Source organism: Bradyrhizobium algeriense (genome assembly GCF_036924595.1).
Taxonomy (GTDB): domain Bacteria; phylum Pseudomonadota; class Alphaproteobacteria; order Rhizobiales; family Xanthobacteraceae; genus Bradyrhizobium; species Bradyrhizobium algeriense.
The window spans coordinates 851448-1082133 of the sequence record NZ_JAZHRV010000001.1 but is presented as its reverse complement, the minus strand read 5'-3'; the positions used below and the strand labels follow the sequence as shown (position 1 = coordinate 1082133).

The window sequence follows — 230686 nt, the reverse complement described above, 5'->3', positions numbered from 1 at the left end:
AGCAGCACAAACGGGGCGGCGGCAATGTAGACCCGCCATAGGGCGAGTTGGGCGCCGAGCGTGACAATCATCTCCGTATCCAGCGATCGGCGTTGACCGCGCCGATCGGTATCTTGCCGGCGACAATCTGCTCCACCTGCCGCACCGTTTCCAGCGACTGGCTCTCGATCGCCGGCGGCGTCAGTCCGCCGATATGCGGCGTTGCGATGACGTTCGGCAGTTTTGCCAGCTCAGGCGACGGCATCTGGTCCAGCGCGCGGCCGACATCCATCGCGGCACCGGCGATGCGGTTTTCGCGCAACGCCGCTGACAACGCGGCCTCGTCGACGAGATTGCCGCGCGACAGGTTGATGAAGAAGGCATGGCTCTGCATGCGCGCCAGCGCCGCCTGCCCGATCAGGTTTTCGGTTTGCTCGTTGGCAATAGCGAGACAGACGACAAAGTCAGCGCGCGCCAGCAGATCGTCGAGCGGCACATGCCGGATCGTGGCATCGCTCACGGTTGCAAAGGGATCAGCGACCAGCACCTCCATCCTCAGCACCTTCGCGATATCAGCCAGGTAACGGCCGATGCTGCCGTAGCCGACAATGCCGAGGCGGCTGCCGGCCAGTTGCCGGCCCATGATGATCTCGGGCTTGCGCTCCGAATGGTAGTCGGCGGTCGCGCGCGAGACACCGCGCGACAGATCGACCATGAAGCCGACCGCGAGTTCGGCGACCGATTGGACGAAGCCCGGCCCGGCCCGCGTCACCAGCACGCCGGCCGCGGACGCGGCTTCGACATCGATATTGCGGATATCGACCGCGCAGCGAACGAAGGCGCGCAGTTTTGGCAGCGCTGGAAATATCTCGCTTGGCCCCGCCGTGAGCCGGTCGGCGACGATGACGTCGACGTCGCCTGCGGCCTCGATCAGGCCGGTGGCGTCGAGCGCGTCGCTTGATTGATGCAGCTTGACCTGTGCGATGGCTTGCAGCCCCTCGAGGCTGCGCGCGCCATAATACTGGGCGCGAGACTGGGGCGTATGGGTCAGCAGGATTTTCAACGCTGGCGGCTTCCCTGTCGATCGCCATGACATGTGGCGTCACGGCCGGCACATCTATGGCAAAGCCGCCGCCTCGCGCAAGGCTGCGGCGGCCGCGTCGGGCTACTTGGATCGGGCGACCGTCGTACCGTCCCAATCTTCACCGGCGGGATTTTCGAGCTGCTGCCGGCAGCGTTCGATCATCGCCGATGACGCAGCATCGTTACGGATTTCCAGCACGCTCTCGAACGCAGCAATCGCGGCCTTGAAATCACGCGCGCGGAAGGCGGCGAGGCCGGATTCATACGAGGCCACCCAGTCGGGGGCGCCGCCGAACTCACCGGCCATGCCCAATAATTCATAGATCTGCAGTCCGCCGGCGCGGCCATAGACCGCCAGCCGGTCGAGTTCGCGAACCACGATGCTTTTCCCCGCCAGCCGGCGCGTTTCGGGGCCGATGATGATCGTGGAGCCGTACGCCTTGTTGGTGCTCTCCAGCCGGCTCGCAATATTCACGGCATCGCCGATCACGGTGTAATTCAGCCGGACTTCCGATCCGATATTGCCGACCAGCATGTCGCCGGAATTGATGCCGATGCGAATCTTGACGCTCTCGCCGTGGTCGTCGACGAGGCCGGCCTCTTCCACCGCGTGCCGGCATGCCAGGGCCGCCCGGCAGCAATCGACGGCATGATCGGGATTCGGCGCCGGCGCGCCCCAGAACGCCATCACGGCATCGCCGATGAATTTGTCGATGGTGCCGTTCTGGTTTTGAATCTGCACCGAGACGCTGTCGAAATAGCGCGACAGCAGCGGAATGATGCGGTCGCCGAGACGCTCCGACATGCCGGTAAAGCCGGCGAGATCGATGAACATCACGCTCATCGGCCGTATCGCACCACCGAGGCGCGCACCATTACCGTCGCTGATCAGCCGCCTCACCAGGTCGGCCGGAATGTATTTACGGAACGCGGCAAGCCCCTGCGCCATGTCGCCGATGGCGCCTGAAAGATTCCCGATCTCGGTCAGCCGCGACGGATGCCGCTGCACCTTGTCGAGATCAAAACGCTCGACATGCCTGATCTCGTTGACCACCTTGATCAGCGGCGCGGCGATCAGGCGCTGGGCGAGCCATGCCGACAAGAGCCCGGCGAAAACGATCAACACCGCCAGCCCGATCAGCAAATTCCGGATCGTCATCTGCACCGGTCCGAGAAATTCCGATTCCGGCACCACCGTCACCAGCGACCAGCCCGGAAACGAAATCGGCGTCAGCACCGCCTGATAGGCCTTGCCGTCGCGAACCACCTTGGTGTTGAACGGCTGCCCTTCACCCGGTTCGTAAGCACTGGCGTTCTGTATCGCCTCGACCGCAATGGGAAACAGCGGATGATCGGTTTTCAGCGCCACCGCCTCGTTGGCGTTCGGATCGGGTGAGGCCACCACCTTGCCGTTCCGCTCGAGGATGAAGGCGCCGGCGGATTTTCCGACCGTGAGCTGCGACAGGAAATTCGACACCCGCGTCAGTTCGATGATGATGGCGATGACGCCGGCCGGCTTCTTATCGATGTCGAGAGGGGCCGAAAAAGCCGCTGCCAGCCGTTCGCCGCGCGGATGCGTCGTCAGCGTCGACCAGTATTCATCGTTGGTCTCTTTGGCGACCCGAAACCATTCTTGCTCCGTCACGGAATAGTCGGTTTCTTCGAACCAGCTGGCCTTGAGCCGAAGATCGTTGCCGACGAATTCGTAGCGATTGATGCGCATGTTGCGGTCGGGCGCGATCTCCAGCATTTCGATCACACCGTCGCCGGCTTTGTGGCCGGCAAAGAACGATCCATCCGGCCATCCGAACGCCACCCAGGAGATGGTCGGCTGCGACAGCAATTGCGACCGGAAAACGACTTCGCGTTTTCGGGCATCGCGCGGATCGAACACTTTTTCGGCGAGTAGCGTTCGCACCGCCATCATCGACGAGCGCGCCTCCGTCGTGACCGATTGCAGTTCGTCACCCACTGCCGAAACGATCTGGTCGTTGATGGTGTTGGCCAGCGTCTGGCTCACCTGATGGGCGGTGCGCCACCACAACAAATGCACGCCGACGGCGCTGACGACGATGGACGTCAGCACGAGGGCGGAAATGGCGGTGCGGATGCCGAGGCGCATGCAGGGTCCTGTTTCGCGGGGCCGCTTACCGGCTTTTACGCGACCATACCAGCGTATGTTTCAGCCGCGAGGCCGTTTCGGCACCCCGGACACGCCTCTGTGACCGAACTTGAGCCGTAATGGCGACGAAACTTATCGATTGTCTGTTCCGTACAAGCCAGTACGGCGCTATGCCTTGTGGCAATTCTCGAAGGTCATGCAATGCACGATGTTTCCATCCCGGCGGCCCTGATTGCCGGTCTCGTCAGCTTCCTGTCCCCTTGCGTGCTGCCGCTGGTGCCGCCCTATCTGATCTATCTCACCGGCGCGACCATCGAGCATGTCGCCAATGAGGAGACCGCGAAGACCTCCAGGCGGGCGGTGATGGCTTCGGCGCTGATGTTCGTGCTGGGCTTTTCCACCGTCTTCGTGGCGCTCGGCGCCAGCGCTTCCCTGATCGGCGGCCTGATCCGCGCCTGGTCGGCAGAACTCTCGATCCTGGCCGGCATCGTGATCATCATCATGGGCCTGCATTTCCTTGGCCTGACCCGGATCGGGCTGTTGATGCGCGAGGGACGGATGACGATGCCGAAGCCGGTCGGCCTGTGGGGCGCCTATGCCATGGGCCTCGCCTTCGCCTTCGGCTGGACGCCCTGCATCGGCCCCATTCTGGCAGCGATCCTGTCGATCGCAGCCGCTGAGGCCACCGTCACCAAGGGCGCCGGCCTGCTCGCGGTCTATTCCGCCGGGCTCGGAATTCCGTTCCTGCTGGCAGCCTTCATGATCGAGCAGTTCTCCTCGCTGTTCGCGCGGATGAAGCGGCACCTCGGCAAGGTCGAGCATGCCATGGGCATCCTGATGGTGATCACCGGCATCGGCTTCCTGACCGGTTCCGTCACCAGCATCAGCATCTGGCTGCTGGAGACTTTCCCCGCACTGCAAAATTTCGGTTAGGCCCGTAACAAGCGGGCCAGCCATTGCGAAATTCCTGTCAGGACCAGATCGCCGCAATCGCGGCCGTGGCTTTTTGTGCGCACTGGATTGAAAGAAGCCGCAGGTTGCGGCATCGCCAATAGTTAAAGGGGGATTCGCATGTATTTCATCGTCCATCTGCTCATCCTGCTGCCCGCGCAAATCGCATCGTATTTTTCCTGGGCCGGGCCCCTGATCATGCGGCTGATCGTCGGCTACACCTTCATGCTGTCCGGCTGGGGCAAGCTCACCCATCTTGAGCAGGTGACCGAAAATTTTGTCGGCTGGGGCATTCCATTCCCGAACATCCTCACCCCCTTCGTAGCCGGCGTCGAATTCTTCGGCGGCACCATGCTGATCCTCGGCCTGTTCACGCGAATCCCGGCCGCGATGCTGGCGGTGGTCATGGTCGTTGCCATCAAGGCGGCGAAATGGGGCGACGTCGATTCGCTGGAGACGCTGCTCGGCTTCGAGGAGGCAGTCTACTTCGCCGGCTTCATGTGGTTGGCGATCTGCGGTCCCGGCGCCGTGTCACTGGACCGGCTGCTGGTGAATGCGGCCGGCCGCAGTGAGAAATCGACCTGATCTCACAATGCTGTGACAGCGCCCGAAAAGCTGAGCCCGGATTTCGCCTGCCGCGTAGCTGGCGAAACGCCAGCGTTTCCGGGAGCCGCCATGAAACTCGTCCGCCTTGCCGCCTTCGCCCTCGCCGCCTTTGCCGCGTCTCCGTCGTTCGCTTCGGACGGGCCGAAATGGAGTGAATGGAGCGACGATCTGTTCGCCCGCGCGCAGGCCGAGCAGCGCTTCGTCATCCTCGATCTCGAGGCGGTGTGGTGCCACTGGTGCCATGTCATGGAGAAGACGACCTACGCCAATCCCGAGGTCAGGGAATTGCTCGCCGCGAAATATCTGCCGGTGCGGGTCGATCAGGACGCCAACCCGGATCTGTCGAGCCGCTATGGTGACTGGGGCTGGCCGGCGACCATCGTGTTCGGCCCCGACGGCACCGAGATCGCCAAGATCAGGGGCTATATCGAGCCGGAGCGGATGCAGGCGCTTCTCAAGGCGATCATCGACGATCCCTCACCCGGACCGTCGGTCGGCGAAGCCTTTGAGGTCAAGCCGTCGACCTCGGCCTTCCTCGACAAGGCGCAGCGCGCCGCGTTGACGAAGAATGTCGACGAATCCTACGAGGAAAAACTCGGCGGCTGGGGCGAGAACCAGAAATTCATCGACGCCGACAGCATGGATCTTGCGATCACCCGCGCCGAGGCCGGCGACGCCGTGGCAATCAAGCGCGCCCGGCAGACCCTGGATGCCGCTATCGCGCTGATCGATCCGGTATGGGGCGGCGTGTACCAGTATTCCGAAGGCGGCTCCTGGACCCGCGCGCATTTCGAAAAGATCATGTCGTTCCAGGCGCAATATCTCCGGCAGTACAGCCAGGCCTATGCGCTGTGGAAGGATCCAAAATATCTTGCCGCAGCACGCAACATCGAACGCTATCTCGCGGAGTTTTTGACCAGCCCTGACGGTGCGTTCTATGTCAGCCAGGACGCCGATCTCGACCACGATACCGATGGGCACAAATATTACGCGCTCCCGGACGGCGAGCGCCGCAAACTGGGCATGCCGCGCATCGACAAGAATTTATACGCGCGCGAAAATGGCTGGGCCATTTCAGGACTTGCCGCGTACTACAACGTTACCAATGATCCCAAGGTGCTGGCGGTCGCGGAACGCGCTGCGAAATGGGTGATCGACAACCGCGCGCTGCCGGATGGCGGTTTCCGTCATGGCGAGAAGGATCGCGGCGGACCATTTCTGGCCGACACGCTCTCGATGGGCCAGGCCTTCCTCGATCTCTATGCCGCCACGGGAAGTCGCAACTGGCTCACCGCCGCCGCCAAGGCCGGCGATTTCGTCGCGACCTTCCGGGATGAGGCCGGCGGCTTCGTGACCTCGAAGACCGCGGAAGGCAAGACCGGCGTGCTCGCAAAACCCGCCAAGCTGATTGACGACCAGGTGCAGGTCGCAAGGTTCACGAACCTGCTCAACCGCTACTTCGGCAGCGAGACCTATCGCGAGCACGCCGCGCACGCGATGCGCTATCTCGCCAGTGCCGCGGCCGGAATGATGCGTCCCGTACCCGGCGTCCTGCTCGCCGACGAAGAACTCGCGGCCGAGCCGACCCACATGACAATCGTCGGACACAAGGACGACGCCCGCGCGAAAAGCTTGCATGCCCTGGCCCGCGCGCTGCCGGCCCGCTACAAGCGGCTGGAGTGGCTCGATCTGCGCGAGGGCAAGCTGCCCAACTCCGACGTCGAATATCCCGACCTTGGCGAACCCGCGGCGTTCGCCTGCAGCAACCGCATCTGTTCGTTTCCCTCCTTCAATGCCGAGGAGTTGCGGGCCACGGTTGCGCAGATGGCAAGGCTGAAACCTGTGCGTGGATAGCTTGATTGAATCTCGTTGTGCAATGCAACCGACCGCCGCATCCCGGCTAATCCGTTGAAGCGCTGCGCTTTCCGCACGGCGCACGTGCCGCGAAGGTCTCTGTCATGCGCAACGAAATACTTTGGAACCGCCGGGGTTAGATATGGGCGGGATGTCCAAATGAAAAAAAGAAAATTTTCTTTTGAAACTTTGTAACCAAATCGCCCGATGCCCCGTAGCTGGCTCTGGATGAGCACCAAGGTCACGGAGACCCACCGTTTACGGCAGGCCTCCGCGACCCGATTGCCATCCGTCACATCGCTTGCGTTGTGGGGTCCGTGATCGAGAGATCAACGGGTGCGCACGGCGTATTGTCTTCAAACAATCATCGAGGAGATCGTCATGAAGTTGAATTCCAAGTCCGGTGCGACGCTTGCCGCTGCCGCTGCCACCCTGTTCCTCGCCGGCTCGGTGGTGTCGACAGTGTCGACATCAGCGAACGCCGCTGCGGGCAAGTGCATGGCCGGCAACGCCTGCAAGGGCCAGAGCGCTTGCAAGGGCGGGGCCAATGCCTGCAAGGGCCAGAACGCCTGCAAGGGCACCGGCTTCTCGATGGCCTCCGAAAAGGAGTGCGCCGCCAAGGGTGCCAAGTTCGTCAAGGGTTGATCGGCGGACCAGGTGCGAGGGAGGGCTCGGCGCTGCTGCCGGGCCCTCGTTGTTTCGATCCGGCGGCTGAAATAAATTCGGCCCCGCGCGTAACCAGGGCCAGATCCACCGCGTAACTACCTTCGGGTGCCGTTTGTCGGCTGGAACTGTCGCGGCTTGCGGGCGATGCACCCTCTCACTTCTTTTGGAGGATACCCATGAAGATGACATCCAAGTCCGGCACCGCCATTGCCGCCGCCGCAGCCACCCTGTTCCTGGCGGGCGCCACCATGTCGAGCCCTACCTACGCAGCCGGCGAAGGCAAGTGCGTCGGCGCCAACGCCTGCAAGGGCCAGAGCGCATGCAAGGGCGGGGCAAATGCCTGCAAGGGCCAGAACGCCTGCAAGGGCCAGGGCTTCTCGGCCATGACCAAGGAAAAGTGCGACGCCGCCAAGGGCAAGTTCATGCCGTCCTAGTGGCGGTCCCATCGGGGCCCGGTGTAGGCCGGGCCTCGCATCCATGCTAGGTTGACGGCACAGTTTGGGACACGCATTGTATGGCGGTGCCGTTCGAGCGGAGACGAGATGAACGTCGCGAGCAGATTGCCAGACACTTCGGCGGCCGCGCTTGCAGACCGTCCGGCGACATCGGCCAAGCCGCCCTTCCTCGGTTTCGGGCTCGGCCTGCGCCACCAGCATTACGACGAAATCCTGGGCGGCAATCCGCCGATCGACTGGTTCGAGGTCATCAGCGAAAATTACATGCTGCCCGGCGGCCAACCGCTGCGCACGCTCGATCGCATTTGCGAACGCTATCCCGTGGTGATGCACGGCGTGTCGATGTCGATCGCCTCCACCGCGCCGCCGAATTTCGAATATCTGCAAGCCTTGAAGGATCTCGCCAAGCGCGTCGAGCCGAAATGGGTGTCGGACCATCTATGCTGGACCGGCGTCCACGGCAAGAACCTGCATGATCTCTTGCCGATTCCTTACACGAAGGAAGCGCTCGATCACGTCGTCAGCCGCGTCCAGCTGGTGCAGGACTTCCTCGGCCGCGCCATCGTGCTGGAGAATGTCTCGACCTACGTTCAGTTCAACAATTCCGAAATGCCGGAATGGGAATTCCTGTCCGAGTTGTCGCGACGCGCCGGATGCTGGCTGTTGTTCGACGTCAACAACGTCTATGTCAGCGCCTTCAACCACGGCTACGATCCCATGACCTTCCTCAATGGAATTCCGGCGGATCGCGTGGTGCAGTTTCACATGGCCGGCCACAGCCACATGGGCACCCATATCATCGACACCCACGACCACCCGGTGTGCGAGGATGTCTGGGAGCTCTATGCCGCAGCCCTGAAACGCTTTGGCCGGGTCTCGACCATGATCGAGCGCGACGACAACATTCCGCCGCTCGACGAACTGCTGATCGAGATTGCCAGGACCCGCGAGATGGCCGAAAAAATTCTGCCGGCAGGCAAGCAGACGGGATGAGCGACTTCGCGCGACAGCAGGCCGAGTTTCAGCGCGGCATCCTTGATGGCGACGAAAAGGTGCTGGCTGAAATCCTCGACAGCCCGCGGGAGAAGCGCGAGGTGCTGTTCGGCGTCTATCGCTATGCCTATGGCTCGCGGCTGGTCGAGGCCATGCGCAACGACCATGAGCTGCTGCATCTTTATCTCGGCGACGAGGTGTTCGATGAGATGGGCCACGCTTACGTCAAGGCGCGCCCGTCCGGGCATCCGAACCTGCGCTGGTTCTCGCAAGGCCTGCCGGCGTTCCTCAAATCGACCGCCCCCTACTCCGACCATCCCGAGCTGTCCGATCTCGCCGCACTCGAAAAGGCGCTCAACGACGCCTTCGACGCCGCGGAAGGCAAGATCGTCGCGTTGACCGACATGGCAGGCTTTGCGCCCGAAGCATGGTCGGGCCTCCGATTCCGGCCGCATCCCACTGCATTCCGGCTCGACGTTGCGACCAATGCGGCTGCAATCTGGCTTGCGCTCAAGAACGACGAGGCGCCGCCGGACGCGACCGGGCTGCAGCAGCCCGCGCATCTCCTGATCTGGCGCCAGGACGTCACGCCGATGTTCCGCGAACTTTCGGCGGAAGAGGCGATGATGTGGGACGAGGCCGCGAACGGCATTCCGTTTGGCGTGCTCTGCGAAATGCTAGCTACCTATGACGATCCCGACAGCGCGGCGGGCCGCGGCGCGGGCTATCTGCACGGCTGGATCACGGCAGGACTTTTGACGGATGTTTCCGTCGGTTCATAAAGAGGGGCGCCCGGCGAATGGGAATAGACACCGATCGCCATTTCATCGAGCGCATGCATTGGGACGAAGTCGCGCAGCGCATCAATGATGGCGCGGTGGCCATATTGCCGATCGGCGCCGCGGCCAAGCAGCACGGCTTCCACCTCCCCCTCAATACCGACCGCATTCAGGCCGAATGGCTCGCCGGCCGGATGGCGGAAAAAATCGACGCGCTGATCTGGCCGACGCTGACCTATGGCCATTACCCCGCCTTCGTCGAATATGCCGGCAGCAGCAGCCTTTCGATTTCGACCTTCGAGGCGCTCGTGCGCGAGGTGGCGGGGCAGATTCTCGGCAGCGCATGCCCAAAGCTGCTCGTGCTCAATACCGGGATCAGCACGCTGGCGCCGGTAGACCGCGCCCTGGCGCGCCTCGCCAGCGAGCGGATCAAGCATTTGTGGATCCACGAAGGTCCGCGCTATCCCCGCGTGGCCAGGCAATTGGCCGAGCAGAGCCACGGCAGCCATGCCGACGAACTGGAAACGTCGCTGATGCTGGCGTTGGCGCCGCACGTGGTCGACATGACGCGCGCCGAAGCCAGCCCTGAGCTGAAACAGGGGACGCCGGGCGCATTAACACCGTCGGACCCGAATTCACCGAACTACAGCCGCTCCGGCAGCTATGGCGATCCGACGCGGGCGACATCGGCCAAGGGCGAAGCCTTGCTCGCCGCCATGCTTGACGATCTCCACGAACAGGCCGCCGCCTTCATCGCGCAAGGCACCGAGCAGCACCGACCTGCCGTAGTGCAAAGCGTGCTGCGATGAAATCCGCCGGCGCCTTTCGCTGGACCGTTGCTGCCGCCGTCCTCGCCGCGATGCTGGCAAGCGCCCTATCGTTCCGCGCCGACGCGCAATCGGAATATATGCGCGGCGACCGCATGCCCTACGATGCGTTCGACCGGCTGCCCAGGACCGATCTTGAAGTGCCTGGCGGCACCATCCATGTCGCGTTCGCGCCGGGCGACATCGCACTCCCCAGGGAAAAACTGCTCGGCTGGATCAGGATGTCGGCCCGGGCCGTCACGACCTATTACGGGCGGTTTCCCGTCGCCTCGCTGCGGCTATTATTGGTGCCCGTCGATGGCGGGCGCATCCGCGGCGGCACGACGTGGGGCTATCGCGGCGCCGCCATTCGCATTCCGCTCGGCCGCGATTCCACCGAGGATGTCTTGCAGCGCGACTGGGTGATGGTGCACGAGATGGTGCATACCGCCCTGCCCGACATGCCCGATCGCTACGCATGGCTGTCGGAAGGACTGGCCGTCTATGTCGAGCCGGTCGCGCGGGTGCAGGCCGGAGACCTTAACGAGCGTGAAATCTGGCAGGCGATGATGCGCGACATGCCCAAAGGTTTGCCGCAGGCCGGCGACCAGGGCCTCGACAACACGCCCACCTGGGGGCGCAGATACTGGGGCGGCGCGATGTTCTGCCTGCTGGCCGATATCGAAATCCGCAAAGCGACGAATAATCGCCGCGGGCTACAGGACGCGATGCGCGGCGTGCTCGCCGCCGGCGGCAGTCATGAGCAGGACTGGTCGATCGAGCGCATTCTTGCAACCGCTGACAAGGCCGTCGGCGTCGACGTGCTGACCCGGCTCCACGACGAGATGGGGCCGAAGCCGGTGACGCCAGATCTTGCTGCGCTCTGGCGCGACCTCGGACTGAAGCGGATTGGCGAAGATCTCGAATTCGACGACACCGCGCCGCTCACAGCGATCCGCAAGGCAATCACGGCGCCGCGGTCGAACGACTAAAGCGCGATGATTTAGTTAGGCCGTGAACTCATTAGCGGGTAAGCGCCACGTCGGTCACGGACGAAAAATCGATGCCGGCGGCATCCAGTCGCAGGGCCAACCGCCCGGCCCGCGGCAAGTTCAAGTTCGGGTCCGTCCCTGCTGATTGCCTTACCTTTCGTGTACTTGGGTTGCCGTAACAGTCACTGTGCGGGCACGAGTGCGGGGGCGCCCTTGTCCTTGATCAAGAGCACCAGGAATTTCGCCGGCTGGGTGCCGCTTGCGTTCCGGTCGACGACATGAACATCGTCAGGGCCTTCATAGAAGGACTGTCCTGGTGTCAGTGTCACCTGTTGTCCACCCTTCAGCTGCATCACGACGGAGCCCTCCAGCGCGTAAACAAACGCATGTGCATTGTGTCGGTGGATAGCGCTCGACCCGCCGGGCGCATGCTCGACTGTGATCATCAGAGCTTCCCTGCCGGGATTCTCCGGAAGATCCTTAGACATGAGTGACGTGACCTTGGGCTCCTGTGCCGCCGCCGTGCCCGTCATGAGGCACAGAAGAACCAACGCAACGAGTTTGATCGTCATGGTCGCCTCCTTCGTTCGTTGCCCGGGACACGCTCGTGACGGACAGGGCGTACCTCCGATCGGGGTCAGGTTGCAGCCTGTGAGCGGCGGAACCATTCGTCGAAACCGATGCGGCCGAGGCGTGCTTCGCCCAACGGCACGAGCGAGTGCTCCTCGACCCGGCCGCCCCAGTATCGGGCCTCGGGATCGCTCACTACCTCACGCGGGTCGCCAACAGCCTTCAGATAACGGGCGACGATTTCGTTGAACGGCGCTCGTTCCGGGCCGGCGATCTCCACGATGCCGCTTCGCGGCGCCGCGAGTGCCACATCGGCAACGATGGCAGCAACGTCGTCTGCCGCGATCGGCTGGAACAGGATGGGCGGGAGCCTGACCAGGCTTCCGTCCGCACTTGAATCGGCGACGCCGCGGAGGAATTCCAGGAACTGGGTTGAGCGGACGATGGTGTATGGGATGCCGGAGGTCTCGATCAGTTTCTCTTGGGCGACCTTGGCGCGGAAATAGCCATTGTCTGTTCGGTCGATTGCGACGATGGAGAGCGCGACATGGTGTCGGACTCCGGCTGCGGCCTCCGCTGCGAGAAGGTTGCGGCCGGAGGTCTCGAAGAACTCCAGCACCGCCTTGTCTTCAAATGAGGGCGAATTGGCCAGGTCGATCACGACCTGCGCGCCGGCCAGGGCCTCATTGAGCCCCTCGCCGGTGATGGTGTTGACGCCGCCGTTGGGCGAGGCGGCGAGGACTTCGTGGCCACCTTGGCGCAGAATGGCGACGGTCTTCGAGCCGATCAGGCCGGTGCCGCCGATCACGACGATCTTCATGGTTGACCTCCCTTGTCGATGACTGGAGATCCTGGATGATTGGAAGTCCTTAAATGAGTTCGAGAAGACGGTTCGAAAGCTACTGAGACAAAATGTTACCAGCATGACATGCCGCGCGCGGCTTCCCAGACGTCGTCGACTGGTCAGCACTACTGATTGATTTGTGGAGGCACCTGCATAGCTCATGCGGCGTCGGAAATGATTTGTCAGGCTCTAACGTAGAGCGAACACGACAACAACGAGCGCAATGGGCAGCAGGGCCCCGACTGTCAAAGCGAAGATATTGAACCAATCTCTGCTCATACAGAAAAATGCGCTCGACCAAATTTTGTTTCTGCGTCAACGCGCTATTAGATCGAGGTAATGCGTTCTCACTATCTCCGTCATCCCTGCGCAACGGCTTCGCCGTTGTCGCTGGAGGCGCGAGCGAAGCGAGCCTCGAAGGATGAGCGGCCCGAGTTGTGGCCGTCGCCCTTCGAGGGCCGCACTGCGCGCGGCCACCTCAGGGTGAACGCAATTGCGTTCATCCCGGGGTGGCGGATCACGTTCAAGCCCAAGCGGAGTATCAGAACCGGTAGCTGGCGCCGACGCGCACGAGATGCATCTCGTTGCGGAATTCAGTGCGGGTGCGGTCCCGGCTGGACAGCGTGACGCTGCCATAATTAGCGTAGAGATATTCACCGCGCCCGACGAAATGCTTGGTGAAAGCATACTCGAAGCCGCCGCCCGCGATCAGCCCGGCCTTGACCTGTTCATCCCAGATAACCTGCTCTATGGTGTCACACCCCTTCTGAACGGTGTAGCGGTAGCCGTTGCCGATGCTGGCCACGCCGACACCGACTGCACCAAACGCCAGCAGGCGGTCGAACGCGTAGCCTGCGCGCAGGCGGGCGGAGCCGAATGCGCCGAAGCTCGACAGCAACGCGCTGTCGCCAAAGACGTGCTCGTCCCGTGACGACGTGGACTTGCCCCAATCGAGTTCGCCGCCGATCACAAAGCGGTTGGCGAATTGATAGTTGTAGCCGCCATAGACGCCGATGGCGAAGCCGCCGGCCTGCCCCTCCGCATGACGACAAGCACCATTTCGGCAGTAATCGGCCGCCCACGCGGCATACGCGCCACCGCCGTAAACGCCCGCATAGAACCCGGTCCAGTTGTATTGAGGCGAAGGCAGGTCCGGAATACGGATTTCGGCAGCCTTCGCCGCCGGACCTGCCAGTAAAAAGCCACAAGCGGCAACAATCCCCCAGGAAAGAAAACGCATCAACGCACCTCATCACGCACGCACACGCAACACATGTTGCGGAACCAAGCTGAAGAGGGAACTTCGGGCGCGACGATGTTTAAGTCGGGCGGCGCTGTGTTGAAACGAGGCTATGTTTGGAACCAAACTGCGACGGTCGCCACAATGTACAACCCTTGAGCGAACAACGCCGTTGCAAGCCCTCGCCCACCACCAGCGGTTTCAACACGAAGGTGGCTGTCGCTGGGCAGGGCTGTAGCGTTTTTGAGCGATGCATGCCCCGGACTTGATCCGGGGTGCCCTAGTTCGCCGGCAGGATCTTGCCGGGATTGAAAATGTTCTGCGGATCGAGCGCCAGCTTCAGCGCGCGCATGGCGTCGATCGCCTCGGGGCCGAGCTCGGCCTCGAGGTATTTCTGCTTGCCCTGCCCGATGCCGTGTTCGCCGGTGCATGTGCCGCCCATCGCCTGCGCGCGCTCGACCAGGCGATGCATGAAGTCCTCACCGCGGGCCATTTCCTCCGAATTGTCGATGTCGCAGACCAGCGAGCAGTGGAAGTTGCCGTCGCCGACATGGCCGACGATCGGCGACAACAGATTGAGCCGCTTCAGATCGTCCTCGGTCTCGGTGACACAATCGGCAAGCCTCGAGATCGGCACGCAGACATCGGTCGCCACCACGCCCGCGCCGGGACGCAGCGCCTTCACCGACCAATAGGCGTCATGTCGCGCCTGCCACAGCTTGGTGCGGTCCTCCGGCTTGGTGGTCCAGGTGAAATCGCCGCCGCCGCATTCCTTGGCGATCTCGCTGAAATTCCTCGACTGCTCGGCCACCTCGACCTCGCTGCCATGGAATTCCAGCAGCAGCAGCGGCGTCTCCGGCAAGGTCAGCTTCGAATAGGCATTGCAGGCGCGAACCTGCTCGGCGTTGAGCAGTTCGATCCGCGCGAGCGGAATCCCGGTCTGGATGGCGAGGATCGTGGCCTGACAGGCGCCGCGCACGGTCTCGAACGAACAGGCGGCGGCCGCGATCGTCTCGGGGATGCCGCGCAGCTTGATGGTGAGTTCGGAGATGATACCGAGCGTACCCTCGGCGCCGACGAACAGATGCGTCAGGTCGTAACCGGCCGCTGATTTTTTCGCCCGCGTGCCGGTCGTGATGATCTCGCCGTCGCCGCGCACCACTTTGAGCGCCAGCACGTTGTCGCGGATGGTGCCGTAACGCACCGCATTGGTCCCTGAGGCCCGCGTCGAAGCCATGCCGCCGAGCGAGGCGTCGGCGCCGGGATCGATCGGGAAGAACAGCCCCTGGTCGCGCAGATGCTCGTTCAGCGCCTTGCGGGTGACGCCCGGCTGGATCACGCAATCCAGATCCTCGGCATGAACTTCGAGAATCCGGTTCATGTCGCGCAAATCGATGCAGACGCCGCCGGCCGGCGCGTTGACCTGGCCCTCCAGCGACGTACCCGTACCGAACGCGATCACGGGAACGCCGTGCTTGGCACAGATCCGCACCACGTCCTGGATATCAGACGTTTCCTGCGCCATCACCACCGCGTCGGGCGGCTGCGTCGGAAGCCATGTGGTGGTATGGGCGTGCTGCTCGCGCACCGCCTGCGAGGTAATCAGCCGGTTGCCGAATCGCGCCGCCAGCGCCTCGACCGCGCTTGCCAGCGCCTCCGGCTCCGGCCGCTTCACACTACCTGTTATCGTCATCGCCACGCCAAATTCCTCCGGATTTGAGCGGACCGTGGCAAAGGATATAAGGGGGGTCAAGAGACCCGCAAAAACAAAGGGATGGATGATGACGACCGTTGCCGCCGCCGGCGACCGCCTGAAGAATATGCCGCTGCCGCCGGCTCCGTTCCTGTCCTCGGTGATGCAGATCGAGCCGCAATGGATCGACTATAACGGCCATCTCAACATGGCCTATTACAACGTGATGATGGACCGCGCGATCGACGAGATGTGGCTGCAACTCGGGATCGGGCCGGCCTACATGAAGGAGCGCCACAGCTCGACCTTCACCGCCGAATGCCATGTACGCTACATACGCGAGATTCACCTCGGCGATCCCGTTCAGATTTCGGTTTATCTGTTAGGTCATGATGAGAAGCGGCTGCATACGTTCGAGGAACTGCGCCACGCGACCGAAGGCTGGCTCTCCGCCACCTCGGAAAACATGACGCTCCACATGGATATGAATGCGCGGAAAGTTGCGCCTTTCCCGCCGGACATTCGCGCCCGCATCCAGGCGGTGGTGGATTCGCATGCAGCCGTGCCGCGGCCCGAAGGCGTCGGCCGCAAGGTCGCGATGCCTTCAGGATAGCCCATTCCGGGTCGCTAGACGTTGCTGCGTCCGCGCACCAGTCCGACCACAGCCGAGATCAGGAACAGGATCACGGCGATAAAGAAGATCGCCTTGGCGATCTCGACGGAGGCGCCGGCGATGCCGCCGAAGCCCAGAATACCCGCGATCAACGCAATGATCAGAAACGTAACGACCCAGCTCAGCATGACACGACCTCGATTGGCTGTTGCTCTCGCGATGGCAGCGGCTGACGCGTCGCGCATCGCCTGCAGGACCAATCCGGGCCGGGAATGATGGTTCCGGGCCGCAAAATCCCGAAATTTGACGATTTAAGCGGAACAAAATCGCCGCAAAGCCCTGAGATCAGGGCCTGAAAACGCGACCGGATAAAACCTGTCAAAACGGCCGGACGGGCCCTATATGCCCCTCAATCCCTGCTAAGAAGGCTCCCCTTTACCGCCTCACGGTGCCATCGTGGGGCCAACGCGATTCGAGCATGACCGAGCCGAGCAAACTGCCCCATCACGGCGTCCCCGAGCACCAGCCTGCGGCTGGCGGCATCGCCGCGCGTGCGCGGGCCGCGGCCGGTCCGCAATATCTCAACGGCCTCAATCCCGAACAGCGCGACGCGGTCGTGACGCTGGACGGGCCGGTTCTGGTGCTGGCCGGCGCCGGCACCGGCAAGACGCGGGTGCTGACCACGCGGATTGCCCACATCCTCAGTCAGGGCCGGGCGCGGCCGCATGAAATCCTGTCGGTGACCTTCACCAACAAGGCCGCGCGCGAGATGAAGCTGCGGCTCGGCCAGATGCTCGGCCAGGCCGTGGAAGGCATGCCGTGGCTCGGCACCTTCCACTCGATCGGCGGCCGCATCCTGCGCATCCACGCCGAACTGGTGCAGCTCAAATCCAATTTCACCGTGCTCGATGTCGACGATCAGGTGCGGCTCTTGAAGCAATTGCTGCAGGCCGAGAACATCGACGACAAGCGCTGGCCGGCGCGCATGCTGGCCGGACTGATCGACGGCTGGAAGAACCGCGGCCTGACGCCTGGCCAGGTGCCGGCGGGCGAGGCCGCGATGTTCGGCAACGGCAAGGGCGGCAAGCTCTACGCAAGCTATCAGGAGCGGCTGAAGATCCTCAATGCCGCCGATTTCGGCGATCTCCTGCTGGAGAACATCCGGCTGTTTCGTGAGAACCCCGATGTGCTGCGGCAGTACCAGAACCGGTTCAAGTTCATTCTGGTCGACGAATACCAGGACACCAACGTCGCGCAGTATCTTTGGCTGCGGCTGCTGTCGCAGGCGCCGTCACGCCCGGGGGCGCCGCTCTCGGCGATCATTCCGGGAGCGACGGAGCCCTCCGTCATTCCGGGGCGCACCGATTCTCCTGTCATTCCAGGGCACGCCGAAGGCGTGAACCTGGAATCTCGAGCAGGCGAAGACTCACTTCGAGATTCCGGGTCTGCGCTTTCAGCGCATCCCGGAATGACGGCGAGCGCGGCCGCGGCGCCCGCCGCCCCCCTCAAAAACATCTGCTGCGTCGGCGACGACGACCAGTCGATCTATGGCTGGCGCGGCGCGGAGGTCGACAACATCCTGCGCTTCGAGCACGACTTTCCCGGCGCAAAAGTCATCCGCCTCGAACGCAATTACCGTTCCACCGGCCATATCCTCGCCGCCGCCTCGCATCTCATCGCGCACAATGAGGGCCGGCTCGGCAAGACGCTGCGCACCGAGGATGTCGACGGCGAGAAAGTCACCGTCACCGGCTCCTGGGATTCGGAAGAGGAAGCCCGCGCCATCGGCGAGGAGATCGAGGAGCTGCAGCGCGCGGGCGAAAACCTCAACGAGGTCGCGATCCTGGTGCGGGCCTCGTTCCAGATGCGCGAGTTCGAAGATCGTTTCGTCACCCTCGGCCTGCCCTACCGCGTGATCGGCGGTCCGCGGTTTTATGAGCGCGCCGAAATCCGCGACGCGCTGGCCTATCTGCGCACGATCAATTCGCCCGCCGACGATCTCGCCTTTGAGCGCATCATCAACGTGCCGAAGCGCGGCCTTGGCGACGCCACCGTGCAGATGCTGCACGACCACGCCCGCAAGCGCCGCATTCCGCTGTTCGAGGCGGCACGCGCCGTGGTCGAGACCGACGAGCTGAAACCGAAGGCGCGCGGGAGCCTGCGCGAGCTGGTCGCACAATTCGACCGCTGGCGCGCCCACCGCGAGGTCACCTCGCATACGGAGTTGGCCGAAATCGTGCTCGACGAGAGCGGCTACACCGAGATGTGGCAAAAGGACCGCTCCGCCGACGCCGCGGGCCGGCTGGATAACTTGAAGGAACTGGTGCGCTCGATGGAAGAGTTCGAGAACCTGCAAGGGTTCCTCGAACATATCTCGCTGGTGATGGACCGCGACGGCGGCGCCGAGGATGAAGCCGCGTCGCTGATGACACTGCATTCGGCCAAGGGACTGGAATTCGACAACGTGTTCCTGCCCGGCTGGGAAGAAGGCCTGTTTCCGAGCCAGCGCACGCTCGACGAACAGGGCCGCGCCGGCCTCGAAGAAGAACGGCGCCTCGCTCATGTCGGCCTGACCCGCGCGCGCCGCCGCGCCAAGCTCTATTTCGCCACCAACCGGCGCATCCACGGAACGTGGTCGACCACGATCCCGTCGCGCTTCCTCGATGAATTGCCGGCGGCCAATGTCGAGATCACGGAATCCAAGGGCGGCTCCGGCTGGGGCGGCAGCAGCGGCTACGGCCCGTCGCGCTTCGACAATGTCGAATCCTTCGGCTCCAGCTACAGCACCCCGGGCTGGCAGCGCGCCCAGGCCAACCGCAACCGCGGACAGGGCGGCCGCGGACAGGCCCGCGGCGGTTTCGAGGAAAGCCAGTCGCCGTTTTCTGGTTCGCGCAGCGATACCTCAGGTTCGCGCAGCGATGTCGGCTCGCGCGGCGATACCTTCTCAGGCGGCGGCTTTTCGCGCAACAAGCGCGGCCCGATGGTGATCGAAGGCGAACTGGTCGCAAAATCCACCGGCACCGTTTCGGAATTCTCGCTCGACGACCGCGTGTTCCACCAGAAATTCGGCTACGGCAACGTGGTGAAGATCGACGGCAACAAGCTGACCATTGCGTTCGAGAAGGCCGGCGAGAAGAAGGTGGTCGATAGTTTCGTGGAGCGGGTGTAAATCACCCCATGAACCACAAGCGCAAACGCCCGAAGTCCGCCCGGGCCGGCTGCCTGTTGTGCAAGCCGCACAAGGCAAATGGCTGTTGCCCGCGTCATAAGAACATGCGGTTTGGAGACCGTCGACGTTTCGAGGTTGGCCGAGAATAAATGCATTGCGAAGGCTTCGTTTCCGCAAAGCAGATTCTACTATTGCGGAATGAGACGTTCGTCCCTATCTCCCGGTTCCCACCCCTTCCCCGCGTCGATTCCAGCCGAAGCGCCGCTGTGTCGTTCGCCCATTTCCGTTTCAGACTGCCATGCTCGCGATGCCCCCCATCATATCCGTCTCAAATCTTTCAAAGACCTACAGCTCCGGTTTCAAGGCGCTGAACGGCATCAATCTCGACATCAAACGCGGCGAGATTTTTGCGCTGCTCGGGCCGAACGGCGCCGGCAAGACGACGCTGATCAGCATCGTTTGCGGCATCGCCAATCTGAGCGAGGGCAGCGTCACCGTCGGCGGGCATGACATCAACCGGGATTATCGCGCAGCGCGGTCGCTGATCGGGCTGGTGCCGCAGGAACTGCATACCGATTCCTTTGAAACCGTATGGGCGACCGTCAGCTTCAGCCGCGGCCTGTTCGGCAAGCCGAAGAACCCGGCCCATATCGAAAAGGTGCTGAAGGACCTGTCGCTGTGGGACAAGAAGGATTCCAAGATCATCACGCTGTCCGGCGGCATGAAGCGCCGCGTGATGATCGCAAAAGCGCTGTCGCACGAGCCGCAGATTCTTTTCCTGGACGAGCCGACCGCGGGCGTCGACGTCGAACTGCGCAAGGGCATGTGGGATGTGGTGCGCGCGCTCCAAGCCTCCGGCGTCACCATCATCCTGACCACGCATTACATCCAGGAAGCCGAGGAGATGGCCGACCGCATCGGCGTCATCAACAAGGGCGAGATCATCCTGGTCGAGGACAAGGCCGGGCTGATGCAGAAGCTCGGCAAGAAGGAATTGAAAGTGCATTTGCAAGGCAAGATCGATGCGATCCCCGCCTCGCTCGCCGCCTACAATCTCGAACTGTGCGACGACGGCCACGCCGTGATCTATGACTACGACACCAAGGGCGACCGCACCGGCATCACCAGCCTGCTCGGCGACCTCCGCAGCGCGGGTATCCGGATCTCGGACCTCGACACAAGACAGTCGTCGCTGGAAGACATCTTCGTCAGCCTGGTGAGGGCGCCATGAATTACCGTGCGATCCGCGCCATCTATTTGTTCGAAATGGCCCGCACCTGGCGCACGCTGCTGCAGAGCATCGTCTCGCCGGTGGTTTCCACCTCGCTCTATTTCGTGGTGTTCGGTGCCGCGATCGGCTCGCGCATCACGGAAGTCGAGGGCGTCAGCTATGGCACCTTCATCGTACCGGGGCTGGTGATGCTGTCGGTCCTGACGCAGAGCATCGCCAACGCTTCTTTCGGAATCTATTTTCCTAAATTCGTCGGCACCATCTATGAAATATTGTCGGCGCCGGTTTCGTATATCGAGATCGTGATCGGCTATGTCGGGGCGGCGGCGACCAAATCGATCATCCTCGGCCTGATTATTCTCGCCACCGCGGCGCTGTTCGTGCCGCTGCACATCATGCATCCCTGGTGGATGCTGACCTTCCTGGTGCTGACGGCGGTGACCTTCAGCCTGTTCGGCTTCATCATCGGCATCTGGGCCGACGGTTTCGAGAAACTACAGATGATCCCGATGCTGGTGGTGACGCCGCTGACCTTTCTCGGCGGCAGCTTCTACTCGGTGAACATGCTGCCCTCGGGCTGGCGCACCATCACGCTGCTCAATCCCGTGGTCTATCTGATCTCGGGCTTCCGCTGGAGTTTCTACGAGATCGCCGACGTCAGCGTAGCCTTGAGCCTTGGCATGACGCTCGGCTTCCTCGCCATCTGCATGGCGCTGGTGTGGTGGATTTTCCGGACCGGTTACCGGCTGAAGAACTGACGGGGATACGTAGCCCGGATGGAGCGAAGCGCAATCCGGGACACGGTGTTCAATCACAGGCAGCGGCCCCCGGATTTCGCTTCGCTCCATCCGGGCTACGGCACCTCCGTATCCTCCGCTCGCGAAAAAGTCAGCGCCACAGCCAGCCTGCGCCGTCCTGCCGCCTTGTTTGCGCCGCGGGCGGCGTTAACGATTGCGGCGCGGGCCACTGGAACCAGTGCCGGTTTCCGGGCATAGTCCATGCCGGGGGACGGAGAGCCGGCGTTTAGTACAGGGGCCTGGGAGGCCAAAGGTAAAATGCGTTCCTTCCTCATTGCTGTCGCCGCGCTGACGCTGTTTGCCGCGGGCACAGCCGAAGCCAAAGTCGCCATCACCGTCGACAAGGATAACCAGCAGATGACCGTCGCCGTCGACGGCGTCGAGCGTTATCGCTGGCCGGTATCGTCAGGCATTCCTTCCTACGAGACGCCGAACGGCAGCTTCCGCGCCTTCCGGATGGAAGAAGACCACTACTCCAAGGAATTCGACGACGCGCCGATGCCGCATTCGATCTTCTTCACGAAGATCGGCCATGCCATTCACGGCACCGATTCCGTCAACCGTCTCGGCAGCCCGGCCTCGCATGGCTGTGTGCGACTATCGCGCGAGAATGCCTTAAAGCTCTGGGATCTGGTGAAGCAAGAAGGTGTGCTCAATACCACGGTGACGTTGACCGGCTCCTCCCAGGTGGCGCTGGCGCGCAATCCGCGGCCGCGCGCCAACACGGCGGTCGCGCGTCGCGCCCCGCAACCGCAATATGAACAGCAATACGATTCAGCAGGCGATCCCGTCGTGATCACGCCGCCACAACAGCCGCAGGCGCGGGCCGACGATGGCTACATCTATCCCGCCGACGGCTCTTCGAATGAAGCGCGCTATCCTGCACCGGGCCGCCGCGTCTACGACACCCAAGCCTATCAGCAGCAGCAATATTACGGCAACCGCGGCTACGCGCCGGCGCCGCAGGGCTACTATTACCAGCCGCGGCAGTCTTATCAGCCGCGCGGGCTGTTCGGCTATCAGGATTAACTGGGCGAATTTTTCGCGGTCGCGGCATTATCCGTGGCCGCGATCCTAACCGTCCGTCGCGCTCGCCAGCGTGCGGTCGCGTTGCGCCGTCAGCCGCGCCTGTTGCCAGGCATCGTGCGCAATCATCCCGGCCGCCATCGCCGCGACGAAAACGATGATGCCGGGCGACAGGGTCGCAAGGCTTTCCAGCGCCGGTCCCGGGCACAGGCCGACAAGACCCCACCCGATTCCGAACAGTGCGGCGCCCGCCACCAGCGGCAAGTCGATCCCCGATTTGCCCGGCAGGAAGTATTGCCCGGCAAACCACGGCCGCGAATGGCGATTGGCCAGCATAAAGCCCGGCACCGATACCGCGAGCGCCGCGGCCATCACCACCGCGAGGCTCGGATCCCACGCGCCGAAGATATCCAGAAAGCCCAAAACCTTGGTCGGCTGCACCATGCCTGAAATCAGCAGGCCCGCGCCGAAGATCAGGCCGCACAACAGGGGAGCGATGATCCACATGGCTCAACCTCCCAACACATGGTGGGTGACCGCGACCGTAATGACCGCCGTCACCATGAAGACGACGGTGGCCGCGATGGAGCGCGGCGACAGCCGGGCTACTCCGCAAATGCCGTGGCCGGAGGTGCAGCCGCCGCCAAGCCGGGTGCCGAATCCGACCAGCAGTCCTGCTGCGATAATGACGGCCCAACTCGATGGCAATTTCGGCTGCGCCATGCCGTAACCAATCAGGCCGGCGAGGATGGGCGCGAGAATGAGCCCGGCGACGAAGACGATGCGCCAGCCCTTGTCCTCGCCGCGCAAATTCAACAGGCCACTGAAGATGCCACTGATGCCGGCGATCCGACCGGTCGACAACATCAGCAGGACAGCGGAAAGCCCGATCAGCACACCGCCGATCGCGGCCGATACGGGAGTGAAATCAGCCATGACGGATTTCCATTCGTTGGGCGCACTCAATCATAGGCGCGCTTTGCTCGATCGCAACCCGTCTATTCCTCACCATTCCTGAGCCGTCGCCATACCGCGCCCAGCACGTTGGAATAATCGTCGGTCCAGACCCGCTGGTGATCCTCCGCCTCGGTCAGCGTCCATTTATCCGACGACGCCAGCTTGCCGACGTCGGCCTCTTCGCGCGCCGAGACCACGACCGAGGTCGAGAAGATGTATTCATTGTCGCGACCGGAATCTTCGCTGTAGACCCAGCTCTTCAAGTCGTTGGCGTCGGCGATGCCGACGACGACGCTCGACAGTTCCAGATGCCGGTTGGAGACATGCATCACCACAGCCCCCTGCGGCGCCAGCTTGGACTTGTAGATTTCCATCGCCTCTTCGGTCGCCAGATGAATCGGGATCGCATCCGAGGAATAGGCGTCGACGATGATCAGATCGTAGACGCCATCGGGCTCGCGCGCGAAAGTCAGCCGCGCATCGCCGATCACGGGTTCGAGATTCGGCTCACAGACCTGGATGTAGGTGAAGTATTTCGGGTCGCGCGCGGTATCGACCATCGACTGGTCGATCTCAAAGAACTTCCAGTCCTCGCCGTGCTCCGAAGCACACACAAGCGTGCCGGAGCCGAGCCCGATCACCGCGACCCGCAGCGGCGCGCCCTTGCGCTCGCGGATCGCGGCGATCGCCTGACCGATGCCGCCGTCCTTGTGGTAGTAGGTGATCGGCTCCGGCTGGCCGGTGACCGGCGTGCCGTCGTCGTTCTTGAATTTCTCGGCGCCATGAATCGTGGTGCCGTGCATCAGCACGTGATACTGGCCGTTCGGCGTCACCACGATCTTGTGGACGCCGAAGAAGCTGCGCACGGTCTCCACCCGTCCTTCGTCGGAGGGGTAGGCGCGCAGCAGCACGAGCGCCACAGCGACGGTCGCAAATATCTTCCAGCGGTTGGCGTTGAGCGCAAGCGCCAACAGCGCCGAGAGCACGCCGACCGCGCCGATCACCCAGACCCTGTTGGTGTCGAGCCAAGTGAACAGTTTGCCGGTCGACCAGGTCGGTGCGATCAGCGCCACCGCCAACGCGGCGAGGAGCGGCCAGTACCAGTGGCTCCAGCGCGGTAACCGCTCGTTGCCGGTCGGACGGCACAGCGCAGCCAGCGCCAGCAGGATCGGATATTCCGCGACCCATGAGAATGTGAACGGCGCGATCAGGCCGGCGAACAATCCGCCGACCATGCCGCCGAACGACAGCGCGACATAGAAACCGGTGAGATACTTCGCCGCCGGACGGGTGCGCGCCAGTTCGCCGTGGCAAGCCATCGCGATGACGAAGAAGCACAGCTGATGCCCGCCGAGCGTCAGCAGCAGGTTCTGTTCGCCGCCAAACGCAAGCAGCACCACGACACCCGCAATTGCCAGCGGTTGCGCCAGCAGCATCCATTTATGAGGGAGCAATGGCCGCGACTGGAACACCAGCACCCATGTCAGGAGATAGAGCGACAGCGGCAGCACCCAAAGTAAGGGCGCAGCGGCGACGTCGGTGGAAATATGCGCGGTCACCGCAATCAGCAGCCCCGACGGTACGGCGGCGAGGAATATCCAGCGGGCGCGCAACATCCATGACGGCGCTGGCGCGTTGGCATCGTCGGCCGGCATGTTCAGCTCTGCCGCCTTCGCCGGCGAGCGCAGCAGCAGCACGCCACAGCTTGCAATCAGCACGATCAGCAGGCCATAGCCGCCGGTCCAGATCAGGTTTTGCGTGCGCAGCGTGAACATCGGCTCCAGCAGCACCGGATAGGACAACAGCGCCAGGAAGCTGCCGATATTCGAGGAAGCGTAGAGGAAGTACGGGTCGGGGCCGTTGGGGTGGCCGGTGCGGACGAACCAGGCCTGCAGCAGCGGATTGTTGGCCGCGAGCGCAAAGAACGGCAACCCGATCGACACCGCAAACAGGCCGAGCAGCCAAGGCGCATAGCCTGACATCGGCGGATCGCCCCATCCGCTCGAAATCGACAGCGGCAGCGTCAGCATCGCACAAGCGAGCAGCAGCAGATGGACCGCCACGGGAATCGTGCGGTTGCGGACCTGCATCAGAAAATGCGCATAGCCATAGCCGCCGAGAAGCAGCGACTGGAAGAACACCATCGCCACCGACCACACCGCCGGCGAGCCGCCGAGCCGCGGCAGCACCATCTTAGTGAATAATGGCTGCACCGAAAACAGCAGCAGCGCGCTGACGAAGATCGCGGCGGTGTAGACGACCAGGACCAGCCGGTTCCGGCTTTCGGAAGGCTGGTCCGCTGAAACGAACAGATCGGGAGAAGTCATCAAAACTCCGGCTGGAAACCGGCGGACGCCGGTGGCGGGACGCCCGGCAGGGCCGCCGGAGGGCCGCAATGGAGCATAGGGCGACACGGCGAGCAATGCGGGATAAGAAAGCATGGATAGGGCGCGCCGCGCCCATCCCGATCAAACCTTTTTGAAGCTGAAGCTGGCATGAACGAGACCGACGTTGTCATCATTGGGGCGGGGCATAACGGCCTCACCTGCGCCGCCTATCTCGCGATGGCCGGCCTTCGCGTAAAGGTGGTCGAGCGCCGCAAGGCGGTCGGCGGCGCCGCGGTGACCGAGGAATTCCACCCCGGCTTCCGCAACTCGGTGGCCGCCTACACTGTCAGCCTGCTCAACCCGCAGATCATGGCCGACCTGAAGCTCGCCGATCACGGCCTGCGCATCGTCGAGCGCCGTGCGCAAAATTTCCTGCCCGCGCCCGACGGTAGCTATCTCCTGACCGGCGAGGGCCGCACTACGCAATCGGTCGAGAAACTCAGCCAGCACGATGCGGCCGCTATTGATGCCTTCTCGCGCGAGCTGGAGGCCATCGCCGACGTGCTGCGGCAATTCGTGCTGCGCGCGCCGCCGAACATTGTCGAGGGATTTGGGATCGGCGCGATCCGCGAAGCCTTCAATGCGTTGGGCACCGCCGGCATCCTGCGCAAGCTTTCACTGGAGCAGCAGCGCAATCTGCTCGACCTGTTCACGCGCTCGGCCGGCGAGATGCTGGACGAGCGTTTCGAGAACGACCTGGTGAAGGCGCTGTTCGGCTTCGACGCCATCGTCGGCAATTACGCCAGCCCCTACGCCGCCGGCTCGGCCTACGTCATGCTGCACCATGCGTTCGGCGAGGTGAACGGCAAGAAGGGCGTGTGGGGCCACGCGATCGGCGGCATGGGCGCGATCACGCAAGCGATGGCGCGCGCGGCGCGCGGGCATGGCGCCGAAATCGAAACCGAGGCCGGCGTGCGCGAGGTGATCGTCGAAGGCGACCGCGCCGCGGGCGTCATCCTCGACAATGGCGAGACGATCCGCGCGAAATACGTCGTCTCCGGCGTCAATCCGAAATTGCTGTATACGCGGCTCGTGCCGTCGGGCGCGCTGGCGCCGGAATTCCTCGAACGGATCTCGCGCTGGCGCAACGCCTCCGGCACTTTTCGGATGAACGTCGCGTTGAGCGCCCTGCCCTCCTTCACCGCATTGCCGGGCGCCGGCGACCATCTCACCGCCGGCATCATCCTCGCGCCGAGCTTAGGCTACATGGATCGCGCCTGGCAGGATGCGCGCAGCTACGGCTGGAGCCGCGAGCCCGTGGTGGAAGTGCTGATCCCCTCGACACTCGACTCCTCGCTCGCGCCGGAAGGCCAACATGTCGCGAGCCTGTTCTGCCAGCATGTCGCACCGGAATTGCCGGACGGGAAATCATGGGACGACCATCGCGAGGAGGTCGCCGATCTCATGATCGCGACGGTGGATAAATTCGCGCCGGGCTTTGGGACAAGCGTGATCGGCCGCCAGATGCTGTCGCCGCTCGATCTTGAGCGGCAGTTCGGCCTGCTCGGCGGCGACATCTTCCATGGCGCCTTGACGCTCAATCAATTGTTCTCGGCGCGGCCGATGCTGGGCCATGCCGACTATCGCGGGCCGCTGAAGGGCCTCTACCATTGCGGCTCAGGCGCCCACCCCGGCGGCGGCGTCACCGGCGCCCCCGGCCACAACGCCGCGCGGACAATCCTGGGCGATCACCGCGCGCTATTTGGATAGGCTGAGAGCAAAGGCGCAACGCCAGCATGACGCTGCTCACGTCATCTTAACCAGCTCCCTCCCGCTCGCATTGGGCACTCGTGCGCGCGCCGGGTGTGGACAATGTGTGTAAGGCCGGCGGGCAACGACGGGAAAAGCCTGTGGACTAGTTGTCGAAAACTCGCCGCAGCGGCTGTGGAAGACACCATGTGCTTCCGCGAATAACCGGGTTGGCAACACTCCCGTTCGCCTGTGGATGGCCGGTGCAAATTACGCGCAGACCAATCCGCCCCAAAAAAAGGACCAGGCGCTTGGCGCGCCTGGTCCCCAGAATGCCCCACTGAGGGCGGTTATTTCAGCGACGTGCTGATGTCGTTGAAGTTGCTGCTGAGCTTGCTACCGACACCCTGCACGGCGGTAATGATTGCGATCGCAATCCCGGCTGCAATCAGGCCATACTCGATGGCGGTGGCTCCGGATTCGTCCCTAAGAAATGACCTAATGATCGACATTGGCTGGTTCCGACCTGGGTTTGTGTTCCTGGAACTGAGGATGCCTCTGCAGTTCCCGTCCGGGAACCCACGAAGATGAATCTAAGGTTGTCCTAATGGTAATGGTGCAGCTTTTCCGAGTAGTACGACATGAAATTTGCTCAAATTTGAATCAAGCGTCATTTCCTTCTCGTTCGCCTCGCTCCACTTTCTCCAGGTTCTTCAATGACTTCCATCGCCCCTACGCACCGCGTCAGCTTTGCCATCGGTGACGAGCACGCAGCCAAGAGCGTCGTCGATGCCCTGACCGAAGTTTTTTTTGAGGGCCAGGCCGCGATCGCCGCGTTCGAGCGGCCGGATGGCCGATGGGACGTCACGGTGCATTTCGCCGAGCCGCCCGATCAGCCGCTGGTGCGCGAACTCGTGGCCAATGCCGCAGGCGCTGATATCGCCGAGGGCATCGCCTTCGACACGGTCGAGGCCAAGGATTGGGTCAAGGCCAGCCTCGAAGACCTCGTTCCCGTGCCGGCCGGACGCTTCATCGTCCACGGCCAGCATGATCGCGAGCGGATCGCACCCAACAAGATCGGCATCGAAATCGAGGCGGCGCTGGCGTTCGGCACCGGCCACCACGGCACCACGCGCGGCTGCCTGCTGCTGCTCGACCATGTCCTGAAAGCCTGGCGTCCACGCCGCGTGCTCGATCTCGGCACTGGCACCGGCGTGCTGGCGATCGCCGCCGCCAAGGCGCTGCATGACAAGGTGCTGGCGAGCGATATCGATCCGCCCTCGGTGCAGGTCGCCCGCGAAAATGCGCGGCTGAACGTGTCAGGGCATCTGGTGCAGGCGATCCGTGCCACCGGCTTCGCGGCGCCGCAATTTGCTGATGCCGCGCCGTTCGACCTGGTGCTGGCGAATATTCTTGCCAATCCGTTGCGGCAACTGGCAGCGCCCATGACGCGACATCTGGCGCCATCGGCGCTGGTCATTCTGTCGGGCCTGCTAACGCCTCAGGCGCCCGCGGTCATCGCCGCCTACCGCGCCCGCGGGCTGGTGCCGGTGCGGCACCTTCGCATCGAGGGCTGGAGCAGCCTGTTGCTGCGCAAGGTGAATTGAAAACTCTACTCGGGTGTTTTGCGCGGGTTGCGGGCGATCACGCCCTTCTCTGCCTTCAACGTCCGTTTGACCCGCGCTTCAGCGAACCGGTCCAGCATTTGGACGATGACGCCGCGCTGTTTCTTGTTAGCCACCGGCGGAACCGGGCCGCGGTCGGCCGGCGGCGAAATCTTCTCAAACGTGAAAGCAGGCATGGTGTATCCCCTCTTCGTTGAGTTGAAACACTCCTCGGGCCTCCCGGTATCCTGAGCCGAACAGCACCGCAAAACCGTTCCATCCGACTAAAACGGACGGATATAATGAAGCACGGATTATGCCAAATTGTGGCCAGCCCCGCTGCATTGCGGACCGTTCCACCGAACCCTAAAGTGACAAGGCGATGTTCGAAGCCCATTTCCAGACATTCGAAGAACCCGAAGGCGGCGTGGCGCTGACCGCACGGCTGGCCCGCTTTCGCGAGGAGCTGGCACGGCGGAAGTTGACGGGATTCGTCATTCCCCGCGCCGATCAGCAGCAAAACGAGTATGTCGCAGCCTCCGAAGAGCGGCTGGCCTGGCTGAGCGGCTTCACCGGCTCGGCCGGCGTGGCGATCGTCCTGACGCGCGAGGCCGCCGTTTTCGTCGATGGCCGCTACACGCTGCAGGCCGCCAAGCAGGTCGACCGCAAGGCCTGGCACATCGAGCCACTGGCCGATCCGCCGCCGGAACACTGGCTGACCAAGCACCTTTCGGCCGGCGACCGCCTCGGTTTTGACCCGTGGCTGCACACTTCCGCGGCAGCCGAGCGTCTGGCCGCTGCCTGTACCAAGGCGGGCGCGGAGCTGATCGCGGTCGACAACAACCCGCTGGACCAAGTGTGGACCGAACGCCCGGCGCCGCCGCTCGGCCCCGTTTCCGTTCATGGCGTGCAGTTTTCCGGCGAGATCGAAGCCGAAAAACTCAGGCGGATCCGGCTTGAGATCAGCAAGCTCGGGGCCGAGGCGTTGGTTCTGTCTGATAGCCACGCGGTGGCCTGGACCTTCAACATCCGCGGCGCCGACGTCTCGCACACGCCGCTGCCTTTGTCCTACGCGCTGGTGCCGAAGGACGGCCGCCCCACCATCTTCATCGACCACCGCAAGCTTTCCAACCTGACGCGCGACCATCTCGAACAATCAGCCGACGTCCGGGATCCCGACGCGCTGGTGCCCGATTTGACCGAGCTCGCGCGCAGCGGCGCCGCGATCGCCCTCGACAGCGCCACGGCCGCCGATGCGCTCAGCCGCCTGATCGCGGGCGCCGGCGGAAAACCGGTGAGCGGCAACGATCCGGTGAGCCTGCTGAAGGCGGTGAAGAACAGCACCGAAATCGAGGGCACGCGGACCGCGCACCAGCGCGACGCGGTGGCGCTGACACGCTTTCTCGCCTGGATCGACCGCGAGGCGCCGTCCGGCGCGCTGACGGAGATCGACACCGTCGAGGCGCTGGAAACCTTTCGGCGCCAGACCTGCGCGCTGAAGGATGTTTCGTTTCCGACCATCGCCGGGACCGGGCCGAACGGCGCGATCGTGCATTACCGCGTCACCCGCAGGAGCAACCGGCGGATTTCGCCCGGCGATCTCCTGCTGATCGATTCCGGCGCGCAATATGAAGACGGCACCACCGACGTCACCCGCACGATCGCGATCGGCAATCCCACCGATGAAATGCGCGACCGCTTCACCCGCGTGCTGCGCGGACACATCGCGATCGCGCGCGCGATCTTTCCCGACGGCACCACCGGCGCGCAGATCGATTCCTTTGCGCGGCAATTTTTGTGGCAGGCCGGCCTCGATTTCGAGCACGGCACCGGCCATGGTGTCGGCAGCTATCTCTCGGTGCATGAAGGCCCGGCGCGGATTTCAAAACTCGGCACCACGCCGCTGAAGCGCGGCATGATCCTTTCCAACGAGCCCGGCTATTACAAGACCGACGCCTATGGCATCCGGATCGAGAACCTCGAACTCGTCATCGGCACCGACGTGCCAGGTGCCGACAAGCCGGTGAATGCCTTCGAGACGCTGACGCTGGCGCCGATCGACCGCCGCCTGATCGATGTGAACATGCTCAGCCCGACAGAGCTGAAATGGCTGAACGATTACCATGAGCGTGTCAATCGCGCGGTGCGCCCGCATCTCGACGACAACGCCACGAAGCTGTGGCTCGATGAGGCGACGGCGGCGATGCTGCCGCTTTAATCGTTGACTAAAGCCGTAGGATGGGTGGAGCGCAGCGATACCCATCAATGCCGGTGCGCGTGGTGAGACGATGGGTATCGCGGAGCCTGTCATCGGGCGCGCATTCGCGCGACCCGTTGGCTCCACCCATCCTACTTTCCACCAGTCGCCCCGGCGACGGCGGAGGATCCGGTACCCCTAGAGCGATACGGCGCGGGCGCCGGACACAAAAACCGCGAAAACAACCCCATGCAAAGTAGAATCCAGCGGCCCAGTCTCGTACCCGCCTCCCCAATTCAGCATGGCCGCATGCCAAAACGTCCCTGTTCGTGCTGAACCATCTGGTTAAAAGTCCAATCCAAGCAAAACAGGATCTGAACTGAATGCACGGCGTCGTGGGCAAGCCGCCCGACGCGGCGGCGAGCGCCGTCGCGACCTCCAAGATCATGCTGCTGATGCTGGTGGCGATGACCGGCGTCGCGCCGATCTCGCTCTATATGCTGGTGCCGGCGCTTCCCGTGCTGGCGACGACGTTCGGTGGTGACATTTCCGTCGCGCAGATGACGGTGTCGCTCTACATGGTCGGCATCGCCTGCTCGCAGCTCATCATGGGGCCGCTGTCGGACAAGTTCGGACGCCGCCCGGTGCTGCTCGCAGGCCTTGCCCTGATGGTGGCGGCGAGCGTTGGCTGCTCGCTGGCGCAGACACTGCCGCAACTGATTGCCGCGCGTTTCCTGCAGGCGCTGGGTGGCGCGACCGGCATGGTGGTGAGCCGCGCCATCATCCGCGACCTCTACAGCCGCGACCGCATCAGCTCCATGATCAGCCTCGTGATTGCCGTCATGATGATGGCGCAGATGCTCAGCGCGCTGGTCGGCGGCCTCCTGGAGACCGCGTTCGGCTGGCGCGCCATCTTCTATTTCATCACGGCGGCTTCGCTCAGCGTCGCGGTCCTGATCGCGCTGGCGCTGCCCGAGACGCGCGGCGAACGCAGCGAGAGCAGCAGCTTCCGCGGCGACGTCGGCAAGCTGATCCGCAACCGCGCCTTCATCGGCTATGTGCTGTGCCAGGTCCTGGCTTCCCAGATTATTTTCATGTTTGCCGGCGGCGGACCTTACATTGTGGTGACGCAGATGGGCCGAACCACGGCCGAATATGGCGCGTGGTTCGCGACGACGGGATTTGCCTATCTGATCGGCAATGTGTTCTGCGTCCGTTTCGCGCCGCGGCATTCGCTGGAGAAGCTGATCTGGTTCGGACTCGCGGTGCAATTCGGCGGCGCCCTCTTGAACCTCGTCTTGAGCATTGCTGGGATCAACCAGGCGCCGCTCTGGCTGTTCGGCACCCAGATGATCGTGATGGTCGCCAACGCCTTCGTGATGAACAACGCCGCGGCCGGCGCCATCAGCGCGCGTCCCGAGGCCGCCGGCACCGCCTCCGGAGCGATGGGCTTTCTGCAACAGGGCATCGGCGCGCTGGTCTCGCAATTCGGCGCCTATCTCGGCGGCCACTCCACAACCACGCTGCCGCTGACGGCGGCGATCTTCGCACTGTCGATCGCCTGCATCTCGGTGATGTTCTTCATCGTGCCGCGGCGAAGTGTCGTGGTCAGCGAGGAGCTGGTGAAGAAGGCGGAGGAGGAAGAATCGGGAATGTTGTGAGATGCGCGAAGTTGCCGCCCCCGTCATTGCGCGCGAAGCGAAGCAATCCACCTCGCCGCACAAGGGAAATCAATCCATACTTTGTTACGCCGCACTGGACTGCTTCGCTACGCTCGCAATGACGGTTGGAACGAACGCATGCATCATGCCTGATTTTCTCAAGATTCTTGCGCTGAGCGCCCTGCTCACACTCTCGTCAAAACCGGTCGTGGCAATGGATCAAGGCACGGTTGCGCCAGGCGTCTTCGATTGCTGGGAGCCGGAGCGCACGTTCAAGCAATGTGCGGCAACCGGCCCCGACGGGCGGCCGCGCTTGAAGCGATCCTATTTGGCTCGACTTCGATATGACCGTGATGGGCTGGCTTCGGTCTTGTTGTTCGGTGGGACTGACAAACGAAAAGCCCAATGGTTCTACATTCGACGTGGCGTCATCCCAGTGCCGGTTGAATCAATGGACAACGGCCCGGACTATTTCGAGGATGGTCTCGCGCGGTCGCGGGTCGGCGGCAAGATTGGATACATCGACCGCAAACTCAATCTCGTGATCCCGGCGAGGTATGACGGAGCCTATCCATTCAGGGATGGAGTTGCTGTTGTCTGCACGGCTTGCACTATTGAATATGACCGCACTGTCACTGAAGGCGAGCGTAGCTGGTACGTGGGCGGACAATGGGGACGCATCGACCGCAGGGGACGTGTGGTCTCGCCCTTCCGATCGTGGGAGAAATATCAGCAGCTCGAATTCAACTGACGGCTGAACACTTGTGAGGAATTGATCGAGCAGACGGAGGAGGAAGAGTCGGGATGCTGAGAGAGCAATCCACGACGTCAGCGCCTCATTGTCTGCTGTCATCGCCCGCGAAGGCGGGCGATCCAGTACGCCGCGGCTTCTCGATCTGCCACTTCCGCCTCTGGAATACTGGGTCACCCGCCTTCGCGGGTGACGACAACGGAATATGCGGCGCCCGCCTCACTCCCCGATCAGTTTCAGCCACTCATCCTCGGTCAGCACGGCAACGCCGTGTTTCTTCGCTTCGGCGAGCTTGGAACCGGCGCCCGGTCCCGCAACGACGTAATCCGTCTTCTTCGAGACTGAACCCGCTGCCTTGGCGCCCAGCCGTTCGGCCGTCGCCTTGGCTTCGTCGCGCGTCATCTTTTCCAGCGAGCCGGTGAACACCACGGTCTTGCCGGCGACGGCCGAATTGCTCTTGGGCTTTTCGGCGTCGATGATCTCGTTGAGCTCCTTGACCAGCCGCTCGACGATGCCGCGGTTATGGCTTTCGCCGAAATAGGCAGCGACGCTCTTGATTACGGTGTCGCCGATCTGGTCGATCGCATCCATCTCGGCGATGGTGTCCTCGTCACCCTTGGCGACCTTGAGGCAGGCATCGTGGAAGGCATCCCACGAGCCGTAGCCGCGCGCCAGCGCCAGCGCCGTGGTCTCGCCGACATGGCGCATGCCGAGCGCATAGATGAAGCGCTCCAACGAAATGCGGCGGCGGTTCTCGATCGCGGCGAACAGGTTGCGCACCGAAGTTTCGCCATAGCCCTCGATATCTTCGAGCTTCAGCTTCGCGTTGCGCTTTTGCAGCGTGAAGATGTCGGCTGGCTCCTTCACCCACCCCTCGTCGAAGAAGTACTGGAGCTGCTTCTCGCCGAGCCCGTCGATATCGAACGCCCGGCGCGACACGAACAGTTTAAGATGCTCGATCTTCTGGAACGGACAGGCGAACTCGCCGGTGCAGCGGGCGCGCGAGCCTTCCTCGCCGGTTGCCGTTTCCTCGCGCACGACGTCGGTGTGCAGCGGGCACGGGCATTTCTTCGGGAAGTGAAACTCCTTCGCGCCCTTCGGCCGCTTGTCGATCACGACGTCGACGACCTGCGGAATCACGTCGCCGGCGCGCTGGATCACGACGGTATCGCCAAGCCTGATGTCGCGCCCCTCGCGCAGCACTTCGCCCTTGTTGCCGATGCCCTTGATGTAATCCTCATTGTGCAGCGTGACGTTCTGCACGATGACGCCGCCGACGCCGACCGGCTCCAGCTTGCCGACCGGCGTGAACGATCCGGTGCGGCCGACCTGGATTTCGATGTCCTTGAGCACCGTCATGGCGCGCTCGGCCGGGAATTTGTGCGCAATGGCCCAGCGCGGCGTGCGCGAGACGAAGCCGAGCCGCTCCTGCCAGTCGATCCGGTCAATCTTGTAGACGACCCCGTCGATGTCGTAATCGAGCTCGGCGCGCTGCTCCTCGATCTTGCGATGGAATGCGATCAGATGCTCGACGGAGTGGCAGAGCTTCGTCAGCGGGTTGGTCTTGAAGCCGCAGCGCTCGAACCAGTGGATCATGCCGGTTTGCGTGCCCTCCGGCATCGCGCTCATCTGACCCCAGGAATAGGCGAAGAAGCCGAGCGGCCGCGACGCGGTGATGGAAGGGTCCTTCTGGCGCAGCGAGCCCGCGGCGGAATTTCGCGGGTTGGCGAAGATGGTATCGCCCGCGGCCTTCTGGCGTTCGTTCAGCGCGAGAAAGGCCTTCTTGGTCATGTAGACCTCGCCGCGCACCTCGCAGACATCCGGGACGTTGCGTCCTTTCAGCCTCTCGGGCACATCTTCGAGCGTGCGGATATTGGCGGTGACATCCTCGCCTTCGGCGCCGTCGCCGCGGGTGGCGGCGGTGACGAGTTCACCGCCCTCATAGCGCAGCGACATCGAGAGACCATCGATCTTCGGCTCGGCGGAGAAATTGATCTTGTCGTCACTGAGCTTGAGAAAGCGCTCGATTCGGCCGACGAAGTCGAGCACGTCCTGTTCGGCGAACGCGTTGTCGAGCGACAGCATCGGCACCGCATGGCGAACTTTTTTGAAACGCCCCGATGGCGCCGCGCCGACCTTCTGCGACGGCGATTCCGCCGTGACGAATTCGGGAAACCGCTTCTCGATGGCATTGGAGCGCTGCCGCAGGGCGTCATATTCGGCGTCGCTGACGCTGGGAGCGTCCTCCTGATAATAGCGCTTGTCGTGCCCTTCGAGCTCCAGCGCGAGCCGCATGTGCTCGACCTTGGCCTGCGCCTTGGTGAGCTTGGCAACGTCGGTCAGGGTTTTTGTTTTTGCTGTCTTGGCCATGAAAGCCTAGCTCGCCGCGCGCAACAGCCGCTCCGCCGCCGCCCTCGCTTCCGCCGTGATCTCGGCGCCGGCCAGCATGCGGGCGATTTCCTCGCGGCGGTGGTCGGCGGCGAGCGCGTTGACGCGGGTGGCGACGCGCTTGCCCTTGTCGAGCGCATCCTTGGAAATGAGCAGGTGCGTGCTGGCCCGTGCGGCGACCTGCGGCGCATGCGTCACCGCCATCACCTGGACCTGGCCGGCCAGCCGCGAAAGCCGCGCGCCGATCGCGTCCGCCACCGCGCCGCCGACACCGGTATCGATTTCGTCGAACACCAGCGTGGGCGCCGAGCCGCGGTCGGACAGCACCACCTTGAGCGCCAGCAGGAACCGCGACAGCTCGCCGCCGGAGGCGACCTTCATCAGCGGCCCCGGTTTGGTCCCCGGATTGGTCTGCACCCAGAACTCGACCCGGTCGATGCCCTGCGGCCCCGGCGAATTCGCGTCGGTTTCGACCTGCGTCGTGAATTTTGCGCGCTCGAGTTTCAGCGGCGCGAGTTCGGCGTTAACCGCCTTGTTGAGCTTCTCGGCGGACTTATTGCGGGCAGCAGACAGCTTGGTCGCCGCCGCGCCGTAGCGCTGGTCGGCTTCATCAGCGGCGGCTTCCAGCTTCTTCAACTGATCCGCGCCGGCATCGATCAGTGCCACGTCGGCGACGAATTTGGCGGCAAGCGCCGCCAGCCCATCGACTGGCGTCGAATATTTGCGCGAGGCGGCACGAAGCGCAAACAGCCGCTCCTCGATGCGCTCCAGCTCGGCGGGATCGAAATCGGCCGCGACCAAGGCTGCGCTGAGATGCTGGTCGGCCTCTTCCAGCGCGTTGATCGCGATATCGATCGCCTTCACCGCCGGCTCGACCAGCGCGGGCGAATTGGCGGCGCGGCGTTCGAGACGGCGTACTGCGGCGGCCAGCGCCGGCACCGGCGAATGGGGGCCGCCGACCGCCTCCTGCGCCTCGCGCAGGTCGCTTGCGATCTTCTCGCCCTGCATCATGATGGTGCGGCGTCCGGCGAGCGCGGTCTCCTCGCCCTCCTTCGGCTTCAACGTCTTCAGCTCGTCGGCGGCGTGGCGCAGATAGTCCGCCTCGCGCGCGGCGCGTTCCATGCTGGCGCGATGCGCGTCGAGCGCTTGATTCGCAGTGCGCCGCGCCTCCCATAGCGTTTCCAGCGCCGCGACCTCTTTCTCCAGCCCGGCAAAGGCATCGAGCAACTGCCGGTGCGTCGAGGCGTCAACCAGCGCGCGCTCGTCATGCTGGCCATGGATCTCGACCAGGACAGCGCCGACCGCTTTCAGGGTCTGCACGCTGATCGACTGGTCGTTGATGAAGGCGCGGGTGCGGCCGTCGGCGAGCTGCACACGGCGCAGAATCATTTCGCAGGATTCTTCAGAACTCGCATCGTCGAGGCCGTTCTCGGACAGAATCTTTGCCGCCGGATGGTCCTTGGGGACGTCGAAAGTGGCCGTCACCTGGCCCTGCTCCGCGCCGTGGCGGACCAGGCCCGAATCGCCGCGGCCGCCAAGCGCCAGCGCGAAGGCATCGAGCAGGATGGATTTGCCCGCGCCGGTTTCACCGGTCAGCACCGCGAGGCCACGGGAGAATTCGATATCGAGCCGTTCGATCAGGACGATGTCACGGATCGACAGACGCGCCAGCATGCGAAGTAAATTCCTAGCCGAGACCCATCTTCTTGAAGGCCCTGGAAATATAGGAACCCTTGTTCTCGCTCGGCTCGAGACCGCCCGACTTTACAAGATTATAGGCGTCCTTGTACCACCGGCTGTCAGGAAAGTTGTGCCCAAGTACGGCCGCCGCCGTCTGCGCCTCGCCGACGATGCCGATCGCCATATAGGCCTCGGTGAGGCGGTAGAGCGCTTCCTCGACGTGGCGGGTGGTCTGATAGCGCGTGACCACGGTCTTGAAACGGTTGATCGCCGGAGTGAAGTCGCGCTTATCCAAATAATAGCGGCCGACATCCAATTCCTTGCCGGCGAGCTGGTCGCGCGCGCCTTCGAGCTTGGCCTTGGCGGAGTTGGCGTATTCCGAGGTCGGATATTTGCGAATCACCTCTTCCAGCGCCGCGATCGCTTTTTCGGTGCGGCCCTGGTCGCGGGAGATGTCCGGGATCTGGTCGTAATGCGAGGCCGCGATCAGATATTGCGCATAAGCCGCATCCGGGCTGCCGGGATGCAGCGTGACGTAACGGGTCGCAGCACCAATGCAGCTGTCGTAGTCGCCGGAATTGTAGAAGGAATAGGCCGACATCAGCAGCGATTTGCGCGCCCAGTCCGAATAGGGATGCTGGCGATCGACTTCCTCGAATTTCTTCGAGGCCGCCTTGTTATCCTTGCGCTGGTTCATCAGGTACAAGCCCTCATTGTAGAGCTTGTCCGCCGGTTCCTCGTTGAAGGTGTCGTCCTTGGCGGTGAACTTGTCCCAGAGCGCGCCGGTGCCGCATCCGCTTAAGGGAATGGTGAGCGCAATCAGGCCCGCCGCCAGCCGCAGCAACCGTAGTGATTTGCGTGGTTCAAGCGTCATACGCTGTGCCGACATTGAATCTGTGACCTGACGCCTTTGATGCGGTTGATGACTGGAGCCCGCCTGCCCATGAACCGCGGTCATGGAAGCCATATTTCCCGTGCCCAATGCGTAATTCCTCAGAGGCCCGTAGCGCTTGTCGTGCAACCGCGAGCCTCTGTAGCCGAAAAATGGTCCTCAACCAACCGAATACGCAGCCAATTCGCCCGGATTAAGGCGGCGGAACGGGCATCGTTACCAATTGTGGTTACTACGGAAAACGCGTCTGTGTACGGCACAAAAAGCCCGGCCTTTCGCAAGCCGAGGTCAGTGGATTTCACAAGCGAAAGTCAGGACATTTCGCAAAGCGAAAGTCAGGACATTTCGCAAAGCGAAAGTCAGGACACATCCGGACCATAGGCTGGGGCGATCAAACCGCCCACCATGCCTGCGCCGGCCTCAACATGGCCGCGGGTACGGCGTGCCGGTTCGGCCTCGACCACCCGCCAGGCGCTGGGATCGGCCAACAGGGCCGTCAGTACGGCGTGGTTCAGCTTGTGGCCACCACGCACTGAGCGATAGGCGCCGAGCAGCGGCAAGCCGGCCAGGGTCAGATCGCCAACCGCGTCCAGCGCCTTGTGGCGGGCGCATTCATCGGAAAAGCGCAGGCCTTCGGTGTTGAGCAGACGGGCGTCGTCGAGCACCACTGTATTCTCAAACGAGGCGCCGCGCGCAAAACCGGCGCTCCAGAGCCGCGCGACATCGTTCATGAAGCCGAAGGTCCGGGCCCGGGAAACCTCGCGGCGGAAGCTTTCAGGATTGAGATCGAGCGAGAAATTCTGGCGGCCGATCACGGGATTGGCGAAGTCGATCTCGATCTCGACGCGGAACCCGCCTGCATGCGGCCGCAACTCGCCGAAGCTGTCGCCGATCGCAACCTGCACCGGCTTCAGCACCTGAATGAAGCGGCGGGAGGCCGACTGGGTGACAATGCCGGCCTGATCGATGGCGGCGACGAAGGCCGCCGCGCTGCCGTCCATGATCGGAACTTCGGGACCGTCGACTTCGATGATGGCGTTGTCGACGCCCATGCCGCGCAAGGCAGCGAGGACATGTTCCGCAGTGGAAACCAGCGGGCCTTCGCGGTCGCCGAGAACGGTTGCAAGATCGGTGGCGGTTACGGATTCGGCGATGGCGGGAACTTCGCGGTCGGCCTCATCAAGGCCGGTGCGGACAAAAATAAAACCCGCATCCACAGGAGCAGGTCCAAGCGTCAGGCTGACAGGTAAACCGGAATGAACGCCAACGCCCGTTACGGTGGCTTGCGACCGAAGCGTGGTTTGCCGGCTGAATTTCATCGATAACTGCCCACTACCCTGACTTAACCCAAAGACGGGAACCGCGCGTAAGTGGCGATTCGCGTTCTAGGCATCCCCAAGTCACGGCAGACCATAACTATTTCCCAAAGCGCGCCAACTCACGCTTCTTTACGGATTGTTACCCTATCTCTGCCGCAATCGCGCCAAGGGTTAACCAAATTCCGGCACGGCCGAAGGCCGTTTCAGCCGCAATAGCTGATCACGGAATGAATAATTAATCATTTAAAATCAGTTGCTTGACCGACCAACCGCGCCTCGGTACCCAGCCAAAGAGAGGGCCCCGGCTGGGTCAGCCGGGGCCCCTTGGGTCGCCTTAATTGTTACAAAAGCTCAGTTGGCCTGGCGTCGGAGGAAGGCCGGGATATCAAGATGATCGTCGCCCTGTGGCGTTGAGGCAACAGGTGCCGGGCGGCCATGGACGTCCAAACCTTGCGGCGCCGGGCGTTTTGCGTACTCCGATACCGGTTCATGATTCGCCGCCATTTGCTGGGCGACGGTCCGCTGCGGCTTGCGATCGGGCAGCGGTGGCAGCGGGGCCATCGCTGGACCGGAGGCGCGGGCCGCGATCGGCGGCTCGGCCTCTTCGTCGCGGCGGCCGAGCCCGACATTGGCGAGCCGCTGCAACAGCGAGAGCTTGGACTTCTGCGGGTGCTCCTCCTCGGCTTCACCGCGGGCCTGCCGGATTTCGGCCTGCGCCGGCATCGGCAGATCCTCGAATTTCGGCATCCGCGGCGAGCGCGCCGGCGCTCGTTCGGCCGCCTGCGGGATGAAGGTTTCGGGGGTCGCAGGCTGCTCGGGCTCGATGCGGGCGGCCTCGTTATGATCCGGGAACAGGGTCGGCTTCTGCGCGATCGGGCGGACCGTGACATCGCCATAGGAAGCCGGCTGGATCGGAGCCTGTTGCGGCGTATCAACCGCAGCTGCGATCGCAGCAAGCGCTGCACGCTCGACATTGTTGGCCTGACGTTGCGCCGACGCGACGGCAGAGGCCTGCGCGGGAGCCGGAGCAATCGCCTGCGGCGCGGGCGCCGGCTCGAGCTTCTGGGCGCGTTCGGCCAGCCGCGCATTGTCGGCGCGGAGGCGAGCGGTCAGTTCGGCCAGACGGTTGTCGGGCGAGGACGTGGCGCCGGCAGTGGCAGTGGTCGCGGCCGCCGGGGCGGCGGCGGCATTGCGCGCGATCTGCGCCTGCTCGATGCCGGTGGCGACGACGGAGACGCGGATGATGCCGTCGAGCGTCTCGTCGAAGGTGGCGCCGACGATGATGTTGGCGTCCTGGTCGACTTCCTCGCGAATCCGGGTGGCGGCTTCGTCGACTTCGAACAGGGTGAGGTCCTTGCCGCCGGTGATCGAGATCAGCAGGCCGCGGGCCCCCTTCATCGATGAGTCGTCGATCAGCGGGTTGGCGATCGCAGCTTCGGCCGCGGTCAGCGCGCGCTTCTCGCCGGTGGCTTCGCCGGTGCCCATCATCGCCTTGCCCATCTCCTTCATCACCGCCCTCACGTCGGCGAAGTCGAGGTTGATCAGGCCTTCCTTGACCATCAGGTCGGTGATGCAGGCAACGCCCGAATAGAGCACCTGATCGGCCATCGCGAAGGCGTCGGCGAAGGTGGTCTTTTCGTTGGCGACCCGGAACAGGTTCTGGTTCGGGATGATCAAGAGCGTATCGACCACCTTGTGCAGTTCGGCGATGCCGGACTCGGCGGTGCGCATGCGGCGCATGCCTTCGAAGTGGAACGGCTTGGTCACCACGCCGACGGTGAGGATGCCCATTTCGCGCGCGGTCTTGGCGATGACGGGGGCTGCGCCGGTGCCGGTGCCGCCGCCCATGCCGGCGGTGACGAACACCATGTTGGCGCCCGAGAGGTGGTCGCGAAGTTCGTCGATGACTTCCTGCGCCGCCGCCGCGCCGACATCAGGCTGGGACCCCGCGCCGAGGCCCTGCGTCACCTGTGTGCCCATCTGCACGATGCGCTGCGCCTTCGACATGGTCAGCGCCTGCGCGTCGGTGTTGGCGACGACGAAATCGACGCCCTGCAACCCGGCAGTGATCATGTTATTGACGGCATTGCCGCCTGCTCCACCGACGCCGAAGACGGTAATCCGCGGTTTCAGCTCGCTGATGTCAGGGGGGGTCAGATTGAGTGCCATGGTTGCCTCTCTTACGACGCGCGCTTTGGTTCGCCCCGGCCGGCGGCCGCGGCATTTGGTGAAAATCGTTTGGTCACTGGATCGGTCATCAGAAGCCCTCGCGAAGCCATCGTCCGACCTTTCCGAAATAGCCGTCAGTCCCTGTCCTGAGCTGCCGCGTATGCCGCGGTTCGACGTGTTCCAGATGAGCGTATTGCGGATAGACTAGGAGACCGGTCGGCACCGCGAACGAGGCGCTCTTGGCCTCGTTGGGCAGCCGGCCGAAACCGAGCGGCCGGCCGATCCGGACCGGCCGGTTGAGAATGCGGGTGGCGAGTTCGACGGTGCCGGTGAGCTGGGACGCGCCGCCGCTCAAGACAACCCGCGCACGCGGCTCTGCCGCAAAGGGGGAATCCGCGAGCCGGTCCCGGACCATTTCAAAAATCTCCTCGGCACGATGCCGGACGATGTTCGCGATCGTGGCGCGCGAGACGATCTGCGGTGCATCGTGTTCCTCACCTGCAGTCGGAACAGACATCAACTCGCGCGCGTCGGACCCGCCGGTCAGCACGGTCCCGTATAAAGTCTTGATTCGCTCGGCATCCGCAATGCATGCGCCGACGCCGCGTGCAAGATCCATGGTCACGTGCTGTCCGCCGAGCGCAAATCCTGATGCATGAACGAAGCGGCCGGCGGAATAGGTCGCAATCGTGGTCGATCCGGCGCCCATTTCGACCACGGCGGCGCCGAGATCGGCCTCGTCGTCGGTCAACACGGAAAGGCCTGCGACATAAGGACTCGCCGACATGGCTTCGACATTGAGATGGCAGCGCTCGACCACCAGCATCAGGTTGCGGGCAACGGTGGCATCCGCCGTCACCACGTTCATGTCGACGCCGAACTGCCGGGCCACCATGCCGCGGGGGTCGCGGATGCCCTTGACGCCATCCAGCGCGTAGCCGACCGGCAGCGCGTGCAGCACGGTGCGGCCCTCGCCGGTGGCGTGGCGCATGCCGGTGGAAGTCACCCGGGTGACGTCATCGGCGGTAACGGCGCCGCCCCTGATATCGGCGGCAGCCTCGACCAGCTGGCCCTGCAGCCGGCCGCCGGAAACCGACAGCAATACTGACTCAACGCGGACCTTGGCCATGCGCTCGGCCAGCGCCACGGCCTGCCGCACCGCCTGTTCGCATTCGGCGAGATCGACCACGGCGCCGGCCTTGACGCCGCGCGACTGGATCTGGCTGTAGCCGATCAGTTCCACCGCATGGGTACGGCCGCGCAGCGCGTCGTTCGCTGGCGACGGCTTCAGCCGCGCGATCATGCAGGCGATCTTGCTGGTGCCGACATCGAGCGACGCCACCAGCGCGGTGCGCTTGTGGTCGACGGGGCGCGTCTTCGGGGTCTGGTTGCGATCGAGGCCGGTCATGCGTCACCGGCCTTTTTCTTGGGTTTCTTGTCCTTGAACAGTTCTTCGCGGGCCTTGGCCGCGTCATCAGACAATTGCACCGTCAAGCGGTCCGGCAGGCGCATGTCGACCGCGACGATGTCGCGCGAGAACAGCCGGTCGTCCTTGTCCAGCTTGCTCAGCACGGCAAGCGCATTGCCGACGTCGTTCTCCGGCAGGCGGATGTCGAGGCCGTCCTTCAGCCGCAGATTCCAGCGCCGTTCGCCGACGAGGATCGCAGCCTTGGTCGCGATGCGAACCTGCGGATAGCGGTCGAGCAGCGCGAGGAAATCGCGGGCCTTGACGTCGGCGCCCTTGCCCACCACCAGCGGCAGCGTCACGAAGCGGCGCGACACGTAGGGCTCCAGCACCACGCCGTCCTCCGATATCACGGACAGCCGGCCCTCCTGCTGCCACAACGCGAACGCCGTACGCTCGACGATGTCGATCTGCAGCTGACCGGGATAAAGCTTCAGGATGGTCGCATCAGCGATCCACGGATTGGCCTTGAGCCTGTCGCGCACGGTGGCGGCGTCGAGGAACAACAGCGAGGAACGGCCGTTGACGCCGCCGATCGCGAGCACCTCGTCCTGGCTCAATTGCTTGCGGCCGTTGATGGCAACCGTGGTGATGCGGAATCCGGCCGAATTGGCCAGCGCATTGCGGGTATCGTCAAGCGCCACCATGAAGTCGTCGACATGGCCGCCCTTGACGATGCCCAGGCCTGCGCTGCCGAGCAGCATCAGCACGGTCAAGGCGACGCCTGCGCGGTTCGGAAGGTAACGTTCGACCAGCAGGACCAGGCGATTCGACGGTTCGCGATCGATCACGGGCCTTGCCGGGACGCGGGCACGAAGGCCCATCCGCTCGCGCAGCAGCACGGCCGCTCCAATAGCAGCCGCTTTCAGGTCAGCTTGGGGCCCCAGCGATCTCAGCGACCGAGCGAGGCGTCCTGCACCATCCATTGCACGAGCCTGTCCAAGTGTTGTTCCCGCAAGCGTTTTTGCGGGTTCCGGCCCATGTGACGCCTCGGTTTTGCCGGACTTGGTGCTGATCTGAAGTCGGAACAGCGCACGCCCCGGCAGCCAAGCGCCACATGCGCCGCCAGCGTTAACCTTCGGACTTCCTGGTAAACAAAGTGTAAATTCGGGGCGCCGGTGACGCGTTTTGACGCGTCTTTTGAGTGGTTTGCCGGGTAATTCTTAGGATTTTAGCAACAATTCTCGTGGCGAGGTTAGTTCCGGGTTAACGGCCTGTTAACTGGCCGGTCGGCCGGTCAAACCCGTTCCCGGTTGCGCCGTTCGGCCAGCGCGATCTGGTCGCGCAGAAAATCCGGGAATTCGATCCCCTGCGCCTTCAGCGCCTTCGGGTAGAGCGATGCGGCGGTCAGGCCCGGCAGCGTGTTGGTTTCCAGGTAAACCAACCCCTTCGCCGAGACGATGAAGTCGGTCCGGGAATAGCCGCTGCACGACAGCGCCCGGTGCGCCCGCAGCGCCTGGTCCATGAGGGCTGTGCTGATCTCGGGCGAAAATCGTCCCGGACAGATCTCCTGGGTAGATTTGAGCAGGTACTTCGCCGTGTAGTCGAACGCGCCTTCCGCCGGAACGATTTCGATCGGCGGCAGTGAAAGCACCGAGCCGTCGGGCCGCTCCAGCACGCCGCAGGTCGCCTCCACGCCCGACACGAACGGCTCGATCAGATATTCCTCTGTTCTGGCGGCGTTGCGCACGGCGACGAGATCCTGCTTCGCATTGACGAAGATCAGGCCATAGCTCGATCCATCCCGCGCCGGCTTTGCGATCAGCCTGCCGTATTCGGCGAACGCCGTGTCGAGCTCTTCCAGGGCGACGCCGGCCGGCGCTGTGACGCCCGCATAGGCCGCAAAGCGTTTTGCCGCCACCTTGTCGAAAGCGAGATTCGACGACGCCGAGCCGGAGCCGGTGAAGGGAATCCCGCGCAGTTCGCACATCGCCTGCAATTCGCCGTTCTCGGCCCGGCCGCCATGCAGGCCGAGCACCAGCACGCGATCCTCGAACTTCGCCTTGTCGAGCGCGGCTTCGAGCGACAAGCCGCGGTTGCCGGGTTTGAATTCATCCTCAAACGGACGCGAATGCTCGAGCAGCTTCTGCGACGCAACCTCATGCACGGTATCGGCAACGTCCCAGAACCAGAGATCGGCTTCCGGCAAGGCGCGATGCAGCGCCTGAGCGCTCGCGACCGAAACCAGCCGCTCCTTGTTGGTGCCGCCAAAGAGAATGGTCGTCCGCATCAGCCTCGCTCGATTCCGATCCGCTTGATTTCCCAGTGTAGCTCGATTCCAGAATTCGCTTTAACCCGCTCGCGCACGGTTTCACCCAGCGTTTCAATATCATGCCCGGTAGCATTACCGGTGTTGATGAGGAAATTGCAGTGCATTTCCGAGACCTGCGCCCCGCCGACGCGCAAGCCGCGGCAGCCGGCGGCGTCGATCAGTTTCCAGGCGCTGTTGCCGGGCGGGTTCTTGAAGGTCGATCCTCCGGTCTTTTCGCGAATCGGCTGAGCGGTTTCGCGATGGGTCTGCACCTCGTTCATCCGCGCGCGAATGGCTTCAGCGTCCGTGATGGCGCCGCGGAAACGCGCAGAGGTGAAAATCACGGAAGGATCGACGCCGCTGTTGCGGTAGACGAACTTCATGTCGGCATTGCTGAAGACATGCCTGGTGCCGTCGCGACCGATGCCGACAGCTTCGATCAGAACGTCCTTGGTCTCGCCGCCATTGGCGCCGGCATTCATCCGCAACGCGCCGCCGATGGTGCCGGGAATGCCGAAGAAAAATTCCATGCCGCCGATGTTGGCGGCAGCCGCGGTCTCCGCCACGCGCTTGTCGAGCGCGGCCGTGCCCGCGCTGACGATATCGCCCGACGCAGATGTCTCGCCGAACGCCCGCGGCGACAGCCGGATCACCACCCCCGCCATACCACCGTCGCGCACGATCAGGTTGGAGCCGACGCCGACGACATAGACCGGCAATGCCTTCGGAAGCAGCTTTAAGAAGTACGCGAGATCGTCTTCATCCGCCGGCGTAAACAGCACCTGCGCCGGCCCGCCGACGCGAAACCACGTCAGCTCCGCCAGCGACTGGTTCGCCAGCAACCGCCCGCGCAGTTGCGGCATCGCGGTCTTGAGATCGGGTGTGATGTCGGGGAAGGTCAACTAAACGTCCTCGGTATGTCGCGGCCTACCAATTTGGTCACCGCCGGGCCTGTCCACTTCGTTCCCTTCCTTTGCAGGCCGGGTGCATTGTAGCGGCTCAAATTCAGACCCCATTTCTTCACCGACACCAACTATTTAGAAGAGCCATTTTCGCGATTTTTTTAAGCGAACTCCTGTTCCAGCACAATAACGCTTTGTGACGAACCGATGTGCACCTGACAATAACGGATGACGGTCAAAATTCTGCGCGACAAAAATTGGCCGCCATCCACAAAGGATGGCGGCGGCAGGGAACGCATCGAAACGAGATTTCAATGGCTTGCGCGAGCGTCCCGGGCTTCCGCTCCGACGGCAATAAATCTAAGTTTCGGCCCGGAACGAATCTGGCTCGACTATCCACGAAGCCAGCGTCCCGATTGCGAGCGCCCATAAGGGGGCTCCAATTCCGAAAATCGTCAAGCTCGTGCTCGCGACCACCAGCGAAACGAGAGCGCCAACTTGGAATTTCCTGGCGGCAAACGCAGCGTTCAGCGCGACAACCAGCGGTGTGATCATCGCCAGCCCAGCGACCGCCCCGACGAGTTCTGAAGGCAACGCCCGGACGGTACTCACTGCCATGCTCGCAACCAGTCCGAACGCGACGTAAATGACACCTTGAACCACCGACGCAGCATATCGCGTGCCGATGTTTCCGGCTTGCGGGCTCGAGCAGATCGCCGTCATCGGACCCGCAACGTTGAGATTATGTCCCCCGAACATTCCGCTGAAAAGCGTTCCGATCCCGCTGGCGAAAAGCATGCTGTTGGTCGGAGGCACATATCCGGCCGACAACAGGATACCGACGCCCTTCGTGTTTTCGGCGCAGATGATAAGAAGCGCGAGAGGAACGGCAACTGAGAGAATCACCGATGACGACCAGCCCGGAGCAGTAGCAGTTGGCATCACGAGATGCAGCTCGATCGATCCGAAATTGAGCTTCCCTGCGAGGAATGCAGCAGCGGCTCCGAAGACGAGAGCGCCGAGCACGCCGGGCACCTTCTTTAGGACCTTCGCCGTCAGAAAATAGCCAATGATCGCAGCACCAACGATTACGGGCTGCGCTTGGCTGGCGCCGACGACGCCGATGGCGAATTGCAGGAGGATGCCACCGATCATGGCCACGACGATCGGAAACGGAAGGTATTTGACGATTCTTCCTACAACGCCCGTCAAGGCAATCGTCGTGACAAGGGCCGCCACGATCAAATACGCCCCTATAAGCTGAGCGAACGAATAGTCCTTCAGGGCCGCAACGACGAGCGCTGTCCCGGGAATACTCCACGAGAAGGAAATCGGCTGCCTGTAGATCAACGCAACGAGAATGGTTACGAGTCCTCCGATGAAGTAGACGCCGAAAATCCATGACGTCGCTTCTGTTGGACCGAGACCAGCCTTGGTCGCGCCATTGAGGATAACGAGTGAAACGGCCGTTCCGAATATTCCCGCAACAAGTCCCTGCCCGATAGTCCCTATCGTCAGGTCGCCTGACAGCGAGCGAAGCCCGTTCAACAGACCGGGCGCGCGCTCGAAGATGGACCACCGGCCATCTTCAGCTTTGCCAACAGGCGATACTCGAACTTCAATTGCTTTCGTGTCAGTCATGCGCGCCTCCGTTGAGATGTTGGATAATCCAAATCGTTCCGTGTGGTCAGACGAAGCAGTACTGCGACCCGACACTTCCGGAGTTCGCATCACGGCTTGCCCGTTCCACCGACAAAAAGCGGTCGGCTTCGATCGCCGCCATGCATCCCATTCCGGCGGCAGTTACGGCTTGTCGGAATATCCTGTCCTTGACATCACCCGCAGCGAAGACACCGGGGATTGCGGTTGCAGTCGAGTCTGGCTTGGTGATGAGATAACCGTGGTCATCGCGGGCGAGTTGGCCTGCAAACAGGTCGGTGGCCGGATCGTGGCCGATGGCGACAAACACTCCATCCGTCGCGATATCCTGTCGCGCCTGGGTATCGACATTGCGAAGCCTAACATGGGTGACGGCACTGGGACTCTTCCTGCCAATCACTTCCTCCACGACGCTATTCCAGATGACCTCGATCTGCGGGTGGTTGAACAGCCGCGCCTGCAGCACCTTTTCCGCTCGCAGCGTCCCGCGGCGGTGGACGAGGATCACCCTCGAGGCATGTTTGGTGAGATAGAGAGCTTCTTCGACCGCTGCGCTTCCGCCGCCTATCACTACGACACGCCTGCCTCGGTAAAAGAAGCCGTCGCAAGTGGCGCATGCGGATACGCCGTACCCGAAAAATTCGCTCTCACTTGGCAACCCGAGCAGCCTGGCCCGCGCGCCCGTCGCGATGATCAGCGCGTCACTTCGGTAGTTCGTTCCGCTTTCCCCCACGCAGGTGAAAGGACGCCGGGTCAGGTCGACCGAAGTCACGGAATCCACGACAATGCGGGCGCCGAGATGCTCCACCTGCTTGTACATCCGCTCTACCAGTTCAGGACCTGAGATGGAGACTTCCGATGGCCAGTTCTCAACTTCGGTTGTCGTAGTCAGCTGACCACCGGGCTGACTACCCGTCAGCAACAGCGGACTGAGGTTTGCGCGGGTGGCGTAAACCGCGGCGGTGTAGCCGGCGGGCCCCGCCCCCAGAATCAAGACGCGCTCGACGGCTGAGTCGTCCATGGAGTCAGGCTCCATCAGTCGAGAGTTTCTCGACGGCGGCCAACACAGCCGCAACGTGCCCGTCTGGTCGCACGTCGTCGAAGATTTCTGCGATCGTGCCTCCCTTCCTGACGATCACGGTGGTCCGCGTAACGAAGCGCTCGCCGTGTTCCGTAGTCCACACAGGAATCCCCAGTGCCACCGTCAATTGCTCGGCTTCGTCCGACAGCAATGGAAAGTTGAGATGCTCTCTTGCAACAAAACTTTTTTGGCGTGACGTGGCGTGGAAGTTGACGCCGAAAATTTCCGCACCAAGTTTGCGCAGATCAGTCACGCTGTCGCGGAAGCTGCAGGCCTCGGGCGTACATCCCGACATCTCCGGATACCGAAGGCCCTCGAGGTCCCCTGGATAGAAGAACAGAACCAGGTGACTGCTTCGCGCTTGCTGATCGAGGTGAACCGTGTTCCCAGCGGTCGAGCACAGTTCAAGCGGGGGAAGTTGGTCGCCGGGCCTCGAATTGGTCCTCGGATGGGTTTTTTGGACGCCGCCATATTGGCCGGTTTGAATTTGCAATTTCAGCCGGTCCGCCTGTGGTGCATTCATGCTCGAATTTCCCTCTCTGGAAGAACTTCACGAACTATGCGCATATTGCTTCATGAAGCAATTGTTACATTGCGCTAGTACAATCTGCCACGCCGCACCGTTTCCTGTTCGCATCGCACGATTCAGCGGTTTTGGATTTTGGCGGTCCGCTCAGTCTGCGGAAGGGCGCATCCCGAATCAATGTTGGCCACGGTGAAGCGCTCACGATGAATCTCACGCGACGGGGCGCGGGGGCTCGCTGCATCAGCTTCAACTTCGATCGCCGTGGCCGGCGCAGCGCCCGTTGAAAAGCGCAGTAAGGGCTGGCAACATTGTATTAGCAAGACAACAGAGACATTATCTTATGGCAATTTGGATCCCTAAGCAGATCTCTTCCCAGGGGCCGCGGTATGAAGCGCTCGTTAATGCGCTGGAGCGGGACATCCAGACCGGTCGCGCGGAGCCCGGTATGCGGCTTTTGCCAATGCGCGAACTCGCGTATCAGCTCGGAATCAGCGTTGGGACCGTTACTCGCGCTTATCAGACTGCGCAGAAGCGTGGTCTCATTTCTGGCGAAGTCGGTCGCGGTAGTTTTGTACGGACACCCGACAAGTCGGACGCTCGCTTCTACGGGGATGGGCGCGGCGATCTTGGATCAATCGATCTTAGCCTTAACCTGCCGCCGACAGGTCGGTCCGAGGCCGCCTTGAAGAAGGCGCTTTCCGATTTGTCGAAGACGGACGATCTTTCCCAGCTCATGCAGTACTTGCCTCACAGCGGGCTCGCGAGACATAGGCAGGCAATCGCCAAATGGTGGAAGGGCAGTCACGTTGACCCGGATTGTCTGGTTCTGACGCAGGGCGCACAACACGCAATGGCCTTGGCCATCGCCGCGCTGACCAAACCCGGCGATACCGTCATATGCGAGTCAATGAGCTATGCCGGGATTAAGGCTTTGGCTAACTTCGCACAATTGCGTCTGGTCGGCGCGCCGCTGGATCGTGATGGTGTCATTCCCGAGAAGCTGGAGGAACTTGTCCAGAAGACGCGCGCCCGCGTGTTGTATCTCATTCCGAATTTGCAGAATCCGTCGGCGACGGTTTTGCCGGAATCCCGCAGGCGAGCGATAGCGGACATCATGGAGCGGCATGCGCTCCACCTGATCGAAGGAGACGTGTACGATTTCCTCTTGAACAAGCGCTTGGATCCGATCGCCGAATACGCCCGGGAGCGGACCTTCTACGTCGGGAGCTTCTCGAAGAGCCTGGCGCCGGGTTTACGCATCGGCTTCGTGTCGCCACCCCCTCAATACATGGATCGTATGGTGTCAGGCGTAAGGGCGACCGCATGGATGGCGACGCCCATGATGGCGGAAATCATCAGCCGGTGGATCGAGGACGGCACGGCCGACTCGCTCATCGAGGCAAAAAGGCAGGAAGCCATCGCGCGGGTGGCTCTCGTGCGCAAGCTGTTCGGAAAGAACATATTCGCTTTGCCGAAGGCGACCTATCATGTCTGGCTCGATTTGCCGGAGCGGTGGCGAGCTTCCGAGTTCGTGGCAGCGGCGAAGCGTCACGGAATTACGATCACGCCCACCGAGGCTGTCATCGTCGGCCATCATCCTATCAACGGCGTCCGGATATGCTTGGGCGCCGCCGAGTCAATCATTCGGCTCGACCAAGCACTGAATACGCTGAAATCGATCGTCGATGCCGGCGCGCACCAGGCATTATCGGTTGTCTGACAGACCGGCCATCACCCCAACGCCTTCAGCTCGCCCGGCAGGGCGTAGGCCCATTGGGTGATGTTGCCGGCGCCCAGGCAGACGACGAGGTCGCCGGTGCCGGCGAGACCGTGAACCACCTTGGCGAGTTCGCCCGCATTCGGCAGCGGGATCACCTCGCGATGGCCGTGGGCGCGCAGACCGAGCACGAAATGATCGCGATCGATGCCCTCGATCGGCGCCTCGCCGGCCGGATAGACCTCGGCGACCACGACCGCATCGGCGTCGTTGAAGCAGGTACAGAATTCCTCAAACAGCGATTGCAGGCGGGTGAAGCGATGCGGCTGCACCACGGCGATGACCTTGCCGTTGGTGGATTCACGCGCCGCTTTAAGGACGGCTGATATCTCGACGGGGTGATGGCCGTAATCGTCGATCACGGTGACGCCGTTCCACTCCCCGGTCCGGGTAAAGCGCCGCTTGACGCCGCCAAAACCTGCCATTGCCTTGCGGATCGCCTCGTCGGACATGCCGAGCTCATGCGCCACCGCGATCGCCGCCGTGGCATTCGAGGCGTTATGCCGCCCCGGCATCGGCAGCATGAGGTCTGATATCTCATGGGTGGCGTCGGTCTTGCGGTTGCGGAACACGACCTTGAATGTCGAGCCGCCGCCGGTCGGCGTCAGGTCGACCAGCCGCGCGTCGGCCTGCGGATTCTCGCCATAGGTGATGATGCGGCGGTCCTCGATCTTGCCGACGAGGCTCTGCACCACGGGATGATCGGTGCACATTACGGCAAAGCCGTAGAACGGGACGTTCTCGACGAAATTGCGGAATGCGTCCTGGATCGCCTCGAAAGTCTTGAAGTGATCGAGATGTTCGGGATCGATGTTGGTGACGATCACGACATCGGACGGCAGCTTCAGGAACGTGCCGTCGCTCTCGTCGGCCTCGACCACCATCCAGTCGCCCGCGCCCAGCCGCGCGTTGGAGCCATAGGCATTGATGATACCGCCGTTGATCACGGTCGGATCGAGACCGCCGGCATCGAGGAGGGTCGCCACCATCGTCGTCGTCGTGGTCTTGCCATGGGTGCCGGCAATCGCGACGCAGCTTTTCAGCCGCATCAGTTCGGCGAGCATTTCGGCCCGGCGCACCACCGGAATGCGCTGGGCGCGGGCCGCCATCAATTCGGGATTGTCGCGCTTGATCGCGGTCGAAACCACCACCACGTCGGCGCCGTCGACATTCTCGGCCTTGTGGCCGACCGAAACCGTAATCCCCTTCTCCCGCAGCCGCGCGACATTGCCGCTCTCGGAGGCGTCCGAGCCCTGCACGGTATAGCCGAGATTGCTCAAGACCTCGGCGATGCCGCTCATGCCGATGCCGCCGATCCCGACGAAGTGAATGGGTCCGATCTCGCGCGGCAGTCTCATGGATTATTCCCTATCGCCATCATCCGCCTTGTGCGCAATTGCGCACGGGAGCGGATGATCCAGTATCCCGCGAAGCCGAGGCTCAAATCAGGCGCCGCAGGGTACTGGATGCCCCGCTTTCGCGTGGCATGACAAGGGGCAATTTTGCACGCAACGGCCTAGATTCCGGCCATTTTCATCACCAGATCGGCCAACCGCTCAGCAGCATCAAGCCTGCCGACACTGCGTGCGGCTGATGCCATCGCGGTAAGCCGAGCGGGTTCGGCGGCGAAGGCTGAGATTTCCGCGGCCAGACGGTCCGGCGTGAACTCTGCTTGCGGAATTCGCAGCGCGCCGTCCACCTGGGCCAGCACGCCGGCGTTGGCGAACTGGTCCTGGTCGATCGCGCCGGGCAGCGGCACCAGAATCGAGGGCCGGCCGATCGCGGCGAGTTCCGCCACCGTGCCGGCGCCGGAGCGCGAGATCACGAGGTGGCTGGATGCCAGCCGCGCCGGCAGGTCGGAAAAGAACGGCGCGAGTTCGGCATTGATCCTGCGCCGCTCATAGATCGCGCGCACCCGCCCCATGTCTTCCTTGCGCACCTGCTGAGTGAGAACCAGGCGGCTCCACAGCATCGGCTCCAGCTTTTCGATGGCGCCCGGCACGATATCGCTCATAACCCGCGCGCCCTGGCTGCCGCCCACCACCAGCAGGCGCAGCGGCCCGTTCGGTTCGGGAGAGGCAAACGGCACGGCGGCGGCCGTGAGGATCGCGGGCCGCATCGGCGTGCCGACGGTCACCGTCTTGCCCGCGAGATCAGGATCGCGATCGAGCACGCCCGGCAGCGAGGTGGCAATGGCGTTGACGCGGCGGGCGAGAAAGCGGTTGGCGCGGCCGAGCACGGCATTGGCGTCGTGAATGATGCCGGGCACGCCGAGCAGCCTTGCCGCCATCAGCGGCGGCAGCGTCGGATAGCCGCCGAAGCCGACCACGGCGGCAGGTTTCAGCCGCCGCACCAGCCTGGCAGCAACCAGCGTGCCGTAACCAAGCGTGTAGACGGTGCGCGCCAGCGCCACCAGCGAGCGGCCGCGCACGGTCTCGCTCGGCACCACATCGATATTATCCCGGGTGAACAGGCCGCTGTAGCGCAGCGCGCGGTCGTCGGTTGCCAGACGCACCCGCAGGCCGCGCTTGATGAGTTCGACGCCGAGCGCTTCGGCGGGAAACAGATGACCGCCGGTGCCGCCCGCGGCAAGTAGAATGAGAGGTGCGTTGTCCATGGCTTCAAATAGCCGACGCGGCGAGGCTAGTCACGCCCCATAGCGTTTTCAGAATCGATGAGGTTCTAGGCGTAACCGCGCGACACGCCGGCCGCGTTCATCGATTCCACCTCGGTACGCGGGCGTTGCCGTGTCAGCGCCAGCATCATGCCGACGCCGTAAGCCAGCGAGATGATCGACGAGCCGCCATAGGAGATGAAGGGCAGCGTCATGCCCTTGGCAGGTATCAGTTGCAGATTGACGGCCATGTTGATCGCGGCCTGCACGCCGAACAGGATCGCAAGCCCCGACGCCGCAAAGCGCGCGAACATGTCCTCGCTCGAATAGGCGCGTGTCAGCGTCCGGATCACGACGAAGGCGAACAGCGAAACTAGCGCCAGGCACAGGATGATGCCGAACTCTTCGGCGGCCACCGCGAACACGAAGTCGGTATGACTGTCCGGCAGGCTGCGTTTTGCAATGCCCTCGCCGGGTCCGAGGCCGAACCAGCCGCCGTTCCAGAAGGCTTCCATTGCCATGTCGACCTGGAAGGTGTCGCCGGAGGCCGGATTGATGAAGCGCTTGATGCGGCCCGCGACGTGCGGGACCAGAAGATAGGCGCCGAACAATCCGGCCGCCGCGACGCCGGCAAGGCCGGCCACCCAGATCATCCGCATGCCCGCGATGAAGAACAGCGCGCCCCACACCATCAGGATCAGCATGGTCTGGCCGAAATCCGGTTCCATCACCAGCAGCGCCACCAGCGTCAGCAACAGCACGATCGCCATCGACGTCGCCGGCATTTCCGGCCGCTTGGTCGATTCCGCAAACAGCCACGCCGCCATCACCACGAAGGCAGGCTTGGCGGATTCGGAGGCCTGGATGTTGACGCCGAGCAGCGTGATCCAGCGCCGCGATCCCTTCACCTCGGCGCCGAAGACAAGCGTCGCCACGATCAGCAGGATCGAGACCACGAACACCAGCAACGCGAGGCGGCGGATGTGCTTGGGTGACAGGAACGACACCCCGATCAGCACCATCAAGGACGGCAACAGGAACAGCACGTGCCGGCCGAAGAAATGGAAGGGATCGAGCCCGATCCGCGTCGCCACCGGCGGGCTCGCCGCGAGCGACAGGATGACGCCACCCAGCATCAGCGCCATGATCGCGCCGAGCAGCAGCTTATCCACGGTCCACCACCAGTCCGAAAACGGCGTGCGTTGGTCACGGGCGAGCATGGGCGTCCCCAAAATGGCAGAGGTAACGCCCATTGGTGGAGCAGGATGGTTTACGGGGGGTTAATGGGGACGGTAACTTTTGAGGGATCGGGCGACGGTGCGTAGGACCTCCTAGCTTTCGTCAAGGAGCTGGGCGTCCTTGAATGACGAGCGTAGCGCCGTGCTCGCCGCCGTCCAGGACGCTCCGCGCCGGCTACGCCGGTGCCGATGGCATCCTGGACAGCGTCTGCGCGCGTCGCTGTCGGGTTCGGCAGGTCGGGACGAAGGAATGGTCGCAAGCGGCCGAACCAAGGAATGAGGCTTACTGTTTGACGGAGATCTGCGAACTCCCGCGGTTGGCATCATACAGGGTCCGGCTCTTGAGGGTCGAGCATAGAGCCGAGAGCAGGCGATCGCCCACGCTACGCAACGCACGTGCATGGCCGTGGCCGCGCTGCCGCAAGGCATCATAGCGGCGCCGCGCGGCAGCATCGTGCTGGATGGCAACGCGCGACCAATGATGAACGGCGGTCTGCAGCCTCCTGTTGCAGGCGTGGCGGCGGATCACGAAGCGTTGTTTGCCGCTTTGCCGCGTCACCGGAGCAACCCCTGCCAGCGCACGCAAGGCGTGATAATCTCGGGCCTGCAGCGGCTGCGCTGCCTCGGTGAGCAGTGTGGCGAGAACAATCCTGCCGATTCCCGGCCAGGAGCGAAGGATTGCCACGTCACACTGCTCACGGCTCTGCCCCGACGGGCTCTCCTCGTCCGGTGCCGCGAGCCCGGCGCAGAGGCCGTCCAGGGCGTTGTGGGCTTCCTTGATCTGCTGATTGACCAGGTGCATGCGCGCCGCGAGACTGCGGATATGCACGCAAGCGGCCTCCGTCGTGCCTGGGGCGACGAACAAGGCCGTCTTGCGCAAGGTCTGCAGCACGGTGGCGGCATCGAGACGCCGGATGCGGTGGTCCTTGAGGATGCGCGCAACCGTCTTCTCCGTTACCTTCGCGGCGGCGGCGGGGGTCGGCACCTTTTGCCACAGCGCCAGGAACCAGTCGTCCCCGACATCATCGGCTAGTTCGGTCGCCTGCGGATAGTAGCGCCACAGCTGCTGACGCAGACGATTGGCCAGACGCGTCCGTTCCTGCTGCAACTCGTCCACGAGGCGCGACCACTCGCGCAGCTCGATCACCACCGGATTGTCGATCGCAAGCTGCCGGAAGGCTTTCCGATCGGTACGCAGTGAGTCTCCAAGGACAAGGGCGTCTCGGCTGTCATCCTTGGCGCCTGCGACTGTGAAGCGATCGCGGAAACGATCGAGCTGCTTGGGATTGATGGCAAAGACCACAAACCCGTGCTCGAGCAGCATCTCCACCACGGGACCATGCGGCATCTCGATCGCGACGGCGATCTGCCCCGGCGCAGCCCCGGTCTTCTGCAGCAACCAATCTCGCAGTTCCATCAGTCCGGCTCCGCCATGGGCGAACTCCCGCTCGCCCATGCGTCCTCCTTCGCTATCAAGCAGGCAAACGCGGTGGCTCTGTGTTGCCCAATCGATCCCGACAAACCAACGCACATCCTCAACCATTACTGGACCTCCTCGCTTCTCAAAGCGGGCCCACTGCGATCCCGATCGATCCCTGTACTGGCGCTCTTGGCGCAAACCTCCTAGTGGATATTGATCGCAGCCGCTCCACCGGGGCGCAGGTCCTACGAAGGTGGCTCATAGCACGGGTGGGTCAGGCAGCTCCCGGCAGATCGGCCCGTGCAGCCAGTCTACATCAACGACTGGTGCCGAACGCCAGAAGGGTACAGGATGGGTGGAGCGAAAGCGATACCCATCAAGTTTGGTTGAGAAATGGCCAGCGTCGAGAAAGCGTTAATGAGGACCATTATCATTTATGACAGCGTAGTGGCTCCTCACGAGTAGTCGTCATACCCGCGAAGGCGGGTATCCAGTACGCCGCGGCATTTCGGTTCTATCGCTGACGCCTCTGGAATACTGGATCACCCGCCTTCGCGGGTGACGACAGCTCTTTGGACGGAGCGAGCGAACCTATCAATTGGCGTTTATGAGGTGATCGGTTTCGCAACGGCACCGAAACGCCCGATTTCCGGTTGGCAACCATTCACTTTATCTTTGTCTCGGCCGCGATCAGCTCTTTGCCTTCCGGGGTCGTGATCGTCAGCCGCACCTGCTCGCCGCTGCCGCCGGCGGGAACCCCTACGGAAATGCGATTTCCGTTTTTCGGGTCGGCTGTCACGGCGTCGTTGAACAATATCGCATCGCCGCGTCTCAACCTGACGCGCAACAGCATGGCCGGTTCGATACTGAAGAACTGAAGATTCACGCTCGCTGCCTCAGCCGAGAGATTGATCAGGATATTCTCGTTCGCGGCCGTCACATTGCTCATGCCGACGGTCGGGCTGTAGGTCTCCGGGATAGATACCTCTCCCTGCGCGGGCAGCTGGGCGCGGTGGAAAAACTGGTCCGACACGCCCGCCCACAATTCGACGTAGGGCCGCGCTTCGTTCGGGTCCTTGCGGGCGTCCGTTTCGTTCGTGAACGACGGAAATCCCCACGTCCACATCTTCAGGCCCGGTGTGACCGTGTTGTCGGCGATGCGGATGATCCCCTCCTCGTTGTCGTGGTTGATCACACCCCAGAAATTCCCGCCCTGCATATCGGGCGCCGCGTATGCGATGCCCATCGTCGGCCAGTTCCTGAAGTGGCGCAGTTTTTCGAAACGGCTCCTGCCCGCGCCTGCACTCTCGTCGCCTTCGGACAGATTGGCCGACCAGCGGGGCGTGCTGTAGGCCTGGATCGGCGCGATGATCTCGGCGCCGCCGGTCGTCTTGGGGTTGTTCGGGTCCGATCCCGGCGCGAGCGTCGTGCACGTCCAGTACTCGTAGTCGATCGTCCGGGCTTGCGGATTTCTCAGCACCACGCGCGCATCGAGCGCGGCGCGGTCGGCTTTCAGCGTGACGTAGTAAGTCGCTTCGATACCCGTCACCTCCTTGAAAAACTGCGTCGGCGCTGCGGGATACGCGAAATCATCTTTAATCGACATCGACACCGTCACTTCGCCGGCGCTCTCCTTCACGACCTTGAAATCCCACGGCTTCAGCCACGTCCTGCCGTGCTCGGGATCCGGGAAGGTTGGGAAGATGCCGCCATACACCATCAGCCAGTCGTAATAAAAGACGCCGGCGCTCATGCCATAGGGGACGCCGACCTCGTTGCGATAAAGTTGTTCGTGGCCGGTCGGCTTGTAGACGATGGAAAGAATGCGACCGCCGAATTCGGGCACGAGCGTTACCTTCAGATAACGATTCTCGAGCACGTGGGTCTTGAACGTGCGATCGACGATGGTCTTCTTGTCGAGCGACCCGCCGACGAATCCGTTCTCCGCAGAGGTCGCGTATTTGACAGTGCTCCACGAAATCGTCGACTCCCTGAGCGACACGCCATCAGACGCCAGCGAAGCCGTACCTGCGACGGCATGAAGCGCAACGGTCGCCGAAAGCACCGCAACCGAGAAACGAACAAGGTTACGTGAGGGAGCATGAATTGCCATTTACGACGCCCTCGAAGGAGCAGGATGTAGGATGGGTAGAGCGCAGCGAAACCCATCACCGGCACCGCAGCGATGGGTTTCGCTGCGCTCTACCCATCCTGTACCCTTTTGAGCGTTCGGCACTAGTCTGGAGATGTAGACTGGTCGCACGGGCCGATCCGCCGGGAGCCGCCTGACCCATCTGTGCCATGAGCACCTGCGTAGGACCCGCGCCCCGGTGGAGCGGCTGCGATCGAGATCCACTAGGAGGTTTGCGCCAAGAGCGCCAGTACAGGGATCGATCGGGATCGCAGTGGCCCGCTTCGCAAGCGAGGAGGTCGAGCAATGGTCGAGGATGTGCATTGGTTTGTCGGGATCGACTGGGCAACGCAGAACCATCGCGTTTGCCTGTTGGATGCCGAAGGAAGACGCGTGGGCGAGCGGGAGTTCGTCCATGGCGGAGCCGGCTTGACGGAGCTGCGAGACTGGCTGCTTGAGAAGACCAAGGCCGCGCCGGGGCGGATCGCCGTCGCGATCGAGATGCCGCACGGTCCCGTGGTGGAGATGCTGCTCGAGCACGGGTTTACGGTCTTTGCCATCAATCCCAAGCAACTCGATCGCTTCCGTGATCGCTTCACGGTCGCAGGCGCCAAGGATGACAGCCGTGACGCTCTTGTCCTCGGCGACTCGTTGCGCACCGATCGGAAAGCCTTCCGGCAGCTTGCCACCGACGATCCGACGGTGATCGAACTGCGCGAGTGGTCGCGCCTTATGGATGAACTGCTGCAGGAACGGACGCGTCTGGCCAATCGCCTGCGCCAGCAGCTATGGCGTTATTATCCGCAAGCGGCCGAACTGACCGACGATGTCGCAGATGATTGGTTCCTGGCGCTGTGGCAGAAGGTGCCGACCCCCGCTGCGGCCGCCAAGGTATCGGAGAAGGCGATTGCGCGCATCCTCAAGGAGCATCGCATCCGCCGTCTCGACGCCACCACCGTGCTGCAGACCTTGCGCAAGGCGGCCTTGTTCGTCGCACCAGGTACCAGGGAGGCCGCGTGCGTCCATATCCGCAGTCTTGTGGCGCGCATGCACCTGATCAATCAGCAGATCAAGGAAGCCGGCGCCGCCCTGGACGGCCTTTGCGACAGCCTCGCAGCACAGGATGAGGAGAACTCGTCGGGGCAGAGCCATGAGCAGTGTGACGTGGCAATCCTGCGCTCCTGGCCGGGAATCGGCAGGATTGTTCTCGCCACACTGCTCACCGAAGCAGCGCAACCGCTGCAGGCACGAGATTATCACGCCTTGCGTGCTCTGGCAGGGGTTGCTCCGGTAACACGGCAAAGCGGCAAGCAACGCTTCGTGATCCGGCGCCTCGCCTGCAACAAGCGGCTGCAGACTGCGGTCCATCACTGGTCACGCGTCGCCATCCAGCGCGACGCAGCCGCTCGGCGACGCTACGACGCCTTGCGGCAGCGCGGCCATGGCCATGCGCGTGCTTTGCGTGGTGTGGCTGATCGCTTGCTTTCCGCCCTGTGCGCGACGCTCACCCACCGGACCCTGTATGAGGCAGACCAGAGGAGTGCTCAGACCGTCGCCACGCCGTAAAGCCTCATTCCTTTGTTCGGCCGCTTGCGACCATTCCTTCGTCCCGACCTGCCGAACCCAACAGCGCCGCGCACAGCCGCTGTCCAGGATGCCATCGGCACCGGCGTAGCCGGCGCGAAGCGTCCTGGACGGCGGCGAGCACGGCGCTACGCTTGTCACCCAAAGAACGAAAGCCCCTTGACCAAGCCCTAGGAGGTCCTACGCGATCCGCATCCTCACACCACCGGCTTGACGCCCGGCAATGCCGTCACCAAATCGCGGAACTTGGCGCCGCGGATTTCGAAATTGCGGTACTGGTCGAACGAGGCGCAGGCCGGCGACAAGAGCACCACGGGGTCGGCAAGCCCGGACGCTTCGGCGTCGCGTGCGGCATTCGCAACGGCGACATCCAACATCTCCGAAATCTCGTGCGGCACGCGCTCGCCCAGGGTCCCCGCAAACTCCTGCGCGGCTTCGCCGATCAGATAGGCTTTGCGGATGCGCGGGAAATATTCAGATAGCCCCGTGATGCCGCCCTGCTTCGGCTTGCCGCCGGCGATCCAGAAGATGTCGGCAAAGGACGACAGCGCGTGTGCGGCGGCATCGGCGTTGGTGCCCTTCGAATCGTTGACGAACAGCACGTTGCCGCGACGTCCCACCTGCTCCATGCGGTGTGCCAGCCCTGGAAAGCTGCGCAGGCCGTTTTGCAAAATATCGATCGAGATGCCCATCGCCAGCGCGCAGGCCGACGCGCAGGCCGCGTTCTGCGCATTGTGCAGGCCGCGCAACGAACCGATGCCGCCCAGCCTTGCGATCTCGCGACGCGCGCCGCCGGAGGCCTGCACGATGGTTTCGCGCTCGACGTAGACGCCGTCGGGCAGCGGGTTCTTCACGGAGATCCGCACCACGCGCTTGCCTGATTGATCGAGCCGGTCGGCGATGTTGCGGCACCAGCCGTCATCGACGCCGACGATGGAGGTACCCTTCGGCTGCACGCCAGCAACCAGCCGCGCCTTCACGGCGGCGTAATGCTCCAGCGTGCCGTGGCGGTCGATATGGTCTTCGCTGACATTGAGGAGAATCCCCACCGACGGATCGAGCGAAGGCGCCAGATCGATCTGGTACGACGACATTTCGACCACATGCACGCGCCCCATGCGCGGCGGCTCCAGCGACAGGATCGCGGTGCCGATATTGCCGCCCATCTGGCTGTCGTAGCCGGCGACCTTCATCAGATGCGCAATCAGCGCTGTTGTGGTCGACTTGCCGTTGGTGCCGGTGATGGCAACGAACGGCGCGTCCGGCGCGTGACGGCGGCGCTCGCGGCAAAACAATTCGATGTCGCCGATCACCTCACAGCCGGCCTGCCGCGCCATCAGCACCGACCAATGCGGCGCCGGATGGGTGAGCGGCGCGCCGGGCGTCAAAATCAGCGCCGCAAAATTCGACCACGACACCGTGCGCAGATCGGCGGTGGTGAAACCGGCCTGCGCCGCTTTGGCGACATTGTCGGCAGAGTCGTCGCCCGCGATCACTTCGGCGCCGCCGGCCTTCAGCGCGTGGCAGCTCGCAAGGCCGGAACCGCCGAGGCCGAAGACGGCGACCGCCTTGCCCGCAAAAGAGGTGACGGGGATCATCGCGCGCGGCTCACCGCAGCTTCAACGTGGAGAGGCCGGCCAGCGCCAGCATCACCGAGATGATCCAGAACCGGATCACGATCTGCGGCTCGGTCCAGCCCTTCTGCTCGAAATGATGATGCAGCGGCGCCATCCGGAACACGCGTTTTCCCGTCAGCTTGAACGAGGCCACCTGCACGATCACGGAGACGGCTTCCAGCACGAACAATCCGCCGATCACGGCCAGCACGATCTCGTGCTTGACCGCAACCGCCGTCGCACCAAGCATGCCGCCGAGCGCCAGCGAGCCGGTGTCGCCCATGAAGATCGAAGCCGGCGGCGCATTGAACCAGAGGAATCCGAGGCCGGCGCCAAGCACCGCGCCGCACAGCACCGCGAGCTCGCCGGTGCCGGCCACATATCTGATCTGCAGGTAGTCCGAGAAGACCGCGTTGCCGGTCAGATACGAGATCATGCCGAAGCTCGCGGCGGCGATCATGACCGGCACGATCGCAAGCCCGTCGAGACCGTCGGTCAGGTTCACCGCGTTGCCGGCGCCGACGATGACGAACGCGCCGAAGATCACGAAGAACCAGCCGAAATTGATCACCACGTCTTTCAGGAAGGGTACCGCAAGCGAGGTCGAGGTCGCATCGCGGCCGAGCCGCACCAGCGCGTAGCAGGCCGCGATCGCGATCACCGCTTCGATCAACAGCCGCAGCCTGCCGGCGAAGCCACTATGGCTCTGTTTCGTCACCTTCAGATAGTCGTCGTAGAAACCGACGAAGCCGAAGCCGAGCGTCACCGCCAGCACGATCCAGACGTAGGGGTTGAGCGGATTGGCCCACAGCAACGTCGAGACCACGAGGCCCGAGAGGATCATCAGCCCGCCCATCGTCGGCGTGCCCTTCTTGGTGATCAGATGCGATTGCGGGCCGTCGGTGCGGATCGGCTGGCCCTTGCCCTGCCGGAGCCGCAGATGATCGATGATCCAGGGCCCGAACAGGAATACGAACAGCGCGCCCGTCACCATCGCCCCGCCGGTGCGGAAGGTGATGTAGCGAAACACGTTGAAGAAGCCGCGGAAGATGCCAAAACCCGGGACGGTGTTGGAAAGCTCGATCAGCCAGTAAAACATTCAGGTCGGCCCTATCACGCGGCTTGGTTACGCCGTCTTTGGCGGGAAGCGCTCCGGGAACGCCTTCGTTCCGGGAACGCCTTGATAATCGTTTTCATCGTCAAACCAAGCAAATCTTGGTCATGCATGGGGTATTGACGAATCATGCCACGCGGAAACAACGCACCCGCCAAATACGGCCAGTTTACGCCTTTGCCTGCAGGGCGGCCAGCAGCCTCGGCACAAACTTGTTCACCCAGAACATCTTTTTGCTGCCCTTGACGACCACCACATCCCCGTCCCGCAGCAAGGCGGCGATTTCCTGGGGATCGAGCGTGGCCGGGTCTTCATGCCAGCCGAGCGCCCGCTCCGCCGGCACCAGACCATATAAATGGCGCATCAGCGGACCGACGCAGTAAATGCCGTCGATGCCCGGGAGGTCGCCGGCGAGCTTCTCGTGATAGGCAGGCGCATCGGCGCCCAGTTCCAGCATGTCGCCGAGAATGGCGATGCGCCGGCCGGCCTTCACCGGCCGCGCCTTCAGGCTGCCGAGCGCGGCCACCATGCTGGCCGGATTGCCGTTGAAACTGTCGTCGATCACGGTGACGCCATCGGCGGTTTGTTCGACGCCGCGGCCGGTCATGATGCCGACATGGCCGAGCTCTTTGGCCAGCGCCGCCACATTAAGCCCGGCGGCATGAATAGACGCCAGCGCCGCCAATGCATTCTGCAGACGGTGCGGCGCGCCCGGCGTCAAGCCGAACTCGACTTGCTTGCCGTTCACCTCTGCGGCGACGTTCCAGCTCTCGCCCTCGGCTGCATGCTTCAGTTCCCGTACCCCGGATCCCTCGCCGAAGCGAACGACCTTGCCGTTCCATTCCGGCGCCTCGACATCCCCGGGCAGCACCAGCACGCCGTCCTTTGGCAGGCCTTGTCTTAGTAAGCCTTGCGCGATGCTTACCTTCTCGCGCCGGATCGCTTCCAGGCTGCCGAGCTTTTCCAGATGCACCGGCTGCACGTTCACGACCAGTGCGACCGTAGGCTGGGTCAGTTCGCTGAGGCGCGCGATCTCGCCGGTCTGGTTCATGCCCATTTCGACGACCCACACGCTCGCCTCGGGGCTGGCATTGCACAGCGTCAGCGGCACGCCCCAGAAATTGTTAAAACTGCTCGGGCTGGCATAGGCGGCAGGATACGCGGCAAGGAATTCCTTGGTGCTGGTCTTGCCGGCGCTGCCGGTCAGGCCGATCACCGGTCCGGCAAACCGCGCCCGCGCGGCGCGCGCCAACCGCCACAGGCCATCGATCAGCGTATCCTTGACGATCAACTGCGGAATGCTGACGCCGTCGATCCGATGCGGAACGATCATCGCGACCGCGCCGGCCGCTTCCGCCTTGTCGGCGAATTCCCAGCCGTCGCGCGCGCTGGCGAAGCTGGAAATAAAGCCGCCGCTTGGCGTGCCGCTCAACGCCACGAACAGGCAGCCCGGTTTCACCAGGCGGCTGTCCTGCGTGACGAAATCAATCGGCGTATCGGCAAATTCCCCCGATAGCCCGAGCGCGCGCGCGACTTCGGCAATGGTCCACAATGGCGTCGCGCTCATGCCACCCTCGCTGCCAGCGCGGCGGCCACCGCCTCGTGATCGCTGAACGGCAAAACCTTGTCGCCGACGATCTGGCCGGTCTCGTGCCCTTTGCCGGCGATCAGGAGCGCGTCGCCGGGCTGCAGCGCCGCTATCCCTGCCCTGATCGCTTCAGTGCGATCGCCGATGTCTGTTGCGCCCTTTGCCGCGGCCAGAATGGCGGCGCGGATTGTTTCCGGATTCTCGCTGCGCGGATTGTCGTCGGTGACGATGACTTGATCGGCATTCTCGGCCGCAATCGCGCCCATGATCGGGCGCTTGCCGGCATCGCGGTCGCCACCGGCGCCGAAGATCACGACGAGCTTGCGTTTGGCATAAGGCCGCAGCGCCTGCAGCGCCTTCGCCAGCGCGTCTGGCTTGTGCGCGTAGTCGACGAAGATCGGCGCGCCATTATGTTCGCCGACCCGCTCCAGCCGCCCTTTTGCGCCTTCGAGATGTTCGAGCGCAGCCAGCACAGCGTTCGGTTCGCTGCCGGTGCCAATCGCGAGCCCGGCGGCAACCAGCGCGTTCTCGATCTGGAATTCGCCGACCAGCGGCAGCTTGATCATACGCTTGCGCCCCCGATATTCGAGCGTGAGCTTTTGCGCAAAACCTTCGACCGCGGCATCGACGAGACGAATGCCCTCGCGTGCCTCATCAGCACTGCGGCCGACGGCGATGATCCGCAAGCCCCGAACCCGCGCCGCTTCGATCACTTCCAGTGAGCAATCATGATCGGCCGAAATAACGGCTGCACCGTCCGGCGCCACCAGCTCACGGAACAGCCGCAGCTTGGCGGCGAGGTAATGCGCGACGTCAGGATGATAATCCATATGGTCGCGCGTCAGATTGGTAAAACCACCGGCGGCAATGCGCACGCCGTCGAGCCTGAACTGGTCGAGCCCGTGCGAGGATGCCTCGAAGGCCAGATGCGTGACGCCGTCGCCCGTGATTTCGTCGAGCTGCTTGTGAAGCGCGATCGGGTCCGGGGTCGTCAGCGAGCCGTAGACCGTGCGCTTCGGCGAAACGAGGCCGATGGTGCCGATGCTGGCGGAAGCATGGCCAAGCCGTTCCCAGATCTGGCGCGTGAAGGCGGCGACCGACGTCTTGCCGCTGGTCCCGGTCACCGCCGCTGTTGTCGCGGGCTGGCGCGGATAAAATCGCGCCGCCGCCAGCGCTAGCGCGCGGCGCGGATTTGGCGCGACGACGAACGGCACGCGGAGGCCGCCGGGCGGCGCATGGTCACCGGCTACCGCGACCGCACCCGCCTGTATCGCCGAATCGACGAAGCGCGAACCGTCGGTCTTGCTGCCGGCAATGGCAAAGAACAGGTCGCCCGGTTTCACCGCGCGGCTGTCGACGCTAAGGCCTTTCACATCGACAGCTTCCGCCTGCGGCTCGATCGCAGCGTCATCGCTGAAGAGGTCGCGAAGTTTCATCGTGTTCCAGTCCGGCCGGCGCAGTGAGGCGCGCGTGCGTGATATTACGCCTTACTGGGTTGTCCTCGATGCCGCAAGAATAAGGCGGTCGGACGGCGGCAGATCGAAGCGCGGCTCGATGCCCAGAAGCGGCCCGATGCGGGCGATCACCTTGCCGCCGGTCGGCACCGCGTTCCAGCCCGAGGTGATGAAGCCGTGGGTTTCCGGCAGCGCCTTCGGCTCGTCCAGCATGACCAGCAGCTGGTACTGCGGATTGTCGGCCGGAATGATCGCGGTGAAGGAGTTCAGCACCTGTTTCTTGGAATAGCGGCCGTTGACCACCTTTTCCGAGGTGCCGGTCTTGCCGCCGATATAGTAACCCTTCACGTCGGCCTTCTTGGCGGTTCCGATCTCGGCGTTCAGCCGCATCAGATAGCGCATCTTGTCGGAGGTTTCGGTTCGGAGCACCTTCCTGGCCATGGCCCTGGCCTCCTCTTCCGACCGCTTGAGGAAGGTCGGGGGAATCAGGAGGCCGCCATTGATGCAGGCATTGATGCCCATCACCGCCTGCAGCGGCGCCACCGCGATGCCGTGACCGAAGGAAGCCGTGATGGTGTTGAGTTCGGTCCAGCGCTTCGGCACGATCGGCGAGGCGCTTTCAGGCAGTTCGGTGCGCAACCGGTCCATCTGGCCGAGCTTCTTCAGGAACGCCTTGTGCGCCTCGACGCCTTGCGCCAGCGCGATCTTGGCCGCGCCGACGTTCGAGGAAAACGTAAACACTTCCGACAGCGTGATCGAGCGGCCTACGGGGTGGGTGTCGTGAATGGTGAACTTGCCGAACTTCAGCACCCCGCGCCCGTCATAGAGCGTGTTGAGGTTGGCCTTGCCGGAATCCAGCGCCATCGCCAGCGTCAGCGCCTTGAAGGTCGAGCCCATTTCGAACACGCCCGTGGTCAGGCGGTTGATGCGCTCGGGGTCGTGCGCCTCTTTCGGATTGTTGGGATCGAAATCCGGCAGCGACACCAGCGCCACGATCTCGCCGGTCCGGACGTTGGAGACGAGGCCGGACGCCGCCTTGGCCTTGTATTTTTCCTTCGCCTTCAACAGCTCGTCGCGCAGCGCATGTTCGACGCGCAGGTCGATCGACAGCTCCACCGGGCGCTGCAGGCGGTCGGTGGCAAAGCCGGCGCGGTGCAGATCGGCCAGACCGTTATTGTCGAGCCACTTCTCCATCCCGGCGATGCCCGCGTTGTCGATGTTGACGAGCCCGATCAGATGCGCGACCGCGGCACCGGTCGGATAGACCCGCTTGTTCTCGCGCAGGAAGCCGATGCCGGGAATGCCGAGCTTGTGAATGTCGTGCTGCTGCTTCGGCGTGATCTCGCGCTTCAGCCACACAAAACCCTTGCGCGACGACAGGCGTGTGCGCGCCTCTATTGTGTCGAGGTCCGGCAGCGCCGCGGTCAGAAGTTCGATCGCCTCGTCCTTGTCGATGATGCGCCTGGGCTCACCGAACAGGCTCGGCGCCTTGACGTCGGTGGCGAGCACCTCGCCATTGCGGTCGACGATATCGGGCCGCGCGGTCGCAATCGCGTCCTGCGAGCCGGCGCGGCGCGCGCCGTGGCTGTCGGCGCCGACCGCGAACATCACCAGACGTCCGGCCAGCACCGCATAGATCGCCGCGAACAGCAGGATGGCCAATCCTACCCGGGCCCGCGCCTTGACGGCGCGATCGACATTGCGCCCGTAGAGCAGGCTGCGGATCAGCCGCTGCCGCCACGGCTCCGCGGGCCGCTTGATGTTGGTGAGCGCCCGGCCGGTCATTGCCGATCTCCCGGCGCGGGCACCGACCCGGTTGTGGGCGGCGCATCAGCGCTGGCCTCGATGGTATTGATCATCGCGCCGATCGGATCGGGCGCACCGGGCCTTGCAAAGGCCGGCGGCCGTTCCGGCAAATTCTTCAACTGATCATATTGCGTGGCGTTGAGCGGCTTCAGGCCGAGATGGCGCTCGGCGAGCCCTTGCAGCCGCAGCGGCGCATCGAGCTTGGCCCATTCCGCGCGCAGCGCCGCGATGGCGTCGCGCTGCTCGCGGATCTCTGCGTTGAGCCGCAGCACGCGCTCGACGCGCGCGGTCGATTCCATCTTGATCCGGTAGACGTAGGCGGCCGCGAACACCAGCACGCCGATGACGAGGAAGTGGATGATCCGCATGGTCAGCCTCCCCTCATCACATCAGTAAGAACGGGCCAGGCTGGCAGGCGGTCTGCCGCATGAGCGGGCGCTGTGGTGCGCTCGGCAGCGCGCAATTTTGCGGAGCGCGCGCGTGGATTGGCAGACACTTCGGCTTCGCCGGGCGTAATGGGACGCTTGGTCAGAATCTGAAAGCTCGGCGCGGCCTGCGCCAGTTCGGGCAAATGCCGCGATCCGCCGCCGGTCTTGCCGCGCGCGTTGAAAAAATCCTTGACGATGCGGTCTTCCAGCGAATGAAACGACACGACCACCAGCCGCCCGCCGGGCTTGAGCACGCGCTCGGCTGCCACGAGCGCCAGATGCAGTTCGTCGAGTTCCGCGTTGACGAAAATTCTCAAGCCCTGGAACGTGCGCGTCGCCGGATGAATCTCGTTCGGCTTGCTGCGCACCACCTTGCCGACGATATCGGCCAGCGCTTGCGTGGTCGTGATCGGCGCTTCCTTCCGCGCCGCCACGATGGCGCGCGCGACGGCGCGGGAATGGCGCTCTTCGCCGAAGATATAGATGATGTTGGCGAGATCGGCCTCGGAGGCCTTCGCAACGACATCCGCCGCTGTCGGCCCGTCATGGCCCATCCGCATGTCGAGCGGGCCGCCGAGCCGGAACGAGAAGCCACGCTCGGCCTGGTCGAGTTGCATCGAGGAAACGCCGACGTCCATCATGACGCCGTCCACTTCGGCTATGCCTTGCGCCGTGCAGATGTCCGCAAGGTTGGAGAATCGGTCCTCGACCAGGGTCAGCCGGCCGGCCGATTGGTCGACCAGATCGAATCCGCCGGTAACTGCCGACCGGTCGCGGTCGATGCCGATGACCCGGGTTCCCGCGACAGCGAGGATCGCGCGGCTGTAGCCGCCGGCGCCGAAGGTCGCGTCGACATAGATGCCGCCGTCACGCGGAGCGAGCATTTCGACCGCCTCGTGGCCGAGAACGGAGATATGGCGTGGCGCAGCCGGGCTCATGCGCCGTCCTCCAGCGTATTCCAGCCTGCAAAATGGAAGATGGACGCGAACGGGCCCATTGCGCCTCAAATCTTTGCGCTTCGCCGGGCTTTTCCGGCCAAAAAGCCGCGAACAGGCACGATTGCCGCATCGAGCCCGGCCTCGCTTCCCCTCATTTCCGGACGGAATTTGCTGGGTTGCCATGGCATTTCGAGCGCGAAAGAGGGCCTCGGCCGTCCCCAACCCGGTTCGGCTCTTCACCACTTAGTAACGGCACTTAGCGTTAAGAAAGCGTTGATGATCGGCTGCGAGTTTTGTGCGCTTCTATAGCGTTTTCGAGCGAAGTGGGTACCGGTTCGCGTGAAGAAAACGCGTCAAAACAAGAATCTAGAGCTTCGGTTCTGATTCAATCAGAACCGAAGCTCTATACACTTGAATATCGGTGATGCGCGCTGCACACACTCGCTCAAAATGCGAGATGGTACCCGGCCATCGCATTGCGCGGGCGCAAGGTAAAGGAATAGTAAATGGCATTGTCGCTTAAGACATCATGTTGCCATTCCCTTGCCCGGTTTGAGTTTAAAAAATGGCTTCTGGTTCGTTCGCATCTGCTGGTATTGATTCGAAGCGTCAACGCGCCCTTCCCGTGCCCAGGGCCAACGCCGACATGAAGACCTTTACCCCGGATTCCTCGATCGCATCCGACGTCATTCCGTCCCCGAACCATGGCGACCGCAACAAGGGCCGCCTCGCCGACATGATCCTGCTGCACTATACCGGCATGCCGGATGTGGAGGGCGCGATCGCCCAGCTCTGCACCCCCGGCACCGACGTGTCGGCCCATTACATCGTGCTGGAGGACGGCCGCATCGTGCAATGCGTGCCGGAAGCCAAGCGCGCCTGGCACGCCGGGGTATCCTCCTGGGCCGGCGAGGAAGACATCAATTCCTGCTCGATCGGGATCGAGATCATCAATCGCGGTCACGACTGGGGCTATCCGGATTTCCCGCTGCGCCAGATCGCCGCCGTGATCGCGCTGTGCCGCGGCATCATGCTCCGCCGCAAGATACAATCGCATCGCGTGCTCGCGCATTCCGATGTCGCCCCGGCGCGCAAAAGAGATCCCGGCGAAAAGTTTCCGTGGCATTCGCTGGCCAATTCCGGCGTCGGCCATTGGGTGCAGCCGGCGCCGATCGTGCGCAGCGAAACGCTCAAGCTCGGCAGCATCAGCGACGACGTCGCCGGGCTACAGGCGGCGCTTGCCAAATACGGCTACAAGATCCCGACCCACGGCAAGTTTGACGGCCCGACCATGGAAGTGGTCACCGCATTTCAGCGCCACTTCCGTCCCGAGCGCGTCGACGGGATCGCCGATCACTCGACCATCAGCACGCTGCACGCGCTGCTGTCGAGCCTGCCGCCGGAAGCGATGACGACGGTGGTCGCGGCGAGGTAGCCTGCCCCGTCATTGCCTGCGACAAACGCGAAGCGTTTGCGCAAGGGAGCGAAGTGACGAAACAAATCCATCTCTCCGCACGTGAGGAGAGATGGATTGCTTCGCGGAGCCTGTCATCGGGCGCGCATTCGCGCGACCCGTTGGCTCGCAATGACGGAGAACTAATTGTGGTCCATCTCCGCAATCCGCCGCGCATAAAACCGCCGCAACGGTTCAAGCTGCGTCGCTGCGGTCGCCGCCTGATACGCCTCACGCGCCGCGTCGCGCCGGTCGAGACGCCGCAACAGATCGGCGCGTACCGCCGGCAGCAGCTCATAACCCTTCAGCCCGCCGCGCACCTCCAGCGCATCGATCAGGTCGAGCGCCCGCGCCGGCCCGTCGACCATCGACACTGCGGCGGCGTGGTTGAGTTCGATCACCGGCGACGGGCTGATCCGCAGCAGCACTTCATAGAGGCCGGCGATCTGCCGCCAGTCAGTGTCCTCATAGTTGGCCGCACGCGCATGCAGCGCGGCGATGGCCGCCTGCACCGCATAGGATTGCGGCCGCCCCGGCATCCGCAGCGCCTCTTCGACGAGTTGCAAACCCTCCGATATCTGCCCGCGATCCCACAGCATCCGGTCCTGCTCTTCGAGCAGCACGATGTCGCCGCCCGCGGTCTCGCGGCCGGCGCGGCGCGAATCGTGCAGCAGCATCAGGGCGAGCAACCCCTTGATCTCGCCGCGTCCCGGCATCAGCGCGTCGAGCAGCCGCGCCAGCCGGATGGCTTCGCGCGCCAGATCAGGCCGCATCAGATCTTCGCCTGATGTCGCCGCATAGCCTTCGGTGAACACGAGATAGATCACGGCGAGCACGCCGCGCAGCCGCGGCTCCAGCGCGTCGCGCTCCGGCACCTCATAGGGAATGCCGGCGAGACGGATTTTCTGCTTGGCCCGCAACAGGCGCTGCGCCATCGCGTCTTCGCCTGCGAGGAACGCGCGCGCGACCTGCGCAGTCGTGAGGCCACAGACGGTACGCAGCGTGAGCGCGACCTGAACCTCGGCGGCAAAGGACGGATGACAGCAGGTGAAGATCAGCCGCAGCATGTCGTCGTCGAGCGCGTTGTCCGCGTCCTCGCATGGCGCGGACGCGTTGAGCAGCAGCTCATATGTCAGTTGCTGCTGTTTGCTGCGAAACGAAACATGGCGGCGAACGCGGTCAACCGCCTTGTTGCGGCCGACATTGACCAGCCAGGCGCGGGGGTTGGACGGCAGTTCGCCGGCGTTGGGCCACCGCGCCAGCGCCACCGCAAACGCATCCTGCAACGCATCTTCCGCCAGATCGAAATCGCCGACGAGGCGGATCAGCGTGGCCAGCGCCCGCCCCGCCTCGTCGCGAAAGACTTTTTCAATTTCGACGGGCGTCATGCACCGTCAATCATAAACCATGACCGGCCGCACCTCGATCGAACCGATCGTGGCCTCGGGAATCCGCGCGGCGATCGCCAGCGCGGTGTCGAGATCCTTGGCCTCGATCAGATAATAGCCGCCAAGCTGTTCGCGGGTCTCCGCGAACGGACCGTCCGTCGTCAGGGTCTTGCCGTCGCGGACGCGCACGGTGGTTGCCGTCGTGGTCGGCTGCAAGCCGTCACCGGCCTTGAAATGGCCGCTCTGGATGATGGACTGGGTAAACGCGCCGTATTCCGCCGTCTTCGCCTTGCGCGCCGCGGCGTCCATTTTGCCAAACTCGGCCTCGCTCCGATAGATCATCAACAGATACTGCATTTCGAAAACTCCTCTTGATCGGCTGGATCGCCGACACCCAGTCGAACGGGCCTTCCGCAAAACGACATCGTCCCGGAAATTTATTTTGGCGGTGGCCGGGCGGTCGCGCCGGGAGCGACGACTTCGCAATTCACGTGATGCGCCCGTTCCGATCAGTCGCGATGATCGCGTCGGAGGCGCTGTGCAGCAATGCTTCACCAAGACCTGCAGGAATTTTCATCGCGCCTCACCGCTGCTCATCCGCAGCATCAAATGCCGCCGTGCCGCTTCTGTCAAAATTGCGCATTTGGAACCCGATTAACCATCGCTTTCCCTTGACGCGGCGCACCGAAATCCCCATGCGTAAGGCGTCAGTCGGCCGGACGGCCGCTCCCGCTATGGTCGAAAGGCTGCGGGGGAGGAAAGTCCGGGCTCCATCGACATACGGTGCCGGATAACGTCCGGCGGGGGCAACCCCAGGGAAAGTGCCACAGAGAATGAACCGCTTTCCCCCACCCGAAAGGGAGGGGGCGAGCAAGGGTGAAAAGGTGCGGTAAGAGCGCACCGCGTATCCGGCAACGGAAACGGCATGGCAAACCACACCGGGAGCAAAACCGAATAGGGACGGCAACGCGGACAGTTCGCTTTCGGGCGATAACTCCGCAGGGCGATGTCAGGCTCGCCGTCCGGGTAGGTTGCTCGAGGCCATGTGCAAACATGGTCCCAGAGGAATGGCCGTCACGTACCATTCGCAAGAATGGTGCCCTACAGAACCCGGCTTACAGGCTGGCTGATGCTTTGAGAATGAGGGGTTCGGCGTAACGCGCCGGACCCCTCGCCATTCGCGCAACAAACTCAGTCGCGCCCGGCCTCTCCGATCGCCCGCGCCAGCCGCGCCGGATTGCTGAAGAACATCTCGTGGCTGCCGTCGCACTCGACCAGCCGGAATAGCCCGAGCCGTTCCGACAACCGCGGATGCCATGGCATGCCGTGCGGCAGCGCGATGTCCTGCCGGCAATTGACGTAGGATTTGCCGATCGGCAGTTCCGCCAACGCTTGCTTCAGCGTGATCTTGTCCGTGAATGTCTTGTACGGATGCAAATTGAGTTTGGCGAAGGCGGATTTTGCCAGTTCGAGGTCGGCGTCGTTGATGAAGGCATCGCGCCAGATTTCGAACGGCAGCATGACGGCGCCCTTGTTGGCGGCGGCCACCGCGTCGAACAGGCCGACATAATGCGGTGGCACCATGTCGTTGAGGCACTGCCCGTCCAGCGGCACGAAGGCGTTGACATAGACGAGGCGTTTGATCCTGTCCGTCAGGCGGTCGGCGACGCCCGAAATCACCATGCCTCCATAGGAATGGCCGACCAGACGGATGTCGCGCAGATTGTTCGCTTCGATGTAAGTGACAACCGACGAGATCGCCTGCTCGAGCCCGATCGTCTCGCGATCGTCATCCTTGTTGTTGCCGGCCAGCGTCGGGCAATGCACGGCGTGGCCGCTCTTGCGAAGATGCCCGGCTACCGCTTCCATTTCGGCGCCGGTGTGCCACGCGCCGTGAACCAGTACGTAAGTATTTGCCATTCCCGTCTCCCCTCGATTTCGGAAAATCGAACCTTGATAGAGACGGCATCTCGGCCCCGATGGCCGGATCCGGCCACCGTCATCGGCGATTTACGCCAAGGGGATTACAACAAGGCTTTAGCGCTGCCGCCGGAACGCTCCAGGCGTCATGCCGAGATACCTGCGGCATTGGCGGATGAAATGGGATGGGTCGGACAGGCCGACGCGCAGCCCGATGCCGCCAACGCTGATGCGATCGAACCGCGGCTCGCTCAGCATCCTGCGCGCCGCCGCCATCCGGCAATCGTTGAGCAGCCCGCTGAACGTCAGGCCCGCTTTGTTGAGGCAGCGGTGCAAGGTCCGCTCCGAGACACACAACTCCTCCGCGACCGCCACCGCCGTCAGTCCCGGCTCGGCGTAGCGCAGCCTGATGGCACAGCCGATCTGGTCCAGAAGTCTTGCGGCGTCGCGCTGCTCGGCGGGCGTGGCCGGAATCTCGCTGTCGAACCCAAGCGCCAGCAGTGCGCCGAGCTGGTCGGTCAGCACCCGCGCCGGCAGCGGCCGGTCCGTGGCGAGCTGGGGAGTTAGCTGGCAGGCAAATGCGCTGAGCGCCGCGCCCCAGCCGGCGCGTCCGTCGATGCGCTGCCCGATGCGCCGTTCGGGATCGGTGATCCACGATTCGACCCAGGCGATCGGCAGCTCCAGCGACAGCGTATCCGCGGTCACCGCAAAGTTGAATTCATAGCAGCGCCGGGAATCCAGCAGCACCAGATCCATCGGCCGCATCCGCGACGCGTGACCGTTCTGCATGACGGTCCAGTCGTTGTCGGTCTTGCACAGCAGGTAATAGTAGTTGGCCGCGCTGCGCGCGACACTGGCTTTGCGGCGGTAGACATGCTGCGCCGATCCCTGCACGCGGTTGATGCCGATGGTGTCGAGTTGCCCGCGCTGAACGGAGCAGTCGAAGCCCGATCGAATCTGCGTCGTGATATCCATTTCGAGAAAGCACTCGCAGACGGCGCCGATCCAATAGTCGAGGCGCCGTTCCGGCTCGACCGAGCCAGTCGACCACGTCTCGATGCCTGCCGTCGTTCTGGCCGCCATGGCCCTGCCCTCCGCGATCGACGTCGACCACCACCAGCTTGTTGGGCGGATGGCGGAGAGTCAATCGGCATGCGGGCGGCGGTGACACCTCGTAGCCCGGATGGAGCGCAGCGCAATCCGGGATCTGAGCGCGCGGCCAGCTCAATGGCCATACTTGACACGGCATCCGTAACTGGCACCGGTCCCGGATTTCGCTGCGCTCCATCCGGGCTACAGAGCGACGCAACTACGCAGCGATCTCTTGCAACAGCGCCATCAACGCTTCCGGCGCGGTGACGTTCGGCGAATGGCTGGCGTCGATCTCGTAATAGCTCCAGGCGGGGTCGTTCTTCGTCATCCTGGCGAACGGTCCGAACGTGTCAGCCGGCGCGATACGCGTGGCGTAGATGTAGCTACGTGGCAAGGTCAGCGGCCCGCCCTGCAGCTTAAGCCTGGTCTCGAAACATTTGATCGGCATGTTGACGCGACGCGCCGTCAGCCATTCGACGTCCGCAGGCGAAGTATCCGGCGGCGTCGGATTCGGCGGCACCCGCCAGCCGTCGCCACTCTTCAACAGTTCCTGTATCCGCGGCCGGTCCGCCTCGTACAAATCGAGCAGCGACTGTCCATCGTTGGGCACAAAGGCATCGACGTAGATCAACTGCTTGACCTTGTCGCGCGCACGGTCTGCAACTCCGGTAGCAACCATGCCGCCATAGCTGTGGCCGACCAGTACGATGTCACGCAGGTCCTCGTACCTGATGACGTTCAGCACGTCCTCGATATGCGAATCCAGGTCGATCGAAGGGTTGGCCAGATGCGCACGCTCGCCGAGACCCGTATAGGTAGGCGTCAGCAGACGATGCCCGGCCGCCTGCATCAGCGGGTGCATCTTCTTCCAGGCCCAGCCTGCGGACCAGGCACCGTGACAGACGAGAAAGGTTTTCGAAGGAGCTGTACTCATCGGGCCGTTTCCATGATGATGTTGTTGAAGGCTTGGATTGCGATAGTACCTGTCTGTTCCATCGTGTAAACGTCGCCGCAAATTTCAATATCGTCATTCCGGGATGGTCCGAAGGACAGACCCGGAATCTCGAAATTCCGGGTTCGCTTCGCGCCCCGGAATGACGGGGGGAAAGAAGATTGGACGTCGCTACCTACGCGATCCTGCTTGCCGGCGCGCTCGCCGGTGGTTTCGTCTCCGGCCTTGCTGGTTTCGGCACGGCGCTGATGGCGCTGGGGATCTGGCTTTACATCCTGCCGCCCGCGATTGCCGTGCCGCTGGTGCTGATCTGTTCGGTCAGCTCGCAGATCTCGACATTGCCGTCGATGTGGAAGCTCCTCGACTTCAAGCTGGCTCTGCCGTTTGTGGCCGGCGGACTCCTCGGCATGCCGATCGGGGCGCTGCTGGTCGCGCGCGCCGACCCGCAGACTTTCAAGCTCAGCGTCGGCGTGATGCTGCTGGTGTTTCCGGCCGCGCTCTATTTCATCCGCAAGCCGATGGCCTTTCGTTTCGGCGGCCGCATCGCGGATGCCGGCGTCGGATTCGCCGGCGGCATTCTCGGCGGCCTTGCCGGGCTGTCGGGCCCGCTTCCGACGCTGTGGGCCAGCATACGCGGCTGGACCAAGGATCAGCGCCGCGGCGTTTTCCAGATATTCAATGGCACCATTCTCGGCGCCGCGCTGATCCTGCAAGCCGCCACCGGTTTCGTGAAGCTGAACGTCTTCTGGCTGGCGTTGCTGGCGATGCCCGGCACGCTGATCGGCGCCCGCCTCGGCATGCGCACCTATCGAGCCCTCAACGACCGAAACTTCTACGACGTCGTGCTGGCTCTCCTGTTCCTGTCCGGACTGGGATTGGTGTGGAGCAGCATTGCTCCGAGATAGCGGCGCATGGCCGCCATGTGCACCGAGTAGATTGCTGTACGCTGACCGGCAAAGCCGCTAACCAGTCGCGTCATGAGCCCTCCTTCGTCACGCGAGCGTCTCGGTCTGCTGCTGGGCTTCGTCGGCATGGCGATCTTCGGCGGCACGCTGCCGGCGACGCGGATTGCGGTTACGGAAATTGATCCGATTGCACTGACCTCGCTGCGCACCGTGATCGCCGGGCTATGCTCGCTCGTGCTTCTGCTGGTGTTGCGCCGCAAGCTGCCGCCGCGCGCGCTTTGGCCGCAACTGGTGGTCACCATGCTTTGCGTCGCCATCCTGTTTCCGCTGCTGATGTCGCTCGGGATGCAGCGGGTCGACGCGTCGCATGGCGGCGTGGTGCTGGGCGTGCTTCCGATCGCCACCGCGCTCGTTGCGGTTGCCATCACCCATGAGCGGCCGAGGCCGCTGTTCTGGCTCGCGTCCGTCGCCGGCGCCGCGCTGGTGATCACGTTTGCCTTGCGTCAAGGCGGCGGGGCGCTCGCGGCAGGCGACCTGTTTCTGTTCGCATCCGTCACTGTGGCCGCGATCGGCTATGCATTCTCGGGCCGGCTCACCTTGCAGATGCCGGGCTGGGAGGTGATCAGCTGGGTGCTGGTGATCGCGCTGCCGCTCTCGATCCCTGCGACCGTGCTGACCATGCCTGCCGACATCGCCCACATCGCCGTGAGGCCATGGCTGGGGCTGCTCTATGTCGCGCTGTTCTCGCAATGGATCGGGTTCTTCGCATGGAACGCCGGCCTCGCAATGGGCGGCATCGCGCGGGTGTCGCAGATCCAATTGCTGCAACCCTTCGTCACCTTTGCGCTCGCGGCGTTCTTCAACGACGAGACCATCACGCTGCAAATCCTGCTGTTCGCCACAGCCGTCGTGGTGACGGTCGCGATCTCGACGCGGACGCGCGCTAGGGCGGCGCCTGCGCCGCCGCAACGCGATCGCGAGCCGCCTCAGTTGGCAGCATCCTGATCGATCAGCTTCGGATGTCCGGCAACCAGTTCGGCTTGCAGCTTTCCGAGCGGATAGCGCGCCGAACTCGCTATTCTTCGTCATCTCGCATGAGTGCATCCAGCACTTCAGGTTTCAATTGCTTCAGGGCTTTCTCCACCTCCCGACTATAACGGCGATCGTTCGGCTCTACGCCGCGTTGAGCTTTTCGTCCGTACTGCCGCAGAAACACGCTCACGGTCGCCGCCTTTAAGGCACGCCTTTGATCAGCGTTGAGAGCTCGTCGTGTGTGCTTGCCCGCGTCGATCATGCAATCCATCGTTGCACACCTCACTCCGCCGCCGAGACGCGGCCGAACTCCGTGGCCTGCAGTTCGAACAGCCCGCGGTAGACACCGCCGGGACGCGTCGTCAGTGTGGCATGGTTACCCTGCTCGACGATTTCACCGCGGTCGAACACCAGGATCCGATCGAGGCTGCGTACTGTCGACAGCCGGTGCGCGATCACGATCGAGGTGCGCCCTTTCATCAGCCGCTCCATCGCCTGCTGGATCAGGCCTTCCGATTCCGAATCGAGGCTCGAGGTCGCCTCGTCCAGGATCAAGACCGGCGCGTCCGCCAGGAACGCACGCGCCAGCGCGACGCGCTGCCGCTCGCCGCCGGACAGCTTGACGCCGCGTTCGCCGACCAGCGTGCCATAACCTTTGGGCAGCCGCAGGATGAAGTCGTGCGCGTTGGCAAGCCGCGCCGCCTGCTCGATCGCCGACATGCTGGCGCCCGGCCGGCCATAGGCGATGTTCTCGGCCAGCGTGCGGTGAAACAGGATCGGCTCCTGCTGCACGATCGCGATCTGGCTGCGCAGCGAATGCTGCGTCGCCTGCGCGATGTCCTGACCGTCGATCAGGATTTTTCCGCCACTGACGTCGTACAGCCGCTGCACCAGCTTGACGAAGGTCGTCTTGCCGGAGCCGGAACGGCCGACCAGGCCGACCCGCTCGCCGGCGCGGATCTCCACCGACAGGCCGTCATACAGCGGCGCGCGATGGCCGCCATAATGGAACGTCACGTCGTCGAACACGATGCGGCCGCCCTGGATGTCGATCGGTTTTGCGTCCGGCGCATCCGCAATGCCGATCGGCTCGGCGTGGATCGCGACCAGTTCCTCCATGTCGTTGACCGAACGCTGCAGATTGTTGATGTGCATGCCGACATCGCGCAGGTAGGCGTGGATGATGTAGTAGCTGGTCAGCACATAGGTGACGTCGCCCGGCGTGGCGCGGCCCGCGATCCACAGCAGGACCGCGCCGCCGATCACGGATGCGCGGAAGCACAACAACACCGCGAGCTGCGCCGTCGAGGTGTAGTTGTAACGGTACCACGTCCGCCGCACGCGCGTGCGCCACCGGCCGATGACGCCGGCCAGCCGCGCATCTTCGCGCGCTTCCGCGCCAAAGGATTTCACCACTGCGTTGCAGGTCAGGGCATCCGCCAGCGTGCCGCCGACCTTGGTGTCCCATGCATTGGAGACGCGCGCGGCCGGCGCAATGAAGTTCACCGAGAACGCCATCGTCATCGAGACATAGATCACCGTGCCGACGGCGATCACCGCGCCCAGCACCGGCCAGTGCAGCCCGAGCAGGATCATCGAGCCCACCAGCACCAATAGCGACGGCAACAGCGCCATCAGAATGGTGTCGTTGAGCAGGTCGAGCGCCCACATGCCGCGCGTAACCTTGCGCACGGTCGAGCCGGCAAATGAGTTGGCGTGCCAGTCGGTCGAGAAACGCTGCACGCGCGCGAACGCGTCCCGCGACACGTCGGACATGGTCTTCAGCGTGAACGGCACGATCGCCTGCAGGCCGGTCAGCCGCAGCACCATCGACATCAGGCCGAGCGCCACGATCCCGCCGAAGGCTGCGAACGCGGCATGCCGCGCCGCCGCGTCCGAGGCGCCCAGGGTCAGCGCATCGACCAGGCGGCCGGAGAAGATCGGCATGAACAGGTCGGCCGCCGTCGCGCCAAGCAGGCCGCCGGCAACGACTGCGGCGCGGCCGGGCTGCTGCAGCCAGTGGCGGAACACGAACGGGATCACCACGCGTATTGCCGCGGGACGTTTGTCTTTAAGAGCGGTCATGGCGTCATCCGGCTGCGCTTGGCGCACACGCCGGCTCCATCTGAATTGACGCGCGAGCCGACCTCGGGCCGAACGCGAACGTCGTTGAAAAATATCGTTAAGTCGTTGGGAAGCTTGATGATCGGGACGTCAGGCCCGATCAGGGCTGGCAGTGATCGCGGTCAGCAAAGCGACCGAAAATCCAGCACGGGCATCGGACGCGAGGGTACGATCTGCGAATACATCGAAATCATGCAAATCTCCCCGGTTCGAGCGACAATGCGCTGCTTATAAATGCATCGCGGGTGATTTGCAACATGACAACCGCGTGATGGGCATCATCAAGCGCGGCTAATGCGCATCGCCCCCGGCCACCATTGCCGAAGGCTTTTTCAGAACCAGGACAAGCAGGCTCAGGCCGAAATAGAACACCGCCAGCATGAAGAAGGCGTCGCCATAGCCCATCACCACGGCCTGGCGGTGCACGATCTGCGACAATTGCTTCATCGCCATCAGCGCGGCATCGCCCATGCCCTGCAGGCGTTGCGTGAACATGTTGAGCGTTTCGACCGCGGTGGCGTTGCCCCAATTGACGCGGTCGTGCAGACGCGAGATGTGCAGGTCGGTGCGCTCGTTCAGCACCTGGTTGATGAGCGCGAGACCGACCGCTCCGCCGAGATTGCGCGTCAGGTTGAACAGGCCCGAGGCGTTCTTCACCCGCTCCGGCGCCAGCGTTCCGAGCGCGATGGTGTTGGTCGGCACCATTGCGAACATCATGCCGACGCCGCGCAGGATCTGCGGGATCAGCAATTCGAAGAAATCATATTCTTTCGTGATCCAGGTCATCTGGTAGGAGCCGAGCGCGAACGTGCAGAGACCGAAGGCAATGAGGTAGCGCATGTCGACCTTGGTCATCAGCCTGCCAACGATCGGCGCGGCGAGGAACATGGTAATGCCCGAGACGAACATGGTCTCGCCGATCATCAACGCGCTGTAGCCTCGCACTTCGGCCAGATAGCGCGGATACATATAGGTCAGGCCGTACAGCCCGATGCCGACACAGAACGAGATCAGGCAACCGACGCCGAAATTCCGGTCGGTAAACGTCCTGATGTCGACGATCGGCTCCCGTGCGCTGAGCACACGCCAGAAGAAGGCGATCGCCGAGACCACACAGATCGCCGCGCAGATAGCCACGGAGGTGTCTTCCAGCCATTGAGATTGCGGCCCCTCTTCCAGCACATATTCGAGGGTGCCGAGAAAGCCCGCCATGAACAGAAGCCCCCACCAGTCGAAAAGCTCGAGCAGCGCGAAATTCGGGCGGTCGAAGTCGACCAGCGCGAGGACGCCGATCGTGATGCCGATGCCGGGCACGATGTTGATGAAGAACAGCCAATGCCAGGACATCATGCCGGTGATGTAACCGCCGACCGTCGGCCCGATGGTCGGCGCCAGCGTCGCGACCAGGCCGATGATCGGGCCGACAATGTGGAACTTCGAGCGCGGAAACACCGTATAGGCGGACGCGAACACGGTGGGGATCATACCCGCGCCCAAAAATCCCTGGATCGCGCGCCACAGGATCATCTGCTCGATGGTCGAGGCAAAGCCGCAGAAGAAGCTCGCGACGGTGAAACCGGAAGCGGAAATCGCAAACAGCAGACGGGTGCCGAAGGCGCGCGACAGGAAACCGGACAGCGGGATCGCGATCACCTCAGCGATCAGGTAGGAGGTCTGCACCCACGATACTTCGCTGGAGCTGGCCGAAAGGCCTGCCTGGATCTCCGACAGCGATGCCGAGACGACCTGGATGTCCAGGATCGACATGAACATCCCGAACACCATGATCAGAAACGCAAACAGCCGCCGCGGCGGGATGCGCTCGGCGGCGTTGGTCGCGGCGTTCATCGCGGACGGCGATGCGGCGGTGGCGTCGGCCATGATCAGCTCGGAACAGGCGCCGGGCTTGCGCCCGGGGCACTAGGGGAAAACTACTGCGGTTGAACCGCCCCGGGCGCATCGAGGTCGGCCTCGCTGTCGGCGTCGGCCGCACCCTCACGGGTGTCGACGGTGATATAGACCGACATGCCGGCGCGCAGCAGGTTCTGCTTCGCGACTTCCTTCGGCACGCGAATGCGTACCGGCAGCCGCTGCACGATCTTGGTGAAATTGCCGGTCGCGTTATCAGGCGGCAGCAGCGTGAATACCGATCCTGCCGCCGGTGAAATGCTGTCGACGATTCCGGCGAACTTGCGATGGCCGTAAGCGTCGACCGAGATCTTCACGGGCTGGCCGGGACGGATGCGCTTGAGCTGGGTTTCCTTGTAATTGGCGTCGATGAAGACGTCGTTCAGCGGCACCACGTTGGCGAGCCGCTGCCCGGCCTGTATGAAATCGCCGGCATTGACGAGGCGGTTGGAGAAGGTGCCGTCGACGGGCGCGCGCACCGAGGTGAAGGCGAGGTCGCGCTCCGCCTTGGCAAGCTGGGTCTGCAACTCCGCGAGCTGCGCGCGGGCCTCGGCCTGCTGCGCTTTCGTCACCTCGACATTGTCGCGCGCGGCATCATAGGCGGCCTGCGCCGACTTCACCGCGGCAACGCTCTGGTCGCGGCCGGCCTCGGAAACCTCGAAGGCGGCGCGCGAGGCAAAACCCTTGGTGCTCAGCGTCTGCTGGCGATCGAAGTCGAGACCGGCGCGCTTCAGCGCCGCGTCCGCGGAAGCGAGCTGCGCCTTGGCCTGCTCCGCGGCGCTTTCGAGCGCCGTGACCTGACGGCCGATGCGGTCGATGGTGGCTTGCTGGGTCGCGATCTTGCTCCGCGCGGCATCCACTGCGATGCGATAGTCGCCGTCATCGATCCTGAAAATCACGTCGCCGGCGCGAACGATCGAATTGTCGCGGGGCAGGATTGCCGCGACATGGCCCGATACCCGGGCACCAAGCGTGGTGTTGTTGGCGCGAACGTAAGCATCGTCCGTCGAGACATAGAAGCGCCCGACCAGGACGAAGTGGACGCCGTAACCGATCGCGGCCAGCGCGAGCAGTCCGAGCGCACCGATCATGATGAACTTGCGCTTGCCCGGTTTCGCCGCCGCTGCTTCGGCGACGCCGGCCGGCCGCTCGGTGCCGGGCGCCTCCGCGGTGCGACGTCTGGTTTCCTCAACGTGAGTCCGCAACTGCTCCGCAAGCTGCGCGGCGGACTCGGGCGCAGCTTCATCCTGCGCCTTTTCCGATTCGGCGCGAACGATGCGTGCGGCCTGGTCTCTCGCTGCGGCCATGACCACCCTCCCCATACAATGTCGCGGCGCCAGCCAGCCTGAACCTCGCTGCACGGGCGCCGCGAGACAAAATGTAGCATTGACCGAACGGTTCGGTCAACATATCAATCCAGAGCATAGACCATAAAGCGAAAACGGATGCAGGCCTGTATCCCGGGTTGAATTCTTTCCTGAGAAGATAAACCAATGGTTGCATCCACATCAAACACCATTCATCCCTTTGGCGAGGAAGACAGTTCGAAGCGCCGCCAGATTTTGGACGGCGCGCGAAAGGTGTTCATGGATCTGGGCTTTGATGGCGCCAGCATGAACGAGATCGCGCGCGCCGCCGGCGTCTCCAAGGGTACGCTCTACGTTTACTTCGCCGACAAGAGCCGGCTTTTCGAAGCCATCGTCGAGGACGAAGCGCTCGAAAGGGGCAAGATCGCCTACAATCTCGATCCCAAACGCGATGTCGAAACCACGCTGCGGGAGTTCGGCCAGACCTACATCGGTTCGATATGCCGGCCAGGCGGCGGATCGTCGATCCGCACGGTGATGGCGATCGCCGAGCGGATGCCGGAGGTCGGACGCCGGTTCTACGAGAACGTGCTGGCTCAGACGATCAACCGTCTCGCCGATTATCTGCAGGCCCGTGTCGGGCCGGACGATCTTGCCATCGACGATTGCGGATTGGCCGCTGCGCAGTTCCTGCAGATGTGCCAGGCGACGCTGTTCCTGCCGTTCGTGTTTCAGGCAGAGCCGGCGCCGTCGGCGGAGCGCATCGCGCGCGTGGTTGACAGCGCGACGCGGCTGTTTCTGCAGACGTACCGGGCGAAGCCGGCGTAAGACCGGCCTCCCCTATTCCGGACCCCGGCTAGAACCTGTACGTCGCGCTCCCGAGCACGGTGCGGCCGAGACCGAAGAAGCAGTCGCCGCGCGCGAGGCAGGTGGTGACATGACGCTTGTCGGCAAGGTTGCTGGCGTTGACCTGAAACCGCCACGGGCCGGTCTCGTAGCGGATCATCGCGTCGAACAACGTGTAATCAGGTGTGCGGATGGTATCGGTACCGTCCCATGACTCGCCGATATAGCGCACGCCGCCGCCGATCGTGACGCCCTGCAGGCCGAACGCCGTGAGGCGGTACTTCGCCCATAGCGAGGCCTGATGTTCGGGGACGGTTTCGACACGCTTGCCGGCATTGTCGCCGCTTTCCACCGTGGCGTTGAGATAGGAATAGGCGCCGATCAGATCGAGATCCGGCGTCACGCGGCTGATCAGTTCGAGCTCGGCGCCGCGAATGCGTACCTGCCCGGTCTGGACTGAGAGCAAAGCGCTGGGGCTGCTCGCCAGCCGGTTCTTCTCTGTCGTGTCGAAGATCGCACCGTTGATCGCCGTGCCGGGCATTGGATTGTACTTGAAGCCCAGTTCCACCATTTCGCCCTGCTGTGCCTTGCAGGTGCCGCCGACGCAGATGCCGGAGCCGAAGATCGGCGTGAAGGATTGCGCATAGGTGACATAGGGCGTCAGGCCGAACGGCAATTCGTACATCAGTCCGGCGCGGCCGGTGGTCGCCCTGGTGTCCTCCGCCGGAGCTCCCTGCACGTTGTTGCTGACAAAATCCTGGCGCAGGCCGACGACCGCCAGCCACGGCCCGAGCCGCATCTGGTCCTGCGCGTAGAGCCCAAGCTGGCTTTGCCGCAGGTCCGGCTCGGGCGACAGCAGCGGCGCGACGATGCCATTGTAGACGGGGGCATAGAGATCGAATGGCCTGGGATCGAGGATCTCGCCGGAGGACGACGCGCGTTCGCCAAGGGCGCGATAGTCGACGCCGAACAGCGCCTTGTGCGTGATCGCGCCGGTGGCAAACTTCAACTCGGCGTTGGAGTCCGAGGTGAAGCTGTCCTTGGTGGTTTGCCGGCTTGAGAACCAGCGCGCCACGGTGCGGTGCTGGGGATGATCGAGAAACGGATCGGCCGGGTTTGAACTCCAGTCCGGATACATGGTCCGGTAGATGCCCTCGACATGGGCGTAGCGCATGTTCTGCCGGATCTTCAGGCCATCGCCAAAGCTGTGCTCGAACAGGCTGGAGACCGCGCCGGTTTCGGTCTGGTATTTGTCGAAGCCCGGCTCGCTGACGAATCTCCGCACCGGAACAAGGCCGTTGGGGCCGGGAAACAGTGTGCCCTCATGCGGCAGGAATGCCGTCGACGAGCCGGTCGTATCCTTCTGATAGGTGCCGAGCACGGTCCAGTTGGTGTTGTTGGTCGGCCGCCAGGTCAGCGACGGCGCTAGCACAATGCGGTCGTCCGGAACGTAATCGGTTTGTGTGTTACTGTCGCGGAACACGCCGATGAAACGATACAGCCACTCGCCGTCCTTGGTCAGCTTGCCGGTCGAGTCGAGCTGCACCTGCTTGCGGTTGAAGCTGCCATACTGCACGCCGATCTCGTTGAATGCTTCCGCCTGCGGACGCTTCGAGACCAGGTTCAAGAGGCCTGCCGTCGAGGTGTCGCCATACAGCACCGATGCCGGACCGCGCAGCACCTCGATGCGCTCCAGCGTGAAAGGATCGGGCCGCCATTCGTTGAACTGCCACGTGTTCACCACGCGGGTGCCGTCGAGATAGATGTTCGGATCCTGGCCGCGAATGCGCGGATAGTCGCCGCGCGAATCCGGACCATAGGCGTCGGCGAACACACCCGGCACGTAACGCAGCGATTCCTGCACGGTGAGCGCGCCCTGATCGGTGACGCGGTCGGCGGTGACCACCGTGATCGATTGTGGGGTTTCGCGCAGCGGCGTGTCGGTCTTGGTGCCGGTGCCGCTCTGGTTGGCGAGATAACCGCGCACCGGGCCGGTCGCCGTTTCAGCGCGCGCACCCGCGGTCGCCGCGGCATCAGGCGCCGTCTGCGCGCGCTGAGCAGCGCGACGGCTGGCGGCCGACGCAGATTGCCGACTGGGTGCGGGGCGCGACCGCGCAGCCGGCGGACGTGAGGGCTGGTCGACGACAACTGCCGGTAATTCCCGCGCGGACGATTGCGCTTGCGCCGGCGTCACGTCGATCATCGCGGCGAGCATCGGCAGCGCGGCGCCGAGCCATCCCGCGGTCTTCAAACTTGCATTCATTTCCAGTCCTCATCGCTTCGCGCGGGACCAGTAACAAGCGCGACCACTGCGATGAAGTGCGTGAAGGATACAACGATATGTAATCGGCGTGTAATCACGCGTTTAGAATTAGTATTTGTCCAAGCAGACGACTTGCAGCCGCCGGACGAAATTTAGAATTAGTATTGGTCTAATCAAATGACGTCATGCGAGAACACGGCGAGCCTTGCAATCGTCGACGTCCGTCATGCACGGCTATTCGCACGCAACCCTTCCACGTCACGGCGAGCGAAGCGCCGGATCGGATGATTGAAGATGCGGGCGCTATTTGAGCGCAATGCGAAGCCCGTTGCCAAGGCTTCGCTAACCCGCCAATGCTGCCCGAGGCCCGGATCAATCAAAACTGTCCGCAACCGGCAGGCCGCAAGGTCGTCTGGAAAAAGGGCGACGTGATCGGCGTCAAGTTCGTGTAGCCTGACGGGCGCAGGCGCTTGCTGCCTCCTCGCTGAAGGCGCAGATTGCCTGCGCCCTTGCCGGTGCAAACGCCATGACCCGTCTTGCTTTCATCCTCGCTTTGCTCTTCACCGCGCCCTGGGAAGAAGCCGAGATTGTTGACGTGAAAGATCGGGGAGCGGTCGATCTCAAGCCGTTCAACTGTCAGGACGTCACCCGGAGCAGCGTCATCAGCCGGGTCTGCTACGATGCCAAAAGCCGTCGCATGCTCGTGCAGCGCCACGCGGCCTACCACCAATATTGCGATCTGCCGAAGGACACGCTCGATGCGTTTCTGAACGCGCCCTCGATGGGCCAGTTCTTCAACGCCAACATCAAGGCGGCCGGCCGTGACGGGAACGGGCCGTATGACTGCCGCACAGATAAAGTGCTGTCTGATCAGTGACATCGGGCCTCCCGTCGCGGCATCGGCTCCTGTTCGCGATCTCGTTATTTGACACTTCTTCTGTTTTTGTCAAAATCGTCAAATGAGTCCGCGCACCCGCATTCTCGATGCCGCAATGCTGGTGTTCCGCCGGCAGGGTTTCCGGCGCTCGTCGATCGAGCAGGCGGCAGAGGCCGCGGGCCTGACGCGGCAGGCGCTCTACCATCATTTCGAGTCCAAGGAAGCGCTGTTCCGCGCCGTCATCGAACGGCTGCATGAGGAGGCCCTTGCCGCCGAGATTGCCGCGGCCAGCGCCGCCGAGAACGAGGGCGGCAGCCTCGCCGACATCCTCGTCGCTTCGGTCAGCGCCAAGCTCGGGCAACTGGCCGCCTCGCTCGATGGCTCGCCCCATGTCGAGGAACTGTTCTCCGAACATTTGCTGCAGGCCCGCGACCTCTACCAGAAATACACCACCGCCTATACCGAGCAGCTCGCGGAAACGATCACGCGCGTCTGCCGCAAACAGGACCTCACGCTCAATGCCACGACGCCGCGTGATTTTGCACGGCACATCGAGATGGCGATTAACGGCACCAAATCCGCTTATCCGGCGCTGCAGCCGGCCGGCGCTTTCCTGAGGGATCTGGAGATCATGCTGCGGACGCTGGTGGCTGGCGCGGTGAGCCCGGCGCCGCGGAAGCCCGCGGCGAAGCCGAAGCCGGCAAGGAAATCCACTCCTCGCAAATCTGGAGATCGCAGATGAGCACGATGACGATCAACGGCAAGCTTGCTCCCCTCCCCGACGATCCCGATGCGCTGCTGGTCGACGTCGTGCGCGACGCGCTCGACCTTACCGGCACCAAGCTGGTCTGCGGGGCCGGCGTCTGCGGCGCCTGCACCGTGCTGGTCGATGGCGAGCCCGCCGTGAGCTGCCTGATGCCGGCGGGATCGGCTGCGAACAAGTCGATCACAACTGTCGAGGGCATCGGCGCCAAGGCATTGCACCCGGTGCAGAAGGCCTTCATGGCGCACGATGCCCTGCAATGCGGCTTCTGCACGCCGGGCTTCATCGTCGAGGCCGCGGCGTTTCACGATTCCTGGAGGGCGGCAAAGGGGACAGCCGTGCCGTCGCGCGAGGAAATCGGCGCGGCGCTGTCGGGCCATCTCTGCCGCTGCGGCGCCTATGACGGCATCTTCCGCGCCGTGGCGGATGCCTGTGCCGGCCGCTTCGACGGCAACGATATCCTGCCACCGCGCATGGAAGCGCGCGACAAGGTGACGGGATCGGCGAAGTATACCGTCGACATCCATCATGACGGCCAGCTCGAAGGCGTGATCCTGCGTTCGCCGTTCGCGCATGCGCGCATCAGCGAACTCGACCTGGCGCCGGCGCGCGCGATGCCGGGGGTGAGCGCTGTGATCTCGCTGCTCCGCGACGATCGCATCGTCCGCTATGTCGGCGAACCGATCGCCGCCGTCGCAGCAAAGAACCGCAAGACCGCGCTGGCCGCGATCGCCGCCATCAAACTCGGCAGCGAACGCCTGCCGTCGGCGATCGGGCTCGACGAAGCCCGCAAGGCCGATGCGCCGGTCGTATTCGAAAAATCCGCGCGCAAGATGGCCGGCAACGTCTCCGAAGGCGGCGGCGCGCCGGCCTCCTGGAAAGGCAACATCCGCGGACCGTCGGCAGCTTTTTCCAAAAAGCCGAAGAAGGTGCGGAGCTGGGTCGAGGGCGCACGCGCGGCGAATAATCCGCTGCTGGTGGAGGCTATCTTCCGCACCGGCACGCAACAGCATGCCTGCCTCGAGCCGCATGCGGCGGTGGCGCGTTTCGACGGCGACCGGCTGACCGTGCATGTTTCGACGCAGGCGGTGTTTCATGTGATGGAGCTGATCGCCAAGCGCTACAAGCTCGGCCACGACAAGGTACGCGTGATTGCCGATCATGTCGGCGGCGGTTTTGGTTCGAAGGCAGCACTCGGCGTGGAAACGACCACCGCGATCGAACTGGCGCGCGAAGCGAAGGCGCCGGTCAGAATAGCCTACGACCGGCACGAGGAACTTTCGGTGACCGGCTATCGGCCGGCGACGGAAATGAAGATCGCACTACTGCCTTCCGAGCAAGGCGAATTGAAAGCGCTGTCGCTAACCGCCTATGCCGACACCGGCGCCGCGACCAATTCGACCATCGCCGCACTGGCGCGCCTGATCTATCCGGCGGAAGCAAAAGAGCTCGCCGATTTCGACGTCATCAGCAATTTGCCGGCCGGCGCTCCGTTCCGCGGACCCGGCGGGCCGCCGATGGCGTTTGCGCTGGAACAGGCGATCGACGAAGCGGCGCTGCGCATGAAGGTCGATCCGATCGCGCTGCGCAAGCGCTGGGATCCCGATCCCAACCGGCAGCGGCTGTACGATTGGGCCTTCGGCCTGGAGGTGTGGCGCAACCGGAAACCGATCGCCGCGCAGAGCGGCCGTTATCGCCGCGGCGTCGGCGTCGCCACCGGCTACTGGCTTTATCTGTGGCAGCCCGGCTCGAAGGTCGAGGTGGCGGTGAAGGCCGGACGCCTCGTCGCCAGCACCGCGACGCAGGATATCGGCACCGGCACCCGCACCGTGATCGCCAATACGGTCGCGCGCGAATTCGGGCTGGAGCCGCATGAGATCGAGGTCAGGATCGGCGATTCAAAACTGCCGGAAGGTCCGGGCTCGGGCGGCAGCCGCGTCACCGCTTCGGTGATCCCGCCGATGCTGCTGGCGATCGAGCAGTTGAAAGCCGCGATCCAGCAAAACGCCAAGCGGCAGCCGGTCCCCGGCTCCAACGCGCCGTGGCGTGAAATGCTCGCGGCCTCACCCGATCTCAGCGTTTCCAGCGTACGGCCGGAAGACTCCAAGCCGATGGCGCCGGGCGTCCAGTCGCCGCTCAAGCAGGCCGGCTTCATGGGGATGATCTTCGGCTGGATGATGCGGCGCTTCTCCAACCTTGCGATCGGCGCCGGCGTGCCGAGTTCGGTACAGGTGATCGAGGTCGAAGTCGATACCTGGCTCGGTCATGTACGCGTCGTCAACGTCCATACCGGCATTGCGGTGGGCAAAATCGCGGCGCCCGCGCTGGCGCACAGCCAGGCGGCGGGCGCCGTCATCCAGGGCATCGGCTACGCGCTCTATGAAGCACGCGAAGTCGATTCCCGCACCGGCGATGTGCTCAGCGGCGGCATGGAGGATTATCGCATTCCCGGCATCGCGGACACGCCAATGATCGACGTGCATTTCGACCAGAGCGGCTTCGACCACGTGCTCGGCGGCAGCGTCGGCATCGGCGAAGTCGCAACCGTACCGACCTCGCCCGCGGTCGCCAACGCGATTTACAATGCGACCGGCGTTCGGCTGACCGAACTGCCGATCCGTCCCGACCGTCTCGTCGCCGCGCTCAAAGGGAGGGCCGCCGCATGACACCATCAGCCATGACCGCCACGCAAGCAGGCGAATTCCGCGCCGCCGGCACCGACCTCTCCGAGCGGCGGCGCAGCGGCGTCTCGACTGGACCGCTGATCGACATATCAGCCACGCCCGACACGATCGGGATGCATTGGGACACTGAGGGGAGTTTGCGCATCGGCGCCTTCACCACCATTGCCGCCATCGCTGCGGACGCGCGCCTCGCCGCGGCGTATCCGGGCATTGCCACGTCCGCGCAAGGTCTGGCGACGCCGCAGATCCGCCACCTCGCCACCCTCGGCGGCAATCTCGCGCAGCGTTCGCGCTGCTGGTATTTTCGAAATCCGCACATCGCCTGCCTGAAGAAAGGCGGGTCCGACTGTCCGGCCCGGTCCGGCAATCATCTCTATCATGTCGCCTTCGACCTCGGTCCCTGCGTGGCGCCGCATCCCTCGACGATGGCGGCGGCGCTGCTGGCCTATGAGGCGAAAGTGACGACCGACTGCAGGAGCTCGCTGACGATCGGCGACCTCCTCGGCGACGGCTCCAACGGCAGCGCCGACAACGCGCTACAGCCGGGCGAGATGATCAAGAGCATCGAGCTTCCCGTTCCGCTGCAAGGCGAGCACGCGCTGTACAAGCGCGCGATCAGCCGCACCCATGCGGAATGGCCGCTGGTCGAGATCTGCGCCCGCGCCGTGATCAAGGACGGCGCGTTCCAGTTCGTCCGCCTCGCCGCCGGCGGCATCGCATCGGTGCCGCTGCGGCTCGTCGCAGCGGAAGCGGCATTGCAGGGGAAGCCGGCCAATGTAGCAGCGATTGCCGTTGCCGCAGAACGCGCGACATCAGGTGCAAAGCCGTTGCCGATGACGGGATATAAACTCGATCTGCTGAAGGGGCTCGTGCAGGACTTGCTGGAGCGGCTGGCGGGTAACCAGGCCACGGACTCATAAGCGCGAACCTAAGCTCCCCGCAGGACCATAAGGGAGTGGATGCATCGATCGCCGGGAGGCGCCGGTGTGACGCCGGCGAAGCGCCGGCGGAAATTGAATGTCTTTTTCATGTCTTATGTTCCATAGTGTCTTCCTGTTCTTATTATCCATAGTGTCTTCCTGTCGGCGACCTCTCGCTGGCAGACGCAGGAGAAGTGAGTTGGCTGCGCGATTGCTTTTTACGAACGCTGGTAACGCTCCGAGCAACAATCTGGCCCGCAGCCTGCGAACGGGTGACGGGCCTGTCTTCATAGTCGGCTGCAATGACGACCAGTTCGCGCTGAAGAAATCCGACGCGGACAGACATTATCTCGTTCCGCCCGCGAACCATCCGGAGTGGGCCGAGACACTGCAATGGATCGCCGAGACCGAATGCCTGGATCTCATTATTCCGACCGTTGATTCCGATGTAGATGACTTGTCGCGCGCGCGTAACCGCCTTGGTGAGTACCTGTTCCTGCCGCGGGCGTCCGTGGTCGACATCTGCCGGGACAAGTATCGTCTCATTGAGCGCCTGCGCAGCAACGGCATCGACGCGCCCGCGAGCTACCCGGTGAAGGATATGAGGCACATCACCGGGATTTTCCGCCAACTTGGCGGGAAGCGACCCCTTTGGTGCCGCGTTCGAAGCGGAGCCGGCGCGCTTGGCGCCCTGCCGGTACGGACGCCCGAGCAAGCGCGCGGCTGGATTCGGTACTGGAAAGAAATGCGCGGCATACCCGTGACTTCGTTTGTACTTTCAGAGTACCTGCCAGGCCGCGATTTCGGCTGTCAAAGCCTTTGGAAGGATGGCGAGTTGGTACTGATCAAGACGTATGAACGGCTTTCCTATCTCGGGATGGGCAGTCAACCGTCGCAAGTCTCTTCGGTGGCAGCCCTTGCAAAAACAGTCGTCGAACCGAAAATCGTCGACACCTGCGTCCGGGCCATCAGGTTGCTCGATGCAAAAGCATCCGGCGTCTTCAGCGTGGATCTCAAGGAGAATACGCGCGGCATTCCCTGCATCACGGAAATCAACGCGGGCCGGTTTTCGTCGGCGACCAATATTTTTGATCTGGTGGGAAAACACAACATGGCGAAAACTTTCGTCCGCCTGGCGCGAGATCTGCCGGTCGACATCGAGGACAGCTACGACGCCGCACCGGATTGGTACATGCTGCGAGACCTCGACGGAGCGCCGCGCATCTTCCACGCGTCCGATTTCTCAGATAACATCATGAACGCTTGGCAAGGGGCAACCTCTCGTCGAGGCCGCTTGAAAGCAACGAAAAGGGGCAAAAACTTATGGCAAACATCAAAATATTCAAACGTTTGAGCAAAGGGCGAACCCAAATTCGGGTAGCGGTCACACCCAAGAGTCCAGAGACACGCGCGCTGCTTCGTAAATTTCAGGCCGGAGTGAAGGATTTTGAGAAAAGCTGGAAAGCGACCAAGGCCTATCAAGACGCCAACAAGGCCAAGAAAAAGAAAGCCGCAAAAAAGAAGGGAAGCTGAGAACGCCGTTGTCGCTACGGTGACGATTGACCGCGACCTCGATACCCATCAGCTAGAGACAATCCAGCTCCAGCTGCGAGCTCTTGCCCTCTCTTGCGGGCTGGAAGTCAGCGGCATCGAGGTCGAAACTTCTAATCGCGGCTAGCCGGCAATTCAGCCCGCAGTTTCCAAAGTCTGCCGCACGATCGTCCGCTACACGATCCGGCAGACCTTTTCTCGGAAGGTTGAGCTAGAGCGGGATGACGTTTCTTCGAAGCGCCATCCCACTCTATCTCTTTGATTTGAGCATGATCTCCGCGCAAACGCGTTCCGCGTCGCGAGGGAAAACCAGTGTCCGCTTTTCCGGATCATGCTCTAGCTGTTGCACGTAGCGTGATCCTCCAGGGAGAATTGCAGACCGAGCTGCCGAAACAGGGCTGCGCCGGCGCTGAAGTGCTGCTCCGCGCTCGCCTGCTTGCCAATACGCCGGTAGCGTTTTCCAAGCCCGAGATAGCACTGCGCCGCCAGCGGTCGCAGATCGAGCTCCTCGGCCCTTCGGAGGGCCTGGAGAAAATTCGTCTCGCTTTCATCGAGGAGAGGCGCGTCCGTCACGCCGAGTTCGGCGATCAATCGCAGCGCGTAAGCTTCGTGGCCGCGCTCACCATGTTTGCGCGCAAGTCCGAGCGCCCGTCGAGCGCATTGCTCGGCGTCAGCCGTGCGGAGCTTCCGAAGGTAAGCTTCACCCAACCGGACCACCGTCATGGCGAGCCCGCTCATGCGGTGCATCGCGCTCGACTCACGTTCCGTTTCCTCAAGGAGGACAATGGCCTCATCGATGCGATCAGCCAGGCGATAAGCGTGTCCAAGCGAGGTGCCGAGCAGCGGCAGCATCAATGGAAGAATCCACGAGCGGCAAAGCTCAAGGCCCTGCTCGAGGACCGTGATGCCCCGCGAAACCTCGCCCCGAAGGGCAAGAACAGTGCCGAGTCCGTAATAGGAGAACGCAAGGCTGTAAACGTGGTTGGCGGCTCGGGCAATTTCCACGGCCTCCTCCGCAACGCGCAGCGCCCGATCAAACTCTCCGAGTTCGACAAGCGAGGAAATCAGATATACGCGCGTGAATACGCCAAGAACGCCGGTTGTGCCCATCGTGTCGGCCGCGAGATCGTCTCGGAGACGCTCAACGCCCGCGCCCAATATTTGTGACGCGCGATGATGGTCCCCTCTTGCAGTCAGAGCTGGCCCCAAATGTCCGGCAGCCACTATATGGAGGCGCAAGTCGTCTAACTCGTCTGCAATAGCCATTGCCTTTTCGCCGGCCTCGATGGCAGGGCCGAGATCCGCCATGAGCCGGTAGTACTGGCACAGGAATGACGAAGCTTGTCCGAGCCGCCGTTTGTCAGCGAGTTGAGCAGCCAGCGCCTGCACCTTCTGCAGGTGCCCCAGGCATTTATCGAGGTGGCCCAGGGGGTGAAGGGCGTTTCGCAGATCGAAGCGAATATCGATAGCAAGTTCGATACTTTCTTTGCTTTCGGGCAGCTTCTCAAGGACGGCGAGCGCCTGTTCGAACCAGCCTCGCCCGTTCTCAAGGGCCGACCGCGAGAGCGCCTTCAGTCCGGCCTGTCGCAGGTATCGAACAGCCTTGTCCGGCAACTCCCCGCGAACCGCATGTTGCGCGAGACGCTCAATGTGCTCGCCGATCCGATCCCGATAGAGAGTCTCGATAGTGTCGACCAGTCGCGCGTGCAGCGCGCGCCGTCGCGTCCGCAGCAGGCCCTCGTATGTCACCTCGTGGGTGATCGCGTGTACGAACGCGTATTCAACGTCCGGAAAAAACCTGGTCTCATGGAGAAAGCCGGCCGCCTGCAACCGATCGAGCGCGCCATCCAGAGCGCCTTCCGTCAGATCGGCCATCGCCCGGAGCACGGCAAACGGAATCTCCCGGCCTATAACGGAAGTGATCTGCAGAAGATTCTTGTCACCGGGAAGAAGGCGATCTATTCGCGCCGCCAAGATGGCCTGGACAGTCGGTGGAACCTGAATGGTCGCGGTCGGACTCATCAGTCGATAACGACTGCGTTCGCCGACGAGATATTGGGTTTCCACCAGAGAGCGGACGGTTTCTTCGATAAAAAAAGGGTTGCCACCCCGCGCGATCAGAAACCGCTTGAGTGGCGCAATGCCGGAATCCTCGCCAAGCAGCGCCTCCAGCAGATAGCCGGTGTCACGCCTGGGCAACGCGCTTAGCCGGATCTGATGGTAGTTCTCCCTGCTCCCCCAGTTGTGCTGGTAGCCCGGGCGGTAACTGACGAGCAGCATGAGGGATGCCGAGCCCATGGCGCTCACCAGGGCATCGAGCAATTCCTGCGTTTCGTTATCCACCCAATGGAGGTCATCGAAGATCAGGAGGACCGGCTGCTTGCGCGCTTCCCGCAGCAACAAAGCCTTTACGGCGTCGATGTTGCGACGCCGACGCTGAGCTGGATCGAGCGCCTGCCAGCCCTGGTCATCAACGGGGATATCGAGCAACGCCAATAGCGCGGGAAGCGTCGCTTCCAGCCTTTCGTCGAGCGCGATGGTTTTCTGGACCACCTTTTGGCGGATCTCATCAAGCTCGTCCCGATCCTGGATTCCAAAGTAGCTCTTGAGAAGCTCGATCACGGGCAAATAGCTGGTCGCTCTTTCGTGCGAGAGCGACGTGCTCTCAAGCACGAGCCAGCCAAGCAGGCCAGGCAGCCGGCTTGTATGCGTGAACTCATAGACAAGCCGTGACTTGCCGATGCCGGCCTCGCCGATGATCGCCGCCAATTGGCCCGACCCCGTATCGGCCAGTTGCTGTACGTGGCGCAGCTTATCGAGTTCTGCCTCGCGGCCGACAAACAAGGTCAGGCCGCGAATCGTTGCGGCCTGCAAACGGGTGCGCGCGGGACCCGCTCCGATGAGCTCATAGACCTCCTCGGGTTCGGCAAGCCCTTTAACCGGCAGCGGACCGAGCGACCGCGCCGTGACGTATTCCTCGGCCAACCGAATGGTTTTCTTTGTCGTCAGGATCGTGCCGGGCTCCGCCATCTGCTCCATGCGAGCGGCCACGTGCACAGCCTCACCAACAACGGTGTATTCCATGTCGAGCTCGCTGCTGATGGCACAGATGACAACTTCGCCCGAGTTGAGCCCAACGCGAATTTTGAGCGGCGTATTGGCGCGGTCCGCCAGTTTGGCCACGGCGTCCTGCATCATCAGGGCGGCGGAACAGGCGCGCACGGCGTGATCCTCATGGGCGAGCGGCGCGCCAAAGATCGCCATGATGCCGTCACCCAGGATCCTGTTGACGGTCCCCTCATAACGGTGGACGGCATCGATCATCTGCTCGAGCACAGGATTGAGGATCGCCTGCGCGCTCTCCGGATCCTGGCCGGATATCAGGGCCAGTGAGCCCGTGATGTCTGCGAACAGCACGCTCACCTGTTTTCGTTCACCCCCAAGCTCGGCGGTGGAGGTGAGAATGTTCGCTGTGAGGGGCTGGGCAGTCTGTGGCTTCAACGCCTCAGAGCGCGCAGACAGGTAGTTTGCGACGCTCTGATTTGCGACGCTCTGGCTCGTTGAATGACCGCAATGTGAACAAAACCTCGCCGTCGGCGCAATTTGAGTGCCGCAGTTCGTGCAAACGCGTGCCAGCACAGAAGCACATTGTTCGCAGAACTTCGCCGCCGGGCCGTTTTCGTGCTGGCAACTCTGGCAAATCATTTAGGTCCCTGAAAAATCGTGACCACGGTACCGTCGAACACCATTGTCAACAAGCTGGTATTTTGGGCCGACCGGCTACGCCGACGGCCCCAGTCGATCCAGAGCCGCCGAGATCTGTCTGACGGCATTAGAGCTTCGCTGACATTGTAACCGTGCCGGGCGCGCATGCGCTGGCTTTGACTGGGACAGAGCCCACTCCCTTAATGCCTCGCACGAACTAATCGGACCGTTGAGCGCCGCCGAGAGGTCTCCTGGACGGTCTACGAGGCGGTCTATTCAATCGGGAGAATTTCAGAACTGGAGACTTGCTCATCCATGAGCCGCTCTTCGCCCAAACCTTGGTCTGCGGGCGTGTCAGCTCTTGCGTCGTTATTCGGGACAAGCCGGACATTTTATCGCAAATCCGAACGTCCCGATTTATGAGCGCACGCTCAAAGCAGGACGGACTAGAGAAGCTAATCCACAATTTTTGGATGATCGTGTGGGCGGAGGGTTGCGGCCACAGCTACCCACCGACAGGCTTTTCGGACGATGGCATTGAGGTCGGCGGATTACGTCTTCTGCTGATCTGTCTCACGAAGCCGCGAACGCCTCAATGATCCTCGAACTCGTCTTCCTCGTTGACCTTGCTGTTGCCCCTGAACCAGCGCGACACCGACTTCTTGGCTCCGACCGATCCGGTCGAGTAGGGATCGCGTGACCCGTAAGGGTTACGCTGCCCGGCGCGCGCGGCGACCTGATCGCCCGACACCGCCGCGGGCTGACAGATGGTGCGGCGGGAGGCACGGCGCATCAGGTCGACGTGGATGTGATCCTCGTGATGGGAATTCGAGCCCGGGGCCAGCACGGTGTTGAACTGCTGACAGGCGGCCCCCTGCACGTCGCGCAGAAAGCCCTGCTCTTCGGGCATGCCGCGCCAGCCGCCCTTGACCGTGATGCGACGGCCGTCGGCGAGCGTGAAGGCCGCGATGTCGAGCGCGTTGCCGAAGGCGTGCTCGGAAATATGCCCGTGCGGATTGCCATTCATGCCGCGGCACGAATAGGCCGAGATCTGCTTGATCTCGACGACGCGCGCGCCGAACCAGCGCATCGCCGCCGGCTGCACGGAATCGGTGAGCCAGCGGTCGAGCGCCGAGACGATCGGGCACGCCAGCGTCGCCGCCGGTTTCATCGAGACCTGCCCGAAGGCGCTGACGGAATTGCCCTGCGCCGGCCCGAGCCGCGGCGCGGCCGGCGTTGCCGGCGATGGCGAATAGGATGGCTGCGGATACGGCGTGGAAGAAGGTGCAGTATAGCGCTCGCGCGGCGGATAGGACGGCGCCGCCATATAGCCGCTGTCGCGCGATGTCGGCGTGCCTTCGGGCGGCAGGTCGACGTCATCCTCCTGCGGGCCGACGCCCGGCGCGGAGAGCGAGATCGGACCGTTCGACGGCGCGGCATAGGTCGGCTGCCGCGGTGCCGGAGCCGGATAGTTACCCGAATGGCTTCCCTGATAGTTTCCTTGATAGTTTCCTTGATAGTTTCCTTGGGGCTGAGCCGCCGCCGGCGCGCGCGTGATCGGCCAGCGCGGCTGGTTGCCGATATTGCCTGGAGGCCGCAGGCTTTCGTCGGCAAAGCCGAAGCTGGTGATGTTTTCGCCGAGCGCCGCCACTTTCAGCGGATATTCCGCGCCGCACACGCCGGGACCGGAGATCGGGTCGATCCGGACCAATTCCGGGCTCTCCTTGACCGCGCCGGACTTCAGGCAAGCGACTTCGGCCTCGGCGCGCCACGGTTCGCGCTCGGCGGACTGAAAAAATCCGCGGCCACAACCCGCTAGCGAGACGAGGACGAAGGAGCCGACGAGATACAAACGAACTCCGCGCGTCATCGCCCGCACGTTCAACTAATTTATTTAAAGACTCTTCAACATGTTGATTTTACGAATTTTTTACCATGTTTCCGGGAGCTGCCGCCTGTGGAGAGCCGATGGAGGGACAGCAACGCTGACTTTTTGGACCGGGAACGCTTTGCTAGCCTAAAGTGTTATGTGCGGGCACGACGTGAACCCAGGGAGCTGTCCCCAATGGATTTCGCAAGTCCTCTCGTGAGCAGACTTAGCGTTGTCACTGCGTATCTTGCACTCGCCTTCGTCGGCGCGATTGTGCTTGGCGTGTTCTAGAATTCTCGTCCAGAGATGGACCTGAACGCCCGGTGACCATGTCATCGGGCGTTTTCGTGAGCTGACTTAGCGTCAAGAGCGAAGAATTGATGAAGGCTCTAAGAGCGCTGCCCGGACAATGTCTGCCATGACGTCACCAGGCTGTCGGCGCGGCGCGTGATGCGGCTCCAATTGTTGCCGGAGCAGTAGAAGCGGCCAAGCGCGCAGGCTTCGACGCGCAGCGTGTTGGTCCCCTTCATCGATATCGTGCCGTAATAGGTCTCGCCAGAACCCTGGCTGTATACGCCCCCGGTCCATTGCCTGTCCGTTTTCGGCTTCATGTTGATCAGGATCGCTTCGCCCTTCTCGTTCGATGAACCGAGCACAAAGCCGCACAGCGCATTGCCGCACTTGGCGATCCGCACCGTTCCCTTGCCTTCGGTCTGCCAATCGCCGATCGGAGAATCAGGAGAATCAGACGGCTCTTCCTCGGCCCGATGCGCGACGCGCTCGACCTGCGGCGCAGGCTGCGCGGTCTCGACCGGTTGCGCGGCCTGCGGGGGCGGCGGCACCGGAATCGAAACCTGTTGAACGGGTGGCGGTGCTGGCGGCGGAGGTGGCGGAGGCGCATCGACGATCTGGCCTCTCGATGCGGCCACCGTGTAAACGGCCGGCGGCGGCACGGCAACGATGGTCTTGGCCGGCGCCGTGATCGCCGGCGGTGCGGGCGGCGAAATCGTCTGCGGCGCAGTTGGCGCGACCGTCTGCGGCGCGGACGGCACCGGCTTCGCCGGTACGGCCGCGTCGCGCTCATCGTCGTAGCGGTCACGCTTGCGGCGCCAGTCGAGGTTTCTGGAGATCGACATCCTGGCACACGAGACCGAACGGCAATGCCTGGAGGATTCGATCTGCACCCGATGGCGGCCGACGTTGAATGAAATCCCGGCGGCATAGGCCGAAGAACTGAGCGTGATCAGCACGGCGAGAAAACAAAATCGTTTCATCGAAGCCTCCCCGCAGGTGACGCGGAAAACTAGCCGCGGGAGCCTTGACTGGATGTGATTTGAATCACCGAGCCGCGCCGTCGCGGTGCTTCCGGCTGTGGCGCTCCCGAGGCGTCTTGTGACGTACATCACAGAACGCCTCCCTCGCGCCGCATAGGGTCCGCGCACATTCACCGCCACGCGCTCACAAGCCGCTCAGGAGCCTGTCATGAAGAAGCTCTACATACTCGCCGCATTGTTGATGGCCACCACCTCGGCGCATGCCGGCGGAATTACGCTCCAGATCAACGGCGAGCGCGTTCGCGTTGAAGCGCCGCGCAACTGCAACGCCATCTCCTGCGTCAAGATCACCGCGCCCGGCTATAACGGCACGCTCGGCAATGTCGATCTCAAGGGCATGGGCTCCAAGCGCAAGGACGACGATGACGCCGTGGCGACCGCGCCGGCGGCACCCGCTCCGGCCCAGGCCGCCGCGCCGCAGCCCCCCGCTCCCGCCGTGACTGCGGTCACGCCCGCGCCCGCTCCAACGACCGTTGCGGCCGCGACACCGGCACGGACCGAAGCTGCACCGCCCGCTCCGCCTCCGCCGCCCGCGCCGATCGCTACCGCGCCCGCGCCCCAGCCGGCCCCGGTGGCCGCAACCGCCGCGACCGATCCAAACTCGCCGATCGGCATCTGGGCGACGGAAGAGAACAAGGGCAACGTGCGCATCGAGGAATGCGGCGCCAATCTGTGCGGCTATTCCGTCAACACCGGCGCAAGGATCCTGATCAACATGAAGCCGCAGGGCAGCAAGTGGACCGGCCGAATTAATGATCCCGACAGCGACCGCAACTACGACTCGACGATCGCGCTGAAGAGCAGCAATACGCTCAAGGTCCAGGGCTGCGCCTTCGGCGGCATGTTCTGCGGCGGCCAGACCTGGAAACGCGTGAGCTGATTACTTTCTCCCCGAGACTTGAGGCCCTGTGGTTCGCCACAGGGCCTTCTTTATGCGCATCGTCAAATTACGCCGGGTACCGTCACTTCGTACGATTAAAAACCACGTCGAACTTTTGCATTACGACAACTTGGTCGTAGACGCCTCTCAGACTGTCGCTCGCGGCATCATATTTGAGTGTGTAAGTGGAGCCGCCGTAACCGGCAGCGCGTAATTCAAAGAATAGCTTGAGCGCGTTTCCGTCGCGGGTAACTTCTGCAGTGTGAAAAGGTAGCGGCCTCGGATTGGCATAACTGGCGTCAAGCTTGCCGTTTTCATCAACCCCACTGATGTTGATTACATATGGGCCTTCGGTTCGCGCCCACCGGCCAACCAGTACGCCAAATGCCGGTACTGCCGAGCCGGTGGGCGCGACCGGCGGTGTCTGCGCCAGTGCACCGCTGCCGAACGCCGCACCCATGCCAGCAAGTGCGATTAGGCCATTTCTAATGGCAGCGTTTCGCTTCTCTTTCGTCGATTTGGTACACTTCATCATTGAGCTCCCAAATGTGATGCAAGAATTTGCGCGGCGATCGCACCGCCTGCGCTGGCGACGGCAAGATCGCCGGGGCGCCGCAAGTTCAGTGCCCTGCCAACGAACTTACTGGTGGAGGCGCCGATCTGAAGGCTCGGCCACGCTCAGCTATCTCCCAACAAGACCGGCGTTTCGGCGTTGCGGCAATAATACGGGTTAGTTTGGGGCCCTTTTCTTTCGGCTCGCGCCCTTCAAAGCACTTGCCGAGGTCGTCACTGATCCATCATTCATTTGAAGACAGGTCAAGAGATCGACATAACTCGCTTCGCCGGCAACCGTCGCCTCTCCCTCACACTGGGCTCTGACAGCCGGGGAATACGAAGACCAAATCGGGTCCAATTGTTGTCGCGCTGAATGCTCATCGCTCATGCACTTGTCGAAACCTTGAGGTAAGGCCAAACCCATCGCTTTATCGGCTTCTACCGATCCTCTGCAGGTAGCTTCGACGTTGAGTTTTGGGATGGCATCGGAAATGGGCGTCAACAATTGAGTACTCGCCAATTGAGTGCTTACCGCAATTGCCATGATTACTGGGTGCATGGGATGTCCTTTCTTTAATGACAGCGGGACGTGCAACTGCGCACGCCCCGCTCGACCCGCCCGCCGCGACTAGCCGCCGCCGGGTTCGACTCGTGGCGGATTCTTCATATCCAGCAACGGTACGGAGGAAATCTCCCTGCGGTACTTGGAATCCATAGCTGTCTTCATGGTTTCTCCTTCCGTCCAGTAGAAAACGTCGGATCGACTAGACCATGCGCGCCGCCACTCTCCTGCTCGTTCTACTTGCTAGCGCGCCGAAGCCGACATGGCTTGTTGAGCGTTTTTCAGTAAGGTCCTTTGACGGATGCTGAGGCGTACGGAAACGGAGTGGCACATTTCCCGGTTGATCTAGATCAAGGCATGTCCGAGTCGGCCCGAATACCGACCTGATTCCAATGCCTGCCCGCTGACGCATGCTTCTCGTGCTCTGTAACTCAGCCGAGGAGCATGGCCATGCAGCTTGCGTCGATACGACTATGGCTTCGCGCTAACGAGTCCGCGGCCTAGCTTGCCGCCCGGAACTGAACCTCGCCGTTGTTCAGAAAACATGTCTTGGTGAAGAGGCTCAGATCCAGCGGATTCGGCAATCTGACATCTTCCAGATCAGGGCATGGTTTCTTCAACGGATCGTATGAGCGATCGATCTGGGAGATAAAGACGAAGATCAGCCCTCGATCGCGAGCGAACGACTGCAGGGTGCGAACCTGAACCATCAATTCCGGATTCTCGCGCTTCTGGTCGAGCAGCTGCAGATAGTCAACGACCACCAGGGTGCCGCGAGGCGCGCCTGCCAACCGCTTGACGATGTAATCCGAACTTATTTCGTCGGAGCTGTCGAATTCAAACAGGCCGGCAAAATCCTCGCGCGCCACGCCGATGGCACGGAAACGATCCAGCATGTCCTTTTCCGTGTACTCCAGCGTGAAGAACACGCCTCGACTGCCGGACTTCATGGCCTGCACGGCGAGTTCAAGGCTCATCAGGGTCTTGCCCTGGCCCGGGCGCGCACCCACCAGCACCAGGTCGCCGGGAGCCAGCCGCGCAAACAGTTTTTCGGTGGGTGCGGTGGCAGTCACCTTGGCTGCGAGCAAACTCCAGCCGCTAAAACCCTCTTGCCTGGCAACGCGGTCGAGCGCCTCGTGCAGCGGGATATTTTCTGCACGGGATAGAAGTTTGGCCTTACGCTTCAAGTGATAAAGGGGCGCAGAAAGCTTCATCGAAGAACCTCCTATTGCGAGCAATGATCACAACCCCTCCTTATGCTTGGTGCTCGAACAGTTGGTTCGATGATCGCAATGGCCCCGCATGAATGATGCTTTCCCGACGGAGGGGGGAGGCATGGGCCGCGCCAGAATCAGATTATAGCCGATCCGTGCCGGACAGACATTGCCAACGTTGGGCGAGGTTGCGGAAAAGTAGTGGAAACGGGCTCGACCGGCAGCCATGCGGGGGGACCGCGCTCCAGCGACGAAACAAATCTCCCTGCGACGAAACACATTTGCGCTTGCGACGACAAATTCCCGAAACCGACGCCGCGTAGTTCCTCCAACGAGGCGCCACTCCGGCGCGAGAGTTCGGACCGCAGCATCCGCTGCCACACCATCCGAAAAAGGGACACTCAATGGCCTTCGCCGCTTCGAGCATGCGCGCCTGCAAGATGCTGATCGCGACCACCATTGCGCTGGCCGCGCTGAGCACGGCTGCCCAGGCCCACACGCCGGAACAGGAGCAGATGTGCACCGGCGATGCGATGCGGCTTTGCTCATCGGAGATCCCCGATGTCGAGCGCGTTACCACCTGCATGGTCCAGAAGCGCGCGCAGCTCAGCGACGGCTGCAAGGCCGTCTTTCAGTACGCACCGCCGGCCGCCGCCACGCCCGTGAACTACGCGCCCGCGGCAAAGCCCTCCAGGCCGCTCAACCTGACGCCGCACAAGCGCGGCTGAGCATTTCCTTATTAAAGTCATAGCGCCATGTCACCGGTATATCCCGGACGTGGCGCTTTCTCGTTTCGGCCTCCCGTGACAACAAACGCGGCGTTCATCCCGCATTCAGGCTAACGGCGCTGAAATCAGAGCCCCGCCTACTGCCTCCCCCGTGAACGGAATCCCGATGTCGCGCCAACTTTCCTACGCGCTTGCGCTGCTGGCCTGCGGCACGACGGTGGGCGCGACGGAAGTTTTCGCAGGCCCGCCCGAGCTGACGCAACTGGCGCAGGCACAGACCGAGCCTTCGCAGCCGGCCGCACCGGCGACGACCGATTCCGCCACGCCTAACGCGACCACAGCGGACGCGCCCGAGGAGCCGGTCGGCAACGTCGCCACCGTGACCGGCAGCGCCAGCGTGATCCGCAACGACAAGACCACGCCGCTCAAGGTCAAGGACGACATCTATCTCAACGACGTGGTGCAGACTGGAGCGAATTCCGCGCTCGGCATCACCTTCATCGACGCCACCACCTTTAATCTCAAGGCGAGCACGAAGATCACCATCGACAATTACGTCTATGAGGACGGCGGCAAGAGCAACGCGGCGATCTTCGACGTCGCCAAGGGCACCGCCGCATTCGTCGCCGCCTCGGTGGCAAAAACCGGCGACATGAAGATCACGACGCCGACGGCAACGCTGGGCATTCGCGGCACCACCGGCCTCGTCGAAGTGCCGGAGGGCGCTGCCGCCAACAATCCGAACAACGTCGCGGTCAAGCTTTATCCCGACGCCGACGGGCGCGTCGGCCGCATCGAGGTCAACGACCGCGCCGGCGCGCGGCTCGGCTTTCTCACGCAAGGCGCGAGCGGCTTCACCATCCGGCCAGGTAGCGGCGGCGTGCGCTTCGCAGCGGTGCCGCTGGCGATTCCGCAAGCGGTGATGCTGCGCGACCAGGGCTTTGTGCGTCAGCTTCACTCGGTGCAGAATGTCGGCCGGCAGGTCGTGTTCCAGCAGCGCGAATTCCGCCGCGCCAATCCCACCTTCGTCAATCCGAACCGGCCGATCCGGCAATTCCAGCCTGGCCAGCAGCGGCAGAATGGCCTGCCTGGACAAGTCAGGCCCGGACAACAACAGCAGCCCGGTCAGTTGAACCGTCCCGGCCAGCCGCGACAGAACGGCCTGCCGGGGCAACCCGGTCAGCCGCCGCTGCCGGCCGTACCGAACCGCCAAGGACAGAACCAGGGACAGAACCAAGGACAGCAGCCTGATCGGCTCAATCGTCCTGGACAGCCGCAACAGCCGGGTCAATTGAACCGGCCCGGTCAGCAGCAACAGCCAGGCGCGCCGAACCGCCAGGGACAACAGCAGCCAGGCTCACCCAATCAACCCAGCACGCCGCCGCGGGCCGGACAACCGTCACGCCCCGGTCTGCCGGCACAGCCCGGAGTGCCGCCGCGTGCGGGACAGCCGTCACGATCCGATCTGCCACCGCAACCCGGCCTGCCACCGCGCGCAGGCCAACCGCAACAGCCCTCAGCGCCTGCGCAATCCGCACCACAGGGGCGGCCGGGATTGCCTAACCGGTACGGCGTGCCCGGACTGCAGCGCGCGCCCGGCGTTCAGGGCGCGCCCGCCATACAGCGCCCGGGACTGCCCGCCGCGCCGAGGCGGCCAGCCACCGCGCCGCAACGAAGCAAGCCGCTGCCAAAGGAATTGCGGTAGTGCGCAGAAGATGGGATCAGGCCGCGCCCCGCAGCCAGTCCCGTACGCGCTGAAGCAGGTTTCTGCCCGGCTGCTCTCGCCTCTGCATCTCGGCCGGTTCGACGGCTACCGGCTCTATCTCTGGCGCAAATGACGGCGTGACGGCCGGCTGCGCTTCCTCGACGGATGCACCCGCGGTCGCATCGATCACGTCAGTCACATCCTCTTGCTGCGCAAGCTGCGGCAAGGGCTGATCGGTTGGGGACGAAGCAGGCGTAGCAGTGACTGCGGGAGGCGCTGTGACGTCGGCTCGCCGCGTCCGGCGCTTTTCCGGCGCCGGTTGTCTGGCCCGTGCTTTCCGGGTGGTCGCGGCATGCGCCGCCGCGGAGAGTGCAATCGGGCCTACATTTTCAAGAAACGCGCGCTCGTAATCGCGGGAGAGCCGGTCGACGGCGTCCGCAAGCGGCAGCCAGTCCACGGCCTTCACGTCACGCATCAGCTCATGAACCGCGCCGCCGCGCGCTTCCATGCGCCAGTAGTGCACGACCTTCGACCCGCCGCTGGTCTCATAGACCAGCGTGCCCAGAAACTCGTGCACGGAAACATCGTGCCCGGTTTCTTCCATCACCTCGCGTTCGGCGGCGGCGCGCGGCGTCTCGCCGTCGTCGAGCTTGCCCTTGGGCAGCACCCATTCATTGCGTTTGCGCAGGCGCACCACGGCGACCAGCGGCGTCTCCGCCGGTCGCAGCACAATGCCTCCCGCCGCCAGCACGGGCGTTCGCGCCATCTCTCTTCCGTTTCCCGATTTCGAATCTCGCGACCATATAGCGGCAAGCGGCCGCAAAATCGAGATCAGGAATTACGGTTTTCGCAGCAGCGGCTCGCCTGCGTGAATGCGCCCGCCTTCCACGACATTGTCGGCGAATTCGAAATGTTCCGGCGTCAGCACGATGATGGTCGAGCCGTGCTCGAACCAGCCGAGTTCGTCGCCCTTGCGCACATTGGCATCGCAGGGAAACACGGTCGGGCCTTTGCTCTGCGCGTTGAGCGTGACGTCGAGGAAATGCAGCCGGATGCTGGCCACTAGAATCGCGGCAACCGGCACCAGCGTCAGCGCTTCGCCCGACGGCAGGCGCATCTCGAGCACCGCGCGCTCGTTCTTGCAGAACAGCCGCTCGACCCGCTTCAGCGCGATCGGATTGACGTTCCAGACGTCGCCATGGATGAACGTCACGCGCTCGATCTTGCCGTCATACGGCGCATGAAAGCGGTGATACATACTCGATGTCAGCCGCAGCGTCAGGAAGCGGCCGTTGCGATGGCTCTCCACCAGCGCGGGATCGCCGAGCAGATCCAACAGCGAATAAGGTGCGCCCTTGATCTGGAACAGTTCGGTATCGGCGATTTTGCCGAAGGCGCCGATGATGCCGTCGGAGGGGCTGACCACGACGGCGGGGTCAGGATTGGCCGGCCGCAGGCCGGGACGGAGTTCGCGCGTAAAACAATCGTGCAGGCTCTTGAACTCGGTCTTCTTGGCTTCCGACAGATCGAGATCTGAAAACAGCCGCCAGCACGCGATCGAGGCATCGCGCACGAACGGGTTCTCGATCTTGCTGAACCAACCCATGAACCGCGTCAGCGCCGCCCGCGGGATGCGGTTGGTCAGGAGGAAATTCAGATCCTCCTGCTGGGTGAAGCGGGCGATCAGGCCCCTTATTGTCATCAATCTGTCAGCAGGATTGGCTAGCGCTTCAGGCATGGATTCGTCCCTTCCGATTCTTTCGCTGTCCGCCGCTGCGGTTGCTGGCGCCGCGGCAGTCTTCCCCAAATTGCAGGCGCGGCTGGCGCTGTCGCGCGCCAAGCACCGTTCGCTGACCGGACATTCCAAAATGTCCAAAATGGTCGCGCGGCTGCTGCCGCATTACGAGTTCGATATCGACGGCTTCTTCTGTTCCGACGGCGCGCCCGGCAACGTCGCCATGCAGCGCCAGGACGCCTTCTTCCGCCTCGCCCGCCTCTATCAGGAGCGCTACGCCAAGGGCCGGCAGATGACGGCGGAGGCGGCTGCGCACATATCCGATCTGCGGTTCACCGAAAGCTACCGGGTGCCGTTCCAGTACAGCCGCCTGGTCCGGGAAAATCTCGGCACCGGCGCCTTCATGCAGTCTTCCGCCGGCGTCACCGTCACCGATGTCGACGGCAATGTGTTCCACGACCTGACCGGCTCCTACGGCGTCAACATCTTTGGCAATGACTTCTACAAGGAGTGCATCACGGAAGCCGAAAAGCGCGCCGGCGCGCTTGGGCCCGTGCTCGGTCCCTATCACCCCGTCATCACCGACAACGTCCGCCGGCTGTGCGAGATTTCCGGACTCGACGAAGTCTCGTTCCACATGTCCGGCACCGAAGCCGTCATGCAGGCGGTGCGGCTGGCGCGCTACCACACCAAGCGCTCGCACCTGGTTCGCTTCGCCGGCGCCTATCACGGCTGGTGGGGCGACGTGCAGCCCGGCGTCGGCAATCCCGTTTCGCCGCACGAGACCTATACGCTGGCCGACATGTCGGAGCGGACGCTGCATGTGCTGCGCACGCGCAAGGACATCGCCTGCGTGCTGGTCAATCCGCTGCAGGCACTGCATCCGAACGCCAACGCGCCCGGCGACTCCGCGCTGGTCGACAGTTCGCGAAAAGGCAATTTCGATCGCGCGGCCTACACCGAATGGCTGAAGAAGCTGCGCGAGGTCTGTAACCAGCGCGGCATCGTGCTGATCTTCGATGAAGTCTTCGTCGGCTTCCGCCTCGCCGCCAAAGGCGCCCAGGAATACTTTGGCGTTCGCGCCGACATGGTGACCTACGGCAAGAGCCTTGCCGGCGGACTTCCGGTCGGCGTCGTCTGCGGCCGCAAGGAGCTGATGCGGCGTTTTCGCGACGACCGCCCCGCCGACGTCTGCTTCGCCCGCGGCACCTTCAATTCGCACCCCTACGTGATGACGGCGATGGACGAATTCCTCAGCCGCCTCGCTAGCCCCAATTTCAACGCCGTCTATCAGGGCCTCGACGAGACCTGGAACGGCCGCGCCGAAGCGCTGAACGCGCGGCTGGCGGCAAACGATCTGCCCGTCCGCGTCAGCAACATCTCCTCGATCTGGATGGTGCAATATACCGAGCCGTCCCGCTACAACTGGATGCTTCAATATTATCTGCGCGCCGAAGGGCTGGCGCTGAGCTGGGTCGGCACCGGCCGGCTGATCTTCAGCCTCAACTACACGGACGCGGATTTCACTGAAGTCGCCGACCGCTTTGTCGCGGCCGCCGAAAAGATGAAGCGCGACGGCTGGTGGTGGCATGATGCTTCCCTCACCAACAAGAGTATCAAGCGGCAGATTTTGAAAGAGCTGCTCGCCAAGAGGTTCGGGCGCTAAGGGCGCACTTTCGATAACCATCACGGTCGTACTGCCCGCTTCGTCATTGCCCGCGACAAACGCGAAGCGTTTGCGCAAAGGAGCGAAGCTACGAAGCAGTCCATCTATTCCCGCGCGGAGAGGTGGGTTGCTCCGCTTCGCTCGCAATGACGGCTTCACAACTGGTGCCCAAAAACGTGGATGCCCGGCACAAGGCCGGGCATGTCGGCTTCTTCGCTTGCCCAACACTCACGCGTGCTTGACGTGCTTCTCTAAGCCCGGATCAATCAGTTCGCCCTTCATCAGCGCCAGCGGCGCCTTGTAGTACAGCTTGAGGTCGCTGAAGGGGTCGGTGAGGATCTTCGTCATCCAGACCAGACCGGTCTCGACGTCGCGGATGAAGAACAGGTGCACGGTGCGGAACAGCAGCCCGCCGATGCCGACCGCGAGCCAGATCTTCGCCACCTGGCGCATGAAGTCCGCCGTCGAGGTCCAGGGCGTGAACAGGCCGAACAGCGTCGGATCGAGATACAGCACCAGCGGCGACAGCGCCCAGATCGCCATCAGCACGACCTTGCGCTGCAAATTGTAACCGACCTTGATCTCTTCCTTGTGCTCGTGGGTCGCGTGGTTGACGTGGTCGTAACCGCGCGGCTCGAAGAAGAAGTGACCGGCCTGCCGCGTCGTCATCGAGACCAGCCAGCCGACCAGAGCCGACACCACGGGATCGAAGAACAGCATCGCATAGGCGAACAGGAAGCTCGCGGCGCTGACGAAGTGCAGCGATTGGTTGATGCGGCTGTGGTGATAGTAGCGATGGTCGTCCCAGCGCTGGGTTCGCAGTTCCTGCAGGAAGTTCTTGATCATTCTCTACCCCCAAATGCTTTCGGGTTTGTGTCTACTGAGATTCGATGTCCGGCATGTGACATCATCATGTTGACATGTGACGGCTTGCAGCGACGCGATGACGCAACAGCAGCCGCTACGTGTCAGGCTGCCGCAGCGACGTCGACTTTGCGAAAACGCACCAGGGAGAAATGGCCGAGCGGCGGCACCAGGCGGCGCTCCGCCAGTTCGATGCCGCCCGCGCCGGCCAGCCATTGCGCATAGCGCGACCAGGCGAATTCAGCCGTGCGGAAACCGAGCGGACGCACCACCGGCTGCAGCCGCTGCTCGATGAAGCGGCGCATGCCGGCGTCGGCGCTGACGCGGGTCAGGATGATGAGTTCGCCGCCCGGCCGCAGCACGCGAGCGAATTCGTCGAGCGCCTTTTCCGGGTTCGGTACCGCGGTGACGACATACTGCGCCATCACCACGTCGAACGAATCGTCGGGGAATTCGAGGTTTTCGGCGTCCATCACCGCAAGCCCCTCGACGTTCTTCAGGCCGAACTCGTCGACGCGCTTCTTCGCCTTCTGCAGCATCGCCTCCGAAATGTCGGTGCCGAAGATGCGCAGATGCGGCGCGTATAGCGGCAGCGAAATGCCGGTACCGACGCCGACCTCGAGCACGCGGCCACCGATGTTGTTGGTCGCCTGGATCGCCGCCTTGCGGCCCTTGCTGAACACGCCGCCGAACACGAGGTCGTAAACCGGCGCCCAGCGATCATAGGCCTGCTCGACCGTTTCGCGGTCAAAATCGAGCTGCCTCGTACCGTCAAGCTTGATGATGTCTGCCATGGTGGTCCTGCCTTCTCGTCTCACTCGTATGACTGGTTTGATATTCAACCCTGCACGGCGCTCGCGGCGGGCGCCCGGCGCACCGGCCGCAGCGCGCGGCTTGGCTGCAGCGCCGTCAAATTGCCGATGAACTGCCGCGCGCTGTTTTCCCAGGAACGCGAAAGCGCAAAATTCCGGCAGGCCTCGCGCGACATCGTCAGCGCGCGCAGGCACGCGCTGCGCAGATCGGTGTCGATCGCGCCGATCGGATGATCGGCGATGACGTCCTTCGGGCCGGTGACCGGAAACGCCGCGACCGGCGTCCCGCAGGCCAATGCCTCGAGCTGTACGACGCCGAACGTATCGGTGAGGCTCGGAAACACGAAGACGTCGGCAGCCGCAAGAAGCGCGGTCAGGTCCGCGCCCTTCTTCTCGCCGAGGAAGATCGCGCCAGGGTATTGCTTTGCGAGTTGTGCCTTCTGCGGCCCGTCGCCGACGACCACTTTCGAGCCCGGCAGGTCGAGCGACAGAAACGCTTCGAGATTCTTTTCCACCGCGACGCGGCCCATCGTCATGAAGATCGGCCGCGGCAGATCGAGCGCCGCCGGCGCATGCGGGTTGAACAGTTCGGTGTCGACGCCGCGCGTCCAGAAGCCGAGCTTGCGGAACCCCCGCGCGGAAAGTTCCTGGCGCAGCGAATCGGTCGCGACCATGGTCGTGGCAGACGCGGCATGAAAGTGCCGCATCACCGCATAGCCGACGCCGAGCGGGAGCCCAGTGCGGACGGCGACATATTCGGGAAAGCGCGTCGTATAGGACGTGGTAAACGCAAGCTTGCGGCGGCGGCAATAGGCGCGCGCCGCCCAGCCGATTGGTCCTTCAGTCGCGATGTGGATGGCGTCCGGCACGGCTTCCTCGATCCGGCGCGCGATCTCGCGGCGGTTCGGCAGCGCGATGCGCAAGCCGGGATAGGTCGGCAGGGGCATCGACGGAAACCCGTCAGGCGTGAGAAAGCTGATGTCGGCGCCAAGCGCTGAGGCGCTGCGCTTAAGCGACGTCAGTGTGCGCACGACGCCGTTCACCTGCGGATGCCACGCGTCGGTCGCGATCAGTATCTTCATGTCCCGGACCCGAGATTAATGATTCTCAAATCCGACGTTGGGACATGGATATTTCAAGCGTATGACGTCATCGTTCTGTAAGGTTGTTTTTTAAACCCAACTCCACGCTTTTCATGTAACGTGACAGAATGATGTCAGACCCGAACGACAATCCAGCACGATCCCGCCGCCGGCGACAGCGGCGGAGCTACGCGCTTCTGATCCTTGCCGCCGGCATGCTCGCCTTCGGCGTTGCCGCCGGCGCGCTGTATTACGTGCTGCGGCCGACGACGCTGCGGATCGCGGTGGGACCTGCCGGCAGCGAGGACCAGAAACTGGTCCAGCTGATGGCGCAGACGTTCGCGCGCGAGGGCAGCTCGGTGCGGCTGTCGCTGGTCACGACAGAAGGGGCGGCGGAAAGCATCGCGTTGTTCACCGCCGGCAAGGCCGATCTCGCGGTCGCCCGCGGCGACCTCAACCTGCCGGAGAACGCCGAGTCGGTCGCCATCCTGCGCAAGAATGTCGTCGTGCTGTGGGCGCCTTCAGGTCTTCCCGCCAAAGGCTCGAAGAAGCAGCCGACGCCCAAGATCAAGAGTCTCGATGAACTCGCCGGCCACCGCGTCGGCGTGATCGGGCGGACGCAGGCCAATGTCACGCTGCTGCGTAATGTCCTGAAAGAGTCCGGCATCAATCCCGACAAGGTCACGATCAGCCAGTTCGCCACTGACAAGATCGGCGAAATGGCGCGCGACCAGACGATCGACGCGTTCATGGCCGTCGGCCCACTCAAGAGCAAGATCACGGTCGACGCCATCGCGTTGACGGCTGCGGCCCGCGGCGAGCCGAAGTTCCTGCCGATCGACGTCGCCGATGCCATCGCGAAGAAGAACCCGATCTACGAATCCGAGGAAATTCCCGCCAGCATCTTCGGCTCATCGCCGCAGCGGCCGGAAGACAAGGTCGATACGGTTGCCGTCAACCATCTGATCATCGCGCCGAAGTCGTTGTCGGACACGGCGGTCGCCGCCTTCGCCCGCCAGCTCTTCACCAACCGCCAGCAGCTCGCGCGTGAATTGCCGACCGCCTCGCAGATCGAAAAGCCTGATACCGACAAGGATGCCGCGTTGCCGGCGCATGCGGGAGCGGCCGCCTATATCGACGGCAACGAGCGAACGTTCCTCGAAAAATACACCGACTACATCTGGTTTGTGGTCCTGGCGCTTTCGGGCCTGGGGTCGGCCGGCGCCTGGCTGAGGCATTACTGGAACAGGGACGAGCGCGAGCAGTACATCGCCCATCGCGATCATTTGCTCGAGCTGATTTCCAGAGTGAGGAAGGCCGAAACGCCGGAGGAACTGGCCGAAATGCAAACCGCGGCCGACGGCATGTTGCGCGAGACGCTGGATTGCTATGACGACGGCACCGTCGAGGAAAGCGATCTGTCGGTGATCGCGCTGACGCTCGAGCAATTCCACCATGCGGTCACCGACCGCCGGGTCGTGCTCGGCGCCGGCGCTGCCGGGACACCGCGAATGCGCGCCGGCTAAAGCCTGATTGGCTCCAGCCGGCTTTTCCTTCGATCAGGTAGATTGTCAGCGTGGTAGCAACGCCGCTCCCGGTGGCCGCTCCCGTCGGCCGGGATTGCCTAAGGCAGAACCCTCGATGCGCCGCGTCGTAGCAGCTTGCGTGCCCCCGTAGCAGGCAGGATACATCGCTGCGAGCTGCCTGCCTCGCAGAAAGATCGTGCGCGCAGACAAGCCGCCGCGACTGGCGATCCAGCGCTGGACCTGCGATGGATACATTGAAAAGAGCTCTCTGGTTGCTTCCGGGTTCGGAATAACCCGTCCGCGCCTTCCGAGATCCCAGGCGGCGTGGAAGGCGAACTCGGCATTCGGAGTTACACAGATCTTGTTGTAGGGGATCGTGCCGAGGACAATTGTGCAGGCGGAGGCGCAAAGGCCATCGATGACGATCGCGTGTCCTGACGCTCGCAATTTTTCATATCGATCTACGTAGCGGCCGATCTGACCGCCCCGGTCATCAGTAATTCGAACCAGCGCATGGCTTGCTTCCGCTCGCGCAAGCAAGAGCATTGCCGCGAGCACCGCAGTCAGACATTTCATGCCTCCTTCCCTCCACACTGGTGGTGAGTACTCCGTCGACCGGACCAGCAGCATCAGATCGACGAACCGTTATCCGTGACGTGGAAGAGCATAAGGCCACTGTCTCTTTATGGACATTGACTCAAATCAAGGAAGCGCCTTGGTCAGCACCCATGAATTTGACAGGTTCCCGCTCTGCATGTTCTGGGATCGAGAGGATCGCCATGGCTAAAACAACCAAACTCTCCGTCTAGAAGGCTCTGAAAAAATCCGCTCCGCCGATCCGGAGTCAAAAGACGAGCGGCGCAACGCGGAGATGGAAGCGCTCGAAGAGGACATCAAACGCATGAGAGCGCAAAGACTTCGCCTCGAGCGGCGACAACGGCAGAACAGGAGCTAGCGCGCTGGTCAATGCGCCGTTGGTCAAGCGAAGAAAGCCTGGGCAAGGGCTATGCCTGCCGGAGACAGGCAGTCGATCGATTCGCGGGCGAATGAGAGTTCTTTCTCCGCGGAAAAACCCCTCACCCATCTCGCCGCTGCTTTGAGGCACCGATCCCCAAAAGCCGGCTGCGCTGGGCTCAAGAAGAGGGCCGCGGCCGTCAACGAAACCTTAATGAAACAATTCCCTAACGCGACGAAACCATTTTGGCGATTTTGTGCAAATGTCCTGAAACGGTTCACCTGTACACGTTTCCCCAACGACGCGCCGAAAACGGCGCGACTGGGCGTAGAACAGGGGACGACCAATGTTTAATTCATTTGGCCTCAATACCCGCTTTGCTGCCGCCATTTTTGGCGCGCTGGCGATCGGCGCGACCGGATTTTCCGCACCCGCCGCCGCGGCTCCGCTGCCGCTGTTTCCGTTTTTCCTGCCGCAGATCGAAGCGGCCCCGCCGGTGCAGGCTGCGCCCCGGGACGAAGAAGACCGCTCGATCGAACTGCCGGCGCGCCTGCGTCGCCAGGTCGTGAGCTACCCGACCCGCGAGGCGCCGGGCACTGTTATCATCGATACCCCGAACACCTATCTCTACCTCGTGCTCGGTAACGGCCAGGCGATGCGCTATGGCATCGGCATCGGCCGCGACGGGTTCACCTGGTCCGGCACGCAAACGATCAGCCGCAAGGCCGAGTGGCCGGCCTGGACCCCGCCCCCGCAAATGATCGCCCGCCAGCCCTATCTGCCGCGCCACATGGCCGGCGGCCCCGGCAACCCGCTCGGCGCCCGCGCGATGTATCTCGGCGGCACCATCTACCGCATCCACGGCACTAACGCGCCGGAGACGATCGGTACCCGTGTTTCCTCAGGCTGCCTCCGCCTCACCAACGAAGACGTCAGCGATCTCTATTCGCGGGTCAGCGTCGGAACCAAGGTGATCGTGCTGCCGATGACGGATCGCCGCGCCGATCTCGGCGGCACCATCCGGTAAGCCGACAAGGTTTCGAACGCGGAACGCGGCCCCGGCATTCGCCGGGGCCGTTTTTGCAATCGGCCATGGTATCGGGGGTAGGAATTGACTTTGCTGAGCCAATATTGATCTGACAATGGCGGACGTTCTCGTCGATGGTCAACGCGACGATTGTCTGCGCGTTCCACAGGCTTCTGACAAGGCGGTGGGATTGTGAGCCGGGAAAACAACCCATCGTTTGCTTCATGCAATCGTGGCGACCTCGATCTCGCCGACGCTCCCCATTCTGGGGTCACGCGTGGCGCCCCAGCTGTCGATCGATTCGGGTGCGGCGGGAAGCACGCGCGGCTCGCGCGCGTGGATTTCGAGGAACTCCTCCATACCGAAGCTGTATTCAAGCGTAATCCCATCCGGGTCGAGGAAATAAAGGAAGACGCTGCCAGATGTCGGGTGCCTTCCCGGCCCGTGGACGATCGCAGCGCCCTGTGCCCGGAGCCGGTGCAAAGCGCGGCCGATGTCATCAATTTCCGTGACCATGAAGTTGACGTGATGGAGCATTGGATGCCCACTACATACCACCCCGATGCCGTGATGAAACGGATTGGGATACGGACGCATGAACGTCACCGTTTCACCAATACTGTCGGAAACGCGGAAGTTCAGCACGTCACGGAAGAAGACAACCGCTTCGCTGCTGCGCTGCGTGCCGAGAACGATGTGGCCGAGCCGCTGAATCCTGGTGTGGGTCGGTTGGAAGGTCCGATCGGACGCATCATCGGCGGGGATATAGAACTCGAGGGTGGCCTGCGTGTTCGGTTCGGTGATGCGCGTGGCTCGCGCGATTTGCCGCAATTTGCACTCCGATGCCGAGAGTTCCTTATAAGCCGTCCCGTGCTCACGAAGCTGAACGTGAAGGGCCTCGAATTGCGAAGCATCTTCGAGCATCAATCCGACGCACTTGAGCCCTGCTGGGGCCTTCTCATGAAGAACGACGGAATAAGCGTCCATGTCACAGCGCAAGAGAACGGAGCCATCCTGTCGCTGCCGCACATGCTGAAGCCCTGCAACATCCCTGTAGAAAGTTGCCGACCGCGCGATGCTCTCAACGTTCAACTCGACGTAACCAAGCTTCCGGTATCGTGTCATCTGGAACACCTCCAACAAGGTTCGAAGCAGAGAAAATCGGAGTTCTGAAGCTTTCGGCCCGTTGGCGCGAGCAGCGGCGCAGATTATGCTCACTTCACGTCCTTGAGATCGATGAGCGCTGCAATTTCGGCGATTCGGGCGCGTTGCTGTTCGATCGCAGCGGCGAATTCCTCTGGTGTGCCGCCAAGCACAAGCTGTCCTGAAGCCTCAATCCGCGCACGTATCTCGGGGTCTCTAAGGACCTCCGCAATGTCGGCTGAAATCCTGTCGCGCAGCTTCGTTGGCATGCCGCGCCAGCCAAAGAACCCGGCAAGACCGTCGATCGACATCTCCGGATGGCCGGCCTCGGAGGCGATCGGCACATCGGGCAGCGTCGCGGCCCGGCGCGTGTTCGTAATTGCGATGACACGGGCTTTGCCGGACTGCACGGGCCCAATGGTCGCCTGCAGAGAAGTGATGAGCACCTGTATCCGGCCTTCGGCCAGATCGATTGGCGGGGCCGCCACGTCCCGATACGGGACGTATAGCATCTCAAGCTTCCGCCGCTTCAGAAACGCGGCAAAGATGAAGCGCGGCAGGCTGGGACCGGAACCCCATAGAATTTTTCCTGGCATGTCCTGCGCAACCCGCGCGAGATCGGCAAGGGAGTAAACGGGGAGATCGCGATGTACGGCCACGGCAATGACGGTGTTGGCTACGGGAGAAATGGAGACAAAATCGCGCGCGGGATCGAAAGGCACCTTCTCCTGGATCAGCGGGTTGACGGTGAGCGCGGAAGCGAACCCATAGAGCAACGTATGATCGTCGTTGGCGTTGGCAAACGCTCCTGTGCCCACACTCGCATCAGCACCTGCGCGGTTCTCGATGACGACCGGCTGGCCCCATCGCTGGCGAAGACCATCGCCGACGAGCCGCGCGACTGCATCCGGCGCCGAGCCGGTGCCAATCGGGACGATGATCCGTACGGGACGAACCGGCCAAGCTCCGTTCCCGTCGGCCGTAGATCCGGTGGTCACCGGCGCACCAGCAAGAATGATCGAGAATAGTGTCGCTCGCAGCAGCCGCATGATCACCTCCTTTGTCGCTCCCGGGGGGTTCATTGCGCCACCACCCTGAGAACAGCACTTCCACCCACGCGAGAGTGCCAGAACATTGGCCGACACGCTTTACGGTCGGCTTACATTTTCCTTACCGGCGGCCTATTCTTCGCTGCAACGACGCTGGAGCCCGATGATCTTAGGCCAGCGAAGGGAGTGGCAGCTTGCGTTACCTCTTCGAGGAGTTCGCATTCGATACTGACCGGCGCGAGTTGTATCGCGGGGCGGAGATCCTCTCCGTCGCGCCACAGGTATTCGACCTTCTCGATTACCTGATCCGCAACAGGGAGCGTGTCGTCAGCAAAGATGAACTGGTCAAGGCTATTTGGAACGGGCGTGCCGTGTCTGAGGTGGCAGTGACGACCCGCCTGAATGCCGCCCGGAGCACGATCGGCGATTCCGGCTCAGAACAGCGTCTTATCAAGACGCTGCCGCGCAAAGGCTTTCGTTTCGTCGGACGGGTGCTGGAAGCGCAGACGTCCGAATCCGCCGCATCAGCAAACGACAGGATAGAACCGTCCGAACCCGCTCCTGCACTGCCCGGTAACGCGCCAATCGCGATGAACTCACCGGAGCGCCTTTCCATCGTGGTGCTTCCGTTCATCAATCTCGGCGGTGGACCGGAACAGGATTATTTCGTCGATGGTATCACCGAGAGCCTCACCACGGACTTGTCGCGGATCGCCGGCTCATTCGTGATTGCTCGCAATACGGCCTTCACATTCAAAGCGAAAACTATCGATGTACGCAAGCTCGGTACTGAACTGAACGTTCGCTATGTCCTCGAGGGCTCCGCAACGTGGCGACAACCGGCTGCGGATAAATGTGCAACTTATAGACGTTGAAACCGGTAACCATCTTTGGGCCGAACGATTCGATAAAACCATCACTGATCTGTTCGACATGCAGGACGAAATCGTCTCCCGGCTCGCCAATACATTAAATGCCCAATTCATTGAAGCTGAGGCGCGACGAGCAGAACGTTCGCAGCATCCCGATGCGATGGACCTGTATTTCCAGGGCAGGGTTCATGTCAACAAAGGGATAACTCCCGAATATATGGCGCAAGCCTGCGGGTTCTTCGATCGTGCGCTGACGCTTGACCCCGGCAATATCGAGGCGATGGCGGGCTTGGCGCAGGCCAATATTGCGATCGGCGCTTCCTTTTTTACTGATGATCGAACCGGATACCTTGAGGCTGCCGAGCATGGCTTGATCAAGGTATTGAACATGGCTCCTCAGCATGCGCGGGCGCATATGTTGCTTGGGGTCGTACAAAACCTGACCAATCGCGCAGCTCAAGGCATTGCCGAATGCGAGCGGGCATTGGCGCTGGATCGAAACCTGGCCGACGCCCATGGAATGATCGGCTTGGCGAAGGTCTATATCGGCCGCAGCGAGGAAACCGAGGCTCACATCAACGAGGCACTGCGGCTCTCGCCGCGGGATACTTTCAGCTTTCGGTGGCTGTACTTCCGTGCTCTCGCCAAGCTGCAGCTTGGTGCCGATGGCGAAGGAATCACATGGCTACGTCGCAGCATCGAGACCAATCGCGGTTACCCTCTGGCTCATTTCCATCTCGCTGCCGCTCTCGCACTGACCGGTCAACTGGACCAGGCGCGGGCCGCCACGCAGGCAGGGCTGGCGCTCGAGCCGACCTTCACAGTCCGCCGCTTCCGTCTCAACGCATCGAGCGATAATCAAGTTTTTCTCGCTAGGCGCAGGCGCCTTTGCGAGGGCATGGGCATGGCCGGAGTGCCCGAACAATAATTCCTCGCGATTCATTGGCCGGCGAAGCGGTGTTGGGATTATCGTGCCGAGACGAAGTATGGCGTCTCTAAGGACATAAGCTCCTGCACTAGCGTACCTCCACCGTTCACTGTAAAATGCTTCGGGGCGATTCATTGGGGATCCGGGGGGACGATGCGTCTGCCGATGCATCTCAAGACGATTTTGATTGCGCTCGCGGTCGTCATCGTCTCGTTTGTGGCCAGCCTGAAGGTGATGGACTTCGTCGCGCCGCGCGCCACGAACCGGCCGCCGCCGCTCGCCGAGTTGCCGCCGCTGCCGCCGGCACCGCGCGCATCCACCGTGATGGCGCCGATTGCGGTGACGCTGTCGGCGATCCGCGACGCCGCCGATCGCGGCGCGCCGCGATCGTTCACCGGCAAAGCCGACAATCCGATATCGCAGATCCTGCAGAACGCCGATATCGGCTGGACCGCCTCGCGCGGGCCGATCGCAGCGACCGGCGCGCAGGACGTGCTGTCGCTGACGACGCCGCTAACCGGCACATTGAACGTAACCGGCTCGCTGTCGGCGAAGGCGACCGGTGCTGTTGGCGACGCGCTCGGCGGCCTGCTCGGCGGCAATGTCGCGAAACAAATCGGCAGCGTGAACATCAAGAACCTCAACGCCAGCGCCGAGATCAAGGGCAACGTCGTCATATCAGCGCGGCCGAAGATCGCCGCGAACTGGCGCATCGATCCAAATTTGGCGGCACAGGTCAATCTCGGCGACACCAGCCTCAGCGTGGCCGGCGCGCGCGTCAACGTGCCCGCGCAGGTGAAGCCGTTGATCGACAAAAATGTCGCCGAGCAGATCGCGCTGGTGCAGGCGCGCATGCGCAACGATCCGACCTTCGAACAGAACGCGCGCGTGCAGTGGGCCAAGGCCTGCCGCTCGATCCCGCTGCAGGGCACGACGGCCGGCTCGACGATGCCGACGCTGTGGCTGGAATTGCGCCCCACACGGGCGATCGCCGCGCAGCCGCGCATCGACGCTTCGAACCTTACGCTGACGCTCGGCATCGAGGCGGAGACCCGCATCACGCCGGGTGAGACCAAGCCGTCCTGCCCGTTCCCCGCTGAGATCGTCACCGTGCCGCCGACGCCGGGACGGGTCGCGATCGGCGTTCCCATCGACATGCCCTTCACCGATATCAACAGAATCGTGGAAGCGCAGTTCGCCGGAAAGACTTTTCCGGAAGATGGTTCCGGCTCGGTCGGCGTCACCGTCAAGCGCGCCAGCGTCGCGGCGTCGGGCAATCGCCTGCTGATTTCGCTGCTGGTGAGCGCCAAGGAAAAGAAGAGCTTCCTGGGGCTGGGCGGCGAGGCCAATGTGCATATCTGGGGAAGGCCGGTGCTCGATCACGCCGAGCAGACGCTGCGGCTGACCGATATCGAACTCGCCGTCGAGTCGGAAGCCGCCTTCGGGCTATTGGGCGCCGCGGCGCGCGCGGCCATCCCGCACCTGCAAAAGACGCTGGCGGAAAAGGCGACCGTCGACCTCAAGCCGTTCGCCGCCAACGCCCAGAAAAAGATTGCGGCCGTGATCGCCGATTTCCAGAAGAACGAGGAGGGCCTGCGGGTCTCGGCCGAGATCAGCAAGCTGCGCCTCGCCGACATCGCCTTCGATTCCAAAACGCTGCGCGTGATCGCGGAAGCCGAAGGCGCGATCAACGTCTACGTGAGCGCGCTGCCGGGGCTGTGATGAGATCTGTAGGGTGGGCAAAGCGAAGCGTGCCCAACGTTTTCTTTCTCATGAAGATGGTGGGCACGGCGCGTGCGCGCCTTTGCGCACCCTACGCTTCACGCCGCCGCTACGACCCCTCGAACTTGAACGAAAGGCTCAGCTTGGCACGGTAGGCTTCGACCTTGCCGCTGGCGTCCAGTTGCAGATCGAGCTTCATGACCTCGGCGACGCGCAGATCGCGCAGCGACTCTCCAGCGCGACTGACCGCGGTGGCGGCGGCCTTCTCCCAGGATTCCGTGCTGGTGCCGATCAGCTCGATGACCTTGTAGACGCTATCAGCCATGTCGTCCTCCCGTTGATGCAAGGGTCTATGCAAGGCAGGACGCAGGTGCTCCTGCCAGATACAACCTAACATCGGGACGCGCATCGTGAATAGGATGCGCTGCACCATTGCGAGCGTTTACGCCAGCATGCGCCCATAAAACACACGCCCATAAACACAATGGCCGGGCGGCTTACGCCGTCCGGCCATTTGTGAGAGTCATTGCTGCGCGACCGACACCTCACTCGGTCGAGTACTTGAACTCCGGCATCGACTTCAGCTGATCCTTGGTCGCGCTGAACACGGCATGGTCCGGATACCACGGATTCTTCTTGGGCGCGGCGGCAGGCGCGGGCGGAGCGGCACCCGTCGTCGTACCCGTGCCTGTCGTCCCAGGCCTTGCGCCACCGGTGGCAGGCGCGCCGGCCGTGCCGGTATAGGCAATCGGCTCATCGACGAACTTCACCTTGTCGATCGGTACCGCAACCAGATGCTCGCCGACCCCGAGGAACCCGCCGACGCCGATCACCACGGCTTTGATGTCGCCGCTCTTGTCGGCCAAAAGATCGTTGATCGACCCGAGGCTTTCGTTGCTGTCGTTGTACACATTCAGGCCGACCATCTTCGACGTACGCCAGTTGCCCTTGAACGACGAGGTATCGGACGCAGCCGCAGGCGCGGCGGTGGTGGCGCTGTCAGTCGTTGCCGAAGGACTTTGTTGCGCGAACGCGACACTTGCCAGCAGCGCGGAAGCCGCGAGGCCGGCAACGGCAGTTTTGGTTAACATATCGGTTCTCCTCATCTCCTCATTTCAGAAACGCTCTGGAAGAACCCGTCACTTCAACAAGTGTTCCACGCTTTTCGCACGGAAACGTGCGCCGCACTGCGGTCAGAAGCCGCCCCAATAAGGCGGCATGCCGTAATAGCGATGCAGCTCGGCTTCCTTTGCGCGATCGCCCCAGTCGAAATCCTTGTCGGCACGGAACGACGGCGCGCGCTTCAGCTCTTCATCGTCGATGTCGAGTTCATAGGCTTCGAACTTCATGTTGTAGCGAAGCCGTCCCCACGGCAACGGAATCAGATTGGCGCCGATGCCGAGAAAGCCGCCGAAACTCAGGATTGCATAGGATACTTTACCGGTGACCTTGTCGATCATCAGCCGTTCGATATGGCCGATCATGTCCCCGTTCGGCCGGCGCACCGCGGTCCCCTCGACACGGTCGCTCGCGATCAACTGATGCGGCATGGCCATGACGTCGATTGCCATCGCACCCTCCACAAATGAACAGGTGAATCAACGCCGCAGCAACCGCGCGGTTCCAGCCGCAAAAAAGGACAACCATCCTTCCCTGTCGGAAAGGATGGTTGCAAGGTACGGAGCTGCGCGGGGAAAATCAGCTCTGATAGTCGATCAGCAGCGCCGAGAACGACGCGCTGCTGCTGCTCGAAGTGCCGGTCGCGCCGTAGCTCGTCGACGCCGAAGCCGACAGCGATTCCTGCAGCGATTGCAGGAACTGCTTGAGAATGTCGTCGATCGAAGTCGTGCTCGACGAGGAGGAGTCGTCGCTGGAGGACGCGCCATCCGCAGGCAGCGGACCGCCGGGAGGGGGACCGCCGGCGCCGCCGGGACCGCCAACGCCTGCAACGTCACGACTGCAGCCGACGGCCGCGAGATGGCCCGCGCCATGACCGACCGCAGGGTCGATCTCCTGATCCTCGACGTCATGCTGCCCGGCGAGGACGGCCTCACCCTCTGCCGCAAGGTGCGCGCGCAATCGCAGACCCCGATCATCATGCTGACCGCGCGCGGCGAGGACATCGATCGCATCCTCGGCCTCGAAATGGGCGCCGACGACTATCTGGCAAAACCGTTCAACCCGCGCGAATTGCTGGCCCGGATCAACGCGGTGCTGCGCCGGCAGGCCGCCGCCTACACCGCCAGCGCCACTGAGGGCGCGACCGTGCTGGCGTTTGCCGGCTGGCGGATCGATGTCCAGCTGCGCGAATTGCGCAATCCCGAGGGCGCGCACGTGGCGATGACCAGCGCCGAGTTCGACCTGCTCCGAACATGCCGGATCGGCCGCGGCCGCCGTTTCTCGGCGGCCCCTGGATGATGACGCTGCTGTTTGCCGTCATCAGCGTCACTTTGCTTGGCCTGTGGGCGGCGCGGGCGTTGACCGCGCCGTTGTCGTCATTCGCAAAGGCCGCCGAGAACTTCAGCCTCAACAGCGCCGCGGCGCCGCTGCCCGAACGCGGGCCGGAGGAAATCCGCTCGGTCGCGCGCGCGCTCAATCGCATGCGCCAGCGCATCACCGGCCTGATCGACGACCGCACAAAAATGCTCGCCGCGATCAGCCACGATCTGCGCACGCCGATTACGAGAATGCGTCTGCGCTCCGAGTTCATCGAGGACGAGACCCATCGCAGCCGCATGCTCGACGATCTCGACCAGATGCGCTCGATGCTTGAGTCCGTGCTGTCGTTCCTGCGCAACGGCCGCAGGTTAGAGGCCATGACGCTGGCCGACATCGCCAGCACGCTGCAGCTCATCACCGACCAGTTCGCCGACATAGGCCGCAAGGTCGCCTATGACGGCCCCGCGCATGCCATGGCCACGGTGCGGCCCGACGACCTGCACCGCGCCGTCACCAATCTGGTGGAGAATGCCGTGAGATTCGGCGCCGAAGCGGTGATCCGCCTTCGCGTCTCGGCGGATCAACTCACCATCGACGTCGAAGACGACGGCCCCGGCATTTCGGATGCGCAAAAGCAGAATGTGCTGGAGCCGTTCGTGCGCGGCGACGAGGCCCGCAATATGGACGAAGCGGCGGGCTTCGGCCTTGGTCTATCGATCACCAACGCCATCGCAACGGCGCATGGCGGCACGCTGTCGCTGCACGACCGGCAGCCGCATGGACTGGTGGTTCGGATGCGATTGCCGATTCACCAGAACAGCGGCCGCGCTGCGGCCTAGATCATTGCTTCAGGCTGCGAGCGCGTCGGGATCCGCTTCCTCGTAGATTGCGATCGCCTCGAAGCGATAGTCGCAGGCGCGGCAGAACCAGAGGAAGGATGTGCGGCCCGGACTGCTCTCGACCCAATCGGGTCTTGCGATCGGCTTGCCGCACTGGGCGCAGGGATTGCCGTGAGGCAGATAGCTGGTATCGAGTCGAGCCATGACGCATCTCCCTTTTGACGTCTTGCTTTCGACGTCTTGCTGACGACGTTTTGCTTAATCGATGATTGGTTATGTCTTTGAATGAGACAGGATTGCTGTCGAAATTGAACATTCTGGCGGCAACGCTTGTACGCTTTCATCGATTCATTTGCACGACAATCATGCGCGTCCGCATGACGCAGATTCACGTAACAGAAGCGATGCATCGCACTGACAATTTCGGCGTCACGATCGCCCGGGTCCGTTAACGCGTGCGCCAGCTACGGACATCCCGCCGCGATATCGTCGGTTTTTCGCCACATCTGTGCCCGGTAATGGAACTACCGAAAAGCCGATCGTTAACGCGCCCTCTCCGCCGAGATTTGTTTTCATGAAAAGTTTGCCGAAATTTGCGCTCGCCAGCATGGCGGCGCTGCTGATGTCACCTGATGCGATGGCGCAGAGCCGCGCGCAGTATGAGAGCATGGTCGCAAGCCATGCGCGAGCAAACAACGTGCCGGAAGCGCTGGTGCACCGGGTGATCGTGCGCGAGAGCAAGTATCATCCAAGCCTCGTCGGGCGCGGCGGCACCATCGGGCTGATGCAGATCAAGCTGCCGACCGCGCGCGGCCTCGGCTACACCGGCGACGCCGCGGGCCTGCGCGATCCCGACACCAATCTCGCCTGGGGCATCAAATATCTGGCCGGCGCCTACCGCGCCGCCAACGGCGATCACAGCCGAGCCGTGCGTTATTATGCGGGCGGCTATTACTACGCTGCAAAGCGCCAGCGGCTCGAGCAGCCGAAGCTCACCGCGCCGGTGCTCGCGAGTGGTGCGCCGCCGAAAATCGTCGCCAAGCCCGTCGAAACGGCGAAAACGCCCGCTGAGGCGAACGCAATGCAGACCTCCCAGTAGCGCGGTTTTGGGCCCGGCTGCGCCGCGTCCGGGGCACGGCAGCGGTGCAGTTCCCGCAAAGCCGCGTTGACACCTCCGCCCAACTGCCTACATTAGCCCTGTTCCGAGGGGTGCTCCGATGAGGAGCTGAGATACCGCAAGCTTGGGCAGCTCTACTGAGGCGCCCAGGACCGCGGTGACCCTTTGAACCTGATCCGGGTCATGCCGGCGAAGGGACAGGGATGTACCAGAAGTCAGATCCGCGGGGGGATTCTCCCGTTTCCATCATCGGCGCGGGCATTGCTGGCGCATGGCAGGCGCTGCTGTTCGCCCAAGCCGGCCATGCCGTCACCTTGTATGAGCGCAGTGACGCCGATATGACGCTTTCCACCAGCCACTGGGCCGGCGGCATGCTGGCCCCCTGGTGCGAGGCCGAGACCTCCGAGCCCGTGATCGGCCGGCTCGGCATCCGCTCGCTCGATCTGTGGCGCGAGCATTTTCCCAATACCCCCTTCAACGGTTCGCTGGTCGTGGCGCATGCGCGCGACCGCGCCGATTTCGAACGGTTTGCGAAGCTGACCACCGGCCATGTCAGGCTCGACGCGGGCGGTTTACGCGACCTCGAACCGTCGCTGGACGGCCGTTTCCGCGACGGCCTGTTCTATGCCGGCGAGGGCCATGTCGAGCCGCGCCGCGTGCTGCCCGAACTGCATGCCCGCATCGAAGCCGCCGGCGGCATCATCAAGTTCGACTGCGATGCCGATGCCGACGACCTCGACGGCATCGTGATCGACTGCCGCGGGCTGTCGGCGCGCGACGAGCAGCCCGAGCTGCGCGGCGTCAAGGGCGAGATGATCATCATTGAGACAAGCGAGGTCGAACTGTCGCGCCCTGTGCGGCTGATCCATCCGCGCTGGCCGCTCTACGTGATCCCGCGGGGCGACAACAAGTTCATGCTGGGCGCGACCTCGATCGAGGCCGAGGACACCGGCGTCAGCGTGCGCTCGGCGCTGGAGCTGCTAGGCGCCGCCTATGCGGTGCATCCGGCCTTCGCCGAAGCGCGCATCGTCGAGTTCGGCTCGGGCCTTCGTCCGGCCTACCCGGATAATCTGCCGCGCATCACGGTCGACAAGAAGATCGCGGTGAACGGGCTCTATCGCCACGGCTTCCTGCTGGCCCCTGCGCTCGCCGAGCTGACGCTCGGCTATGTCCAGCGCGGCGCGATCGACAATGAGGTGATGCGATGCGTGTGACCGTCAACGGCGAAGAAAGGGAGATCGCTTCTTCCCGCGTCGACGCCCTGCTTAACGAGCTCGAATATGAGGGCACGCATTTCGCGATCGCGCTGAATTACGACGTGCTGCCGAAAAGCCGCTGGGCCGAGACGACGCTCAAGAGCGGTGACGAGATCGAGATCATCACGCCTCGGCAGGGAGGGTGAGGATGGGCGCGCGCTCCCTCCTTCTTAACCTCGCCCCGCTTGCGGCGAGAGGTCGGATCGCGTTTACGATCCGGGTGAGGGGGTACAGGTCCATCAATAGATCACAATCGCGGAGAGAGCCCCTCACCCCAACCCTCTCCCCGCAAGCGCGGGGCGAGGGAGCAAACCGGAATCGCGGAGACGCGCAATGCTGAACTTCTACGGCAAAACCTTCTCCTCCCGCCTCCTGATCGGCAGCGCGCTCTACCCCTCGCCGGCGATCATGCAGGACGCGATCCGCGCGTCGGGGGCCAACATCGTCACCGTGTCGCTGCGGCGCGAGGCCGCTGGCGGCAAGACGGGCGACGCGTTCTGGTCGCTGATCCGCGAGCTTGATGTCACGGTCCTGCCGAACACCGCCGGCTGCCGCAGCGTGCGCGAGGCGGTGACCACGGCAAAACTGGCGCGTGAATTGTTCTCCACGCCCTGGATCAAGCTGGAGGTGATTGCCGACAACGACACGCTGCAGCCCGACGTGGTTGGCCTGGTCGAAGCCGCCGCCATCCTGATCAAGGACGGTTTTGAAGTATTCCCCTACTGCACCGAAGACCTTTCGGTCGCGATGCGGTTGGTCGATGCGGGGTGCAAGGTCGTGATGCCCTGGGCCGCGCCAATAGGAAGTGCAAAAGGCGTCACCAACCGCGACGCGTTGAAACTGATGCGCGAGCGCCTGCCCGACATCACGCTGGTGGTCGACGCCGGCCTCGGCGCACCGTCGCATGCGGCTCACGCCCTCGAACTCGGCTACGACGCCGTGCTGCTCAATACCGCGATCGCAAAAGCCGCCGATCCCGTTGCGATGGCCACCGCCTTCCGCCTCGGCGTGGAAGCCGGCCGCACCGCCTACGAAGCCGGCCTGATGGAAGCCCGCGACTTCGCCTCGCCCTCAACCCCTGTGATCGGGACACCGTTCTGGCATGCCGTATCCTGATAAATTCTATCCCGTGGTTCACAACGTCGCCTGGGTGACGCGGCTGGCGCTGCTCGGCGCCGGCACCATTCAGTTGCGCGCCAAGGACCTCAATGAATCCCAGGCGCTGCAGATCGTGACCGACGCGCTCGACGCCATCAAGGGCACCGAGGCCAAGCTCGTGGTCAACGACTACTGGCGCGCGGCGATCGTCGCCGGCGCAAAGCATCTGCATCTCGGCCAGGAAGATCTCGCGGACGCCGACCTCAGCGAAATCCGCAAAGCCGGACTGACGCTCGGCATCTCCACCCATGACGACGAAGAGCTGGCGATCGCGCTGGCAGCGAAGCCGGACTATATCGCGCTCGGCCCGATTTTCCCGACCACGCTGAAATCCATGCGCTTCGCGCCGCAAGGCATTCCAAAGATCACCGAGTGGAAGAAGCGCATCGGCGACATCCCGCTGGTCGCGATCGGCGGCATCAAGTTCGAGCAATCAGCCGAAATTTTTGCGGCCGGCGCCGACTCGATCGCCGTCGTCAGCGATGTCACCCAGCACGCCGACCCCGATGCAAGGGTGCGGCAATGGCTCGGCCAGAGCGCGGAGGCCGCGTGAAAGATTACGAAACCACCACCAGCGTCATTCCGGGGCGCGCGCAGCGCGAACCCGGAATCTCGCGCCACAACGTCGAGATTCCGGATCGGTCCTTCGGACCGTCCGGAATGACAACAAGATAAAGGAGGATACAGTATGAACATCCGCTCCAATCCCGACACCACCCTACCCGCCGTCACCACCGGGCCCCTTCCCTCGTCCCGCAAAATCTTCGCCACCCCGGACGCCGCGCCCGACCTGCGCGTGCCTCTGCGTGAGATCATTTTGAGCGAAGGCGCCGGCGAGCCGAACCTTCCCGTGTACGACACCTCCGGCCCCTACACCGACCCGACTGTGACCATCGACGTCAACGCCGGCCTGTCGCGCAATCGCCTCGCCTGGGTCAAGGAGCGCGGCGGCGTCGAGGAATATCAGGGCCGCGAGATCAAGCCGGAGGATAACGGCAATGTCGGCGCATCGCACGCCGCAAAGGCCTTCACCGCGCACCACAAGCCGCTGCGCGGCCTCGACGGCCACAAGATCACCCAGCTCGAATTCGCCCGCGCCGGCATCATCACGAAAGAGATGATCTACGTCGCCGAGCGCGAAAACCTTGGCCGCAAGCAACAGCTCGAACGCGCCGAGGCAGCGTTGGCCGACGGCGAAAGCTTTGGCGCCGAAGTCCCCGCCTTCATCACGCCGGAGTTCGTCCGCAGCGAGATCGCGCGCGGCCGCGCCATCATCCCCTGCAACATCAACCACGCCGAACTCGAGCCGATGATCATCGGCCGCAATTTCCTGACCAAGATCAACGCCAATATCGGCAACTCCGCCGTCACCTCGTCGGTGGAAGAGGAAGTCGACAAGATGGTGTGGGCGATCCGCTGGGGCGCCGACACCGTGATGGACCTCTCCACCGGCCGCAACATCCACACCACGCGCGAATGGATTCTGCGCAACGCGCCGATCCCGATCGGCACCGTGCCGATCTACCAGGCGCTGGAGAAGTGCGAAGGCGATCCGGTAAAACTGACCTGGGAGCTCTACAAGGACACGCTGATCGAGCAGTGCGAACAGGGCGTCGACTACTTTACCATCCACGCGGGCGTGCGCCTGCCCTACATCCACCTCACCGCCAACCGGGTCACCGGCATCGTCTCGCGCGGCGGCTCGATCATGGCGAAGTGGTGCCTGGCGCATCACAAGGAGAGCTTCCTCTACACGCATTTCGACGAGATCTGCGACCTCATGCGCAAGTATGACGTCTCGTTCTCGCTCGGCGACGGCCTGCGTCCCGGCTCGATCGCCGACGCCAACGACCGCGCGCAGTTCGCCGAACTGGAGACGCTCGGCGAGTTGACGAAGATCGCGTGGGAAAAAGGCTGCCAAGTGATGATCGAAGGCCCCGGCCATGTGCCGATGCACAAGATCAAGATCAACATGGACAAGCAGCTCAAGGAGTGCGGCGAAGCCCCGTTCTACACGCTTGGACCGCTGACGACGGACATCGCGCCGGGTTACGACCACATCACCTCAGGCATCGGTGCCGCCATGATCGGCTGGTTCGGCTGCGCCATGCTCTGCTACGTCACGCCGAAGGAGCATCTCGGCCTCCCCGACCGCAACGACGTCAAGGTCGGCGTCATCACCTACAAGATCGCCGCCCACGCCTCAGATCTCGCCAAGGGCCACCCCGCTGCGCAACTGCGCGACGACGCGCTCTCACGTGCGAGGTTCGACTTCCGATGGACCGACCAGTTCAACCTCGGCCTCGACCCGGACACCGCAAAGAGCTTCCACGACGAGACGCTACCGAAGGAAGCCCACAAGGTCGCCCACTTCTGCTCGATGTGCGGGCCGAAGTTCTGTTCGATGAAGATCACCCAGGACGTGCGGGACTATGCGGCGACGCTGAACGATCCGGCGAGTGTGGGGATGTCGGTGAGCGGGACCATCGAGGATGGCATGGCCAAGATGAGCCAGAAGTTCAAGGAGATGGGTGGGCAGGTGTACCTGGATGCGGAGAAGGTGAAGGAGAGTAATCGGGTGTTGTGAGGCACCGCTCCCTCCTCGTCATGCTCGGGCTTGACTCGGGCATCCATCCGATAGTGAAGGCCGGGCGAAGGCCCGGCTTTCCGCTGCCTTAAGCCCTCGCGTCCGTGAACGCCGTCGTTCTAGCTGTTGCAACGCAACTGGGTAAAAACTAATCATTGAGCAACTAAAAGCTGCGGGCTCTTGCCTTCTCACACAAAATGGTCCCTGCCCTCGGCTCAACGCGAGCGACGACTTATGCGGTTTGAAATCCTCCCCGGCCTACCGCCGTATGGTCCGGTAGCCATATCCTTCAGTATCCATGGCGATCGCGAGCATCGTGAAGGGTTGGTTGTCCGCTTCTACCCGAAAGTATCGGAGTCGTGGGTAGGCAACTTCTTTGGGGACAGCATAGCTTGCAATGCGGTCTTGGATCACCCGAACGGAACTGACGTCATCGTCGTCGCGGGAGGCGAGGCCAGCGTTGTCGACCTGGAGAATCGCTCTGTTCGCGACAGTTTGGGTGGGGACATCGAGGAGGTTATTTCCCTTCCCTCGCTTGGGTCCGTCATATTTCGCGGATTCACCGACTTCACGGCTGTCAGAGCAGACAATTCCGGATGGCGCAGCCCGCGAATTTCATGGGACGGTTTTCGCAATATCGACGTGCGCCACACGGAGCTTTTTGGTGAAGCGTACACGCCGGTCAGCGACGCCTGGGCGCCGTTCAGACTCGACCTTTTGACAGGACACTGCACTGACGGGATTTATGAGAAAGAAATGGCCAGGGCGGTCCGTGTTTCGGGAGGCAAGGAATCCAAGACTGATCCATCAAGCTAGTCTTGAATTGGCGAATTGATAGCATCCGTGCGTGTAAGCAAGCGTCGCCCGGGTAAGCGCAGCGACATCCGGCGTTCAAGTCTGCCCAATCCGATGATGCTGATCGAGATCGAGCGTGTCACGGCGCTGAAAGCCGCAGGACAGCGGGCACGTCGCTAATCTGGATTAGCCGCTCTTTCCTTCAAACAACTGCAAGGCGTGTAAGTCCGCTCACCGATTACCTTGACTTGCAGGCACCGCTCGCGCAAATACCGGCCGTAGAGCCGCACTCCCCGTGCGGTTTCTCGGGGACGAGGGGCGTTTGTGAAATTTCTCAATGTTGCGTCGGCTTTATCCGCGCGTTTGCTTGCTGTCGGCCTGGCGCTCCATTTCCTCACCGCCTGTTCGTCAATTCACAATCAAACAGTTGCGGCAGGCGGACTTTTTGTCCCGGTCCCGCCCAAGGCCGGCTACGCAACGGTGTATATTGGGCGCCCGTACACCTTCCACACGAGCGTATTCGCGCTTCCCATTCAAGTCGACGACAAGCCGCTGATGTCGCTCCCGCCCGGGCAGTATACGGCTGTCGAGCTGGCGCCCGGTCCGCACAGCGTCGGCTCGCCCAATGAGGCATGGACCCGGGCGATATCGGGGGTACCTCATCCCGCGAAGTTCGCGGTCGAGGCCGGCAAGGTTTACTATCTGCTGCCGAAGGGCTGGGCCGAAGACGCCGGTTACTCGTATACGATGGTGGGCTCCGTCGTCGTACCGCAGAAAACTGCCGTTGGGCACAGCACCTTCTCCGTTCAGGCCGCCGCCGCGAGCGCTGCGCCGCCGTCGGAATTCGACAGACTGAACTACACGAAGGCACCTTAGTGTAGGACGGATGAGCGACTTGTCCGCCGTAGCTCTAAGGAGCGTAGGCGGAAGCGATATCCGAGTTCAAATCACCCCCGCGTATCACTACGTTCATGCGGGCTACGGCCGTGAGCTTCCCCCCTCCTCCGATCAAGGAAGGACAATGCCGGCCAATAGACACAGTGAAGGCGCACTACGACGCGCTGGTGCGACGTGGCCTCAGCGCTGCGCTCAATGTTATCGCCGATGCGGCGATCTGGAATTTCCGACCCGCTGGCGATCTCGTTTGCGGGTCGGTGCAGCAAGCGTGGTCCGGAGAAGTCAGCGAACAATATCGGTGATGGAGCGCGCAATACTTTGTGCTTCCAGTTCGGAAGGCTGGCTGCCAGATATCCGGATCGCCTTGGTTTCCCTAAACTGGTCCGGCACATCGGTCTCCGATCGCAAGATCGGGATAATCGGCGTGCCGGTCTGCTGCGCCAGCCCCAGTTCGTAGCCTGTAAAACTGTGACTCAGCGGGGCAAATTCCTCCTTGGGAAGCAGAAACACGGCCGCATCGCTCAGCCTGATTTTTTCTGAGGCCCAGTCCCTGAGATTTTGACCAATTGGGATATCAACATCAACAAATACATCTATATTGTGCTCGCGCTTGAGCTCCTCCACCAACGCGCCCGCCAGTCGGGCATCCGAGCTCGTATAGGACAGGAATACCTTGGGCTGACGAGAGCCGATTGCCACAGCCTCCGACGAACCACCTTCTACCTCACCGGCAGAAGATCGGCCCTTTCTCGGCGCCCTCTGCTTGAAGCTAAGCCAGTGACGAAGGGTAACCTTCTCCCCATTCTTCAAGCGAACTTCTGCCTGAATCTCGAATTCGCCCCATCCGCTGCTCTTCAGGCGGAAGGCGGTCGATCGATTGCCCACGCGCACCTCAGGCGGCGAGAAGCTGGGATGAAGTTTCCAGACAACCTCCTCGACACCGTTGAGTTCTTCCGCGGATGCATCGAGCCAGACGGACCAACGCCAATGCGTCGGGTTCGTCTGTTTCGCGTCCTGTACAATCCGTATCGTCATTGCACGCTCGCGAGTTCAACGTGAACCCATTGCGGAGATTCCAGGGAAGTCCATTTTGGATTATTCCCTTCCAGGAGTTTGACCTCGATGGATTGGTCAGTCTTGACTCCTTGGACAATCAGAAAAACGCCGCCAGGCTTGCGTGCCGGCCTCGCTTTCGTCCACTCGCTCGGCACTCCTCCATTAGGTGGGACCAATCTATATTCACATCGCGCGTTTTCGCTGGATGCGAAGGTCGCGGCCTCCTGGGGCAGAAGCCGAATCTCAAGGGAGCGCCCGGCTTCTGCTCGCCAATAGCCGAGCGTCTCGGAAAGGCGAATAAATGCTTCGGGCGCGGCCGGCCGATTGAGATTGATACGTTCATGCTGCGCAAACGCGCCATTCGTCTGAACGCCATCCTCAACAATGGCGATGGCCAGTTGATTTCTTGCCCGCGCCGACGCGTACTCGTCAGACACCCACTGCGTCGGCAACCAAGTGTCCTGCTGCCCTTGAATCTGCAACTCCCGTGTGAAGAGCGCGACAAGGGCATCGCATTGTCGAATGCGTGCCTGGACTTCCTGCGACAAGCCCTGGCCACCAAGGATCTCGCCCGTCACGGGCACCAACCCATGGCTACGAATGACTCGGTCAACATCTCTGACCAGTCGATCGTTTTCAGGCCGAAATGAAAAAGCGAGAAAGATCCTGTTCACGTCAAATCTCGAACACGTTTGACGAAGGAAAATAATACAATATTTCTACCTAAGAGCGATCTCATGATGTTTTGGTTTTCCCGAGTGGTCAAGCCCCTTTCCGCCCTTTGGGTACTTTTCATCGCCCTTTCCTGCTTTCACTGAGAACCCTAGGGTGAGCAAAGCGACAGCAAGCGTGACTTGGATGAGCGTAGCAACATCCGGGTACAAGTCGCCGCCGCATATCGTTACGCTCATGCAGGCTACGGCCCTGAGCTTCCCCCACCTCCTCCGACCAAGGAAAGACAATGCCGGCCATCGATGCAGTGAAGGCGCATTATGACGCGCTGGCTCGGCGCGATCTGAATGCTGCGCTTGACGTCATCGGCGATGACGCGATTTGGGAATTCACCGGCCCGCCAGAAATCCCGTTCGCGGGACGATGGATTGGCCGCGGCGGCGCCCGGGAGTTCTTCGAGCGGATAAGCTCAACAGTCGAGGTGAAGGAATTCAAGGTGGCGTGCATGATCGCCGATGGCGATACGGTCGCCGTATTCGGCAGCGAGCGCTTCCTGGTGAAGTGCAACGGCAAGGAATGGGCGGTTGACTGGGTGCAGGTTCACGAGGTGCGGGACGGCCGGATCGTCAGGTTTCGGGAATACACCGACACTGCCGCGATCGCGGAGGCCTATGCCTGAGAGCGCCGAGCGTAGGGTGGGCAAAGCGACAGCGTGCCCACCATCATGAGCGCGACGTGAGTTGGTGGGCACGGCGCTTCGCGCCTTTGCCTACCCTACAGTCTGCGTCGCGCTGATACGTCCATCTGCCTGCTGTTGAGCATATACCTCCGGGTGTGACAACGCGCCGTCAAAATCTTTACGTGCTGATTAACCTTTCGTTAACCAAACGCGCCCACCCTCTGTCTACGGCTTGGGGGCCGTTGATTCCTGATGCTTCAGCTCCGCGTTTCGGAGCTAGCGTTGATCGGGAGGTGTTGATGCCCCGGGACTACCTTGGCGACCTGTACCTTGGCGCGGACTGTGTTCTCGTGCCCGAGATTCCGCTGTCGGATTCTCAAGGCCTTTCACCCCACCAGATCGTGCCGATGCTGATCGGCTCCACGGTCGAGGCGATCGAGCGCGAGCTCGTGCTGCAGACGCTGGCGCGCTGCCACGGCAATCGCACCCACGCAGCCCGCGTGCTCGGACTTTCGGTGCGCACGATGCGGAACAAGATCCGGCAGTATGCGACTGACGGCGTCGACATTCCCGCGCACAGCTAGGTCGGGCAGAGCGTAGGCTGGGCAAAGCGGACTTGTCTCGCCGTCGCTCGAAGAGCGAAGGCGGAAGCGTGCCCACCATCACGAGCACAGCGTGAGTCGGTGGGCACGGCGCTAACGCGCCTTTGCCCACCCTGCGCTCTGCGGACTGATTTGCCTCTCGCGCAAGGGCAATCTCGCTCAAGTGCCTGCGACAAAGCAACACGACGGGCAAATCACCTAAAACCTGTCCAGCCCCTCGCGCAAAAATATTGCGCTTAACACGCAGGCCAAATCAACCGCATAACTCCGCCCGTCTCACGGCAGATGAGGGGCGCTTCGCGATCGTCACGAACGTGCAGTGAGATGCGATGGACGCGAGAGGCGCGCAAGACGTAGGCGCCCGACGCGTACGGCGAAGTCGTGTGGTCCGGACGCCGCGGTGCTGGCGTTAAGTTCTCGAGAAACAAGCTTCTTGGGGGCGACGGTGGCAAGAAAGCCGTTCACCGGGGAGAGCACGAAGTAAGCCGTAAAGCCATTGCGCAGGGAAGGCCGGGATGCTCCGCCTGTACCTGTATGCTCGTGTGCGCGTTCCTTGTGCGCAATTGCACATGAGACCGCGGGTGCAGCGTGCACCCGGTCTTCCCTGCGCCCTCTGATTTCGAGGAGGGGCAAAAGAAATTCAAACCTCGGGCGCAATGCGCCGCGAGATCGCGAAGGTATGTTATTCGTAGGACCTCCTAGGGCTTGGTCAAGGGGCTTTCGTTCTTTGGGTGACAAGCGTAGCGCCGTGCTCGCCGCCGTCCAGGACGCTTCGCGCCGGCTACGCCGGTGCCGATGGCATCCTGGACAGCGGCTGTGCGCGGCGCTGTTGGGTTCGGCAGGTCGGGACGAAGGAATGGTCGCAAGCGGCCGAACAAAGGAATGAGGCTTTACGGCGTGGCGACGGTCTGAGCACTCCTCTGGTCTGCCTCATACAGGGTCCGGTGGGTGAGCGTCGCGCACAGGGCGGAAAGCAAGCGATCAGCCACACCACGCAAAGCACGCGCATGGCCATGGCCGCGCTGCCGCAAGGCGTCGTAGCGTCGCCGAGCGGCTGCGTCGCGCTGGATGGCGACGCGTGACCAGTGATGGACCGCAGTCTGCAGCCGCTTGTTGCAGGCGAGGCGCCGGATCACGAAGCGTTGCTTGCCGCTTTGCCGTGTTACCGGAGCAACCCCTGCCAGAGCACGCAAGGCGTGATAATCTCGTGCCTGCAGCGGTTGCGCTGCTTCGGTGAGCAGTGTGGCGAGAACAATCCTGCCGATTCCCGGCCAGGAGCGCAGGATTGCCACGTCACACTGCTCATGGCTCTGCCCCGACGAGTTCTCCTCATCCTGTGCTGCGAGGCTGTCGCAAAGGCCGTCCAGGGCGGCGCCGGCTTCCTTGATCTGCTGATTGATCAGGTGCATGCGCGCCACAAGACTGCGGATATGGACGCACGCGGCCTCCCTGGTACCTGGTGCGACGAACAAGGCCGCCTTGCGCAAGGTCTGCAGCACGGTGGTGGCGTCGAGACGGCGGATGCGATGCTCCTTGAGGATGCGCGCAATCGCCTTCTCCGATACCTTGGCGGCCGCAGCGGGGGTCGGCACCTTCTGCCACAGCGCCAGGAACCAATCATCTGCGACATCGTCGGTCAGTTCGGCCGCTTGCGGATAATAACGCCATAGCTGCTGGCGCAGGCGATTGGCCAGACGCGTCCGTTCCTGCAGCAGTTCATCCATAAGGCGCGACCACTCGCGCAGTTCGATCACCGTCGGATCGTCGGTGGCAAGCTGCCGGAAGGCTTTCCGATCGGTGCGCAACGAGTCGCCGAGGACAAGAGCGTCACGGCTGTCATCCTTGGCGCCTGCGACCGTGAAGCGATCACGGAAGCGATCGAGTTGCTTGGGATTGATGGCAAAGACCGTAAACCCGTGCTCGAGCAGCATCTCCACCACGGGACCGTGCGGCATCTCGATCGCGACGGCGATCCGCCCCGGCGCGGCCTTGGTCTTCTCAAGCAGCCAGTCTCGCAGCTCCGTCAAGCCGGCTCCGCCATGGACGAACTCCCGCTCGCCCACGCGTCTTCCTTCGGCATCCAACAGGCAAACGCGATGGTTCTGCGTTGCCCAGTCGATCCCGACAAACCAATGCACATCCTCGACCATTGCTCGACCTCCTCGCTTGCGAAGCGGGCCACTGCGATCCCGATCGATCCCTGTACTGGCGCTCTTGGCGCAAACCTCCTAGTGGATCTCGATCGCAGCCGCTCCACCGGGGCGCGGGTCCTACGCAGGTGCTCATGGCACAGATGGGTCAGGCGGCTCCCGGCGGATCGGCCCGTGCGACCAGTCTACATCTCCAGACTAGTGCCGAACGCTCAAAAGGGTACAGGATGGGTAGAGCGTAGCGAAACCCATCATCACGCGCACCGACGTTGATGGGTATCGCTTCGCTCCACCCATCCTACGGGCTATGGATTGCTTCCACCTTCGCCAACGCTTCGGAGGGACAAGTCGCGCCGCCCGCAATAACGGGGAGAAAGTTTGTAGCCCGGACTGCCATGGCGGGGATGCCAATGAACACCTCGGCCGGAGACCGCCCGCCCTGCAAAAGCCTTGGGCAAAGGAGAACAATCGGGCGTCACAATGACTCTATTAAAAATGCAAACGGCCTGATGGCGCCGATTTTTTTACCCGTTCTGGTTGAAATGCGGATGACTTAATTTCGACGTACGAAAAGCCAAGACAATGACTAATATCGCGGTGTTGCCGACGAGATAAAAAACATGGCAGGGGAACGTGGGTGAACTTCTGGGGTCAATAGCATTCTCCTTGATCGTCATCGCCGTGATCGCCGGCGCGTGGGCCTGGATTTCGACGCTGTTCAGGAAGGGGGCCATGGCGCTGCTCGGCTTCGACCGGGTCTGTGTGCAACAGTTTGAAACCGTCCTGCTCTACCGGAACGGCCGTTTTGAAAAGGCGCTGCCGCCCGGCCGGCACCGGATCCGCGCCGGCAGCCGCCAACTGGCGCGGATTGACCGACGCCCCGAGGTGTTTCGATTTGCGCAAGGCGCCGTTTCCGCGGACCGGATTGCGATCAACCTCGTCTATGTCGTCCGGGCGCAAATCGTCGATCCCAGGGCAGCTTTCGAAAGCACGCAAAACTACCGGGACGAGGTATCGATCCGGCTACAATCGGTGGTGAAGGCGGTGTGCAGCCGAAAACCCCGCCTCGAAATTCAATTGGACCACCAGAGCTTCAGCAACAGCGCGCAGAAGGCCGCCAGCCAGGTGCTCCGCGCCATCGGCTGTGAATGCCTGACATTCGAACTGCTGCAGGTCGATTCCGCAGGCCCCATCGCGGAATTGGACCACAGGCGAATGGGATTTGCAGCGGAATAGCTTGTGGCGCGCCGGCAGGCGTGGCGGTGAAAAAAATTCGCGGCAATGTGATCGCGCCCCGCCTCATCGATTCCCCGATCGACCGTGGTGCCGGCCCGGCGGCTCGATCATGCGCCGACAGCGCCGTTCGACCACCAGGGCGCGGGCATGGAGGCAGCCCGCGCTGTGCGGTTCGTGGTTTCGAGTGAATCCTGCTACGCTATGCGCATACGCCGTTTCCCGGCGCTGGCCGCACGGCTAGGATCGGGCGCAGCTCGTCTGCGCAAGCCGAATGGCTTCCGGGATTGTGAGAATTGCCCGCAATGCCCAACTGTTCCCTATCATCATCCACCCGGACATATCAGACATGAGCCAGACCAGACTGTTCGAGCCCTTCAAGCTTGGCCCGATCACGCTGCCGAACCGCCTCGCAATGGCGCCGCTGACCCGCAACCGCGCGGTGCCGCCCGGCATGGTGCCGAGCCCGCTGGCGATCGACTATTACGGGCAGCGCGCCTCCGCAGGCCTCCTGATCACCGAAGCCAGCCAGGTTTCGCAGCAGGGCCAGGGCTATCAGGATACGCCCGGTATCTACTCGAAGGAGCAGGTCGCAGGTTGGCGCAAGGTCACCGACCGCGTGCACGAAAAGGGCGGGCGCATCTTCATCCAAGTCTGGCATGTCGGCCGCATCTCGCACACGACGCTGCAGCCCGGCGGCGGCAAGCCGGTGGCGCCGTCGGCGATCCGCGCCAAGGGCAAGACGTTTGTGAACGGCACCTTCACCGATATCTCCGAGCCGCGCGCGCTGGAGCTGTCGGAGATTCCAGGGATCATCGAGGATTTCAAGCGCGGCACCGAGAATGCGCTGGCGGCCGGTTTCGACGGCGTCGAAATTCATGGGGCCAACGGCTATCTGCTGGATCAGTTCGCGAAAGACGGCACCAACAAGCGCACCGATGCCTATGGCGGATCGATCGAGAACCGTGCGAAGCTGATGCTGGAAGTTTCCAAGGTGGTGGCGGCCGTCGCCGGCCCCGAGCGCACCGGCATCCGCATCTCGCCGGTGACGCCCTCCAACGACGTCTCCGATAGCAATCCGCAGCCGCTGTTCGATTATATCGTGGACGGCCTCAACGCCCTGAAGCTGACCTATATCCACGTCATCGAAGGCGCCACCGGCGGCCCGCGCGATATCGCGCCGTTCGACTATGCAAGCTTGCGCAAGCGCTTTGGCGGCGCCTATATCGCCAACAACGGCTATGATTTCGATCTCGCGACCAAGGTGCTTGAGGCCGACGCGGCCGACCTGATCGCATTCGGCAAGCCGTTCATCTCGAACCCCGATCTGGTCGAGCGCCTGAAGAAGGGCGCCCCGCTGAACCCGTTCGACAAGGCGACGTTCTACGGCGGCGGCGCCAAGGGGTATACGGACTACCCGACGCTCGGGGCTGCGCAGGCGGCGGAGTGATCTCCTCCCTCTCCCCGCAGGCGGGGCGAGGTAAGAAAGAAAAAAGGCCGGGATCGCTCCCGGCCCTTCGCCTGTTTGCATCACTCGTAACGTGCGAAGCTTACTTCGCCTCGGCCCGCTTCGGAGGCGTTGCCGGCCACGACTTCACCAGCGTGTCGTAGTCGACGGTTTCGCCCTTCGGCTTTTCGTTCGCCAACTTGCGCTGGGGAGCGATGTTGCCGTCCTTTTCGGACTTGGCGAACCAGAACTCGGCCGTCTCCTTCTTGTTCAGCTTCGGCCCGCACTCCTTCTGCACGCCGGACTTCTCAAGACGCTCGAGCACCGAGTCCTGGGCTGCGGCCAGCGCATCCATCGCCGCCTGCGGGGTCTTCGCACCGGACGACGCATCGCCGATGTTCTGCCACCACAATTGCGCGAGCTTCGGATAGTCAGGCACGTTGTTGCCGGTCGGGGTCCACTGCACGCGCGCGGGCGAGCGGTAGAACTCGATCAGGCCGCCGAGCTTGGGCGCACGCTCGGTGAACGACTTATCCCAGATGTCGGATTCACGAACAAAGGTGAGACCGACATGGCTCTTCTTCAAGCTGACAGTCTTGGAGTTGATGAACTGCAGATAGAGCCAGGCCGCCTTGCGGCGATCGGGCGGGGTCGACTTCAGGAGCGTCGAGGAGCCGGCGTCCTGGTAGCCGAGCTTCATGCCCTCTTTCCAGTACGAGCCGTGCGGCGACGGCGCCATGCGCCACTTCGGCGTGCCGTCCGCATTCACGACCGGGATACCGGGCTTCACCATGTCGGCGGTGAAGGCGGTGTACCAGAAGATCTGCTGCGCGATCGCACCTTGTGCCGGCACCGGTCCCGACTCGGAGAAGGTCATGCCCAGCGCCTGCGGCGGGGCATACTTCTTCATCCAGTCGAGATATTTGACGATCGAATAGACCGCCGCCGGGCCGTTGGTGTCGCCGCCGCGCTCGACGGACGAACCGACGGGACGGCAGCCTTCCATGCGGATGCCCCATTCGTCGACCGGCTTGCCGTTCGGGATGCCCTTGTCGCCGTTGCCGGCCATCGACAGCCAGGCGTCGGTGAAACGCCAGCCGAGCGAGGGATCCTTCTTGCCGTAGTCCATGTGGCCATAGACCTTGACGCCGTTGATCTCCTTGATGTCGTTGGTGAAGAACTCGGCGATGTCTTCATAGGCCGACCAGTTCACGGGAACGCCGAGCTCGTAACCGTACTTGGCCTTGAACTTGGCCTTGTAGTCCGGATTGGAGAACCAGTCGTAGCGGAACCAATAGAGGTTCGCGAACTGCTGGTCGGGAAGCTGATAGAGCTTGCCGTCCGGGCCAGTGGTGAAGGATTTTCCGATGAAGTCGTTGACGTCGAGCTGCGGGTTGGTGACGTCCTTGCCTTCGCCGGTCATGTAATCCGACAGGATCACGGTCTGGCCGTAGCGGAAGTGCGTTCCGATCAGGTCGCTATCGTTGATCCAGCCGTCATAGACGTTCTTGCCGGACTGCATCTGGGTCTGCAGCTTTTCGACCACGTCGCCTTCCTGGATCAGGTCGTGCTTGACCTTGATGCCGGTAATCTCGGTGAAGGCCTTCGCCAGCGTCCGCGATTCGTATTCATGCGTCGTGATCGTTTCCGAGACGACGTTGATTTCCATGCCCTTGAAGGGTGCGGCGGCCTTTTCGAACCACTGCAGCTCCTTCAACTGGTCGGCCTTCGACAGCGTCGAGGGCTGGAATTCGCTGTCGATCCACCTTTGATTGACGGCGTCGTCCGCACGAGCGGGTGCGGCGATGGTGACGGAAGCCGCGATCAGCGCAGCCGCGCTGGTCATCGTCAGAAAGCTCTCCTTGGTCAACGGACCGTTTCTTCCTCTCAAGCGTCGCATGTTGGATCCTCCGGTTGCAGCGACAAACACAAACTCAGGCCCGGGTTGATCCCGGATCTGTCTTTTTCCGCTGTTCAGACGATGCGAAAAATCGCAACGGCCGAGACGAGCGAAATCACGGTTGCGAGCCACAGGCTCGATATTTCAACACCCTCTCCGATCGGAAGCGTCAGAAGCGGATCGATGCCGACAAAGGCGATCCACAGCAGATGGATGACGGCGGCGAGTACCAGCGAAATGAACAGGCGGTCGCCGCGCGTGGTCGGAATGCGCAGCACGCCGACGCGTTCGGCTTCGGGATAGGCGACCGCAAGCCACGTCATGACACCGAGCGTCAGCGCCAGCATCACGAAGAAGATCGCGGTCGGCAGCGTCCAGGCCATCCATGCGATGTGTTCCATGGCTACACCCGTCCCAGCGCGAAACCGCGCGCGATGTAGTTGCGGACGAACCAGATCACCAGGGCGCCGGGGATGATCGTGAGCACGCCGGCGGCCGCCAGCAGGCCCCAATCCATGCCGGCGGCCGAGACCGTGCGGGTCATGATCGCCGAGATCGGCTTGGCGTTCACCGAGGTCAACGTGCGCGCCAGCAGCAGTTCGACCCAGGAGAACATGAAGCAGAAGAACGCGGCGACACCGATGCCGCTCGCGATCAGGGGCACCAGGATCTTGACGAAAAAGCGTGGGAACGAATAGCCGTCGAGGAACGCGGTCTCGTCGATCTCGCGCGGCACGCCCGAGACGAAGCCTTCGAGAATCCAGACCGCCAGCGGCACATTGAAGATGCAATGCGCGAGCGCGACCGCCCATGGCGTATCGAACAGGTTGATCGCCGAATAGAGATTGAAGAACGGCAGCGCGAACACCGCGGCCGGCGCCATCCGGTTCGACAGCAGCCAGAAGAACAGATGCTTGTCGCCGAGGAAGCGGTAGCGCGAGAAGCCGTAGGCCGCCGGCAACGCTACCGCGATCGATATCACGGTGTTGATCAGCACATAGGTCAGCGAGTTGATGTAGCCGGAATACCAGCTCTCGTCGGTGAAGATGCGCTTGTAGTTCTCCAGCGTAGGCTGGTGCGGCCACAGCGTCATGGTAGTGACGATCTCGGTATTGGTCTTGAAGCTCATGTTGACGAGCCAGTAGATCGGCAACAGCAGGAAGATCAGGAACAGCGAGATGATGAGGCGCCGGCCGGGAATCGAATGCATCACGCGCCCTCCTTCTTGGCGGGGCGCTCAGTCCCGGCGTTGGTCATCACGGTGTAGAAGATCCAGCACACGATCAGGATGATCAGATTGTAGACCAGCGAAAGTGCCGCAGCCTTGCCGAGGTCGAACTGCCCGAGCGCGATCTTCACCAGCTCGATCGAGACGAAGGTGGTCGAGTTGCCCGGTCCGCCACCGGTCACCACGAACGGCTCGGTGTAGATCATGAAGCTGTCCATGAACCGCAGCAGCACGGCGATCAAGAGCACGCGGTTCATCTTCGGCAGTTGTATCGCCTTGAAGACCGCCCAGCGCGAGGCGCCGTCGATCTGCGCCGCCTGGTAATAGGCATCGGGGATCGACTTCAGCCCGGCGTAGCACAACAGCGCCACGAGGCTGGTCCAGTGCCACACGTCCATCACGATGACGGTGGCCCAGGCATCGAACTCGTTGGAGACGTAATTATAGTCGATGCCGAGGCTGTTGAGCGTATAGCCGAGCAGGCCGATATCGGGCCGGCCGAAAATCTGCCAGATCGTCCCGACCACGTTCCACGGAATCAGCAGCGGCAGCGCCAGGATCACGAGGCATACGGCGACGGTCCAGCCCTGGCGCGGCATCGACAGCGCTACCACGATCCCGAGCGGCACCTCGATTGCAAGAATGATGGCCGAGAACAGCAGGTTGCGGCCGAGCGAGGCCAGGAAGCGCCCGCCGAGATCGGTCGAGGGATCGAGCAGCTCCTTGAACCAGCCGACGCCGTTCCAGAAGAACTGGTTGTTGCCGAACGTGTCCTGCATCGAATAGTTCACGACCGTCATCAGCGGCAAGACCGCGGAGAACGCGACCACCAGGAATACCGGCAGCACCAGGAACCAGGCTTTCTGGTTGATGGTCTTGTCCATCAGGCAACCCCCTCGACCAGACGGCTGTCGGCATAGACGTGAACATGAGCGGGATCGAACACGAGCCCGACCGAGTTGTCGGACACCGAGAATCCCGGCGGCACGCGCGCGGCGAATTTGGCATCGCCGATCCGCACGCGGGCAAAACGCGCCCTGCCGAGGTCATCGATGCGCTCGATATTGGTCAACAGCAGGCCCGATGCGGGAGCGGCGATATTGACGAATTCCGGCCGCACGCCGATCTCGATCTTCGCACCCGCCGGCAGTACGCCGTAATTGCGGTGCAGGCCGATGACATGGCCATCGATGCGCGCCTCATGCCCGCTCACGAGGGCCGGCACGATGTTCATGCCGGGCGAGCCGATGAAATAGCCGACGAAGGTATGGGCCGGCTTATCGAACAGTTCTGCCGGCGTGCCGCTCTGCACCACGCGGCCGTCGTGCATGACGACGACGGTGTCGGCAAAAGTCAGCGCCTCGGTCTGGTCATGGGTGACGTAGATCATCGTGAGATCGAGTTCGCGGTGCAGCGCCTTCAGTTTCGAGCGCAACTGCCATTTCAGTTCGGGATCGATCACCGTCAGCGGCTCGTCGAATAGAACAGCCGCGACGTCGGAACGGACCAGGCCGCGGCCGAGCGAAATCTTCTGCTTGGCGTCCGCGGTCAGGCGCGTCGCCTTGCGGTCGAGATAGAACGTGAGGTCGAGCAGATCGGCGATCTTCCTCACCCGCGCCTCGACCTCGGCCTTCGGCACGCCGCGGTTCTGCAGCGGGAATGCGAGATTCTGCCCGACCGTCATGGTGTCGTAGATCACCGGAAACTGGAACACCTGCGCGATGTTGCGCTTCTGGGTTGACAACGGTGTGATATCAGCGCCGTCGAACAGGATTTTGCCGCGCGAGGGCGTGACGATTCCGGAAATCAGGTTGAGCAGCGTGGTCTTGCCGCAGCCCGACGGGCCGAGCAGCGCGTAGGCGCCGCCCTGCCGCCAGGTCATGGTCACCGGCTTCAGCGCAAACGATTCGAGGGCAGCGCCATTGCCGCCGTAGGAATGCGCGAGATCGACGAGGTCAATGCGTGCCATGTCGCATCTCCCTCAATTGCTTTTATTTTTTGACGCGTTTTCTTCACGCGAACCGCTACGCACTTCGCTTGAAAACGCTATTTCCGGCGCGGCGACCAGACGGTCGGCGGCGTCGAACACGAAAACATTGTCGGGATCAAGCACGGCATCGAGCAAATGGCCGGGCTCGTATTCATGCACGCCCGGCAGCACTGCTACCCAGTTGGAGGCACCGCGGTTGAGATGCACAAAACTTTCAGAACCGGTGATCTCGGTCACGGTGACGGTGGCGTGAAACGCGTGGCGGCCGGCGACACCATTCGCCACTTCGAGCTGATGGGCGCGGAAACCGACGCGATAGGGGCCGTCGGCGAGCGACGCATAGAGGCCGGTGGCCGGCGCCTGGCTGCCGCCGGCATATTGCACTGAACCGCTCTTCTTCTCGATACCGACAATGTTGAGCGGCGGATCGGAGAACACCTGCGCGACCCGCAGCGTATCGGGCTGGCGATAGACTTTTGAGGTGTCGCCGGCCTGCAGAACCTTGCCTTCCCACATGCAGACGGTGTTGCCGCCAAGCAGAAGCGCTTCCGAGGGCTCGGTCGTCGCATAGACGAAGATCGCGCCCGACGCCTCGAAGATGCGCGGCAGTTCGGTGCGCAGCTCCTCGCGCAGTTTGTAATCGAGGTTGGCGAGCGGCTCGTCCAGCAGAACCAGATCGGCGCCCTTGACCAGTGCACGCGCGATCGCGGTGCGCTGCTGCTGGCCGCCGGAAAGCTGCAGCGGCGTGCGCCTCAGATAGGGCTCGAGCCGCAGCAACTTTGCGGCTTCCTGGACGCGCCGGTCGATCTCCTCGCGCGGCCTGCCCTGCACCCGCAGGGGCGAGGCAATGTTCTCGTAGACCGTCAGCGAGGGATAATTGATGAACTGCTGATAGACCATCGCGACCGAGCGCTGCCGCACGTCGAACCCGGTGACATCCTTGCCCTCGACAAGCACGCGGCCGGTCGTCGGCCGATCGAGGCCGGCAAGCAGCCGCATGATCGAGGTCTTGCCTGACAGCGTCGGTCCGAGCAGCACGCTCAGCGTACCACGCTCAAGCGTCAGCGAGACATCGCGAATGGTCGCCATGCCGTCGACGGTTCGCGTGACATGTTCGAGCGTGACGCTCATGTCCGCCCTCCCGCTTCACGCAAGGGACGTTCGCCGGGGGCGCGATGGGCTTTAATCCACTCATCGAGCGCGGCAATTTCATCCGGCGACAGCCGCAGCCCGAGCTTGGACCTTCGCCATACCACGTCATCGGCGGTGCAGGCCCATTCGTTCGACATCAGATACCTGACTTCGCTTTCCGTCAGGGTAGCGCCGAACGACTGGCCGAGGTCGGCAAAAGATTTCGCGCTGCCGAGCAATTTTGTCGCACGCGTGCCATAGGCATGCGCGAGCCGGTTGGCATGCGCATGGCTAAGGAACGGATATTTCCGCGTCAGTTCCGCCGTCAGCGCGGCGACCGCCGAAACATCCATGTCGCCGCCGGGCAGCGGCGACTTGCCGGTCCAGCCTTCTTTCGCTTTGGCGCTACGCAAATAGGGCGCGAGCCGCTCCAGCGCTTCTTCCGCCAGGCGCCGATAGGTCGTGATCTTGCCGCCATAGATTGACAGCAGCGGCGCACCGCCGGGCGTATCGAGTTCGAACACGTAGTCGCGCGTCGCAGCTTTCGCTTCGCTGGCGCCGTCATCATACAGCGGACGGACGCCGGAATAAGTCCAGACCACGTCCGCAGGCAGCACCGGCTTTTTCAGGTACTCACTGGCCGACGCGCAGAGGTATTGAATCTCCTCAGGTGAGGCCTTCACCTTGGCCGGATCGCCGTCGTAATCGCGATCGGTGGTGCCGATCAGCGTAAAGTCGTCCTGATAGGGAATGACGAAGATGATGCGGCCGTCGGCGTTCTGGAACATGTAGGCGCGGTCATGCTCATAGAGCTTGCGCACCACGATGTGCGAGCCCTGCACCAGCCGCACTTTTGCGCGCGCATTGACGCCGGAGCCCGCGGACAGCACCTGTTCGACCCACGGCCCTCCGGCGTTGACCAGCGCGCGCGCCTGGATGGTCGTGCGCTCTCCACTGGTCGTATTCTCGACGGTGACCTGCCAGATGCCGTCGACCTGCCTGATCTCGACCGCGCGCGAGCGGGTATGGATTTCGGCGCCGCGATCGGCGGCGTCGCGCGCGGTCAGCACGACGAGGCGCGCGTCATCGACAAAGCAATCGGAATATTCAAAGCCCCTAGTGTAGCGGTTGGCAATCAGAGGCTTGCCCACCTCGTCATGGACGAGATCGACCGAGCGCGTCGGCGGCAGCAGATGTCGGCCGCCGATATGGTCGTACAGAAACAGCCCCAGCCTGAGCAGCCAGGCTGGGCGCAAGCCGGAGTGGTGCGGCAAAACGAAACGCAGCGGACGGATAATGTGGGGCGCAATCTGCCAGAGGATCTCGCGCTCGATCAGCGCCTCTCGGACCAGCCGGAACTCATAATATTCGAGATAACGCAGCCCGCCATGCACCAGCTTGGTCGACCAGGACGACGTCCCGCTCGCCAAGTCATTCATTTCACAAAGGAAAACGGAATTGCCCCGGCCCGCCGCATCGCGCGCGATGCCGCAGCCATTGATGCCGCCTCCGATAATGGCGAGGTCGAATACCCTATCCACCGAAACGCTTCCCCGGCGATCGCCTCTTCACTTCGGCGATTTCACTTTCGGATGGGAGTTAATCACAAACAAAAACGAAAGCAAGACGGGAGCGGTGGAAACGGAGCCGAAAGCAGCTCGAAACCGGTGAGTCGGCGCAGAACGGCTACAAATTGGCCGGCGTGGTCAGCTCCCGCGACGTGGCAGCGGGACATCCGCTCGGGACGTAAACACCGACGGAAGTGCCTGATATCGCGATCCAGTCCATTGCCGCAGGCCACTCCCCAGAATTTGCTAGCGCGGGCACGAGCCTTCTTTCTCTCGCTTATCTCCGGCAGGCCCTTTCAGGAGGTCGGGGGCAGCCTCGGGAGCGACCATCTCGGGCTTTGGCACCGGGCGGAAATCGGACCCGATCCAGACCACGTCATGGGCCTCGAGCAGTGTTGGTGGTTCCCATTTCTCGATCATCGAATCCAGCACCTTTTCCGGAACGGACGCCTCACGCTCCCGGTTCTGTTTGCGGATCCTTGCCTCGGGCACGTCGAACGCGTGGACCGTGACGTGGGCGTCGTAAGCTATCGCGAGCTTCGTAATTTTGGACCGCTGAAGCCTCGTCAGGTTGGTGGCGTTAAAAACGAAGGGCGCCTTGGCGCGGAAGTGAACACGGCAGGCCTCCACTGTGGCCTGGGCGACGCGCCCCTGGTTGTCGGTCGGGGCGACGTCCATTGCCTCCCGCGTCACATCGAACGAGACATGGCCGTAATCCTTCAGGACGCTGCGGACGTAGGTATCCTTGCCGGATCCCGGCAGTCCAGACAGCACGATCACACGGGAGCCCTTCGGCGGCCGAGGCTCAAAGAACAGGCTGTCGGCCACGCCGCGGGCGAAACGCAGGCGCGCCTGGCTCGAGGCGAACGGCCACGGCCCGTCCAGGCATTCGCATTCAGCCGCCGCCAAACGCACCAGATCCATCTCGTCCTCTGCCGTCAAAGGATCGGCGCAGATACGCCCCCTGTTGTCAGCCTTCGCCAGCATCGTCAGTTCGTAGAGAGAGCTGAGGGTCGACAGTCGAGCCAGCGCGGGCCGGTGATCACCGTCGGTTTTGAGGACGCGAAAGATCTGCTGATGGCCGAGCACGTGCGCGAACACATCGAACCGGGCGTGAACCGGGACGCCAGCGCGCCACAGGTCTCGCCAGGCGCGGTAGGCGCCCTTGGAGGCGTGATGTGGATGCGACACCCGTAGGCGCCCGAGTTCCTCGTCGAAGACTTCCGTGCGGGTTTCTGGCTTCGATACGTCGTGCCACAGCACCGCCAGGGCCATGACGTTGCGCCGGTCCGGCGGCAGCACCTGGAATTCGGGGTCGGCGAGCAAACTGTCCATCACCAGGCGGGTGTGGGTCAGAACGTCCCCTTCGGCGTGGTAAATCTTGTCCTGGATGCACGCGGCCATGTCGCTGGCGTACGGAAATTCCGCCTCGATCGCGCGCCACTCGACGGCGCCGTCTATTCCGAAGGTCTTCCAGTCGATGCTCATGGCGCAGCCTTTGCGATCGCGCCGGGGTGTGCAAACAGATCGACGCCGGGGGCCAGACGGTTCTCGATGATCGGTCGCGAGGCCCAGTGCGAGCCGCTGTCGAGAATGTGCTGGACGAAGGCCGCCCGAACGAATTTTCCGCGTTCCAGGGTTTCGCCTCGCTCGTTCTCCACTTTCAGATAGACGCCTTCGGACAGGTCGGTGTCGTCGGTCTCGGCAAGGGCCCGGGCGGGATCGACGCCGGCCGCGGTGGCCGCCGTCTTCAACGATTCGCGCCAATTTGGCGTCTTGTAGACCGAATTGCGGACCAGCTTCGGCACGTCACGGTCCGCCACCCAGCCTTCGTGAACGACGTGGACCGGAACGATCGGCAAGCCGTCGAGCACGCTCGCGCGGGCCTTCGTCGAGAGGAAGACATTCCGTTCGCGATCGTACAAATCGTATGTGAGCAGCAAATGCGGCAGGTTGTCGTACGCCGCGCTGTGCTTGGCGGCCATCCATTCCCCATATAGGACGTAGCGCTTGCCGAGCGCGTCGCGAAAATCGCTCTCGAAGGTCTGGGCCCAGGCCTTGTACATATCGAACTGCCGCTCGCGGCTGCCGCCGTTCAGCGAGTGACCGCGCGATTGCAGTACCATGTCGCCCTCGGCGGGGGCGAACGACAGCCCGGCATTGGCGCCGTCGGCCTTCTCCTCCCAGACGAACAACAGATCGCGACCCTTCAGCGACGCCATCGACAGACGGTCGTCCTCATCGCCCTTCTGCAGCGCCGACCCGGCCAGGTGGCGGGTGCGCGGATATTTCAGGATCGCGTGCATGCCTTTCCATACCGTCCCGGCGGGCATGTCGCAAATTCGGAACGGCCAGCGCGGCAACCCGATCTCGACGCACTATCTGCTGCGATCCGGGCGGCACACGCGGCTCGGACGCTGGTCGCATTGCCCTCTCCCGGCTTGGCCAACCGCCGCTGGTCTCCTGCGCTGGCGCCTGAAACTCCCTTGCATGCTGTGCGCTCGCGATCGAGCGTCTGCTCGTTGACGAGCCGCGCAAAAGAATTCGCAAATGCGGAGCCTCAGACTGCGACGTCTACTACCTCGACACCAGCAAGGGCCGGCGTCGGCAATGGTGCAGCATGAAAGGGTGCGGAAATCGCGAAAAGCAACGGCGATGGCGATGCGCGACGCAATAGAGGCGAAGCGCTATCGCAATCGAACGGCGGCGGGAGGAGGAAGCGGCTCGCCCGGCTCATCGATATCCGCCGCCGGCTTGTCCATCGCCTCGACTACCTCGATGCCGCGATGGCTGCAGATGCTGGCAAGGCCCGCCGGCAGCGGCGCGTCGGTCACAAAGGTCTGGATCTGGCTGAGATGGGCGATGCGCACCGGCGCGCTGCGGCGAAGTTTGGTCGAATCCGCGACCAGCATGACGCTGCGCGCATTGGCGATGATCGCCTGCGCCGCCTGCACCTCGCGATAGTCGAAGTCGAGCAGCGCGCCCTCCTCGTCGATCGCGGATGCGCCGATGATGGCGTAGTCGACCTTGAACTGCCCGATCAGGCTGATCGCGGTCGAGCCGATCACGGCGCCGTCGGCACGGCGCACCGCGCCGCCCGCCACGATCACCTCGATGCGCGGGTGCCGATACAACAGCATCGCGACGTTGAGGTTGTTGGTGATGACGAGCAGGTCCTCATGCGAGGTCAGTGCGCTCGCGACTTCTTCCGTCGTGGTACCGATGTTGATGAACAGCGAGCAGCCGTTCGGGATCCGCGACGCGGCGGCGATACCGATGGCCCGCTTCTCCTCCGCCGCCACGAAGCGCCGCGCCTCATAGGCTAGGTTCTCGACGCCGGACGCGATGATGGCGCCACCGTGAATGCGGGTCAGCGAGCGCTGGTCGCAGAGGTCGTTGAGATCCTTGCGGATGGTCTGCGCCGAAACCTCGAAACGCTTGGCGAGGTCCTCCACCATCACCCGGCCAAAGGCACGAGCGATGTTGAGGATTTCAGTCTGACGATGGGACAGTCCGGCCACGGCGGCACCCTTGAGATATGGACTTGAGATATGGGCCTGGGGCACAAAGTTGCCGTTATGGTGCGGCTGATTGGGGCTGCGGTCAACGAGGGAGATTGGCCGCAGGGGCGTTTGGCAGGGCGAAACAACGAATCCTGGTTAAGGCAACCGCCCCCGAAGCCGTGCGAGCCGCACCATGCGCGGCCGCTCGACAAGGCAATTTGTCGCTGCAACACTGTAAACACAACCAGAAACGAATGGAGGAAACCATGAACATCGATCGTCGCCAGCTCGCCTTGCCCGTACTCGCACTTGGGCTTGGGATTGGGCTCATGAGCGCCGTCCCGGCTTTTGCCGGTGCGGACGAGGATGCCATTGCGAAGAACGTCGAAGCCTTCCGTGCGGGGCAGGCAGCCGGCAATGCCGAGGCGATCGCCTCGCTCTGCGCCGAGGAACTCAGCTACAGCCACTCGAACGCCAAGGTCGACACCAAGGCGGCGCTTCTCGATGGCATCGCCAAGGCCAACTACAAATGGACGTCGCTCGAATACAAGGATCCCACGATCCGCGTCGTCGGCCCGACCGCCATCGTGCGCTTCAACTTCGTCGGCGAGCAGGAGTTCAACGACGGCAAGAAGACGCCGCAGAACCTGCACATCCTGATGAACTGGCAGAAGCAGGGCTCGGACTGGAAACTGCTGTCTCGGGCGGCCACCAAGCTCTGACCTTTGCAAGCCGGTCGCTGGCGGTTACGCCGCCAGCGGCATCCCGCTGGCTAGCCGCCGGGCCGCACGCTCGGCCTCGCGTGGGTTGCGGAATAGCTGCCCTTCCAGCCGGTCGAAACGATGCGAGGCGGCGAAGAACCGATAGCCGTCCGGACAGCGCACAATGATCCCGGCCGGCTGCGAGCCGACTTCGATGATAAAGGTGTCCGACATGGCCCAGCCTCTGATTTCTTCCGGGCTTCCAACGGGTTGCACGGAGAATTGTTCCGCCTCCACCGTTGCGCCGTGAGGCCAAATTATGTCAAAGCTGGTCGCGGAATAGCGAGCGAATCGTTCAAATGGCCGGAGAACTGACATGATGCCGAAATTCGCGCTCTCGCTGCTGGTTGCCCTTGCGGTTTGCGCGCCGCTCCAGGAGGCTGCGGCGCAGGAAAGCACGCTCGGGGGCGCGCTGTTCGGCGGCGCCGCGGGCGCCATTGTCGGCGGCGCGCTCGGCGGCGGCCGCGGGGCTGCGATCGGCGCCATCGTCGGCGCAGGCACGGGCGCGGCAATCGGCGCCCAGGGCGAGCCGCGGCCTGGCGGTTATCGCTACTATCAAGGCGGCTGCTACGTGGAGCAGCCCGGCGGCTGGCAGGAAGTTTCGCCGCGCTATTGTGGTGTCCAGGCGCAATACGCACCGCCGCCGCCCCAGTATTATGACGACACGCCGCGCTGCATGCGCTATTCGAGCTATAATCCGCGCCGTGGCACGTTCATCGGCCGTGACGGCTACGAGCGTCCCTGCCCGTAAGGTTCAGGTCTGTATGGCACCATCCGGCCGCACCGCCTGCGGCCGGCCGTCATCGTCGATCGAGACGTAGGTGAAGTTGCCGTCGGTCACCAGGATCGACTGCAACTCCTTGCGGCGCACGACCCAGGCCTCGAGATGGACTGTGATCGAGGTGCGTCCGACCCGCACCAGATGGCCGTAGACGGAGACGAGATCGCCGACATAGACGGCTTTGCGAAAGTTCATCGCCTCGATAGCGACCGTCACGGTGCGGGATTTCGCGATCTTGGAGGCGAACACGCCGCCGCCGATATCCATCTGGCTCAATAGCCAGCCGCCGAAGATATCGCCATTGGCGTTGGTATCGGCCGGCATCGCCAACGTGCGGATGCAGAGATCGCCGCGCGGCTCGGTTTCGGTTGAGGGCGGGGCGTGCACATGCGTCTCCGTCACTTGAAATTCTCCCAGCCCGCATCTGGCGTGAACCTCCTGCCGAACTTGTCGGTCAGGGCATCCAGCGTCGAGACGACATTGTCCACACCACGGGTTCGCGCGTAGTTCAGAGGACCGCCACGGAACGGCGCGTAGCCGGTGCCGAAGATGACAGCGCCGTCGACCACGTCGGCATTGTCGACGATCCCCTCGCGCAGGCAGGCGACGCAGACATTCGACATCGGCAGCATCAGCCGGTCGATCATTTCCGCTGATGGTTCCGAGATCGCGGACATGCCGCCGGTGTCGGCCTTGCCGTCCTTCCATGTGTAAAAGCCCTTGCCGGTCTTGCGGCCGAGTTCGCCCTTGGCGACTTTCTCGCGCAACCAGGCCGGCGTCGGCGGCAGCATGTCGCCGAACTTCGAGCGCAGCATGTCGCCGACATCGAGGCAGATATCGAGACCGACCTGGTCGGCCAATTCAATGGGCCCCATCGGCATGCCGAACTTTTTCGCGGCGGCGTCGATGACGGTCTTGTCGATCTTCTCGTCCAGCATCACCATCGCCTCCAGCATGTACGGCGTCAGCGCGCGGTTGACGAGAAAGCCGGGCGAGGATTTCACGGGCAGCGGCAGGCGATCAATGGCGCCGACAAAGGCCAGCGCCTCTTTCAACAATTGCGCATCCGTGCCGTCATGGCTGACGACCTCGACGAGTTGCAGCCGCGAGACCGGATTAAAGAAGTGCAGGCCGAGCAGCCGCTCGGGCCTCGAGAGCGTGGTGCGCAGGTCCTGCAATGGAATGCTCGAGGTGTTGGTGGCGAGGATCGCGCCCGGCTTCATGACAGGCTCGAGCCCGGCATAGACCTTCTGCTTCAGCTCCAGTTTTTCCGGCACCGCCTCGATGATGAGGTCCGCGTTGCGGACGCCCTCGGCCTGTATGTCCGGCATCAGCCGGTCGAGCGCATCGCGCACTGCGGTACGCTTGCGTAGAATTTTTCCGTAGAGATCAGCGGCGCGCTTGATCGCGCCCGCGATCGGCTCCGGCTTCATGTCGGCGAGCGTCACCCGAAAATCCTGGCCGGCGCACCAGGCGGCGATGTCACCACCCATCGCGCCCGCGCCGATGACGTGAACGTGCTCGATCTTGTTGCCGCTGCCGGCGAGCTTCTTCATCTGCTCGCGCAGGAAGAAGACGCGGATCAGGTTTTGTGCGGTCGGCGTCACCATCAGCCTGGCAAAGGACGTCTTCTCCGCGCTCAACATCGCCCGGCGGTCGCCGCCATGCTTCTCCCAGAGATCGATCAGCGCGTAAGGCGCGGGATAATGCGCTTCCGGCGCGACCTTGGCGGCCTCACTGCGCATGCGGCCGGCGAGGAAACCTCTGACGGGACCGAGGCTGAGAACATTGTTGAGCATCCCGGGCCGCGAGCGTTTCAAGCGGCCGGACACGGCGTCTTTCACGGCGTTGCGAACATGCCGCTCCTGCGTCACGGCGTCGACCAGCCCGAGCGATTTTGCCTTGCGCGCATCGATGGTCTTGCCGGTCAGCATCAGCGGCATCGACTGCATCGGATTGACGAGCTGCGTGAACCGCACGGTGCCGCCGAGGCCGGGATGCAGGCCGAGCATCACCTCGGGGAAACCAAACCGCGCGTCCTCGATCGCAATCCGCATCTGGCAGGCCAGCGCCACTTCGAGGCCGCCGCCGAGGCAGAAGCCATGGATCACAGCCACGCTCGGAACCCGCAGAGCCTCTAGCCGGTCGATCACCGCATGCGCACGGCCGATCTCGGTCTCGACGGCCGCCACATCGGTCGCGCCGCGAAACGCATTAACGTCGGCGCCGGCAATGAAGCCGGATTTTTTGGCGGAACGAATAACGAGGCCGGTGGGACGCTGGCCTTCCAGCTCCGCCAGCACCTTGTCGAGTTCCTCGATCAGGTCCGCCGAAAGCGTGTTGGCGCTGGTGCCTTCGCGGTCGAACAACAGCCAGGCGACGCCGTCGGCATCGCGGGTCAATTTGAAGTTCTTGTACGGCCCTTCAGCATCGGGCTTCGGCCCGAGTTCGAGCACGCGATCGCCGAGAACGTTCATGATCTGTGAATCCATGATCACACCGTCTCTATCAGCATCGCGCCGCCCTGCCCGCCGCCGATACATTCGGTAGCGATGCCGCGCCGTGTGCCCAGCCGCTTCATGGCATTGACGAGGTGCAGCACGATACGGTTGCCGCTGCAGCCCACGGGATGGCCGAGGCTGATCGCGCCGCCGTCGACATTCAACTTGCTCTGGTCGAGTTCGCCGGCCGCGCCATCGATTCCGAGAATTTCTTTACAGAATTTTTCGTCGTTCCAGGCGGCGAGGCAGCCCAGCACCTGCGTCGCAAACGCCTCGTTCAATTCCCAGGTCTCGATATCGGAAAGCGTCAGCTCGTTGCGCTTCAAAAGCTCGGTCGCCGACAGCACCGGGCCGAGTCCCATGATGCCGGGATCGAGCGCCGACCACTGGCTGTCGAGAATGACTGCCTTCGGCGTCAGGCCGTGTTTTGCGACGGCTTCTTCGGACGCGAGGATCACCCAGGACGCGCCGTCGGTGATCTGCGAGGAATTGCCGGCGGTGACCTTGCCCCACGGACGCTCGAACACCGGCTTCAGTTTTGCCAAGCTCTCCGCCGTCGAGTCCGGCCGCACGCCGTCGTCGTGATCATAAAATTTCCCATCGCGGGCGAACGCGGTTTCGACCTCGCCCTTGAGCCAGCCTTCCGATTGCGCTCTTGCCAGCCGCTTGTGGCTTTCGGCGGCATAGGCATCCGACTGCGCGCGCGTAACGCCGAAGAGATGGCCGACCACTTCGGCGGTCTGGCCCATGTTGAGTTCGGTGACGGGATCGGTGAGCCCCCGTTCCAGCCCGATGATCGGCTTGAAATAGCTGGGCTTCACCTTCAGCGCCGCCATGATTTTTGCGCCGATGCCCTTGGCACCGGCAAGGCCTGCGAACCAGCGCACGCCCTGTTGCGGCCACACCAGCGGCGCGTGGCTCAGCGCTTCCGCGCCGCCGGCCAGGATCAGGTCAGAGACGCCCTCCCGGATATAGCGGTAAGCCGTGTCGATCGACTGCATGCCGGAACCGCAATTGATCTGCACGGTGAAAGCGACCATCTTCTCGCCCATGCCGAGCCGCAGCGCGGCGACGCGGGCCGGATTCATCTCGTCGGCAATGACGTTGACGCAGCCGAGAATGACCTGATCGAAAGCGTTGGGCGCGAAAGGCTGCCGCGCCAGCAGCGGCCGGCCGCATTGTACGGCGAGATCGACCGGCGTGAACGGGCCGGGACCGGAACGCGCTTTCAGGAACGGCGTCCGGCTGCCGTCGACAATAAAGACCGGTCTTGCCATCAGCTCGCCGCCCTCTGTTCACCCAGTTCCTGAAAGAACTGATGCACGTCGGCGCCCTTCCTGTAAATCGGCGACAGCGCTTCGGCTGCGAAATCGTCGACCTCGATCACCTTCGCAACGGCTTCATGCGCAGCCTGCAGCTTCTCGCCGTCGGCCTGCGTGATGACGCCCTTCTTGACCGCCTCTTTCCAGTCATGCAGGCGCGCGGCGCGCATCTGCTTGGAAACATCTTCTGCCGCCGTGACCAGAAGGAACGCCTTCTCCAGCCGGGCGATGCCGCCATCGTCGTCGACCGCGGAAAGATCTGATGTCAACCGGTCGCGCGCGGCCGACGGCTCCAGCACGAGCTGCGCGCATCGATGCACGACGCGGTCGGACGGACCGGTCACCCTTGCGCCGAACGGCTGGATCAGGAATTTCAGGATGATTGCCACGAACCGGTTCGGCAGGTTGGCGAGGATTTCGGCAAAGCGGTTCTCGATGGTCTTGAAGCCGCTCGCCATGCACCATTCGAGCGCCGCGAAATCGGCTTGCTGCCGTCCCTCGTCCTGCCAGCGTTTCAGCGCCGCCGACAACAGATAGAGTTCGGACAGGATGTCGCCGAACCGGGCCGAGAGCATTTCCTTGCGCTTGAGCGCGCCGCCGAGCGTCAGCAGCGCCATGTCGGCGCATAGCGCGAACGCCGAGGAGTAGCGCGAAAGCTGGCGATAGAACCGCGTTGCATCGCCGGCATGGGGCGCCGGTGCGAACAGGCCAAAGGTCCAGCTTCGGCCCCAGGCGCGGAACATGGTTTTAAAACTGTGGCCGACATGGTTCCAGAAGGCCTTGTCAAAAGCGTCGAGCCCGTTGGCGCGATCGGCTTCGCCGAGCGCGTTCATCTCGTCGAGGAGATAGGGATGCGCGCGGATTGCGCCCTGCCCGAACACGATCAGATTGCGCGTCAGGATATTGGCGCCTTCGACGGTGATGCCGACCGGCACCGAGCGATAGAGATTGCCGAGATAGTTTTGCGGCCCGTCGATCACGGTCTTGCCGCCATGGATGTCCATGGCGTCATCGATCGCAATCCGCATCCGCTCGGTGGCGTGCAGCTTCATGATGGCGGAGATGACGGCGGGATGGTGCCCCTGATTGAGCGCCGCACAGGTCAACCGACGCGCGGCGTCGAGCAGATAGGCGGTGCCGGCGATGCGGGCGAGCGGCTCCTCGATGCCTTCGAACTTGCCGATGGAAATGCCGAATTGCTCGCGGATGCGGGCATAGGCGCCGCTGGTGCGCGCCGCATAGGCAGCACCTGCGGCGGAGAGCGACGGCAGCGAGATGCCGCGGCCGGCGGCGAGCGCCGTCATCAGCATCTTCCAGCCCTGCCCGAGGCGTTCTTGTCCGCCGATGATGTAGTCCATCGGGATGAACACGTCGCGCCCCCGGTTCGGGCCGTTCTGGAACACCTGCATCGCCGGCAGATGCCTGCGGCCGATCTCGACGCCGGGCAGATGGGTCGGGATCAGGGCCACGGTAATGCCGAGCTCTTCCTGATCTCCCACGAGATGATCGGGGTCATAGGCCTTGAAGGCGAGACCGAGCAGCGTCGCGACCGGCCCCAGCGTGATGTAACGCTTATGCCAGTTCAGTCTTAAGCCCAGCACTTCGCGGCCTTCGAAATTACCCTTGCAGATGATGCCGGTATCGACCATCGACGCCGCATCTGAGCCCGCTTCCGGGCTGGTCAGGCCGAAGCAGGGAATGTCGGCGCCTTCGGCCAGACGCGGCAGCCATCTATCCTGTTGCTCCTTGGTGCCGAAACGCATCAACAGTTCGCCGGGCCCAAGCGAGTTCGGCACCATCACGGTGACAGCCGCGATCAGCGAGCGCGAGGAAAGTTTTCGCACCACATCCGAATGCGCATAGGGCGAGAAACCGAGCCCGCCAAATTCCTTGGGGATGATCATGCCGAAGAATTTGTGGCGCTTGATGAAGGCCCACGCCTCGGGCGGCAGATCGCGCCATTCCCAATTGATCTTCCACTCGTCGAGCATGGCGCAGAGCTCGTCGACGGGGCCGTTGAGAAAGGCCTTTTCTTCTTCAGTCAAAGTGGCCGGCGCAACAGCCAGCAACTTCGACCAGTCGGGATTGCCGGTGAAGAGATCCGCGTCCCACCAGACATCGCCCGCCTCGAGCGCCTCGCGCTCGGTGTCGGACATCGCGGGCATGGCGCCACGCGCGAAAGCGAAGATCGGCTTGCTGATGAAATCGCGGCGGAAGCTCATGGCGAACCCTCCTGGTCTACGGCGCTAGGTCGCGCCCCACCTGTGCCAAACGACGGCTCATTCTAGCTGAAAGCACGGGATTGGGGGACGTTTCGCGCCGGGAATGAAGCGAAATTGATAAACCGGGAGATAACGGCGGAGGTCCCGGACCCGTTCCAATATGACCGCATTATCCAGCCTTTAGAAATTGGCGACGTTACCGGATGGTTGCCGTCTGGCGTGCCCGCCGGTCTCAGCCGCGGGCACACCAGCGCTATGAATCACGCTTGTTGCGCCGTCGCTCGTTGGGGACGAACACGGCAAACACTTCCTTGACGCGAACGGCAGGCGTGACATCGCGGGTAAAGCGAAGCTCCGCGGTTGTCCGGGTTTCCTCCACGCGAGGCGCGTAGAGCGCGCTGGCGTACAGCGATCCGTCAAACCGCAAATTGCTCTCGTCATCGGTAAGATAAGCATTCGAAATAAATAGAAAAACGAACAGCGTCGATCCTACGACGGCAAAATATTTGAATACGGGCATTGGTGCACAGGCTCTCCCTTTCTGGAAAAGGAGGGTGCGCCACGCGCCATAAAAGCCGGGTTTAGACGTGCCCAGCTTTTGCCCAAACGGTTGGCTGCGGATTGCCAGATTGTGACGAATTTTAAAGAACCGCCGCGGACGACCGTGGAGATGGGTGTCTCACGGAAATTCGTGTCGAGCCCCGCCAAAGCTGGCGAAAAATCAGATTGAAAAATTGATTAACGAGACAGCCTGTTAAGGAGCGCCACGAGTTCGCCCTGGCGATGCGTGCCGGTTCTGTTGAAAATTGACTTGAGATGACTTCGGGCTGTTTCCACCGTGACACCCAGTTCGGCCGCAGCCGTCTCCATAGAACTGCCTGTCGCTAGCTTTCCCGCCAAATTGGCTTGTGCCGGCGTGAGCTCAAAGACTTTCCCAAGCATATCCGGATTGACCGTCGCAGCGCCTTCGAGATCGTTCAGTACGAGCACGGCGCGCGCGCCAAGAAACGGACTTCGCGCCGCCGGCGGAACGGGTAGCGCCTTCAGCACCAGAGGCCGTTTGCTCTCTCGCCTTACGATGATCGGATCGAACCGACAAGCCTGCAGGTCCGACGTCTCTTTAAGCCGGTCGATCACTTCGGACAATTCGGAATTGGCGCGGCTGTCGTGAAGCACCAGCCGATTGTTTCGAACGAGGATTTCGTGGCCGACATAGGCCTCCATCCGCCGGTTCAAGCCAAGCAATCCTCCATGGCGATCAATCGCCAATGCAGGTCGTTGCACAAGATCAAGGGCGTTCGTCACGTTCAGGATTGCGGCCCGGCCAACCGCGTTGGAAAGCGTCGCGACTTCTGTAAGGCGGCGCGAAAGCTGCGACAACGCTTTCACCTCGTCGCGCTCGAACATTCCTTCTTGAGGGGTGCGCTGAAGAGATAGTCCCCATAGGGCCGGACCAGCCCTGAAACCGACCGCGGCAAACCACTTCAATCGATATCCAGCGAGATTTGCGTAAAGCGGATCGCGCAGCATCTCGGCTTCCGATTTGAACAAATCGGCATCCGTAACCACGTCAGCGCCTGCCTGAAGAAGCGGAACACCTCGCGCGGCCCTTACGTCGGCCACGTGGAATTTATGGTGAAAGTAGTTGTCGATATATTCGGAGATGGCTTCGGTCCTTGGAATGTCCTCGGTTCGCACGTCGCCTTGGAGCATGGCCGCGCCCTTGGCATCGGCGGCCTGGCATATGTCCTCCATCAGTTCGGTCCAGACCAATGGGTCCAGGACGGCATCGCCGAGGCGTTTGCCGGCATCCTCGAGCTTTCGAACGTCAAACAAATTTCTGCCCCCTAAGACTCCATCGACCGACCGAACCAGTCTGCTTGAGTTTAGCGAAGGAGCAAGCGCCGAGCCTCGTTTTGCGCCGGAAAAGCACGCAGCTGGAGAACAGAAAGGCTTGCGGTATCGAAACACCGCTATGCCGGCAGGCTGGAGCTGATGATTCCTCGGCTTCAGGCTGCGGACGAGCGGCTCCAAAATGATCAGGCGTCGGCGGGTTGCGCCGACGCCTGATCGCCGTATCGAGCAATCTGCAGAGCCAGTCGTCAACCCGGTCCTGCGCCCTGCGTTGCCGTATACACGGCGTAGAGCGACTGGCTGGCGGCCATGAACAGGCGGTTACGCTTGGGGCCGCCGAAGCAGATATTGCCGCACACTTCGGGCAGGCGGATGCGGCCGATCAGTTTGCCTTCCGGCGACCACACCGTCACGCCGCTATAACCCACCGCACGCCCGGCGTTGCTCGAACACCAGACGTTGCCGCTGACGTCGCAGCGCACGCCATCCGGTCCGCATTTCACGCCGTCGACCATGAAATCGCTGAACCGCTTGTGGTTGGTGAGCTTGTTGTCGGTGCCGACGTCGAACACGAACATGTCGCCCTTGCCGCCCGGACCGGTATCGCCCGGCCCCTTGCCGGTAGAGGCAACATACAGCTTCTTGTAGTCGGGCGAGAAGCAGAGGCCGTTGGGATCGGGCACCTGCTCCTCGGTCACCACGAGGTCGACGCGGCCGGAGGGATCGATGCGATAGCAATTGGTCGGCAGTTCGCGCTTGCCCGGCACGAAGCCGGCCGGCTGTCCGATCCGCGGATTGAGCTTGCCGCCGGAATTGCTCGGGCCACCTGCGACGTCTGGCTCACCCTCATAGAGCTGCCCGCCATAGGGCGGATCGGTGAACCAGTAGCTGCCGTCCGGATGGGCGACGACGTCGTTGGGTGAGTTGAGCTTCTTGCCGTTATAGGAATCGGCCAGCACCGTCGCGGTGCCGTCGTGTTCATAGCGCACCACGCGGCGGGTGAGATGTTCGCAGGAGAGCTGGCGGCCCTGGAAATCAAACGAGTTGCCGTTTGAGTTGTTGGACGGCGTGCGGAAGACGCTGATGTGACCATCATCTTCCGACCATCGCATCTGCCTGTTGTTGGGAATGTCGCTCCACAGCAGGTAGCGCCCCTGCGCGCTCCAGGCCGGGCCTTCGGCCCACAACAGCCCGGTGTGGAGGCGCTTGATCGCCGTGTTGGGCTGGGCGAGGTCGTTGAAGGACGGATCGACCGCGATGATGTCGGGGTCCCAGAAATAGGTGGTCGGGGCGCCGCGCGGACTGAAATCGCGCGGTGGGCTGGTGATCGTCGACGGCGGCGCCACTGGCCCTTGAGGGCTGCCTTGGGCCAGCGCGCCGCTGACCCCGGCCACGGTGGCGCCGGCACAGGCGGCCAGGCCGTGGACAAGCGTTCGTCGTGATATCGAGACTTCTGGATCGCGCAGCCGTTGTGGATCGCGGCGCTCTTGGCGTGTCATCGCATCCTCCCAATGTGTACGCCGACCGTTGATCCCGGCCTGGCAACTCAAGGTTATTCTGCTCCGTCGCCGGTGGCGAGAGCTGCTTTACATTTTTTTCCGCGCGTGAGGCTTGCAATGCAAGATGGCGTTACCTCGTCCAACTCATGTCCATCGGGAGGCTCTGCCACGCGCGGCCGGCGAGTGGCTTGGGCGCTTGCCCACCGGAATAGGCCGGCAGCGCTTACATCAAACCTTCGTCGGGAATATTCAACACCGTGCCACACGCCTTGCAGTGAACCGCATCGCTGTCATGGCGCTGCAGTCCGCAGGTCGGGCACGCAAACCGCACCTTGTTGGGCGAGAGCAGCGCGCGGGCGAGATTGAAGAACAGGGTGACGCCGAAAATCATGATGACGACCGTGATCAGGCGGCCGGTCGTTCCCGACAGGGTGATGTCGCCGAAGCCGGTCGTCGTCAGCGCCGTCACGGTGAAATACAGTGCGTCCGCATAATTCGCGATCAGAGGATTGCGAAACTTCTGCGTTTCGTAAACGATCGCGGTCATCACGAAGATGAATACCGCAAGGTTGGTGACGGCGAAAATGACTTCCTCATTGCGCCGGAAGAACGTGCTGTCTTCGCGCATCCGCGCCAGCATCTGGTAGTCGCGGAGCAGCCGCAATGTTCGCAAGATACGAAGAAACCCGCCAGCTTCTCCCGCGAGCGGCGCCAGGAATGAAATGATCGCGACGATATCGGTCCAGGTCGAGAAGCGGGTAAACTCAAGCAGCCGATGCCGGCTGACGAGCAGCCGCGCGGAAAAATCAGCGAGGATCACGACGCCAAACAGCACATCGAGCGCTTCGGTGACGTCGTTGGAAGGAAGAAACGACGTCGCAATGATGAAGAGGACAGTGACGATATCGAACACCAGCAGTGCATAGCGAAATCGGACGCCCTGCGTCGTAGCGCCCTCGTAGAGGCGCCGGACATTCTTCTGGATGGAAGCAAATGACATAGCGTCATTTTCACCGTTCACACAGATCATTGCAAATGATGCTTCGTGTCGATGATGACGATTTCATTTCAGACTGCCGCGTCAACCAGGATATCACTTCTTGTTGGCCGCCTCGCGCTCGATAAAGGCGACCTCTACGCCCTTCTTCAGGAGCCTTGCCAGCCGGTCGGCGTCCCAGTTGGTGAGGCGCACGCAGCCATTCGACTCCGACTTGCTGACTTTCGACGGGTTGGGAGTGCCGTGAATGCCATATCCTTCCGCTGAAAGTCCGATCCATTGGGAGCCTACGGGATTGTTGGGGCCGGGCTTGATCTTGAAGGCTCGTTTGGATTTGACTCCCTTGAACTTGTAATCCGGGTTGTAGCGATAATACGGATTTGCATCGATCGAGATTACCTTGAGAACGCCGCCGGGGCTCGGCTTCTCCTCGCTTCCCACGGTCGCGGGAAAGAACGCGATCAGTTCGGAATTCGCGAAGGCCTTGACGGTTTGGGACATCTTGTCGACCTCGACACGCGTCACGGCTGACTTGCTCTCCTTGATCGCGACGTTTATCACCGCGATCGTTTGACCGGCCTCGTCGAATTTCTTGCCGGGGTTGAGAGCCGCAAGCAAAGCCTCGCTCATGTGAAACCTTTCGGCGATGGCCTCGCGCGGGCTGGTGTAGTCGAGCGATTTGAGACCCTTCAAGTCTTCCATCTTCGCCGGCAGTTTCTTCAGAAACGGCCCTTTGACGTCCTTCTCCGTGATCTTGTAGTCGACGACGATCGGGTCCGATCCGGTAGCCAGCAAGGCACCCCAGACTTCGGACGTCAGCGGCTGTTTGCTCACGGCCAGGCCTTTGGATTCGGCGAACGCCCTCAGGGCTTTTTCGGCGTTCTCGCCCAGCTTGCCGTCGATCTCACCGGGCGAAAAGCTGGTGCGGGCGAGCAGCACCTGCGCCTTGACGATTGCGGGATTGATCTTGTCGTCGGCCGGCAGCTTGCCTTTGAATTCGGCGTTGTTGATCGCCGCCGCATCAAGGCCCGCGAAGGCTGGAGGGGAGAGACAGACCAGCAGCATCAGCCCAGCAAACAAGCGGCCCATCGGGAAATCTCCAAAACACTGTCTGATAAAGATTTGGACGGGCCGGAGTTCCTTGAGGTAGACCGGCCGGCCGCTCAATCCGGCCGGATCATCTCGAACATGTTTTCCGGCTTGATCTCAAAATAGTCGCCGCGGCGGCCGGCGCGGACGATCGGATGGGCGAGCCCGGTCTGGTAGACGCCGTCCTGGATGAAGGCCTTGTCGATGTGCACGGCGACGACCTCGCCCAGCGTCAGCCAGGCCTGCGCCTTGTCGCCATTGGCACCCTGCAACTGGACGATCTGCGTCACCTTGCATTCGAAGGCGACCGGGCTTTCCGCGACGCGGGGCACGTTGACGAGCTTGCAGGGCGCAGCTGTCAGCCCTGCGATCTTGAACTCATCGACATCGCGGGCAACGTGCGCTGCTGTTGCGTTCATCTGCTTCGCCAGATCCATGGTGGCGAGATTCCAGACGAATTCGCCGGTGTCCTGGATATTACCCGCGCTGTCCTTCCAGTTGGTCGAGGAGAAGCCGATGATCGGCGGGTGATAGCAGAAGGCGTTGAAGAAGCTATAGGGCGCCAGATTGATGTTGCTCTTGCCGTCGCGCGAGGAAATCCACCCGATCGGCCGCGGGGCGATGATGGCGTTGAAGGGGTCGTGCTTGAGGCCGTGGCCGTTTTTCGGCTCGTAGAAATGCAGGTCTTTTTCGGTCACGCTGGCATTATCCTTGCTCTTCGTAGCCCGGATGGAGCCCGGTGGCTCCATCCGGGCTACGAAGTTCGGGATAATCGGTCAACTGACGAACGCGTCAATTCGCCTTACGCGGCTCAAGGGCCTTGAAAAGGAAATCGATCATCTGGTCGATCGTTGCGCTGGGCTTGTTGACGGCCTGCGCGATCATCTGCGGGTGGAAAAAGCGGATCATGCCGGTGCAGGTACAGAGCGCCGCCAACGGCAGGTCCGGGGCCTCGAACTCGCCGGACGCCACGCCCTGCGCGATCACCTCGCCGATGATGCCGGTGCAGCATTCGATATGGGCAACGCAGACGTCCCAATCCTCCTCCATCGCGATCTCGACCATCTCGTGCAGCTTGGAATCGCCGACATAACGCTCGGTATTCATCCGATTGATGGTCTTGAGCAGCTCGCGCAGGCGAGGTTTCGCCGGCCCAGGCGCCTGCGCGATCCGTCGCGCCTCGACCTCGACCTCGCCCATCAAGGTTCGCGCCACGCCCTCGTGAATCGACTTCTTCGAATCGAAGAAGCGATAGACGTTGGCGGGGCTCATTTTGAGCTCCTTGGCGATGTCGGCGACCGTGGTCTTCTGGTAGCCGATCTGCCGGAACAGACGCTCCGCCACCACAAGAATCCTTTCCCGGGTGTCAGTCTCGATGTGCTCCGAAATCAGCGTCATGTCAGCTCTCAATGTTCAATTATTCTGCCGCGTCGGCAAGCGGAATTGCGTGCGGGCCCTTGATCTGATGTTGCGGCGCGAGATCAGGCTGCCCGGCCTGGCCGCTTTCTTCCAGGCTCTTCCTGAACCACAGGGCGTAAAGACCCGGCAGGTACAGCAAGGTCAGGAAGGTTGCAACGAACAAACCGCCCATGATGGTGATCGCCATCGGGCCCCAGAAGGCGGAGCGTGACAGCGGAATCATGGCCAGGATCGCTGCCAGCGCGGTCAGCACCACCGGGCGGGCACGTCGGACAGTGGCCTCGACGATGGCCTCCTTGCGCGTCAGGCCCTGGGAAACGTCGGCCTCGATCTGGTCGACCAGGATCACCGCGTTGCGCATGATCATGCCGGCCAGCGCGATCAGGCCGAGCAGCGCCACGAAGCCGAACGGCTGGTTGGCGACATTGAGGCCGAGCGAGGCGCCGACGATGCCGAGCGGCGCGGTCAGGAACACCAGGATCAGGCGCGAGAAGCTCTGCAACTGGATCATCAGCAGGGTAAGCATCACCAGCGCCATCAGCGGAAACAGCAGGGCGATCGAAGCGTTGCCCTTCTCGGATTCCTCGAATGCGCCGCCCGGCTCGATCCGGTAGGCCGGTTCGAGATGGTCGCGGATTTCCTTCAGCTTGGGCCAGATCTGGCTGGTGACGTCGGGCGCCTGGACGCCGTCGACGACGTCGGTGCGCACCGTGATCGCCATGTCGCGGTTGCGCCGCCACATGATCGGCTCCTCGTGGGAATACTCGATCTTGGCAATCTGCTGCAGCGGCACGGCGACGCCGTTGCGTGACGTCACAGTGAGGTCACCGACGCTCTTGAGATCGAGCCGTTCGGACGGGACTGCGCGCGCGACCACGCCGACCTTCTCGATGCCGTCACGGATGGTCGTGACCTGCGCGCCCGAGATCAGCATGGCCAGCGCCTGCGAGACGTCCTGCGGGGTCAGGCCGAGCGCGCGGGCGCGATCCTGATCGACCACGAGCTTCAGGTAAGGCGACTGCTCGTTCCAGTCGAGCTGCGGCTCCACGACGTTGGGATTCTGCTTCATGACGTCGCGCACCTTGTAGGAGATGTCGCGCACGGTGTTGGCGTCGGGGCCGATCACACGGAACTGCACCGGGAAGCCGACGGGCGGGCCGAAATTGAAGCGGTCGATGCGCACGCGTGCTTCAGACAGATCGCCTTCGGCGACCGCCTTCTCCAGCCGCGCCTTGATCCGCTCGCGGGCTTCGACATCCTTGGAAACGATCACGATCTCGGCAAAGGCCTCGTTCGGCAGTTGCGGATTGAGACCGAGCCAGAACCGCGGCGAGCCCTGGCCGACATAGGCGGTATAGGTCGCGATATCCTTGTCGTCCTTCAGCAGCGCCTCTGCCTTCTTCACGGAGTTCTCGGTGACGTTGAAGGCGGTGCCTTCCGGCAGGCGCAACTGCAGGAACAGTTCGGGCCGCTCCGACAGCGGGAAGAACTGCTGCTGCACGTTGCCGAAGCCGACGATCGAGAGCACGAACACGCCGACGGTCGCCACCACCACCTTGACCCGGTGGTCGACGCACCACTGAACCATGCTGCGCAGGACGCGATACATCCGCGTCTCATAGACCGCGTGCGGATCGTGGTTGTGGTGGACCTTGATGTTCGGCAGCAGCTTGACACCGATATAGGGCGTGAAGATCACCGCGACGAACCAGGAGGCGACCAGCGCGATCGCCACGATCCAGAAGATGCCGCCGGCATATTCGCCAACCGCCGAATTGGCAAAGCCGATGGGGAGGAAGCCAGCGGCCGTGACCAGCGTTCCCGTGAGCATCGGAAACGCAGTTGATTCCCAGGCAAAGGCGGCCGCGCGAACGCGGTCCCAGCCCTGCTCCATTTTCACCACCATCATCTCGACGGCGATGATGGCGTCGTCGACCAGAAGGCCGAGCGCGATGATCAGCGCGCCGAGCGTGATGCGGTGCAGGTCGATCGACATCGCGTTCATGACGATGAAGACGATGGCGAGCACCAGCGGCACCGACGTCGCGACCACGATGCCCGTGCGCCAGCCGAGCGCCACGAAGGAGACGAACAGCACGATCGCGAGCGCCTCGATGAAGGAATGCACGAACTCGCCGACGGCGCGCTCGACCACCTTCGGCTGGTCGGCGATCTGTTCGACCTCGATACCCTGCGGCACCGCCTTCATGAAATCGTTGGTCGCCTTCTCGACCTCCTTGCCGAGTTCGAGGATGTTGGCGCCCTTGGTGGTGACCACGCCGATGCCTAGCGCAGGCTTGCCTTCCTGGCGGGCGACGAAGGTCGGCGGATCGACGAAACCATGCGTGACGGTCGCGATATCGCCGAGCCGGAACACGCGGCCGTTGCTTTCGACCGGGGTCTCGGCCACCGCCTTGGCGCCGTCAAGCGCGCCGGTGACACGCAGCGGCACGCGCTGCGAGGAGGTTTCCACCGTGCCGGCGGGCGTGACGTTATTCTGCTTGGCCAGCGAATCAAACAGCGCCTGCGGCGTGATGCCGAGCGTCGCCAGCTTGGCGTGCGAGAACTCGACGAAGATGCGCTCGTCCTGGGCGCCGTAGAGATTGACCTTGGTGACGCCAGGCACCTTCAAGAGCCGCTGGCGCATGCCTTCGGCGGTCTTCTTCAACTGCGCGTAGTCGGCGCCGTCGCCGGTCATCATGTAGAGAATGGAATCTACGTCGGAGAATTCGTCGTTGACGTTCGGGCCGAGCAGGCCTGCGGGCAACTGGCCCTGCACGTCGGCGAGCTTCTTGCGCAACAGATAAAACAGATAAGGCACGTCCTTTGGTGGGGTCGAATCCTTAAACGTAACCTGCATCGCCGAGAACGACGGTTTTGAATAGGTCTGCACCTTCTCGAAGAACGGCAGTTCCTGCAGCTTCTTCTCGATGGGGTCGGCGACCTGGGTCTGCATTTCCTGCGCGGTCGCGCCCGGCCAGATCGCGGAGACGTTCACCACCTTCACCGTGAAGAACGGATCCTCGGCGCGGCCAAGCCGCTGGTATGAGAAGAAACCGGCAGCGCCCAGCATGATCATCAGGAACAGGATCAGGGTCGGATGGCTCACCGCCCAGCCCGAGAGATTGAAGCGCTTCATGTCACTCTCCAGATCCAAAAGACTATGCCTTGTCATTGCGAGGAGCGAAGCGACGAAGCAATCCATACTTTCTTTGCAGCACGATGGATTGCTTCGCTTCGCTCGCAACGACGAACTAAAACGACAGCGACGAGACCACCCGGACCTTCTGGGCCGGATCGATCTTCTGCACGCCGAGCGCGACCACCTTGGCGCCCTCATTGACGCCGCCGGAGATCACAACGGAATTGCTCTCGTAGGACTTCACAATCACCGGCTTGAGCATCACCGCGCCGGAATCGTCGACGATATAGAGCGAGGGATTGCTACCCTGGCTGAACAGCGCCGACAGCGGCAGCTTTGCCACGCGCTCGGTGGCGGCATCCGCCAGCGTCAGCGTCGCAGTCATGCCGAGCGAAACCTTGTCGTCGGCTTCCGGCAACGAGAATTTTGCAAGATAGGTGCGCGTCGCCGGATCGGCCGAGGGCGCGATCTCGCGCAGCTTCGCGGTATATTTCTTTTCCGAATCCGACCACAGCGTCACGCTCGCGGTGCCGGACTTGGCGCGCCCGACCAGCGTCTCGGGGATCGCGACCACAGCCTCCTTTTCGGCGAAGCGCGCGACGCGGATTGCGGTCTGGCCGGAGGCCACGACCTGACCCGGATCGATCAGGGTGGCGGTGACGACGCCGCGGCTGTCGGCCAGCAGCGTCGCATAAGAGAGAGAGTTCTTGGTGAGTTCGACCTGCCGCTCGGCGCGATTGAGGCGCGCGCGCGCTTCATCGGCGGCGGCGCGGCTCTGATCCATCTGGGCGTCGGTGGTCCAGCCCTTGGCGCGCAGATCCTTGGCGCGCTGCTCGGCGGCGCCAGCCTGCGCCAGCACGCCGGTGGCGGCGCGGAATTCGGCCTCCGCCTGCTCGGCCTGCAGTTTCAGATCAACCTCGTCGAGAGTGGCGAGCGGCTGGCCGATATCGACGGTCTGGCCAACCTCGACCAGGCGCCTCGCGACCTTGCCGGGAACCCGGAAGCCCATATCGGTCTCGATCCGGGGCCGGATAGTGCCGACGAAACTGCGTTCCGGCGTCTCGGCCCCATAATGCACGGTAGCGACCAACACGGGGCGCCCCGGGGCCGCCGTTTCCGCCGCCTTTTCATTGCAGCCGGCCAGCGCGAACACCGCAAATGCTAACGACGCTCCCGTCAAGAGCCTGTAATAGCTAGAGAAAATGGACCGGGCGAACATTGGACTCTCCATCGCAGGATCTGATGAGGAGTATTGAATGCTCACTGACGAATGTCAACATTCGTCAGTGGTCATCATTTCGTGATGGAAAATGGGGTTAAGAGGTAATTGCTTTCCCTGAAATCGTCGCTCCCGCGGACGCGGGACCGACCCGATGCCGACAAAGAGAAGAATATCCGCCCGCGTGCCCATTCCCAGGGCCGCGGCCTGCGGGCTCCCGCGTCCGCGGGGGCGACGGATAGAGAGTGCGCTATCGCGCCTTCCCCACGCCGGCGAACTCCGTCTTCGTCTCGTGGCCACCAAGGAAGACGAGCAGGCCCGCCGCGAGCGGCAATAGCGACAGCACCAGCAATCCCGTCGAGGTGTTGCCGGTCGCTTCCTTCACCCAGCCGATCAGGTACGGCCCGCCGAAACCCGCGAGGTTGCCGATCGAATTGATCAGCGCGATCCCGCCGGCCGCGGCCGTGCCGGACAGCCATGCTGTCGGCAGGGTCCAGAACACTGCAAAGGTGCAGAAGATCCCGATAGCGGCGACCGTCAGCACGATCATGGTGATGGCGGGATCGGTAATGTAGCTGGAGACACCAAGCGCAACGGCGGTGAGCAATAGCGGCCCGCCGACATGGGCGACGCGCTCGCGCGTGGCATCGGAATGCCGCGCCCACAGAATCATGGCGATGGTGCCGAACAGATAGGGGATCGCCGTGACGAAGCCGGTCTGCGCGTTGGTGAGGCCAAAAGCCTTTACGATCTGCGGCAGCCAGAACTGCATGCCGTAGAGCGCGCCGACGAAGCCGAAATAGATCAGGCTCAACGTGATCACTTTCGGCGAGGACAGCGCCTCCCCGAGCGTCAGGTGTTTTGCTGCCTGTTTGGCCGCGATCTCTGCCTGCAGCTTCGCCGCGAGCCATGCCTTCTGCTCTTTTGTGAGCCAGTCCGCCCTTTCGGGCCGGTCGGTCAGATAGAACCAGGTGACGATGCCGAGCAGCACCGAGGGGATGCCTTCGAGGATAAACAGCCATTGCCATCCCTTCAGGCCCATCACGCCGTCGAGCCCAAGCAGCAGCCCCGAGACCGGCGCGCCGATCACGGTGGAGACGGGAACAGCGATGGCGAAGGCGGCGAGGAACCGTGCGCGATATTCAGCCGGGTACCAATAGGTCAGATAAAGAATGATACCGGGAAAGAAACCGGCCTCCGCGACGCCGAGCAGGAAACGCAGCACGTAAAAGCTCAACTCGCCGCTCACCATCGCCATCGCGGCCGAGATGATGCCCCAGGTCACCATGATGCGGTCACCGCTTGCAACGCAAGATGCCCGCGCTGGGGTAACGCGGGCATTCCGTGGACGAGGGGCTTGTTGTGGAAAGCCTCGATGCGCCACCAGTATCAGGCGGGCCGGGCGAACGAGGGCGCAAACCCATAAATTCAGACTGGTCGGCGGACCTCCGCTTTGGTGCGTATTCCGGGCGCAAGTCGGACATCGCGTGAGGTCCGAAAAGTGCCGCCACAAGCGAATGTCCTGCGAATTCCCAAGCGGGACAGGTCAGGATGTGCAGACCGGTCGCAGCAGCGTCTCCAAATGTGCATCATACTAAGGGGCCGCAGCTGGTGTGCCGTATCTTGCCCGAGGGCAGAATCTAAAATGAATCCGGCCTGCTCGCCTTCGGAGCTTTGGTATTCAATACCTTGACCCGTCGCGGGTCAGAGTTCATGTCGTGGTAAGGGCGGTGCTCAAGCCTCGGCGGTCGAAGCCGGGCTCACATCTGCTCGGATATTGAATAGCGAGGCAGCGAGAAGCCGCTGCCTCGCTATTCGGAGTCCGACGGGGGATAGGGTGACGACTTCAGTCCACGAGTGCCTGATAGACGAGCGACTTGAACATCTTGCGGTAGTACGCGCGTATCGGGCTCGGTGCCTGTGTCATGTATACACCGACGATTTCTTCCTTGGGATCTACCCAGAAGTAAGTGCCGGCGTAACCAGCCCACATGAACTCGCCCGCGGAGCCGGACACGCCAGCAATCCCGTCATTCTGGCGCACTGCAAAGCCCAGGCCGAATGTATAGCCCGGCGTACCCAGCAGAAGCTCACCCGGCTGCAATGGTGCTGCGACGCGCGTGCCGAGATGGTCTGAGGTCATCAGTTTGATGGTGGAGCGGCTCATCACGCGCACACCGTCGAGCTCGCCACCATTCATTAGCATCTGTCCGAACCGCAAATAATCATTGGCGGTTGAAAGACCTCCGGCACCGCCGGAATCGTTCCCCGGCTCCGCAGACACATCGATTACGCTTACTTTCTGGCCCGACGCCGGGTCGACCGGCAATGGTTGCGCGAGGCGCGGCATCTTTGACGCAGGAAGCCAAAAACTCGTGTCTACCATCTTGAGCGGCGTGAACATCCGCTCATCCAAAAAGACGGCAAGCCGCTTGCCCGACGCAGCCTCGACGACACGGCCGAGAATATCGACAGCCATGCTGTATTCCCACATCGTGCCGGGCTGGTGAATCAAGGGCGCCTTGGCGATGCGCTCGACTTGCTCGGCCGGTGTCATGCCGCGGGAGTCGTACTCGTGGACGCCCGGCTGGGAGAACTTAGCCTCGACGTAGGCCGTCTTCACGGGCTCGTTCTTGGTAATCTCCGCATAGGCGAGACCCGCGCTGTGCCGCAGAAGGTCCTGCACGATGATCGGCCTCGCAGCCGGAACGTTGGTGTAGGTGGCCTTACCATCGGGTCCGGGGGTTGCCACACTCACTTGCATGTCCTTGAAGGCTGGCAGGAATTTGGAGATGGGATCGGTCAGCTGGATGACGCCATCTTCGACCAGCATCATTGCCGCCACCGAAACAAGCGGCTTCGTCATTGAGTAAATGCGGAAAATCGAGTCGGGCTTCATCGGCGTATTCGCGCCCTTGTCCTGGAAGCCGATGGCGTCCGAATAGACGATCTTCCCCTTGCGGGCGACCATGACTACCGCCCCTGGCAACTTACCGTCGGCAATCTCCTTCTTTAGCATTGAGGTAATGCGCCCAAGGCGCTCGGGCGACATCCCCACCTGTTCAGGCGTTGCCGTGGCGAGCGGCTGGAGTTCGCGTGCGCAGGCTGGTAGCGACACTGTCGTGGCGAGCACCATCGCAGCCAATGCCGTCGTCGCTGCTAATATTTTCCACCTAGACATGACGTTTCTCCCTGACCGTTTTTTGCGAGTTCGCTCGATCTGGCAACGATCTTATCTGACATCGTCGCCTTGGGACATGGAGTCGGCTATTGCCCAGGCTGCCATTCGCAACGAAGAACGCTGCCCGGCAGCAACTCGTTCTGGTGTTGAGCCCCGTCCGGGCAACACTCATTGGGCGGCCGCTTCGACGCCGAAGCCCGGAGTGCCGGCGTGGGCGGGACGTCCGCCCACGCGCAGATGCGCCCTGGTCACGTGATCGCGATCGGAGAGCCGTTGCTTCCCGTGGCGCCCTTGATTGGAGCCGGGGTGAAGCAATAGACGAACTGGTACTTCTTCTCGGCGACGAGCTCGTCGAATATCAGGTTCTCGTGGTTGAGTATGCCGTGCTTCGTCTGCAGCTCGGCATGGACCGCGAAGGCGAGCGACTTGTCGGGATTCGGGACCACCTCGACCGCCCAGGTGTCGGCCGCGGTGAGCGCGAGGTCCTTTTCGATCACCCATCGGGCAGCGTCGAGGCCGATGCCCGGCTCTCCGCTGTTAAAGCGATCATTGTTTTTCATCCACAGCGAGCCCCAGCCCGTATGGAACATGATCGCGTCCCCGGCCTTGATGTCGCTCTCGGGGATGTTCTGCTTCTGCAGCGCCGCCTTGATGTCGGCTGTAGTAATCTCCTGACCGGCGTCCATCATCCCGCCCTTGAGCGCGACCATGTCGATCAGATGAGCGCGGGTGAAGAGCGGCTTCAGCTTCTCGGCGCCGAGCTTCTTGAGACCGTATGCGTCGCTGATCTCTGCGGCGGTGAAGCCGTTGTAGAACCGCATCTCGCTCTTGTCGCCGTCCTTGCCCATCTGGATGCCGATATGACCGAGGCCGTCGAATTGCGTGCCGGTCTGGCTGATCTCAGTGGCGAGAAAATCGTCATGATACACAAGCTTGTTGTCGCCGAACGGGCCGCCGGTCGGACCACCGGGAATGCGCAGCGAGAACGCACGCGCGCCGAACAGCGGCATGCCCTGCTCGTAAACGCGGCCGATCTTGTAGATCTTGCCGTCCTTGATCCATTTCGCCGCGTCGAGGACCTTCGCCGGCGTGATGTGGTTGGATGCGCCGGCCTCGTCGTCCTTGCCCCATTTCGAGGGCCACCATGGCTTGTCGACACCCTTGGGCATGGCGGCGGTGGTCTGCGCCTGCGCTGCGGTGACCGGCGCGAGCGAGAACTTGCCATGCATCGCGCCCGCGAGCGCCGCCCCCGCAGCGCCGGCCAGGCCGGCTGTGCGGAGCAACGTCCGGCGATCGGTTGCTGCCATCCCGCCTTTCTGCTCTTCGTCCCTGACTTCGTCGTCCATTGTTCCCTCCCAGGGTTGTGCCCAGACGCTGGGCTTAAAAAATTATTTTCGGCATGCTCCTCCTCCGCTAGGCTGCTGTCCAGCGACAAAAATAAGACGATTGAAGTGAGGGCGCCGATGAGCCTCTTCGAGAACGACAAGTCAGCCGACCGGCTGCCGGTATCGTTGATCACCGGCTTTCTCGGCAGCGGCAAGACCACGCTGCTCAATCGCTTGCTGCGCCACGACGCCATGAGGGACAGCGCTGTCGTTATCAACGAATACGGGGAAGTCAGTCTCGACCATCTCCTCGTCGAGCGCGTCGATGGCGAGGTGGCTGTACTCGCGAGCGGTTGTATTTGCTGCACAATCCGCAGCGACCTCGAGGAGGCGCTGCGCACGCTCCTGGTGAAACGCGATCGCGGCGAGGTGCCGCCATTTCGTCGTATTCTCGTCGAGACCACGGGTCTGGCAGATCCTGCGCCGATCGTGCAGCTCCTGCTGAACAATCCATTGGTCTCGCATTTCCTGCGGCTCGATACCGTCGTGACGACGGTGGATGCCGCCAATGCAGTTCATCAGCTCGACCATCAATATGAAGCGGTGAAGCAGGTGGCGCTTGCCGATCGGCTGTTGATCACCAAGCGTGATTTGGTCAGCAACATTGTCGCATTGGAGTCGCGTCTCCGTCGGCTCAACCCCGGTGCCAGGATCGAAAGCGTGATGCATGGCGAGATCGATCCGGCGGGGTTATTCGGTGCCGGCCTGGTCGATCCCGAGAAAAAAGCGATCGACGTTGGGCGCTGGCTCAACGAGCAGGCGTTCGCAGGATCCTGCGAGCCGGCGCACGAGCACCACGACCACGCCAATCATGGCCATCACGCCCATCACAGCCACGATACATCGATCACCAGCTTCGTGCTCGCATTCGACGAACCGCTCGACTGGATGGCCGTTTCGCATTGGCTCGCCTATCTTCGCAGCATGCGCGGCGAGGACCTGCTGCGGGTCAAGGGGATTCTCAATCTCCGCGGGGAGCCGACGCCGGTCGTGATCCACGGCGTCCACCATGTCTTCCATCCGCCGGTGGCGCTCCCCGAATGGCCCGACGCCGACCGCCGCTCGCGCATCGTGTTCATTACCCGCGGCATCGCGCGCGAAGAGGTGCTCGCGCTATGGCAGGCAGGCCGCGCGGCAGCTTGAACCAGCCGGGGCCGGGTTGCCGAACGGATACCCTACTCCGCCAGCTGAAACCGCTCGAAACGATCAAGTTCTTCCTCGATGCGGCGCTTGTAATCCTTGCGCGCGCTCCGCGCCGCGCCCTTGCCGACCCAGCTCCATTTCTGCATCAGCAACTTCTTGTTCTGGCGATCGGTCTTCAGGTCGATGGCGGCGACGATATCTTCGCCGACCAGAACCGGGAGCGCGAAATAGCCGAACAGGCGTTTTTCCTTCGGCACATAGGCCTCGAAGCGGTGGCCGTAATCGAAGAACAATTCGGTGCGCTTGCGCTGGATAACAAGCGGATCGAACGGCGAGAGGATGTGCACCAGGCCATCGCCCTCGCCACCCGCCACCGCCCCATTCGCCTCCAGTACTTCCGGCTGGACCCAATGCTCCTGCTTGCCGGCACCTTCAAGCGCGACCGGCGCCAATTCCCCGCGCCGCACCCGCGCGTCGATCAATCGCCGCACCGCCCCCTTGCTCGGCGCGTCGAGATGGCAGATGGAATCGAGGCTGACGACGCCTTGCGAACGTAACGCGCGGTCGAGCAGGTAGGCGGTGATTTCCGCCGAGGGAGCCGGCTTCGGCGGCTTGTCCCAGCCGAAATGCCGCGTCATCAGCTCATAGGTCTTGAGCATGCCGGTTCGTTCGGAGATCGTCACCTCGCCGGTGTAGAAGGCAAGCTGCAGCGCCCGCTTCGAGGGTTTGCGGCTCTGCCAGAGATGTTCCTTCTCGGTCAGAACGTCATCCTCGATGTCGCGGATCGTCAGCGCGCCGTCACGCCGCAACAGCCGCATCACCTTGCGGGTGTCCTCCGGCTTGACGGAAGCGAACCATCGGTGGCCCTCGCGCCGGTGTTCCCGCATCGCCGGGACGAAGAAACGAAAATCCTTCGCCGGCACATAGGACAGCGCATGCGTCCAGTATTCGAACACGCTCTTGTCGACGCTCTGCGCCTGGCGCAGGTCGGCGCGGGCGTAGGCCGGGATGCGGCTATAGAGAATGTGGTGATGGCAGCGCTCGATGACGTGAATGGTGTCGATCTGCACATAGCCGAGATGGTCCACCGCCGCCGCAACCGCCTGCGGCCCGGCGCCGAACGGCTCGATCGTATCGAGCCGCTGGGCCTGCAGCCAGATTCGCCGGGCTTCGGTCTTGGTCAGGGGGCGGGGTTCAGTCGCGCGGGGCATTGCGCGGCAATGTAGCGGGATTCGCGCGCAGGGGGAGTCCCGGTTCCATGGTCGCCGGCTCGCGGCGCGAATTCACCTCACCGCTTCGGCCGGTCCCCGACACTGCCGGTTGCGATCTCGGCCTCACAAGAGGCGCGGCCGGGCTGGGGCGCACTGCATTTGTAGACTGTGCCGGTCAGACGATCGACCAGCCACGCGCTCTCCTCCGTCGGGCTTTCGAACCCGGCGTAGCGGCTGCCGAGCGCGTTGATCAGCGTCGACAACAAAATTGCAGCGGCGATCATCGCCGCGCCGATCAGTGTTGGCATTGAACTTCCGGAACCGGCTGGCTCCGATGCGCTGGTACGATAACCTTGGTACTCACGCTGACGTTTGACTGACTGTAACACCCGGCCCGCCCGTTTGGTTGCCCCGAACCAATTCTTCTTCAGATTTTTTGTGAGTCGTTTTGCTAGACGCGCATCTTGCCGATTTGTTGTCCACAGATCGGCGCTGGCGCGACGGCACACAGTTTTTCTTTTCTGAAGCGAGCTGCGGGAAGTGATGCAGCGGTCGCTTGTCCCGCAAAACTCCGGATGCCAGCCCGCACCGTCCTGTCACTGCAGTGCGTTGTGCTGCGCGACATTGAGATCGCCGCGCAACGCAGCGCGAGTCGCCTCCACCGAACTTGCCGGAAGCCCTGATGTCGAAGTCGAGGCGGGCCGGACGGCACCCGACATCGCGGCGGCAGGTTGAGGCCGAGACGGTTCCGGCCTGGCCAGCGTCCGCGGGAGGCGACCTGTTCCGGTCGCTGATCGAAGAGGTGATTCAAATCACGCAAGCAAGATTGGATGATTGGTCTGCCGAAGATGCCGCGAGACGTAAAATGACGGCGTATCGGCGTCAAACACCCTGCGATGCCGGCTCAAAGCCAGCCCTAGTCAGAAAGCTGGCGTTATCAATGTGACTTGAATCACATTGCCCATTTTGAACCCGTCCTATCTTCGCAGCATCAAAACGTCATGCACGCCAGCTTTGCAGGGCGTTAACAGTGAGGATTAAGACAATGACCCGCTACCTTTCGATCATGACTATCAGCGCCGCGCTGTCGATGACAGCGGGCCTGGCTGTCGCCGGCGACACCGTCTCGGCCGATAAAATCCTGGACGCCCTGAAGCCGAAGCCGGGCGTGACCCGCGGCCTTTCGACCGGCCCGCAGCAGCCGGTGGACGCCGCCGTACAGGCCAAGGAAGCCGGCTTCGTCAACACGCTGCGCAACCGCAAGACGCGGTCGCTGTCGCTCGGCGAGCGCCAGGAGATTGCGGAACTTGCCGCGAGCAAGCCGAAGATCGATCTCGAAATCCAGTTCGACTACAACTCGGCCGACATCAGCAAGGGCTCGGTGAGCGCCGTGCAGGAACTCGGCAAGGCGCTCTCCGATGCGAGCCTGAAGGGTTCGACCTTCGTGGTTGCCGGTCATACCGACGCGATCGGCGGCGAGGCGTATAACCAGGATCTGTCCGAGCGCCGCGCCGACACGATCAAGAAGTACCTGACCGAGAAGTACGGCATCACCGGCTCCAATCTCGTGACCGTCGGTTACGGCAAGACCAAGCCGAAGGATGCGAATGCGCCGATGGACCCGGCCAACCGCCGCGTTCAGGTCGTCAACATGGACACCAAGACCGCGTCCAAGTGAGGTCTTGATGGCCAATCGCCTGCCGCTTGCGGCAGGCGGATTTTCATTTGCCGCGATCGCGATACACGACATGACGGCCCGCCGTCCGTGGCAATCTACGACTTGTCGAGAATTTCCCGGATCCTTGCCGCCAGCAAGGCCTGGGTAACGGGCTTCTGCAGCAGTGACACGCCGGCATCCAGCCGGCCCTGATGCACGATCGCATCCCGCGAATACCCGGTCATGAACAAGACCCTCAGGCCGGATTGGCGATGATGCAGTTGATCGGCCAGCTCGCGGCCGTTCAGGCCAGGCATCACGATGTCGGTCAGCAACAGATCGATCCGGAACGGATTGGCGTCGAACTGTGCCAGTGCGGCCGCCCCGTTCGCCGCCTCGCGAACCCGGTAGTTCAGGTCCTTTAGCGTCTCGACCAGATACGACCTCACATCGTATTCGTCCTCGACGACCAGGACGGTCTCGCTCCCCGAACTGCCGACCAGAGGCGCCTCGCTCTGTCCGACGGTCTCGGGAGCGGTAGCGGCGCGCGGCAGGTAGATCCTGATTGTGGTTCCGTGCCCGACCTTGCTGTATATCTTGATCTCGCCGCCGGATTGCTTGACGAAGCCATAGACCTGGCTCAATCCGAGGCCGGTGCCCTGCCCCGGTTGCTTGGTCGTGAAAAACGGATCGAACGCTTTCTCCTGGACTTCCCGCGGCATTCCAGAACCGGTATCGCTCACCACGATCAATACATATTGCCCGGCCGGCACGCCTGCGTTCTGTTGCCGATAGCCCTCGTCGACGGAAACGTTGCTGGTTTCGATCTTCAGCTTGCCGCTGTTGGCCATCGGCCCGAGATTTTGGCATTACTGGCGTTCATGGCGTCCTTGGCGTTGACGACAAGATTGAGAATCGCCGCTTCCAACTGGCTAGGGTCGACCTCGATCTGCCATAGGCCGGCTCCCTCCACGACCTCGAGATCGACGTTCTCGCCCAGCGTACGTCTGAAGAAATCCGACATGCCGCCGATCAATTGACCGACATTGGTCAGTTTGGGATCGAGCGGCTGCCTTCGCGCAAACGCCAGCAAGCGCTGCGTCAGCATCGCCGCGCGCTGCGCGCCGTTCGCGGCGTTGGCGATCACCCGCATCAACCGCTCGCGCGCGGCCTCGCTCCATGTCTGCAGGCAGCGATCGGCGATCTCGAGATTGCCGCTGATGATCGTGAGCAGATTGTTGAAATCGTGCGCCACGCCGCCGGTCAATTGTCCGATCGCTTCCATCTTCTGCGACTGCCGAACCATGTCTTCGGCTTCGCGCCGGTACATGCCTTCCTGCGCCAGGGCCACTTCAGCGGCACGAAGCTGCGACGGCGAGGGCAACGCCAGCACCTTCGGCAACAGCGGCCACAACATCGCCGCCGTCACGATCGACGCCGCGGCCGTCATCGCCTTGACGATGCCTTCGATGCCGTAGACCGGATACCAAAGCGTGACGATCGACATCACGTGTCCAACACCGCACGCCATGATGAAGAGCGCGAACGCCCAGAACACCCATCCGAAATCGACGTCGCGGCGCTTCGAGACGAAGATCGACAGCGCCACGGGAATAGAAAAATAGGCAGAAGCAATGACGACATCCGACGCAACGTGCAGCCAGATCAGTTGCGGTTCCCACAGCAGGCATATTCCGTGCGGTGCGAACATCGATGAATCGAGCAGACGTTCGAAGAAGGCCCACATGCCAGTCGTTCCTTTGAGCGGGAATCCGACAAGACTCAACGCAACGACGAATCTACGGCGAGCCAATGACCCGTACAAGTAGACTTGCCGGGTAACTACTCCTTAAGCGTCTTGGGCGGTCTCAGATCCAATTCTGGAAGATCATCAGGCGGCTGAACGTCGCCATCGAGGTAGCTATGAACGCGGCCGATATCGGCAACATTAGGACAAAACCGGCAAAACCGATCGCAACATAAGCCCATAGCAGCCATCCCGGCATGCTGCCGCGTTTCAAGGCATACACCAGCGCAAAGCTCGCCGAAGTCGCGGCCGGCAGGTAATAGTAAATAAACCCTAACGTTCGCGGCAGCAGCGCCCATGCGAGATAGGGACCGAAGTAGAACGCCAGCACGAGGAACGCGTCCAGGCGCCGCGTCACGATCCAGTCGCGCAGGCAGATCGCGACCGCAATCAGCGCCGGCCACAGGATCAGCGGATTGCCGAGGAAGACCACGGCGGCGATCCGGTCGTCGCCGATCTTGTCGAAGAGATACCAGACCGGGCGCACCAGGAACGGCCAGGACGGCCATGAACTCATATAGGTGTGGCCCGCGATCGCGGTCGTGGTGTTATCGCCAAAGATCCGCCGTTGCGCTTCCAGAATATCCGGGACGGAAAATCCGTACAGCGGAATGAATGTCGCGAGATAGACGGCGGCCGGAATCAAAATGAAGCACGCCGTGAAATGCCAGGCCTTGAAGCCAGGCCAAAGATCGGGCCGGTACCAGTCATCGGGCCGGGCGTCGGCGAATTGGGTGCGCCAGCCTTGCATCAGGCGGATCACGGCGACGATGACGATGCAGACCGCGAGCACGAACAGCCCGCTCCATTTGCAAGCGGTTGACAGGCCGAAGCCGATCCCGGCAAGCGCGAACCACAGATGCGGCCGCTGCTTTCGAAAGCCATGGATGAACGCCGCGATCGCGAACAGGCTGAAGGTGAGCGCGAAAATATCCAGCATCGCGATCCGCGATTGCACGAACAGCATCTGGTTGAAAAAGGCGAGCAGGCTCGCGGCGATGGCCGGCCCTTGCGCCGCGAACAGCGCCAGGCCGCAGAGATACACCGCGACGATCGCGAGCGATCCGAACAGGACACCCGGATAGCGCCAGCCCAGCGGCTCGTCGCCGAACAAGTGGATCGACAGCGCGATGAACTGCTTGGCCAGCGGCGGATGCATTGAGTTGAGCATCGGCTCTCGCATCACCGGCTCGAGCATCTGCCGCGCAGCCGGCACGTAATGCACCTCGTCGAAATAGAATTTCTCCGGCGTGGTGACGCCGATCAGCATCGCGAAATGCGCGAGAACAAAAATGACTGCCGCGATGACGCCCGTGCGCATCATCGAAGCGGGCAGAACAGAATGTAATGGAGTTGCTTGCTTCACGGACAATCTGACACTGAATCAGGGACAAAATGACATTGCGGCAAAATTGAGTGTGATGGCTCCAGATTTCTATGTCCATCGCGTTGAACGCATTTCGATTCCGCCATCACTAACCGACGGGCGAGTAGGCCACGCAAGTGATAATTCTGCCACATCGCACGCGCGCGCGATCCGGTGCGATGTCGGGATAAATCGATCGGCTTTGAAATGAATTTCTGTAACTGCTTTCGTTTGCTATTTGCCATTGGCTTGGTAACTGCTGGCCTGGTAACTGCGTTGGCTGCTCCCGCGTATGCGCAAACGCGCGTCGGCGAAGCGGCTGTCGTCAAGAATGAAGTACTCCGCGTTGCCGGACCTTCGACCATTCAGATCAAGGTCGGCGATGGACTGGTTCGTGACGAAACCGTGCGCACCGGGATCGACAGCGCAACGCGTCTGGTGATGGCCGACAGCACCAACCTCTCGCTCGGACCCAACGCGACGCTCAAGTTCGACCGCACCGTTTTCGACGATGAGCATCATTATCGCGAAGTCGCGGTGCGCATGACGTCGGGCGCGTTTCGTTTCGTCACCGGCCATTCGGACAAGGCCGCCTACAAGATCACGACGCCGCTGGCGACCATCGGCGTGCGCGGCACCACGCTCGATATCCTGTCACAGCGCGGCCGGACCATCGTCAATCTGCAGGAAGGCGCAGCCTCGGTCTGCACGATCAGCTTTGAATGCATCCAGCTCACCCGCCCCGGCGACACCGCCATCATCACCTCGGGCGGGCGGAAGATCGACGATCAAAAAGACCAACACTCCGCCCTGGACGTTTGCCGCAACCTGTAGCGCGGCGGCAGGGCTTTGCAGCAAGACGCAATATGCGGACGCGGCCCCCGTCATCGTCGATGACGGCAGCGATCCCACCGGCATGCTGTGCGGGCGCTGACCATGGCAAGACACGTTCGCAGCCTCGCTCTATCGGCCGCGCTCGCAGCCATGGCCTCGCTCTCGCTGCTGCAATCGTCGGCGTGGGCGCAGTCGCCCTCGCCGACACCGGTAGAAGAATGTGTCGAGTGCTATCCGCCGACGCCAACGCCGAGTCCTTCCGCCACCCCGACGCCTTCGGCTTCTCCGTCGCCAACGCCAAGCCCCACATCGACATCGGGCACCAACGCGCCGCCGGTGGCCGGGTCCGGCTCGAGCGCCGGATCGATCAACGACCTGGCCGGACAGCGCTTCAACCAGATGATCACCAACCGCGTGCTCGGCAACGTGCTGCTGGGGGTCAACGAGCAGGTCAATTGCAACGATTGCATCAGCGCGTTCGGTTCGGCGGGTTCGTTCTCGGCCGGCATTCACGGCCGCAAGAACCTGACGCCTAATCTGTCGCTGCTCGCCGGCATCGCATACGCGCAGTACAATGAAGGCGGTTACCGCGTCACCAGTTCGCCGATCGGCGCGTTCGCGCTGCGCTACGATTTCGTTGACTGGGGATCGTCGCGGCCGTTTTTCGATATCGGCACGATCCTGTCGCCATTCCAGAAGGTGCGCTACTCGCGCAGCTACACGACGAGCCTCGGCGCGGTATCGCTCGAAAGTTCGACCACGAGCGAGAATTACGCCGTCTATGGCCGCGCCGGCTGGATGAGCCGGCTGTCGCCGCGCAATGAGGTGGCGGCTTCCGTCGAGGTCTGGCAGCTATGGCAGCGGGTGAAGGGCTACACGGACCCCGCCGCGGCCTTTAATCCGTTCGACGCCTCGATCGCCGATGGCACCGACCGCACCAACCTCGTCAAGGTCGGCGGACAGTGGACGCACCTGTTCGGCACAAGCGTCGACGCCAACATCAACGGCGGATGGGTGCAATCCTTCGGGTCGCGATCCGGCATCGTCGCCAGCGTGACCGGCGACGGCACGATCGTGCCTGTCATCAGCAACCAGGGCTGATTCGAATATGGCGGCCGGCTCGGCTTCCGCATCACCAAGGGCTGGGTCGCCGACCTCTTCCTCAACGGCACCGCCGGCCCGCAGCCGGTCGGCAACACGCTTCACGGCGGCGTAGGATTGCGGATCAATTATTAGATGGGAATGTGGGGTGGGCAAAGGCGCGCGAGCGCCGTGCCCACCATCTCCCGTCAGACTGTATCGTGAATGGTGGGCACGCGGAGCCTGTCATCGGGCGCGCGTTCGCGCGACCCGTTGGCTTTGCCCTACGATTCTAGGAAGAAATCTTGGACATGGATAAACTCCGGTTGCGTGAGCGCTCAGGCGGCGGCCGTGGCTGACGGCGCAGCGGTTGCCGCCGCAACATCCATCCACATCACTTCCCAGTGGTGACCATCCGGATCTTCAAAGCTGCGGCCATACATGAAGCCGTAATCCTGCTTCGGGCCCGGATCGGCGCCGCCGCCCGCGCCTTGCGCCTTGGCGACCATGTCGTCCACCGCATCGCGGCCGTCGGCGGACAGGCAGATCAGGACCTGGCTTGTGGCCTTGGCGTCGGCGATCTTCTTCGAGGTGAACTGCCGATACTTGTCGTGGGTCAGCAACATCACGTAGATGCTCTCGGAAAACACCATGCAGGACGCCGTGTCATCGGAGAATTGCGGGTTCTTTTCGCCGCCGATCGCCTGATAGAAGGCGGTCGAGCGGGCGAGGTCGCTGACAGGCAGGTTGACGAAGATCATTTTGGCCATAATCGGGTTCCTTTTCCAGGGGCTTCGAGCCAAGGACGAACGCGCGGAGACGGATCCGACATACTCTTTCAAATTTTTTCAGGCGGCGAAACGGCGTACCGCGACCGGCATCCGGGGGCGAATGGCCGCTATCGGCCCTTGAAGTGAGGCTTGCGCTTTTCGGCGAACGCCTTGACGCCTTCCTTCAGGTCTTCGCTGTCCCTGACGGCATCGAGCAGCCGCCGCACTTCAGCGACCCCTTCCAGCGGCCCCCTGGGCATGGCGTCGCGGGCCAGTTTCTTCAGCGCCCGGACCACCAGCGGCGCGTTGGCGGCGATTTTGGCCGCCATCTCCTGGGCGAGTGCGACATGCTGCCCCTTCGGCGCGACCTTGTTCACAAAGCCGATCTGCCAGGCACGCTCCGCCGACATTTCCTCGCCGACCAGCAAAAACTCCATGGCGATCTTGTGCGGCATACGCGCCATCACCGAGGAGATGCCGCCGGCGGTGGTGCCGATCTTGCCCTCGGGGTAGATGAAGCGCGTCGTCTCCGACGCCACGCACATGTCCGCCATCTGCACCAGCACGAAGGCGCCGCCGACCACCCATCCGGATGTCGCGGCGATGACCGGCTTGTCGAGTTCGACGCCCAATCCAGGCACCGCGTGCCACATGTTGACGGGAAGATCCCTGACATCGGCGCCGACCGAGAAATATTTTTCTTCGGACGAAGCGAGCACCGCAACGCGGTCGTCGCTTTCGTGAAAGCGGAGCCAGGCTTCGCGCAGTTCGTCACACAACGCATTATTGAGCGCGTTGTGCGCCGAAGCGCGATCCATGGTGATGGTGGCGACGTGGCCCGCGCTCTCGTAGCGAACAAGCTTCATAGGATTTCCCCCCGCGACATCCGCACGGCGGCGGCGGTTGTTGTTTTTACTTCTTCTCGGCGGGATCGCGGTGCACCGGATCGATCCACAGCACGGTCTCCGGCTTTTCCACCGGCTCGATATCGAGGTTGATGGCCACCGCCTCGCCGTCGCTGCGCACCAGCACGCATTCCAGCGCTTCGTCGCGGCTGGCGTTGATCTCCTGATGCGGCACGTAGGGCGGCACGAAGATGAAATCGCCGGGGCCGGCTTCCGCGGTGAACTGCAGATGCTCGCCCCAGCGCATCCGCGCCTTGCCCTTCACGACATAGATGATGCTCTCGAGATGGCCGTGATGATGCGCCCCGGTCTTGGCGTCGGGGCGGATCGTCACCGTCCCCGCCCACAATTTCTGGGCGCCGACGCGAGCGAAATTGATCGCGGCCTTGCGGTCCATGCCCGCGGTTGACGGCACGTTGGGATCGAGCTGGTTGCCTGGAATGACGCGGACGCCGTCATGCTTCCAGCGCTCAGTATCGCCGTGCGAATGATCGTGATCGTGGGAATGGCTGTGGTCGTGCGTGCCGGTCATTGTGCGCCTTCTCGGAATATCGTTGGTCCGAACGGTATCGAAAAGTAGGGCCGCAAACCAGAGGATTAAGAGAGCCTGCGGCGCATGGGCGCCCCGGTTTTCGTCATGGCCGGGCACGTCCCTCGCCTATCCACGCCCCTCGCGCTTGCCGCGCATCAGCGCCGTCTGGACATCACATCCGGATTGACGACATTGGTCGGCGTGCCCGCGGCATGGGCCAGTATCTGGTCAAAGATATCCGTGAACTGGATTTCGTACTCGTCGCGCGAGACGTAGCCGAGATGCGGCGTGCAGACCACATTGTCCATGGTCAGCAAGGGATCGTTGACGTCGCGCAGCGGCTCTTTCTCGTACACATCCACCGCCGCCATGCCGGGCCGGCCGGCACGCAGCGCATCGACCAGCGCGTTCGGCTCGATCAGCGGCGCACGGCTGGTATTGACCAGAAGCGCCGAGGGTTTCATGCGCGCGAGGTCTTCTGCCTTGACGATGCCGCGCGTGGCATCGACCAGGCGCATGTGCAGCGAAAGCACGTCGCATCGTTCGAAGAAATCAGCCTTGCTGGCGGCGGTCTCGTATCCGTCGGCGCGGGCCTTCGCCATGGCCGGTTCGCGCGCCCATACCAGCACGTTCATGCCGAACGCCTTGCCGTAGCCGGCGACGACGGCGCCGATCCGCCCGTAACCATAGATGCCGAGCGTCTTGCCGCGGAGCGTGTTGCCGACGCCAATCTGCCATTTGCCGGCCTTGAGCGCCGCCATCTGCTGCGGGATAGCGCGCATCGCCGCCAGGATCAGACCCCAGGTGAACTCGGCGGTCGCGTAAGACGGCGTGTCGGCGTGCTGGCTCGACGACACGACGATGCCAAGCCGGGTGCAGGTATCGATATCGATATGTGGAAAGACGCTGCGCTGGCTGATCAGTTTCAGTTTCGGCAGGCGCTCCAGCAGCGGCGTGCGAATCTGCGTGCGCTCCCGGATCAGCACCAGCGCTTCGGTATCACGCAGCCGTTCCGCCAGCACATCGATATCCTGGACGTGATCGTTCCAGATGGTAACGTTGTGGCCGGCGAGCTTGCCGAAGCAATCGAGGGTGCGCAGCGTGTCGAAATAGTCGTCGAGGATCGAGACCTTCACGATGCGCCTCCCCCGTTGCGCGTTACTTCACCGCCAGCAATTCGACGTCGAACATCAGCGTCGCATTCGGCGGGATGACGCCGCCGGCGCCCCGCGCACCATAACCAAGCGCGGGCGGAATGATCAGCGTGCGCTTGCCGCCGACCTTCATGGAGGCAACGCCCTCGTCCCAGCCGGCGATCACCTGACGCTGGCCGATCGGAAACTCGAACGGCTCGTTACGATCAACAGAGGAGTCGAACTTCTTGCCCTTCTGGCCGTTCTCGTAGAGCCATCCGGTATAATGCATGACGCAGGTCTGCCCGGTCGTCGGCGACGCGCCGGTGCCGACCTTGCTGTCGATGATCTGCAAGCCTGATGCTGTGGTCATGGGTTTTCCTGCGGTCTGGGCCGATGCCATCCTGATGGCAACGGGCGTGGCAACCGCCGCCGCCATGGCGGCAGTAGCGGTCCGGATGAACGTGCGTCGCGAGAAGCGCATCTGTTGAACCTCTTCTTGGAGAGACGGAGCTTCTAGACGCTCAATAGCCCAGCGCGCAACCGTCCTTGCGGGGATCGGAACCGCCGGTCAGTGTGCCCTTGTCCCAGTCGATCCAGATCGCCTGGCCGCCGCCGAGCGGGCCGACCACGCTGGTGGTCTTGTGGCCGATCTTCTTCAGGCCCTCGACGATCTCGGCCGGCACGCTGTCCTCGAGCTGGTAGACGCCTTCATAATGCAGGCCGCGCGGCATATCGATGGCTTCCTGCACGTCGCAGCCATAGTCGAGCATGTTGGTCAGCACGCGGGTCTGGCCCACCGGCTGATACTGTCCGCCCATCACGCCGAACGGCATCAACGCGCGACCATTCTTGGTGGCGAGTGAGGGAATAATGGTGTGCAGCGGCCGCTTGCCCGGCGCGATGCAATTGGGATGGCCGGGCTGGATCCGGAAACCGCCGGCGCGGTTCTGCAGCAGGATGCCGGTCTTGTCGGACACGATCGCCGAGCCGAAGGAATGCGCGATCGAGTTGATGAACGAGCAGACGTTGCGGTCCTTGTCGACCACGGTGATGTAGACCGTGGACGGATTCATCGGCGGCGCAACATTCGGGAGATCCAGCAGCCGATCCATCCTGATGTTTTTGATGTGCTCCTCGGCGAATTCCTTCGCGAGAATGCCGGCAACGTCGACGTGAACCTGCTGCGGATCGCCAATGTACTGCTCGCGCATCATGTAGGCGATGCGCGCGGCTTCCGCCTCGAGATGGAAGCGCTCGACGCTGAGCGGCGCGAACTTCGTCAGGTCGAAGCGAGAGAGGATATTCAGCATCACCAGCATGGTGATGCCCGGGCCATTTGGCGGGCACTGCCAGACATCATGGCCCTTATACATCGTGCCGATCGGCGACGTGGTTTCGGTCGAATGCGCGGCGAAATCTTCCAGCGTGTGCAGGCCGCCGATGCCGCGCAAGGTCTCCACCATGTCGGCCGCGATCTCGCCGGCATAGAACGCGTCGCGACCGTTCTTGGCGATTGCGCGCAGTGTCTTGCCGAGTTCCGGCTGATGGATCACATCGCCGGCGACCGCCGGCTTGCCGTGCGGCAAAAGATAGCGTTCGGTGTTGGTGCCGTTCTTCAGCTTCTCGAACTGGTTCTTCCAGTCGAAGGCGATGCGCGGCGCGACGACATAGCCTTCTTCGGCCGCCTTGATCGCGGGCTGCAGCAGCGTGTCGAGCCCCATCTTGCCATGGTCGCGCAGGATCGTATCCCAGGCGTCGATCGCGCCGGGAATGCTCACCGCATGGGCCGATGTCAGCGGCACCGAATGGATCTTGCGCTCGAGATACCATTCGGCCGTTGCCGCCATCGGCGCGCGGCCGGAGCCGTTATAGGCCGTTATCTTGCCCTCGCCCTTCGGCTGGATCAGCGCAAAACAATCGCCGCCGATGCCGGTCGATTGCGGCTCGATGACGCCGAGCAGCGCGCAGGCCGCAACCGCGGCGTCCGCAGCCGTACCGCCCGCGCGCATCACGTCGATGGCGACAAGCGCGGCCTCCGGGTGCGACGTCGCCACCATCGCGTTCTGGGCATGGACCGTGGAGCGGCCGGCGAAATGGAAATTCCTCATCGCGAGTGCTTTCTTTTCAGCGTTTCTTCAATATTTCTTGGGCATCCCGCTGGGGACGATCGGGTGAGTTTACAGACGGTTCTTTGGCATATTCATCCCCAACTGGGCAATGGCTGGCATGCCAAGGTCTCGCGGTGGCAATACGCGGAATACGCAGGGCTTTGCGGGGTTTCCCCTGCCCGGCCCGCCTGATAAACGGTCGCCATGCCGTTCAAGGTCGCCGCCCTCTACCAATTCGCCGCCCTGCCGGACTTCCGGGAGCTGCGCGAGCCGCTGCGCGCGCTTGCTGCAGGCCTTGGGATCAAGGGTAGCGTGCTGCTGGCCCACGAGGGCATCAATGGCACCGTTGCGGGTGGCGATGAGGGCATCGACGCGTTCGTCCGGGAGCTGCAGCACGGCCCCCTCTTCGCTGGCCGGCTCGACAATCTCGAACTCAAGTTTTCGAGCGCTACCGAGATGCCGTTCCAGCGGCTGAAGATTCGGCCGAAAAAGGAAATCGTCACGCTCGGAGATACCACCGCGGATCCGAGGCGGCAGGTCGGGACCTATGTCGAGCCGTCGGACTGGAACGAACTGATTGCCGCGCCCGATACGCTTGTCATCGACACCCGCAATGCGTTCGAGGTGGCGATGGGCACTTTCGAGGGCGCGGTCGATCCCGGCATCAAGAGTTTTGGGCAGTTCAAGGAATTCGCCGCGGAGAAACTCGACCCGGCGAAGCACAAGAGGATCGCGATGTTCTGCACCGGAGGTATCCGGTGCGAGAAAGCCAGCGCCTATCTGCTGGCGCTGGGGTTTGGTGAGGTCTATCACCTCAAGGGCGGCATCCTGCGGTATCTCGAAGGCGTGCCGGAGCAAGAGAGCCGCTGGCGCGGCGAGTGTTTTGTATTCGACGAACGTGTGGCGCTGGGCCACGGGCTGCGGCAGCGACGACCGAACGATGGCTCCCATGAGTGATGCCGACGACTTAAGCGAGCGCATCGACGCGCTGGAAATGCGGCTGACCTATCAGGATGTGACCATCGAGACATTAAACCAGACGATCACCGCGCAGTGGGTTGAGATCGACAGGCTGACGCGCCAGGTCGCTGAACTGAAGGAGCGCCTTCAGGAAGCCGAAAGCAACGCGCCGGGTCCCGCGAACGAGCCGCCGCCGCATTACTGATTTGCGTCAGCGGAAGACGGCGCGGACCTTGTTCCACAGCGTTTCGTTGGCACGATCGCCATCGGCTTTCGAGGGCGCCGGTTGCGCGGCGCTCACGGGATCGGATGCCGGAAACGTGTCCACCAGCCCGGCCTCGAGCTTCTCGTGGATTTCCCGGTCGGCTTTCTGCGCTTCACGGGGATCTTCGGCGTGCTTGTCATGCGCCGCAGGATTGAATTTCTCGGCCATCGGGACCTCCATGGACGAGATAACGGCGCGGTTTTACGCCGGTTCCACGTTCGCCCCTGGTATCCGTCCTTGGCCCGGAGGGAACCTGCGTGTATCAGAGGCACAAATATCAGCCGCCCGCAGGAACCCTTCGATTGTCTCAGAAATCCGTCGCAAAACCATTTCTCGAAGTGCTGTCCGGCCGCCGCCAGCAGGTGCCGCCGATCTGGATGATGCGGCAGGCCGGGCGCTATCTGCCGGAGTATCGCGAGTTGCGCGCCAAGGCCGGGAGCTTTCTCGACCTCTGCTTCACGCCGGACTATGCCGCCGAGGTGACGCTGCAGCCGATCCGCCGCTTCAACTTCGACGCTGCGATCATCTTTTCCGACATTCTCGTCATCCCCTACGCGCTCGGCCGTTCCGTGCGCTTCGAGGCCGGCGAAGGCCCGCGGCTCGATCCGCTGAATACACCGGAGCAGGTGACCACACTGGCGCGCCACGCCGATTTCGGCAAGCTCGAGCCGGTCTATGAAGCACTGCGCCGCGTGAAGCGCGAACTCGCGCCTGAGATCGCGCTGATCGGCTTCTGCGGCGCGCCATGGACGGTCGCGACCTACATGGTTGCGGGACAAGGCACACCCGACCAGGCGCCGGCGCGGATGATGGCCTATCGTCACCCGGAGACGTTCGCTGAAATCATCGACGTGCTGGTCGAGAACTCGATCCAATACCTGCTCGGCCAGCTCAAGGCCGGCGCGGACGCGTTGCAGATCTTCGATACCTGGGCCGGCGTGCTGCCGCCGCGTGAATTCGAGCGCTGGTCGATCGAGCCTGCGAAACGCATCGTCGCCGGCGTGCGCGCGAAAGCGCCTGAAGCGAAAATCATCGGCTTTCCCCGCGGCGCGGGCGCGCTGCTGCCGGCCTATGTCGAAGCGACCGGCGTCGATGCCGTCAGCATCGACTGGGCAGCCGAGCCGTCAATGATCCGCGAGCGCGTGCAGAGCCGCGTCGCCGTGCAGGGCAATCTCGATCCGCTGGCGTTGATCGCGGGCGGCGCCGCGCTCGACCGCGCCGTCGACGACGTGCTGGCGAATTACGCAGAAGGACGGCTGATCTTCAACCTCGGCCATGGCATTCAGCCGGAAACCCCGATCGCCCATGTCGAGCAGATGCTGAAGCGGGTGCGGGCGTATAGGGGATGATCGGCCACTCCCTCGCCCCGCTCTTGCGGGGAGAGGGTTGGGGTGAGGGGCATCTCTATCCGCTTGCACTAGCGTTCGCTGATGGTCCGGTACCCCCTCACCCGGCGCTTCGCGCCGACCTCTCCCCGCAAGCGGGGCGAGATAAGAAGAAGCCTACCTTGCGTCCTCCAGGATCATATCCGACGCTTTCTCAGCAATCATGATGGTCGGCGCGTTGGTATTGCCTGACATCAGGTCCGGCATAACAGACGCATCGACTACGCGCAGGCCTTCGATGCCGCGCACGCGCAAGCGCTGATCGACGACGGCGAGCGCATCGCTGCCCATGCGGCAGGTCGAGGTCGGGTGATAGACCGTGCTGCCGGTACGGCGACAGAAATCGAGCAATTCGTCGTCGCTCTGCACTTTCGGACCGGGATCGACTTCCCCCACCGCGTAAGCCTTCAGCGCTGGCGCGGCGAGGATCTTGCGCAGGATGCGGATGCCGTCGATGAAGGCGCGGCGATCGGTTTCGGTCGCGAGATAGTTGATGCGGATTTCCGGCGGCACAGAAGCATCGGCGCTTTTGATGCGCAGCGAACCGCGGCTTTCCGGGCGCAACTGGCAGACCGAAGCGGTAAAACCGGAAAGTGCGTGAAGCTTCTCACCCATCTTGTCGGTCGAGAACGGCAGGAAGTGAATCTGGATATCGGGCGACGCCAGCCGAGGACTGGTCTTGAAGAATGCGCCCGAGGTGCCGGCGGCAATCGTCAGCGGCCCTTTTCGCAGGGCGGCGTACTGAATGCCCGCCATCACCCGGCGTACCGGATTGTTGACCACGTCGTTGAGCGTGACCTTTTGCGCGCAGCGCGTGATCAGGCGGACCTGCATGTGATCCTGCAGATCATTGCCGACGCCGGGCGCGTCGAGCACGATCTCGATGCCGTGCTGCTTCAGAAGGTCCGCCGGACCGACGCCGGAGAGCTGCAGCAATTGCGGCGAGTTATACGCGCCGCTGGAGACCAGGATTTCCTTGCGCGCCCGCGCCGTGCGAGCACGGCCTTCCCGCTTGTATTCGACCGCCTTGGCGCGCCGCCCTTCGAACAGGATGCGCTGCGCCAGCGCCGAAGTCTCGATATGCAAATTGCTGCGGCTCTTCGCCGGACGCAGGTACGAGAACGCCGTGCTGGCGCGCCGGCCACGACTTGTTGTGATCTGGAAAAATCCCGCACCTTCCTGCGTAGCGCCGTTGAAATCCGGATTGGTCGGAATGCCGGTTTCGGCGGCGGCGACGACGAAGGCTTCCGACAATGGATCGTGATGCCGCCAGTCCGACACCGGCAACGGCCCGCCCGTGCCGTGATACTTGTCGTCTCCGCGCTGCTGGTTCTCAGCCTTCCTGAAATAGGGCAGCACGTCGTCGTAGCCCCAGCCGGCATTGCCACGCTGGCGCCAGCGATCGTAGTCCTCGTGCTGGCCCCGCACATAGAGCAGGCCGTTGATCGAGCTCGAGCCGCCGAGCACTTTTCCGCGTGGCTGGAACACCTGCCTGCCGTTCAAGCCTGGTTCTGGCTCAGTCTGGTACATCCAGTTGACGGATTTTTCCTTGAACAGTTTTCCGTAGCCGAGCGGCACGTGGATCCAGAGATTGCTGTCTTTCGGTCCGGCCTCCAGCAACAACACGGAATGCTTGCCGTCGGCGCTCAGGCGATTGGCGAGCACGCATCCGGCTGAGCCGGCGCCGACGATGACGTAGTCGAATTCGGAAGCTTCATTGTTCTTGTTCATTTGTTTCCCCGCACGCAACCCGAAAGAGGTAGCGGGGCCGCCACGGGCGGTCAATCACCTCCCGGTCGCGGGCGGGGAGAGGCCGCTCAGCTTGCGGCGAGTTTCAAAAAGTCCGGCGGCCGGCGTTCGGCGAAGGCGGTGAAAGCTTCGCGCGCCTCCACGGTCTTCAGCCTTGCCGCGAACTGCTCGCTTTCCGCCTTGATCTGCGCCATGAGCAGTTCCGGATTGCGCATCAGCCGCTTCGTCGTGCTGACGGCACCCGCCGGCTGTTTCGCCAGCCGGGACGCGAGCGCTCTTGCTTCGGCGTCGAGCTTGTCCAGTGGCACCACCCGATTGGCGAGCCCCCAGGCCAACGCCGATTTGGCATCGACAGCTTCACCAAGCGAGAACATTTCGAAGGCGCGCGCATAGCCGATACGGAGCGGCATCAACAGGCTGGAGGCCGCTTCGGGAACCAACGCCAGATTGACGAACGGCGTCGAGAGCAGCGCGTTCTCGGCCAGCACGACCAGATCGCAATGCAGCAGCATCGTGGTGCCGATGCCGACGGCGCGTCCTTGAACGGCCGCGACCAGCGGACGGCTCGATCTGGCGAGCGCCTGCAGGAAACGTCCGACATGCCGCTCGCCCTGAACCGCGCCTGTCGCAATGGCGGCGAACTCGCCGACGTCGTTGCCGGCGGTGAACATGTCGCCCTCGCCGCGGATCAGGAGAACGCGGACGGATGGATCAGTCTCCGCGCCTTCGATTGCGTCGGCCAGCGCGCCGTACATCGCATTGGTCAGCGCGTTCTTCTTGTCCGGGCGAGCCATCGTCAGGCTCAAAATCCCGTCGCTCTTCTCGATCTTGATATGCTCGGTCATTCATCTTCTCCTCTGGGAAATCTGGTTTGCATGGTGGTGAGCCAGCGCGCGACGACATCGATCTCGGCCTCGGTGAAGCCTTCCGTGAGGCGCGCATTGACCTCGGCGAGCCCTGCCTTCGACTGCGCCATCGCCGCGCGGCCGGCCGGCGTCAGCCAGAGCCGCCACGCGCGCCCGTCATCCGGATCGGCACGGCGCTTGATCAGGTCCGCAGCCGTCATCCGGTCCACCAGTCCGCTGATGCCGGGCGGGCCGAGATCAAGCGCCGCGCCCGCCTCGCCCATCAGCACGCCGTCCCGCTGGCCCAGGATGAACAGCAAGCCGGACTGCGCGGCGGTAACGCCGCTGGCTTGCGTCCGCGCCGCCATCCAGCGCTGCAGCCGGCGCTGCGCGACGCTGAGCAGGAAAACCAGCCGGTGCTCGCGCCGCGGGCTCATGCCGATGAAGCTAATTTATTTCGCATGCGAACTATCTATGTCACCACCGGCAAGTTGTCACGGTGATTTTTAGTGCGGACGCGCCGCGAGGTATTCAGGGCTAGACAGCGCATGGCGGCCACCAAACCAGAAACCGAAGCCTTGGCAGCAGCTTGGATAAAAAATCGATTTTCGATTGACGACATCGCCTTCCCTCGCCAATCTGCGCCGCCATGAGCAGTATCGGGTTGAGTTTTGGTGAGAGCCTTGCCGACGAACGGCCTCGAAGCCTGACATCAGCCGTTCAGGAGCGGCTGCGCGCGGATATTCTCTCGACCCGGCTGCTGCCCGGCCAGAAGCTGCATATTGCCGGTCTCGCCAAACAGTTCTCGGTCAGCCTCGCCGCGGTGCGCGAAGCGCTGTCGCGGCTGGTCGCGGACGGGCTGGTGCAGGCATCCGACCAGCGTGGCTTTCGCGTCAGCCCGGTATCATCAGCCGATCTTCGGGACGTGACGCAGACCCGTGTCGATATCGAAGGGCTGGCGCTGCGGCGCTCGATCGAGCGTGGCGACGCGGCATGGCTTGCCTCGGTGGAAAAATCGTTCGCAGCGCTCTGCGCCGTTCCCCATACCTATCCCGACGATCCGACCCATCACTATGAGGAATGGGTGGTGCGGCACCGCGTCTTCCATCGCACGCTGGTGAACGCCTGCGGCTCGCAATGGCTGCTCGGGTTTCGCGATGTGCTGCATGAGCAGAGCGAGCGCTATCGGAGGCTCGCGATCCGGCGCAACAGCGAAAAATCCCGCAACGTCGAGGCCGAACACGCGGCAATCGTGCATGCCACGCTCAAGCGCGATGCCGATGCCGCGGTCGCGGCGCTCTCGAAGCATTTCATGACGACCATGCACCTCGTCGAACTTGCCACGCCGAAAACGTTTGGAGGTGGCAACACCGCCTGACCGCTCGAAACCAAACCAATCAAGAAAAATCAAGGGGAAACGTCACAATGAAGATCACGCGACGCCACATCCTGGCAACGATCACGGCAGCCACCGTGCTTGGCGCATCCGGCTACGCGCAAGCCGCCGACACCGTCCGCATCGGGCTTCCGACCAAAACCTACTGGCCGACCACGATCGCGGAAACCGCGGTGCGGCAGAAATTGTTCGAGAAGGAAGGCATCGCAGCGGAGCTTACGATCTATCGCGGCGGCGCCGAGACGTTCGAGGCGATGGCGGCGGGTGCCGCCGACGTCATTCTCGACGCCACCTCGCTGGTGTCGGCCGGACGCAAGAAGGGCGTGAACTCCAAAGTGCTCGCCAGTGCCGCCACGGGCTATTACGGCTGGCAGTTGATGACGCTTTCGAAATCGACGCTCGGGGTGAAGGATTTGGCCGGCAAGAAGGTCGCGATCACCTCCGCGGGCTCCGGTTCCGACCTGCTGGCGCTGTGGACCCAGCAGGACAAGAAGATCGAATTCACCCGCGTGCCCGTCGGCGGTGGCGGCCTGGTGCCGAACCTGCTCGCCGGCAATGTCGACGCGGCCGTGGTCTATTCGCCGCTGAGCTTCCAGATTTCCAAATCGGGCGAAGCGCGCACCATCCTCGACTTCTCCAAAGAGGTGCCGCCGAACCTAGCCGCAGGCTGGATCGCGCTCGACAAATACGTGCAGGACAAGCCGCAGATGGTGCAGAAGACGCTGAACGCGCTGTATGGCGCGCTGATGTTCATGCGCGCCAACAAGGACGCCTCCGTCAAGCTGATCACCGAACTCTATGAAATTCCCGCCGAGATCGCGGCGCTGGAATATGAAAACACGATTCTGAAGCTGGAAACCGACGGCAGCATGGACGGTGCGAAGATTCCGGAGCAGCTCCAGCTCGCGCTCGACATGGCCAAGGCCGGCGGCATGAAGGACCTTGGGCCTGCCGCCGAGATCATCTCGACGCAGTTCAAGCCGGTTCCGACCAAGCCCTGAGGCGGCGCGATGCGTGGATTAGGCGTAAAGGCGGCACGAATCGCGATTGTGGTGGCGCTGTTTGCGATATGGGAAATCCTGTCGCGCAGTGGCATCGTCAATCCGCGCCTGCTCCCTTCCGCCTCCGACACGCTGGCAACGCTCGGCGAGCTCCTGCAGCGAGCGAGCGTGCGCAAGGACCTCGCCGTCACCGCGACCGAGGTGGTGACAGCCTTCGCGCTCGCCGTTCCCGTCGGCGCGCTGATCGGCTTCCTGATCGCGGAGAACCGCTATTTTGCCGACGTGGCAAAGCCGCTGCTGTTCTTCGCCTTCAGCATCCCGAAATCGATCTTCCTGCCGATGTTCATCCTGGTGTTCGGCGTCGGCTTCGCGCAGAAGGTCGGCTTCGGATTCTTCTCGACCATCTTCATCGTGATCATGTCGACCACGACGGCGGTGGAGTCGGTCAAGGTCGAGCATTTGACCGTCGCCCGCTCCTATGGCGCAACGCCGATGCAAACCGCGTTTCGCGTCTATCTGCCGAGCATGCTCCCCGTTCTGCTGGAGGCGCTGCGGATCTCGATGATCTTCAATCTCACCGGCGTGATCCTCGCCGAAATGTACGCCTCGCGCGACGGCATCGGCCATCAGATCGCGACCTGGGGCGAAAATTTTCAGATGAAGCAGTTGCTGGCCGGCGTGCTGATGATCGCCGTGATCGCGATTGCCTTCAATGAACTGGTCAGATGGGTGGAAACACGATGCAGCCATTGGCGAACATAACCCCGCTGAAGCCGGCCGGCGCGATCGAGGTCCGCAATGTCGGGCAGATCTTCAAGACCACGACGCAGGACGTCATAGCGCTCGAAGACGTCTCGCTCGACGTCAAGCCCGGCCGTTTCGTCGTGCTAGTCGGCCCGAGCGGCTGCGGCAAGTCCACGCTTCTGATGATGATGGCGGGCCTCCGCCAGCAGACCTCGGGCACCATCACCATCAGCGGGGCACCGATTCCCGAGCCCGATCCAAATCGCGTCGGCGTGGTGTTTCAGGAAGCCAGCCTGTTTCCCTGGCTGACGGCGGAAGAGAATGTCGAGTTTCCGCTGGCGCTGCGCCGCGTCGCCAAGAGCGAACGCCGCGCCAAGGCGCAGGACGCGCTCAAACTCGTCGGCCTCGACGGTTTCGGCAAGCGCCATCCGCATGAATTGTCCGGCGGCATGAAGCAGCGCGTCTCGATCGCGCGCGGGCTGGTGCAGGACCCTCCGGTGCTGCTGATGGACGAACCGTTTGCCGCGCTCGACGAACAGACCCGCATGACCATGGGCGACGAACTGCTGCGGATCTGGGCTGCCACCGGCAAGACCGTGGTGTTCGTCACCCACAGCCTGACAGAGGCGGTCTATCTCGCCGACGAGGTGATCGTGATGTCGCCGCGGCCCGGCCGCATCGTCGATCACCTGCAGGTCTCGCTGCCCCGCCCGCGTACCTATGAAATGCTGAGCGGCGACGCGTTCGGCACCCTGCGCGACCGTATCTGGCGGCACATCCGCAAATCAGCGTGAGGCAGAGATGACCGCGGCGACGCTTCGCAGATTGATCGTGATCGGGCTCATTGCGCTGTGGGAACTCCTGCCGCGCGCAGGCCTCATTCCCGAGCTGTTCCTGCCGTCGCTGTCGTCGACGCTCGCGGCCGGCTGGAACGAGGCGGGCGAATACGGCCATGCCCTTGCCGTCACGCTCTACGAGGTCGCGATTTCGATGGCGTTCGCCTGTGGCGGCGGCATCCTGTTAGGGGCCATCGTCGGCAGCCTGCCGCGGCCGCGTATCCTGATCATGCCGATGGTCTCGAGCCTCTATGCGGTGCCGCTGGTCATCCTCTATCCGGTGTTCACGGTCTGGCTCGGCATCGGCTCGGAATCCAAGATCGCGTTCGCCTCGATCTATGGCTTCCTGCCGACGATGCTGGCGACCGCCGCCGGCATCCAAACCATCGATCCGCAATTGCTGCTCGCCGCACGCAGCATGGGCGCGACGCTGAGCCAGCGGCTGGTTCGCGTGATCATTCCGGCGGCGATCCCGACCGTGCTGTCGGGACTGCGTGTGGGTGGCGCGCTCGTGATCGTCGGCGTCGTGGTGTCGGAGATGCTGATCTCGTCCGCCGGCATCGGCTATCTGATTTCGCGCTATCGCACCATCCTCGACAGTCCGCATGTCTTCGCCGGCGTGCTGCTGGTGCTGGCGATGGCGATTGCCTTCAACGCCGCCATCAAATGGATCGAGCGCAAGGCCGCGATCTGGCAGACGGGGACGCGCGCCGGACAAAACGCTGCGGAAGAAATCTCAACGACTACCCTGCAGCCCGCGACCTGACGGAGCAGCGCGTGTTCGACCTGACGCTGACATTCGACAATGGTCCCGAGCCCGGCGTGACGCCGCGCGTGCTCGATATTTTGCGCGAGCGCGGCATCAAGACGACCTTCTTCGTGATCGGCGAGAAGCTTGGCGACCCCGAACGCCGCCAGCTTGCGGCGCGGGCCCATGACGAAGGCCACTGGATCGGCAATCACACTTTTACGCACACGGTACCGCTCGGGCAGCAGCGCGATGCGGACACGGCGCAAAACGAGATCGGCCGGACGCAGGATGCGATCGGCAACCTCGCGCACGCCAATCGCTGGTTCCGGCCGTTCGGCGGCGGCGGCAATCTCGACGCGCGGCTGCTGAAGCCTTCCGTGGTCGAATATCTCACGCGCAACAAGCATAGTTGCGTGCTCTGGAACGCGATCCCGCGCGACTGGGACGATCCGGACGGCTGGGCCGACCGGGCCCTGGAGCAGTGCCGGTCGCAGCCGTGGAGCCTGATGGTTCTGCACGATCTGCCGAGTGGCGCGATGAACCATCTCGAGCGCTTTATCGACCACGCCGGAAAAGCCGGCGCGCGTTTCCATCAGGACTTTCCACCCGATTGCGTTCCGATCCGTTCGGGCGAGATCGTACAATCCATCGAACCCTATGTTTCCTCCATCGAAGAAAGTGCCGAATAATGAAGATCGCAAGTTTCAAGGCGGGTCCAACAGCAACATACGGCCTGGTGATAAAAGACGGCATCATTGACGCCGGCAAGCGGCTGAAGGATCGGCCAACCCTGAAGGCGCTGCTCGCGAGCGGATCGCTCGATGCCTTGAGCGCGCTGCAAGGCGAACGGCCGGACTACGCGTTCGCCGAAATTGAGCTGCTGCCGACCGTTCCCGATCCGGACAAGATCTTCTGCATCGGCGTCAATTACGCCACGCATCTCGCCGAAAGCGGCCATCCTACACCGCCGCACCCGATGATTTTCACCCGCTTTGCCAACAGCCAGGTCGGCAGCGGCCAACCGATGATCCGGCCGCTGGAGTCGGAGCGCTTCGACTATGAGGGCGAAATGGCCGTCATCATCGGCAAGGCCGGCCGCCGCATTCCGCGCGAGGCAGCGCCGGCGCATGTGGCTGGCTATGCCTGCTACAATGACGGCAGCATCCGCGACTGGCAGCGCCACACCTCGCAATTCGCACCGGGCAAGAATTTTGTGGGTACCGGCGCGTTCGGGCCGTGGATGGTCACGACGGACGAAATCCCCGACATTAGCAAGCAGACGATTGCGACCCGCCTTAACGGCGTCGAGGTGCAGGCCGCACCAATCTCGGACCTCGTGTTCGACGTCGCTGCCCTGATCGCCTACTGCTCGACCTTCACCGAGCTCGTGCCCGGCGACGTCATCGTGACCGGCACCACCGGCGGCGTCGGCGCCTACCGCACGCCGCCGCTCTGGATGAAGGATGGCGACGTGGTTGAGGTGGAGGTCTCCGGCATCGGCGTGCTGCGCAATCCGGTCAGGGATGAGGTTGCGGCCGCAGCGACACGTGCTGCCTGACGTGAGCGGGAAAATAACAAGAGCAAGGAGATACTCATGAACCTGCCAAAGCACCTGCTGCCGACCACCGTCGTCGGCAGCTATCCGCAGCCGGAATGGCTGGTCGACCGCGCGATGCTGTCCAAGGTGGTGCCGCGCACGCGCCTGCATGCGATGTGGCGGCTGCCGGCCGAGCACCTGGAGGAGGCGCAGGACGACGCCACTATTGTCGCCATCAGGGACATGGAGCGCGCCGGCATCGACATCGTGACCGACGGCGAAATCCGCCGCGAGAGCTACTCCAACCGATTTGCGACGGCGCTCGAAGGCATCGATGACGAAAATCCGGCCATGATCACCTCGCGCAGCGGACACCAGACGCCGGTGCCGCGCGTCACAGGCCCGGTGAAGCGCCGCGGCCCGGTCGAGCTGCACGACATGAAATTCCTGCGCCAGAACACTGATCGCGCAGCAAAAATCACCCTGCCCGGCCCGTTCACGATGAGCCAGCAGGCCAAGAACGAATTCTATAAGGACGACGAGGAACTGGCGATGGCCTTCGCCGCCGCCGTCAACGCCGAGGCGCTCGACCTGCAAAAGGCCGGCGCCGACGTGATCCAGCTCGACGAGCCCTGGGTGCGCAACAATCCGGACCTTGCCCGCCGCTACGCCGTAAAGGCGATCAACCGCGCGCTCGAGGGCATCACCGTGCCGACGGTGGTGCATCTGTGCTTCGGCTATGCCGCCGTCGTGCCCGGCTCGACCAAGCCGGCCGGCTATTCCTTCCTCGCCGAACTCGCTGACACCAGGGCCGAGCAGATCTCGATCGAGGCGGCGCAGCCGAAGCTCGATCTCGGCGTGCTCAAGGATCTGTCGTCGAAGAAGATCATGCTCGGCGTGCTCGACCTCGGCAATCCCGAGATCGAATCCGTCGATGTGGTGGCCGACCGGATCCGCAACGGGCTGAAGCACGTCGCCGCGGATCGCCTTGTCGTCGCCCCCGACTGCGGCATGAAATACATGCCGCGCCAGACAGCGTTCGGAAAACTGAAGGCGATGTGCGACGCGGCCGCCGCCGTCCGCAAGGAGATCAGCTAAGCGAGATCAGCCAAGCGGCTTGCCCTGCAGCCACGCCGCACCGCGCGCATACAAGGCCTCGACTTCGGGCCCCTTCAGGCCCGGCATGTCGGGCTTCACCGTGTAACCGATGCGGGTCTGCAGATAAGCGAGATGCCGGTAGCCCGGCGGAAACCGTTCGAGCAGCGCCTTGTCGAGGACGGGCGCGGTGCCCGGCGTGACGGGGTCCATGCGGTCCTTCTCATAGATCGGCTGGCGCAGCACGATGCCCCAGCGTCCCTCCCGCTTTTCGAGAAAGTCGTAGAACCGGCCGGTGCAAAGCACGTCGCACAGTACGCCCTCGACCTCGGCGCGCTGCGAGATCGTCATCTTGGTCTGCGAGATGGCGCGCTGTCCTGCAAGGTCGACCGAGATACCGCCGAGGAAATGCAGGATGCTGACGCCCTTGGCCCAGGCCTGCTTGCTGATTTCGATGAACTCGTCGCCGGTGCCCTGCGTCCAGGTCGCCATCATGCGGCCGTCGGGATGCCAGACCGTGCGAAAACGCTCCCAGTCGCCGGCATCGCGCCAGATCGCCCAGTTCTGCAACAATTCCCGGATCAGGCGGTCATCTTCGATTTCGCTGTCGCTTGCAGGCATGGGGACTCACAACAGCTTCGCGCGGACGAACAGCGCGCGCAGGGCGTTGGTCGCCTGCACGGTCAGCATCGCGTTATCAGCGGCGCCCTGCAGTGCACTGACAGCACCGGCGTGTAGCGCGCGGAATTCGATCCACTCGATCGAGCTGAGATTGGTGATGAAACGGTAGGCCTGGCCGACGGTGGCGATCGACACCGTCTGGCCGTTCAGGTTGATCTTGAAAACCGCACGCAGCGGCGTGTCGGAATCGGCGGCATCGCCTGCGACTGCGTTCATGACGGGGACGGTGAACGCCGCGACGCGGTGAGGCCTTCCTTGAGGCTCGGCACGACGACGAGGCGCTTGACCTCGCCATTGCGGTACGCCGTCAGGAACCGGTCATACTCCTTGATCGAGACGCAGCCGTTGGAATCGCCGTTTGGGCCCAGCAGGTAGCTGTGCACGAGCAGACCCGTTCGCCCGTGCATTTCGTTTTCGCCCACGGGCGTCATGCGCAGCGCCGCGACGCCATGAAACAGCTTTTCACGCGGCTTGAGGTCGTAGACGTTTGGCGGGGTCGCGCCGACCATCCGCTGATCGACATGGGCCGGATTGTCCATCAGGCCGCCCAGCCCCGAATGTGCCTCGAGCTTGGCGCCGTTCGGCAGGTAAACGGCGCGGGCCGAAATGTCGTAGACCGCCGTCTGACTGTCGTAGCCGAGCGCCGTCAGATCCTTGCGCTCGCCGAGCAGCCCATCCCCCGGGGTCAGCGACGCCAGCGAGAAGCGCATCGGCACCAGATCGGCGAGTTTCTCGAACATGGTGCGGTTGTCAGACGAAGCCGGCGCCGGGTCGCTCCCCGTTGACTGAAGATTGGCCAGGACCGGCCGGGCTCGTGGCAGCGGGATTGCCGCCTCGACCGTCGGGGCGGACGGTTCGGGCTGAACGTTCTGCTCCTCACGCGATCGTCCGCCCAACTGGCTTTCGATGTGCCCGAACTCTGCATCGAAATTCGAACGGGCCGCGGGACGCCAGGGGTAGTTAAAGGCCAGCGAACGGCGCACCGAGCCCGGGCCGAAGCGCTCGTCGAACGAGGAAGTGCTGCCGACATTCGCGGATGCGGGATTGATCCAGGCGGCCGGGTCGAAATCGATCACCCAGCCGGCCAGTCCCAACGCCATGGCGAGCGCCGCCGCGCCGAAGGCCGCCTCACGGCACAATCGGGTACGGCGGCTCGAAGCAAGCCCGGCTGCGCTGGTCGTCTTTCTATCCATCCGTCCCCGGCTCGGCGCTTCGGAATCACGTCTGATTCCTAATGGATTCACCGAATAAGTCCCACCATAATGCAAACCAAAGTAAGGCATAATCGAGACAAGCGCTCGATGTCATCATGACCGGCCGAATCCACGGATTCAAGCATCTAATGGTAAGCTAGGCCGAGATTCCCCGGCGAGGCCGCGCTCAGGGCCGCAGAACCGGGTTGGTATTCGGCGCGGGCGCCTCTTCCATCTCGGCGTGCTCCGGCAGCTTGTCGGCATGCACGGCGAGCGCCGGCCCGATCCAGATCGGATCGGCCTCATGATCCCGGCGCGGATTGGTCGTATTCGGATGGACCAGAACGCTCAATTTGCCATGATTGAGCATCAGCCACGGGACCAGCTCGGGGAATACCTCCCGGGCAAAGGCCACCTGGTACATGGCCTGATCATGCGGGCCGACCTTGACGTCGTGCCAGCGTCCGAGCGTGACCGAGAACCGCTCACCGATCCAGGCGCGCAACTGCTCGGCCTCGGCCCGCGACGTCGCCGGATCGTAATAGATATGGGCGTGGTAACTCGCGATCTCGCCCAATGGTCGCGGACCGCCTGTCTCCGGCTCACCCGTCATTGCATTCGCTCCACGCTATCGTTGCTTTGGACCGGTCGATGATCGCTGCAACTGGCCGTGGGGTCAATGTGGCGCGGGCAATGTGTAGGCGTCAGCCCGACCGCTTCTTGCTGCTCTCGAAGAAGACGGTCATGCCAGCGGCCGGGTCGAGGTCGACGTCGGTGGCCTCCGTCAGGCGCGCCATCGTCATGTAGAAGCCGATCGCGAGGATCGATTCGACGATCTCCTGCTCGCTGAAATTCGTGCGCATGGCAGCGAAGACCGGCTCGGCGACACGGACGTTCTCGATGACTTCCCGGCCGAACGCCAGCAGCGCCTGTTCGGCGGCATTGAACGCGGCGTCCTCGTATTTGCCTTGTTCGATGCAGTCGATCTGCTTTTGCGTGACGCCGACGCCGAGCGCGATCGGAACGTGCTGACGCCACTCATAGACGCCATGCTGCAGCTGCGCGACCTGGAGGATCAGCAATTCCCGGTTGACGTGGCTGAGTTTCTGGCGGTGCAGGATCGAATTGGCGAACCGCATCGCCGGAATGAAATTGGCCTCGGCATGCGCCATCATCCGGAAGATGTTCAATACGACCGGCATCCTGTCAAAGGACGTGCGCACGTCGCCGCTGGTTGCCGCCGGGTCGATCAGGGGAAGTCTTGCCATTCGGCCTCTCCTTGCGTTTGCTGTTCTTGTTGCTATTGCGGACGCTTCCGCGCTCAGGCCGGAACTTACCTCGCACTTGCCGGGGCGCGCATCACTCAGCGTCCGCCGACTTCGCGGATGGGATCGGCGCCGTCCCAACCAGCGGCGACCTTGCGAATGTGCTCGAAGAAACTCCCCTTGCTGCCGCTGATGTCTGAAATCTCCACCACGGTGCCGGGATGGGCCTGCGTATCGAAATAAGCAAAGCGGCCCTTTTCACCGCCGATCTGGCCTTCGTGCCCCACTTTATAGCTAAGCGACAGCGCGCGGTCGTAGAGGGCCTGATAATCACGGGTCCAGTACGACATGTGCTGCAAGCCTTCGCGGCCGGAGTCGAGGAACTCCTTGTACATCGAGGGCGCGTCGTTGCGCTGCTGGATCAGCTCGATCTGGAGATCGCCGGAATTGGCGAGCGCCACGCTCATCTCCATGGCGGAGTCCTGGCCGCGGTGGCGGAAGTAATCGGTCTTGACCTTGTCGATATAGTACCAGGGCCCGACGCCCATCACATTGACCCAGTGATTCATGGCGGCGCGGATATCCCGCACGACATTTCCGTTCTGGCAGACTGCTCCAAAGATGCGGCTCATGACGATCTCCCGGTCCGCTTGTCGGCGGGACAGACTTCCCGCCTCTTGTTCTTCTTGGTCCCGCCGTTCGAGAAGCTGCTGGCACTCGGCATCTCCACCGACTTCATCGCCGGAGACCAGCAGCGCGACATCAACGCGCGCGACATCGAAGCCTGGAAGAAGGTCGCCAGCGACGCGAAGATCGAGATCAAGTAGTCGCTGAACGCAAAAGGAGGGCCGAGACAATCGGCCCTCCCCGCCTCATTCATGGAACGCTCAGCTCGCCTTGCCGAACAGCATGGGCAACTGGCGCGGGCCGCGCACGGTGCCTTCCGACCAGGTGACCTTGCCGGCGGGATCGAGCCTGAAATCCGGGATCCGCTTCAGCCATTCCTCGATCGCAACCGTCATTTCCATGCGCGCCAGGTTGGAGCCGACGCAGCGGTGAATGCCGAGGCCGAACGCGGCGTGGCGGTTTTCCTTGCGGTCGATCACCACCTTGTCGGCGTCGGGGAACATGGCGGGATCGCGGTTGGCGGCCGGGAACGACAGCAGCACCATGTTGCCGGCCTTGACCGGGCAGCCGCTGATCGTCGTCTCCTTTATCACCTCGCGCGCCATCGTCACCGGCGAATAGGCGCGCAGCAGTTCCTCGACCGCTAGCGGCATCAATTCCGGTTCCTTGACGAGACGCTCGCGGTCCGCCGGCGTCTTCGCCAGATGCCACAGCGAGGAGCCGATCGCGCTCCAGGTGGTGTCGATGCCGGCGATCAGAAGCAGCCGCAGCGAACCCAGCACATGCTCATCCGCCAGAGGATTTCCGTCCTTGTCCCTCGCGTTCATCAGCGTCGAGATCAGATCATCGGTCGGATTGTTTTTGCGATACTCGATATGGCCGGCGAAATAGCCGGTCATCTCCCTTACCGCCTCCATCAGCGCGTTTTCGTCCTTGATGCCGAGTTCGAGGATGCCGTGAATCCACTTGATGAAGAGATCGCCGTCCTTCTCAGGGATTCCGAGCATATGCGCGATGGCGCGGACCGGAACATGCTTGGTGTAGCGCGCGGCGGCGTCGCATTTGCCATCGGCGATGAACTCGTCGATCAGCTCGTTGCAGATGGCGCGCACCCGCGGTTCGAGCTTCTTCATCGCGTCCGGCGTGAACGGCGGCAACAGCAATTGCTTGGCGGGCTTGTGCTCGGGCGGATCGGAGGTGATCGGCGGCGCCCGCGCCGTGATCTCCGGCCGCATGTCGCGCACGATGACGCGCCGGGACGAAAAATGGTCGGTGTCGTAGGCGATTTCCTTTACCGCCTGGTAGGTGGTCGGCATGTAGCAGCCGAGGAAGCGCTCGGTGTGAACGACCGGCGAAGCCTCGCGCAATTTCTCCCAGATCGGAAACGGGTTTTCCGTCCACGTCGGATCGGTGTGGTCGAAATCATTGACCCAGTCGGAGACCGGGGGATGTTCGGGCATGATGCTGGCGGAATCGGACATCGGAGCAAATCCTCTGCTTGGTTCGTTCAGATCTATTTTGGCTATATCGATCTCCGGACCGGACTATTCCTCGGTCACCTCGATCGCGATTTCAGGACAGTTGGTCTGGGCAAGCCAGGCCTTGTCTTCCAGACCCGCGGGCACGGAACCGTCGCCGACTTCGTGCGCATTGCCGAATTCGTCGAGGTCGAACAGTTCGGGTGCCAGTGATTTGCAGCGCGCGTGGCCCTGACATTTGTCCTGGTCGACGCGGATTTTCAGCTTTCCGGCCATCGCAGCGTTTCCCTTTTTGTGACGCGCTTTGCCGCGCGGTATTCTTCTTTCGGCATTCTTCGGCACGGCGGCACAGACCCGCCGGCGCACCGCGAAGTTATATTGTATTACATTCGCGCTACCGTTGTGCTGTCAAGTCAAAAGTTATAGATCATGACATTGAAATGCCACCTCGACCCGCACGCAAAGCGCTGAACGCCTATCACCATGGGGATCTTCGTGATGCCCTGGTTCAGGCCGCGTTGCACGAAGTCGAGCTCGGCGGCCCGGAAGCGATCAGCATCAGCGCGCTTGCCAAGAAACTCGGCGTCTCGCAGCCGGCGCCATACAAGCATTTTGCCGATCGCGAGACGTTGCTGACCGCTGTCACGGCCGAAGCGTTCCGCCAATTCAGCGCGATGATGCGTGCGGCGATCGAAAAGCCGTCAAAACAGTCGAAGCTGTCGCGCTTCGCGCAGCTCACGCTTGATTTCGGCCTGCGCCGCAACGGCATCTATCGCCTGATGTTCGCGTCGCGAACCATGGCGTGCGCGCCAAAAGGCAGCGAGTTGCACAGCGCGGCAATGGAAACCTTCGAACTCCTGGTGGAGGCGCTCGAGGCGCCGGCCGTCGGGCTGTTGCGCGAGCGTAGCGCCCTGAAGGTCTGGGCCTCGCTACACGGCGTGGTGATGCTCGCCGAACAGGGACTGCTTACCGGCCAGGTTGCCCATGTCAGCCGGGAAGAACTGGTCGAGGACATCGTGATGGAAACGAAACTCGCGCTGTCGGTCGCCATCAATACGGCCGGCAAGGCTGATTCATGAAGGCCGGTTCATGACGGCCGAGGCGCCGGCATCTGACGGATCTGACAACAGTGGCCTCTATGGAGGCGTCGTTCTCGGGCTTGCCGCCATCGCGGCTCTCATCGTCGCAAACTCACCGCTGGGGCCGCAATACGAGGCGCTGCTACGGACGACCGGCGAGGTCCGAATCGGATCGATCGGACTGAGCAAGACCGTCGATCACTGGATCAATGACGGCTTGATGGCGGTGTTCTTTCTGCTGGTCGGCCTCGAGATCAAGCGCGAGGCGCTAGAGGGCCCGCTGTCGAGCGCAAAGCAGGCGGCATTGCCCGTGATCGCCGCGTTCGGCGGCTTTGTCACGCCAGCGGCGATCTTTGCCGCGGTGAACTGGGCCGACGCCCACGCATTGCGCGGCTGGGCCATCCCGGCGGCGACCGACATCGCCTTTGCGCTGGGTGTTTGCGCCATGCTGGGACGCAAGGTCCCGGCTTCGCTGAAGATATTTCTAATGGCGCTCGCAATCATCGACGATCTGATGGCCATCATCGTCATTGCGATCTTCTATACCGCGGACCTCTCCATCATGGCGCTGGCGCTTGGCGGAATCGGCGTGGGGGCGCTCGCGGTTCTCAATCTGCTCGATGTGCGCAGACCATCGTTCTATCTCATCGCCGGGCTGTTCACCTGGGTCTGCGTGCTCAAATCCGGCGTGCATGCGACGCTCGCCGGTGTCGCCGTCGGTCTCGCGATGCCGCTGACCCGACACGACGGGCACAGCCTGCTCGAAGATACCGAACACGCTCTCAGGCCATGGGTGATTTTCGCCATCGTGCCGATTTTCGCCTTCGCGAATGCCGGCGTATCGCTTCACGGATTGACCTTGTCAAAGCTGGCGGAGCCGATAACGCTTGGCATTATCGCAGGGCTTTTCGTCGGCAAACAGATCGGGGTCTTCGGCTCATCGCTGCTCGCGATCAGGCTGGGCCTGGCTGCGATGCCGGAAGGGGCCACAACGGCAAAGCTTTATGCCATCGCCATCCTGACCGGCATTGGCTTCACCATGAGCCTCTTCATCGGCACGCTGGCCTTCGACGACGAGGCGGTGCTGAAACAGGTCCGGCTCGGCGTCCTCGCGGCTTCGCTGCTGTCCGGCATCGTCGCCGCGCTGCTTTTTGCGACCCTCAGCCGATCGAACGGAGTTCCGGCTTCGCGATAGGCGGCGCAAACGCGCCACACCCGCCATGAGACCGAAGTCCGCATGGCAGCCGCCGCTTGTATTCGCCACGGACAGATGATCTAGCTTGTCCAGTGAAGGGCAACGCCGGTTGAGCACGAGCTTTACCAGATCCACCGCACCGCGCCGTCTGAAACTCGCGCTAGCGCGATCCGTCAGAGGCGTAGCGCTCGGCATGCTGGTGTCGTTTTGCGTTACAGGCCTTGCGCTTGGAAAAGACGATGGCGACGGTGAGGAGGATGCGGCCAAGGCAAAACCGGCCCTGCCGAACTTCTATCTCGATATGAGAACGATCTACTCGACGCTGCCCGCCGGCTCGCTCTCGATCGGATTTAGCGCCCCGCCTTTGCTGGCGACGCTGGCGAACCTTTCCGCGCTCCGAACCCTTACCTCACCCTCCAGCCAAAGTGTCTCGATCGACCTGCCGTTGACGGTCGATGTCAACGATCGGCTCTCGGTCTATGGCGGCGTCAGTGGCGCTACGTCGCAGGCCGGCACTGATCCCTGGACCGCTTTCTCGATCTTCAGCTTTACGCTCGGATTCCAGGCCGACATCTATCAGCAGAACGGCGGAATGTTTCCGACCATCACCGTTCAATCCAACGTGTCGCGATCGACTTCGGACTCTCCGCTGGCCTCCACGACCTACAACACGATCCTGGAGGCCGGCTACGCGCAGAATGCGGATGAGACGCGAGGGCTGCTCGCGGGAATGCAGTACGCCAAGGTCCTCGTCGATACCCCGCTCGCCCGCGTCAGCCCTGACGTCATGGGCTATGTCGGCGGCTACTATCAGTGGGACAACAACTGGAAGTTCACCGGCCGCTTCGGCGTGCAGCACTTCGGCGGCGCGCAGCTTCTGAACCTGACGCCGTTTCCCGCATTCACGCAGCCGATCCTTCGGCTCGACCTCGACCGCATGGATGACGACGACAACCGGCTGTTCGGCATCACCGCGCAGATCGCCTGGACACCGAAGCCGTCGTACCAGCTAACGCTGCGAACGCCGCTCTATGCGATCAAGAATTAGCGGCCAGATTGCCGCAAGCTCATGCGGCCTGCGAATCTCGCACGGCCGCGCCGCGCAGCAGCTTGCCGATCTCCGGCTTGCAGGCACCACAATTGGTACCGGCCTTCAGGCGCCGGCCGACCTCGTCGACGCTGGCTGCCCCTTTTTTGATTTCGGCTGATATCTGGTGCTGTCCGACGCCGAAGCACGAGCAGACGATCGGCCCAACGTCCTGGCCCGCATCGAGCGGCTGCCCCGTCAGCAGCGACATCCTCGCATTCGCTGACAATGCCTGCTCTGCGAATAGCCCTGATAGCCACGATCGCGAGACCAGCTTGTGATCGGGTGCGATGAACACGCAACCTTCCAGCCGGCCGTCGCGAACGGCCGCGTAGCGGAAGCGGCCGACCTTCGGATCGCGATAGGCGATCCATTCGATGTCGTCCTGTCCGACGCGGAGCTGCGCCCGCGCCCAGTCGCGCCAGCTTGCCGGCCGCTCGTCGCCGGTGAGTTCCATCCGCCAGCAAGTCCCTGAGAGCCCGCCGACCCAGTAGCCCGCTTCGGGACGCGCGATCTCCTGGCGGCTGAGGATGAAGGCATGCCATTTCGGCAAGTAGGCTGCCGCCTTCACCGGCGTGTGCTTGGACTCCGGCTGCCCGGAGATCGGATCGGTCGCCGGATTGACCAGCGCGTTGACCCGGCCATCGCCGGCATATTCGCCGTTCCAGTGCATCGGCACGAACACACAGCCGCGGCGCTGCTCGGCGGTGACGACAACGCGCGCCACCATCTCGCCCCACGGGCTGGTCAATCGCGCGAGCCCGCCATTCTCGACGCCGGCCATGCGCGCATCGTCGGGATGGAATTCGGCATAAGGCTCGAAAACGTGAGCCAGCAGCCGTGGGGATTTTCCCGTCCGCGTCATGGTGTGCCATTGATCGCGGACCCGCCCGGTGTTGAGCACCAGCGGATAGTCCCGGCTGGTCGCGTTCACAGCGGCACGCGGCGTCACCGGCACGAAACGCGCCTTGCGGTCGGGCGTGAAGAATTGTCCGGTTTCGAACATCCGCGGCGTGCCGGTCGGATATTCGCGCGTCACCGGCCACTGGATCGGGGTAAGCGCGTCGTAGGCGCGATCGTCGAGCGTATTCAGGGCGGACAGATCGAAATCGCGGGTCCCCTCATTCTCGAAACTGGAGAGTCTCGCGTGCTCGCGGAAGATCGCGGCAGCGTTCGGATAGTCGAACCCCGAAAAACCCATGCGCTGCGCGACGTCGCAGACGGTCTGCCAATCGGCCCTTGCAGCGCCGGGCGCGGGCAGGAATCGCCGTTGCCGGGAGATGCGGCGTTCGGAGTTGGTGACGGTACCGTCCTTCTCGCCCCACGTCAGCGCCGGCAGCAGTACGTGCGCATGACGCGTGGTGTCGGTATGGCGCATGCAGTCGGAGACGACGACGAGCTCGCACGCATCGAGCGCGCGGCGCACGCGATCGGCATCCGGCAGGCTGACCACCGGATTGGTGGACATGATCCAGACCGCCTTGATGCGCTGATCGGCGATCGCGTCGAACATGTCGACGGCCTTGAGGCCCTGCTTGTCCGCGATAATTGGCGACTGCCAGAAGCGCTGCACGATGTCGCGGTGTCGCGGGTTTTCGATCTCCATGTGGGCGGCCAATTGATTGGCCAACCCGCCGACTTCCCGGCCGCCCATGGCGTTGGGTTGTCCGGTCAACGAGAACGGGCCCATACCGGGTCGCCCGATACGCCCCGTCAACAAATGACAGTTGATGATCGCATTGACCTTGTCGACGCCGCTGCTCGACTGGTTGACGCCCTGCGAATAAAGCGTGACGACCCGCTCGGTTTTCGCGAACCAGTCGAAGAACAACGCCACCGCGCCCTCGGCCAAGCCGCAGATGTCGGCAGTCTGCGCGACCGTCTGGCCGGCGACCTGTTGCAACGCGGCTTCGGCGCCGGTGGTGGATTCATCCACAAACGCGCGGTCGATGGCGTTGCTGGACGCGAGATGCGCGAGCAACCCGTTGAACAGCACCGAATCGCTGCCCGAGCGAAGCGGCAGGTGCAGATCGGCGCCGTCGCAGGTTGCAGTTCGCCGCGGATCGATGACGACGATGCGGCAGGCAGGATTATTGGCCTTTGCGGCCACCATGCGTTGGTAAAGGATCGGATGGCACCAGGCGGCATTGGAGCCGACGAGCACCAGAAGGTCGGCGGTTTCGAGATCCTCATAGCAGCCCGGAACGGTGTCGCTGCCGAACGCGCGCTTGTGCCCCGCCACGCTCGACGCCATGCACAGCCGGGAATTGGTGTCGATGTTGGCGGTGCCGATAAAACCCTTGGCGAGCTTGTTGATGACGTAATAGTCCTCGGTCAGAATCTGGCCGGAGACATAGAAAGCGACCGAATCCGGCCCGTGCTCGCGGACGATTCTGGCAAAGCCCTCCGCGACATGATCGAGCGCCGTATCCCAGCTCGTTTCCTGGCCGTTGACCACGGGAGCGAGCAGCCGCCCCTCGAGACCGATGGTCTCGGCCAGTGCCGAGCCTTTCGCGCATAGCCGTCCGAAATTGGCGGGATGAAGCGGATCGCCCCGAACGGTAACGGCGCCCGAGGCATCCCTGTCAGCGATGACGCCGCAGCCGACGCCGCAATACGGACAGCTTGTCTTCACTGGCACGGGCAATCACCCTCACTCGGCGGGCACGGCCGCCGCCGTCTGGATGCAAAGCCAGACAGTGTTGTTCTCCACCTTGGTCGGATGCGCGCGCGTACATCCCTCGTCGGGAGCAACCGCCGTACCGCTCTTGAGCTCAATGACGAAATTGTGCAGCGGACAGGTGACGCGCTTGTTGTGGACGATGCCTTGCGACAACGGTCCGCCCTTGTGCGGACAGCGATCGTCGAGCGCGAACACCTCGTCATCGGCGGTCCGGAACACCGCAATGTCTCCGGACGCTGTTCGCACGACGCGTGAGCCGAGAACGGGAATATCGCTCAGTGTCCCGATTTCAATCCAGTTGCTCATGCGAGTTCCAGCTCCGCAAGCGGGGTGAATTCGTTGCGATCGACACCGCGTTTGGCGCGCGCCGCCCACGGATCGCTCTGAGAGAATTGCTGCGAGTAAGCGAAGCGGCTGAACAGCGCCTTGCGGTTGGCGATATCGTCGACCACCTGCTTGCGGATGGCATCGAGACCAATCCGATCGCACCACTTGTACATGCGCTCCAGATACCAGCCCTGTTCGCGATAGAGCTGCGTCAGCGCGGCGATGACTTCGAGCGTCTCCTCCTCGGTCGCGACCTTGGTCAGGAATTCGGTCCCCTTGATGTGAAGACCGGCGGCGCCGGCGAAATGGATCTCGAACCCGGAATCGACGCAGACGACGCCGACGTCCTTGCAGGTCGCTTCCGCGCAATTGCGCGGGCAACCGGACACCGCAAGCTTCACCTTGGCAGGCGTCCACGAGCCCCACAGGAATTTCTCGATCTTGATGCCGAGGCCGGTCGAATCCTGCGTGCCGAAACGACACCATTCCGAACCGACGCAGGTCTTCACCGTGCGCAATCCCTTGGCATAGGCGTGGCCCGACACCATCCCCGCATCATTGAGGTCGGCCCACACGGCAGGCAAATCCTCCTTCTTCACGCCGAGAAGGTCGATGCGCTGCCCGCCAGTCACCTTGACTGTCGGAATCTTGAACTTGTCCGCGACGTCGGCGATGGCACGCAATTCATCCGGCGTCGTGACGCCGCCCCACATCCGCGGCACGACCGAATACGTCCCATCCTTCTGGATATTGGCGTGGACGCGTTCATTGATGTAGCGCGACTGCTGGTCGTCGCGGTACTCGCCGGGCCAGGTGGCGAGCAGGTAATAGTTCAGGGCGGGCCGGCAGGAATGGCACCCGTTCGGCGTCTTCCAGTCCATGAACCTCATGACATCGGGAATGGTCTTCAATCCGTTCTCTATGATGACGCGCCGCGCGTCGTCATGGCTGTGATCGGTGCATGCACACATCGGCTTGACCTTCGGGGCCGCCGAATAGTCGCCACCGAGCGTGAAGGCGAGCACTTGCTCGACCAGGCCGGTACATGAGCCGCAGGACGAGGAGGCCTTGGTGTGGGCCCGCACGTCGTCGATCGTGAACAGTTTCTTTTCGCTGATCGCCTTGACGATCGCGCCCTTGCAGACGCCGTTGCATCCGCAGATTTCCGCGTCATCGCTCATGGCGGCGACCGAGTTCTTGCCGCTATGGCCGCCATCGCCGAGATTGGCGGCGCCGAACACCAGCCGCTCGCGCATTTGCGAAACGTCGGTGCCGTCGCGCAGATGCTGGAAGTACCACGGGCCGTCGATAGTATCGCCATAGAGCACGGCGCCGATGATTTTCTTGTCGCGCAGAATGATCCGCTTGTAGACGCCGCGGGAAGCGTCCTGCATGACGATCTCTTCCTTGTCCGCACCCGGTGCGAAGTCGCCGGCGGAGAACAGGTCGATCCCGGTCACCTTCAGTTTGGTCGAAACGACCGACCCGTCATAGGTGGCAAAACCCTTCATGGCGAGGTGATTGGCGCAGACCTTGGCCTGGTCGAACAGGGGAGCGACGAGGCCGTAGGTCTGGCGACGATGCTGCACGCATTCGCCGACCGCATAGATTCGTCCGTCGTAGGTCTGCATGGTGTCGGAGACGACGATGCCGCGCTCGCAATAAAGGCCTGCCTTGCGCGCCAGCTCGACATTCGGGCGGATGCCGACTGCCATCACGACCAGGTCTGCCGGAATCTCCTCGCCGTCGGCAAAGCGCACGCCGGTCACGCGATCCTCGCCCAGGATCGCTTCCGTCTGCGCGGGCATCTTGAACACCATGCCGCGCTCTTCCAGCGACTTGCGCAGCAATCCGCCCGCGACCTGATCGAGCTGACGCTCCATCAGCGTGTCGAGCAGATGCACCACGGTGACGTTCATGCCGCGCTTCATCAGGCCGTTGGCGGCTTCGAGACCGAGCAGACCGCCGCCGATCACGACGGCATTCTTGTAGCTCGTCGAGGCCTGAACCATACGCTCGACGTCCTGAATGTCGCGAAAGCCGACGACGCCCGGAAGGTCCTTGCCCGGCAGCGGCAACATGATCGGGTTCGAGCCGGTGGCGATCAGCAGGCGATCATAGGGCACCCGCGCGCCTTCCGCGGTGACGACTTCGCAGGTACGCCGATCGATCATCTCGATCATTTCGCCCTTGCGCAGCGTGATCCCGTTATCCTCGTACCACTGCTCCGTGTTGAGCATGATGTCGTTGACGGTCTTCTCGCCGGCAAGCACCGGCGACAGCAGAATCCGGTTGTAGTTGCCGTAGGGTTCGGAACCGAAGACGGTGATGTCATAGAGATCGGGCGCGCGGTCCAGCAGCACTTCCACCGTGCGGATGCCGGCCATCCCGTTGCCGATCACCACCAACTTTTGCTTGTTTACTTTCTCGAGCATGCCCTGCCTTCCAGATTTCCGATGGTCCCGCTCGGCGACGCAGCTCTGCATCGTCGATTGGCAAAAAGTATTGATGATTGGGGAGCGCCCATCGGCGGGCATAAGGATCGTCGGCTATGACGATCGATATCTCAGGTATTCAAGAGACGTGCCAACACCAGGCCCGTATTTTTCCGGGCGCAACGCACGGCTTCAGCCGATGAATCGTCAGTTGGCTGCACCTGGGCGTGCATGAATGCCCAAAAAATCATCCTCCCGGGCTACCCATTGTGCACAACACGAACGCTTAACCATGAGCGAGCGTCAATTTGCCCGCGGAACTGGCACGACACGGATAAGTGGCTTTTCAGGCGCGTTTTTCCGTCAATAGCCGGAACCGCATAATAAAACACCACACTGCACGCTCGAGCGGCTGCTTTTGCCAACAAACGGAGCAAGGGCCGCATTCGCGGCAGGTTATCCACGCGCCGCAAGACACTGCAATTACACGCAAAGTGGCGCGCTTGCTTTTCTGGCACACGAATTGCTGATGTTGCGACCAGAGTAAAGTCTCAACGACGAGACGACTCGCATCCCAAAATTAAATCCCTTTGTGCCGAGATCACCGCGCTTGCGCGGTGTCACGCGCCGATGCTCGAGGCTGCTCGATGAAGTTTGCTGAATTCAAGAAGGCTGGCCACTGGCCCACGCTGCTCGCCGCCTTCCTCTATTTCGACATCAGCTTCATGGCTTGGGTCGCGCTCGGTCCGTTGATCGTCTACATCGTGCACGACATGAATCTTGCCGTCGACGAGAAGTTCACGCTCGTCGCCATCCCGGTTCTGGCCGGCGCGCTGCTGCGGGTGCCGATGGGCCTTCTCGCCGATCTGTTCGGCGCCAAACGCACCGGAATTGTCGCGCAAATCGTCGTCATCGCCGCGACGGCATGGGTTTGCTACTTCGGCCTTCCGAGCAAACTGTCGGTGGAGATATTCGGTCTCGCGCTCGGCATCGGCGGCGCCTCGTTCGCAGTGGCGCTGCCGCAGGCAAGCCGATGGTATCCGCCGCAATATCAAGGCGTGGTGATGGGGATCGCCGGCGCCGGCAATATGGGTGTCGTGCTCGACACGATGTTCGCACCGTCGATCGCCGAACATTGGGGCTGGCAGGCCGTGTTCGGCGTACTGCTCGTTCCGATGGTGCTGATCCTCGCCTACTACATCTACGCCGCCAAGGATGCGCCCGGAGAGCGGAAACCGATTTCGCTGAAGGCTTACGGTGCGTTGCTGCGCGATCCCGACAGCCGCTGGTTCATGTTCTTCTACTTCATCACCTTCGGCGGCTTTGTCGGACTGGCCAACGCCTTGCCGCTGTATTTCAGCGTGCAGTATCACGTATCAGGCGTTGCGGCGGGCCTGCTGGTTTCCTTGATCGTCGCCTTCGGTTCGGGTTTCCGTCCCGTCGGCGGCCTGCTCGCCGACCGCATCGGCGGCATCCGCTCATTGTCGATGTTTTTTGGCGTCGTCGTGGCGGCCTATCTCGTCATCGCCTTCATGCCGGAGGGGCCTGCCGCGCCGGCGCCTGGGGGCTGGGCGCTCACCGAGATGCCGCGGATCGCCTGGATCTCGGTATCGCTGTTCTCGATCGGCGTCCTCGCGCTCGGCATGGGCAATGGCGCCGTGTTTCAGCTCATTCCTCTCCGCTTCCGTCAGGAGATCGGCCTGATGACCGGCATGGTCGGCTGCGCCGGCGGCATCGGCGGTTTCTTCCTTGCCAAGGCACTTGGCGTCGCCAAGGGAATGACCGGCGGTTTCGGCGCGGGCTTCGTGTTTTTCGGCCTGCTGGCGTTGCTTGGTTTCCTCGGACTTGCCATGGTCAAGGTGCGCTGGCGCACCACATGGGGCGCCGCGTCGGGAGCGCGGGTCTGACGACGCGCGCTAACTTGACAGGCCGCGGGTGACGATCGGTTCGCAACGAAATCTCGGGGTTCGCGTCGGCTTCGTCAGCGAGACCGGCAAGCGCTCCGCCAATGAGGATTACGTCGCGACCTGCCTCGGCCGGTCCGGCGGGAGCAACCGCGACATCGTCGCCGCTGTCGCCGATGGCGTCGGCGGACACAAGGGCGGGCGCGAAGCCGCCGAGCTCGCGATTCGTTGCTTCATCGACGCCTATTACTCCCTCCCCGAAACACTCGGTGTTCGCCGCCGGGCCTCGCGTTCGCTGGAAGCCGCCAACAGCTGGATCTACACGCAAGGCCGCACCGACCCGCTGCTCAGCGGCATGAGCTGCGCCTTCTCGTCGATCATCCTGTCGCGGCGGCTGTGCCACATCATTCATATCGGCGACACCCGCGCCTATCGCCTGAGCGAGGGGCGCCTGGAGCGGCTGACCACGGACCACATCGCCGGCCGCGGCGATCTCGCGCATCTGCTTAACCGCGCCATCGGCTTTGAGGACTTCGCCCGCTTCGACTACGCCACCGTCGGACTGCGCCAGCACGACAGGCTGCTGATCTGCAGCGACGGCGTTCATGGCGTGCTGGCCGATCACCGGCTGCAGCTATTGTTGAGCGAGCGCACCTCGCCGGAAGAATCCGCGCGCGCACTGGTCGACGCGGCCATGGATGCCGGCTCCAGCGACAACATGACCGCGCTGGTGCTCGACGTCGTCGACCTGCCGCCCGCCGACCGCGACGAACTCACCCACTCGATCGCGACGCTTCCGATTTTGGACTTGCCCGAAACCGGCGACGTCATCGACGATTTCACGCTCGGCGAAATATTGTCTGATGGCCGCTACAGCCGGCTGTTCAAGGCGATCGACAAACGACAAGGCCGCGAACTCGTGCTGAAGTTTCCGCATCCGCGCGTGGCCAGCGAGGGCTCCTATCGCCTCGCCTTCGTCCGCGAGGCGTGGGTCGCGGCGCGCGTGCGAAGCCTGTGGATCGGAGAAATCGTCGAACTGCCCGCCGAACGCCAGACCCGCCTCTATTCGGTGATGCCGCTTTACGAAGGCGAGACGCTGGAACAGCGGCTGAATCGTTCGCCGCAACTTTCGCTGTCTGAAGGCATCGGGATCGCGACCAAGCTGGCGCGCGCGGTCGCTACCTTGCATCGTGCCGGCATCATCCATCGCGACGTCAAGCCCGACAACGTGATCCTGCTGAAGGCCGGCGGATTGCGGCTGGTCGACCTCGGCGTCGCGCGCGTGCCGCTGCTGGAGGATTTCCCGGCCGAGGACATTCCAGGCACGGCGAGCTACATGGCGCCGGAGCTGTTCGGCGGGCGGACCGGCGACGAGTTTTCCGATCTCTATGCGCTCGGCGTCACCGTGTACCGGATGTTCACTGCCGCCTACCCTTACGGCGAGATCGAGCCGTTCTCGCGGCCCCGCTTCGGCAAGCCCGCTTCCCTCTCCCGCTATCGCCCCGACCTGCCGGCCTGGCTGGATGCGGTGGTAGGCAAGGCGCTCAACGTCGATCCGCTGCAGCGCTACGGCGACGTCATCGAGTTCTCGCACGAGCTCGAGAACGGCGCGATGTGGGCGAAGCCGGCTGTCGCATCACGGCGCTCGCTCTACGACCGCGATCCCCTCGTTTTCTGGAAGAGCCTGTCCGCCGGCCTGATCGTGCTCGTCATCCTGCTTCTGGCATGGTCGGTACGACACTAGCCCGACGCTCCGGTGGAGCGTCGGGCCATGTTTGCATGAGCGAAGCCAACCGCGTTAGCTTCGCGATCCGGCTCACACCCCGGTCTGGGTGATGAACTTGGTGTTGAAATACCCGTCCATCGCCTCGGTGCCGCCCTCCGAGCCGTAGCCGGAATCCTTGACGCCGCCGAACGGCACTTCGGGCAGCGCGAGCCCAAAGCTGTTGATCGAGACCATGCCGGCTTCGATGGCGGCGCCGATCGCGGTCGCCGTCTTGGTCGAACTGGTGAAGGCGTAGGACGCCAGACCGAACGGCAAGCGGTTGGCTTCCTCGGCCACCTCGTCGAAGGTCGAGAAGCGGGAGATCAGCGCCAGCGGCCCGAACGGCTCCTCGTTCATCGCGCGCGCATCCTTCGGCACGTCGCTGACCACGGTCGGCTCGTAGAAGTAGCCCTTGTTGCCGACGCGGTGGCCGCCGGTCTCGAGTTTTGCTCCTTTGCCCACGGCATCCTGCACCATGCCTTCGATGGCGGTGACGCGGCGCGGATTGGCGAGCGAGCCCATCTTCGAATCCGGATCGAGGCCATTGCCGACCTTCATCGACTTGGCGCCTTCGACGAACTTGTCGACGAACTCGCGGAATACGTCGTCCTGCACCAGCATGCGGGTCGGCGAGATGCAGACCTGGCCGGCGTTGCGATACTTCGCCGCCGCCAGAATCTTCGCCGCCGACGTGACGTCCGCGTCCTTGAACACGATGGCCGGCGCATGGCCGCCCAGCTCCATGGTGGCGCGCTTCATGTGCAGGCCCGCCAGTGCGGAGAGTTGCTTGCCCACGACGGTCGAGCCGGTGAAGGAGATCTTGCGGATCACTGGATGCGGAATGAGATATTCCGAAATCTCCGACGGCACGCCGTAGACCAGGTTGACGACACCATCGGGCACGCCTGCGTCAGCGAACGCCTTGATCAGTTGCGCAGGCGACGCCGGCGTTTCCTCAGGCGCCTTGACAATGATGGAGCAACCGGCAGCGAGAGCCGCGGAGAGCTTGCGCACCACCTGGTTGATCGGGAAATTCCACGGCGTAAAGGCCGCGACCGGGCCGACCGGCTCCTTGACCGCGATCTGGTAGATACCGGGGCCGCGGGCCGGGATCACACGGCCATAGGCGCGCTTGGCTTCCTCGGCGAACCACTCGATAACGTCGGCGGCGGCCATGGCTTCCATCTTCGCTTCCGCCAGCGTCTTGCCCTGCTCCATGGTCATCAGCGGCGCGATCTCGTCATTGCGCTCGCGCATGATTGCGGCCGCCTTGCGCATGATCCTGCAGCGCTCGAATGGCGCCACCGCCCGCCAGACCTTGAAACCCCTGGCGGCCGCTTCCAGCGCCTCGTCGAGATCGGCGCGGTCGGCATGCGCGACCGTGCCGATGGTTTCCTCGGTCGCCGGATTGAGCACGGCGATGGTCCTGCCCGACTGGCTCGGCCGCCATTTGCCGTTGATGAACAGTTGAGTATTGGAATATGCCACGAGACTTGCTCCCTCTTTTATTGTCGCCGGATGGCGAATGGCCCGGCTGAAGATCAGGCGCCTTTATGATCGAAGCCCGCCCGGATTGCAAAGCCGATTCAACCGGGTACGGCCCTGCGATCGCTTGCGATACGCCTCGATCCCGCCGCACGCATGGTCGAAACCGGCACGCTCGACCGCATCGCGACCGTGGACGAAATATGGAAAACAACCCCATGCAAAGTAGCAATAATCGCTGGCATGATACCTTGAGCGATCCTGCGAACACTTGACACGTCGGGCAAATCAGCGGCACCGCTTTGGGATTGGGTTGAAGTAGCGCGATGGATGTTCAAGAGACGCACTATCTCACGGCATGTGGTCGTGGAAGCGAAGATTGTCAGAGAGGCTAATTTAGCTTTATCTCAGCCGGATGGACTAGAAGCCATCTTCGTTAGGAAGTTTTATCAAGAGCTCCACGCCTGAAACAGAAAGAGCGGTTAACTCCAACGTTAACCGCCCGCTCTTCTGTGTGAACCGCACTTGTCCTAATCTGCCAGCACGAGTGGCTTATTTCGGCCAGCACCCGCGGTCATATACGTTTGCCACTACAATCCATGCCGGATGCATGAAGCCCTCCGCCACCTCAGTTGGCGGCCACTTTCGTCCGAGCCGTGCGTGAATCCGGCCTGCTCGCCACGGGTGTTGACCGACGGGCGAACGCTCCGCCCTTCCGGGATACTGACGGGCGCCGGTTCTGCTCTGCCGCCAACGGCTTCCCGTCGATCTCGCGCTGTGCAGGAAGCTGCAGCACCGTTGCGCTTTGGCCGGGACGCAGCTTTGTCAGAAGTACGATCTTGCCGTTCGCAAATTCCAGCGCGTCATGGTGCGAATTGCTTCCCCGACTGATTTTCCGGAAACGCGCGAGCCGCGCCCCAATGCTCCCAAACCGCATTTGCGGGTAGAGCTTCGCGAACGGGTGATCGCATACCGCGTCCTCGCTGAACGCAAGTTCGGTGCCTGGCAGGAGGCATACAGCGGCGCCGGGCTCTCCGATCGCGGAGAGCCCGCGCGTTACCGTATTGGGGAATTCGCCCGTTAGCAGCACGTCCCCCGCTCTTGCGGGACGCGACTGGACGGCATGCAGGCTGTAGTCGCACATCAAAACGCTCCACCTTCATTCTTCCGACGTGTATGCGTCACCAGGCATGTCCGGCTCCTTCGAACTTCTCGCGGCGAGATTTCGCGAGCTGCTCCGAACGCTAGCTATCTTGGATTCGCCGCGGACGCGTTGGGTTCATTCGGCTGCTGCCCCAAGGTCACGCTCAATGAGCTCTCTTTTCCTTGCCGAAGCACCGTGAGCTGGGTCGAAGAGCCCGGCGCCAACGCACCGACTTTCCTGATCAACTCGTTGGCGTTCTTGACTGGTTCGCCACCCACCGAGGTGATCACGTCTCCGCTTCTCAATCCGGCTTTCGAAGCGGGACCATTGGCTTGAACCGCCGCCACGATCGCACCGCGGAGATTGCTCAATCCGAGGCCGTCGGCAAGTTCAGGCGTGACCGATTGAACTTTGGTCCCGAGCCATCCGCGCGTGACCGCGCCCTTTTCTTTCAGCTGCGGTATCACTGCCTTGACCGTATCGGCCGGGACCGCAAACGCAACGCCCACTGAGCCTTGGGAGGGTGAAAAGATCATGCTGTTGACACCGATGACGTCGCCCCGGGTGTTGAAGCTCGGACCGCCGGCATCGCCGCTGTTGATTGCCGCATCGATCTGGATGAAATCCTTCGCCGAACCAACCTCGATGTCGCGATCGCGCGCTGAAACAATACCGGCCGTCACGGTACCTCCGACCGCAAGCGGATTTCCGGCGGTAAGCACCCAATCACCCACGCGCGGGGGCTGGTCAGAGAGCTTCACGTAGCTGAAGTCCGTGCGTCCATCGACTTTGATCAAAGCGATATCACTCCACGAGTCCCTTCCTACGACTCTTGCCGAATAGGCGTTGTCGTCGCTGGTTCGGATCTCGACTGTGTCGTTGTCTTCCACGACGTGACTGCTGGTCACGGCATAACCGTCCGCAGAGATGAAGAAGCCTGATCCAGCATTGATCAGTTCGAGTGTCGATGCCCTCCCTCGATCGGGCGCATCCGGATCCGCCCCTGGAATTTCCCCTTTCGGAGCGCGCTGTTCAGGCGCACCAAATTTGCGTGTCGCAGGCGCTTTGGAACGCACCCCAATCACGGTCGGTTGAACTTTTTCGGCGAGATCGGCGAAATCGCCGGGCCCACCACCATCTTCAGTACCAGCAACCCGATCGATCAATGTCGTCGGCCTGCCCACGAAGGAAGCCTGGCCCGGAGAATTTACCGTTGCCTGCGCGATATTCGCGATCACCGGAATCGCGAAAACGGTCAGCCCGCCCATCATCGACGCCCGGCGCCAGCTGAAAACCAAATTTCCACGAGCCAAATTTCTACGAGCCAGATTTTCACGAGCCATATTTTCACGAGCCAGATTTTCACGAGCCATGTGCGCTTCCATAGCCTTGTCATCGCCTCACCGCGGCTTTGACGTCAGAGGCCGGCGCGTTTAGCGCGCCGTCAGTTCCGTGAAAGCTCAGACGCCTGCGGCAACAGTGGGCTCAACAATTTGCTGCGCCGGCAGTTCCTTTCAGCCCAGGGTGGATAAGGAAGGTCGTCCAAATGCCGGAAAGCCATGCCGACTGATCGCCTCGTCACCGAAAATCCCGCATGGCTCCCAACGCGATCTTCGCAGTTCCACCGGGAAGCACGCGCTCGCCTCATTTCCATCCGAACTTGCGGTGGCCTCGACAACTTTCTTTGAACCGTCGGTTTCTTTGAACCGTCGGCCCGTGTGTTAGGATGGATCTGCCACGACAACGAATGAACCGATCTCGGTGAAGGCAGGCTGTGATTACGGTCGAGCGAGCCGGCGAAGGCGATCCACTCGAATTCGAGGTCATCGTCCGTGTGGGAAACGGCGAGACTCGCCATCGCGTCACGATGGCAAGAGACACTTGCGAACGGCTGACGATGGGCCCGCACACGCCCGAGGGTTGCATCAAGGCGGCGTTCCAATTCCTGCTTGATCGCGAACCCCAGGGATCGATCCTGCGGCGTTTCGACATCACCGTGATCTCTCGTTACTTTCCCGAGTTCGAGCGCGAGCTGCCACGCTACCTCTCTCAATCCTGATTAGGTCGCAATCCTGATTAGGTCGCCGAGTGACCTTGACGCTTGCGCGCCATGGCCCAGCCGAAATATCCAATTTTTAGATGATCTGTATTATTTGAATGCCCCGTCAAGAGCGGGGTTGACAGTGTCCAGGACATCGAGCTCGGCGAGACATGAAGCGCTTCGGACGCTCATTCGAGACCGACGAAAAGCAGCAGGTCTACCAAAGCCGGCATCCATCCAAGTTGATGGCGCTCGACCAGCCGTGGAGAACACGGAAGTAGCCGGCCATGGGCGCTCGACGGGCTGCGATCAGGTTGTTAAGCCCGCCTCCGCCAAGGAGCCTTTGAGTCGAGACATGACCGTTGCGATCGAGATGGGACACGCGACGGCAGGCGCTCCGGCTACACTGGACCTTGAGGAACTGCTGGCGACCCGCCTGCTGGTGCAGGGCAATTCGGGCTCCGGCAAATCCCATCTGCTGCGCCGGCTGCTGGAACAGAGTGCCCCCTGGGTGCAGCAGACCATCATCGACCCCGAAGGCGACTTCGTGGCGCTTGCCGACCGTTTCGGCCACCTGCTGATCGATGCCGAGGACCATACCGAGCGGGGCCTGCAGGTCGCCGGCGAGCGCGCGCGCATCCATCGCGTCTCCACGGTGCTCAATCTCGAGGGGCTCGACGCCGAGAACCAGATGCGGCGCGCCGCCGCCTTCCTCGGCGGACTTTTCGACGTCGCCCGCGACCACTGGTACCCGATGCTGGTGGTGGTGGACGAGGCGCAGCTATTCGCGCCGGCCGTCGCCGGCGAGGTTTCGGACGAGGCGCGCAAACTCTCGCTCGGCGCCATGACGAACCTGATGTGCCGCGGCCGCAAACGCGGGCTTGCGGGGATCATCGCCACCCAGCGACTGGCGAAGCTCGCCAAGAACGTCGCGGCCGAGGCGTCCAATTTCCTGATGGGCCGAACCTTTCTGGATATCGACATGGCGCGCGCCGCCGACCTTCTGGGCATGGAGCGGCGACAGGCGGAGGCCTTCCGGGATCTGGAACGCGGGCAATTCATGGCGCTGGGACCGGCCCTCTCCCGCCGTCCGCTGGGGCTGCGCATCGGTCCAACGGAGACCACGCCGCGCAACGCGACCCCGCGCCTGATGCCTCTGCCGGAAGCGACACCGGACGCACGCGCCATCATCCTGGCCGCGCCGCCGCCCGAGAATAACCGGCCCCAGCGCCGGTCGCCGCCGGACCTCCTCGGCCAGCTCATGGCGGCGAAGACCGCGGCGCTGGAGATCCGTCCCGAAGCGGTGGAGCAGCCGCTCAGCGCTGAGGAACTGGCGGAGCGGCGTGAGCGCGTGGACCGTATTCTGCGCGCCGTCATGGCGGAACCCGATTCGGGATTCCGCGCCATCGGCGTCCTCTATCAGGAGTTCGTGGTCCGCTGCCGAATAGAGGGCCTCGGTTCGGACGTGCCGGACCTGGGTGACTTCCGTCGCATGCTGACGCGCGCCCGCGCCGGGCTCGGCTCCGATATGGCAGAGGATGACGCCTGGCAGGATGTCTCGGTCCGCGCCTCACTTCTGCCGGAGGATATGCAGGGCGTCTTCATGATGATCGCCCGCGCCGCGAAGGAAGGTTGGCCCTGCCCGGGCGATGCAGCGATTGCCCGCGCCTATGGCTCACATTCGTTGCGCCGTGCACGGCGTCTTTTGACCTACATCGAGGAGCAGGGCCTCATCGTTTGCCAGCTTGACGGTGCCGGCCGGCGGATCGTGACGCTCGTCGAACTGGCCTGGGCGACGGCACCGGGCGACCCCAATGCCGAGGAACTGCCGGCGGAGCAAGGCTGCAGCAGTTCGCCGCCATGATGCGGCGGTCGCGCGCACCCGGAAAATGCCACGCATCAAGCCGTGGCTGTCCACCGCGGAGGACTGTCACAGGGCCTCTGTCGAGTGTTCCACAAACGAGGTAACTTGATAATGGCGCCCGGCTCGCTCTGCGGTATATGATTCGTAGAAGTCGCTGAGCGTTGCGCCACAGTTCCCTTGACGGGTCCGCGCCCTTGTCGCCGACTGCCTTTTTGCATATCTCGCTTAAAAGGAGTTCTGAGCTTGAGCGTTGCCTTCACCAAGGAAGACAGTGCCGAAACTGCGTCGGAGACGCTGCTGCCCGATCGCCCGGTTTCACCTCATCCGAACCTTGTTACGGAAGCGGGATTAAAGGCTCTGGAATTTCAGCTCCAGCAGGCTCGTGAGGCGTACGAGGCGGCGCAGAAGATCGAAGACGTGAATGAGCGGCGGCGGCAAGCAGCAACCCCCTTGCGTGATGCGCGCTACTTTGCGGCGAGAGTTCGGACGGCTCAAGTCATCACCAATCCTACGTCAGCTAACACCGTTGCCTTTGGCAGCACTGTGACCTTCCGGCGCGACGATGGGCGCGTACAGAAATATCATATCGTGGGAGAGGACGAAGCGGACCCCAAGGCCGGTTCCATTTCCTTCGTGTCCCCAGTGGCGAGGTCCCTGATGGGCAAAGCTGTTGGGGATGTCGTCAGCACATCCGGTCAAGAGCTTGAGATCATTGCGATCTCGTAGCCCCCGGACGAGACGCAGCGATGTCTGGAATGTCCGCCTTGCGAATGAGCGGTCCTTCCATACCCGCTCATTCTGTGAATCCCCTGCTCAAGCTGTCTCGCGCGCTACCTGGGTCGCGCGCAAGCCGAGCTTGCCTCCAAAAGTTTTGCCTGAGTTTATGGGGGCTTATCTGTCGACGTCGCCGCCTTCCAAAAGCGTCTCGACTCAGCCCTTGAGCGCGGTGACCACCACCTCAATCAAGGCGCCACCTCCGAGATCGGCCACGCCGACTGTTGCTCGTGCCGGCAAATTTTCGCCGAAAAATTCGGTCCAGGCCGCGTCCATTTCCTTCTTTCTGGAGAGATCCGTGACGAAGATCGACGCGCTGACCACGCGGGACGTATCGGTTCCCGCCTCCTTCAGATAGCCGGCGATCTTGCCGAGGATGTTGCGGGTCTGCTCGCCCATTGATGCGCCCGTGTCGTCGGCGATCGTGCCGCCAACGAAGACGAAGCCATTGGCTTCGACGGCGCGGTGCATGATCGGGGTGCGGATGCTGCGGATAATGCTCATGATGTCCTCTTCTTAGGTCGTGGAAGCGTGGAAACGGCCGATGCCCAGATCGCCGATCCGGGTCTGGGTGCCGCCGTTGACAATCAGCTCCGCCATCACGGCGCCGGCGCCGGGACCGAGCTGGAAGCCATGCAGCGAAAAGCCGAACTGGTGATAAAGGCCCTTGTGACGAGCACTTGGCCCAAAGACGGGCAGATCATCTTTTGTCTTGGCCTCGATGCCGGCCCAGGCGCGGACAATCGTCGCACCGCGCATGACCGGAAACAGCTCGAACACGGTGCGCGCGCTCACGGCGAGGCTCCGCCAATCCAGCACGGTCTCGTTGCGGTCCTGATCCGGCGTCGCCAGATGACCGCCGCCGATCAGCACGGTGCCGTTGGCGAATTGTTTGAAGGACAGTTTGCGGCCGCGCAGGATCACGACTGGATCGATGAAGTGCGGCACGTGTGACGTGATCATCAGCATCGGCGCCACGGTCTCGACCGGGACCGGCTCGCCGAGGGCGTCGGCAATTCGTCCAGCCCACGCGCCAGCGGCGTTGACGAGCACCGGGGCGGCATAGCTGTCCGCGCCAACGTCGACGTGCCAGAGCCCGTCGCGCTGCCGGACATTGCTCGCGGCCACGCCCTCGCAAACCGTGGCGCCAAGCGCAGCCGCCTTGCGCCGAAACGCCGTCGTGGTCTGCGCGGGATTGGCCGCGCCATCACGCCGTGACACTATTCCACCGGGACAGGTGTCAGCCACCGCAGGCACCAGCCGGCGCAACTCGGCTGCGTCAATCAGCTCTTCGTGGGTGAAGCCAAGCGCGTTCAGTTCCGCGACACGTGCGCGGCATGCTTCCAGTTCTGCGTCATTCTCCGCGACCAGAACCTGGCCGTGGCTCTCGAAGCTGCAATCATCGTCGAGGAGCTCCGCGATCCGCTCCCAAATTCCCATCGAGCGGATCGAGAGCGGAATCTCGGGGATATGCCGCGCGAGTTGACGAACGCCGCCGGCATTCACCCCTGAGGCGTGGCGGCCGGCATAGTCCTTCTCGATCAGCACCGGCTTCATTCCCGCAAGGCACATGTGAAGCGCCGTCGAGCATCCGTGGATGCCGCCACCCACGATGATGGCATCCGCGAGCTTCGTCATCCGCGCACCACGGCCTGGATGTCGGCCTCTGTCTTCGGCACGGCCGCCAGCTCCGCCAGCGTGATCGGCTTTACCGGTGCACGCAGCCGGTAATAGCCGATCTCCTGGGGAGTCTTGCCACGGGCCTGCGCCATCAACTCAGTGACTGTCAGACCGCAGAGCCGGCCCTGGCAGGGACCCATGCCGGTGCGACGATAGGCCTTGAGCTGGTTGGGACCGGTCGCGCCGATCGCGACGGCGTCGAGAATGTCCTTGGCCGTGACCTCCTCGCAGCGGCAGACGATGGTGTCGCCTGAGGGGATGCGAAACTGCCGGGCGGGACGGAACAGCGTGTCGAGGAAGGCACGGCCGCGCTCGGCCTGGGCCAGCGACGCTCTGAACGTCGACATGGGTGCGAGCTTCGCAGCAGCCGCAGGCGCCAGGGCCTCGACCGCAGCTCGCGCGGCGATACGGCCGCGGACAATTGCGGCTCCCGCGCCGCCGATCCCGGCACCGTCGCCAGCCACAGCGATGCCCTCGACCGACGAACTGCCGTCGCGATCGAGCACGGGCGACCAGCAGAGCTGCAGGTCGTCCCAGCGGTGCTCGATCCCCGCCGCCATCGCGAGATTGATGTTGGGCACCACGCCCTGATGCAGCAGCAATAACTCGGCCGCAATCGTCTCGCGTCGGCCGCCGGCCGTATAGGTCACGGTTGCGAGCTGGCCATCACCGGCGGCCTCGAGTTCGCTGACGCCGGTCACCACCGGCACTTTCGCTCGCACCTCCTTCATCATCGCGAGTCCCTTTGCAAAATAGGGCGACGTTACGAAGGCGAAGGCGTGAGGCAGCGCGGCGAAATAATTCCGGCGCTCGGTCGTGTCGAGGATGCGGTCGATGCGACCGCCAAGACGCAGGATCTGCGCCGCGAGCAGCCAAAGCAGCGGCCCCTGACCGGCGATCACCGTCTGCCCGTCCGGCACCAGCCCTGAGGACTTCAGCATCGTCTGCGCGGCGCCTGCGGTCATCACCCCCGGAAGCGTCCAGCCCGGAATTGGCAACGGCCGCTCAAGCGCGCCCGTCGCCAGAATCACACGCCGCGCCTTGACGAAAAACGACGCGCCGCCGACCGACACACCGACCTCGAGATTCCGGTCAAGACTCCAGACCGTCGCGCGCTGGACGATCTCGGCACTGCTCGATCGCACTGCATCGACAAGGTCCGCGCCCGCCCAATAGTCGGCGCCGAGGCGGTCACGTTCCGTCACCGGGGTCGAGGCGATGGCGCGCCAGACCTGGCCGCCGGGGCCGGCATTCTCGTCGAGCAGCAGCGTCGACAGGCCAGCCTCGGCTGCGGTCGCTGTGGCGGCGAGCCCAGCGGGCCCTGCCCCGATAACCACGACATCATAACTATCGCGCCTCGGAGTCGTGTTCATCGGCCGATTTCCCTTTTGCCCTTCTGAATTTCGATCTGCATGCCCTCGGCGACGGGCACCAGGCAGCCCTGGCGATTGCCGACGCCGTCGATAGTGACGAGGCAGTCGAAACACACACCCATCATGCAATAGGGCAAGCGCGGCGCGCCGCTCACCGCGGTCGCGCGGCGCACGTCTCGGCCGGAGACGAGCAGCGCAGC

203 protein-coding genes, 1 other RNA gene, 8 pseudogenes and 1 riboswitch (2 of these 213 only partly in view) are annotated in these 230686 nt (G+C 63.0%); of the genes and pseudogenes, 82 read left to right on the top strand and 130 right to left on the bottom strand.

What is annotated here, in order from left to right; translation table 11 throughout:
- Nucleotides 1-41 carry the final stretch of a S8/S53 family peptidase gene (locus V1286_RS05180; protein WP_334478009.1) on the top strand. Its footprint begins 1996 nt before the window's first position, so only the last 41 of its 2037 coding nucleotides appear in the window; the start codon falls outside the window, past its left edge; the stop codon is at nt 39-41.
- Between the two features lie 26 nt (nt 42-67).
- Here the strand turns inward: V1286_RS05180 and V1286_RS05175 are convergent, their stop codons facing one another.
- Both V1286_RS05175 and V1286_RS05170 read right to left on the bottom strand, forming a co-directional pair.
- Nucleotides 68-1042, bottom strand: a complete 975-nt coding sequence (locus tag V1286_RS05175; protein ID WP_334478008.1) for a hydroxyacid dehydrogenase — start codon at nt 1040-1042, stop codon at nt 68-70.
- A gap of 102 nt (nt 1043-1144) precedes the next feature.
- Entirely contained in the window at nt 1145-3184 is a 2040-nt protein-coding gene (locus V1286_RS05170) for an adenylate/guanylate cyclase domain-containing protein (protein ID WP_334478006.1), read from the bottom strand.
- 201 nt (nt 3185-3385) lie between these two features.
- Between V1286_RS05170 and V1286_RS05165 the strand changes: the two genes are divergently transcribed.
- The 9 genes from V1286_RS05165 to V1286_RS05125 all read left to right on the top strand — a co-directional run bounded on the left by V1286_RS05165 (nt 3386) and on the right by V1286_RS05125 (nt 11286).
- Nucleotides 3386-4117: a cytochrome c biogenesis CcdA family protein gene (locus tag V1286_RS05165; protein ID WP_334478005.1), complete on the top strand. Its 732-nt coding sequence runs from the start codon at nt 3386-3388 to the stop codon at nt 4115-4117.
- Nucleotides 4118-4255: 138 nt separating this feature from the next.
- Entirely contained in the window at nt 4256-4720 is a 465-nt protein-coding gene (locus V1286_RS05160; RefSeq protein ID WP_334478003.1) for a DoxX family protein, read from the top strand.
- Nucleotides 4721-4810: 90 nt separating this feature from the next.
- Complete coding sequence (locus tag V1286_RS05155; RefSeq protein WP_334478001.1) at nt 4811-6595, top strand: thioredoxin domain-containing protein; 1785 nt, start codon at nt 4811-4813, stop codon at nt 6593-6595.
- A 381-nt stretch (nt 6596-6976) separates the two neighbouring features.
- Nucleotides 6977-7240, top strand: a complete 264-nt coding sequence (gene bufA2 / locus V1286_RS05150) for a BufA2 family periplasmic bufferin-type metallophore (protein ID WP_190241832.1) — start codon at nt 6977-6979, stop codon at nt 7238-7240.
- 197 nt (nt 7241-7437) lie between these two features.
- Nucleotides 7438-7695: a BufA2 family periplasmic bufferin-type metallophore gene (gene bufA2, locus V1286_RS05145; RefSeq protein WP_244608308.1), complete on the top strand. Its 258-nt coding sequence runs from the start codon at nt 7438-7440 to the stop codon at nt 7693-7695.
- A gap of 108 nt (nt 7696-7803) precedes the next feature.
- Complete coding sequence (gene bufB, locus V1286_RS05140) at nt 7804-8709, top strand: MNIO family bufferin maturase (protein ID WP_334477999.1); 906 nt, start codon at nt 7804-7806, stop codon at nt 8707-8709.
- On the top strand, nt 8706-9491 hold the full coding sequence (locus tag V1286_RS05135; protein WP_334477998.1) for a DNA-binding domain-containing protein: 786 nt from the start codon (nt 8706-8708) through the stop codon (nt 9489-9491). The genes bufB and V1286_RS05135 overlap by 4 nt, the downstream gene beginning before the upstream one ends.
- Nucleotides 9492-9508: 17 nt before the next feature.
- Nucleotides 9509-10297 (top strand): creatininase family protein, encoded by a 789-nt coding sequence (locus V1286_RS05130; protein WP_334477997.1) that lies wholly within the window; start codon nt 9509-9511, stop codon nt 10295-10297.
- Nucleotides 10294-11286 carry a hypothetical protein gene (locus V1286_RS05125; protein WP_334477996.1) on the top strand — a complete coding sequence of 331 codons (993 nt, stop codon included), beginning with the start codon at nt 10294-10296 and terminating at the stop codon, nt 11284-11286. The genes V1286_RS05130 and V1286_RS05125 overlap by 4 nt, the downstream gene beginning before the upstream one ends.
- A gap of 37 nt (nt 11287-11323) precedes the next feature.
- Here V1286_RS05125 and V1286_RS05120 read toward each other — a convergent pair.
- From V1286_RS05120 to V1286_RS05100, 5 genes and pseudogenes are all read right to left on the bottom strand, one after another.
- Nucleotides 11324-11425 (bottom strand): annotated as a pseudogene (locus tag V1286_RS05120) (MBL fold metallo-hydrolase); the annotation flags it as partial.
- Nucleotides 11426-11468: 43 nt separating this feature from the next.
- Nucleotides 11469-11858 carry a cupin domain-containing protein gene (locus V1286_RS05115; protein WP_334477995.1) on the bottom strand — a complete coding sequence of 130 codons (390 nt, stop codon included), beginning with the start codon at nt 11856-11858 and terminating at the stop codon, nt 11469-11471.
- Nucleotides 11859-11923: 65 nt separating this feature from the next.
- Nucleotides 11924-12676 (bottom strand): SDR family oxidoreductase, encoded by a 753-nt coding sequence (locus V1286_RS05110; RefSeq protein WP_334477994.1) that lies wholly within the window; start codon nt 12674-12676, stop codon nt 11924-11926.
- A gap of 565 nt (nt 12677-13241) precedes the next feature.
- Nucleotides 13242-13940: an outer membrane protein gene (locus tag V1286_RS05105; RefSeq protein WP_334477993.1), complete on the bottom strand. Its 699-nt coding sequence runs from the start codon at nt 13938-13940 to the stop codon at nt 13242-13244.
- A gap of 280 nt (nt 13941-14220) precedes the next feature.
- The gene (locus V1286_RS05100) at nt 14221-15639 is read right to left on the bottom strand and encodes an FAD-binding oxidoreductase (protein WP_334477992.1); all 1419 of its coding nucleotides are present in this window, start codon (nt 15637-15639) and stop codon (nt 14221-14223) included.
- A gap of 121 nt (nt 15640-15760) precedes the next feature.
- On the opposite strand from V1286_RS05100, the gene V1286_RS05095 reads away from it, so the two are divergent.
- Nucleotides 15761-16246, top strand: a complete 486-nt coding sequence (locus V1286_RS05095) for a thioesterase family protein (protein ID WP_417021239.1) — start codon at nt 15761-15763, stop codon at nt 16244-16246.
- Nucleotides 16247-16260: 14 nt separating this feature from the next.
- On the opposite strand, the gene V1286_RS05090 is transcribed toward V1286_RS05095, so the two are convergent.
- Entirely contained in the window at nt 16261-16434 is a 174-nt protein-coding gene (locus V1286_RS05090) for a DUF1328 domain-containing protein (protein WP_247780452.1), read from the bottom strand.
- 290 nt (nt 16435-16724) lie between these two features.
- Here V1286_RS05090 and V1286_RS05085 point away from each other — a divergent pair, with 290 nt between their 5' ends.
- The 4 genes from V1286_RS05085 to V1286_RS05070 all read left to right on the top strand — a co-directional run bounded on the left by V1286_RS05085 (nt 16725) and on the right by V1286_RS05070 (nt 22472).
- Entirely contained in the window at nt 16725-19415 is a 2691-nt protein-coding gene (locus tag V1286_RS05085; RefSeq protein WP_334477989.1) for an ATP-dependent helicase, read from the top strand.
- A gap of 307 nt (nt 19416-19722) precedes the next feature.
- Nucleotides 19723-20646 carry an ABC transporter ATP-binding protein gene (locus V1286_RS05080; protein ID WP_334489536.1) on the top strand — a complete coding sequence of 308 codons (924 nt, stop codon included), beginning with the start codon at nt 19723-19725 and terminating at the stop codon, nt 20644-20646.
- Nucleotides 20643-21404 carry an ABC transporter permease gene (locus V1286_RS05075; protein WP_334477987.1) on the top strand — a complete coding sequence of 254 codons (762 nt, stop codon included), beginning with the start codon at nt 20643-20645 and terminating at the stop codon, nt 21402-21404. The genes V1286_RS05080 and V1286_RS05075 overlap by 4 nt, the downstream gene beginning before the upstream one ends.
- 297 nt (nt 21405-21701) lie before the next feature.
- On the top strand, nt 21702-22472 hold the full coding sequence (locus V1286_RS05070; RefSeq protein WP_334477986.1) for a L,D-transpeptidase: 771 nt from the start codon (nt 21702-21704) through the stop codon (nt 22470-22472).
- Between the two features lie 45 nt (nt 22473-22517).
- Here the strand turns inward: V1286_RS05070 and V1286_RS05065 are convergent, their stop codons facing one another.
- The 3 genes from V1286_RS05065 to V1286_RS05055 all read right to left on the bottom strand — a co-directional run bounded on the left by V1286_RS05065 (nt 22518) and on the right by V1286_RS05055 (nt 25753).
- Entirely contained in the window at nt 22518-22976 is a 459-nt protein-coding gene (locus V1286_RS05065) for a DUF6691 family protein (protein WP_334477985.1), read from the bottom strand.
- Between the two features lie 3 nt (nt 22977-22979).
- On the bottom strand, nt 22980-23405 hold the full coding sequence (locus tag V1286_RS05060; protein WP_334477983.1) for a YeeE/YedE family protein: 426 nt from the start codon (nt 23403-23405) through the stop codon (nt 22980-22982).
- 62 nt (nt 23406-23467) lie between these two features.
- Nucleotides 23468-25753: a spermidine synthase gene (locus V1286_RS05055; protein WP_334477982.1), complete on the bottom strand. Its 2286-nt coding sequence runs from the start codon at nt 25751-25753 to the stop codon at nt 23468-23470.
- A gap of 168 nt (nt 25754-25921) precedes the next feature.
- Between V1286_RS05055 and V1286_RS05050 the strand changes: the two genes are divergently transcribed.
- Entirely contained in the window at nt 25922-27523 is a 1602-nt protein-coding gene (locus tag V1286_RS05050; protein ID WP_334477980.1) for a phytoene desaturase family protein, read from the top strand.
- Between the two features lie 329 nt (nt 27524-27852).
- Here the strand turns inward: V1286_RS05050 and V1286_RS05045 are convergent, their stop codons facing one another.
- A complete protein-coding gene (locus V1286_RS05045; RefSeq protein WP_334477978.1) occupies nt 27853-28014 on the bottom strand; it encodes a Flp family type IVb pilin in 162 nt (53 codons plus the stop codon).
- 204 nt (nt 28015-28218) lie between these two features.
- On the opposite strand from V1286_RS05045, the gene V1286_RS05040 reads away from it, so the two are divergent.
- Complete coding sequence (locus V1286_RS05040) at nt 28219-29109, top strand: 50S ribosomal protein L11 methyltransferase (protein ID WP_334477976.1); 891 nt, start codon at nt 28219-28221, stop codon at nt 29107-29109.
- Between the two features lie 5 nt (nt 29110-29114).
- On the opposite strand, the gene V1286_RS05035 is transcribed toward V1286_RS05040, so the two are convergent.
- Nucleotides 29115-29303, bottom strand: coding sequence for a hypothetical protein (locus V1286_RS05035; protein ID WP_334477975.1), 189 nt, complete (start codon nt 29301-29303; stop codon nt 29115-29117).
- Between the two features lie 185 nt (nt 29304-29488).
- On the opposite strand from V1286_RS05035, the gene V1286_RS05030 reads away from it, so the two are divergent.
- From V1286_RS05030 to V1286_RS05020, 3 genes are all read left to right on the top strand, one after another.
- Entirely contained in the window at nt 29489-31324 is a 1836-nt protein-coding gene (locus tag V1286_RS05030) for an aminopeptidase P family protein (RefSeq protein ID WP_334477974.1), read from the top strand.
- Between the two features lie 362 nt (nt 31325-31686).
- Nucleotides 31687-32964: a multidrug effflux MFS transporter gene (locus V1286_RS05025; RefSeq protein ID WP_334477972.1), complete on the top strand. Its 1278-nt coding sequence runs from the start codon at nt 31687-31689 to the stop codon at nt 32962-32964.
- Between the two features lies 1 nt (nt 32965).
- Nucleotides 32966-33715, top strand: coding sequence for a WG repeat-containing protein (locus V1286_RS05020; RefSeq protein ID WP_334477971.1), 750 nt, complete (start codon nt 32966-32968; stop codon nt 33713-33715).
- Nucleotides 33716-33934: 219 nt separating this feature from the next.
- Here the strand turns inward: V1286_RS05020 and ligA are convergent, their stop codons facing one another.
- The 13 genes and pseudogenes from ligA to V1286_RS04960 form a co-directional block, all read right to left on the bottom strand.
- Nucleotides 33935-36085, bottom strand: coding sequence for an NAD-dependent DNA ligase LigA (gene ligA, locus V1286_RS05015; RefSeq protein ID WP_334477969.1), 2151 nt, complete (start codon nt 36083-36085; stop codon nt 33935-33937).
- 6 nt (nt 36086-36091) lie between these two features.
- Nucleotides 36092-37777: a DNA repair protein RecN gene (gene recN, locus V1286_RS05010; RefSeq protein ID WP_334477967.1), complete on the bottom strand. Its 1686-nt coding sequence runs from the start codon at nt 37775-37777 to the stop codon at nt 36092-36094.
- A gap of 13 nt (nt 37778-37790) precedes the next feature.
- A complete protein-coding gene (locus V1286_RS05005) occupies nt 37791-38672 on the bottom strand; it encodes an outer membrane protein assembly factor BamD (protein ID WP_334477965.1) in 882 nt (293 codons plus the stop codon).
- Nucleotides 38673-39034: 362 nt separating this feature from the next.
- Nucleotides 39035-39994, bottom strand: a complete 960-nt coding sequence (gene lpxC, locus V1286_RS05000) for a UDP-3-O-acyl-N-acetylglucosamine deacetylase (RefSeq protein WP_108515482.1) — start codon at nt 39992-39994, stop codon at nt 39035-39037.
- A 351-nt stretch (nt 39995-40345) separates the two neighbouring features.
- Nucleotides 40346-42163 carry a cell division protein FtsZ gene (gene ftsZ, locus V1286_RS04995; protein WP_334477963.1) on the bottom strand — a complete coding sequence of 606 codons (1818 nt, stop codon included), beginning with the start codon at nt 42161-42163 and terminating at the stop codon, nt 40346-40348.
- A gap of 88 nt (nt 42164-42251) precedes the next feature.
- Nucleotides 42252-43571, bottom strand: a complete 1320-nt coding sequence (ftsA, locus tag V1286_RS04990; RefSeq protein WP_334477961.1) for a cell division protein FtsA — start codon at nt 43569-43571, stop codon at nt 42252-42254.
- Nucleotides 43568-44554 carry a cell division protein FtsQ/DivIB gene (locus V1286_RS04985; protein WP_334477960.1) on the bottom strand — a complete coding sequence of 329 codons (987 nt, stop codon included), beginning with the start codon at nt 44552-44554 and terminating at the stop codon, nt 43568-43570. The genes ftsA and V1286_RS04985 overlap by 4 nt, the downstream gene beginning before the upstream one ends.
- Nucleotides 44521-44790: pseudogene (locus V1286_RS38825) on the bottom strand (D-alanine--D-alanine ligase); the annotation flags it as partial. The gene V1286_RS04985 and the pseudogene V1286_RS38825, both read right to left, overlap by 34 nt.
- A gap of 75 nt (nt 44791-44865) precedes the next feature.
- Entirely contained in the window at nt 44866-45858 is a 993-nt protein-coding gene (locus V1286_RS04980) for a D-alanine--D-alanine ligase family protein (protein ID WP_334477958.1), read from the bottom strand.
- Entirely contained in the window at nt 45858-46781 is a 924-nt protein-coding gene (gene murB, locus V1286_RS04975) for a UDP-N-acetylmuramate dehydrogenase (RefSeq protein WP_334477957.1), read from the bottom strand. Before murB ends, V1286_RS04980 begins: the two co-directional genes overlap by 1 nt.
- A 360-nt stretch (nt 46782-47141) precedes the next feature.
- Entirely contained in the window at nt 47142-48422 is a 1281-nt protein-coding gene (locus V1286_RS04970) for a benzoate/H(+) symporter BenE family transporter (protein WP_334477955.1), read from the bottom strand.
- 46 nt (nt 48423-48468) lie between these two features.
- On the bottom strand, nt 48469-49461 hold the full coding sequence (trxB, locus tag V1286_RS04965) for a thioredoxin-disulfide reductase (protein ID WP_334477953.1): 993 nt from the start codon (nt 49459-49461) through the stop codon (nt 48469-48471).
- 4 nt (nt 49462-49465) lie between these two features.
- Nucleotides 49466-50044, bottom strand: coding sequence for a peroxiredoxin (locus V1286_RS04960; RefSeq protein ID WP_334477952.1), 579 nt, complete (start codon nt 50042-50044; stop codon nt 49466-49468).
- A 343-nt stretch (nt 50045-50387) separates the two neighbouring features.
- Between V1286_RS04960 and V1286_RS04955 the strand changes: the two genes are divergently transcribed.
- Complete coding sequence (locus V1286_RS04955) at nt 50388-51767, top strand: aminotransferase-like domain-containing protein (protein ID WP_334477951.1); 1380 nt, start codon at nt 50388-50390, stop codon at nt 51765-51767.
- Between the two features lie 11 nt (nt 51768-51778).
- Here V1286_RS04955 and murC read toward each other — a convergent pair whose 3' ends face one another.
- The 5 genes from murC to V1286_RS04930 all read right to left on the bottom strand — a co-directional run bounded on the left by murC (nt 51779) and on the right by V1286_RS04930 (nt 59209).
- Entirely contained in the window at nt 51779-53182 is a 1404-nt protein-coding gene (gene murC / locus V1286_RS04950) for a UDP-N-acetylmuramate--L-alanine ligase (RefSeq protein ID WP_334477950.1), read from the bottom strand.
- Between the two features lie 158 nt (nt 53183-53340).
- Entirely contained in the window at nt 53341-54441 is a 1101-nt protein-coding gene (gene murG, locus V1286_RS04945; RefSeq protein ID WP_334477949.1) for an undecaprenyldiphospho-muramoylpentapeptide beta-N-acetylglucosaminyltransferase, read from the bottom strand.
- Between the two features lie 65 nt (nt 54442-54506).
- Nucleotides 54507-55658 (bottom strand): putative lipid II flippase FtsW, encoded by a 1152-nt coding sequence (ftsW, locus tag V1286_RS04940; protein WP_334477948.1) that lies wholly within the window; start codon nt 55656-55658, stop codon nt 54507-54509.
- 301 nt (nt 55659-55959) lie between these two features.
- Entirely contained in the window at nt 55960-57219 is a 1260-nt protein-coding gene (locus V1286_RS04935) for an IS110 family RNA-guided transposase (RefSeq protein ID WP_334477947.1), read from the bottom strand.
- Between the two features lie 541 nt (nt 57220-57760).
- Nucleotides 57761-59209, bottom strand: a complete 1449-nt coding sequence (locus V1286_RS04930) for a DUF5107 domain-containing protein (RefSeq protein WP_334477946.1) — start codon at nt 59207-59209, stop codon at nt 57761-57763.
- A 324-nt stretch (nt 59210-59533) separates the two neighbouring features.
- Between V1286_RS04930 and V1286_RS04925 the strand changes: the two genes are divergently transcribed.
- Nucleotides 59534-60793 (top strand): IS110 family RNA-guided transposase, encoded by a 1260-nt coding sequence (locus V1286_RS04925; protein WP_334477866.1) that lies wholly within the window; start codon nt 59534-59536, stop codon nt 60791-60793.
- A gap of 215 nt (nt 60794-61008) precedes the next feature.
- Here the strand turns inward: V1286_RS04925 and murD are convergent, their stop codons facing one another.
- The 7 genes from murD to rsmH all read right to left on the bottom strand — a co-directional run bounded on the left by murD (nt 61009) and on the right by rsmH (nt 69755).
- A complete protein-coding gene (gene murD, locus V1286_RS04920; protein ID WP_334477944.1) occupies nt 61009-62409 on the bottom strand; it encodes a UDP-N-acetylmuramoyl-L-alanine--D-glutamate ligase in 1401 nt (466 codons plus the stop codon).
- A gap of 10 nt (nt 62410-62419) precedes the next feature.
- Nucleotides 62420-63526 (bottom strand): phospho-N-acetylmuramoyl-pentapeptide-transferase, encoded by a 1107-nt coding sequence (mraY, locus tag V1286_RS04915; RefSeq protein ID WP_334477943.1) that lies wholly within the window; start codon nt 63524-63526, stop codon nt 62420-62422.
- 184 nt (nt 63527-63710) lie between these two features.
- Nucleotides 63711-65108 carry a UDP-N-acetylmuramoyl-tripeptide--D-alanyl-D-alanine ligase gene (locus tag V1286_RS04910; protein WP_334477941.1) on the bottom strand — a complete coding sequence of 466 codons (1398 nt, stop codon included), beginning with the start codon at nt 65106-65108 and terminating at the stop codon, nt 63711-63713.
- Nucleotides 65105-66565, bottom strand: coding sequence for a UDP-N-acetylmuramoyl-L-alanyl-D-glutamate--2,6-diaminopimelate ligase (locus V1286_RS04905; protein WP_334477939.1), 1461 nt, complete (start codon nt 66563-66565; stop codon nt 65105-65107). Before V1286_RS04905 ends, V1286_RS04910 begins: the two co-directional genes overlap by 4 nt.
- A gap of 51 nt (nt 66566-66616) precedes the next feature.
- Nucleotides 66617-68368 (bottom strand): peptidoglycan D,D-transpeptidase FtsI family protein, encoded by a 1752-nt coding sequence (locus V1286_RS04900; RefSeq protein WP_334477938.1) that lies wholly within the window; start codon nt 68366-68368, stop codon nt 66617-66619.
- The gene (ftsL, locus tag V1286_RS04895; RefSeq protein ID WP_334477936.1) at nt 68365-68757 is read right to left on the bottom strand and encodes a cell division protein FtsL; all 393 of its coding nucleotides are present in this window, start codon (nt 68755-68757) and stop codon (nt 68365-68367) included. The genes V1286_RS04900 and ftsL overlap by 4 nt, the downstream gene beginning before the upstream one ends.
- A gap of 2 nt (nt 68758-68759) precedes the next feature.
- Nucleotides 68760-69755, bottom strand: coding sequence for a 16S rRNA (cytosine(1402)-N(4))-methyltransferase RsmH (rsmH, locus tag V1286_RS04890; protein ID WP_334477934.1), 996 nt, complete (start codon nt 69753-69755; stop codon nt 68760-68762).
- 646 nt (nt 69756-70401) lie between these two features.
- Here rsmH and V1286_RS04885 point away from each other — a divergent pair.
- A complete protein-coding gene (locus V1286_RS04885) occupies nt 70402-71190 on the top strand; it encodes an N-acetylmuramoyl-L-alanine amidase (RefSeq protein ID WP_108515726.1) in 789 nt (262 codons plus the stop codon).
- Between the two features lie 161 nt (nt 71191-71351).
- Here the strand turns inward: V1286_RS04885 and V1286_RS04880 are convergent, their stop codons facing one another.
- Both V1286_RS04880 and V1286_RS04875 read right to left on the bottom strand, forming a co-directional pair.
- Entirely contained in the window at nt 71352-72596 is a 1245-nt protein-coding gene (locus V1286_RS04880) for an RNA polymerase sigma factor (RefSeq protein ID WP_334477932.1), read from the bottom strand.
- A gap of 6 nt (nt 72597-72602) precedes the next feature.
- Entirely contained in the window at nt 72603-72953 is a 351-nt protein-coding gene (locus V1286_RS04875; protein WP_334477931.1) for a YciI family protein, read from the bottom strand.
- Nucleotides 72954-73303: 350 nt separating this feature from the next.
- On the opposite strand from V1286_RS04875, the gene rnpB reads away from it, so the two are divergent.
- An RNA gene (gene rnpB / locus V1286_RS04870) (RNase P RNA component class A) lies at nt 73304-73730 on the top strand.
- Nucleotides 73731-73787: 57 nt separating this feature from the next.
- On the opposite strand, the gene V1286_RS04865 is transcribed toward rnpB, so the two are convergent.
- From V1286_RS04865 to V1286_RS04855, 3 genes are all read right to left on the bottom strand, one after another.
- On the bottom strand, nt 73788-74516 hold the full coding sequence (locus tag V1286_RS04865; RefSeq protein WP_334477930.1) for an alpha/beta hydrolase: 729 nt from the start codon (nt 74514-74516) through the stop codon (nt 73788-73790).
- Between the two features lie 117 nt (nt 74517-74633).
- A complete protein-coding gene (locus tag V1286_RS04860; protein WP_334477929.1) occupies nt 74634-75599 on the bottom strand; it encodes a helix-turn-helix transcriptional regulator in 966 nt (321 codons plus the stop codon).
- A 226-nt stretch (nt 75600-75825) separates the two neighbouring features.
- Nucleotides 75826-76542, bottom strand: coding sequence for an alpha/beta fold hydrolase (locus tag V1286_RS04855; protein ID WP_334477927.1), 717 nt, complete (start codon nt 76540-76542; stop codon nt 75826-75828).
- A gap of 179 nt (nt 76543-76721) precedes the next feature.
- On the opposite strand from V1286_RS04855, the gene V1286_RS04850 reads away from it, so the two are divergent.
- Together V1286_RS04850 and V1286_RS04845 are read left to right on the top strand one after the other, a co-directional pair.
- On the top strand, nt 76722-77465 hold the full coding sequence (locus tag V1286_RS04850; protein WP_334477926.1) for a sulfite exporter TauE/SafE family protein: 744 nt from the start codon (nt 76722-76724) through the stop codon (nt 77463-77465).
- A gap of 72 nt (nt 77466-77537) precedes the next feature.
- Nucleotides 77538-78470: a DMT family transporter gene (locus tag V1286_RS04845; RefSeq protein ID WP_334477925.1), complete on the top strand. Its 933-nt coding sequence runs from the start codon at nt 77538-77540 to the stop codon at nt 78468-78470.
- A 70-nt stretch (nt 78471-78540) separates the two neighbouring features.
- On the opposite strand, the gene V1286_RS04840 is transcribed toward V1286_RS04845, so the two are convergent.
- The 4 genes from V1286_RS04840 to V1286_RS04825 all read right to left on the bottom strand — a co-directional run bounded on the left by V1286_RS04840 (nt 78541) and on the right by V1286_RS04825 (nt 83836).
- Entirely contained in the window at nt 78541-78759 is a 219-nt protein-coding gene (locus V1286_RS04840) for a hypothetical protein (RefSeq protein ID WP_334477924.1), read from the bottom strand.
- A 20-nt stretch (nt 78760-78779) separates the two neighbouring features.
- Nucleotides 78780-80582, bottom strand: coding sequence for an ABC transporter ATP-binding protein (locus tag V1286_RS04835; protein WP_334477923.1), 1803 nt, complete (start codon nt 80580-80582; stop codon nt 78780-78782).
- A 330-nt stretch (nt 80583-80912) separates the two neighbouring features.
- The gene (locus tag V1286_RS04830) at nt 80913-82502 is read right to left on the bottom strand and encodes a DHA2 family efflux MFS transporter permease subunit (protein ID WP_334477922.1); all 1590 of its coding nucleotides are present in this window, start codon (nt 82500-82502) and stop codon (nt 80913-80915) included.
- A 50-nt stretch (nt 82503-82552) separates the two neighbouring features.
- Nucleotides 82553-83836: an HlyD family secretion protein gene (locus V1286_RS04825; RefSeq protein ID WP_334477921.1), complete on the bottom strand. Its 1284-nt coding sequence runs from the start codon at nt 83834-83836 to the stop codon at nt 82553-82555.
- A gap of 186 nt (nt 83837-84022) precedes the next feature.
- On the opposite strand from V1286_RS04825, the gene V1286_RS04820 reads away from it, so the two are divergent.
- Nucleotides 84023-84664 carry a TetR/AcrR family transcriptional regulator gene (locus V1286_RS04820; protein WP_334477920.1) on the top strand — a complete coding sequence of 214 codons (642 nt, stop codon included), beginning with the start codon at nt 84023-84025 and terminating at the stop codon, nt 84662-84664.
- Between the two features lie 28 nt (nt 84665-84692).
- Here the strand turns inward: V1286_RS04820 and V1286_RS04815 are convergent, their stop codons facing one another.
- Entirely contained in the window at nt 84693-86945 is a 2253-nt protein-coding gene (locus tag V1286_RS04815) for a TonB-dependent siderophore receptor (RefSeq protein ID WP_334477919.1), read from the bottom strand.
- A 526-nt stretch (nt 86946-87471) separates the two neighbouring features.
- On the opposite strand from V1286_RS04815, the gene V1286_RS04810 reads away from it, so the two are divergent.
- The 6 genes from V1286_RS04810 (at nt 87472) to V1286_RS04785 (ending at nt 93722) form a co-directional block, all read left to right on the top strand.
- Nucleotides 87472-87822 carry a KTSC domain-containing protein gene (locus V1286_RS04810; RefSeq protein ID WP_334477917.1) on the top strand — a complete coding sequence of 117 codons (351 nt, stop codon included), beginning with the start codon at nt 87472-87474 and terminating at the stop codon, nt 87820-87822.
- 82 nt (nt 87823-87904) lie between these two features.
- A complete protein-coding gene (locus tag V1286_RS04805; RefSeq protein ID WP_334477916.1) occupies nt 87905-88564 on the top strand; it encodes a TetR/AcrR family transcriptional regulator in 660 nt (219 codons plus the stop codon).
- The gene (locus V1286_RS04800) at nt 88561-91251 is read left to right on the top strand and encodes a molybdopterin-dependent oxidoreductase (RefSeq protein WP_334477914.1); all 2691 of its coding nucleotides are present in this window, start codon (nt 88561-88563) and stop codon (nt 91249-91251) included. The genes V1286_RS04805 and V1286_RS04800 overlap by 4 nt, the downstream gene beginning before the upstream one ends.
- Nucleotides 91248-92189 (top strand): FAD binding domain-containing protein, encoded by a 942-nt coding sequence (locus V1286_RS04795; RefSeq protein WP_334477913.1) that lies wholly within the window; start codon nt 91248-91250, stop codon nt 92187-92189. The genes V1286_RS04800 and V1286_RS04795 overlap by 4 nt, the downstream gene beginning before the upstream one ends.
- 199 nt (nt 92190-92388) lie before the next feature.
- Nucleotides 92389-93543: an ATP-grasp domain-containing protein gene (locus tag V1286_RS04790; RefSeq protein WP_334477912.1), complete on the top strand. Its 1155-nt coding sequence runs from the start codon at nt 92389-92391 to the stop codon at nt 93541-93543.
- Complete coding sequence (locus V1286_RS04785; RefSeq protein WP_145963624.1) at nt 93513-93722, top strand: hypothetical protein; 210 nt, start codon at nt 93513-93515, stop codon at nt 93720-93722. The genes V1286_RS04790 and V1286_RS04785 overlap by 31 nt, the downstream gene beginning before the upstream one ends.
- 354 nt (nt 93723-94076) lie before the next feature.
- Here the strand turns inward: V1286_RS04785 and V1286_RS04780 are convergent, their stop codons facing one another.
- The 4 genes and pseudogenes from V1286_RS04780 to V1286_RS04770 all read right to left on the bottom strand — a co-directional run bounded on the left by V1286_RS04780 (nt 94077) and on the right by V1286_RS04770 (nt 100589).
- Nucleotides 94077-97163: an ATP-binding protein gene (locus V1286_RS04780; RefSeq protein WP_334477911.1), complete on the bottom strand. Its 3087-nt coding sequence runs from the start codon at nt 97161-97163 to the stop codon at nt 94077-94079.
- Between the two features lie 141 nt (nt 97164-97304).
- Nucleotides 97305-97445, bottom strand: a pseudogene (locus V1286_RS38820) (zinc-ribbon domain-containing protein); the annotation flags it as partial.
- Between the two features lie 592 nt (nt 97446-98037).
- Entirely contained in the window at nt 98038-99315 is a 1278-nt protein-coding gene (locus tag V1286_RS04775) for an extensin-like domain-containing protein (protein ID WP_334477910.1), read from the bottom strand.
- Nucleotides 99316-99704: 389 nt separating this feature from the next.
- Nucleotides 99705-100589 (bottom strand): DUF2147 domain-containing protein, encoded by an 885-nt coding sequence (locus V1286_RS04770; protein ID WP_334477909.1) that lies wholly within the window; start codon nt 100587-100589, stop codon nt 99705-99707.
- 208 nt (nt 100590-100797) lie between these two features.
- On the opposite strand from V1286_RS04770, the gene V1286_RS04765 reads away from it, so the two are divergent.
- Nucleotides 100798-101529 carry a DUF2147 domain-containing protein gene (locus V1286_RS04765; RefSeq protein ID WP_334477908.1) on the top strand — a complete coding sequence of 244 codons (732 nt, stop codon included), beginning with the start codon at nt 100798-100800 and terminating at the stop codon, nt 101527-101529.
- Between the two features lie 82 nt (nt 101530-101611).
- On the opposite strand, the gene V1286_RS04760 is transcribed toward V1286_RS04765, so the two are convergent.
- Nucleotides 101612-102061: a hypothetical protein gene (locus tag V1286_RS04760; protein WP_334477907.1), complete on the bottom strand. Its 450-nt coding sequence runs from the start codon at nt 102059-102061 to the stop codon at nt 101612-101614.
- Between the two features lie 1085 nt (nt 102062-103146).
- On the bottom strand, nt 103147-103860 hold the full coding sequence (locus V1286_RS04755; RefSeq protein ID WP_334477906.1) for a DNA helicase: 714 nt from the start codon (nt 103858-103860) through the stop codon (nt 103147-103149).
- A gap of 404 nt (nt 103861-104264) precedes the next feature.
- On the opposite strand from V1286_RS04755, the gene V1286_RS04750 reads away from it, so the two are divergent.
- Together V1286_RS04750 and V1286_RS04745 are read left to right on the top strand one after the other, a co-directional pair.
- Complete coding sequence (locus V1286_RS04750; protein WP_334477905.1) at nt 104265-104588, top strand: hypothetical protein; 324 nt, start codon at nt 104265-104267, stop codon at nt 104586-104588.
- 166 nt (nt 104589-104754) lie between these two features.
- Nucleotides 104755-106293, top strand: a complete 1539-nt coding sequence (locus tag V1286_RS04745; RefSeq protein ID WP_334477904.1) for a FecR domain-containing protein — start codon at nt 104755-104757, stop codon at nt 106291-106293.
- 16 nt (nt 106294-106309) lie between these two features.
- Here V1286_RS04745 and V1286_RS38815 read toward each other — a convergent pair whose 3' ends face one another.
- Both V1286_RS38815 and asd read right to left on the bottom strand, forming a co-directional pair.
- Nucleotides 106310-107059 (bottom strand): NUDIX hydrolase, encoded by a 750-nt coding sequence (locus V1286_RS38815; RefSeq protein ID WP_417021102.1) that lies wholly within the window; start codon nt 107057-107059, stop codon nt 106310-106312.
- A 72-nt stretch (nt 107060-107131) separates the two neighbouring features.
- Nucleotides 107132-107995: an archaetidylserine decarboxylase gene (asd, locus tag V1286_RS04735; RefSeq protein ID WP_334489534.1), complete on the bottom strand. Its 864-nt coding sequence runs from the start codon at nt 107993-107995 to the stop codon at nt 107132-107134.
- 34 nt (nt 107996-108029) lie between these two features.
- On the opposite strand from asd, the gene V1286_RS04730 reads away from it, so the two are divergent.
- Entirely contained in the window at nt 108030-109694 is a 1665-nt protein-coding gene (locus tag V1286_RS04730; protein WP_334477902.1) for an aminotransferase class III-fold pyridoxal phosphate-dependent enzyme, read from the top strand.
- A gap of 228 nt (nt 109695-109922) precedes the next feature.
- On the opposite strand, the gene V1286_RS04725 is transcribed toward V1286_RS04730, so the two are convergent.
- The 3 genes from V1286_RS04725 to V1286_RS04715 all read right to left on the bottom strand — a co-directional run bounded on the left by V1286_RS04725 (nt 109923) and on the right by V1286_RS04715 (nt 112452).
- Nucleotides 109923-110540, bottom strand: a complete 618-nt coding sequence (locus V1286_RS04725; RefSeq protein WP_334477901.1) for a hypothetical protein — start codon at nt 110538-110540, stop codon at nt 109923-109925.
- Between the two features lie 122 nt (nt 110541-110662).
- A complete protein-coding gene (locus tag V1286_RS04720; protein WP_334477899.1) occupies nt 110663-111352 on the bottom strand; it encodes a class I SAM-dependent methyltransferase in 690 nt (229 codons plus the stop codon).
- 44 nt (nt 111353-111396) lie between these two features.
- Complete coding sequence (locus V1286_RS04715; RefSeq protein ID WP_334477898.1) at nt 111397-112452, bottom strand: glycosyltransferase family 4 protein; 1056 nt, start codon at nt 112450-112452, stop codon at nt 111397-111399.
- Nucleotides 112453-112583: 131 nt separating this feature from the next.
- On the opposite strand from V1286_RS04715, the gene V1286_RS04710 reads away from it, so the two are divergent.
- Nucleotides 112584-113978 carry a TAXI family TRAP transporter solute-binding subunit gene (locus tag V1286_RS04710; protein WP_334477897.1) on the top strand — a complete coding sequence of 465 codons (1395 nt, stop codon included), beginning with the start codon at nt 112584-112586 and terminating at the stop codon, nt 113976-113978.
- Nucleotides 113979-114023: 45 nt separating this feature from the next.
- Here the strand turns inward: V1286_RS04710 and V1286_RS04705 are convergent, their stop codons facing one another.
- Complete coding sequence (locus tag V1286_RS04705) at nt 114024-114554, bottom strand: hypothetical protein (RefSeq protein WP_334477896.1); 531 nt, start codon at nt 114552-114554, stop codon at nt 114024-114026.
- 725 nt (nt 114555-115279) lie between these two features.
- Between V1286_RS04705 and V1286_RS04700 the strand changes: the two genes are divergently transcribed.
- The gene (locus V1286_RS04700; RefSeq protein ID WP_334477895.1) at nt 115280-115960 is read left to right on the top strand and encodes a L,D-transpeptidase; all 681 of its coding nucleotides are present in this window, start codon (nt 115280-115282) and stop codon (nt 115958-115960) included.
- A 222-nt stretch (nt 115961-116182) separates the two neighbouring features.
- Here the strand turns inward: V1286_RS04700 and V1286_RS04695 are convergent, their stop codons facing one another.
- Together V1286_RS04695 and V1286_RS04690 are read right to left on the bottom strand one after the other, a co-directional pair.
- A complete protein-coding gene (locus V1286_RS04695) occupies nt 116183-116947 on the bottom strand; it encodes a VOC family protein (RefSeq protein ID WP_334477893.1) in 765 nt (254 codons plus the stop codon).
- A gap of 227 nt (nt 116948-117174) precedes the next feature.
- The gene (locus tag V1286_RS04690; RefSeq protein ID WP_334477892.1) at nt 117175-118152 is read right to left on the bottom strand and encodes a Bug family tripartite tricarboxylate transporter substrate binding protein; all 978 of its coding nucleotides are present in this window, start codon (nt 118150-118152) and stop codon (nt 117175-117177) included.
- Between the two features lie 194 nt (nt 118153-118346).
- Here V1286_RS04690 and V1286_RS04685 point away from each other — a divergent pair.
- Nucleotides 118347-119952 (top strand): annotated as a pseudogene (locus tag V1286_RS04685) (winged helix-turn-helix domain-containing tetratricopeptide repeat protein).
- A gap of 153 nt (nt 119953-120105) precedes the next feature.
- A complete protein-coding gene (locus V1286_RS04680) occupies nt 120106-121674 on the top strand; it encodes a DUF4403 family protein (protein WP_334477891.1) in 1569 nt (522 codons plus the stop codon).
- A 109-nt stretch (nt 121675-121783) separates the two neighbouring features.
- On the opposite strand, the gene V1286_RS04675 is transcribed toward V1286_RS04680, so the two are convergent.
- The 3 genes from V1286_RS04675 to V1286_RS04665 form a co-directional block, all read right to left on the bottom strand.
- Nucleotides 121784-121999, bottom strand: coding sequence for a dodecin family protein (locus V1286_RS04675; protein WP_334477890.1), 216 nt, complete (start codon nt 121997-121999; stop codon nt 121784-121786).
- A gap of 220 nt (nt 122000-122219) precedes the next feature.
- Nucleotides 122220-122765: a PRC-barrel domain-containing protein gene (locus tag V1286_RS04670; RefSeq protein WP_334477889.1), complete on the bottom strand. Its 546-nt coding sequence runs from the start codon at nt 122763-122765 to the stop codon at nt 122220-122222.
- Nucleotides 122766-122867: 102 nt separating this feature from the next.
- The gene (locus V1286_RS04665; protein ID WP_334477888.1) at nt 122868-123245 is read right to left on the bottom strand and encodes a PRC-barrel domain-containing protein; all 378 of its coding nucleotides are present in this window, start codon (nt 123243-123245) and stop codon (nt 122868-122870) included.
- 367 nt (nt 123246-123612) lie between these two features.
- Here V1286_RS04665 and V1286_RS04660 point away from each other — a divergent pair.
- Nucleotides 123613-124047: pseudogene (locus tag V1286_RS04660) on the top strand (response regulator); the annotation flags it as partial.
- 2 nt (nt 124048-124049) lie between these two features.
- Nucleotides 124050-124952, top strand: a pseudogene (locus V1286_RS04655) (ATP-binding protein); the annotation flags it as partial.
- Nucleotides 124953-124961: 9 nt separating this feature from the next.
- Here the strand turns inward: V1286_RS04655 and V1286_RS04650 are convergent.
- Complete coding sequence (locus V1286_RS04650; RefSeq protein WP_334477886.1) at nt 124962-125156, bottom strand: hypothetical protein; 195 nt, start codon at nt 125154-125156, stop codon at nt 124962-124964.
- Between the two features lie 370 nt (nt 125157-125526).
- Between V1286_RS04650 and V1286_RS04645 the strand changes: the two genes are divergently transcribed.
- From V1286_RS04645 to V1286_RS04610, 8 genes are all read left to right on the top strand, one after another.
- On the top strand, nt 125527-126051 hold the full coding sequence (locus tag V1286_RS04645) for a transglycosylase SLT domain-containing protein (RefSeq protein ID WP_334477884.1): 525 nt from the start codon (nt 125527-125529) through the stop codon (nt 126049-126051).
- 96 nt (nt 126052-126147) lie between these two features.
- A riboswitch (TPP riboswitch) is annotated at nt 126148-126285 on the top strand.
- Nucleotides 126273-127283 carry an FAD-dependent oxidoreductase gene (locus V1286_RS04640; RefSeq protein ID WP_334477883.1) on the top strand — a complete coding sequence of 337 codons (1011 nt, stop codon included), beginning with the start codon at nt 126273-126275 and terminating at the stop codon, nt 127281-127283. (Overlaps the previous riboswitch by 13 nt.)
- A complete protein-coding gene (gene thiS / locus V1286_RS04635; RefSeq protein WP_334477882.1) occupies nt 127274-127471 on the top strand; it encodes a sulfur carrier protein ThiS in 198 nt (65 codons plus the stop codon). The genes V1286_RS04640 and thiS overlap by 10 nt, the downstream gene beginning before the upstream one ends.
- 187 nt (nt 127472-127658) lie before the next feature.
- Nucleotides 127659-128441 carry a thiazole synthase gene (locus V1286_RS04630; RefSeq protein WP_334477880.1) on the top strand — a complete coding sequence of 261 codons (783 nt, stop codon included), beginning with the start codon at nt 127659-127661 and terminating at the stop codon, nt 128439-128441.
- Nucleotides 128428-129036, top strand: coding sequence for a thiamine phosphate synthase (locus V1286_RS04625; RefSeq protein ID WP_334477879.1), 609 nt, complete (start codon nt 128428-128430; stop codon nt 129034-129036). The genes V1286_RS04630 and V1286_RS04625 overlap by 14 nt, the downstream gene beginning before the upstream one ends.
- A 135-nt stretch (nt 129037-129171) precedes the next feature.
- Nucleotides 129172-131070, top strand: a complete 1899-nt coding sequence (gene thiC / locus V1286_RS04620; RefSeq protein ID WP_334477878.1) for a phosphomethylpyrimidine synthase ThiC — start codon at nt 129172-129174, stop codon at nt 131068-131070.
- 234 nt (nt 131071-131304) lie between these two features.
- Entirely contained in the window at nt 131305-131886 is a 582-nt protein-coding gene (locus tag V1286_RS04615) for a hypothetical protein (RefSeq protein WP_334477876.1), read from the top strand.
- 303 nt (nt 131887-132189) lie between these two features.
- On the top strand, nt 132190-132741 hold the full coding sequence (locus tag V1286_RS04610) for a DUF2846 domain-containing protein (protein ID WP_334477874.1): 552 nt from the start codon (nt 132190-132192) through the stop codon (nt 132739-132741).
- Between the two features lie 303 nt (nt 132742-133044).
- Here V1286_RS04610 and V1286_RS04605 read toward each other — a convergent pair whose 3' ends face one another.
- Both V1286_RS04605 and V1286_RS04600 read right to left on the bottom strand, forming a co-directional pair.
- Nucleotides 133045-133797: a pYEATS domain-containing protein gene (locus tag V1286_RS04605; protein ID WP_334477872.1), complete on the bottom strand. Its 753-nt coding sequence runs from the start codon at nt 133795-133797 to the stop codon at nt 133045-133047.
- Nucleotides 133794-134492: a hypothetical protein gene (locus V1286_RS04600; protein WP_334477870.1), complete on the bottom strand. Its 699-nt coding sequence runs from the start codon at nt 134490-134492 to the stop codon at nt 133794-133796. Before V1286_RS04600 ends, V1286_RS04605 begins: the two co-directional genes overlap by 4 nt.
- A 287-nt stretch (nt 134493-134779) precedes the next feature.
- Between V1286_RS04600 and V1286_RS04595 the strand changes: the two genes are divergently transcribed.
- Both V1286_RS04595 and V1286_RS04590 read left to right on the top strand, forming a co-directional pair.
- Nucleotides 134780-135169: a nuclear transport factor 2 family protein gene (locus tag V1286_RS04595; protein ID WP_334477869.1), complete on the top strand. Its 390-nt coding sequence runs from the start codon at nt 134780-134782 to the stop codon at nt 135167-135169.
- 299 nt (nt 135170-135468) lie between these two features.
- The gene (locus V1286_RS04590; RefSeq protein ID WP_108515631.1) at nt 135469-135753 is read left to right on the top strand and encodes a helix-turn-helix domain-containing protein; all 285 of its coding nucleotides are present in this window, start codon (nt 135469-135471) and stop codon (nt 135751-135753) included.
- A 908-nt stretch (nt 135754-136661) separates the two neighbouring features.
- Here V1286_RS04590 and V1286_RS04585 read toward each other — a convergent pair.
- Nucleotides 136662-137921 carry an IS110 family RNA-guided transposase gene (locus V1286_RS04585; protein ID WP_334477866.1) on the bottom strand — a complete coding sequence of 420 codons (1260 nt, stop codon included), beginning with the start codon at nt 137919-137921 and terminating at the stop codon, nt 136662-136664.
- A 524-nt stretch (nt 137922-138445) separates the two neighbouring features.
- Nucleotides 138446-138655, bottom strand: coding sequence for a hypothetical protein (locus tag V1286_RS04580; RefSeq protein ID WP_334477865.1), 210 nt, complete (start codon nt 138653-138655; stop codon nt 138446-138448).
- Between V1286_RS04580 and V1286_RS04575 the strand changes: the two genes are divergently transcribed.
- Both V1286_RS04575 and V1286_RS04570 read left to right on the top strand, forming a co-directional pair.
- Nucleotides 138654-139157 (top strand): SPFH domain-containing protein, encoded by a 504-nt coding sequence (locus tag V1286_RS04575; protein WP_334477864.1) that lies wholly within the window; start codon nt 138654-138656, stop codon nt 139155-139157. The two genes, V1286_RS04580 and V1286_RS04575, sit on opposite strands and share 2 nt — an antisense overlap.
- 346 nt (nt 139158-139503) lie before the next feature.
- Entirely contained in the window at nt 139504-140604 is a 1101-nt protein-coding gene (locus V1286_RS04570) for an alkene reductase (protein WP_334477863.1), read from the top strand.
- A gap of 100 nt (nt 140605-140704) precedes the next feature.
- Here the strand turns inward: V1286_RS04570 and V1286_RS04565 are convergent, their stop codons facing one another.
- The 9 genes from V1286_RS04565 to V1286_RS04525 form a co-directional block, all read right to left on the bottom strand.
- Nucleotides 140705-142501, bottom strand: coding sequence for an ABC transporter substrate-binding protein (locus V1286_RS04565; protein ID WP_108515638.1), 1797 nt, complete (start codon nt 142499-142501; stop codon nt 140705-140707).
- A gap of 74 nt (nt 142502-142575) precedes the next feature.
- Nucleotides 142576-142902 carry a DUF2160 domain-containing protein gene (locus V1286_RS04560; RefSeq protein WP_334477860.1) on the bottom strand — a complete coding sequence of 109 codons (327 nt, stop codon included), beginning with the start codon at nt 142900-142902 and terminating at the stop codon, nt 142576-142578.
- Nucleotides 142903-142904: 2 nt separating this feature from the next.
- Nucleotides 142905-143711: a carbohydrate ABC transporter permease gene (locus tag V1286_RS04555; RefSeq protein WP_334477859.1), complete on the bottom strand. Its 807-nt coding sequence runs from the start codon at nt 143709-143711 to the stop codon at nt 142905-142907.
- Complete coding sequence (locus V1286_RS04550; RefSeq protein WP_334477858.1) at nt 143711-144613, bottom strand: carbohydrate ABC transporter permease; 903 nt, start codon at nt 144611-144613, stop codon at nt 143711-143713. Before V1286_RS04550 ends, V1286_RS04555 begins: the two co-directional genes overlap by 1 nt.
- Nucleotides 144613-145698 (bottom strand): ABC transporter ATP-binding protein, encoded by a 1086-nt coding sequence (locus V1286_RS04545; RefSeq protein WP_334477857.1) that lies wholly within the window; start codon nt 145696-145698, stop codon nt 144613-144615. The genes V1286_RS04550 and V1286_RS04545 overlap by 1 nt, the downstream gene beginning before the upstream one ends.
- A 12-nt stretch (nt 145699-145710) precedes the next feature.
- Nucleotides 145711-146850 carry an ABC transporter ATP-binding protein gene (locus tag V1286_RS04540; RefSeq protein WP_334477856.1) on the bottom strand — a complete coding sequence of 380 codons (1140 nt, stop codon included), beginning with the start codon at nt 146848-146850 and terminating at the stop codon, nt 145711-145713.
- Nucleotides 146847-148391: a glycerol-3-phosphate dehydrogenase gene (glpD, locus tag V1286_RS04535; RefSeq protein WP_334477855.1), complete on the bottom strand. Its 1545-nt coding sequence runs from the start codon at nt 148389-148391 to the stop codon at nt 146847-146849. Before glpD ends, V1286_RS04540 begins: the two co-directional genes overlap by 4 nt.
- 273 nt (nt 148392-148664) lie before the next feature.
- Nucleotides 148665-149906 carry an AAA family ATPase gene (locus tag V1286_RS04530; RefSeq protein ID WP_334477854.1) on the bottom strand — a complete coding sequence of 414 codons (1242 nt, stop codon included), beginning with the start codon at nt 149904-149906 and terminating at the stop codon, nt 148665-148667.
- A complete protein-coding gene (locus V1286_RS04525) occupies nt 149903-150751 on the bottom strand; it encodes an RNA ligase family protein (RefSeq protein ID WP_334477853.1) in 849 nt (282 codons plus the stop codon). The genes V1286_RS04530 and V1286_RS04525 overlap by 4 nt, the downstream gene beginning before the upstream one ends.
- A 173-nt stretch (nt 150752-150924) precedes the next feature.
- Between V1286_RS04525 and V1286_RS38810 the strand changes: the two genes are divergently transcribed.
- A complete protein-coding gene (locus tag V1286_RS38810) occupies nt 150925-151095 on the top strand; it encodes a CGNR zinc finger domain-containing protein (RefSeq protein WP_417021238.1) in 171 nt (56 codons plus the stop codon).
- Between the two features lie 10 nt (nt 151096-151105).
- On the opposite strand, the gene V1286_RS04520 is transcribed toward V1286_RS38810, so the two are convergent.
- On the bottom strand, nt 151106-151939 hold the full coding sequence (locus V1286_RS04520) for a DeoR/GlpR family DNA-binding transcription regulator (RefSeq protein ID WP_334477851.1): 834 nt from the start codon (nt 151937-151939) through the stop codon (nt 151106-151108).
- A 248-nt stretch (nt 151940-152187) separates the two neighbouring features.
- Here V1286_RS04520 and V1286_RS04515 point away from each other — a divergent pair, with 248 nt between their 5' ends.
- Nucleotides 152188-152643 (top strand): nuclear transport factor 2 family protein, encoded by a 456-nt coding sequence (locus tag V1286_RS04515; protein WP_334477849.1) that lies wholly within the window; start codon nt 152188-152190, stop codon nt 152641-152643.
- 24 nt (nt 152644-152667) lie between these two features.
- Here V1286_RS04515 and V1286_RS04510 read toward each other — a convergent pair whose 3' ends face one another.
- Nucleotides 152668-152856, bottom strand: a complete 189-nt coding sequence (locus V1286_RS04510; protein WP_334477848.1) for a hypothetical protein — start codon at nt 152854-152856, stop codon at nt 152668-152670.
- 142 nt (nt 152857-152998) lie between these two features.
- On the opposite strand from V1286_RS04510, the gene V1286_RS04505 reads away from it, so the two are divergent.
- Nucleotides 152999-153433: a glycine zipper domain-containing protein gene (locus V1286_RS04505; RefSeq protein WP_334477847.1), complete on the top strand. Its 435-nt coding sequence runs from the start codon at nt 152999-153001 to the stop codon at nt 153431-153433.
- A gap of 3 nt (nt 153434-153436) precedes the next feature.
- On the opposite strand, the gene V1286_RS04500 is transcribed toward V1286_RS04505, so the two are convergent.
- The 16 genes and pseudogenes from V1286_RS04500 to V1286_RS04425 all read right to left on the bottom strand — a co-directional run bounded on the left by V1286_RS04500 (nt 153437) and on the right by V1286_RS04425 (nt 175137).
- Nucleotides 153437-153865: an acyl-CoA thioesterase gene (locus V1286_RS04500; RefSeq protein ID WP_334477846.1), complete on the bottom strand. Its 429-nt coding sequence runs from the start codon at nt 153863-153865 to the stop codon at nt 153437-153439.
- A complete protein-coding gene (locus tag V1286_RS04495) occupies nt 153862-155955 on the bottom strand; it encodes a 3-hydroxyacyl-CoA dehydrogenase NAD-binding domain-containing protein (protein WP_334477845.1) in 2094 nt (697 codons plus the stop codon). Before V1286_RS04495 ends, V1286_RS04500 begins: the two co-directional genes overlap by 4 nt.
- Nucleotides 155956-155957: 2 nt before the next feature.
- Entirely contained in the window at nt 155958-157241 is a 1284-nt protein-coding gene (locus V1286_RS04490) for an acetyl-CoA C-acetyltransferase (protein ID WP_334477843.1), read from the bottom strand.
- Nucleotides 157241-159508, bottom strand: coding sequence for an acyl-CoA dehydrogenase (locus V1286_RS04485; RefSeq protein WP_334477841.1), 2268 nt, complete (start codon nt 159506-159508; stop codon nt 157241-157243). The genes V1286_RS04490 and V1286_RS04485 overlap by 1 nt, the downstream gene beginning before the upstream one ends.
- A 253-nt stretch (nt 159509-159761) precedes the next feature.
- Nucleotides 159762-160028, bottom strand: a complete 267-nt coding sequence (locus tag V1286_RS04480; protein ID WP_334477840.1) for a hypothetical protein — start codon at nt 160026-160028, stop codon at nt 159762-159764.
- Between the two features lie 218 nt (nt 160029-160246).
- Nucleotides 160247-161542, bottom strand: coding sequence for a helix-turn-helix transcriptional regulator (locus tag V1286_RS04475; protein WP_334477838.1), 1296 nt, complete (start codon nt 161540-161542; stop codon nt 160247-160249).
- Between the two features lie 68 nt (nt 161543-161610).
- Complete coding sequence (locus V1286_RS04470; protein ID WP_334477837.1) at nt 161611-162861, bottom strand: SMP-30/gluconolactonase/LRE family protein; 1251 nt, start codon at nt 162859-162861, stop codon at nt 161611-161613.
- Nucleotides 162862-163084: 223 nt separating this feature from the next.
- Nucleotides 163085-163861 carry a potassium channel family protein gene (locus V1286_RS04465; protein ID WP_334477836.1) on the bottom strand — a complete coding sequence of 259 codons (777 nt, stop codon included), beginning with the start codon at nt 163859-163861 and terminating at the stop codon, nt 163085-163087.
- A 93-nt stretch (nt 163862-163954) separates the two neighbouring features.
- Entirely contained in the window at nt 163955-164947 is a 993-nt protein-coding gene (locus V1286_RS04460) for a L,D-transpeptidase family protein (protein WP_334477835.1), read from the bottom strand.
- A 74-nt stretch (nt 164948-165021) separates the two neighbouring features.
- Nucleotides 165022-165645 carry a flavin reductase family protein gene (locus V1286_RS04455; RefSeq protein WP_334477834.1) on the bottom strand — a complete coding sequence of 208 codons (624 nt, stop codon included), beginning with the start codon at nt 165643-165645 and terminating at the stop codon, nt 165022-165024.
- A gap of 94 nt (nt 165646-165739) precedes the next feature.
- Nucleotides 165740-166345, bottom strand: coding sequence for a TetR/AcrR family transcriptional regulator (locus V1286_RS04450; RefSeq protein WP_334477833.1), 606 nt, complete (start codon nt 166343-166345; stop codon nt 165740-165742).
- 19 nt (nt 166346-166364) lie between these two features.
- Complete coding sequence (locus V1286_RS04445) at nt 166365-169505, bottom strand: efflux RND transporter permease subunit (protein ID WP_334477832.1); 3141 nt, start codon at nt 169503-169505, stop codon at nt 166365-166367.
- A 115-nt stretch (nt 169506-169620) separates the two neighbouring features.
- The gene (locus V1286_RS04440; RefSeq protein WP_334477831.1) at nt 169621-170727 is read right to left on the bottom strand and encodes an efflux RND transporter periplasmic adaptor subunit; all 1107 of its coding nucleotides are present in this window, start codon (nt 170725-170727) and stop codon (nt 169621-169623) included.
- A gap of 250 nt (nt 170728-170977) precedes the next feature.
- Nucleotides 170978-172021 (bottom strand): annotated as a pseudogene (locus V1286_RS04435) (MFS transporter); the annotation flags it as partial.
- Between the two features lie 552 nt (nt 172022-172573).
- Nucleotides 172574-173908, bottom strand: coding sequence for a serine hydrolase domain-containing protein (locus V1286_RS04430; RefSeq protein ID WP_334477830.1), 1335 nt, complete (start codon nt 173906-173908; stop codon nt 172574-172576).
- Nucleotides 173909-174156: 248 nt separating this feature from the next.
- Nucleotides 174157-175137 carry a cyclase family protein gene (locus tag V1286_RS04425; protein WP_334477829.1) on the bottom strand — a complete coding sequence of 327 codons (981 nt, stop codon included), beginning with the start codon at nt 175135-175137 and terminating at the stop codon, nt 174157-174159.
- On the opposite strand from V1286_RS04425, the gene V1286_RS04420 reads away from it, so the two are divergent.
- Nucleotides 175132-176436: a CobW family GTP-binding protein gene (locus tag V1286_RS04420; RefSeq protein WP_334477828.1), complete on the top strand. Its 1305-nt coding sequence runs from the start codon at nt 175132-175134 to the stop codon at nt 176434-176436. The two genes, V1286_RS04425 and V1286_RS04420, sit on opposite strands and share 6 nt — an antisense overlap.
- 32 nt (nt 176437-176468) lie before the next feature.
- Here V1286_RS04420 and V1286_RS04415 read toward each other — a convergent pair whose 3' ends face one another.
- Both V1286_RS04415 and V1286_RS04410 read right to left on the bottom strand, forming a co-directional pair.
- Nucleotides 176469-177647 carry a winged helix-turn-helix domain-containing protein gene (locus V1286_RS04415; protein ID WP_334477827.1) on the bottom strand — a complete coding sequence of 393 codons (1179 nt, stop codon included), beginning with the start codon at nt 177645-177647 and terminating at the stop codon, nt 176469-176471.
- 77 nt (nt 177648-177724) lie between these two features.
- Nucleotides 177725-177955: a hypothetical protein gene (locus V1286_RS04410; RefSeq protein WP_108522153.1), complete on the bottom strand. Its 231-nt coding sequence runs from the start codon at nt 177953-177955 to the stop codon at nt 177725-177727.
- Between the two features lie 737 nt (nt 177956-178692).
- On the opposite strand from V1286_RS04410, the gene V1286_RS04405 reads away from it, so the two are divergent.
- Nucleotides 178693-179325, top strand: a complete 633-nt coding sequence (locus V1286_RS04405; protein ID WP_334477825.1) for an OmpA family protein — start codon at nt 178693-178695, stop codon at nt 179323-179325.
- Nucleotides 179326-179420: 95 nt separating this feature from the next.
- Here V1286_RS04405 and V1286_RS38805 read toward each other — a convergent pair whose 3' ends face one another.
- From V1286_RS38805 to V1286_RS04395, 3 genes are all read right to left on the bottom strand, one after another.
- On the bottom strand, nt 179421-180155 hold the full coding sequence (locus V1286_RS38805; RefSeq protein WP_417021101.1) for a response regulator: 735 nt from the start codon (nt 180153-180155) through the stop codon (nt 179421-179423).
- Nucleotides 180134-181051: a histidine kinase dimerization/phospho-acceptor domain-containing protein gene (locus tag V1286_RS38800; protein ID WP_417021100.1), complete on the bottom strand. Its 918-nt coding sequence runs from the start codon at nt 181049-181051 to the stop codon at nt 180134-180136. Before V1286_RS38800 ends, V1286_RS38805 begins: the two co-directional genes overlap by 22 nt.
- 121 nt (nt 181052-181172) lie before the next feature.
- Nucleotides 181173-182435 carry a phospholipid carrier-dependent glycosyltransferase gene (locus V1286_RS04395; RefSeq protein WP_334477823.1) on the bottom strand — a complete coding sequence of 421 codons (1263 nt, stop codon included), beginning with the start codon at nt 182433-182435 and terminating at the stop codon, nt 181173-181175.
- Between the two features lie 318 nt (nt 182436-182753).
- Between V1286_RS04395 and V1286_RS04390 the strand changes: the two genes are divergently transcribed.
- Nucleotides 182754-183311: a FecR family protein gene (locus V1286_RS04390; protein WP_417021099.1), complete on the top strand. Its 558-nt coding sequence runs from the start codon at nt 182754-182756 to the stop codon at nt 183309-183311.
- A gap of 102 nt (nt 183312-183413) precedes the next feature.
- Nucleotides 183414-184547, top strand: a pseudogene (locus V1286_RS04385) (hypothetical protein).
- Nucleotides 184548-184729: 182 nt separating this feature from the next.
- Here V1286_RS04385 and V1286_RS04380 read toward each other — a convergent pair.
- From V1286_RS04380 to ggt, 6 genes are all read right to left on the bottom strand, one after another.
- Nucleotides 184730-185161, bottom strand: coding sequence for a VOC family protein (locus V1286_RS04380; RefSeq protein WP_334477821.1), 432 nt, complete (start codon nt 185159-185161; stop codon nt 184730-184732).
- 128 nt (nt 185162-185289) lie between these two features.
- Complete coding sequence (locus V1286_RS04375; RefSeq protein WP_334477820.1) at nt 185290-186027, bottom strand: enoyl-CoA hydratase/isomerase family protein; 738 nt, start codon at nt 186025-186027, stop codon at nt 185290-185292.
- Nucleotides 186028-186073: 46 nt separating this feature from the next.
- Nucleotides 186074-186598 (bottom strand): cupin domain-containing protein, encoded by a 525-nt coding sequence (locus tag V1286_RS04370; protein ID WP_334477818.1) that lies wholly within the window; start codon nt 186596-186598, stop codon nt 186074-186076.
- Nucleotides 186599-186753: 155 nt separating this feature from the next.
- Nucleotides 186754-187734 (bottom strand): D-2-hydroxyacid dehydrogenase family protein, encoded by a 981-nt coding sequence (locus V1286_RS04365; RefSeq protein ID WP_334477816.1) that lies wholly within the window; start codon nt 187732-187734, stop codon nt 186754-186756.
- 22 nt (nt 187735-187756) lie between these two features.
- Entirely contained in the window at nt 187757-188215 is a 459-nt protein-coding gene (locus tag V1286_RS04360) for an FKBP-type peptidyl-prolyl cis-trans isomerase (RefSeq protein WP_417021098.1), read from the bottom strand.
- Nucleotides 188216-188255: 40 nt separating this feature from the next.
- A complete protein-coding gene (gene ggt, locus V1286_RS04355; protein WP_334477815.1) occupies nt 188256-189842 on the bottom strand; it encodes a gamma-glutamyltransferase in 1587 nt (528 codons plus the stop codon).
- A gap of 204 nt (nt 189843-190046) precedes the next feature.
- Here ggt and trhO point away from each other — a divergent pair, with 204 nt between their 5' ends.
- A complete protein-coding gene (gene trhO, locus V1286_RS04350) occupies nt 190047-190799 on the top strand; it encodes an oxygen-dependent tRNA uridine(34) hydroxylase TrhO (RefSeq protein ID WP_334477814.1) in 753 nt (250 codons plus the stop codon).
- Nucleotides 190792-191007 carry a SlyX family protein gene (locus V1286_RS04345; protein ID WP_108522139.1) on the top strand — a complete coding sequence of 72 codons (216 nt, stop codon included), beginning with the start codon at nt 190792-190794 and terminating at the stop codon, nt 191005-191007. The genes trhO and V1286_RS04345 overlap by 8 nt, the downstream gene beginning before the upstream one ends.
- A gap of 6 nt (nt 191008-191013) precedes the next feature.
- Here the strand turns inward: V1286_RS04345 and V1286_RS04340 are convergent, their stop codons facing one another.
- Nucleotides 191014-191235: a hypothetical protein gene (locus V1286_RS04340; RefSeq protein ID WP_334477813.1), complete on the bottom strand. Its 222-nt coding sequence runs from the start codon at nt 191233-191235 to the stop codon at nt 191014-191016.
- A 134-nt stretch (nt 191236-191369) separates the two neighbouring features.
- Between V1286_RS04340 and hemE the strand changes: the two genes are divergently transcribed.
- Nucleotides 191370-192416, top strand: a complete 1047-nt coding sequence (hemE, locus tag V1286_RS04335; protein ID WP_334477811.1) for a uroporphyrinogen decarboxylase — start codon at nt 191370-191372, stop codon at nt 192414-192416.
- 153 nt (nt 192417-192569) lie between these two features.
- Here the strand turns inward: hemE and V1286_RS04330 are convergent, their stop codons facing one another.
- The 3 genes from V1286_RS04330 to V1286_RS04320 all read right to left on the bottom strand — a co-directional run bounded on the left by V1286_RS04330 (nt 192570) and on the right by V1286_RS04320 (nt 195483).
- Nucleotides 192570-194183, bottom strand: a complete 1614-nt coding sequence (locus V1286_RS04330; RefSeq protein WP_334477810.1) for a GMC family oxidoreductase — start codon at nt 194181-194183, stop codon at nt 192570-192572.
- 86 nt (nt 194184-194269) lie between these two features.
- Nucleotides 194270-195046: an enoyl-CoA hydratase gene (locus V1286_RS04325; RefSeq protein WP_334477809.1), complete on the bottom strand. Its 777-nt coding sequence runs from the start codon at nt 195044-195046 to the stop codon at nt 194270-194272.
- The gene (locus tag V1286_RS04320) at nt 195043-195483 is read right to left on the bottom strand and encodes a MarR family winged helix-turn-helix transcriptional regulator (RefSeq protein ID WP_334477807.1); all 441 of its coding nucleotides are present in this window, start codon (nt 195481-195483) and stop codon (nt 195043-195045) included. Before V1286_RS04320 ends, V1286_RS04325 begins: the two co-directional genes overlap by 4 nt.
- A gap of 212 nt (nt 195484-195695) precedes the next feature.
- Here V1286_RS04320 and V1286_RS04315 point away from each other — a divergent pair, with 212 nt between their 5' ends.
- The 8 genes from V1286_RS04315 to V1286_RS04280 are packed head-to-tail and all read left to right on the top strand — an operon-like array spanning nt 195696 to nt 202409.
- A complete protein-coding gene (locus V1286_RS04315) occupies nt 195696-196424 on the top strand; it encodes a GntR family transcriptional regulator (protein ID WP_334477806.1) in 729 nt (242 codons plus the stop codon).
- Nucleotides 196425-196471: 47 nt separating this feature from the next.
- Nucleotides 196472-197443: an ABC transporter substrate-binding protein gene (locus V1286_RS04310; protein WP_334477805.1), complete on the top strand. Its 972-nt coding sequence runs from the start codon at nt 196472-196474 to the stop codon at nt 197441-197443.
- 9 nt (nt 197444-197452) lie between these two features.
- Entirely contained in the window at nt 197453-198205 is a 753-nt protein-coding gene (locus V1286_RS04305; protein ID WP_334477803.1) for an ABC transporter permease, read from the top strand.
- A complete protein-coding gene (locus V1286_RS04300) occupies nt 198184-198981 on the top strand; it encodes an ABC transporter ATP-binding protein (protein ID WP_334477801.1) in 798 nt (265 codons plus the stop codon). Before V1286_RS04305 ends, V1286_RS04300 begins: the two co-directional genes overlap by 22 nt.
- Nucleotides 198982-198988: 7 nt before the next feature.
- On the top strand, nt 198989-199789 hold the full coding sequence (locus V1286_RS04295; protein ID WP_334477799.1) for an ABC transporter permease: 801 nt from the start codon (nt 198989-198991) through the stop codon (nt 199787-199789).
- A gap of 11 nt (nt 199790-199800) precedes the next feature.
- Nucleotides 199801-200463 (top strand): polysaccharide deacetylase family protein, encoded by a 663-nt coding sequence (locus tag V1286_RS04290; protein WP_334477797.1) that lies wholly within the window; start codon nt 199801-199803, stop codon nt 200461-200463.
- On the top strand, nt 200463-201332 hold the full coding sequence (locus V1286_RS04285; RefSeq protein WP_334477795.1) for a fumarylacetoacetate hydrolase family protein: 870 nt from the start codon (nt 200463-200465) through the stop codon (nt 201330-201332). The genes V1286_RS04290 and V1286_RS04285 overlap by 1 nt, the downstream gene beginning before the upstream one ends.
- A 36-nt stretch (nt 201333-201368) precedes the next feature.
- Entirely contained in the window at nt 201369-202409 is a 1041-nt protein-coding gene (locus V1286_RS04280) for a uroporphyrinogen decarboxylase family protein (RefSeq protein ID WP_334477794.1), read from the top strand.
- Nucleotides 202410-202415: 6 nt separating this feature from the next.
- Here the strand turns inward: V1286_RS04280 and V1286_RS04275 are convergent, their stop codons facing one another.
- The 6 genes from V1286_RS04275 to V1286_RS04250 all read right to left on the bottom strand — a co-directional run bounded on the left by V1286_RS04275 (nt 202416) and on the right by V1286_RS04250 (nt 206177).
- The gene (locus tag V1286_RS04275; RefSeq protein ID WP_334477792.1) at nt 202416-203027 is read right to left on the bottom strand and encodes a nuclear transport factor 2 family protein; all 612 of its coding nucleotides are present in this window, start codon (nt 203025-203027) and stop codon (nt 202416-202418) included.
- A 6-nt stretch (nt 203028-203033) separates the two neighbouring features.
- Nucleotides 203034-203303, bottom strand: a complete 270-nt coding sequence (locus tag V1286_RS04270) for a hypothetical protein (protein ID WP_334477791.1) — start codon at nt 203301-203303, stop codon at nt 203034-203036.
- Nucleotides 203300-204187 (bottom strand): DUF2778 domain-containing protein, encoded by an 888-nt coding sequence (locus tag V1286_RS04265; RefSeq protein WP_334477790.1) that lies wholly within the window; start codon nt 204185-204187, stop codon nt 203300-203302. Before V1286_RS04265 ends, V1286_RS04270 begins: the two co-directional genes overlap by 4 nt.
- A gap of 280 nt (nt 204188-204467) precedes the next feature.
- Nucleotides 204468-204893: a DOPA 4,5-dioxygenase family protein gene (locus V1286_RS04260; protein ID WP_334477789.1), complete on the bottom strand. Its 426-nt coding sequence runs from the start codon at nt 204891-204893 to the stop codon at nt 204468-204470.
- Nucleotides 204894-204984: 91 nt separating this feature from the next.
- Complete coding sequence (locus V1286_RS04255) at nt 204985-205548, bottom strand: carboxymuconolactone decarboxylase family protein (RefSeq protein ID WP_334477788.1); 564 nt, start codon at nt 205546-205548, stop codon at nt 204985-204987.
- A gap of 95 nt (nt 205549-205643) precedes the next feature.
- Entirely contained in the window at nt 205644-206177 is a 534-nt protein-coding gene (locus tag V1286_RS04250; protein ID WP_334477787.1) for a VOC family protein, read from the bottom strand.
- Between the two features lie 45 nt (nt 206178-206222).
- On the opposite strand from V1286_RS04250, the gene V1286_RS04245 reads away from it, so the two are divergent.
- The gene (locus V1286_RS04245) at nt 206223-206372 is read left to right on the top strand and encodes a hypothetical protein (protein ID WP_334477785.1); all 150 of its coding nucleotides are present in this window, start codon (nt 206223-206225) and stop codon (nt 206370-206372) included.
- A 60-nt stretch (nt 206373-206432) separates the two neighbouring features.
- Here the strand turns inward: V1286_RS04245 and V1286_RS04240 are convergent, their stop codons facing one another.
- Complete coding sequence (locus V1286_RS04240; RefSeq protein WP_334477784.1) at nt 206433-207653, bottom strand: cytochrome P450; 1221 nt, start codon at nt 207651-207653, stop codon at nt 206433-206435.
- Between the two features lie 63 nt (nt 207654-207716).
- On the bottom strand, nt 207717-207926 hold the full coding sequence (locus V1286_RS04235; protein ID WP_247519196.1) for a ferredoxin: 210 nt from the start codon (nt 207924-207926) through the stop codon (nt 207717-207719).
- Between the two features lie 164 nt (nt 207927-208090).
- Here V1286_RS04235 and V1286_RS04230 point away from each other — a divergent pair, with 164 nt between their 5' ends.
- The 3 genes from V1286_RS04230 to V1286_RS04220 all read left to right on the top strand — a co-directional run bounded on the left by V1286_RS04230 (nt 208091) and on the right by V1286_RS04220 (nt 210972).
- On the top strand, nt 208091-208729 hold the full coding sequence (locus V1286_RS04230) for a TetR/AcrR family transcriptional regulator (protein WP_334477782.1): 639 nt from the start codon (nt 208091-208093) through the stop codon (nt 208727-208729).
- A 10-nt stretch (nt 208730-208739) separates the two neighbouring features.
- Nucleotides 208740-209924, top strand: coding sequence for a Na+/H+ antiporter NhaA (gene nhaA / locus V1286_RS04225; protein WP_334477780.1), 1185 nt, complete (start codon nt 208740-208742; stop codon nt 209922-209924).
- 193 nt (nt 209925-210117) lie between these two features.
- Nucleotides 210118-210972 (top strand): hypothetical protein, encoded by an 855-nt coding sequence (locus V1286_RS04220; RefSeq protein ID WP_334477778.1) that lies wholly within the window; start codon nt 210118-210120, stop codon nt 210970-210972.
- A gap of 19 nt (nt 210973-210991) precedes the next feature.
- On the opposite strand, the gene V1286_RS04215 is transcribed toward V1286_RS04220, so the two are convergent.
- From V1286_RS04215 to nirB, 3 genes are read right to left on the bottom strand one after another with little or no spacing between them, the layout of a single operon-like run.
- Nucleotides 210992-213658, bottom strand: a complete 2667-nt coding sequence (locus tag V1286_RS04215; protein WP_334477777.1) for a nitrate reductase — start codon at nt 213656-213658, stop codon at nt 210992-210994.
- Nucleotides 213659-213664: 6 nt separating this feature from the next.
- Nucleotides 213665-214000, bottom strand: coding sequence for a nitrite reductase small subunit NirD (gene nirD, locus V1286_RS04210; protein ID WP_108522113.1), 336 nt, complete (start codon nt 213998-214000; stop codon nt 213665-213667).
- The gene (nirB, locus tag V1286_RS04205) at nt 213997-216456 is read right to left on the bottom strand and encodes a nitrite reductase large subunit NirB (protein ID WP_334477776.1); all 2460 of its coding nucleotides are present in this window, start codon (nt 216454-216456) and stop codon (nt 213997-213999) included. The genes nirD and nirB overlap by 4 nt, the downstream gene beginning before the upstream one ends.
- 647 nt (nt 216457-217103) lie before the next feature.
- On the opposite strand from nirB, the gene V1286_RS04200 reads away from it, so the two are divergent.
- Nucleotides 217104-218363: an MFS transporter gene (locus V1286_RS04200; RefSeq protein WP_334477774.1), complete on the top strand. Its 1260-nt coding sequence runs from the start codon at nt 217104-217106 to the stop codon at nt 218361-218363.
- Between the two features lie 28 nt (nt 218364-218391).
- Nucleotides 218392-220104, top strand: coding sequence for a protein kinase domain-containing protein (locus tag V1286_RS04195; RefSeq protein ID WP_334477772.1), 1713 nt, complete (start codon nt 218392-218394; stop codon nt 220102-220104).
- A 72-nt stretch (nt 220105-220176) separates the two neighbouring features.
- Here V1286_RS04195 and V1286_RS04190 read toward each other — a convergent pair whose 3' ends face one another.
- The 3 genes from V1286_RS04190 to V1286_RS04180 form a co-directional block, all read right to left on the bottom strand.
- Nucleotides 220177-221613, bottom strand: coding sequence for an NAD-dependent succinate-semialdehyde dehydrogenase (locus tag V1286_RS04190; protein WP_334477771.1), 1437 nt, complete (start codon nt 221611-221613; stop codon nt 220177-220179).
- Between the two features lie 625 nt (nt 221614-222238).
- A complete protein-coding gene (locus tag V1286_RS04185; RefSeq protein ID WP_334477770.1) occupies nt 222239-222754 on the bottom strand; it encodes a hypothetical protein in 516 nt (171 codons plus the stop codon).
- Nucleotides 222755-222858: 104 nt separating this feature from the next.
- A complete protein-coding gene (locus V1286_RS04180) occupies nt 222859-224127 on the bottom strand; it encodes a S1C family serine protease (RefSeq protein WP_334477769.1) in 1269 nt (422 codons plus the stop codon).
- A 401-nt stretch (nt 224128-224528) separates the two neighbouring features.
- On the opposite strand from V1286_RS04180, the gene V1286_RS04175 reads away from it, so the two are divergent.
- The 3 genes from V1286_RS04175 (at nt 224529) to greA (ending at nt 227385) form a co-directional block, all read left to right on the top strand.
- Nucleotides 224529-224813, top strand: a complete 285-nt coding sequence (locus tag V1286_RS04175) for a hypothetical protein (protein ID WP_334477768.1) — start codon at nt 224529-224531, stop codon at nt 224811-224813.
- A gap of 337 nt (nt 224814-225150) precedes the next feature.
- Entirely contained in the window at nt 225151-226659 is a 1509-nt protein-coding gene (locus V1286_RS04170) for an ATP-binding protein (protein WP_334477766.1), read from the top strand.
- A 243-nt stretch (nt 226660-226902) separates the two neighbouring features.
- Nucleotides 226903-227385: a transcription elongation factor GreA gene (gene greA / locus V1286_RS04165; protein WP_334477764.1), complete on the top strand. Its 483-nt coding sequence runs from the start codon at nt 226903-226905 to the stop codon at nt 227383-227385.
- A 204-nt stretch (nt 227386-227589) separates the two neighbouring features.
- Here greA and V1286_RS04160 read toward each other — a convergent pair whose 3' ends face one another.
- The 4 genes in view from V1286_RS04160 to V1286_RS04145 are tightly spaced (at most 12 nt apart) and all read right to left on the bottom strand, a layout consistent with a single transcriptional unit that may run on beyond the window.
- On the bottom strand, nt 227590-227937 hold the full coding sequence (locus V1286_RS04160; protein ID WP_334477762.1) for a RidA family protein: 348 nt from the start codon (nt 227935-227937) through the stop codon (nt 227590-227592).
- Nucleotides 227938-227949: 12 nt separating this feature from the next.
- Complete coding sequence (locus tag V1286_RS04155; RefSeq protein ID WP_334477760.1) at nt 227950-229071, bottom strand: NAD(P)/FAD-dependent oxidoreductase; 1122 nt, start codon at nt 229069-229071, stop codon at nt 227950-227952.
- Nucleotides 229068-230486: an NAD(P)/FAD-dependent oxidoreductase gene (locus tag V1286_RS04150; RefSeq protein ID WP_334477758.1), complete on the bottom strand. Its 1419-nt coding sequence runs from the start codon at nt 230484-230486 to the stop codon at nt 229068-229070. The genes V1286_RS04155 and V1286_RS04150 overlap by 4 nt, the downstream gene beginning before the upstream one ends.
- A protein-coding gene (locus V1286_RS04145; protein WP_108522100.1) for a (2Fe-2S)-binding protein crosses the window boundary here: on the bottom strand, nt 230483-230686 show its 3' portion. 93 nt of this gene lie beyond the right edge of the window; the window shows 204 of its 297 coding nt (coding positions 94-297); the start codon falls outside the window, past its right edge; it ends in the stop codon at nt 230483-230485. Before V1286_RS04145 ends, V1286_RS04150 begins: the two co-directional genes overlap by 4 nt.

Coding starts and splice junctions, on each gene's coding strand:
- V1286_RS04375 (WP_334477820.1), bottom strand. CDS start 186,027: ATGAAGCTTGTTCGCTACGAGAGCGCGGGCCACGTCGCCACCATCACC.
- V1286_RS04300 (WP_334477801.1), top strand. CDS start 198,184: ATGCAGCCATTGGCGAACATAACCCCGCTGAAGCCGGCCGGCGCGATC.
- V1286_RS04695 (WP_334477893.1), bottom strand. CDS start 116,947: ATGGACGCTTATTCCGTCGTTCTTCATGAGAAGGCCCCAGCAGGGCTC.
- V1286_RS04465 (WP_334477836.1), bottom strand. CDS start 163,861: ATGTCATTTGCTTCCATCCAGAAGAATGTCCGGCGCCTCTACGAGGGC.
- V1286_RS04905 (WP_334477939.1), bottom strand. CDS start 66,565: ATGAAACTTCGCGACCTCTTCAGCGATGACGCTGCGATCGAGCCGCAG.
- V1286_RS04750 (WP_334477905.1), top strand. CDS start 104,265: ATGGCCTTCGCCGCTTCGAGCATGCGCGCCTGCAAGATGCTGATCGCG.
- V1286_RS04885 (WP_108515726.1), top strand. CDS start 70,402: ATGAAGACCTTTACCCCGGATTCCTCGATCGCATCCGACGTCATTCCG.
- V1286_RS04725 (WP_334477901.1), bottom strand. CDS start 110,540: ATGATCAAGAACTTCCTGCAGGAACTGCGAACCCAGCGCTGGGACGAC.
- V1286_RS04590 (WP_108515631.1), top strand. CDS start 135,469: ATGCCCCGGGACTACCTTGGCGACCTGTACCTTGGCGCGGACTGTGTT.
- V1286_RS04550 (WP_334477858.1), bottom strand. CDS start 144,613: ATGGACAAGACCATCAACCAGAAAGCCTGGTTCCTGGTGCTGCCGGTA.
- V1286_RS04855 (WP_334477927.1), bottom strand. CDS start 76,542: ATGAGTACAGCTCCTTCGAAAACCTTTCTCGTCTGTCACGGTGCCTGG.
- V1286_RS04715 (WP_334477898.1), bottom strand. CDS start 112,452: ATGAAGATACTGATCGCGACCGACGCGTGGCATCCGCAGGTGAACGGC.
- V1286_RS04560 (WP_334477860.1), bottom strand. CDS start 142,902: ATGGAACACATCGCATGGATGGCCTGGACGCTGCCGACCGCGATCTTC.
- V1286_RS04280 (WP_334477794.1), top strand. CDS start 201,369: ATGAACCTGCCAAAGCACCTGCTGCCGACCACCGTCGTCGGCAGCTAT.
- V1286_RS05070 (WP_334477986.1), top strand. CDS start 21,702: ATGCGTTCCTTCCTCATTGCTGTCGCCGCGCTGACGCTGTTTGCCGCG.
- murC (WP_334477950.1), bottom strand. CDS start 53,182: ATGAGACTGCCGCGCGAGATCGGACCCATTCACTTCGTCGGGATCGGC.
- V1286_RS05085 (WP_334477989.1), top strand. CDS start 16,725: ATGACCGAGCCGAGCAAACTGCCCCATCACGGCGTCCCCGAGCACCAG.
- V1286_RS04450 (WP_334477833.1), bottom strand. CDS start 166,345: ATGACGCTGATTTCGGAGCACATCGAGACTGACACCCGGGAAAGGATT.
- V1286_RS04705 (WP_334477896.1), bottom strand. CDS start 114,554: ATGAAATGTCTGACTGCGGTGCTCGCGGCAATGCTCTTGCTTGCGCGA.
- V1286_RS04810 (WP_334477917.1), top strand. CDS start 87,472: ATGACCCGTCTTGCTTTCATCCTCGCTTTGCTCTTCACCGCGCCCTGG.
- V1286_RS04250 (WP_334477787.1), bottom strand. CDS start 206,177: ATGAGCCGCATCTTTGGAGCAGTCTGCCAGAACGGAAATGTCGTGCGG.
- V1286_RS05095 (WP_417021239.1), top strand. CDS start 15,761: ATGCCGCTGCCGCCGGCTCCGTTCCTGTCCTCGGTGATGCAGATCGAG.
- V1286_RS38805 (WP_417021101.1), bottom strand. CDS start 180,155: ATGGCCAACAGCGGCAAGCTGAAGATCGAAACCAGCAACGTTTCCGTC.
- V1286_RS04935 (WP_334477947.1), bottom strand. CDS start 57,219: ATGGTTGAGGATGTGCGTTGGTTTGTCGGGATCGATTGGGCAACACAG.
- V1286_RS04815 (WP_334477919.1), bottom strand. CDS start 86,945: ATGAATGCAAGTTTGAAGACCGCGGGATGGCTCGGCGCCGCGCTGCCG.
- V1286_RS04720 (WP_334477899.1), bottom strand. CDS start 111,352: ATGGCAGACATCATCAAGCTTGACGGTACGAGGCAGCTCGATTTTGAC.
- V1286_RS04795 (WP_334477913.1), top strand. CDS start 91,248: ATGACACCATCAGCCATGACCGCCACGCAAGCAGGCGAATTCCGCGCC.
- nhaA (WP_334477780.1), top strand. CDS start 208,740: ATGACGGCCGAGGCGCCGGCATCTGACGGATCTGACAACAGTGGCCTC.
- V1286_RS04800 (WP_334477914.1), top strand. CDS start 88,561: ATGAGCACGATGACGATCAACGGCAAGCTTGCTCCCCTCCCCGACGAT.
- V1286_RS04700 (WP_334477895.1), top strand. CDS start 115,280: ATGTTTAATTCATTTGGCCTCAATACCCGCTTTGCTGCCGCCATTTTT.
- V1286_RS04675 (WP_334477890.1), bottom strand. CDS start 121,999: ATGGCTGATAGCGTCTACAAGGTCATCGAGCTGATCGGCACCAGCACG.
- asd (WP_334489534.1), bottom strand. CDS start 107,995: ATGACAATAAGGGGCCTGATCGCCCGCTTCACCCAGCAGGAGGATCTG.
- V1286_RS04605 (WP_334477872.1), bottom strand. CDS start 133,797: ATGACGATACGGATTGTACAGGACGCGAAACAGACGAACCCGACGCAT.
- ftsL (WP_334477936.1), bottom strand. CDS start 68,757: ATGCGGATCATCCACTTCCTCGTCATCGGCGTGCTGGTGTTCGCGGCC.
- bufA2 (WP_190241832.1), top strand. CDS start 6,977: ATGAAGTTGAATTCCAAGTCCGGTGCGACGCTTGCCGCTGCCGCTGCC.
- V1286_RS04320 (WP_334477807.1), bottom strand. CDS start 195,483: ATGAGCCCGCGGCGCGAGCACCGGCTGGTTTTCCTGCTCAGCGTCGCG.
- V1286_RS04185 (WP_334477770.1), bottom strand. CDS start 222,754: ATGTGCGACTACAGCCTGCATGCCGTCCAGTCGCGTCCCGCAAGAGCG.
- V1286_RS04480 (WP_334477840.1), bottom strand. CDS start 160,028: ATGCCCGTATTCAAATATTTTGCCGTCGTAGGATCGACGCTGTTCGTT.
- V1286_RS04880 (WP_334477932.1), bottom strand. CDS start 72,596: ATGACGCCCGTCGAAATTGAAAAAGTCTTTCGCGACGAGGCGGGGCGG.
- V1286_RS04565 (WP_108515638.1), bottom strand. CDS start 142,501: ATGCGACGCTTGAGAGGAAGAAACGGTCCGTTGACCAAGGAGAGCTTT.
- V1286_RS05125 (WP_334477996.1), top strand. CDS start 10,294: ATGAAATCCGCCGGCGCCTTTCGCTGGACCGTTGCTGCCGCCGTCCTC.
- V1286_RS04970 (WP_334477955.1), bottom strand. CDS start 48,422: ATGACTGACACGAAAGCAATTGAAGTTCGAGTATCGCCTGTTGGCAAA.
- V1286_RS04265 (WP_334477790.1), bottom strand. CDS start 204,187: ATGGCGTTGGGACTGGCCGGCTGGGTGATCGATTTCGACCCGGCCGCC.
- V1286_RS04830 (WP_334477922.1), bottom strand. CDS start 82,502: ATGGCCGACGCCACCGCCGCATCGCCGTCCGCGATGAACGCCGCGACC.
- V1286_RS05105 (WP_334477993.1), bottom strand. CDS start 13,940: ATGCGTTTTCTTTCCTGGGGGATTGTTGCCGCTTGTGGCTTTTTACTG.
- V1286_RS05030 (WP_334477974.1), top strand. CDS start 29,489: ATGTTCGAAGCCCATTTCCAGACATTCGAAGAACCCGAAGGCGGCGTG.
- V1286_RS04980 (WP_334477958.1), bottom strand. CDS start 45,858: ATGCGGACGACCATTCTCTTTGGCGGCACCAACAAGGAGCGGCTGGTT.
- V1286_RS05050 (WP_334477980.1), top strand. CDS start 25,922: ATGAACGAGACCGACGTTGTCATCATTGGGGCGGGGCATAACGGCCTC.
- bufB (WP_334477999.1), top strand. CDS start 7,804: ATGAACGTCGCGAGCAGATTGCCAGACACTTCGGCGGCCGCGCTTGCA.
- V1286_RS04180 (WP_334477769.1), bottom strand. CDS start 224,127: ATGGCTCGTGAAAATCTGGCTCGTGAAAATATGGCTCGTGAAAATCTG.
- ftsA (WP_334477961.1), bottom strand. CDS start 43,571: ATGACCGGCCTCGATCGCAACCAGACCCCGAAGACGCGCCCCGTCGAC.
- V1286_RS04770 (WP_334477909.1), bottom strand. CDS start 100,589: ATGAAACGATTTTGTTTTCTCGCCGTGCTGATCACGCTCAGTTCTTCG.
- ligA (WP_334477969.1), bottom strand. CDS start 36,085: ATGGCCAAGACAGCAAAAACAAAAACCCTGACCGACGTTGCCAAGCTC.
- V1286_RS04345 (WP_108522139.1), top strand. CDS start 190,792: ATGAGTGATGCCGACGACTTAAGCGAGCGCATCGACGCGCTGGAAATG.
- V1286_RS04575 (WP_334477864.1), top strand. CDS start 138,654: ATGGCGCTGCTCGGCTTCGACCGGGTCTGTGTGCAACAGTTTGAAACC.
- V1286_RS04485 (WP_334477841.1), bottom strand. CDS start 159,508: ATGAGCTTCCGCCGCGATTTCATCAGCAAGCCGATCTTCGCTTTCGCG.
- V1286_RS04925 (WP_334477866.1), top strand. CDS start 59,534: ATGGTCGAGGATGTGCATTGGTTTGTCGGGATCGACTGGGCAACGCAG.
- V1286_RS04640 (WP_334477883.1), top strand. CDS start 126,273: ATGTACCAGAAGTCAGATCCGCGGGGGGATTCTCCCGTTTCCATCATC.
- V1286_RS04200 (WP_334477774.1), top strand. CDS start 217,104: ATGAAGTTTGCTGAATTCAAGAAGGCTGGCCACTGGCCCACGCTGCTC.
- V1286_RS04505 (WP_334477847.1), top strand. CDS start 152,999: ATGATGCCGAAATTCGCGCTCTCGCTGCTGGTTGCCCTTGCGGTTTGC.
- V1286_RS04760 (WP_334477907.1), bottom strand. CDS start 102,061: ATGAAGTGTACCAAATCGACGAAAGAGAAGCGAAACGCTGCCATTAGA.
- V1286_RS05055 (WP_334477982.1), bottom strand. CDS start 25,753: ATGACTTCTCCCGATCTGTTCGTTTCAGCGGACCAGCCTTCCGAAAGC.
- V1286_RS04260 (WP_334477789.1), bottom strand. CDS start 204,893: ATGACGGGTGAGCCGGAGACAGGCGGTCCGCGACCATTGGGCGAGATC.
- V1286_RS04275 (WP_334477792.1), bottom strand. CDS start 203,027: ATGCCTGCAAGCGACAGCGAAATCGAAGATGACCGCCTGATCCGGGAA.
- V1286_RS04900 (WP_334477938.1), bottom strand. CDS start 68,368: ATGACCGGCCGGGCGCTCACCAACATCAAGCGGCCCGCGGAGCCGTGG.
- V1286_RS04690 (WP_334477892.1), bottom strand. CDS start 118,152: ATGCGGCTGCTGCGAGCGACACTATTCTCGATCATTCTTGCTGGTGCG.
- rsmH (WP_334477934.1), bottom strand. CDS start 69,755: ATGAGCCCGGCTGCGCCACGCCATATCTCCGTTCTCGGCCACGAGGCG.
- V1286_RS04495 (WP_334477845.1), bottom strand. CDS start 155,955: ATGGATTCACAGATCATGAACGTTCTCGGCGATCGCGTGCTCGAACTC.
- V1286_RS04645 (WP_334477884.1), top strand. CDS start 125,527: ATGAAAAGTTTGCCGAAATTTGCGCTCGCCAGCATGGCGGCGCTGCTG.
- murD (WP_334477944.1), bottom strand. CDS start 62,409: ATGATCCCCGTCACCTCTTTTGCGGGCAAGGCGGTCGCCGTCTTCGGC.
- V1286_RS05090 (WP_247780452.1), bottom strand. CDS start 16,434: ATGCTGAGCTGGGTCGTTACGTTTCTGATCATTGCGTTGATCGCGGGT.
- V1286_RS04420 (WP_334477828.1), top strand. CDS start 175,132: ATGCATCGCGCCCGCGAGCGCCGCCCCCGCAGCGCCGGCCAGGCCGGC.
- V1286_RS04255 (WP_334477788.1), bottom strand. CDS start 205,548: ATGGCAAGACTTCCCCTGATCGACCCGGCGGCAACCAGCGGCGACGTG.
- V1286_RS04445 (WP_334477832.1), bottom strand. CDS start 169,505: ATGAAGCGCTTCAATCTCTCGGGCTGGGCGGTGAGCCATCCGACCCTG.
- V1286_RS04765 (WP_334477908.1), top strand. CDS start 100,798: ATGAAGAAGCTCTACATACTCGCCGCATTGTTGATGGCCACCACCTCG.
- V1286_RS04580 (WP_334477865.1), bottom strand. CDS start 138,655: ATGGCCCCCTTCCTGAACAGCGTCGAAATCCAGGCCCACGCGCCGGCG.
- V1286_RS04510 (WP_334477848.1), bottom strand. CDS start 152,856: ATGTCGGACACCTTTATCATCGAAGTCGGCTCGCAGCCGGCCGGGATC.
- V1286_RS05020 (WP_334477971.1), top strand. CDS start 32,966: ATGCGCGAAGTTGCCGCCCCCGTCATTGCGCGCGAAGCGAAGCAATCC.
- V1286_RS04545 (WP_334477857.1), bottom strand. CDS start 145,698: ATGGCACGCATTGACCTCGTCGATCTCGCGCATTCCTACGGCGGCAAT.
- V1286_RS05075 (WP_334477987.1), top strand. CDS start 20,643: ATGAATTACCGTGCGATCCGCGCCATCTATTTGTTCGAAATGGCCCGC.
- V1286_RS05060 (WP_334477983.1), bottom strand. CDS start 23,405: ATGGCTGATTTCACTCCCGTATCGGCCGCGATCGGCGGTGTGCTGATC.
- V1286_RS04150 (WP_334477758.1), bottom strand. CDS start 230,486: ATGAACACGACTCCGAGGCGCGATAGTTATGATGTCGTGGTTATCGGG.
- V1286_RS04470 (WP_334477837.1), bottom strand. CDS start 162,861: ATGACACGCCAAGAGCGCCGCGATCCACAACGGCTGCGCGATCCAGAA.
- V1286_RS04160 (WP_334477762.1), bottom strand. CDS start 227,937: ATGAGCATTATCCGCAGCATCCGCACCCCGATCATGCACCGCGCCGTC.
- bufA2 (WP_244608308.1), top strand. CDS start 7,438: ATGAAGATGACATCCAAGTCCGGCACCGCCATTGCCGCCGCCGCAGCC.
- V1286_RS04775 (WP_334477910.1), bottom strand. CDS start 99,315: ATGACGCGCGGAGTTCGTTTGTATCTCGTCGGCTCCTTCGTCCTCGTC.
- ggt (WP_334477815.1), bottom strand. CDS start 189,842: ATGAGGAATTTCCATTTCGCCGGCCGCTCCACGGTCCATGCCCAGAAC.
- V1286_RS04985 (WP_334477960.1), bottom strand. CDS start 44,554: ATGGATGGTGCAGGACGCCTCGCTCGGTCGCTGAGATCGCTGGGGCCC.
- murG (WP_334477949.1), bottom strand. CDS start 54,441: ATGGACAACGCACCTCTCATTCTACTTGCCGCGGGCGGCACCGGCGGT.
- V1286_RS04530 (WP_334477854.1), bottom strand. CDS start 149,906: ATGAGCATCGACTGGAAGACCTTCGGAATAGACGGCGCCGTCGAGTGG.
- V1286_RS04825 (WP_334477921.1), bottom strand. CDS start 83,836: ATGGCCGCAGCGAGAGACCAGGCCGCACGCATCGTTCGCGCCGAATCG.
- V1286_RS04315 (WP_334477806.1), top strand. CDS start 195,696: ATGAGCAGTATCGGGTTGAGTTTTGGTGAGAGCCTTGCCGACGAACGG.
- V1286_RS04865 (WP_334477930.1), bottom strand. CDS start 74,516: ATGGCAAATACTTACGTACTGGTTCACGGCGCGTGGCACACCGGCGCC.
- V1286_RS04525 (WP_334477853.1), bottom strand. CDS start 150,751: ATGCCCGCCGGGACGGTATGGAAAGGCATGCACGCGATCCTGAAATAT.
- V1286_RS05045 (WP_334477978.1), bottom strand. CDS start 28,014: ATGTCGATCATTAGGTCATTTCTTAGGGACGAATCCGGAGCCACCGCC.
- V1286_RS04730 (WP_334477902.1), top strand. CDS start 108,030: ATGGATTCGTCCCTTCCGATTCTTTCGCTGTCCGCCGCTGCGGTTGCT.
- V1286_RS05005 (WP_334477965.1), bottom strand. CDS start 38,672: ATGTCGGCACAGCGTATGACGCTTGAACCACGCAAATCACTACGGTTG.
- V1286_RS04270 (WP_334477791.1), bottom strand. CDS start 203,303: ATGAACGCAGTCGCAGGCGATGCCGCCGATTCCGACACGCCGCTGCGT.
- V1286_RS04625 (WP_334477879.1), top strand. CDS start 128,428: ATGCCGTATCCTGATAAATTCTATCCCGTGGTTCACAACGTCGCCTGG.
- V1286_RS05135 (WP_334477998.1), top strand. CDS start 8,706: ATGAGCGACTTCGCGCGACAGCAGGCCGAGTTTCAGCGCGGCATCCTT.
- V1286_RS04710 (WP_334477897.1), top strand. CDS start 112,584: ATGTCAGACCCGAACGACAATCCAGCACGATCCCGCCGCCGGCGACAG.
- V1286_RS04155 (WP_334477760.1), bottom strand. CDS start 229,071: ATGACGAAGCTCGCGGATGCCATCATCGTGGGTGGCGGCATCCACGGA.
- V1286_RS04630 (WP_334477880.1), top strand. CDS start 127,659: ATGCTGAACTTCTACGGCAAAACCTTCTCCTCCCGCCTCCTGATCGGC.
- V1286_RS04240 (WP_334477784.1), bottom strand. CDS start 207,653: ATGTCCGATTCCGCCAGCATCATGCCCGAACATCCCCCGGTCTCCGAC.
- trhO (WP_334477814.1), top strand. CDS start 190,047: ATGCCGTTCAAGGTCGCCGCCCTCTACCAATTCGCCGCCCTGCCGGAC.
- V1286_RS04570 (WP_334477863.1), top strand. CDS start 139,504: ATGAGCCAGACCAGACTGTTCGAGCCCTTCAAGCTTGGCCCGATCACG.
- V1286_RS04665 (WP_334477888.1), bottom strand. CDS start 123,245: ATGGCAATCGACGTCATGGCCATGCCGCATCAGTTGATCGCGAGCGAC.
- V1286_RS04285 (WP_334477795.1), top strand. CDS start 200,463: ATGAAGATCGCAAGTTTCAAGGCGGGTCCAACAGCAACATACGGCCTG.
- V1286_RS04820 (WP_334477920.1), top strand. CDS start 84,023: ATGGTTGCATCCACATCAAACACCATTCATCCCTTTGGCGAGGAAGAC.
- V1286_RS04340 (WP_334477813.1), bottom strand. CDS start 191,235: ATGGCCGAGAAATTCAATCCTGCGGCGCATGACAAGCACGCCGAAGAT.
- V1286_RS04490 (WP_334477843.1), bottom strand. CDS start 157,241: ATGGCAAGACCGGTCTTTATTGTCGACGGCAGCCGGACGCCGTTCCTG.
- mraY (WP_334477943.1), bottom strand. CDS start 63,526: ATGTTTTACTGGCTGATCGAGCTTTCCAACACCGTCCCGGGTTTTGGC.
- V1286_RS04555 (WP_334477859.1), bottom strand. CDS start 143,711: ATGCATTCGATTCCCGGCCGGCGCCTCATCATCTCGCTGTTCCTGATC.
- V1286_RS04755 (WP_334477906.1), bottom strand. CDS start 103,860: ATGAAGCTTTCTGCGCCCCTTTATCACTTGAAGCGTAAGGCCAAACTT.
- V1286_RS04410 (WP_108522153.1), bottom strand. CDS start 177,955: ATGCCAACACTGATCGGCGCGGCGATGATCGCCGCTGCAATTTTGTTG.
- V1286_RS04360 (WP_417021098.1), bottom strand. CDS start 188,215: ATGCGCTTCTCGCGACGCACGTTCATCCGGACCGCTACTGCCGCCATG.
- V1286_RS05155 (WP_334478001.1), top strand. CDS start 4,811: ATGAAACTCGTCCGCCTTGCCGCCTTCGCCCTCGCCGCCTTTGCCGCG.
- V1286_RS04460 (WP_334477835.1), bottom strand. CDS start 164,947: ATGGGCCGCTTGTTTGCTGGGCTGATGCTGCTGGTCTGTCTCTCCCCT.
- nirD (WP_108522113.1), bottom strand. CDS start 214,000: ATGAGCAACTGGATTGAAATCGGGACACTGAGCGATATTCCCGTTCTC.
- V1286_RS04680 (WP_334477891.1), top strand. CDS start 120,106: ATGCGTCTGCCGATGCATCTCAAGACGATTTTGATTGCGCTCGCGGTC.
- V1286_RS05025 (WP_334477972.1), top strand. CDS start 31,687: ATGCACGGCGTCGTGGGCAAGCCGCCCGACGCGGCGGCGAGCGCCGTC.
- recN (WP_334477967.1), bottom strand. CDS start 37,777: ATGCTGGCGCGTCTGTCGATCCGTGACATCGTCCTGATCGAACGGCTC.
- V1286_RS05040 (WP_334477976.1), top strand. CDS start 28,219: ATGACTTCCATCGCCCCTACGCACCGCGTCAGCTTTGCCATCGGTGAC.
- V1286_RS04785 (WP_145963624.1), top strand. CDS start 93,513: ATGGCAAACATCAAAATATTCAAACGTTTGAGCAAAGGGCGAACCCAA.
- V1286_RS04670 (WP_334477889.1), bottom strand. CDS start 122,765: ATGTTAACCAAAACTGCCGTTGCCGGCCTCGCGGCTTCCGCGCTGCTG.
- V1286_RS05065 (WP_334477985.1), bottom strand. CDS start 22,976: ATGTGGATCATCGCTCCCCTGTTGTGCGGCCTGATCTTCGGCGCGGGC.
- V1286_RS04930 (WP_334477946.1), bottom strand. CDS start 59,209: ATGGCAATTCATGCTCCCTCACGTAACCTTGTTCGTTTCTCGGTTGCG.
- V1286_RS04405 (WP_334477825.1), top strand. CDS start 178,693: ATGACCCGCTACCTTTCGATCATGACTATCAGCGCCGCGCTGTCGATG.
- V1286_RS05035 (WP_334477975.1), bottom strand. CDS start 29,303: ATGCCTGCTTTCACGTTTGAGAAGATTTCGCCGCCGGCCGACCGCGGC.
- V1286_RS04425 (WP_334477829.1), bottom strand. CDS start 175,137: ATGCATGGCAAGTTCTCGCTCGCGCCGGTCACCGCAGCGCAGGCGCAG.
- lpxC (WP_108515482.1), bottom strand. CDS start 39,994: ATGAAATTCAGCCGGCAAACCACGCTTCGGTCGCAAGCCACCGTAACG.
- V1286_RS04220 (WP_334477778.1), top strand. CDS start 210,118: ATGCTGGTGTCGTTTTGCGTTACAGGCCTTGCGCTTGGAAAAGACGAT.
- V1286_RS05160 (WP_334478003.1), top strand. CDS start 4,256: ATGTATTTCATCGTCCATCTGCTCATCCTGCTGCCCGCGCAAATCGCA.
- V1286_RS05165 (WP_334478005.1), top strand. CDS start 3,386: ATGCACGATGTTTCCATCCCGGCGGCCCTGATTGCCGGTCTCGTCAGC.
- V1286_RS04305 (WP_334477803.1), top strand. CDS start 197,453: ATGCGTGGATTAGGCGTAAAGGCGGCACGAATCGCGATTGTGGTGGCG.
- V1286_RS04835 (WP_334477923.1), bottom strand. CDS start 80,582: ATGACCGCTCTTAAAGACAAACGTCCCGCGGCAATACGCGTGGTGATC.
- V1286_RS04960 (WP_334477952.1), bottom strand. CDS start 50,044: ATGAATGCACCACAGGCGGACCGGCTGAAATTGCAAATTCAAACCGGC.
- V1286_RS04230 (WP_334477782.1), top strand. CDS start 208,091: ATGCCACCTCGACCCGCACGCAAAGCGCTGAACGCCTATCACCATGGG.
- V1286_RS04295 (WP_334477799.1), top strand. CDS start 198,989: ATGACCGCGGCGACGCTTCGCAGATTGATCGTGATCGGGCTCATTGCG.
- V1286_RS04440 (WP_334477831.1), bottom strand. CDS start 170,727: ATGTTCGCCCGGTCCATTTTCTCTAGCTATTACAGGCTCTTGACGGGA.
- V1286_RS05130 (WP_334477997.1), top strand. CDS start 9,509: ATGGGAATAGACACCGATCGCCATTTCATCGAGCGCATGCATTGGGAC.
- V1286_RS04430 (WP_334477830.1), bottom strand. CDS start 173,908: ATGTCTAGGTGGAAAATATTAGCAGCGACGACGGCATTGGCTGCGATG.
- V1286_RS04845 (WP_334477925.1), top strand. CDS start 77,538: ATGAGCCCTCCTTCGTCACGCGAGCGTCTCGGTCTGCTGCTGGGCTTC.
- V1286_RS04860 (WP_334477929.1), bottom strand. CDS start 75,599: ATGGCGGCCAGAACGACGGCAGGCATCGAGACGTGGTCGACTGGCTCG.
- V1286_RS04380 (WP_334477821.1), bottom strand. CDS start 185,161: ATGGCCAAAATGATCTTCGTCAACCTGCCTGTCAGCGACCTCGCCCGC.
- V1286_RS04540 (WP_334477856.1), bottom strand. CDS start 146,850: ATGAGCGTCACGCTCGAACATGTCACGCGAACCGTCGACGGCATGGCG.
- ftsZ (WP_334477963.1), bottom strand. CDS start 42,163: ATGGCACTCAATCTGACCCCCCCTGACATCAGCGAGCTGAAACCGCGG.
- V1286_RS04910 (WP_334477941.1), bottom strand. CDS start 65,108: ATGAGCGCGACGCCATTGTGGACCATTGCCGAAGTCGCGCGCGCGCTC.
- V1286_RS04330 (WP_334477810.1), bottom strand. CDS start 194,183: ATGAACAAGAACAATGAAGCTTCCGAATTCGACTACGTCATCGTCGGC.
- V1286_RS04805 (WP_334477916.1), top strand. CDS start 87,905: ATGAGTCCGCGCACCCGCATTCTCGATGCCGCAATGCTGGTGTTCCGC.
- trxB (WP_334477953.1), bottom strand. CDS start 49,461: ATGGACGACTCAGCCGTCGAGCGCGTCTTGATTCTGGGGGCGGGGCCC.
- V1286_RS04585 (WP_334477866.1), bottom strand. CDS start 137,921: ATGGTCGAGGATGTGCATTGGTTTGTCGGGATCGACTGGGCAACGCAG.
- V1286_RS04370 (WP_334477818.1), bottom strand. CDS start 186,598: ATGACCGGCACGCACGACCACAGCCATTCCCACGATCACGATCATTCG.
- V1286_RS04325 (WP_334477809.1), bottom strand. CDS start 195,046: ATGACCGAGCATATCAAGATCGAGAAGAGCGACGGGATTTTGAGCCTG.
- V1286_RS38815 (WP_417021102.1), bottom strand. CDS start 107,059: ATGGCGCGAACGCCCGTGCTGGCGGCGGGAGGCATTGTGCTGCGACCG.
- V1286_RS04170 (WP_334477766.1), top strand. CDS start 225,151: ATGACCGTTGCGATCGAGATGGGACACGCGACGGCAGGCGCTCCGGCT.
- V1286_RS05080 (WP_334489536.1), top strand. CDS start 19,723: ATGCCCCCCATCATATCCGTCTCAAATCTTTCAAAGACCTACAGCTCC.
- V1286_RS05110 (WP_334477994.1), bottom strand. CDS start 12,676: ATGAAGATCGTCGTGATCGGCGGCACCGGCCTGATCGGCTCGAAGACC.
- V1286_RS04595 (WP_334477869.1), top strand. CDS start 134,780: ATGCCGGCCATCGATGCAGTGAAGGCGCATTATGACGCGCTGGCTCGG.
- V1286_RS05170 (WP_334478006.1), bottom strand. CDS start 3,184: ATGCGCCTCGGCATCCGCACCGCCATTTCCGCCCTCGTGCTGACGTCC.
- V1286_RS04840 (WP_334477924.1), bottom strand. CDS start 78,759: ATGATCGACGCGGGCAAGCACACACGACGAGCTCTCAACGCTGATCAA.
- V1286_RS04745 (WP_334477904.1), top strand. CDS start 104,755: ATGTCGCGCCAACTTTCCTACGCGCTTGCGCTGCTGGCCTGCGGCACG.
- thiS (WP_334477882.1), top strand. CDS start 127,274: ATGCGTGTGACCGTCAACGGCGAAGAAAGGGAGATCGCTTCTTCCCGC.
- V1286_RS04650 (WP_334477886.1), bottom strand. CDS start 125,156: ATGGCTCGACTCGATACCAGCTATCTGCCTCACGGCAATCCCTGCGCC.
- V1286_RS04515 (WP_334477849.1), top strand. CDS start 152,188: ATGAACATCGATCGTCGCCAGCTCGCCTTGCCCGTACTCGCACTTGGG.
- nirB (WP_334477776.1), bottom strand. CDS start 216,456: ATGCTCGAGAAAGTAAACAAGCAAAAGTTGGTGGTGATCGGCAACGGG.
- V1286_RS38800 (WP_417021100.1), bottom strand. CDS start 181,051: ATGTGGGCCTTCTTCGAACGTCTGCTCGATTCATCGATGTTCGCACCG.
- V1286_RS04310 (WP_334477805.1), top strand. CDS start 196,472: ATGAAGATCACGCGACGCCACATCCTGGCAACGATCACGGCAGCCACC.
- V1286_RS04615 (WP_334477876.1), top strand. CDS start 131,305: ATGCGGTTTGAAATCCTCCCCGGCCTACCGCCGTATGGTCCGGTAGCC.
- thiC (WP_334477878.1), top strand. CDS start 129,172: ATGAACATCCGCTCCAATCCCGACACCACCCTACCCGCCGTCACCACC.
- V1286_RS04875 (WP_334477931.1), bottom strand. CDS start 72,953: ATGCAGTATCTGTTGATGATCTATCGGAGCGAGGCCGAGTTTGGCAAA.
- V1286_RS04955 (WP_334477951.1), top strand. CDS start 50,388: ATGGCAATTTGGATCCCTAAGCAGATCTCTTCCCAGGGGCCGCGGTAT.
- V1286_RS05115 (WP_334477995.1), bottom strand. CDS start 11,858: ATGACGATCAAACTCGTTGCGTTGGTTCTTCTGTGCCTCATGACGGGC.
- V1286_RS04235 (WP_247519196.1), bottom strand. CDS start 207,926: ATGGCCGGAAAGCTGAAAATCCGCGTCGACCAGGACAAATGTCAGGGC.
- V1286_RS04395 (WP_334477823.1), bottom strand. CDS start 182,435: ATGATGCGCACGGGCGTCATCGCGGCAGTCATTTTTGTTCTCGCGCAT.
- V1286_RS04415 (WP_334477827.1), bottom strand. CDS start 177,647: ATGCCCCGCGCGACTGAACCCCGCCCCCTGACCAAGACCGAAGCCCGG.
- ftsW (WP_334477948.1), bottom strand. CDS start 55,658: ATGCTCGCCCGTGACCAACGCACGCCGTTTTCGGACTGGTGGTGGACC.